Below are 230,686 nucleotides of genomic sequence, written 5' to 3' on the forward strand. Positions count from 1 at the left end.
CTGCGAGACCTGCGGCGGCCTGCTCAAGCCCGACATTGTCTTCTTCGGCGAGGGGCTCCCCGAGGCCCTGGGGCAGTCCCTTGAGGCTGCCCGGCACTGTGACGTCGTCCTCGTGGTGGGCACCAGCCTGGTGGTGTCCACCGGCATGTGGGTGGTGCGCCAGGCCGTAGGGTGCGGCGCGGCGCTGGCAGTCATCAACCGCGGTCCCACCATGGTCGACGACGTCGCCGACCTGCGCATAGAGGGCGGCGCCTCTCAGGTGCTGGGTGGCCTCGCCCGGGACCTGGCGCACTGACGCAGAGCCCCCGTGCCGTGCGGACGCCCGCGGCCTGCCACGCGGTGGCCCCAGGACGGGGGGCGAGGCAGGAGGGGGGGAAGAGCGGGTCGCGGGCACGGGGGAACGGGTTGCCGTGCCCGCGGACACCGCGGACTGGCGGCCACTGGGCCGCCGGCATCCACACGTCCCGCGTGCGTTCCACGCACGCCCCCGTGGCGGGGGTTCTCGTTGACCGTGTGGAGTGGTGGAGATGGGGGGAATCGAACCCCCGTCCGACGGTGGTGCAACAGGACTTCTCCGGGTGCAGTCCGCTAGTGATTTTCTCAGCCCCGGCGTCTCACGCGGACAAGGACGCCGACGGGCTCAGCCGACTAGGAGTCCCACGTCACCCGTCGACAGGGCGACGTGGCAGTGGCTCCCTGGATGACGCCAGGAACCGGGGCGGAAGCGCTCCCCGGGCTGACGGACTTCGAGGCTCGCTCAGGCGGCGAGGGCGAAGTCGGTGCGAGTGTTATCGGCACCTATTGGTTCGCACAGAGCGTTGACGAGATGACTGTGCATCCTCGACCCGCTTCTCCTGAACCCACGACCGTCGTCGAAACCGATCATCCCCTGTGGAGTTGTCAGCCAGCCGAAACCAGCCACTACAGATTATAAGAAAACGCCTACCGTCCGTCAAGTGAGATAGGTCTCATCCTCGACGCCGGTTGGCCCAGGCCATGGCGCGGGCGGCCTCCCGCCTGTCCTGGGCCTCGCGCAGGGACTGGCGCTTGTCCCAGTCCTGCTTGCCACGGGCCAGGGCGATCTCGATCTTGGCCCGGCCCCCCAGGAAGTACAGCTCCAGGGGCACCACCGTGTAGCCCTTGGCGCTCACCCGCTGCGCCAGCCGCTCCAGCTGGGCGCGGTGGAGCAGGAGCTTGCGCTTGCGCCGGGGGGAGTGGTTGTTCCACGTGCCCTGGAGGTACTCGGGGATGTGCGCGCCCTGGAGCCAGGCCTCACCGTGACGGTCGATCTCGATCCACGCCTCGGTCAGGGAGGCCCGGCCCATGCGCAGCGCCTTGACCTCGGTGCCGGTCAGGACCAGTCCCGCCTCGTAGCGGTCCTCGATAAAGTAGTCGTGGGTCGCCTTGCGGTTGCGCGCGACCGTCTTGTGGGCGTCGGAGGCGGCCTTCGCGCGCTCCCCCGCCGTCGGCTTCCTGGGCCTGCTGGGCCTGCTGGGCACGAGCGTCTCCTTCCACTGGCTGCGTCGGCGCGTGGCGGGCCTGGCGGCACCGCAATGACCTAGGGTACGCGAGACGTCAAGAGCGGACCGCATGCCCCCGGCGCACCCGCCCCCGTGCCCCGGGCGCCCGGCGCGCCGGCTCAGAAGCCCGGCAGGGTCATGGGGTCGATGTAGACCCCGTCCCGAGCCACCTGGAAGTGGACGTGGGGGCCGGTGGCGTAGCCGGTGGAGCCGGTCAGGCCGACGACGTCGCCCCGGTTGACGTACTGCCCGTCGGCAATGGTGCGCGAGGACAGGTGGCACAGGGTGATGACGTAGGAGTGCCCGTCAATGTAGCCGCCGTTAATGTCAATGCCGATGCCGCAGGAGGCGGAGTTCCAGTAGGTCGCCGTCCCGGAGACCGCGGCGTACTGGGGGGTGCCCTCGCTGGCCGCGAAGTCCACGCCCTGGTGCCCTGTGGCCACGCCGGTCACCGGGTGGATCCGGTACCCGAAGGGCGAGGTGACGCTCAGGGGCCCCGGGATGGGGTGGCCGATGTAGCCCTCGCCCAGGGAGTCGGACTGGATGGAGGAGGCTGGCACGGAGGACACGCTGCCCTCGCTCAGGGCGACCTGGTTGGCGGCGTCGATCTCGGCCACCCGCGACGCCGCCGCGGCCGCGTCCGCACTGGCCTGGGCCTGCTGCTCCTCCAGACCCGCCTTCTGGGTCTCCAGGACGGAGGCGGCGTTGGCCTTCTGGGTCGCCAGGGTGGCGACGGCGTCACGCCTCTGCTGTGCCGTGTCCTTGGCGGTCTGGGCGGCCGCGGCGGCGTCGTCCGCGTCCTTCTTGAGGTCGCTCACCCGCTGCGTGGCGGCCTTCTGCCTGGCCTGGCGGTTCTCGGCCTTGACCCGCTCGGTCTCGGCCGCGGCCAGGACGGACTCCTGGACCGCGGAGCCGATCTCGACGCCCGAGGCGCGCTGGGTGAGGTCCTCCACGGAGTCCGAGGAGAGCACGTAGGTCCAGGAGGTCAGGGAGTTCTCCCCCTGGTAGGTGGAGACCACGAGCTGGCCGATCGAGCTGGTGCTCTGCTGGGTGGCGGCCTGGGAGCCGGTGGCCTCCTGCTCCAGGGTGGTCAGTGTGGACTGTGCCACGGCCAGCTGGTTGGTAATGGTCTGCTGCTCGCGCTCCTTGGCGGCCAGGTCGGCCTCGGCCGTGGCCAGGTCGGTCTGGGCCGTGCTCAGGGCGGTCTTGGCGTTCTGGAGGTCGAGGTAGGCCTGCCCGAGCTCGGCGCTGACCCCCTCCAGGGAGGAGGTCAGCTCGGCCCTGCGCTGCTCGGCCTCCGCCTGCTCCGCGGCGGCGTCGGAGCGGTCGTCGGCCTGCGCCCCGCCCCCGACGCCGAGGACCATGACGGTGAGCGCCACCATGGCCGCCGCCACGCCCCGGCGTCGGAGGCGCCAGGGCCGTCGGGCAAGGGCGTCCGCAGTGAAACGGGTAGTCGGTAGCATGGAGAATCAGACCCTCGTGTACTTGGACAAGGAGAAGGCCGAGGACGCGGCAGCCAGGAGGATCGCGGCGAGCACCAGGAAGGGTGCCAGGCTCAGGACGTCACCGGTACCGATAAAGGCCGTCGTGAACTTGATGGACTTGGCCAGCCAGCCCTCCACAATGGTGTTCACCCCGGCCCACAGCGCGCCCACGGCCAGGAGCGCGCCCACGAGCGCCGCCAGGGCGCCCTCCAGCATAAAGGGAAGCTGGATAAAGAGGTTTGACGCCCCTACCAGCCTCATAATCCCGGTCTCCTTGGACCGGCTCATGGCGGACAGGCGGATCGTGGTGGAGATCAGCAGGACCGCGGCCACCGCCATGACCGCCGCCAGGCCGCCGGTGATCCAGGAGGCCCGGTTCATGACCAGGAACAGGGGCTCGAGGGTGTCGCCCTGGTCCACGACCCGCTCCACCCCGTCGCGCCCCGCGAACTGCTCGGCCACCACCTGGTACTTCTCAGGGTCGTGGAGCTTGATACGGAAGGAGACCGGCATCATCGCCTCAGTGGCGTTGCGGCCGATCGCCGACTTGCCGTAGGCCTTCATAAAGTTCGCGTAGGCCTGGGCCTTGGACTCGATCTCGTAGTTCTTCACGTAGGGCTTGAGGGTGTCCGAGTTGACCAGCCTCTCCACCGCGTCAATCTGCTCCTGGGTGGCCTCCCCGTTGACGCAGTTGGCGGACGAGGAGGACGGCGGGCACATGAAGACACTCACCTCCACCTTGTCGTACCAGGCCCCCTTCATGGTGGAGATCTGGTCCTGGAGCAGGGCGGAGGAGCCCACGAAGAGCAGGGACACGAACGAGACCAGGATGACCGAGATGGTCATCGCGATATTACGGCTCAGGCCCTTGAAGGTCTCCGACAGGATAAAGCGCAGTCGCATTGTGGTTCTCCTTCAGCGGTCCGAGCCGTAGAAGCCGTGGGACTGGTCACGGACCACCTGACCGGCCTTGAGCTCAATGACGCGCTTACGCATTTGGTTGACGATCTCGTCGTCGTGGGTCGCCATGACCACGGTGGTGCCCTGGCGGTTGATACGGTCCAGGAGGCCGATAATGCCTACCGACGTGGTGGGGTCGAGGTTCCCGGTGGGCTCGTCGGCGAGCAGGAGCTTGGGACGGTTGACCATGGCGCGGGCAATGGCCACGCGCTGCTGCTCGCCGCCGCTGAGCTCGTGGGGCAGGCGCTTCTCCTTGCCCGCCAGGCCCACCAGCTTGAGCACCTCGGGGACGGCGGAGAGGACGTAGTGACGGGGCTTGCCGATCACCTGGGAGGCAATGGCCACGTTCTCCAGCACCGTCTTGTTCTCCAGCAGGCGGAAGTCCTGGAACACGAAGCCTATCTGCCGCCGCAGCTGGGGGACCTTCCAGGTGGAGATCTGGGACAGGTCGCGCCCCAGGACGTGGACGGAGCCGGAGGTGGGGCGCTCCTCACGCAGGACCAGGCGCAGGAAGGTGGACTTCCCGCTGCCCGACGCCCCCACCAGGAAGACGAACTCCTCACGCTCGACCCTGATCTCGACGTCGTCGAGCGCCGGCCGGGCCCCCCGCTTGTAGACCTTGGACACGTGGTCGAATCGGATCATCGCATGCTTCCCTCGCTGCCGCGGACACACGCACACACGTGTCCCCCTACCGCCGTCACCGTACGCAGCCAACCTGAGTGTTTCCCGGCAGACACGCCCGAGGCCGGTGTGTACCACACCCCGATACCCTCAGAGCGTGACCGCCTCCCACGCCTCCGCCCCCCACGTCCCCGAACCCACCGGTCCGGCCCCGGCCACCCCGAGCGGGGTGACCGGCCCGCCGAGCAGGGTGACCGGCCCGGGCGGGGAAGCCAGCCCGGGCGGGGAAACCGCCCCGGGTGAGGGCGCCCAGGACCTCGACGCCCTGGTGGACCGCGGCTCCTGGGCACGCTTCACCCCCGGCCTGGAGCGCCTGGTGGGGCAGGTCCTGCGCGGCGGCCAGGACGACGCCGCCCGCCCGACGCTGCTGCTGACGGCGCCCGCGCCCGCGGTCAGCGCCTCGGAGCTGGCCGCCCCCGGCCTGGTGGGACGCCTCATGGGCAGGCGGGCGCTGCTGCCCTCCCCCGAGGCGCCCAGCGTGGTGCTCACCGGTCGACGGGAGGGCACCGAGGTGGGTGTCCCGGTCCTGGACTCCCAGGGCCGTGCGCTCCTGGGCGACGCCGCCCGCAGTGAGCTGTCCCTCCTGGGGTGGGCAGGGGGTGAGGTCATGAGCCGGCTCATTGCCGACGACGCGACGACCGCACAGGCCGTGACGCGCCTGCTCATTGAGACCCTGCGTGTCCCCCACCCCGCTGACCTGGGCTGGCTGCTGAGCCGGCCCGGCCCGCACGCCACGGCACCGTGAGCCGGGCCTCAGGCCCGGGTGCCCTCAGGCCCGGGGGTCTCGGGCAGCCCCAGCGCCGACTGGAGGAGGCGGTGACGCCCCAGGACCTCGGTGGCCGGGGCCTCCAGCCCCCGGCCCACCACGGTGTCCAGACGGCTGCGCACCTGCTCGCCGTAGTGCGTCGCCTCCCGGCGGGCCCGCACCCGCCGCTGGTAGGCGGACCAGCTCAGCATGAGCAGGCCGACCAGCCCCACGGCCGCGGCGGCGGGCTCCACGGTGCCCTGGGACAGGCCGATCCCGCCCCAGACCAGGCCGATGACGAACAGCAGGATCCCGCCCCACCAGCTGAGGTCAATGAGCGGGGCACGGTGGCCGGGCAGGGGCACGCTGCCCACCGCCTCGGTGCTCTGGGCGGCCAGCGCCTCGGGGGAGATGACGGACTCCTCCACGCTGCGCAGCCAGACCAGGGGCAGGCCGTGGGTGGTGCGGCGCAGCCAGGTGGTCTGGATGGAGGCCACCGTCGCCCGGGAGGGAGGTTCCGGACGGGCCAGGGAACGCGGCAGGGCGTGGGCGAGCGCCGCCCGCACGGAGTCCTCCACGGCGGCGGCGCCGGAGGCCTGGATGAGGGCGGTGGTGGTCTCCGCCACCAGGGCGGGCTCCACACGTACCAGGCGCTCCGCCACGGTGGGACGCAGGCGCCGGGCAATGGCGTCCATCTCGGCGCTGGCGGTCCGGGCGGCGTTGGACTCCCGGGCGACGCGCTCACGCAGCAGGGTGCGGAAGGTGCCCAGGTTGTCCCCACGCACCGCCGAGACCGGCAGGACCTGCACGTCACGCAGGCCGTCGGCGTCCAGGAGCTCACGTACGTCGGCCAGGAGCGTGTTCACGCCCGTGGCAGGCAGGGTGTCGATCTGGTTGACCAGGATGAGCATGTCCTCCTGGCGGGCGCCCAGACCCCGCAGGTAGCCCTCGTGCAGGGCGGCGTCGGCGTACTTCTGGGGATCCACCACCCACACCAGGATGTCCGCCAGCGGGACGAGGCGGTCCACCTGGAGGGCGTGGGCGGTGGTCACCGAGTCGTAGTCGGGCACGTCGAGGAGGACCAGCCCCTCCAGGTCGTCCTGGTCGGTCGCGTCCAGCAGGGAGTCACGGCGGATGCGTCGGTCCTCGTTGACGCCCAGGAAGTCCAGGAGGGCGACGGCGTCGTCGCCCCAGGTGCAGGCCGCCGCCCGGGAGGTGGTAGGACGACGCGCCCCCACGTCGGCAAAGTCCAGCTGGGTGATGGCGTTGAACAGGGAGGACTTGCCCGAGCCGGTGCCGCCGAAGAAGGCGACCACGGTGTGGTCCACCCCCAGGGCCAGGCGCTTGGCGACCTCGTCCATCCCGGTGCGGGCGGGGATGGCCAGGCTCGCGGGGACCTCGGTGGGGCAGGCGTCCAGCGCCTGTCTCATGCGGGCCAGGCGCTCCTGAAGGTGCTGGTCGTCCAGCACGGTGTCAGTCATAGCCGATTCCTCCAGTTCCTCCGGGCTGGGCGAAGGGAGCTAGCTCGCTGGCGCGTAGGCGCAGGGCCGCGGCCAGCGAGGGGTCAGGGGCCAGGCTGGCCGCCGCCCCCTCGGGCAGGAGGACGGCGAGGGCACCGCCGAGGGCCTGGGTCAGGGAGGTCTGGGCGCGCTCCAGCTCCTGGCCCAGTCCCAGGCGCTCCGCGGCGCCGCGAGCCCCCTCCACCCCGGCGGCGGCGGCGATCAGCAGGTCGGCGGTGGCGCCAGGGGTCAGCCCTTTCGGCGCCGTAACAGTGGCCTCAGTCACGCTATCGGACCACGTCCTGAGGACGTCGACGGCGTCGACGCTCCGGGGCAGCAGGCGCTCGGCCGCCGTCCCGGCCCCGGCCTCCTGCCACACCCGGGTGGCGTCGTCGGAGGCCGCCACGACGGTGGCCTCCAGGCGGGAGGCCACGCAGGCACGTACCTCCACGGCCAGCTCGGCCAGGGCGGCGGCACGGGACCGGGTGGCCCGTCCGAACCAGCCGCGTCCCAGGCGCCCGCCCTGGGCCAGGGAGGCCAGGGGGCCGCCGGCGGAGGCGGAGGTCAGCCAGCGGGTCGTCGGAGCGCCCTCGCCGCAGGAGCCCAGCTCCACGTCACGGGCGAGGTCCGAGGTCGGGGACTGACGCAGGATCCTGGTCTCGGCCTCCAGGGCGGCGGCGGCGTCGGCCTGGGTGTCCACGTCCTCGGCGAGCTGGGTGAGCTCGGCGCGCAGGGCCGTCCACTGGGCCCGTCCGGTGCGGCGCACCAGCCCGGCGGCGCGGTGGCGCCCGGCCAGGAGCTGGAGCCAGGTACGCAGCTCGGCCACGGAGGAGGCGGTCAGCAGGCCCTCGTGGGGGCCGGCGTCGGGGACGATGAACAGGGGGGACTCGCTCAGCCCCAGCCCGGCCAGGCGGGCCACCAGGTCGGTGCGCACCTCGGCCAGGATCGAGGCCGGGATCCGGTTGAGGACGACGGCGATGGAGGTGCGGCGCCTGGCCGCCTCCTCCAGCGTGGTCCACGGGGTCTGGTCCCCGTAGCGGGCGGCGGTGGTCACGAAGAGCCACAGGTCCGCCGCCTCCAGCAGGCGCGAGGCCAGGGTGCGGTTGGCCTCCTGGACGCTGTCCAGGTCGGAGGCGTCCACGAGGGCCAGGCCTGCGGGCACGGCCTCGGAGGTGACCAGGCGCGAGACCCCCGTGACCGGGTGGTCCGCCAGGGACTGGGCGTCCTCGGGGTTGACGACCAGGACGGGCACCCGGGTGGTGGGACGCAGGACGCCCGCCTCGGAGACCTCGGCGCCCAGGATGGAGTTGACGAGCGTGGACTTGCCCGCGCCCGTGGAGCCACCGACCACGACAATGGCGGGGATGTCCGCGTCCGCCAGGCGGGGCAGGACGTGGTCACGTATCTGGGCGACCAGGCTGGCCCGGGCACGACGTGCGGCCTCGACCCCGGGAGCGGTCAGACTGAGGTCGAGGTTATCCAGGTCACGGGCAGTGTCCGTGAGCACGTCCATGAGCTGGCTGCGGCTCAGTGAGCTGACGGACGCTTCCCCGCTGGAGGGGACTGGGGAGGCAGGAGGGGCCATACAACATACTTTAAGGTCGGAAGGACCTCGACGGGGAGGGCGCACGCGCAGAGAGGAAATGCCCGCACGCACGACCCGCCCGACCCGGGCCCGTCGCGCCCGGGCGTGCACGCGGCCTCCCGCGGTGGATCGGGCCCACAACGCGCCTACCGCGGCCCCGCTGGCCGGGAGGGACCCGGGCGTGGCCCTGGGCCCGGGAGGCCGTGGCACGGCAGACGGCCCCGTACACGCCTTCCGGCGGTACGGGGCCGTCCCCTTACTCGGGGTGGCTGACGGGGTTTGAACCCGCGACCTCCTGGACCACAACCAGGCGCTCTGCCAACTGAGCTACAGCCACCAGCGTGCGGGCAATCGCAACGAGCCGTACTTTATCGACTCGCCCCGTGAGGTACCAATCCGCCCACCGTGGACTGCATCACGTACCGGCGCCGCAGGGTGCAGGGCGCCGGGAACGCCAGCACGCACCGTCCGCCCGGCCGGGGCCCGGTCCACCGGGCGGAGGTTAACGGGCGGGGCCCACCACGAGAGGGCGAGGAACCCGCGCGGGCCCGGGGGGGGCGGTCCCGACAGGGCGGCCTCCTGGCAGGGTAGCCTCTCAGCGAGGGCCCGCCTGCCTCATGACCTCCGCCGTCGGGCTGGCGAGCACCTGCTCCGCCGCCGCCTGGCAGGCCTCGCTCGTGGGCCCCTCGTCGGCGGGGAAGAGCACCGCCCGGTAGTAGCGCAGCTCGTCAATGGACTCCGCGATGTCCGCCAGGGCCCGGTGGCCCCCGTGCTTCTCCGGGGAGCGGAAGTAGGTGCGCGGGTACCACCGCTTGGCCAGCTCCTTAATGCTGGAGACGTCCACCACCCGGTAGTGGAGGTGGTCCACCAGCTCGGGCATGTCCCGCACCAGGAACGCCTTGTCGGTACCCACGGAGTTGCCCGCGAGCTGGGCCGTACGGGGCTCGGGCACCAGGGAACGCACGTAGTCCAGGACCTGCCTGCGGGCCTGCTCCAGAGGCAGCCCGCCCTCCAGCTCCGCCAGCAGCCCCGAGGAGGTGTGCATCTTCCGCACGAAGTCGTTCATCTGCTCCAGGGCGGCGGCCGGGGGACGGATGAGGACGTCGATCCCCTCACCCTGGGGGCGCAGCTCGTAGTCGGTGACAATGACGGCCACCTCAATGAGAGCGTCAGCGTCGAGGTCCAGGCCGGTCATCTCACAGTCGATCCACACCAGGGGGTCGGAGGTACTCTGCTTGCTCACGAACAGAGTCTATCCTCCGGCCGCCCGCGCAGCCTCACCCACACAGTGACGGCGCCTCCCCACCACCGTCCGACGTCCCGCCCGGCACCCGGCAGGCGAGGCAGTAACCTGCCCCGCCCCACGGTCTCGTCGCAGACCACACTCCGTCTACGATAGTCCCGGCTCCGTCAGAGCCGTTCCCCGTACCGGCCCCACGGAAAGGCCCACTATGCAAAGGCTTGGTAGCATCTACACCCTTGATGAGCGTATTGGCAGCGGCGCTCAGGGGGAGGTGTGGCGCGGGCACGCGGACGGGTCACAGGAGGTCCTGGCGTTCAAGGTCCTCCGTCGTGACCTGGCCAAGGAGAGCTCGGTGGTCAGCGCCTTCCTCAAGGAGAGCGAGACGCTGCGCCGGGTCGCCAGCCCCGCGGTGGTCAGCATCCGCGACATCGTGGCCGAGGGGGAGACCCTGGCCCTGGTCATGGACTACGTGGGAGGAGGCGACCTGACGGCGAAGCTGCACCACGAGGGCCCCCAGAGCCCGGCGATGGTGGCCTGGATCGGCGCCTCGGTCGCCGTGGGCCTGGAGGCGATCCACGCCGCCGGGGTGGTCCACCGGGACGTCAAGCCCGCCAATATCCTCCTGGACCCCGCCACCGACCCGCCTACGCCCAAGGTGGCCGACTTCGGCGTGGCCAGGATCTGCGACTCCGCCTCCACCACCCGATCGACCATGTTCGTGGGCACACCCCTGTACATGGCCCCGGAGGTGGCTGACGGCATGCCCGCCTCCCCCGCCATGGACGTGTACTCCCTGGGGATCGTGCTCTACGAGCTCTCCTGCGGCGTCACCCCGTTCGTGGGCACCCCGGCCTACCTCATTAAGGCCCACGCCAGCCTCCTGCCCGGGCGTCCCCAGGGCGTGCCGGACGCCCTGTGGAACCTGATTGCCGCCATGACGGCCAAGGACCCGGCCGCGCGTCCCACCATGACCGCCGTGCGCGAGGCCCTGAGCACCCTGGTCACCACGCTCGCGCAGCTCCCGCCCGCCCCCGCCCTCACCGAGCCCCCGCAGGCCCTGCCGGCCGCGACGCCGGTCAGCGGGGACCAGACCATGGTCGCCGGCATCCCGGCCACCGGGGTCCTGCCCGCGGTCCCCTCAGCCTCCGCCGCCAGCGCCGCCTCCTACCCGGGGGTATCTGGCTCCGCGGCCAGCGCCGCCTCCTACCCGGGGGTGCCAGCAAGTCCGGGGGTGCCTGGCTCCGCGTCCAGTGCTGCCTCCTACCCCGGCATGCCAGCGGGCCCGGGAGTGCCGGCCCCCGGAGCCCCAGGTGCCCCCGGTGCGCCGGAGGCCGCTGACGCCGCTGCCGGCCCCGCAGCGCCCGCCAAGAAGCGGCGGCGGGGGCTGGTGGTGGCCCTGGTGGTGGCACTCGTGCTCCTGGGAGCCGGTGGCGCGGGCGCCTTCTACCTCCTGAGGGACACGGGCGAGGACAAGGCCGGGCCCGCACCGGTCACCACCACGGATCCCGGCCCGACGCCCTCACCCACCCCCTCGACCAGGCCCTCGGTCACGGCGTCGGCCACAGCGTCGGCTACGGCATCGGCCACGGCGTCGGCCACGCCCTCAAAGCTCACCTCCATGCCCGACCTGGTGGGCAAGACCGAGGCCGAGGCCAAGAAGGCCCTGCCTGGCAGTATCACGGTCAAGATCAAGCAGAAGTCGGTCTCCGACGCCTCCAAGGTCGGTAAGGTCCTGGAGACCGACCCGGCCGCCGGGGCGGCCGTGCCCACCGAGGTCACCCTGACCATTGGCGCCAAGGTGGCCACTATCTACCTCTCCGACCTCAAGGCAGTGACCTCCAACGCGTTTTCCTCAAACCCGGCGACCCTCAATGGGCAGAAGTACGCCCACTCCATTTACAACGCGGAATACGCCAGGGATAGCAGCACTGAGTGGAACCTGGGACGCCACTTCACCCACCTGTCCGGCAAGCTGGGCCTGAGCGACAACTCCAAGGACGCCGACGCCACCTTTACGGTGGACTTCTACGCCGACCAGACGCTGCTCAAGACCGAGACCGTCTCCTTCGGGACGTTCACCGACCTGGACCTGGACATGACCAACGTCCTGCGCCTCAAGATCGTGGTCACCCGCACCACGGGGAACAACGCCAGCGTGGTCCTGGGGGACGCCGCCCTGGAGGGCAGCCCCGACCAGGTGCCCAGCCTCGACGAGCTCAACAAGGGCAACTAGCAGCCCCCGACCCTACCCGCCAGGAGGCGTGCCTGGCGGGTAGGGTCGCGTACACGTAAGCGAGCCGTCTGCCCACGACCACGAACCCGGGAGCCCCCATGACCGACACCCCCGCCCGCCGTCTCGGAAGCTCCTACGTCCTTACGGAGCGGGTGGGCGCGGGCGCCCAGGGGGAGGTCTGGCGCGGTCACCACGTGGACTCCACCGAGCCCCTGGCCTTCAAGGTCCTACGGGCCGACCTGGTGGACGACCCCGCCGTGGTGGAGCGGTTTATTAAGGAGCGCTCCACCCTGCTGCGGGTGCGCAGCCCCTACGTGGTGGCCATCCGCGACGTCGTCATCGAGGGATCCACCTTCGCCATTGTCATGGACTACGTCGACGGCGGGGACCTGTCCGGGCTGCTGCGCACCGAGGGCCCGCTGCCGCCGGCACGCCTGGCCGCCCTGGGGTCACGTATCGCCCGGGGCCTGGCCGCCGTCCACCACGCCGGGGTGGTCCACCGGGACGTCAAGCCCGCCAATATCCTCCTGAGCGCGGCCAGCCCAGGCCACGACGGCGTCGCGCCAGCCCCCCGGGGCACGCCCGCAGGCGGTGGGCAGGGCGCCGTGGTACCCCGGGTGGGGGACTTCGGGGTGGCCCGCATCTGCGACACCCTCACCGCCGCGCAGGCCACGGGCGCCATCGGGACCCCCCTGTACATGGCCCCCGAGATCCTGTCCCCGCAGGCCCCCACCCCCGCGGCGGACGTCTACTCCCTGGGGGTCATGCTCTACGTCATGGCCTGCGCCGTGCCGCCCTTCCTCGGTGAGCCCGCCCAGCTGCTGCACCAGCACGCCCGCCGTGACCCCGGACGGCCCGACGGCGTCCCGGACCCCCTGTGGGAGCTCATGGCCGCCATGCTGGCCAAGCACCCGCAGGACCGTCCCGACGCCGACGTGGTGGCCCGGAGCCTGGAGGTCATGGAGACGGCCCTGGCAGGTCTGCCCGCCGCCCCCAGGCTCCCGGCCCCTCCCCCGTCCGCGCCCTCAGCCCTCCCCTACGACTGGGACTACCCCGGGGCCCTGGCCCCTGGCACCGCAGGCGCGGGACCGGCAGGCTCCGGCCCACCAGCGCGGCCGGGCCCGGCGGGAGGCTCCCCCGGGGGGACCGCACCGGCCCCGGGCGCCCCCGCGGCCCCCGGGGCACGGGTCGGGCCGACTCTCGTGACCCCGCAGGACCGCACGTCCCCCATGGCGGGTGCACAGGCCGGGTACGGTATCGCCCCGGCCCCGGCAGAGGGGCCCACCAGGGCCTACGGGACCGGTGACGGGCCCGTCACCGGGTGGCACGGGGCCCCGGCCCCTGGACCCGGGGGCTCCCCGGCCAACTCCCGGCCCCCAGGCGGCCCCCGGCGCGGTGGGCCCCGCCGCAGGCGCCGGTGGGTCGGCGTGACAGTGGTGCTGGTGGTACTCGCCCTGGCCGCGGCGGGAGCCGGGGCGTGGTGGTGGGGTAGCAGCACCCGGGACTACCCGGGCTGGCTCGCCGCCCTGCCGGTAGGCAACTCCGCCCGGGAGGACCAGCGTCTGGCCAACGTCTCCGAGGCCGCCCTGGCCCCGGGCGGGGGCATGCTGGCCGCCAGGTCCTCGGGCACGTGGTCCCTGTACGACCTCACCAGCAGTGACAAGGCCCCCGTCTGGAGCGGGGACTGCTACAAGGCCGTCTTCTGGAACGCGAGGACCCTGCTGTGCCAGCAGCCCTCCTCCAGCAGGAGCGTCCTGGTCAGCACAGGCGGGACCACAGCCGTCCCCGGTCCCGAGGACACGGTGTACGTAGGCGCCACCCAGGACTACGCCGTCGTCGTCGACAAGGCCAGGAACCGCTCTAACGGCGACCTCATTGCCCTGGACACCCAGGGCAAGGAGGTGTGGCGGGCCGCCGGGGCCTACTCCAAGGGGATGGTGCGCAACGGCTTCGTCCTGACCTACGAGGACAACTCCGACTCGGTGCAGGTCCTGTCAGCAGCCACCGGTGAGGTCCTGGTCTCCGCCCTGGACAAGGAGCCCGACTTCGACCCGGAGGACCGCGCCTGGCCGGGGGGCTTCAATATCGGCACCGGGACCGCGGCCTTCTCCCGCGTCACCTCCGAGGGCGCCACGGTCTACAACGCCAGCGGCAGCCAGGTGAGGAGCGTGCCGGGGACCTTCAGGAACCCGCCGACCTGGGCCTCCTCGGCCCCCCTGGACGCCGAGAGGCTGGCACAGGCCTACACCGCGGCCGCCAAGAACCCCTCGGCGCTCCAGGCCATCGGCCCTGACCGCGTCGTGGACGTCACCGTGGACACCAGCACCTGCACGGCCTCGGCAGGAGGCACGCAGCTGGCGCTCCCCCGGCGGGGCTCCCAGGAGGTCTGCCTCCTCAGGCCCCTGGGCACCCTGGGCGAGGACCTGCTCATGCAGGTGGGCCAGCCCGACTCCGCCTCGGACGCCGCCGGGGACAGGGTCGTCGCCTACTCCACGGCCACCGGTCGGCCGGTGTGGGAGGTACGGGGAACCTACACGGGCGTGGTCGCCGCGCCGGGTCAGCCCAGCCAGGTACGTCTCCTGGTGACCCAGGGCGGCAGCTACGGGGACCTGGTGGTCTACACCGTCCTCAGGAGGTAGGCCGTCACCGGCGGGCCTGGTGGACCAGGACCCTCAGGCAGGCCGCCGCGGCAATGGCCCCCAGCACCAGGAGCACGAGGGCGTCCCACCACCACTGGCCCGCGCTGTGGTTCCACAGGGCGTCAGGGCTGGGCGTCATGCCGTTCATGTCCACGGTGGAGGCGACCAGGGCGTAGCCCCAGCGCGCCGGCATGAGCCAGCTGATCTGGTCGAGCACGGCCCTGCCGGTCACCGTCACGAACCCCCCGGAGAACACCAGCTGGGTCATAATGGTCACCACCAGGACCGGCATGACCTGCTCGGAGGTGGACACCAGGGCCGAGACCGCCAGTCCCAGGATCCCCGCGACAAAGCCTGAGAGCCAGCAGTCCACGTACAGCTCCAGGCTGGCCCCGCCCAGGGCGGCGGCCCCGCTGGGGGCGTCGTTGAGCAGCAGCGCGATACCCACCATGAGGGAGGTCTGGACGGTGACGACCAGGGCGAGCATGACCGTCTTGGAGCCCATGTAGGCCCCCGGTCTCAGCCCGACGGCGGCCTCGCGCAGGAAGATGTCCCGTTCCTTGACCAGGTCGCGGATAGTGGCCGACATGCCCGCGAAGATGGCGCTAATGACCATGACGACGAGCAGCATACGGGCCTGCCCGGAGGGCTTGGGGGGATCGGGCAGGGCGAAACCGGTCTTGCCCTCGATGACCTTGGTGAGCAGGCCCATGATGACGGGCAGGATGAGCATAAAGCCCAGGTAGGAGGGGTCGGCCAGGACGATCCGCAGCTGGCGGCGGACCAGGGTGGAGATCTGGCGCGCCAGGGGACGGGGCGGCGGCTCCGTGGGGCCCTGCTGCCCGACCGGCCTGGACTGGCTGCTCTGGCCGCGCCGGGTGGAGGGGACCGTGGCCTCCAGGTGCGCCCGCAGGGAGGGGGTGTGGTTACGCATGAGCGCGTAGACGTCCGCGTAGCCGTTAATGGCGGTCGGGTCGGCCAGGGTCCCGCGCGGGGGGTTGGGCATGAGCTCGCCCCGGGCGGCGATCTCGGTCAGACGCTCCTGGAAGTAGGGCAGCACGTGGCTGGGCGGGCCGTAGTAGACGGGCTTGCCCCCGGCGGCCAGGATGAGGACCTTGTCGGCCCGGTCAATGTGGGTCTCGTTGTGGGTGACCACCACGACCGTGCGGCCGGAGTCCCCGGGGCGGGTGCCGTGGGCCAGGCTGGCCAGGAGCTGCATGACGTCACGGTCGAGCTGGGGGTCCAGGCCGCTGGTGGGCTCGTCCAGGAACAGCAGGGAGGGGCTGGTGAGCAGCTCGATGGCGGTGGACACGCGCTTCTTCTGTCCGCCCGAGAGCTTCTTGACGCGCTTGTCCACGTGGGGGGTCAGGTCCAGATCCTCCAGGACCTGGTCAATGCGCGCGGTGCGCTCGGCCTTGGTGACGTCCTTGGCGAAGCGCAGCTCAGCGGCGTAGTTCAGGGTCTGACGCACGGTCAGGGCGCTGTGGATGACGTCCGTCTGAGGCACCACACCGATCTTGTTGCGCATAATCGGGTAGTGCTCGTAGACGTTGAGGCCGTCGAAGAGGACCTCGCCGTGCTGGGCCTTCTGCTCACCGGTGAGGGCCTTGAGGAGCGTGGACTTGCCCGCGCCCGAGGGGCCGACGACGGCCAGGAGCTCGTGCCCGCTCAGGGAGAAGGAGATCTGGTCCAGCAGGGTCATACGGCCGTTGTCGACGGTGAAGACAATGTCCTTGGCCACCAGGTCACCGGTGGAGCCAGCCGCCGCCTGGACCTGGATCAGGCCATCGGGGTTAATGGCCACGAAGTTGGAGCCCATACCCAGGACCACGGGCTCGGTGACCACCAGGCTGGGGACGCGCACGCCCCGGAAGAAGATGCCGTTGGTAGAGCCCAGGTCGGTGACGACAATGCCCTGGGCCGTGGCGTCCACCCGGGCGTGGTGCTTGGAGACCAGCGGGTCGGGCAGGGGGATGGCGTTGTCACGTCCGCGCCCGATGGTGGCGGTGTCGGTGACCCGGAAGGAGCGGACCGCGGTGGGCGCGCTCTGGGCGTGGCGGACCGGCGGCATGCTCCCGGTCTGGGTCACCGGCGGCATGCTCCCGGTCTGGGCCACCGGCGGCATGCTCCCGGTCTGGGGCCGGATCTGCGAGGTCTGAGGTGAGGCCCCGTAGACAGCCGGGGGGAGGTGGGCGGAGTAGGAGGCCGGGGCGGGTCCCGGGCCGGACCGGGGCGGGTAGCCCACCGGGCCCGTCGCCGCGGAGGGGGCGCTGGCAGGCGGGACCGTGGCCGCGGAGGGGGCGCTGCCGGGCGGGACCGTGGGCACAGGCCTCGGCGCGGTCTGCGGGGGGATCCCGGTCGTGGTGGTGGTCGCGGAGACGGCGCTGGCGGCGCTTGGCAGGCGCGCGGGCGTCAGGGCGATCCCCGGGCCGGAGGTGTCCCCGATCTGGATACGTACCGGACGGGTCACCAAGGTCTCCCGGCAGAGCACCCCGTCCACGATCATGCCGTTGCGGCCCACTGCCCTGACTCTCCAGCCCCGCCCCTCGGGCACCACCTCCAGGTGCCTGCGGGAGACCACGGGATGGACCACGTGCACATCACATTCCTGGGAGCGCCCGACGGTGAAGGCGGTGGTGAACTGCTGGGCAGGCTGGGAGCCCTGGGCCGACAGTGAGGAGACGATAAGGCCGTTGGCAGCAGACGGCTGCGCGGGGTTCTGAGTCACGGAGGCCCTTTCGGTACGCTGGGAATCACGTTGGTCTCACTGTAGTGGCTCCGGGGCGCTCGGCGGGGCGGAGCGTGACACGGCGGGGCGCGGTGGGCCGCCGGCGGGCTCGTCCGCCAGGCCGCGACCACCTCTGTGACGGGCTGGGCTCCTGCCTACGGAAAACGGGTAGACTCCTGCCCACCGCGAGGCAGTAACTGGGGCCGTCGTACCAGCGACCGCACCTGACCACAGGGTGAGATGAGGGAGTAGGATACACCAGGTCACAGGAACTTCTCAGGTAAGCCCCCGTAGCTCAATGGACAGAGCATCGGCCTTCTAATCCGCGGGTTCCCGGTTCGAGTCCGGGCGGGGGCGCCACCAGTTCCGGGGGCAGTGCAGGTGAAGTGCCAGGTACTCCCTTATTACATTACGGTGACCAGCACCCGGGGCAGCCCGTGGACGCGCGAGACGGTAACCCGAGCGCGGTAACCGCGAGAACCGGTTCCCCGCGCGCCACGGGCGTCCTGGTCCTAGGCGAGGCGGTACATCCAGTGGTGGGGGTCCTCACGGCGCCCGTACTGGATACCCGTGAGGTGGTCGTGAATCTGGTGGGTGACCTCGTTGCCGTCAATACCCACGTCAAACCCCTCCCCCTTGAGGCGGCCCAGCGGCACCACCACCGCCGCGGTCCCGCAGGCGAACACCTCGGTGACCCTGCCGGATCCAATACCCTCCAGCAGGCCCTTAAGGCTAATGGTCTCCTCGACGACGGTGCGTCCGGCGTCGGTCAGGAGGCGGATAATGGCGCTGCGGGTGGAGCCCTCCAGGATCGTGCCGGTCAGGCGGGGGGTGCGCACGGTGCCGTCAGCGTCCACGACCATAATGTTCATGCCACCGAGCTCCTCGAGGTTCCTCTGGGTGACGTCGTCGAGGAAGCAGACCTGGTCGCAGCCCTGGTCGGCGGCCAGGCTCTGGGGCAGCAGGGAGGAGGCGTAGTTGCCGCCCGTCTTGGCGGCACCCGTACCGCCCCGGCCGGCCCGGTGGTACTCGGTGGTCACCCAGATGGAGATGGGCTCCAGGCCGTGGGTGAAGTAGGCACCCGCCGGGGAGGCGATGACGTAGTAGTCCACGACCCCCGCCGGGTGGACCCCCAGGAAGGCCTCGGAGGCGAAGGCGAAAGGCCGCAGGTAGAGCGACTCCCCCTCACCGGAGGGCACCCAGGCGGCGTCCGCCCGGACCAGGTCCACCAGGGAGGCCACGAAGTCCTCCTGGTCCAGCTCGGGCAGGGCCAGGCGGCGGGCGGAGGCCGCCAGGCGGGCGGCGTTGTAGCGGGGCCGGAAGGTCCACACCGAGCCGTCCTCGTGGCGGTAGGCCTTAATGCCCTCGAAGACCTCCTGGCCGTAGTGCAGGACGGCCGCACCCGGGGACAGGGACAGGTCGCCGAAGGGGACGACGCCGTAGTCGCCCCATCCGGCCCCGCGGGTCCACCGGGCGTGGGCCATGTGGTCGGTGAAGGCACTGCCGAAGTGCAGGTCCCGTAGCGCCCGGTCACGCTCGGCCGAGGTGGCCGCGTGAGGGTTCGGGGTCAGGGGGAAGCGCCCTGCGAGCGCGTCGGCAGCAGGCAGGGGGAGCGCCGCGGCGCGGGCAAGGGGCGTGTCCAGCGAGTCGTGGGTGGGTGTGGTGGCCTCAGACATACGTGCAGCCTACCGCTGAGCCCACCAGGTGAACCCGAGGTTCTCACATGGTGACCTCACGGGAGGTGGCGTCAGGAACCGGCCCCGGTGCCGCCGGGGAGCCTGCCGCCTGGCGCTCAGGCGCCCAGCGCCGCCACGACGTCGTCGCCGATCTCGCTGGTGGAGCGGACCAGGGGCCGGCCTGCTGCGGCGGCAGCGGCACGGGCGGCCATGTCGGCGCCCACGGCGGCCTCGACCCGGCGGGCGGCACCAGCCTGTCCGATGTGCTCCAGCAGCATGGCGACGGCGCTAATGGTGGCGGTGGGGTCAGCCAGCCCCTGGCCGGCGATGTCGGGGGCGGAGCCGTGGACGGGCTCGAACATGGAGGGGAACCGCCCGACCGGGTTGAGGTTGCCGGAGGCCGACAGCCCGATACCGCCGGTGACGGCCCCGGCCTCGTCGGTGAGGATGTCACCGAAGAGGTTGTCGGTGACAATGACGTCGAACCGGCCCGGGTCGGTGACCAGGTAGATGGTGGCGGCGTCAATGTGGCTGTAGTCCACGCGCACCCCGGGGTAGCTGGCCCCGACGGCCTCCACGGTGCGGCGCCACAGGTGCCCGGCGTGGACCAGGACGTTGTGCTTGTGGACCAGGGTCAGGTGGCGGGCGGGTCGGGAGGCGGCCAGCTCGAAGGCGTAGCGCACCACGCGCTCCACCCCGTAGGCGGTGTTGACGCTGACCTCGGTGGCGATCTCGTGGGGGGTGCCGGTGCGTACCGCTCCCCCGTTCCCGCAGTACAGGCCCTCGGTGCCCTCGCGCACCACCACGAGGTCGATGTCGCCGGGGTCGGCCAGGGGGGTGGGCACCCCCGGGTAGTACCGGGAGGGGCGCAGGTTGACGTAGTGGTCCAGGGCGAAGCGCAGGCGCAGGAGCAGGCCGCGCTCCAGCACCCCGGAGGGGACCGAGGGGTCGCCCACGGCGCCGAGCAGGATGACGTCCTGGGCCTTGATGGCCTCCAGGTCGGCGTCGGTCAGGGTCTCTCCGGTGCGGTGCCAGCGCCGTGCACCCAGGTCGAAGGTGGTGGGCTCCACGACGACGTCGGTACCGGCCAGGGCGGCCTGGAGGACCTTGAGGCCCTCGGGCACGACCTCCTGGCCGATCCCGTCCCCGGGGACCACTGCGAGCTTGACGGTCTGGTGCTGGGTCATGCCCCCAGGGTACGGACACCAGCCAGGATGTGAGACACGTAGTCCGCATTCTGGTCTACCGGCTGGCAGTGTCGCACATTCATTACCGCGCCGACCCCGGCCCTCGTCGCCACGGGACCACCCCGCCCTGGCCCGACCACTCACGCGGACCGTGAAGGAAGTCGGCGATCTCCCCACGCGAGACCGACCGGACGCCCCTCCCCTCACGCCAGCCTGAGGAGGTCGAGCATGTCCCCGGTCCTGCACGTGGGCGTCCCTGGCAGCAGGTGCCGAGGACGCCCACGGCGTAGAAACAGGGGCACAGGACCAAGGCAATGGGCGCCGCCCGGGGAGGCGCCGGATCCGTCCGGCCCCCAGCCAGCCCTGTGGGGCCGTGGCCCGACCGTGGGGCCGGGGCCGACCCGAGCCCGCCCGGACCCGGTCAATCGGGCCCGGGCTCAGCCAGCCCGGGTGCCGGCCTCAGCGGGCCACGGAGCCCTCCTGGTAGTCCTTGTCAATGTCGGAGCGCCAGGCGAACATGGAGCGGACCTCCCGCCCGGTCTTCTCAATCGGGTGGGCCTCGCCCTCGGCGCGCAGGCGCTTGAACTCCGGGGCGCCGGCGGCCTGGTCCTCCATAAAGCGCTTGGCGAAGGAACCGTCCTGGATGTCGGCCAGGACCTCCTTCATGTGCTCCTTGACGTCGGGGGTGATGACGCGCGGGCCGGAGACGTAGTCACCGTACTCGGCGGTGTCGGAGCAGGACCAGCGCTGCTTGGAGATACCGCCCTCGTTAATGAGGTCCACAATGAGCTTCATCTCGTGGCAGACCTCGAAGTAGGCCATCTCGGGCTGGTAGCCGGCCTCGACGAGCACCTCGTAGCCGTACTGGATGAGCTTGGAGACGCCGCCGCACAGGACGTTCTGCTCACCGAACAGGTCGGTCTCGGTCTCCTCGCGGAAGGTGGTCTTAATGGCCCCGGCGCGGGTGCCGCCAATGGCCTTGGCGTAGGACAGCACCAGCGGCCAGGCGGCCCCGGAGGCGTCCTGCTCGACGCAGACCAGCACCGGCACGCCGCGCCCGGCCTCGAACTCGCGGCGCACGGTGTGGCCGGGGCCCTTGGGGGCGACCATAATGACGTCGTGGTCGGCGGCGGGCTTAATGTAGCCGAAGTGGATATTGAAGCCGTGGGCGAAGAGCAGCGCGGCACCGGCCTTGAGGTTGGGCTCGATCTCGTTGCGGTACAGCTCGGCCTGGACCTGGTCGGGGGCCAGGATCGTCACGACGTCGGCCCAGGCCACGGCCTCGGCGATCGGCTTGACGGGCAGCCCGGCCTCCTCGGCCTTGGCGACGGAGCGGGAGCCCTCACGCAGGCCCACCACGACCTCCACGCCGGAGTCCCGCAGGTTGAGGGCATGGGCGTGGCCCTGGGAGCCGTAGCCGATGACCGCGACCTTCTTGGACTGGATGACGCTCAGGTCCGCGTCGTCGTCGTAGAACTTCTCAGCTGCCATAATGGTGTCTCACTTGTCCTTGAGTTGATCGGTGATGGATCGGGGGCCGCGCGTAATAGCCACGGCGCCGGACTGGACGATCTCCTTGACCCCGTAGGGGCGCAGGGCCTCCAGAAGAGCATTGACCTTCGACTGTGAGCCGACGGTCTCAATGACCACGCTCGTGGGGCACACGTCCACGACGTGGGCGCGGAAGAGGTCGACGATCTGGAGGACGGAGGTCCGGTTGGCGTCGTCCGCGCGGACCTTAATGAGGTAGAGCTCGCGCTCCACGGAGGTCTGGCTGTCCAGCTCGACGATCTTGAGGACGTTGACCAGCTTGTTGAGCTGCTTGATGACCTGCTCCATGGCCAGGCCCTCGGCGTCGGCGATCACCGTAATACGCGAGATGTCCTCGTGCTCGGTGGGGCCCACGGCCAGGGAGTGGATATTGAACCCCCGGCGGGTGAACAGGGCCGAGACGCGCGTCAGCACGCCGGGCTTGTTCTCGACCAGGACGGACAGGGTGTGCTTGCTCATGCCCTCACTCCTCTTCCCACACCGGGCTCATGCCCCGCGCGTGCTGGATGTCGTCGTTGGAGACGCCCGCCGCCACCATGGGCCAGACCTGGGCGTCCGCCGAGCAGATGAAGTCAATGACCACGGGCCTGTCATTGATCGCGTTGGCCCGGGCGATGACGTCGTCCACGTCCTCCAGGCGCTCACAGCGCAGCCCCACGGCCCCGTAGGCCTGGGCCATGGTCACGAAGTCCGGCACCCGCTGCGTGCCCGCACCCGTGTGCAGGTCCGTGTTGGAGTAGCGCTGCCCGTAGAACAGGGTCTGCCACTGGCGGACCATCCCCAGGGAGGAGTTGTTGATCACAGCCACCTTAATGGGGATCTCGTTCAGGGTGCAGGTGGCCAGCTCCTGGTTGGTCATCTGGAAGCAGCCGTCGCCGTCAATGAGCCACACCGGGCGCTGCGGCAGGGCCACCTTGGCCCCCATGGCAGCCGGGACGCCGTAGCCCATGGTCCCCGCGCCCGCGCTGGTCAGCCACGAGTGCGGGCGGTGGAAGTGCAGGAAGTGCGCCGCCCACATCTGGTGCTGGCCCACCCCGGTGACCCAGACCGTGTCCTTGGGGGCCGCGCGGTCCAGGTGGGTAATGACCTCCTGGGGCTGGAGGAGGCCGTCGTCGGTGTCCGTCCACTCGGTGGGGTAGGTGGCGCGCACCCGCTCCACCTCCTGGAGCCAGCCGCTAATGTCCTGGCGCCCCTCGGCGGCCACCTGCTCCCGGAAGGCCCGGGTCAGGGCGGGGACGACGTCGGCCAGGTCACCGACGATGGGGACGTCTGCGGCACGGACCTTGGAGATCTCAGCAGGGTCGATATCCACGTGGACAATGGCGGCCCTCCGCGCGAAGGTGTCCAGGTGCCCGGTGACGCGGTCGTCGAAGCGGGCGCCGAGGCTGACAATGACGTCGGCCCGCTGGAGGGCCCCGACGGCGGTGACGGTGCCGTGCATACCCGGCATGCCCATATTGAGGGGGTGGTCGGAGGGCAGCACGTCCAGGGCGGTCAGGGTGGTGGTACAGGGCGCGCCAATGAGCTCCACCAGCGCCAGGAGCTCGGCGGGATCCACCTGGGCGCGGTTGAGGCCGCCCCCCAGGTAGAGCACCGGGCGCTCGGCGGCCGCCAGGACCTCGGCGGCCTGGGCCAGGCGCCGCGCGTTGGGGCGGCCGGGCAGGTGGTAGCCGGGGAGGTCGACCTCCGGCAGGCCGCGGTAGGTGGTGGTACCGACCTGCGCGTCCTTGGTGACGTCCACCAGCACCGGCCCGGGCCGCCCGGTGGAGGCGATGTAGAAGGCCTCGGTCACCGCCTGGGCGACGTCGTCGGGGGAGGTGACCAGGAAGGAGTGCTTGACAAAGGGCATGGTCGCCCCGACGATGTCCGCCTCCTGGAAGGCGTCGGTCCCGATGGCGCGGGCCCCGACCTGCCCGGTGACGGCCAGCATGGGCACGGAGTCCATGTGGGCGTCCCCGATGGCGGTGATCAGGTTGGTGGCGCCGGGGCCGGAGGTGGCCACGCACACGCCCGGGCGTCCGGTCACCATGGCGTAGCCCTCGGCCGCGTGCCCGGCCCCCTGCTCGTGGCGGACCAGGACGTGGCGGATGCGCGTAGAGGCCAGGAGGGGGTCGTAGAAGGGGAGGATGGCGCCGCCGGGCATACCGAAGATGTCCGTGACCCCCAGGTCCTCCAGCACGCGCACGAGCGCCTGGGCCCCTGTCATCTCCTGGCTGGGTGCTGCGGGAGCGTGGTGGTCGGTGCGATGACCCATGGTCGCCCTCCTGTGCGGACTCGGTGGCGTCGGCCGGGCGCCGACCGCCCCACCGTAGGACAGGGACCGTCAGGAGTCACCCCGGAACCGAGGTTGTCTCACATCGTGGGACCACGAGGGTGCCGGGAGGGACGAACGGCCCCGCTCGCGCCCCTCGGGGGCGCCGCGCGAGGCGCCCGCGCTGGCCGCGGCACCCCGCCCCAGGGGTGCACGCAGTACCCCGTCTGGAGGTGCACCGGGCCCCTGTGACACAATGCCAGGCTCCAGCACACTGGTACGTGTGCTGCCCAGCGTCGTGCAGTCACCCGGAAGGCAGTCCTCGTCTTGTTGGTCACCAACCTCCTCGCCCACCTGGCCAAGAACCCCGTCCTCGTCCTCTTCCTCCTGGTCGGCACGGGTATGCTCGTGGGTCACGTCAAGGCCAGGGGGGTCAGCCTGGGCGCGGCCGCCGTCCTCTTCCTGGGCATTGCGCTGGCCGCCTGGGGCGCGGCCTGGGACGTCCCCGACACGGGCAGGCCCACCTTCATCACCATCCCCCCGGAGATCGGCACCTTCGGCCTGGCCCTGTTCACCTTCGCCATCGGGGTCCAGTCCGGCCCCAACTTCTTCCACGTCATCCGCAACGCCGCAGGTCCCCTGGTCATCATGCTGACCATCCTCGTGGCCGCCGCCGGGGCCGCCCTGGGGGTCGGGCACGCCCTGGGCATGGACCCCACGCTCATTGCCGGGACCTTCGCGGGCGCCGTCACCAACACCCCGGCCCTGGCCGCCGCGGGCAACGCCGCCACGGCCGCGGGCAACCCCGAGGGGGCCGGCATCGCCACCGTGGGCTACGCCGTCGCCTACCTCTACGGGGTGGTCGGCATGCTGTTCTTCTGCCTGCTGGCGCTGCGCTACCGGCGTACCGACCACGACACCCCCTCGCCCGTGATCAACCGCACCATCCGCGTGGAGCGGCGCGACAGCCCCCGTATTGAGGACATCCTGGAGGTCATCCCCGGGGAGCTGAAGTTCTCCCGCCTACGTCGCGGTGAGACCGGACCCATTACCCGGCCCACCCCCAAGGACCACGTCTACGCGGGCGACCTGGTCACCGTCGTCGGCACCAAGGACGCCGTCAACCAGGTCATCAGGGACCTGGGGCACGGCTCCTCCCACTCCCTGATCGAGGACCGCAAGTACCTCGACTTCCGCCGCATTACGGTCTCCGACCCCAAGGTCGCCGGGCGCACCGTGGGGGAGCTCGCCATGGACGCCAGCTACGGGGCCACCATCTCCCGGGTACGCCGCGGTGACGTGGACATGGTGGGCACCCCGGACCTGGTCCTCCAGCTCGGCGACCGGGTGCGCGTCGTCGCCCCCACCGGGCGGATGGCGGAGATCACCAGGTTCTTCGGCGACTCCGCCCGGGGCCTGTCCTCCATCAACCCGGTGGCCATGGGGCTGGGGATGGCACTGGGCATTATTATCGGCGAGTGGGAGTTCCTCACCCCCACCGGGGCGACCTTCTCCATCGGCTCGGCCGCGGGCACGCTGATCGTGGGCCTCGTCTTCGGCAAGATCGGACGCATTGGGAGCTTCGTGACGGCCCTGCCGTTCACCGCCACCGCCGTGCTCAGCGAGTTCGGGCTCCTGGTGTTCCTGGCCCAGGCCGGCACCAAGGCCGGCAGCCAGATCGAGAGCGCCTTCGCCGGCGACGACTGGTGGAAGATCCTCCTGACCGGGTTCGTCGTCACCACCGTGGTGGGCCTGAGCCTGTACGTCACCATGCGCTGGGTGGTGGGGATGGGCGGCACACGCCTGTCCGGGCTCCTGGGCGGCGTCCAGACCCAGCCGGCCATCCTGGCCTTCGCCAACGAGCGCACCGGCTCCGACCCGCGCGTGGCCCTGGGCTACGCCATGGTCTACCCGGTGGCCATGGTCGCCAAGATCTTTATCGCCCAGATCCTGGGCGGCCTGGCGTAGGCGGTGCCGGCGGCGCCCACCACCCCGTGGTCCCGCTCCCGGGCACGCCCGCGGCCGGGCACTTGCTTATTCCCAGGGCGCGGGGCGGCTTGCCCGCTCCCGGGCACGCCTGCCGCCAGCCCCGCCCGGTCCCGACCGGCGTCCCCGGTTCCGCCCCTGCCGCGGCGGGGTAGCGCCGACGCTCACGCGGTCTCGACGTCGTCCTCGGCCCACTCCACGTCCACCAGCTCCTTGGGGGTGACGTCGTGGCGCCAGTTGCGGTCGGTGATAATGCGGGCCAGGGCCAGTCCCATACCAATAGCCGTAATGACGAAGAACACCTCCACAATGCTGGCCGCGGCCTCCCGCAGGGCGCTGCCGGCGTCGTCGCCGTACACGCCGTAGTCATTGAGCGCGGAGAGGGCCCGGTAGAAGGGCACGCCCGGGATCATAATGACGACGGCCGGCACGGACAGGGCCACCCGCGACAGGCTCGCCCGGGAGACGAAGAGCTGGGCCATGAGGCCGATGACGACGGCGGCCAGGCCCACCGCGAGCTGCCAGGGCACGTGGCACTCGGTCACCAGGAGGATGCGCCCGGTGTTGGCGGCCGCACCCACCACCGCCGCCAGCGCCGCCGCCCGGGCCCCGGCGTTGAACAGCATGGCGAACCCGTAGGCGGCGATAAAGGAGCACAGGGCGCGCAGCACGTAGAGGACCACGCCCTCGTCGGGGTAGGCCGAGGACACCGTCACCAGGTCCCAGGAGAAGATGAAGCTGACCGTCCACACCGCCACCCCGGCCGCGGCCATGACCAGCATCACGTAGGCGGAGCGGGATATGGCGCTGGAGAAGTCCTGGCGCATCAGGTCCAGCATGGCGGTGACCATGGGGAACCCGGGGATGAGGAACAGGATCGCCGAGACCAGACCGCCCTGGTGCGTGCTCGCGATCAACCCGCTGGCCGACAGGCCCGAGACGATCGACATGTACAGGCCCGAGGCGACCAGGCCGCACACCAGCCAGGTGAAGAAGTGCTGGAAGTGGCGCACCAGCATGCAGCGGCGCACCGCCTGCCCCAGGCAGGCGGCCACGAGCACGGCCAGGCACTCCACCCAGCCGCCGTGGTTGAGGAAGCAGAACCCCGCGCAGGCCACCCCGGAGGCCAGGGCGTTGGTCAGGGGCCCGTAGAGGCCGCGCATGGCCGCCACCCGGTCGAGCTCGGCGTCGAGCTCCTCCACCCGCTCGTGGTGGCGCAGGTCGTGCACAATGCGGCGCAGGGCCTCCAGGCGGTCCACGTTGACCCCCACCAGGCGCACCTCGGCGGCCTCCGTGCGGAAGCGGTCCCCCACGTAGGAGGAGGTGACAATCTCGGTCATGGTGACCGTGGCCGTGTGGCGGTCCAGGCCGACGGCGGCGGCGGCCCGGGCCATGGAGGACTTGACCCGGTAGGAGCCGGCCCCCGCGGCGAGCATGAGGCGTCCCAGGCGCAGCACGACGGCGGACTGGCGCATGAGCCGGTCGGCGTCGAGCTGGTGGTCGGCCGCGCTGCCCTCAGGGCCGGTGGCCCGCGGGCCGGGGGTGGCGGTGTCGGTCGTGCCCTCAGGGGGAGGTGTGATCGTTGGGTCGCTCGGGTTCGGGAGTGATGCGTTCACGGGCTTATGGTGCCCCCGGTCAGGGCCGGCCTGACGGGTCCGAGGGCCCGCACCCGGTGCGAATCGGGACACGGTGTCACAAGGACGCCGCCCACCCGGCTACGGACCCGGTGCCTGGCGGCCTTCCGGGTGGCCGCGGGCCGCGCACAGTCGGGCCCGGGCCGGGGGCCTCTTGGAGCAGGGCCTTTACGACAGGGCCGGACCGGGGCCCAGGCGGACCTGGGTACCTGCCCGACCGGCCACAAGATCCTCGGCCTGCCCCAGGCTGCCAATGACGGCACGCCCGCCGGTGGCCTCCACGAAGGACGCGGCCGCCTCCGCCTTGGGCCCCATGGAGCCCGCAGGCAGCCCCAGGTCACGCAGCCCGGCCGGGGTGACGGCGTCCAGCAGCCGGGCCTCGGGCGTGCCGTACCCCGCCACCACGCCCGGGACGTCGGTGAGGATGACGAGCAGGTCCGCCCCGATCTGGCGGGCCAGGACGGCTGAGGCCAGGTCCTTGTCCACCACGGCCTCCACCCCCTCGTGGGTGCCGTCGGGCCAGGCCCGCACCGGGACCCCGCCACCGCCGGTGCACACGACCACCGCCCCGGCGTCGAGCAGGGTACGCACGCTCCCCGCCTCCAGGACCTGGCGGGGCGTCGGGGAGGGCACCACCCGACGCCAGTGCCGCCCGTCACGGGCCATGGACCAGGCGCGCTCCGAGGCCAGGTGCTGGGCGTCGTACTCGGTAAGCACGGCGCCCACGAACTTGGTGGGGCGGCTCATGGCCGGGTCGTCGGCGTCCACGAGGACCCGTGTCAGCAGGCCCGCCACCTGACGCCCGGGCAGGGCGTCCGCCAGGGCCTGGAGGATCCAGAAGCCGATCATGCCCTGCGTCTGGGCCACCAGGGTGTCCAGCGGGTAGGCGTCAGCAGGCACCTGCGCCGAGGCGGTGGCCGCCGCGAGCAGCCCCACCTGGGGGCCGTTGCCGTGGGTGAGCACCAGCTCGTGCTCCTGGGCCAGGGGGATCAGGGAGGCGACGGCAAGACGCACCTTGGCCACCTGGATGGCGGTGTCAGGGGTGGCGCCGCGGGGCAGGAGGGCGTTTCCACCCAGGGCGATGACGATGCGCACGGGATTCCTTCGGTCGGGCCCTGAGGGGCTAGGGCACAAGACACGAGAATAGCCCGCACCTGGACGCCTGCGGACCACGGCCGGACCACGGCCCGACCCTCCCACGGGGCGCAGGCCGGGCGCGCACCAGGTGTGGCCCCGCCCCTCTCCCGCCCGCCACTGAGCGGTCTCAGAGGTCGTAGTCCACGACAAGGGGGGCGTGGTCGGACCAGCGCCCGGAGCGCCGGGCGGCCTTGTCAATAGCGAAGGAACGGGCCAGAGCGGCCAGGGACGGGGTGGTCAGGTGGTAGTCAATGCGCCAGCCGGTGTCGTTCTCAAAGGCGGAGCCGCGCTGGGACCACCAGGTATAGGGCCCCTGGACCGGCCCCGCCAGACGGCGCACCGTGTCCACCCAGCCCGAGGAGAACCAGGTGTCCAGGTAGGCGATCTCCTCGTCCAGGACCCCGGAGGTCCTGTTGTGGTTGGGGCGCCAGTTCCTCATGTCGGAGGCGGTGTGGACGATATTGAGATCCCCCGCCACGAGGACCGGCGGGCCGTCGGCGGCGGACGCCAGGAGACCGGACATCCGGGCGTCCACCAGGGACAGGTGGGCGTACTTCTGGCCCATCCTCTCAGTGCCGACCTGGCCAGCGTGGAAGTAGGCGGAGACAACGGTGAGCAGGGGCCGGGCCGGTCCGGAGGGCGTCCCGGGACCACCGGGGCCGCCGGGACCACCGGGGGCCTGGCCGGGAGCACCCGGGCCGGGTCGTGTCGCCCCCTCCGCGACCGGGCGCTGAGCCGGGTCGGGTACGTCCACGTGGTCGGGGCCGGGGGACGCGGGCAGCAGGTCCGCCTCCAGCCAGCGGCCGGAGTCGACGTCGGGCTCCTGGGTGCCGGGAGGCGCCACGCCGTAGCGCACCTGGCCCAGGCGCACGGGACCACCCTGGCGCACCGCGACGGACACCCCCGCACGCCCCTTGACGCGGCAGGGCCAGGTGACCGCCTCGTAACCAGGAAGGAGCGAGGCGGCGACGGGCTCCTCGGCACGGACCTCCTGGAGCAGGACGACGTCCGCGCCGCTGGAGCGGAGCCACTGGTCCATGCCCTTGCGTGCGGCAGCACGGATACCGTTGACGTTGACGGTGGCAATACGCATGAGGCGCAGACTACGCCGGGGCGACAAGGTCCTTGCGCCACGGCATATTCTCCTACCATGACCGAGTCGCAAGCCCAGCAAGCTCCCCAGCCTGCCTGGGCCAGTCTCGTAGCACGCGCGGGCCTCTCCCCCGCCAGGCGCCGGGTGCTGAGGGCGGTCCAGGAGTCGGCGTCGCCCGTCAGCGCCGCGGAGCTGGCGCAGGATCTGGGCCTGCACCACAACACGGTACGCGAGCACCTGGAGTCCCTGGTCAAGCAGGGCATGGTCAGTATGACCCCGGTCTCTACCGGGCGCCGGGGACGTCCCACCCTGCGCTACCAGGTCACGGCGCCGGACCCCATTGAGGTACTGGTGTCCTACACCACGCTCCTGGACGCGGTCGCCCAGACCCTGGGCGAGGGCGAGGAGGCCCGGCAGGTGGCCCTGACCATCGGACGGCGCTGGGCGGCCGAGAGCGCCACGCAGCCCGGAGTGACAGCGGCTCCCGGTGACTCGGCGCAGTCCGGCGCTGCAACGGGGCCCGCCGACACCGCGGCGGCTCCCGAGGGTACGGAGGACCTCCCCGAGCCCCTGGCCTCCCTCATGCCCGGGCTCATGTCCATGGGCTTTACCCCGCACGTGGACGACGGGACCGGTGACGTCGTCCTGACCACCTGCCCGCTGGTGGCACGGGACCGACGCCCCCACCCCCTGGTGTGCGCCATGCACGAGGGCTACCTGCACGCAGCGGCCGAGGAGGGCCGCCGGGAGGCGGGAGACGACCAGGACGGCGTCGGGGACCGGCTCACACTCACCGTCATGGAGGCCGACGGCTGCCACGTGCGCCTGGAGCCAGGAACTGATTCCCGTAAGGAGGCAGCATGAGCCACTGGTGGCGACGAGGGCACCAGGCCCGGACACCCCAGGAGGAACCCGACGCCCAGGTACCGATGCCGGAGGGCCCTGGGGCCACCACGGCGCAGGGGCCCGGGCAGGAGGATCCGACGGCGGGGCGGGCAGGTCGGGCGCCGGGGACCCGCAGCGTCCACGTCCTGGTCTCCGGGACGGTGCAGGGGGTGGGGTTCCGCTACTACTGCCAGGAGGAGGCCCAGCGCCTGGGCCTGGCCGGGACGGTGCGCAACCTCGACGACGGCGACGTCGAGGTCCTCGCCCGCGGGCCCCGGCACCGGGTAGACGCCCTGATCGCCTGGCTCCACCGGGGCCCCCGGTGGTCCAGGGTGACCGGGGTGCGGGTCACCGAGGTGAGCCCGGACGCGGTGCGGGGCACCAGCTTCCAGGTGGGGAACTAGGGCGGGGAGCTAGGGCGCGCAGGGACTCACACCCCTCGTAGACGGCCGCTCAGCCCTGCGGGCGTGGGGAGCTAGGGCGCGCAGGGACTCACTCGCTGACGCGCAGGATTCCCGTGGCCCCCTTCTCCGCGTCCGCGAAGGAGTGGTTGACGAACGTGTAGCTGCCCGGCGGCCCGGCGACCGTCTCCACGAACCCGCCCTGTGCCGGGTGCAGCCCCAGGGCCTGGGAGCCCCCGTTCCACGCCGTCCCGATCCCCTCGGGGCCCCCGAGCTGGTAGGCGCCCTCAAAGAACACCGTGTCGAACTGGAGGCCCACCACGTGGAAGGAGCACAGCAGGGAGGGGCCGGCGTCGAGCACCCAGAAGCGCACCCGCTGACCGGTCCGTGCCGTCAGCGGCTGCTGGACGTACTGGAAGGCGACCCCGTTGAAGACGGTCAGGTCCGGGGTCTTGGCGACCACCTTGGCGGCGTCGGTGGGACCGCCCTCCGGGCCCAGGTAGATCTCGGAGTGGACGAGCAGGTACTCGTGGTCCACCTCCGCCAGGGCGGGTGGGTCGATAATGACGGCCCCGTGCATACCGCTGGCCAGGTGGAGGCTCATGGGCATGGTCGAGCAGTGGTACAGCCAGATGCCGCTGCGCTGGGCGGTGAAGGTGTAGACCAGGCTCTCACCGGGGCTGATGGAGCGCATGGCCGCGTCCGGGGAGACCACGCCCGCGTGGAAGTCCAGGGAGTGGCTCATGGTCCCGTTGTTGACCAGGGTGATCTCGAAGGTGTCCCCCACCTTTCCACGCAGGACCGGCGCAGGGACCTGCCCGTTGTAGGTCATGCGGGTCTGGGTGACCCCGCAGCCCACGGGCATGGGGACCTCGGTGACGGTAAAGGTGTGGCGGTGGGTGGTCTGGGAGGGCGCGGGCGCCAGGGCGGCGTCGAAGGCGGTGAAGCCCTGCGGCAGGGGCGCCTCGTAGTCGGGTACGGCGCTGGTGGGCGTGCTCGCGCTCGCACCGGGCGCCGCCACGGGGGCGGCTCCCGTGGTGACGTGGAAGACCATGCCGTGGGCACGGTGCCCGGCGATCGAGCACCAGCCCTCCACCGGCCCCCTAATGACGCCCGCGTCGAGCTCGGCACGCTGTCCCGCGGCCACCCGGCCGGTGGTGGCGCCGTTCTCCAGGACCAGGTCGTGGACCATGTCGGCGGTGTTGTCCAGGGTGATGACCAGGCGGTCCCCGGGGGCGACGTCCACGGTGTCGGGCACGAACCGCATGCCCGAGACGGTGACCGTGGTCTCCACCACCCGGCCGGTGGCCGGTATGGACTCATCGACCGCGGGACCCCCGGCCTGGGAGCACAGGGCGATGACGCTCCCGACGGCGACGGCCGCCCCGGCGGTCATGAGGCCCAGGACCACCCCACGCCGGTCCACCTCCCGAAGGCGCTCCTGCTCCAGGGAGGTGGCCTGACGGCGGGACGCGCCCTGACGACGGGACGCGCCCTGACGACGGGACGCGCCCTGGTTCCCGGCCTCGCGTGCCGCATCCGGCCTGCTCGTGGCCGGCCTGCCGGTGGCCGGTGCGGTCCCGGCGGTCACCGCGCGGCGGGGTGGCGACGGCGTCCGGCCGGGACGGGGACCGGCACTGCTGGCCGCACCGCGGGCCGGGGCGGGGCTGGTGCTACCGGTGCTATTGGCTGGGGCGGGACCGGTGCTGCTGGCCGGGACAGAGCTGGCGCTACCAGCCACGTCGCCAGCCGGGGCGGGACCGGGCCCGCTGGCCGGGCCGGGCCCGGTGCCCGCAGACGGTGCCGACCCTGGTCCACGGGGGTCGGGCTCGTGCTTGTCACTCATGGTGGTCCTTAGGGCTGACGACGGGAGCGCGAGGCCGCACCGTCCCGGGAGCGACGACGCACCTCAAGTCCGGAGAGCACCATACCCACCAGGGCGTACAGGGTGACGCACCCCGCCGTGGCCCCGCAGGTCAGACGCGCCTCCCAGGGCAGTGCCGGGGTGAGGGCCAGCAGGAGGCAGGAGTTGGCCGCGGTGACCCGGTAGGCGGCGGCCCGGTCCATGACGAGGTTCGTGGCGCGCGACGCCTTGGGGCCGCCACCGAGCATGACCGGGGTGAGGTAGCTCAGGGCGCCGACGAGAATCTGCAGGGCGAAGCCCGCCCCCAGGGCCACCCGCAGGGCGTGGATGAGGTCACGGACCCCCGACGCCGAGCCCCCCGCCCCGCCGGCCCCGGCGTCGGGACCGGCAACGGTGATCCCCGCCCCGAGCACCACCACGCAGCCCAGGAACCAGGTCACGGCCGCGGTTGCCGAGGCGGTGGCGAAGGACGTCGGCGGCACGCGCCGGGCGGTGCGCCAGGCGGGGAGGACCACCCCGCCTGCTCCTGTGAGGTAGACCAGGGCGCCGATACCGCCCAGGGGCGACCACAGCCCGGAGCAGGCCACCAGCGCCGTCCCCGCCACCAGGAGGGGCAGCCCCCGGAGAGCCCACCGGGGCGCCTCGGGCTCCATCTTGGTGCGCAGCATGGTGGGCCACAGGACCGTGAGCGTGCCCAGGACCGTGGTCCCCACGAACCCCAGGAGCATGGTCATGGTGTGGGCCACGTAGAGGCGGTCGGCGGTCCCGGAGGCGCCGCGGTCCTCGGCCCAGCTCGTCAGGTATCCCAGGGTGGCACCCACCGCCAGGAGCGTCAGGGCCACCACGTAGGCCAGGGCCAGGGTGCCCAGGCGCGGGGCCACGGCCCGCCGGTACTGGACGCTTATGGCCGCCACACCGGTGAGCGCGGCGAGAACCACCAGCCCCACCCCGCCCAGGGCGATCCCCGGACGGGCCGCCGTGATCCCTACCAGGACGGTGGCGGTCCCCAGGCCGTGGACGCCCAGCCGGACGTTGACCAGGGCGGCGCCGCCCAGGGCGGGGCGGTGCAGGAGGGTGTCGGCGAAGTGCGCGGACCACACGGTGATGGCGCTGCCGATACCGCCCAGGAGGAGGGCGTGCAGGGGCAGCCAGGTCCCCCACGAGGCCAGGGGCCCGCCCAGGACCAGCACGGCCAGGACGGCGGCACTCACCAACCAGCCCACCACGACGGCGTTGCGGCGCACCTGGGTGGTGCGGCGGTGGGGACGACGTGGCGGTGAGGACGGAGCAGGGCTCACCCCGGTCCCCCCAGGGCCGTCAGGGCCCGCACCAGGTCGGCCTTGTTATCCACAACGGCAACCGTAATAAACTGCGACCGCACCTTTCAACGTCCTACCCGGACGCAGGTGCCCCGGCCCGTCGGCCAGCACCGAGCACTATGTGCCTGACCTCCCGTAAGGAGCACCCATGAGCGAGGACCCGAACCTCATCCCCGTGACCGAGATCCGTCGTACCGGCCACAGCTGTGGCTGCGGCGAGCACGACCCCGAGCGCCTGACCCTGGACGCCCGCGCGATCCCCCACCGCCTGCGCCACGCCGCCGTCATCGGCGCCGTCTCCAGCCTGCAGGTGGGTGAGGGCCTCGACCTGGTGGCGCCCCACGTGCCCACCCCGCTCCTGGTCCAGATCGACCAGCAGCTGCCCATGACCTTCCAGCACACCCTGCTGGAGGCCGAGGACGGCTACGCCCGCGTGGAGATCCTGCGCACCGCCTGAGATCCGCCCCGCCGCGATCCGCCCCGCCGCCCCCGGGCAGGTGGCGCGCGGTCCGCTGGCCCCCGGGCAGGTGGCGCGCGGTCCGCCGCCCGCGGGTCGTCGCCTGCCACCCTCTGGCAGGTGGCGCGCCTATGGGACCATTGCCATGGACACTGCCAGCACGACACCGCTCTCCGGCAGGTGGGCCACGGTCCGCCGCCCGTGGGTCGTCGCCTACCACCCTCCGGCAGGTGGCGCGCCCGGCGGGCTGGCGTCGGGCGGCCCAGGAGCGCCCAACGCCAGCCCCCGACGGGCGGCGGCCCCGCGCGGCTCTCGGTCCCGGGCCCCGACGTCATGCTGCCAGCTCCCGGCGGGCGGCGGCCCCGCTATCCTCTGCGCTATGACAGCCCTGGACACGGTGCCCTCGACCCGGCCGCTTCCCACGACCCGGGCGACGACGTTCCTGGGCCTGCCCTCCCTGCGCCCCGTCCCAGCCGTCTGCCAGCCCGTGGCCCCACCCACCCAGGGACCGGCGGCCCCCGTCCGCGCGCTCCCAGCCCCGCCCCAGCGGGCCCCCTCCGTCCAGGGGCCGGTGGCCCCCCTGCTGGACCGCCACGGGCGCACGGTGCGTGACCTGCGCCTGTCGGTCACCGACCGCTGCAACCTGCGCTGCACCTACTGCATGCCGGCCCAGGGCCTGGACTGGCTGCCCACGCCCGATCTGCTCACCACCGCGGAGATCGCCCGCCTGGCGCGCCTGGCCGTCACCCGCATGGGGGTGGAGCGGATCCGGCTGACCGGCGGCGAGCCCCTCATGCGCCGCGACCTGGAGGAGATAGTCCGCGCCCTCGCTCCCCTGCGCACCACTGCCGGGCACCCCGTGGACCTGGGGCTGACCACCAACGGCCTGGGCCTGGACAGGCGGGCACCCGCCCTGCGCGCCGCAGGGCTCAGACGTGTCAACGTCTCCATCGACACCCTCGACCCGGACGCCTACGCCGCCCTGACCCGCCGGGACCGCCTGCCCGACGTGCTGGCCGGTGCGGCCGGGGCGCAGGCGGCGGGCCTGTGCCCGGTCAAGGTCAACGCCGTCGCCCAGCCCGGGCTGACCCACCACGCCCCCGACCTGCTGCGTGAGTGCCTGCGCCGGGGGTGGCAGCTGCGTTTTATCGAGCACATGCCCCTGGGGCCGCGCCGGACCTGGAGCCCGGGGTCCGTGGTCACCGCCGAGCAGATCCTGGACGTCCTGCGCGGGGCCGGGTTCACCCTGACCCCGGCGGGCCGCCCCGACCGCCGTCCCGCCGCCCTGTGGCACGTGGCCGCCGGGACGGACCACCCCGCCGGGAGCGTGGGCGTCATCGCCTCGGTCTCCCAGCCCTTCTGCGCCGACTGCGACCGCACCCGTGTCACCGCCGACGGCCGCCTCATGACCTGCCTGTTCTCCCCCACGGAGACCGACCTGCGGTCCCTGCTGCGCGGCGGGGCCAGCGACGAGGACCTTATCGGGGCCTGGCGCCAGGCCACCTGGACCAAGCCCCTGGCGCACGGCTCGGATACGCCCGCCCGGACGCCCGACGGCTTTGAGCGCCCCGGACGGACCATGAGTGCCATTGGCGGCTGAGGCGGGCAGGTCTGGGCGGGCAGGTCTGGGCAGGCCGGACCCGGAGTTGCACATTCTTTTTACAATCGGCGATCAATGAAGCGCGAGATCACGCGGATTATGTCAGCGGTCCGGGGTCTAAAACAAGGATGAATGTGCAACGCGGGCGCCGTTGCACATTCATCTTGTCCTGGGACCCGCATCCGGGAGACAAAACGTTGGAATGACGCCAACGCCTCGTCGCCGCCCCCAAGATGAATGTGCAACGCCGCCTGTGCGTGGCCAGTGCGACGGCGTGGACGGTCCGGGCGCATGGCTGGCGCGCCGCCCCCTGCGTGGCCGGCCATGGGAGGCAGGCGGGGTCGAGGCCCAGCCCGCTCCCCTGGCCTGCCATGGGAGGCCGCCGCGGACGCTGCGGGTAGCCTCGTCCTCGTCTACTGCACCCACCGACCCGGGAGAGACGTGAACGCCATTGAGATCCGCTACTTCGCCGCCGCCGCCGAGGCCGCTGGCACCACCCACGAGCGCCTGGAGGTGGCACCGGGTACCACCCTGGCGGCCCTGCGCGAGGCGCTGGCCGGGCGCGGGACCCAGATGGCGCGCGTCATCGGGCTGTCGAGCTACCTGGTGAACTCCCTGAGCGCGCCCGCCGACGGCCTGCAGGAGCTCGCTGACGGCGACCGGGTCGACGTGCTGCCGCCCTTCGCCGGAGGCTGAGGCGCCGGTCACCCGGTGCGTCCAGAGGGCGCTGGTGGGGTGCGTGAGCCCCCGGGTCCTGGCCTCCAATCACCCGGCGCGCCCAGGGGGCGTGCTGCTGGCTCTCCACCGGAGGCCGCACTGCCGCCCCTCGCCGGAGGCTGGCGGAGCGCCCTGTCCCACTTTCAAGAACCAGAACGGGACGTCCTGGTCCCACCTACCGCCCCGCCCGTCTGCCCCGCCGGAGGCAGGCTCAGGCCATATTGGACCACTCGGCCGTGCCGTCGGCGAAGAGCTGGTGTTTCCACACGGGCAGGCGCGCCTTGACCTGCTCCACCAGGGCGCTGGCCGCCGCGAAGGCCTCCGCCCGGTGGTCAGCGCTCACGGCCACCGCCAGGGCGGTGTCTCCCACGACCAGGTCACCGACCCGGTGGACCACGCCCAGGGCCCGCAGGCCCGGGTGCGCGGCGACGTCGGCAGCGATCTGGGTCATGACGTCGGCGGCCATCGGGTGGGCACTGTAGGTGATACCCCTCACCCCCCGGCCGCCGTCGTGGTCACGTACCACGCCCTCGAAGGTGACCACGGCCCCGGCGGCCGCGCAGGAGACCTGACGGGCCAGTTCCGTGGCGCTGACCGGCCGCGTCGTCACCCCCGAGCACACAATGACCGCGCCGGATTTGCCCACGCTGGCCGCGCCGGAGCCGTCGGCCGGGGCCGCGACCCCGGCCTCCCGGTCAGCCGTACCACCGCCGTCAGCCCTGGGCGTAAGGACACCGGCTGCCGTGCTCCCGGACGGGCTCACGGGCGGCGTGTCAGCCCCCGGCGTGAGGACACCAGGCCCGGGGACACTGCCGCTCCCGTGAGTGGCAACCGCGTCAGCGCCAGGGGCATCAGGGGCGTCAGGGACGGCAGGGACGGCAGCGTCAGCGCCGCCAGTGTCAGGAGCGACCGCGTCAGGGGCGTCAGTGGAAGCACCGGCCGCGTCAGCGCCGCCAGTGTCAGGGACGCCAGCGGCAGCACCGTCGGCCGGGGCCGCGGCAGCACCAGTGGAAGCACCGCCAGCCTCCCCGGCCGTGTGCGGCCGGGACCAGGGTGCGGGGTCGGTGACAGACATGCTGGGGCCTCTCTGGGGTACCGGCCGAGGACGCTCCGTAGCCTGCCACCAGGCACGTCCCAGCGCCACCGGGCGGCATAAAGAGCTCGATCGCCCGGCGGTCGGCCCGCTTAGGCGCGTCCCGGCGCCACCGGGCGGCATGATAGGCCCTGTACCGCCGTCGACCCGACCCACCCAGGGAGGCCCCATGTCACCGCTGACACCTGTCGAGGACCACCTGCGCACGATCCTGTCCGCCCTGGAGCCCCTGGCCCCGGTGACCCTGCCCCTGGCCCGGGCCCACGGCACCGTGCTGGCCCAGGACGTCCGGGCGCTGCTGGCCGTGCCGCCGTGGACCAACTCCGCCATGGACGGCTACGCGCTGCGCCAGCAGGACCTGGGCAGCGCGGCCCCCGTGGTCCTGCCCGTGTCCCAGGACGTCCCCGCCGGCAGCGTCCCCACCCCCCTGGAGCCGGGCACGGCCGCCCGCATTATGACCGGTGCGACCCTGCCAGCTGGCGCCGACACCGTGGTCAGGGTCGAGGACACCGACCAGGAGCCCGGCCCCCGGCCCCTGCCCGACCAGGTGACGGTGCGCGTCCTGCCCCAGGCGGGCGCCAACGTCCGGCACGCCGGGGAGAACACGGCCTGCGGGGACCCCGTCCTGGGGCGTGGCACGCTCCTGGGGGCCCGTGAGCTGGCCGCCCTGGCCTCCACCGGTCACGGGACGGTCCTGGTGCGCCCCCGGCCGCGCGTCGCCGTGGTGTCCACCGGCGCCGAGCTGAGTGAGCCGGGCCAGCCCCTGGCGCCGGGCCACGTCCCCGACTCCAACAGCCTCCTGCTGGCGGGCCTGCTGACGGAGGTGGGGGCGCACTGCGCCGGGACGTGGCGCGCCGCTGACACCTCCGCCTCCCTGGCCGAGGTCCTGCTCCAGGCAGCCGCCGACGCGGACCTGGTGGTGACCTCCGGCGGCGTCTCCGCCGGGGCCTTCGACCCCCTGACCATGCTGGCCGCCCAGCACCAGGAGCCTGCCGGGGCCGCCACGGACGGGCAGTCCGCCCGGGTCCACCTCACCTTCGCCAGCCTCGCCATGCAGCCGGGCAAGCCCCAGGCCCACGGGTACATTGACGTCAGGGGACGCCGGGTCCCGCTCCTGGCCCTGCCGGGCAACCCGGTCAGCGTCCTGGTGTCCTTCACCAGCCTCGTGCGTCCGGCCCTGGCGCGCCTGGCGGGGCTCCAGCCGCCCGCGCCCGCCGTCCTGCCCGGGTACGCGCGTGCCGCGAGCGCCTGGTCGTCCCCCGTAGGACGGCGCCAGCACGTGCCCGTGCGCCTGGTCCCCGCGCCTGCGGGGCACCCCGGGCAGGAGGACACCTGGGTGGCCCCCACCCACCGGCTGGGCTCGGGCTCCCACCTGGTGGCCTCCCTGCCCCAGGCCCAGGCCCTGGCCGTGGTGGACGAGGAGGTGCCCGCCGTCGAGCTGGGGCAGCTCCTGCGCCTCCTGCCCCTGCCCGCCCCGTGGCAGAGAGCCTGACGGACATGAGCACCCCGATCCGCCTGACCCACCTTGACAGCGAGGGCGCCGCCTACATGGTCGACGTCACCGCCAAGACCCCGACCGTCCGCTCCGCCTCCGCCCGCGCTGAGGTCGCCTGCTCCCCGCAGGTGGTGGCGGCCCTGCGCCAGGGCACCGTCCCCAAGGGCGACGTCCTGGCCGTGGCCCGGGTCGCGGGGATCGCGGCGGCCAAGAAGGTGCCTGACCTGCTGCCGCTGGCCCACGTCATCGGCGTCCACGGGGCCCGGGTGGACCTGGGCGTGGAGGACTGGGGCGTACTCATTGAGGCGACGGTGCGTACCGCGGACCGCACCGGGGTGGAGATGGAGGCCCTGACGGCGGTGACGGTGGCGGCCCTGGCCGTGGTGGACATGGTCAAGGGCGTGGACCGGGAGGTGACCCTCCGCCGTGCCATGGTGACGGCCAAGTCGGGGGGCCGTTCAGGGACGTGGGTGCGTCCGGCCCAGGGGGCGCAGGTATGAGCGGGGGCGCGGACACGGCCGGGGGTGTCCTGGACGTCATTGTCCTGGCGGGGGGCACCGGGCGGCGTCTGGGCGGGGCCTGCAAGCCCGACGTCCTGGTCGCGGGGCGGCGCATGCTGGACCACGTGCTCGACGGCGTGGCCGGGCTCCGCGGCCGGGGCCTGCCTGCTGGGCGCGTCGTCGTCGTGGCGCCGCAGCAGGTGGCGCTGCCCGACGGCGTCCTGCGCGCCCTGGAGGATCCGCCGCTGGGAGGTCCGGTAGCCGGGGTGGCTGCGGGTCTCGGGGCCCTGGGGCTCTTGGGCCCCCGCACCGGGTCCGGGAGCAGGACCAGGTACGTGGCCGGTGCCGACAGCACAGCGGTATCCGGGGCGAGCGCTCCCGGGGCGGAGGGCGCCAGAGCGGGCACGTCCGGGACGGGTGCCGAGACGGGTGCGGGGACAGGTCCTGCCACACCCGGCCCCGCCGTCGCCCTGCTGACCTGCGACGCGCCCGGCTCCTGGAGGGCGCTGCCCGGGCTGCTGGACGCCCTGGCCCGGGCCGGGGCGGGCACCGACGGGGTCTGCGTGAGGACCGCGGGGGCTGGCGGCTACGTCCAGTACCTCCTGGGGGTCTACCGCCCGGCGCCCCTAGCGGCCGGGGTGGCCCCGGGCGGCGTGCCGTTGCGGGACGTGTCGGTCAGGCGGGCCCTGGCGGTCCTGTCACTGAGGACGCTCACCCCCGCCGACACCTGGATCCTGCGCGACCTGGACACCTGGGAGGACGTGGCCCGGTGGGACCAGGAGCAGGCGGCGGGCGGGGCCAGCCTGCTGGCTCTCCCCGTGGCCCCGGAGACGCGGCCCGTGGCCCCGGAGGCGCGGATGGGGGAACCACGCTGATCCGCCGTACCATCCGGGCGTGGGAGCGGGATCGGCAGGTGCGTTGAGCGGGTCTCGAATCCGCCGTACCGGGCAGGAGCCCGGCGCCCCGGCCCGCTGGCCTGGCTGACCAGTCGGCCGTGCTCGTGCCAGGTAGGAGCGGCGGCCCCGGACCCGTTCTCGCGACCAATAAGTACCGTTCTCGCGAGCAATAAGTACCGTTCTCACGACGAATAAGTACCGTTCTCGCGAGCAATAAGTACCGTTCTCACGGTCTGTGGCGGTGGGGCGGGGTCGGGACGGGGCGGCCAGCTCGGGCGGGTCAGTGGTCGGCGCCGCCGAGCTGCTCCAGGACGTGGGGCACGAGCGGGCCGATGACGGCCACGGTGTCCTTGACCCCGCCGCGCGATCCCGGCGCGTTGACCACCAGGACGCCGTCGGCCTCACGGCTGGTGACGCCCACCAGGCCCCGTGACAGGCCGGACAGCGGCGTCTTGGTCAGGCCGTGGGCGCGGATCTGCGCCTCCAGCCCCTCCAGGCGGACCTCGAGCAGGGGGGCGGTCCCCTCGGGCGTGAGGTCGCGCGGGGTGACGCCGGTGCCCCCGGTGGTCAGGACCACCCGGGCACCCTGGGCGATGGCCGCCTCAATGGCCTGGCGGACGCTGTCAGTACCGTCGGGCACCAGGACCACCTCGTCGACGATGACGTCGTGCTCGGCCAGGAGCCGGACGGCCAGGGGGCCGGAGACGTCCTCGCGGGTCCCGGCGCAGCACCGGTCCGAGACGGTGATGACAGCGCCGCGCACGGGCTCGGGCAGGGGGTGGAGGCCCTTCTGGGCAATCGGGGCGTAGGCGGCGCCCTCGGATGATGTGGTGTGGCTCATGGTGCATACGGTAGCCGATGTCCCAGCGTGTACCGCCGCACCCGGCCGGCCCCGGTGGCGCCCTGGACCGCTGCGGGGAGCGGCCTGGCCTCAGGAGGAACCCGCCGAATCGGGTCTGGGCGCCTGGGCCCTGCGGGGAGCGGCCTGACCGTGGTCGTGCGCGCACAGCGCCCCGGTGGCGCCCCGGGCCTCTGGCCAGCACCCGGGTCGGGGCCAGGCCGGGGCCGGACCTCCCGCCGTGACGAGGGGACGCCCTGGACCTCCGGCCGACATCGGGGTAAATTACGCCACACCACCCTATCCTTTATATGGCCCGCCCCATAACAAACTCTGTCCCCCGGGGCCCCGTCGTTCCAGGCAGAACGCAACCTGCCCCCGCCGGGCTCCCGGGACCTGCATCATGGTGAGGACGCCAGTTACACCGCCGTCGAGACGTCATCCGTCACCTCAAGCCCGCAGGAGCCCCATGAGCGCCCGACCCGCCCCCGCCGCCAGCGGAAGAGTCCTCCAGGACTGGGACCCCGAGGACCCGCAGCGCTGGTCCTCCGCCATCGCCTGGCGGACCCTCATCATCACCACCTACTCGATGATCCTGGCCTTCTGCGTGTGGTTCCTGCCCAGCGCCATCGCCCCCAAGCTCACCGAGATCGGCTTCCGCCTCAGCGAGGCCCAGCTGTACTGGCTGGCCGCCATGCCGGGCCTGGCCTGCGGCCTCATCCGCTTCGTCTACATGTTCCTGCCGCCCATCGTGGGCACCCGCCGGCTCGTGGCCTACTCCTCCCTGCTCTACGCCCTGCCCATGCTGGGCTGGTTCTTCGCCGTCCGGGACAGCACCACCGGCTACGGGGTGCTGCTGGCCCTGGCCTTCGCCTGCGGCATCGGCGGCGGGTCCTTCTCCGGCTACATGCCCTCCACCGGCTACTTCTTCCCCAAGCGCCTGTCGGGCACCGCCCTGGGCATCCAGGCCGGCGTGGGCAATATGGGCATGAGCATTATCCAGCTCATGGGCCCCTGGCTCATGGGGTTCGGCCTGTTCGGAATCACCTGGATCGCCCCCCAGACGTCCGGAGGGGGCCCGGTGTGGGTCCACAACGTCGCCGTCTTCTTCGTCCCCTGGACGATCCTGGCCGCCATCCTGGCCCTCACCCTGCTCAAGGACGTCCCGGTCAAGGCCAACGTCCGCCAGCAGATCGACATCTTCTCCAACCCCGACACCTGGTACATGACCCTCATGTACGTGGCCACCTTCGGGCTGTTCTCCGGGTTCGCGGCCCAGTTCGGCCTGCTGATCAAGAACACCTACGGGCCGAGCTCGGCCCTGGCCGCCACCTTTGACGCCTCCCTGCTGCCGCTGGGCGCCACCTACGCCTTCCTGGGACCGCTCATCGGCTCGGCGGTACGCATGTGCTGGGGGCCGCTGTGCGACAGGTTCGGCGGCGCCATCTGGACCTTCGTCTCCCTGCTCGGCATGGGCGCCACCCTGGCGGTGACCACCTTCTTCCTCCACCCCACCGACCCCTCCCAGTTCCCGGGCTTCCTGTGGGCGATGCTGGCCATGTTCTTCTTCTCCGGACTGGGCAACGCCGGCACCTTCAAACAAATGCCCATGATCATGCCCAAGCGCCAGGCCGGGGGCGCCATCGGCTTCACCGCCGCCATCGCCTCCCTGGGCCCCTTTATCGTGGGCGTGGCCATTGCCTCGCTGGGAGCGACCACCTGGTACTGGATCTCCGTGGCCTACTGCGTCCTGTGCGCGGTCATCTGCTGGATCCGCTACGCCCGCCCCGGCGCGCCCTTCCCGGGCTGACCCCGACGCCGGGCCGCCACCCGGCCGGCCCGCTGGCCCGCCACCCGGCTAGCCAGCCCGGCCCCCGGCCGGCCCCAGATCCCACCGGCCCGCCACCTGGCCGGGAACCGGCCCACCGGCCCGCCGCGGGCCCCACCGCAGACCACCGGAAGAGACCCTAAGGAGAGCAATGAGCACCGGCTCCCAGCCCACCGGCCCGGGGATCGTCCCCGGGCCCGACCAGAAGGTCGAGACCGCGCCCGCCCTGCTCACCCTGGGCTCCTACCTGCGCCGGGGGCAGGCCAGCTCCGACGCCCGCCGCCTGTTCCTGACCGGCGGGCGCCAGGCCGACGCCTTCTACCGCCACCGGTGGAGCCACGACAAGATGGTCCACTCCACCCACGGGGTCAACTGCACCGGCTCGTGCGCCTGGGAGGTCTACGTCACCGACGGGATCATCACCTGGGAGAAGCAGATCACCGACTACCCCACCACCGGGCCGGACATGCCCGAGTACGAGCCGCGCGGCTGCCCCCGCGGCGCGGCCTTCTCCTGGTACACCTACTCCCCCACCCGCATCCGCTACCCCTACGTACGCAGCGTGCTGCTGGACGCCTTCCGCGCCGCCAAGGCCGACGCCGACGGCGACCCCGTGGCCGCCTGGGCCCAGGTCACCGGCGACCCCGCCACCGCCCGGGCCTACAAGTCGGCCCGGGGCAAGGGCGGCATGGTGCGCGTGGGCTGGGACGAGGCCCTGGAGATCATTGCCGCGGCCTACGTGCACACCATCCGCACCTGGGGCCCGGACCGCTGCGCCGGCTTCTCCGTCATCCCGGCCATGTCCCAGGTCTCCTACGGCGCCGGCGGGCGCTTCCACGAGCTCATCGGCGGCACCATGCTCTCCTTCTACGACTGGTACGCCGACCTGCCCCCGGCCTCCCCCCAGGTCTTCGGCGACCAGACCGACGTGCCCGAGGCCGGCGACTGGTACAACTCCCAGTTCCTCATCATGTGGGGCTCCAACCTGCCCCTGACCCGCACCCCCGACGCCCACTTCATGACCGAGGCCCGCTACCACGGCCAGAAGGTGGTGGCCGTCTCCCCCGACTACGCGGACAACACGAAGTTCGCCGACCAGTGGCTGCGGGTGGCCCCGGGCACCGACGGCGCCCTGGCGACGGCCATGGGCCACGTCATCCTCTCCGAGTTCCACGTGGAGCGGCGTGAGCCCTTCTTCCTGGACTACATGCGCCGCCACACCGACTCCCCCTTCCTGGTCGGCCTGGAGCTCCACCCCGACGGGACCGCCTACGTGCCCGGCCGCTTCCTGACCGCCTCCGACGTCGAGGGCGTGGCCGAGGGAGCCCCCAAGAACGAGTTCCGGCCCCTGGTGTGGGACCGCGAGCGCGGCCCGGCCGACCCCGGCGGGACACTGGCCGACCGCTTCACCCCCGAGGGCGAGGGCAGGTGGAACCTGCTCATGGAGGGCGTGGACCCGGTCATGAGCATCCTGGACCTGCGCGGCCGGCCCGGCGCCCCCAGGGTGCAGGCCGCCGAGGTCCTCCTGCCCCGCTTCGACCTGCCGGGCTCCACCACCCCCACCGGCAGCGTGGGCGGCGGGACGGTGCGCCGCGGGGTGCCGGTCACCCGGGTCGGGGACCGCCTGGTGACCACCGTCTACGACCTGCTCCTGGCCCAGTACGCGGTTGGGCGCCCGGGCCTGCCCGGCCAGTGGCCCGAGGACTACCAGGACGCCACGGTGCCGGCCACGCCCGCCTGGGCCAGTGAGGTCACCGGCGTGCCCGGGCCCGCCATTATCCGGGTGGCGCGCGACTTCGCGCTCAACTCCCTGGAGTCCGGCGGCCGCTCCCAGATCGTCATGGGCGCGGGCATTAACCACTACTACCACGCCGACCAGATCTACCGCACCATCCTGGCGCTGACCTCCATGTGCGCCACCCAGGGCGTCAACGGCGGCGGCTGGGCCCACTACGTGGGCCAGGAGAAGGTCCGCCCCCTGTCGGGCTTCCAGCAGTACGCCTTCGCCCTGGACTGGCACCGCCCGCCCCGGCACATGATCTCCACCGGCTTCTGGTACCTGACCACCGACCAGTGGCGCTACGACGCCACCAGCGCCGAGCGCCTGGCCTCCCCCCTGGGGGCGGGGACGCTGGCCGGGATGACGACCACGGACGTCATGGTGGAGGCCATGAAGCGCGGCTGGACGCCGTCCTACCCGACCTTCAACCGCAGCCCCCTGCTGCTGGGCCAGCAGGCCGCGGAGGCGGGCATGAGCCCGGCCGACTACGTGGTCAAGGAGCTTAAGGCCGGCACGCTGCGCTTCGCGGCCGAGGACCCCGACGCCCCGGAGAACTTCCCGCGCATCCTGGCCTCCTGGCGCACGAACCTGCTGGGCAGCTCGGCCAAGGGAACGGAGTTCTTCCTGCGCCACATGGTGGGGGCGGACAACGACGTCAACGCCGTCCAGACCCCGCCGGGGCAGCGGCCGGTCTCGGTGACCTGGCGCGACGAGGCCCCCGTGGGCAAGCTGGACCTCATGTGGACGGCGGACTTCCGCAACACCTCCACCACGCTGCACTCCGACGTCGTGCTGCCGGCGGCCACCTGGTACGAGAAGCACGACATCTCCTCCACGGACATGCACCCCTTTGTGCACTCCTTCAACGCGGCCATCGACCCGCCCTGGGAGGCCCGCACCGACTTCCAGATCTACCAGGCCCTGGCCGGCCTCGTCTCCGACTGGGCGCCGCGCTACCTGGGCACCCAGACCGACGTCGTGGCCGCCCCCCTGACCCACGACACCCCTGATGCCCTGACCATGGCCCACGGGGACGTCTCCGGGCTGCCCCGGGAGTGGATCCCGGGGGTGACCATGCCCAAGCTGGTGCCCACCCAGCGCGACTACACCCAGATCCGGGCCAAGTTCGACGCCGTCGGTCCCCTGGCCGAGAAGCTGGGCCTGCCCTGCAAGGGCATTGCGCTCAAGCCGGGCCCGGAGATCAGGCGCCTGGGACGCAACCACGGGCTCTCCACCGACGGCGTGGCGGCCGGGCGGCCGCTGGTGGACACCGACATCCGGGCCGCCGACGCGATCCTGGCCCTGTCGGGCACCACCAACGGGCGCATTGCCACCGAGGGCTGGGACACCCTGTCCCGGCGCACCGGCACCCCTCTGGTGGAGCTCAGCGAGGAGGAGGCGGGCAAGCTCATTACCTTCGCCGACACCCGCGTCAAGCCCCAGGGCGTCATTACCTCCCCGGAGTGGTCCGGGAGCGAGCACGGGGGGAGGCGCTACAGCGCCTTCGTGGTCAACGTGGAGCACGCCAAGCCCTGGCACACCCTGACCGGGCGCATGCACTACTACCTGGACCACGACTGGATGCGGGACATGGGCGAGGCCCTGCCGGTCTTCCGCCCCCCGCTGGACTTCCACGCCCTGTACGGGGAGGCCGCCCCGGGGCAGGTGGGCACCAGCCCCGAGGGCACCGCCGAGGTGGCGGTGCGCTACATTACCGCGCACAACAAGTGGGCCATCCACTCCCAGTACTACGACAACCTCTACATGCTGACCCTGGGGCGGGGCGGGCAGACCATCTGGATGAGTCCCCAGGACGCGGACAAGGTGGGCGTGAGGGACAACGAGTGGGTGGAGGCCTACAACCGCAACGGGATTGTGGCGGCCCGGGCGATCGTCTCCCACCGCATCCCCGAGGGCATGGTCTTTATGCACCACGCCCAGGAGCGCACCATGAACACCCCCCTGACCGAGCGCAGCGGGCGGCGCGGGGGGACGCACAACTCCCTGACCCGGATCGTGCTCAAGCCCAGCCACTTCGCCGGCGGCTACGCCCAGCTGTCCTACGCCTTCAACTACATCGGCCCCACCGGCAACAACCGCGACGAGGTCACCCTCATCCGCCGTCGCAGCAACCAGGAGGTGACGTTCTAATGAAGGTCATGGCCCAGGTCGCCATGGTAATGAACCTGGACAAGTGCATTGGCTGCCACACCTGCTCGGTCACCTGCAAGCAGGCGTGGACCAACCGCGAGGGCACCGAGTACATGTGGTTCAACAATGTCGAGACCCGCCCCGGGGTGGGCTACCCGCGCGGCTGGGAAGACCAGGACACCTGGAAGGGCGGTTGGGAGCGCACGGCCACGGGCCGCCTGCGGCCGCGCTCCGGGGGGCGCCTGCGGCGTCTGGCGAGTATCTTCGCCAACCCGGACATGCCGGGCGTCCAGGACTACTACGAGCCGTGGACGTATGAGTACGACCGCCTGCTCTCGGCCCCCAAGGACTCCCCGGCCCTGCCGGTGGCCCGGGCCAGGAGCCAGATCACGGGCGAGCACATGCCCACCATCACCTGGGGGCCCAACTGGGACGACGACCTGGGCGGCTCCACGGAGACCCTCCAGCAGGACCCGGTCCTGGAGGCCATGAGCACCAGGGTGCGCACGGACATTGAGTCGGCCTTCATGTTCTACCTGCCGCGCATCTGCGAGCACTGCCTGAACCCCACCTGCGTGTCGGCCTGCCCCTCGGGGGCCATGTACAAGCGCACCGAGGACGGCATCGTGCTGGTGGACCAGGACGCCTGCCGCGGATGGCGCATGTGCGTGTCGGCCTGCCCCTACAAGAAGGTCTACTTCAACCACCACACCGGCAAGGCCGAGAAGTGCACCCTGTGCTACCCGCGCCTGGAGGTCGGCGAGCCCACGGTGTGCTCGGAGACCTGCGTGGGGCGCCTGCGCTACCTGGGGGTCCTGCTCTACGACGCCGACCGGGTCTCCCAGGCCGCGGCCGTGAGGGACCCTCAGGACCTGTATACGGCCCAGCGCGAGATCCTGCTGGACCCCCACGACCCGCAGGTGGTGGCCGCCGCCCGCGCCGAGGGCGTGCCGGACACCTGGGTCGAGGCGGCCCAGGCCTCCCCCGTGTGGGACCTCATTGACACCTACGAGGTGGCCCTGCCCCTGCACCCGGAGTACCGCACCATGCCCATGGTGTGGTACATCCCGCCGCTGAGCCCGGTGGTGGACGAGGTGGCCGCCGCGGGCCTGGACGGGGAGGACCACCGGGTGCTGCTGACGGCCGTGTCCGAGATGCGCATCCCCCTGGAGTACCTGGCGGGGCTGTTCACCGCCGGTGAGACCAACACCGTGGAGCTCGTGCTGCGCCGCCTGGCCGCCATGCGCTCCCACATGCGCGACGTCCGCCTGGGCCGCGAGCCCGACCCCGCGATCGCCGCCGCGGTGGGCTTGAGCGGGGAGCGCCTGGAGGCCATGTACCGCCTGCTGGCCATTGCCAAGTACGACGACCGCTACGTCATCCCCACCACCAAGCCCGAGGTCCCCCGGGGCATGCAGGCCATGGGCGGGGACGTGCGCACGCTGCTGGGCCAGGGGGCGCCAGCAGGCTGCCACGACGTCGCCGCCTTCCACGGCCAGGACGCCTCCGCCCCGGTGACGCTGCCCATGCCGACGGTGCGTCGCACCCCGGTCCCGGCCGCCGGCCCGGGGCTGGCCACCAGTCCGGAGCTGGCTGGCGCGGGTGCCCCGGGCGGGGGCCGCTGACGTGGCCCGCACACCCTCCTTCGTGCGTGCCCCGCGCCAGCTGCCGGCCCCGGAGCCGGTGGTGCTCACCGCGCCCCAGCGGGCGGTGGTGCACATGGCGGCGTCCCTGCTGCTGGACTACCCGGACGAGGACCGCCTGGGGACGTACCTGACGGCGACCAGCGCGGCCCTGACCGGCCCGCAGGCCCCGCCCGCGGCCCTGGCCGCCCTTATCGGGGAGTTCGTGGCCACGGCCCGGGCCTGGGGGGCGCGGCGCCTGGCCGAGCACTACGTGGAGACCTTTGACCGGCGTCGGCGCTGCTGCCTGTACCTGACCTACTACACGGTGGGCGACACCCGCCACCGGGGGGCGGCGCTGCTGGCCTTCAAGCAGGCGCTGGCGGCCGCGGGCTACGAGATGGCGGCCGACGAGCTGCCCGACTACCTGCCGGTGGTCCTGGAGCTGAGCGCCCGCAGCGGCGACGAGGTGGCCGACGTGCTCCTGTCCTCCCACCGCGAGGGCATTGAGGTGCTGCGCGCCGCCCTGGTCGACGCCGGCTCCCCCTACGCGGGGCTGGTGGAGGCCGTCTCAGCGACCCTCCCCCGGATCGACGAGGCCACCGCCGAGCGCGTGCGCGCCCTGGTGGCCGCCGGGCCACCCACCGAGACGGTGGGCGTGACCGACACCCTGCCCTTCCCCAGCCTGCCGGTACACAACCCCCTGCCGACCCTGCCCCGCCCCGTCACCCTCCAGGAGGCCCGCTAATGAGCGTTCTCGAGCAGTCCGTCCTGTGGACCGCCCTGCCCTACGTCTCCCTCGCCCTGCTGGTGGTGGGGCTGGCCTGGCGCTGGCGCAACGACCAGTACGGGTGGACGAGCCGCTCCTCGCAGTGGCAGGAGTCGACCATCCTGCGCTGGGCCTCCCCCCTGTTCCACTTCGGGATCCTGTTCGTGGCCGCCGGGCACGTCATGGGCCTGGCGGTGCCCAAGTCCCTCACCGAGGCCGCCGGCGTCCCCGAGCACGTCTACCACCTCATGGCCGTCATCCCCGGCTCCCTGGCCGGGCTCATGACCCTGGTGGGCCTGGCCGGCCTGCTCTACCGCCGCCTCGTGGTCAAGTCGGTGCGCCTGGCCACCACGCGCAACGACAAGGTCATGTACGTGCTGCTGACCGTCCCCATCTGCCTGGGGGCGTGGGCCACTATCTCCACCCAGCTGCTGGGCGGCCTGCACGGCGGCTACGACTACCGCGAGACCATTAGCCCCTGGTTCCGCTCGATCTTCCTGCTCAGCCCCCGCCCCGAGCTCATGGCGGACGTGCCCCTGGCCTTCAAGCTGCACATTGTGGCCGGGTTCCTGCTGTTCGCCATCTGGCCCTTCACCCGCCTGGTCCACGCGGTCTCCGCACCCGTGGGCTACGTGACCCGCCCCTACGTGGTCTACCGCTCCCGCAGCGGGGCCACCTCCACGGCGCGCACCCGGCGGGGGTGGGCGCCGGTGCGCACCCAGGGCACCGGCAACCAGGGGGCCGACGACGTCGCCCCCTCACAGGGGGCCTAAGGGCCGGCCAGCGAGGCCCGAGGTCCCGACCGGAGGGGCAGGACCGAAGGGGCCCGGCCAGCGAGGCCCGGGCCAGAGGAGCCCCACCGGAGGTCCCACGCCGCCGCGGCGTACAGACGGCTCACGTCCCGCACCAGGACGCGGATTTTATCCGGATCCGTCAGTTACGATGGAGACGGCGTCGTCCGGCCTCGTGCACGCCAGCACGGTGGGGGGCGGAGCCCGGGGGGCCCGGCACCGGGGCGGGAGCCCACGGACCCGGCCTCGCAACCCTACTGAACCCGAAAGGACCCCCATGCGCCTCTCGCGACGCCTGGCCATGACCGCACTCTCCCTCCTCTCCGCCGCCTCGCTCGTCGCGTGCGGGGGAACCTCCTCGACCACGACCTCCTCCTCCGCCCCCTCCGAGGCCCCGTCCACCACCGCGGCAGCGGGCAAGCTCAGCGGTGAGATCACCGTGCTGGCCGCCGCCTCCCTCAAGGGCGTCTTCCAGGAGATCGGCGACAAGCTCAAGGCGGACAACCCCGACCTGACCATCAAGTTCGACTTCCAGGGCTCCCAGGACCTGGTGACCTCCCTGGACCAGGGCAACAGCGCCGACGTGCTGGCCACCGCCAACAACTCCACCATGACCAAGGCCGTCGAGAAGCACCTGGTGGGCGAGCAGACCGAGTTCGCCACCAACGTCCTGACCCTCATCGTCCCCAAGGGCAACCCCAAGGGGATCACCGGCCTGGACTCCTCGCTGGACGACGTCGACCTGGTCATCTGCGCCCCCGAGGTCCCCTGCGGCAAGGCCTCCCGCGAGCTGGCCGACGCCAAGGGGGTCACCCTCAACCCGGTCTCCGAGGAGCAGAAGGTGACCGACGTGGTGGGCAAGGTCGAGTCCGGTGAGGCCGACGCCGGCCTGGTCTACGTCACCGACGCCACCGCCGCCAAGGACAAGGTGGACAAGATCGACATCCCCGACAACACCGTGGTCAACCACTACCCGATCGCCCCCACGGCCAAGCCGGCCAACCCCGAGGGCGCCAAGGCCTTCATTGACGCCGTCACCGGCGAGACCGGCCAGAAGGTCCTGGCCAAGTACGGCTTCGGCGCCCCCGCCGGCACCCCGGCCTCGGGCACCCCGGCCGCAGCGCCCACCTCCAAGGACCCCGAGGCCGGGTCCGCCCCCACCGGGACCAGCACGCCGTGAGGTCGGCGTACGCACCAGGAGGGTGCCGGCAGCGGCTGACGTCGCTGGCACCCTGCCCGTGGTGAACGGACGTACGGTCGTGGACCAGACGCCGTCCCCGGCCCGGCCCGCCCGTACCGGGTGGCGGGCCGGGCGCGGGCGGGCCGCTCGCGCGCCCCTGCCCGTGCTCGTCGCCGTCCTGGCCGCCTGCGGGGGCTGCGCGATCGTGCTGCCCCTGGTGGGGCTGGGCACCCGCGTGGCCTGGGGCCAGCTGCCCCAGCTGCTCTCGACGCCGTCGGCGCAGGCGGCCCTGTGGCTGTCGGTACGCACCTGCCTGGCCTCCACGGCCGTCAGCGTGCTCCTGGGCGTGCCCCTGGCCCTGGCGCTGGCCAGGAGCTGGCCGGGGGTGAGGGTCGCCCGCGTCCTGGCGGTCCTGCCCATGACGCTGCCCCCGGTGGTGGCCGGTATCGCGCTGCTGTCCACCCTGGGGCGCAAGGGGGTCCTGGGGGCGCGGCTGGACGCCTGGGGCATGGGTATCGCCTTCACCACCACCGCCGTGGTGGTGGCGCAGGTCTTCGTGTCCATGCCCTACCTGGTGGTGACCCTGGAGGCGGCCCTGCGCAGCCGTGACACCCGTGCCGAGACCACCGCCCGCACCCTGGGGGCGGGCCCGTGGCGGGTCCTGGTGCGCATTACCCTGCCGCTGGCGGCCCCGGCCCTGGCCCGCGGCACCGCCCTGGCCCTGGGGCGCAGCCTGGGGGAGTTCGGCGCCACCATCGCCTTCGCCGGCTCCAAGGAGGGCGTGACCCGCACCATGCCGCTGACCATCTACCTGGAGCGGGAGAGCGACACCTCCACCGCCCTGGCCCTGGCTGTGGTGCTCATTGTGCTTTCCTTCATTATCGTTGGTGCCACTAATGTGCGTTGGAGTACTTTGGGTACACTGTGGCGCTCGGGGCGTCAGGACGCTGCCGGGTACGGGGACGCCGAGGACGAGGTACCGGCACCAGGGGCCCCTGACACGCGCACCACCGGCGTGCACGTCACCTCCCCCGCCGTGCCTGACGGCCAGGGGCGGGGCAGGGACCTGGAGGTCTCCTTCTGCCTGGACTCGCGCGACGTCATGGTCTCCCTGTCCGTGCCGGCCGGGCGGACCGTGGCCCTCATCGGGCCCAACGGGTCGGGCAAGTCCACGGTCTGCTCGGTGGTGGCGGGCCTGCTGGACGCCGCGGGCGGGCGGGTGGCCCTGGGCGGGCGGGTGCTGGACGGCCCGGAGGGGTTCGTGCCCGCCGGACGCCGTGAAGTGGCCCTGCTCAGCCAGGACCCGGGGGTGTTCACCCACATGTCGGTCCTGGGCAATGTGGTCTTCGCCCTGCGCTGCCAGGGGGTGGGGCGCTCGGCCGCCCGGGTGCGGGCCCGCGCCGAGCTGGCCGCCGTGGGGGCGCTCCACCTGGCCTCCCGCTCCGGCGGGGCGCTCTCCGGGGGGCAGGCGGCCCGCGTGGCCCTGGCCCGGGCCCTGGCCACCGCCCCGCGCCTGCTGGTCCTGGACGAGCCCATGAGCGCCCTGGACGTCACCGCGCGCCAGGAGATGCGCCGCCTGGTGGCGCGCCGCACCGCGCAGGAGGACCTGACTCTGCTGCTGGTGACCCACGACGTGCTGGACATGACCGCCCTGGCCGAGGACGTCGTCGTCCTGGAGGCGGGGCGCGTGGTGGAACAGGGCGGTACGGCGCAGGTCCTGGCCTCACCGAGCTCCGACTTCGCCGCGCGCCTGACCGGGACCGCGGTCCTGACCGGGGACCTGGCCGGGGACGGCGACGCCCCCGCCCTGGTCCTGCCCCGGGGGGTGACCCTCTACGGGCGCCCCTGGGAGGACGATATCGCCCCGGCCGGCCACGTCCCTGGGCAGCCGGCGCCACCGGCCCCCACCGGCCCCGGTATCGCCCTGGTGCCGCCCGACGCCGTGGCCCTGTACCGCCAGGCGCCCCAGGGCTCCCCCCGTAACGTCCTGCCCGGCACGGTCACCGGGGTGGAGCGCTCTGGTGCCCTGGTGAGCGTGGACGTGGCCCTGGCCCCTGGCCAGACCGTCCACGCCACCGTGACCGCGGGCGCGCTCGCCGAGATGGGGATAGCGCCGGACCAGGAGCTGTGGTGCGTCATTAAGGCCGTCGCGGTGCGCGTCGTGCCCCGGCGCGCGGGGAGACGGCACGGCGAGCGGCACGGCACGGGCGCTGCCGGCACCGGCACTGTCGCCCAGGACGGCCGGGTAGGGTCGGGTCATGGCGCACAGAACGACACCACGCCGTCGGCCGGGCCGCCCGAACCGCATTGACCGGGAGACCATTGCCGACGCCGCCATCGAGCTCATTGCCGAGGCCGGTGTCGACGCCCTCACCTTCCAGGCCCTCGCGGCCCGCCTCGGGGTCAGGCACCCCGCGCTGTACCGTCACGTCAACGGCCGCCCCGACCTCCTGCGCGCCGTCGCGGACCGTTTTATGGAGACCACGAGGTGGCCCGATCCGGTGGGCAGCTGGCAGGACTACCTGCGTGCCGTCGCCTGCGCGATCGACACCGAGTGCGGGCGCTACCCGGGGATGATGGACCTGATCTACAACCAGGTGTGGCCCATGCCCGAGCGCCTCATACTGGCCGCGATCGAGATGGCCGAGAACCTCGTCGCCCTCGGGTTCCCCCGGCAGCTCGCGCTCGTCGCCGCCGACATGGTGGCCGACTTCGCCGCGGACAGCCGTATCCGGCGCGACCGTATCGCCCGGCACGCCGGGCAGGACGGGTTCACCCCTGTCACGGACCCCGACGGCGCCCACGACCCCGGGCTGCGCGCGGCGTTCCACGACCGCTTCTCGGCCGGCCCTAACGTGTGGTCGGACGACAAGCTCGAGATTATCCTCGCAGGAATTGAGGCCAGGCTCACGGCGTCCTCGGGGTGACCGCCGGGCGCGCCTGGGTGAGCGCCCCCGCCCGGTGCCCACCCGGCCGCGGCCTGCCCGGCGAGACTTCCCCACCTGGGCGGCCCGCCTGAGCGCACCCGGGCGGGTGGCCCTATGGCGTGTCCCCCACGATCCGCCAGCCCGCCGAGCCCGTCTTGGCCCGCCAGAAGGCCTCGTAGCGTCCGCCCGCCCTCACCAGGGACTCGTGGTCGCCGTCCTCGACAATGGCCCCGTCGTCGAGGACGAGGATACGGTCGGCGCCCGTGACGGTCTCGAGCCGGTGAGCGATCGCGATCACCGTGCGGCCCGTGGCCAGGGCGGCGAAGGCGTCCGCGAGGGCCGCCTCGGTCTCGGTGTCCACCGCGGCGGTGGCCTCGTCGAGCAGCACAATGGGCGCGTCCTTGAGCAGGGCGCGGGCAATGGAGACCCGCTGCCTCTCACCGCCGGAGAGCCGGGCGCCGCCCTCGCCGACCGGCGTGTCCAGCCCGTCCGGAAGACGGTCCACGACCTCCTGGAGGCGGGCGGCACGGATCGCCTGCGCGACCTCCTCGTCACTCGCCCCCGGGCGGCCGATACGGACGTTGTCCAGGATGGAGCCCTCGAACAGGTAGACGTCCTGGAAGACCACCGCCACGCGCTCGATCACCTGCTCGGAGCCGAGCTGGCGGACGTCCACCCCGCCCAGGCGCACGCTGCCGCTGGTGGCGTCCCAGAACCTGGCGACCAGACGCAGGACGGTCGTCTTGCCCGACCCGCTCGGCCCCACCAGGGCGGTGAACGTCCCCGGCTCCAGCCGGAACGACACCCGGTGGAGGACGTCCCCCGCCCCGTAGCTGAAGCTGACCTCGTCGAGCTCCACCGACAGGCCGGTCCTGGCCACGGTGGCGGGGCTGGCCGGCTCGGGCAGCGTCGGCGTGTCCAGGAGGGCGCGGATGCGCTCGAGGCTGTCCCCGACGGTGCGCATGGCGGTGGTGTACTCCGAGAGGTCCGCGAGCGGGCCGACGAACCTGACGCAGACGACGAGCAGCCCGACGGTCGCTGGGACCTGGAGGCGGCCGCTCAGGGAGAGGCCGACCGCGGTGACCAGCAGGAGCACGAGCCAGAGCTGCACGGCGACCGTGCTAATGAGCACGCCGGGGATGGTGCGCCAGAAGATGCGCTCCGACGTCCGGTGGTGCCGGTTGAGGGACTCGTCCAGGGGCGGGTAGCTCCCGACGGTGCGCCCGGCCGACCGCAGGACGGGCTGGGCCAGCGCGAAGTCGACGACCTGCTCGTTGACCTCGGCGGTGCACCGGTCCAGGACGGCGTCCAGCCGCGCGGTCCGCTTGGGGGCGAGCCACCCGATGAGCGCGGCGACCGGGAGGAAGGCGGCGCCGGCCGCGGCGACGCGCCAGTCCCACCAGAGCAGGCCGACGACCACGGTCAGGGGGGTGAGGACCGCCGAGACGATCGGCTGCAGGAGGTGGGCCGTCACCGAGCCAGCGTCCTCGGCGCTCTTGCTGCTGAGCTGGGCCAGCTCCCCGGCGCGGGCGCGGTCGAACCAGCCCAGCGGCAGGACGGAGGCGTGGTCGCCAATGCGGTGCTGCAGGCTGTGCATGAGCCCCAGGCTGATGCCGTACCCGGTGCGCGCCTGGAGGAAGTACAGCAGCGCGCCCCCGGCCGCGGCCGCGGCCAGGGCTCCCGCCGCGGGCCACGCCGCGTGCACGTCGCCGCGTACGACGGCGTCCACGACCGGGATGAGCGCCAGGAAGGCGAGCCCCTGGGCGAGGGCGAAGGCGGTAACCAGCACGAGGAACGGCAGGAGGCGGACGCTCCCGCGGGCGACGTGCACGAGGTTGACGAGTGTGCGGGTCATGCTGCGTTCTCCTTGACGTGACCGGCCTGCCACAGCCTGCGGTAGGCCCCGGCCCGGGCGAGCAGCTCCGCGTGGGTGCCGACCTCGACGACCCTGCCCGCCTCCATGACCGCGATCTGGTCCGCGGCGGTGACCGACGTCAGCCGGTGGGCGATGACCAGTACGGTCCTGCCCTCGGCCGCGCGCGCGACCGCCGCCTGGAGACGGACCTCGTTCTCGGGGTCGGCGAAGGAGGTGGGTTCGTCGAGCACGAGGACGGGGGCGTCCTCGAGCAGGGCGCGGGCGATGGTGACGCGCTGCGCCTCCCCGCCGGAGAGCAGCGCATCGACCCCGACGACGGAGTCGTAGCCCCGGGGCAGGGCGGCAACACGGTCGTGGATGCCTGCGGCCCTGGCCGCGGCCACGACCTCCTCGTCACCGGCACCGGGCCGGGCGAGGCGGATATTGTCGCGCACGCTCATGGGCACCAGGCGGGTGCCCTGGAAGACGAACGCGACGCTCCGGTACAGGGCCGCAGGCTCCAGGTCGCGCACGTCCTGCCCGCCCACCCGGACCGCGCCGTCGCGCACGTCCCAGAACCTGGGCACGAGGGCCGCCAGGGTCGACTTGCCCGCCCCCGAGCGGCCCACGAGCGCCGTCACCGTGCCCTGGGGAAGCCTCATGGCCACCTGGGACAGGGTGTCCGGCCCGTGCGGGTCGTAGGCGAAGCCGACGTCGTCGAGGACGACCTCGCCGCCCTCGGCCGCCGCCGGGGCGTCCGGGACGGGCAGCACGGGGGTGGCCAGGAACTCCCCGATCCGCGCGGCGGCCTCACGCGCGGCCCGCAGCCGCACGTCGTAGGAGTCCATCTGCGTGAGCGGGCCGGCCAGCCCGACCCCGAGCACCAGGCCCGCCACGAACCCGGTGAGGTCCACCCACCCCAGCTGGAGCAGGAGCAGGCCCAGCAGCCCCATGGTCGCGAGCACGCTCGGGGCCGACACGATCGCCAGCCCCAGCGAGGACGCCCCGACCATGGGCACCATCAGCCTGCCGAAGAAGTCCGCGTAGTCGTCCACCGCCCGGCGGTAGTCCGCCGACGCGCGCCCGGCCTGCCCGAACGTCTTGACCACCGCGATCCCGTGCGCGAACTCCACCGTCGCGCTGCTGACCCGCGCCTTGGCCTCGTCCCAGTCGCGGAACTGCGTGGCGGCCTCGCCCATCATGGAGCCGAACACGGTCAGGAAGCCCGCCAGCGGCAGCAGGGCCACCAGGGCGAGCGGCCAGCTGTACAGGAGGAGCACGGCGAGTGCGGCGACCGCGGTGACGACCCCGACCACCATGTCGCCGCCCGCGTGCGCCACCAGGGTGTGCAGCGCGTGCACGTCGTCGGTGACCAGCTTCTTGACCCGCCCCGAGGAGCGCCGGGAGGCCTCCCCGATGGGGATGCGCCCCAGGTGGGCGGTCAGCCGGACCCGCAGGTCACGGTTCAGGCGGGCGTCGGCCAGGTGCGTCAGCATGAGCCCGGTGCCGATGAGCACCGTCCTGACCGCGATCCCGACCAGGGCCACCCACAGCCAGCGCCAGGTCTCGCCCGCTGGCGCCCGGTCCACCAGGGCGGTCGAGAGCTGCACGCTCGCGACCATCGGGACCAGGCCGGCGACGGCGCCCAGTCCCTGCAGCGTCACGCCGCTGACGACCAGCCCGCGCACGGGGCCGATCAGATCCCAGAACCTCACGGTACCTCCTTCGTCTGCGTCAGCAGCCGGCTGCTGCCACGCGCGGTGTCCACGGCCTCGGCGCCCTTGGCCGAGCCCGGTCCGTCTGTCGCCTCTCCCCCGCTCCTGCCGAAGAACTCCCTGAGCCGGGCGGGCGGGTCCTGCCCCGTGGGCGGTTGGAGCTGCCCACCGCGCAGCTCCTCGACCCGCGTGCAGACGAGGGCGAGGAACTCGACGTCGTGGCTGACGACCAGGACGGCCGTGCCCGCCTCGGCGGCGGTAAGGACCAGGTCGCTCATGGCGACCATGGACTCGCGGTCGAGCCCGCTGGTGGGCTCGTCGAGCACGAGGACGTCCCGGGCGCTGCACAGGCCGCTGGCGAGTGCCGCCCGCTGCTTCTGCCCGCCGGAGAGCGAGAGCGGGTGGCGGTCGCGCAGCTCCAGCAGGTCGAGGCGCTCCAGGACCCTGTCAATGTCCGGCTGGGAGGGGTGCCGTAGTCCTATGGCGCACTCCTCGGCGAGGGTCTCCCCGAAGAGCTGGGCGTTCACGTCCTGCATGACGAGGAAGACCCTGCCCCTGAGGTCCCGTTGCCGGACGGGTCTGCCCTGGAGGGCGAACGCCCCGGCACCCGCCTTCTGCAGCCCGCACAGGGCGCGCAGGAGCGTGGTCTTGCCCGCGCCGTTGTCCCCGATGAGCCCGACGACCTCGCCGGGGGCGAGCCGCAGGGAGACGTTACTGAGCACGGTGCGGTCGCGGAAGGACACCGTCAGGCCTGTCACCTCGACAGCGGGCGGCTGGCCGTCGGCGGCGGCGGGACGCGCCTCGCACCGGGTCGCCTCCGCCAGGTCGAGGGCCCTCAGCCCCATTGCGTGCCGCCGCTGCGGGGACAGCGCCCTGAACTCGTCCGCGGAGTAGCTGCCGGCCACCGCCCCGGCGTCGAGCACGACGTAGCGGTCCGCCAGGTCGGAGAGGTAGCTGAGGCGGTGCTCGGAGACCAGCAGGGCCTTGCCCTGCGACTTCAGCTTGCGGAGCAGTCCCGCCAGATGGACGGTCGCCTGGTGGTCGAGGTTCGCCGAGGGCTCGTCCAGCACGAATGCCTCCGGTCCCAGGGCGTAGGCCCCGGCGATCGCCACCTGCTGCTTCTGCCCGCCGGACATCTTAAAGATGCTCCTGCCCGCGAGCGCCCGGATACCCACCTCGTCAATGGTCTCCTCCACCCGGTCCCGCAGCGCGGGGTTGGGGACCCCGGCGTTCTCGAGCCCGAACGCGATCTCGCTGTCGGTGTCGAGGTTGAAGAACTGCGACTTGGGGTTCTGGAAGACCGATCCCACGAGGCGGGCGATCTCGTACCCCTCCATGGAGGAGGCGTCGCGGCCGCAGATCGTGACGCTGCCGCCGGTCTCGTCCGCCTCGTGCCTGGGCAGGAGGCCGTTGACGAGGCTGGTCAGCGTGCTCTTGCCGCAGCCGCTGCGGCCGGTGAGGACCACGAGCTCCCCGGCCCCGACCCTAAAGGAGACGTCCTCAAGAGCCCGGGCGGGTGCGGCGGCGTAGCGGAACGAGACGTGCGAGAACTCGATCATCTGACCATCCCTCCTGCGCACAGGCCGACGAAGACGAGGATGACGACGACGTCGGCCGCGCCGAGCGCGAGGTCCACCAGGCAGGTCCTGGGGGCGGGGTTGTCAATGCCCCGCACCAGCGCGGCGTCGGCGATCTCGTCGGCGATCACCGTGGCACTGACCAGCATGGGGACGTAGAGCCTCGTGGTGACCTCGACGGGGTGGCGCAGGAGGGAGAGCGGCGTGGGGCTCAGGCCGCGGATCGCCATGGCATCGCGCAGGTTACGCGCCTGCTCGCGCATGGCCGGGAAGTAGCGGAAGACGACGGCGAAGGGCGTGACCAGGACGCGTGGCACGCGCCAGCGCGTCAGGGCGGCGACGAACTCGTTGACACGGGTGGTCTGGATAATGACCGCCCCGGTGACGCCGGCGGGGAACACCTTGCCGATGATCTGGAAGAACGTGACCACGAACAGCTGGGCCGCGGGCGGAAGGTACCTCTCCCCGAGCACCTGCGCGCCCGCGACGAGGGCGTAGGCGGCCGCGGCCACCAGCGCCGTCCTCAGCCTCCCGCAGGCCGCCGCGAGGAGGACGGCCGCGGCGACCAGGACGTGGGCGTAGCCGGGACGCACCGCGACCGTCAGCGCGAGGTTGACGAGCACGAGGACGACCAGCTTGGTGCGCGGGTCGAGGCGCAGCCCCCACCGCCCCTGACGGTCCCTACCCACTGAAGCCGGTCTCAGGCGACGATACCGGCGCGGGTGAGGTGGCGGGCGAGCATCCGCCGCCCCAGCAGCGTGCCGAGCCAGGCGGCGAGGAGGGTGCCCACGGTGATCGCCACCAGGAGCCAGTAGCTCGCCGCGGCGAACATTGAGTCCATGTAGGCGGCGTCGGTGCCCTTCCCGACGAGGTAGGCGCGGTAGGACTCCTGGTTGACCCAGACCATGACGTAGCTCGCGAGCGGGGCGAGGGCGAACACCATGTAGCTGACCGTGTTCAGCCCCGGGCTCCTAAAGCGCCCGAGCGCGGCGACCTCCCCGGCGACGACGCCCAGCGCCAGTGCCGCCACCGCCCACAGCCAGAACATGCCCGTGACGAACAGCACCAGGCCGACTACCGCGCCGAGGACCGCGACCGCCCCGCGCCTGGGGACCTTGGCCACCAGCAGGAGGTACACGGGGGCGCAGAAGAACGCCGCCGAGACCGGCAGCGCGTAGGTCAGCACCGGGCTGAACGCGAAGGGCGTGCCCGCGACGAGCATGACCACGACGTACAGCACGCTGTAGACGCCGAGGGTGATCAGGTCCCTGCTGCCCAGCCTCATCGACGCAGGCCTGCGCTGCGGCGAACCGTCGCGCGCCCCCTGGTGGGCACCCTCGTCTTGCGTCCGTGCACTCACGTCACAGCTCCTTCCGGGATCTACGGCAGAAACACCCGCACCACATAGTTACAATGTGTAACAAATGGTAGTCCGCACGTTCCCGTACCGACAAGACCCCGCATTTGTTAGACAGGTCATAGCATGGGCGCCCAGGCCCGCGCGCGCCGTGACGGCCGAGCGAGCCGCCCGCGACACAGGGCCCGCGCCCAGGCCCGGCGCCGGCCGGGGCTGCGCGCCGCGGGGCGTCTGCGGCACAATCGGCCGTGACAGCAGCCCGTACCGACCCTGCGGAGGCGTTCGTGGAACACGCCGCGCCCTTGGCGCCCTCGGTCATTGCCGACGACCGCCTGCGCCCTCTCAGCCGGGCCGAGCTGGAGCGCTACCGTCGCAACGCCCTGGTACCCCAGGTGGGGGTGACCGGCCAGCAGCGCGTCCGCGCCGCCCGCGTCCTGCTCGTAGGCGCCGGGGGCCTGGGCTCCCCGGCGGCCCTGTACCTGGCGGCCGCGGGCACGGGCACCCTGGGGGTCGTGGACGACGACGTCGTGGACGTGTCCAACCTGCAGCGCCAGGTCGTCCACACCACCGCCGCGGTGGGCGCCCCCAAGGCGGACTCCGCGGCCGCGGCGGTCCGGGCCCTCAACCCGGACGTGGAGGTCGTTATCCACCGCGAGCGCCTCACGGCCGCCAACGCCCTGGGGCTGCTGGAGGGCTGGGACGTGGTCGTCGACGGCTCGGACAACTTCCCCACCCGCTACCTGGTCAACGACGCCTGCGTCATGCTGGGGCTGCCGCTGGTCCACGGGGCGGTGCTGGGCGTCAACGGGCAGGTCGGGGTGTTCGACGCCGCCCGCGGCCCCTGCTACCGCTGCCTGCACCCGGCTCCCCCGCCGCCCGGCTCGGTGCCCTCCTGCGCCCAGGCCGGGGTGCTGGGGGTGCTGCCGGGGGTCGTCGGCTCCATGCAGGCGGCCGAGGCCCTCAAGCTCGTTATCGGCGGCGCACGGCCGCTCATCGGCCGCCTGGTGATGCTCGACGTCTGGGGCGGGAGCGTGCGTGAGCTCACCGTCTCGCGCAACCCGGCCTGCCCGGTGTGCGGGGAGCACCCGAGCATCACGACCCTGGCCGACGCCCCGGGGGCCGGCTCCTGCGCCACCGCCCCGGGCCGGCGGGCGGGCTCTACGGGCGCCACGTCGGCACCGGGTACCGGGGTGGCGTTAGTGACGCCCGCGCGCTTAAAGGAGCTGCTAGAGGCCCCTGAGCCCCCGGCGCTGCTGGACGTGCGCGAGGAGGTGGAGGTGGCCCTGGACCCGTTCCCCGGCGCGCGGAACATCCCTCTGGGGCAGGTGGTGGATCGCGCGGGCGAGCTGGACGCGGGCCGGAGCACGGTGGTCGTGTGCGCCTCCGGAATCCGCTCGGCCCAGGCCGTCCAGGCCCTGCGGGAGGCGGGCTACCCCGGGGAGCTCGCCAGCCTGGTGGGCGGGGCTCGCGCCTGGCCGCCGGCCCGCCCGGGCGCGCCTGGCCCGGGGCAGGACGGCGTCGAGGGCGGCGGGTACCTGAGCCCGCCCGGGACAGCCTGCCCGCCCGGGACCGCCCGGGCGCGCCTGCCCCTGAGCCCGCCTGGGACCGCGGGAGCCGCGAAACCTGCCTCTACCTGGTCCTATACCTGACCGCACGGTGTGAGCTACTACCTATAACGGGCTCCCGCGTTCATAGTACGTACCTATGGCGTCCTGTACGAGTAGCTGCTAGCCTGCCCGTGTCCAGGTCGTTATTCACGGCTCCTACCGGATTATCCCCTGGCTCCCCAGTACACCTGTTGAACACCGAGGAATGCCCATGTCACTCCCCGCCCACGGCGCCCGCTGGCGCGCACAGGCCCTGACGTCCCTGGTCCTGGGACTGCTCCTGGCCCTGGCCAGCGCCACCACCGCCCAGGCCCTCACCCTCCCGGCCTCCCCGCCGCCCGGCGGCCACGCCGAGATCACCTCCTCCGGCCCCCTGACCAGTATCGCGATCGGCAGGACCCTCAACGCGAGCGTCTACCACACCGGTGACTCCCGCAGCCAGTGGTACGGCGACTACGCCAGCGGCACCTACGTGTTCGCGGACGGCAAGCTCTACAGGCCCACCGAGACGCCGGCGTCGGGCTACCACGACAACGACTCGACCACGATCCCCTACACCCCGGTGTCACAGGAGGGGCCGACCGGCAGCGGGACCGCCGCCGACCCCTTCAAGGTCACCACCACCGTGGCCCTGGGGAGCACCGGCCTGACCCTGACCCAGGTGGACACCTACGTCACCGGCCGGGAGTCCTACAACACGTCGGTCACCCTGAGCTCCACCGGCGCCACCCCCACCGACGTGCGCGTCTACCGGGCCGGGGACTGCTACCTCCAGGACAGCGACTACGGCACCGGCACCGTGCTGGACGGCGTCGCCCCCACCTGCATGGCCAAGCCGAACTCGCCCAACCCCAACCGGTACATCAGCCTCTACCCGGGCAGCGCCAGCTCGACCTACCTCGAGGCCTACTACGGCGACGTCTGGCGGGCCGTGGCCTCCGGGCAGCCCCTGAACAACACCACCGTCAGCCACGACCACGACAACGGCATCGCCATCGCCTGGCCGGTCACGGTGCCCGCCGGCGGCTCCGTCAACGTGAGCAACGTCAATGTCTTCTCCCCTGAGGGGGTCCGCCCCCTGTCCACCGCCGCCACCGCCGACGCCGACCAGAGCGAGGCGGGCGCCCAGAACGGCTACACCGTGACCGTCACCAACCCCAACACCTCACCGGTGGCCCTGTCACAGGTGAGTGTGGAGCTGCCGGACGGCTTCTCCTACGTGCCCGGCACCACCACCGGGGCCACCACCACCGACCCCGTGGTCAGCGGCCAGAAGCTGACCTGGTCCGACCTGACCGCCCCCGCCTCGGGCTCGGTGAGCCTGGCCCTGAAGGTGAAGGTCTCCGACACGCCAGGCACCTACACCATTGACGTCACCGGGGAGTCGGCCACCGCCACCGTGCTGGAGGGGGTCGACCAGGCGCCCATTACCGTCACGGCCACTGGCCCCGTGGTCCCTCCGGCCCCCGGCCCGGCGCCGGCACCCGAGCCTGAGCCCGCCCCGGCCCCGGCGCCCGCGCCAGCACCCGAGCCTGAGCCCGCCCCGGCCCCGGCGCCCGAGCCCTCCGCCTCGCCGAGCCCCTCGGCCTCCCAGCCCCTGGCCAAGACGGGTACCTCCCTGACGGCGCTCGTCCCGGCCGCCTGCGGCCTCGTGCTCGGCGCCGGTCTCCTGGTCGCCCGCCGCCGTCGGCACGGCTGAGGACCTCTGACACGTTGGCGGGCGCCCCCCCACGGGGGCGCCCGCCAACGCATTCGGCCCCTACGCCCGGGGCCGGGGGAACCCACTGAATCGCGTTCGCGCCACTTCTCCCTCCGGCCCGGGGCGGGCAGACCTGCTCGCCCGGGCCCAGACGCGACCCGGCGTGCGAGGAGCCAGGTTAACGGCAATGAGGTCCCGACGGACGCGCCGCGGGCTCAGGGGCGCCCGGAGGAGACCACCAGCAGCCAGACGAGGTAGAGGCCGCCCAGTGCGGCGGACAGCAGCCCCACCGGGATCTGGAAGGGGGCGAGCAGGCGCTGGGCCAGCAGGTCGGCCCCCACCAGGACCAGGGACCCCATGGCCGCCGAGGCCACCAGGGTGGTCCCGGCAGCCCGGACCACCCGCCGCGCCAGCTGCGGGGACGCCAGGGCCAGGAAGCCGATCGGCCCGGACACCGCCACGCACACGGCGGCCAGCACGACCCCGTAGCCGAGCATGGCCCCACGCACACGGGCCGTCCCCAGCCCCAGGCTGGTGGCGGCGTCGTCGCCCAGCTCCAGGACACCCGCGGGCCGGGTGAACCAGACAACCAGGGGCAGCAGGAGGGCGGCGGCCAGGACCAGGGGACGTACCTGGGCCCAGCCGATGGCGTTCAGGGAGCCGTACTGCCAGGCCTTGGCCGCCTCCGCGTCCTGGATGGTGGCCCGGGAGAGCAGGTAGTTGTTGGTGGCCGAGAGCATCTGGGACAGGGCGATACCCGCCAGTACCAGGCTCTCCCCGCCCACGCCCCGTCGCAGCGCCACCAGGGCGACCACGGCGGCCGTGGCCGAGCCCCCCAGGACCGTGCCCGTGGCTACCTGGAGGGTGGTCGAGGTGGCGCTCAGCAGGATCACCACCAGCCCCCCGGTGGAGGCGCCGGTGGTGAAGCCGACAATGTCGGGGCTGCCCAGGGGGTTGCGCGACAGGCTCTGGAAGACCGCGCCCGACAGGGCCAGCATCGCCCCCACCAGCGCGGCCGCGAGCGTGCGCGGAAGACGCTGACCGAGCACGATAAAGCGGTCCAGGTCGCTCCCCTGCCCGCCCAGGGTGCGCAGGGCGCCGCCCGCGGAGATCTCGTAGGCCCCGGTCAGTACCGTGACCACCATGAGCACCACGGTGGCCGCGACCAGCAGGCAGGTGACCACCAGGGCGCGACGGTGGAGCAGGAGGGAGCGTCCGCCCCCCAGGGACAGGGGCCGCTGTGAGGCCGGCGGGCCCAGGCGGCCAGCGACCGGGCGCGCATCCCCGCGCCTTAGGCTCATAGCACGCCCCTTCCCGAGCGCCAGATGACCGCGGCCAGCAGGACCGGGCCGCCGATAAAGGCGGTGACCACCCCGGCCTCCATCTCGCCGGGGCGGATGATCACCCGCCCGACGACGTCGGCCACCAGCAGCAGGACCGGCCCGGCGATGAGGGAGACGGCCAGCAGGCGTCTGTGGTCGGCGCCGAGGGTCAGGCGCAGCACCTGGGGCACCACCAGTCCGACGAAGGAGATGGGGCCGACGGCGGCCGTGGAGGCGCCGCACAGCAGCGTGATGGAGACCAGGGCGAGGAGGCGCGCACGTGCCGGGCTGACCCCCAGGGCCCTGGCCTGCTCCTCCCCCAGGGCCAGGGCGTTGAGGGTGAGTCCGCAGGCCAGGGACAGCAGCAGGCCGACGGCGATAAAGGGCCCGATCCAGGCCAGCAGGCCCGCGTCGCGGTCCTCCAGGGAGCCCACCACCCAGAAGCGGTAGGAGTTGAAGGCGTCGGTGTCGTACATGGTGATGGTGCCGGTGACGGCGTGGAGGCTGGCCCCCAGGGCCACCCCGGCCAGGACCAGGCGGGCGGGCCCGGCGTCGGCGCTGCGGCGGGCCATGAGGTGGACCAGGACCGCGGTCAGGGTGGCCCCGGCGAAGGCGAACCAGAGGTAGCCGTGGACGTCGGTGACCCCCAGCAGGGAGACGGACAGGACCACGGCCAGCGAGGCCCCGGCGTTGACCCCCAGGATCCCGGGCTCGGCCAGGGGGTTGCGGGTCAGGGCCTGCATGACGACCCCGGCCACGGCCAGGGCGGCGCCCACGGTGACCGTCAGGGCGGTACGCGGCATGCGCATGCGCCACACGACGATGGAGTTCACGGAGCTGTCGTGGTCCACCAGCCCGCTCCAGGCCTCGCCCAGGGTCAGGCTGCGTGAGCCGATGGCGAGGCTGGTCAGGCCCAGCAGCCCCAGCAGGGCCAGGCAGACCAGGACCGTGGCCGCGGTGCGCGCCTGGGTACCCGGCCTGCCCAGGCGGCGGGCGCCGGCTGCCGATGCGGGCCCCGGTGAGGGCCCCGAGGACCCCGGCGCGGACTCCACGAGCCCCGGCTCAGCTCCTGGTGAGGACCCCGGCGGCCCCGGAGCGAGCCCTGGTGAGGACCCCGCAGCTCCGGGCGTGGCTCCCGGCGCGGGCACCCGGATCCCCTGAGAAGTCCTCGCAGGCTCTTCGGCGGTCCCCTGGTGGTCCGCTGACGCGGTCTTGGCCACTCGCCCTCCATTTGCTCCGGCTGCTACTTGATCAAAAGGATATGGGCCAGGTTAGCCTAAGCGCATGAGTTCTCTCTACAGCCGCCGCTCGGCCCTGTCCCTGGCGGGCCTGGCCGCCGCCGCGGGCCTGGCCGCCTGCTCCTCCGGCCCGGACAAGGACGCCCCGCAGGCCTCCTCCGCCCCCGGCCCCGTCTCCTCGGTACCCACCGGCATGCCCGAGGGCAAGGGCTCCGGCCAGGGCGACGACGTCTTCCCGCGCACGGTCGTGCACTTCCAGGGCAGCACGGAGGTCAAGGCCGCCCCCACCAAGGTGGTCATTATCTCCACCGGCCAGCTGGACGTGGCCCTGACCCTGGGGACCGTCCCGGTGGGGTCCACCGCGGGCGACGGCGCGGGGCTGGTCCCGGACTACCTCGCCAAGGCCTTCCCCCAGCACGCCGACGCCCTGGGGGCCATGAAGAACGTCGGCAAGCGCACCGCCCCCAGCGTGGAGGAGGTCGCCAACCTCGCCCCCGACCTCATCCTCATGAACAACGCGGGCAAGGACGCCGCCACCCTGTACGCCTCCCTGTCCGCGATCGCCCCGACGGTGGCCACGCAGGGCACCGGCACCTACTGGAAGCAGGACCTCCTGCTGGTGGCCGACGCCCTGGGCAAGCCGGACACCGCCCAGAAGTGGCTGGACGCCTTCCACGCCGACGCCGCCAGCGCGGGCGCGGCCATCGGCGGCAGTACCACCGTCTCCCTGCTGCGCAGGAATGGGGACCGCACCCGTATCTTCGGGCCCGTCTCCTTCTCGGGCTCGGTGCTGGCGGACATGGGCGTGGCCCGCCCCTCCAGCCAGCAGTTCACCGAGGGCGTCTCCCAGGACATCTCCGCCGAGCAGCTCGACCAGGCCGACGCCGACTGGCTCCTGTACGCCGTCCAGGGCGGCAAGGAGGAGGAGCTGACCTCCATGGACCTGTGGCCCGCCCTCAAGGCCGTCTCCAACCAGCACGCGGTGGCGGTTGACGACGACCCCTTCTTCCTCAACGCGGGCCCGACGGCGGCGCGCACCGTGCTCACCAAGGTCTCCGAGACGGTGAGGTAGGTGGCCGCGCCCCCCACCCCGTCCCCGCACGCCAGCGGCACCCCGGGCCTGGGCGTGCGGGGCGTCCGCCTGTCCTACCACCCGGCCCACCCCGTCATCGAGGACCTGACCACGGCGGTCACGCCGGGGGCGGTGACCATGATCGTGGGCCCCAACGCCTGCGGGAAGTCCACGCTGCTGCGCGCCCTGAGCCGGGTCATCTCCCCGGACGCAGGGCAGGTGGTCCTCGACGGCCGGGACATTGCCACCCTGGCCCCCAAGCAGCTGGCCCGGCGCGTGGGGCTGCTGGCCCAGTCCTCGATCGCCCCCGCCGGCATTACGGTGCACGAGCTGGTGGCGCGCGGGCGCTACCCCCACCAGTCGATCCTGCACCAGTGGTCCGCCGCCGACGACGAGGCGGTCAGCGAGGCCATGGAGCGCACCCACGTGGACGTCCTGGCCGCCCGTCGCGTCTCCTCCCTGTCCGGCGGGCAGCGTCAGCGGGTGTGGGTGGCCATGGCCCTGGCCCAGCGCACCGACGTCCTCCTGCTGGACGAGCCCACCACCTACCTGGACCTGGCCCACCAGGTCGACGTCCTGGAGCTGTGCCGCGAGCTGAACGCCGAGCTGGGCACGACGATCGTGGCCGTGCTCCACGACCTGAACCAGGCCTGCCGGTACGGTGACGAGGTCATTGCCATGCGTGCGGGCGCCATCGTGGCCCACGGCGCCCCGAGCGAGGTGGTCACCGCCCAGGTGGTGGAGGAGGTGTTCGGCCTGCCGGTCCAGGTCATCTCCGACCCCCTGACCGGCACGCCCCTGGTGCTCCCGCTGCCGCGCCCGCACCCAAGCAGCCGTGGACGTACCTAAGCCGGTACGCCCACACCTAAGCTGCCGGCGACGTACCTTAGTCATGGGCGACGTACCTTAGTCATACGTCCCCGCCGACTAAGGTACGTCCGCGATTCGTAGGGCTAAGGTACGTCCGCGGCGGGCGGCACGAGCTGGCTCCCCACGACGTCGGCCAGGGAGGGGAAGCGCCCGGTGGTGGCGAAGTCCTGGGCGCGGGCCCAGTCGGCCAGTGCGGCCAGGCGCTCCTGGGCGTCCGTCCCCGCCTGGGGGCCGTAGACGGTCACGCCCGTGCCCGGCACGCCCGGGAGGGTGAGCACGTCGTAGGTCAGGGGCAGGTCCCCGACGGCCGGGTGGTGGTAGGTCTTGGTCCCGCTGCGGTGCTCGTGGACGTCGTGGCGCTCCCAGGCGGTACGGAAGTCCTCGGAGTCCTCGGTGAGCTCGGCGACGACGGCGGCCAGGGCCGGGTCGGCGGGGTGACGGGCGGACTCCATGCGCAGCATGGCGGCGATAATCATCTGGGCCCGGTCACGGCGCCCCCCGTAGAACTCCGGGGCGGCCGCCCCGGTGAAGGCGAAGCGGGCCAGGTTCGGGGTCTGGCCGGGGTACTCCCGGTACACGGCGTCGTACAGGGCACGTCCCAGCAGGTTCGCGCCGATAATGTCCTGCGCGGCGGTGGTCGCCAGCGCCGGGGCCGCGACGTGGGCCAGGACCGCCCGCAGGGAGGGCGCCGGATCCCGGGGCTCCGGGGTGTCCTGGCCCCCGTGGGCCAGGGCGAACAGGTAGGCGCGCTCGACGTCGTCCAGGCGCAGGGCCCGGGCCAGGGCGTTGAGGACGGAGTCGGAGGCGCCCCGGATGCGGCCGCGCTCCAGGCGCGTGTAGTAGTCCGGGCTCACCCCCGCCAGCGCGGCCACCTCCTGACGGCGCAGGCCCGGGACGCGCCGGTCCTCCCCGAGGTCGGGCAGCCCGACGTCCCGGGGCGTCAGCCGGGCCCGCCGGGAGGTCAGGAAGCCGGAGACGACGGCGCGCTGCGGGTCGGTGGGCATGGTGTGAGGCTATCGCCCTACCCGGCCGAGATCCGCGAGCTGACACGGATTCGGCTGGCAGCGAGGGGGTGGCCGCTACCGGCGTGTCCGGCAGGCCCCCGAGGGCACGGACGGCGCCACGCCCCATCTGCGGCAGGCCCCACCAGTACCTGCCTGCCTGCCAGGCCCCGGCCCGGATCCTGCCGGCCGGGGCGCTAGGCTCCCGGACGCCCCACCGAGTGCCCCGCCAGGCGCGTCGTCAGGCGCCCCACTGGGCACCCCACCGGACACCCTGCCAGGCGCGTCGTCGGGCACCCCACCAGGGACAGGGACGCCACCGGGCGGCGCAGGAGCCTCAGGGGCCAGCCCCACCACACCCCACCTAGGAGGAGACATGCAGACCCTCGTCACCGTCGTCCACCCCCGCTTCAGGTCCTCGCGCGTCAACGCCGCCCTGGCCGCGGCCGCCGAGCGCACCCGGGACGTGACCGTGCGCTACCTCTACGACCTCTACCCCGAGGGACGTATCGACGTCGCCGCCGAGCAGGCGGCCCTGACGGCCGTCGACCGGATCGTGCTGCAGTTCCCCATGTACTGGTACTCCTCGCCCGCGCTGCTCAAGCAGTGGCAGGACGACGTCCTGACCCACGGCTGGGCCTACGGCTCCACTGGCAGGGCGCTGGCGGGCAAGGAGCTGCTCGTCGCCGTGTCCACCGGCGCGGACAGCTACGGCAGTAAGGGCTCCTACTCCGTCAACGAGCTCCTGCTCCCCTTCCAGGCCACCGCGGACCTGTGCCACCTGACCTACCTGGAGCCCTTCGCCACCACCGGCGCCCTGTCGATCTCGGACGAGGCCCTGGCGGCGCGCGCCCGGGAGTACGCCACCGTCCTGACGGCCCCGCGCCCTGCGGCCCGGTGAGCGGACCCCGCGCCGGGAACGTACCCTGGCCACCGGGGACGTGCCTTAGCCATCGGGGACGTACCCTGGCCGGCGGGGACGTACCTTAGAAGTGCTCTAAGGTACGTCGCCGGCGGCTAAGGTACGTCACCGACGTCGCACATACGTCACCGCACCGGGCACCCCGGTGGCCCCTCAGGCGATCACCTGCCGGGGCCGCACCGGGAAGGGCCTCCCGGGCGGGACCTTGCGGAGGATCCGCCCCACCAGGGCCTGGACGTCCTGGAGGTCCTCAAAGGACACGCGGGTCAACCGCCACCCCGCCTCCTCGATCTCGTCGCCACGCCGCTTCTCGCGGTAGTAGGCACCGGGGTCGGCGTACTTCCCCCTCCCGTCGAACTCCACCCCGAGCCGCAGGTCAGGCCAGGCGAGGTCGGGGAAGTACAGGCTCCCGCCGACACGTACCCCGACCTGGGCGGCGGGCTCCGGCAGTCCCGCCCGCAGGAGGAGGTAACGCAGCTCGCTCTCACCAGGGGACTCCGCCCAGGGGCTCAGCAGGGGCAGCAGGGCCCGGGCCCGCCTGACGTGTTGGCGCGGCCCGGCGCGGCGCAGCTGCTCACCGACCTGTGCGAGCACCTCGGCGGTGCGCGCGCGTTCCGGACCGGGGGCGAAGCGGTCGGGCAGGACCGCCCCGCGGAGGAGGGAGTCCGCGCTCACGACGGCGTCCCGGGGCGGCAGGTCCAGCAGGCAGTCAGCGATCGTGCGGGGCACGGTGGTCACCGGGAGGCCTGCGACAGCGGTCACCTCGTCGTCCGGGAGCCTACGGCGGTGCCTGCGCAGGCGACAGGAGGCGCCCCGCTGGAGCCGGTGCCCCCGCAGAGGCGAAGGAGGAGCCCCCTGACGGCCCCAGACCAGGGGCGCCCCGTAGACGACGCGCGGGAGGGGAAGGGTCGAGCGGCGTGCCGCACAGGGCTGGGTGACGTGCACGTCGGGCTCGTGGTCACGGACGAGGGCCCCGTGGAGAAGGGCCGCGGAGCTGTGGGTGAAGGCGCTCAGGGACGGGTGGGTGCGGTGGACGGCGAGGATCCGGGCCAAGCTGACCTCGTACTGCTGGTGCCACACAGGCGGGGGGACCGTCGGCAGGAGGTACTGGCCCCTGGCGAGGCGGACCGCGGTCCTGGGCAGGGTACCCGGGCCCCGGGCCGCCGTGACGACGGGGAGCGGTCCAGGAGGTGACGGGAGGGCTGTCATGGGCCCAGGGTGCGGCCGGAGGGGGGCAGGGCGCCAGGGGTGACGACCCGCCTGTGGACAACCTGCGCCTGTCGGGCGCCTGTGGGCTGAGTGAACCCCTGGGACACCTGGAGGACCTCACCGTAGACGTACCTTAGTCGGCGGGGACGTATCTTGGAAGTACGTCCCCGACGACTAAGGTACGTCCCCGCCGACTAAAGAATCAGCCCCAGGGGCGGAGCATGACCTTAATGTCCCTGCGCTCGTCCATGGCCCGGTAGCCGGCGGCGGCGTCGGCCAGGGACAGGCGGGAGGTGAAGACCCTCCCGGGGTTGATCTCGCGCCTGAGGACGCGGTCAATGAGGTCGGGCAGGAAGCGGCGCACGGGGGCGGGGCCGCCCAGGAGGCTGACCTCGGAGAAGAAGAGCCGCTGCCCGTCCAGGCTCACCCCGTGGGAGACGCCCACGTAGCCCACGTGCCCACCCGGACGGCAGCTGGCAATGGCCTGGTCCATGGAGACCTGGTTGCCCACGGCCTCCACCACGCCGTGGGCGCCGTAGCCGCCGGTGAGCTCCCTGACCCTGGCGGCGCCCTGCTCCCCCCGCTCGGGGACGACGACGTCGGCGCCGAACTCGCGGGCGAGCGCCGCCCGGTCGGCGTGGCGGGAGAAGGAGATGACCTGCCTGGCCCCCAGGGCCTTAGCGGCCAGGACCGCACACAGCCCGACGGCGCCGTCGCCGACCACGGCCACGGTCCGCCCCGGGCCGGCCTCGGCGGCCACGGCCCCGAACCACCCGGTGCCCAGTACGTCGGAGGCGGCCAGGAGGGAGGCCAGGACGTCCTCGTCGTCCGGCATACCGCCGGGGACCGGCACGAGGGTGCCGTCGGCCAGGGGCACGCGCGTGTACTGGGCCTGGGTGTCGCCCATGAAGCCGCCGTTAACGCAGCGGGACTGGAAGCCAGAGGCGCAGATCTCACAGGTGTTGTCGCTGGTGCAGAAGGAGCCCACCACCAGGTCCCCCACCGCGACGCCGTGCACCTGGGCCCCGACCTCGACCACGGTGCCCACGTACTCGTGGCCCATGGGACGGCCCCCTGGAGGGAACTCGGCGTCGATACCGCGGTAGGGCCACAGGTCCGAGCCGCAGATACAGGCGGCCTCCACGCGCAGGACGGCGTCGGTGGGCTCAATGACGTGGGGTACGGGACGCTCCTCGACGCGGACGTCGCCGGGACCGTACATGACGACGCCGCGCATGGTGGTAGGGGTGCTCACGGCTCTCTCCTCGGTGGGTAGGCTTGCGGTAGCCCCAGGGTAGGAGGCGCTACCGGGGACCACCAGGGACTGTCAGGGCCACCCGGGCCCCGTGCGGTACGGGCCCCGTGCACCGGCCGGAACCGTACGCCGGGCCCGTGGGCCGAGGCACCTGGCCCGTGGGCCACCGGCCCGTCGACCGTGCCTGCTCCGACCTCTTGACCCGCGCCACCCGGACCACAGGCCCACACGCCACAGGCCCGTGCGCTCCCGCCGCGCGCCCCAGGCTCCGCACCCCGCGCCCCGCTCCCGCCGCGTACCCGGAGTCAGCCCCGGTAGCGTGACCGGCGGCCTGCCGCAACACTCCGCCCGCCCAGGGGCCGCCCGGAGGGGCCGGACGGTAGGTTAGGGTCATGAGCCTCCCCCCTCCCTCTGAGCGCCGCTGGCGCGACGACCTCTTCCTGGCCCACACCATCGCCGACCAGGTGGACCGCCTCACCGCCACCCACTTCGACGCCCAGGACTTCGAGGTCGAGTCCAAGCCCGATCTGTCCCCGGTCACCACCGCCGACCGTGAGGCCGAGCGCATGATCCGTGAGCACCTGAGCCGTGCCCGGACCCGTGACGCTATCTACGGGGAGGAGTACGGCGGGCACGCCGCCCGCAGCGCCGCAGAGCACTCCGGGCGCCTGTGGGTGATCGACCCCATTGACGGTACGAAGAACTTCGTGCGGGGCGTGCCGGTGTGGGCCACCCTCATCGCCCTGGTGGAGGACGGCGAGGTGGTTATCGGCACCGTCTCCGCCCCGGCCCTGGGGAGGCGGTGGTGGGGCATGAGCGGCAACGGGGCGTGGACCGGCCGCTCCCTGCCCACCGCGCGCCGCCTGCACGTCAGCGGCGTGAGCGACCTGGACGACGCCTCCCTGTCCTACTCCTCCCTGCCGGGCTGGGTGCGGCGCAAGCGCCTGCGCGGGATGCTGGGGCTCATGCAGTCGTGCTGGCGCACACGCGCCTACGGCGACTTCTGGTCCTACATGCTCCTGGCCGAGGGGGCGGTGGACGCCGCCGTCGAGCCCGAGCTGGACCTGTACGACATGGCGGCGCTGGTGCCCGTGGTCACCGAGGCGGGCGGGAGCCTGACCTCCCTGGCCGGGGTGCCCGGCCCCTGGGGAGGGGACGCGCTGGCCACCAACGGCCTGCTGCACGAGGCGGTCCTGGAGCACCTGGGGCAGGAGACCGACTGAGTTCGGCGTCACACCGGCCAACGCGGTAGCGACCCTCGCGCACCGGCTACTGTTCCTGACGCACGTTCCACACCACAGGGAGTCCCATTGAACTGGCTGCACGCCGTCGTCCTCGGCATCGTGGAGGGCATTACCGAGTTCCTGCCCGTCTCCTCCACGGGACACCTCAATATCGTGGAGAAGCTGATGGGCTACAAGATCGACGACAAGGGTATGACCGCCTTCACGGCCGTCATCCAGATCGGCGCGATCCTGGCGGCCATCGTCTACTTCTGGCGTGACATCGTCCGCATCGTCACCGCCTGGTTCAAGGGCCTGGTCAGACACGAGGCACGTGAGGACCCCGACTACACGCTGGGCTGGGGCATTATCCTGGGCTCGGTGCCGGTCGCGGTCGTGGGCCTGCTGCTCAAGGACTTTATCGAGGTCACGGCCCGCTCCCTGTGGGTCATTGCCGCGGCCCTGGTGCTGTGGAGCGCCGTCATGTGGTGGGCGGACCAGCACTCCGGGGGCCCGCCCGGGGCCGCGCACGCCTCCCTGGGCAAGGGCATGAGCCAGGTAGGGATCAGGGACGCCCTGGTCATCGGCTCCTTCCAGGCCCTCTCCCCGGTCCTGCCGGGTATCTCCCGCTCGGGGGCCACCATCTCCGCGGGCCTGCTGCGCGGCTTCGACCGGGTGACGGCCACCCGCCTGTCCTTCTTTATGGGCATCCCCGCCCTGGTGGCGGCGGGTCTGCTGGAGGCCGTCACCGCGGCCGGGGACATTGCCTCCGGGCCGGGCTGGGTCTCCACGGGCGTCGCCACCGTGGTCTCCGGCGTGGTGGCCTACGCGACCATCGCCTGGCTGCTGCGCTTCGTGTCCTCCAACAAGTTCACCGGGTTCCTGGTCTACCGCGTCGCCCTGGGCATGGTCATTGTGGGCCTGGTCCTGGGGGGCCTGGACCCGGCCTGAGCCGGTGGGCGCCCCGGCACCGGCAAGCGCCCCGACGCCGGCTCGGGCCTGTGTCGGGGCACCGCCGGGGCGCCGTGAAAGGGTTGGGACCATGAGGATCCTGCACACCTCCGACTGGCACCTGGGACGTACCTTCCACGGGCGCCTCCTGGGCGAGGACCACGCGGCCTTCGCCGACCACCTGGTGGACCTGGTGCGCACGGAGTCGGTGGACGCGGTCCTGGTGTGCGGGGACGTCTACGACCGGGCGATCCCGCCCAACGACGCCGTGGCCCTGCTGGACGAGACGCTACGGCGCCTGAGCGAGCGCACCCGGGTGGTCCTGACCCCCGGCAACCACGACTCCGCCCGCCGTCTGGGGTTCGCGGCGGACCTCATGCGCGAGGGCCTGGTCATCCGCGCCCGCACCGCTGGGCTGGACCGGGGCATTATCCTGCCCGACTCCCAGGGGCGTGAGGCCGCCGTCGTGCACGCCCTGCCCTACCTGGACCCCGACGCCGCCCGGGAGATCCTGCCGCCGCTGCTCCAAGAGCGCCTGGGCGAGGTGGTGCCCGCCGGCCGGGGCGCCGACCAGGACGCGCCCGGGGAGCAGGGCCACCCGGCCGCCACCGGTGGGAGTCGGGCGGGCGGAGGGGCCGAGGCCGCACCGCGCGCACCCCTGCTGCCCCGCTCCCACGAGGCGGTCGTCTCGGCCGCCCTGCGCCTGGTGGCAGCCGACCTGCGGCGGGTGCGCCGCGGGCGCAGCCGGCGCCTGCCCAGCCTGCTCATGGCGCACGCCTTCGTGGTGGGCGGCAGGGCGAGCGAGTCCGAGCGCGACATCCGCGTGGGCGGCGTGGACTGCGTCCCCTCAGAGATCTTCACCACCATGGGCGGCTCACCGCTGGCGTCCCAGTGCGGCGGCCTGGACTACGTGGCCCTGGGCCACCTCCACCGCCCCCAGGAGGTGGGCCCCCACCGCGGAGGGAAGCGCGGAGAGCAGGACCAGTGCACCGGTACCGGCGCACCGGGTGCCCCGGGTGGCGGCACCCCGGGTGCCCCAGGGGGCGGGCCGCGTCTGGTCTACTGCGGCTCCCCGCTGCCCTTCTCCTTTGACGAGGCCGAGGACGCCCGCCCCAAGTCCTCGGTCCTGCTGGACCTGTCCGCGGACGGGGTCACGTCGTTGGAGCGCATAGCGGTGCCAGCCCGCCACCGGGTGCGTACCGTGGAGGGCACCATGACCGAGCTGCTCTCCGGCGCCTTCGACGACGCCCGGGACGCCTGGGTGCGCGTCGTCCTGCACGGTCGGCGTCCGCCGGGGGTGCTGGCCGTCCTCAAGGACCGCTTCCCGGGGCTGCTGGCCTTCCACCACCAGGCACCCTGCCGGCCCGGACGCCAGGTGGCGGTCACCGCGGCGGCGGACCCGCTGCGGATCGCCGAGGACTTCCTGGACGACGTCGGGGCCCACCCGCCCGGTGACGCCGAGCGCGCCGTCCTGCGTCAGGCCTACGAGTCCGCCCTGGCGGCACAGCGGAGCGAGAGATGAGGATCCACCACCTGACCATGACCGGCGTCGGCCCCTATGCCGGCAAGGAGCGCATTGACTTCGACGCCGTGGGCGCCTCGGGCCGGTTCCTGCTCACCGGGCCCACCGGGTCGGGCAAGACCACGATTATCGACGCCATCGTCTTCGCCCTGTACGGGGAGGTGGCGGACCCGGCGGACTCCTCCCGGGAGCGCATCCGCTCCACCCTGGCCGGGCCGCAGGATCCCACTGCCGTCGAGCTGGTGTTCTCCACCAGCGCGGGGGTGTACCGGGTGCGCCGCACCCCCGCCTACGAGCGGGCCAAGCGGCGCGGCCAGGGCACCACCACCCAGAACGCCACGGTCAGGCTGTGGCACCTGGCCCGGGTGGGCGGGGAGCCGCTGGACGAGCCGGTGACCCGGGTGGGGGAGGCCGACGCGCAGATCGCCCGCGTGGTGGGCCTGAGCCGGGAGCAGTTCACCCAGACGGTGGTCCTGCCGCAGGGGAAGTTCGCCCGCTTCCTGCGGGCCGAGTCCTCCCAGCGCCAGGGCCTGCTCAGGGACGTGTTCGGCACCGGGATATACGACGCCATCCAGGACTGCCTCATCCAGGCCTCCCGTGCCAGGAACAGGCAGGTGGACCAGGCCGCGACGGATCTGCGCGCCCAGGTGGGCGTCCTGGTCAGGCACCCTCGCCTGGCCGACCGGGAGGCGGAGGGCCAGGGCGGCCAGGGGCCCCGGCGCCTGGACACCGAGCTCATGGCCGCCCTGGAGCACCCCGTCCCCGACCTGGAGGCGCTCGGCCGCGCCACCGCCCGGGCCCGCGAGGAGTCCGGGCAGGCCCTGAGGTGCTGCCAGGCCCTGGCGCTCCAGGCCGCCGACGCCCTGGAGCGGGCCCGGGAGGACCACGAGCGGGCGCGCGAGGTCCACGACCGTCTGGAGCGGCGTCGGGCCCTGGTGGAGGAGTGGCGGTGCCTGGAGGAGCAGGCCGACCAGGACGCCCGGGACGCCGAGCGACTGCGGGCCGCGGAGCGGGCCGAGCGCGTCAGGCCCCTGGTGCGGGCCGAGCGCGCCGCCCGGGCCCGGGCCGAGCAGGCCGTGGCGGCGCTGGCCGGTATAGCCGCCGGACGGCCCGAGGGAGCCGGGCCAGACGGACCCGAGGGGACCGAGCCCGTCAGGCCCGAGAGGACCGAACCAGACGGATCTAAGGGAGCCGGGCCCAGGCGGCCCGAGGAGGCACCCGACGGGCCGGAGGACAGTATCCGTCAGGCCGTGAGCGCCCTGGTCGCCCCCGTGCACGACCGGGCCCGGCGGGTGCTGGAGGACCTGGCGGGCGCGGGCGACCACGCCGCGGCCCTCCTGCCCGACCGTCCCCCGGGCCCGGGGCCCCAGCAGGCCGCGCCAGCTGGCACGCCCAGCACACTCGGTACCGCACCGGCTGGCACGCCCGGTACCGCACCGCCCAGCACGCCCGGTACCGCACCGGCTGGCACGCCCAGCACGCCCGGTACCGCACCAGCCAGCACGCCCAGCACACCCGGTACCGCGCAGCTCGACGCCCTGGCGCACCGCTGCCGCCGTGAGCACGGCCAGCTGGAGGGCCTCATGGAGCTGGAGGCGGCCCTGCCGGAGCGCTCCCGGGCGCTGGACCGGCGCGGCCAGGAGCTGTCGGACGCCGAGAGGCTGATATCGCGACGTCTGACGGACCTCGACCAGCGCACCGCCCAGCGGGCCGACCTGTCCCGGCGTCTGGAGGAGGCCCGCCTGGGCGGTCAGCGTGAGGGCCTGGAGGACCGCCGCACCCGGGCCCACGAGCGGCATCGGGCGGCGCTCAGCGTCCAGGAGCTGACGCACCAGCAGGAGCGCTGCCGCCAGGAGTGCGCCCGGGCCGCGCAGGCGGCCCAGGAGGCGGCCCAGGACGTCCTGGACACCCGCCTGAGGTGGATCTCCTCCACCGCCGGGGCCCTGGCCGGTGAGCTGAGGAGCGGCGAGCCCTGCCCGGTGTGCGGCTCGCGGGAGCACCCCCTCCCCGCCTCCGGGGACGCCCCGGGCGCCAGCCGGGCGCAGGTGGAGCAGGCCGAGGTCCTCCAGGGCCAGGCCGACAGGGCGCTCACCGCGGCCCGCGGGCAGCTTGAGTCCGTCACCGAGCGCCTGGCCCGGGCGCGCCACGACGCCGACGGCATGGACGTCGCGCAGGCCGCCAGGGCCCGGCAGGAGGCCGACGCCGCCGTGGACGCCGCCCGTCAGGCGGCCCAGGAGGCGGAGGACCTGGCGGCCCGGCTCAAGGCCCTCGACGCCGCCACCGCCCAGGAGCACCAGGCCGTGGACGCCGCCCGCCTGGACCGCCAGGCGGCCCTCTCCCGCCTGGAGGCGGACCGGGAGGCCCTGGAGCGGGACGTCGTACGCTGTGAGCAGGGGCGCGGGAGCTGGCCGAGCGTGGCCGCCAGGGGCGCCGCGCTGCTGGCCGGGGCGCTGGAGGCGGAGGCGGCCAGCAGGGAGGTGGCCGAGGCTGGCTCGGCCCTGGAGCAGGCTGGCAGCGCCCGTGCCGAGCTGGCCGAGGCCCTGGGGCGGGAGGGCTTCACCGACGTCGGGCAGGCTGAGGCGGCACGGTTGGACCATGACGCCCGACAGGCCCTGGAGGAGGCCGTCAGGCAGGCCGACGCCGCCCGGAGGCGCGTCCGGGCGGGGCTGGAGGCCCCGGAGCTGGAGGACCTGGACGGACAGGACCACCTGGGGCCCGCGGCCCTGGCCCTGGACAAGGCGCGGGCCGCCGCGGAGCGGGCCGGTGAGGCCCGGGCGCGCACCGAGGCCTCGCACGCCCAGCTGGACCGGGCCTGCACCGAGGTGGAGCAGGCCGCCAGCGCCTACCAGGACGCCGTCGGCTCCAGCGCGGCCCTGCTGGAGGTGACCGCCCTGGCCCGGGGCGACAACCCGGCGGGCACCCCCCTGGCCACCTGGGTGCTCCAGGCCCGGTTCGACGAGGTCCTGGTGTTCGCCAACGAGCGCCTGGCGCAGATGTCCTCGGGACGCTACGAGCTGGTCCGGGTCGACCAGGAGGCGGGGCAGCGCGGGCGCCGCCAGGGCCTGGGCCTGGCCGTCACCGACAACCTCGGGGTCGGGCGCAGCCGGGATCCCCGGACGCTCTCGGGCGGGGAGACCTTCTACGTCTCGCTCGCCCTGGCCCTGGCCCTGGCCGACGTCGTCTCGGCGGAGTCCGGGGGCGTGAGCCTGGACACCCTGTTTATTGACGAGGGGTTCGGCACCCTGGACCCGCAGACCCTCCAGGACGTGCTCGCCGAGCTCGGACGCCTCCAGGAGGGGGGCCGCACCGTGGGCATCGTCTCCCACGTGGCCGAGCTGCGCCGCCAGATCCCCGACCGGATCGAGGTGCGTCGGGGGAAGATCGGCTCCACCGTCCGGACCACTGCCACCTACGACGTCCCCTGACCGGGCCGGCACGCAGGCGGCGGCGTCCCACCCACCTCCCTGCGCGCCGTGACCTCGGTGAGACGGAGGAGACACCACCAGGAGTTCACTTTTCCTGTCTTGCTCGCTATCCTCGAACGCGCAAGAAACCACTCCCTTACTGAACGGATGGTGGTGCCAGTGCCTGAGGCACTCTCCCAGCCCCAGTTCGACGTCCTCTACTGTCTGCTACGAGCCAGCTCCCCCCTGACCCAGCGCCAGATCCACGCCGCCACCGGCATGTCCCTGGGCAGCGTCAACACCGTGGTCCGCGAGTGCGAGGCCCTGGGCCTGGTCGCCGACCGCGTCCTCACCCAGGCCGGCCGGGCCGCGCTGGAGCCCTACCGGGTGGACAACGCGGTGATCATGGCCGCCGGGCTCTCCAGCCGCTTCGCCCCCATCTCCTACGAGCGCCCCAAGGGCACCCTGCGCGTACGCGGGGAGATACTGGTCGAGCGGCAGATCAAGCAGCTGCGCGAGGCCGGGATCAACGACATTATCCTCGTGGTGGGCTACAAGAAGGAGTACTTCTTCTCCCTGGCCGAGCGGCTCGGGGTGCGGATCGTCGTCAACGACGACTACGTCACCCGGAACAACAACGGCTCCCTGTGGGTGGTACGCAAGGAGCTGGGCAACACCTACGTGTGCTCCTCGGATGACTACTTCACCACCAACCCCTTTGAGTCCCACGTGTACCAGGCCTACTACTCGGCCCAGTACGTGGCGGGCCCCACCTCCGAGTGGTGCCTGGTCACCGGCGCGAACGGCCGGATCACCGGGGCCACCGTGGGCGGGGCGGACGCCTGGACCATGCTGGGCCACGTCTACTTCGACCGCGCCTTCTCCACCACCTTCCGCCGCATCCTGGAGGAGGTCTACACGCTCCCCGAGACCGCGCCCAAGCTGTGGGAGTCGATCTACATCGAGCACGTCAAGGAGCTCGACATGGTGATCCGCCGCTACCCCGAGGGCGTCATCAACGAGTTCGACTCGGTCAACGAGATCCGTGACTTCGACCCCATGTTCCTGGAGAACGTGGACTCGGAGGTGTTCGACAACATCTCCTCCGTCCTGGGGTGCCCCAAGACGGAGATCCACGACTTCTACCCGCTCAAGCAGGGCATTACCAACCTGTCGTGCCACTTCTCCGTGGGCGACCAGGAGTACGTCTACCGCCACCCGGGTATCGGGACGGACAAGATCGTCAACCGGGGCGCCGAGCTGGAGGCCCTGCGCCTGGCCGCCAAGCTGGGCCTGGACCACACCTTCCTGGCGGGCGACCCCACCAAGGGCTGGAAGATCTCCCGCTTCATCACCGACGCACGCAACCTCGACATGACCAGTGACGACGAGCTCCGTCGGGCCATGACCATGGACCGCGAGCTGCACGACAGCGACGCACGGCTGTCGAGGACCTTCGACTTCATTACCGAGGGCCTGAAGTACGAGCGGCTCCTGGAGGGGCACGGACCCATTGACGTCCCCGGCTACAGCACGCTGCGCTCCAAGGTCCTGCGCCTGAAGGACCACGCCACCGCCGACGGGTTCCCCGTGGCACCCAGCCACAACGACTTCTTCCCCCTCAACTTCCTGGTGGGCACCGACGGGCACATCGACCTCATTGACTGGGAGTACTCGGGCATGTCCGACGTCGCCAGCGACTTCGGGACCATGGTCGTGTGCACCCAGATCTCCGGGGAGCGCGCCGAGGACGCCCTGAGCTACTACTTCGGCCGTACCCCCACCCCCCAGGAGCGGCGCCACTTCTGGTCCTACGTGGTGTTCGCCGGCTGGTGCTGGTACGTGTGGGCGCTGCTGAAGGAGGCCGAGGGCGACGACATCGGGGAGTGGCTGTTCATCTACTACCGCCACGCCGCCTACTACGTGGACGCCCTCCTGGAGTCCTACGAGTCCGACACGCCCCTGGAGCACGCGCCGGCCGCGCGCACCGGGCGCACCAATGTGAGGAGCAACTCATGAGGTACGGGATCCTCAGCGGTGCCCTGTGGGGCCTGGACACCGTCGTGCTCGCCGTCGCCACGGCCCTGGTGCCCTTCCTGGGCGCCGACGAGGCCTCCCTGGCCAGCGCGGTCCTGCACGACGTGTCCTGCGCCCTCATCCTGCTGGTCTACATGGGCGTGCGCGGCCGCCTGGGCGACACCTGGAGGGCGGCGCGCACCCGCTCCGGGCTGGCCGTGGTCCTGGGCGCGCTGCTGGGCGGGCCCATTGGCATGAGCGGCTACCTGGTCGCGATCAACAACATCGGCCCGGGCTACACGGCCATTATCTCCACCTTCTACCCGGCGGTGGGCACCTTCCTGGCCTTTGTCTTCCTCAAGGAGCGGATGCACCTGCACCAGGTCGTCGCGCTCGTCATCGCCCTGGCGGCCATTGTCTACATCGGCTACTCCTCCACCACCGACGACGCCACGAGCGGCTCGTCCCTCGTCGGCGTCCTGGGGGCCCTGGCGTGCGTCCTGGGGTGGGGCTCGGAGGCGGTCATCCTGGCGTGGGGCATGAAGAACGACGTCGACAACGAGACCGCCCTGCAGATCCGCGAGACGACCTCCGGACTGGTCTACCTCCTGGTCGTCGCGCCCCTCGCCGGGGTCCTGGACTTCACCTTCCACGCCTCGACGTCGCTGGGCACCGGGGTGCTCGCCCTGGCCGCCGTCGCGGGTACGGCCTCGTACCTGTTCTACTACAAGGCCATTGACACCATCGGCGCCTCCCGGGGCATGGCCCTGAACATCTCCTACTCGGCGTGGACGGTGGTCTTCACCCTGGTCCTGACGGCCCTCGCCCCCACCCTGCTGGACCCCACGGCGACAGAGCCGGCCTCGCTCCTCACCTCCGACACCCTCCGGCAGGTCGGCTGCTGCGTGGTGATCCTCGTGTCCACCGTCCTGGCGGCCACCCCGGACTGGAGGGAGCTGCGCTTCCGCCGGCAGACGGCCCCGGTCGGGTAGACCCCGCCCCGTCCCTACCGGCCGGGCCCCGGCACCCTGCCGGGCCCGGCCGGCCCCGTCCCCGGCTCCCTGTCCCCGTCCTTCCCGGCCTCCGGGGGCACCGGCCCGCGACCGTACCCCTACGCAGTACCGGGAACCGTCCTTCCCGGCCCTGGGGGCACCGGCCCCAGGACGCCGACGGGTGAACGCGCACGCCGGGTACCCCAGCCCCCCGGGGCACCGGCCCCAGACCACCGTCGTTAAGGAGTGCGGGCAGATGCACCAAGCACGCTCCCAGACCAGCCGCGACTACCTGTGGAACACCGCCTCGTCGTTCATGACCGCCCTGGCGACCGTGGTCATGCTCCTGGTGGTCACCCGCACGGCGGGGATCCGGGCGGCCGGCGTCTACTCCCTGGCCATTGCCGTGGGCCAGCAGTTCCAGACCCTGGGCATGTACGAGGTCAGGGCCTACCACGTCACCGACGTCACCCACCGGTTCACCTTCGGCACCTACCTGGCCACCCGCATTGTCACCGTGGCCCTCATGCTGGTGGGTATCACCACCTACGCCGTCCTCTCCAGCAGCGACGTCCACCACTGCATCCTGGTGACGCTCGTGGCCTCCCTGCGTGTGTTCGACGCCTTTGAGGACGTCTACGTGTGCGAGCTCCAGCGGGTCGGGCGCCTGGACCTGGGGGGCCGGGCCTGCTTCTGGCGCGCGCTGTCCACCACGGTGGTCTTCTCCCTCACCCTGGCCCTGACCGGCAGCCTGCTCACCTCCACCGTGACGACCCTGGTCCTGTCCGTGCTCACCACTGTCCTGGTCTACCTACCGCCGTCCCGCGGGCTGTTCCCGCTCCGGCCCGCCTGGGAGCCCGGGCCCGTGGTCCAGGTGCTCCTGGCCTGCCTGCCGCTGTTCGGGGCGTCCTTTATATCCATGTACCTGTCCAACGCCCCCAGGTTCGCCATCGACCGCTACCTGGACCCCACCCAGCAGGGCTACTTCGCGATCCTGTTCATGCCCGCCGTCACCATTAACCTCATGTCCCTGGTCATCTTCCGCCCCCTGCTCACGCCCATGGCGGCGCTGTGGGCCAGGGGCGCGCGCCCGGCGTTCACCCGGCTCGTCAGGCGCGGCCTGGCCAGCGCCCTGGCGGCCTTCGGGGTCGTGGCGCTCATTACCTACGTGGCCGGGCCCCCGCTGCTCGCCCTCGTGTTCGGCAAGGACGTGTCCGCCTTCTCCGTCGAGCTCATGGTGCTCGTGGGCGGCGGGGCCATGAACGCCGCCAGCGTGGTCCTCTACTACGCCCTGGCCACCATGCGCCTGCAGAGGACCATATTCCTGGGGTACGCCCTGGCCGCCCTGGTCATGACCGCGCTGTGCCTGACCCTGGTGCCCGCCCACGCCCTGCTCGGGGCGGCCCTGGCCTACAGCGGCGCCATGGGCGTCCTGACCCTGAGCTTCGCTGCGGTCCTGTACTACTGCCAGGCCAGGGCGGCCGGGGCGGACGGTGCGGCTGAGGCGGCGGGGTCGGGTGGTGCGGGTGGTGCGGCTGAGGCGGGCGTCCAGGCTGGCGCGGGTAGCGCGGGCGGTGCAGGCAGTGCGGGCGGCACGGGCAGCATGACCAGGACGGGCGGCGCGGCCGGAGTGGGAGAGGCGTGAGGGCCCGGGGCGTGCCCTGAGGACGCCGCGGCTACGGGCGCCGGGTGAGGCCAGCCGCCAGGTGCTCCCGCTCGCAGACGTCGTACCAGAGCAGGTCCGCCTCGGCGGCACGCTCGAAGGCGGCCTCGTCCCCTCCCCGGGCCGCCCGTACGTCCGCCTCGGCGGCGGCCTCGTCCACCAGGAGGGAGGCGACGTCGTCCCAGGGCACCGGCGCGGTCACCTGGACGGTGCCGGGGAGCACGTCCTCGTCAGGGGCCAGTTCCCTGACGTGCTCAGGGACGACGTCGGCGGCGATGACCACGCGCCGGTCCGCCAGGCCGTCGGCCTCCGGGCGGGACAGGCGCACGAGGGAGGAGTCGGCCGCGCACAGGCTGGCGGAGACCTCCAGGCCCTCCTGGTCCTCCTCGGGCAGGGCGGCGGCCAGGGCGGCGGTGGCGGCGTGGGCCGTCCGCGGTGAGAGAGCCGGTGCCGTCAGGTCGGCGGCGGTAGCAGGCAGGTAGACACGCATGATCCCAGTCTGCCAGGCGCCCCTCGTGGCCTCCTGCCACGACGCCCGGGGCGGGGCCCGCCAGCGCCTGTAGACGGCAGGCAGCCGGTTCCTAGTGACGGCGACGGCGGTCCCTCTTACCGGCCCGGGAGGCGCGGTGACGGGCTGACCGTCGGGAGGAGCCGGGGTCCTCGGGGGCCGGGGCCGCCTCGGTCGGCGGGGGCGGTGGGGGCGGCTCCTGGGCGGTCCACCCGGGCGGGGCCGGGACCCAGCCCGGCACCTGGGGCGCCGGCCCACCTGGCGGCGCAGGTGCTGGCGGGAGCGGGCTGCGGACGGGGCCGGGCACCTGGGTAGGGCCGGGCACCTGGGCGGGGAGCTGGGCCTGCTGGGCCGCGGCCGGCTGGGCCGGGGCCCCGGGCGTCCTGCGGGCTGGCCTGCGTACCACCGTGTCCTGGAGCTCCGGCGGGAGGGCGGAGGCTCCCGGGCCCTGCGCACCCTGGGCCGGAGCCTGCTGAGGCCCACGGGCCAGAACCTGCTGCACCCCCTGGGGCAGTCCCTGCTGCGCGCTCTGAGCCGGAGTCTGCGCCCCTTGGGCCGGAGTCTGCTGCGGTCCACGAGGCGGGAGCGGCACCGCCCTCTGGTCCCGGCCGTCCCGGCCGCCTTGGGCGTCCTGACCGACCTGGGGGTTCCGACCGGCCTGGGCGTCCCGGGGGTCCCGGCCGCCTTGGGCACCCCGGCCACCCCGACCGTCCCGGGTGCGGGCAGGCTCCGTCTTCCTCCCGCCGCCCCGGCGTCGCCACAGACCCCGACGTGAGCGTGACAGGGGGTCAACGCACCGCGCCCCGGGATCCACCCGGTCCACGAGCGCCGCCAGCGCCGCGCCGAGCGCGCTGCCGGGGGCGCCCTCCAGGACGCTGGAGCCCTCCAGCAGGCAGCGGTCGGCGCTGGCCTGGTCGTCAGGCAGGAGGACGGGGCTGACCACGCCCCCAAAACGGCCCAGGGCCTCGCGGACGGCCCGCTCGGGCGAGGGGCCCGCCACGGAGGCGCGCACCCGGTTGACGACGACCTCGACCCGTCCCCTCCACGTCCCGGTCTCGGCGTCCGCCAGGTGCGCAATGAGGCGGCGGACCCCCACCGGGTCACCGGCCCCCACCACCACCACGACGTCGGCCTCCTTGAGCAGCGCGGCGACCATGGCCGTGCGCCCGGGCTCCAGGGTGAAGTCGTCGACATCGTCCACGGCCTGGCCCCCGGCCACGTCCACGACCGTCCAGGGGGCGGTCTGCCGGCACCGGCGCCAGACCTCGGCCATGGAGGCGGGAGGGAGCTCACGCCAGCGTCCGCCGCGTCCCAGGCCCGACAGGAGACGTGTCCCTGGCCCGGCAGGGGCCAGGATCCGCTCGAAGGCCTCCGCGTCCAGGCGCGCGTGGGTGGCCAGCCGGGCGGCGGTGGCCAGCGCCGAGGAGTCCTCCGGCATGCCCAGGACCTGTACCAGGCTCGGGGCCTCCAGGTCGGCGTCCACCAGCAGCGCCTGGCCGCCGCGGGCCAGGCCGTGCGCCAGCGAGGCCGCCACCGTGGTCCGGCCCGGCGCGCCGTGCGGCCCCCACACCACCACCAGGCGACCGCCCTGACCGGGCCGGCCGTCGGCGCTACCGGCAGGGAGCCGACCGGGTGCGGGACCTCCCGGGAGGCTGCCGCCCCAGGGGAGGCCGCCGATGTCGTCGTCGTCACCAACGGAGGTGCGCCAGGTCTCCTCCCACTGCTCCACCCAGGGGTCGGTGGGGGCCGGAGGCGAGGCCGTCCCCGTCGGAGTGGTCACCACGTCCTCGGGGCGTGCGGACGCCGGGGGCGCGAGGGCGCCGTCCTGACGCACCAGGCCCTGGAGCCGGGAGCGGATCTGCTGGGGATCCGCACCCCGCCACATGGCGACCCAGCCGTCGTCGAGCACGGGCGCGCTGTCGGGATCGGACACCAGGAGGACGCCGCGCATCCCGGCACGCCCCAGGCGGTCCAGGACGGTGCGGTCCACGTCGGCGAAGGCGGCGTCCACGACGGCCAGGCAGGCCAGGCCAGCCAGGCCAGCGCTGAGGAGCTCGGGCAGGTCCGCGCACCGGCGCACGACCCGCAGGCCGCTGCCCGTGGCGTCCAGGGAGCGCACCAGCGGGGCGTCCTCGCCGCTGAGCGCGAGCAGGACCCCCTGGTCCACCGCGGCGCTCACGTGCCCTGCCCCGTGGGGACCAGGACGAGCGGGGCGCCGCTGCCGACCGCGGTGAGGACCTGCTCCAGGGACTCGGGGGGCACCAGGACCTCCACGGTGGTGGTGGCCGCGCCAATGAGGCTGGAGCCGGACTCCTTGACGGTGACGACGACGAGCCCGGAGGCGACGGACTGCGCCTTGACCGGGGTGGACCCCTGGGCCTGGTCGGCCGAGGCCCCCTGGGCGGAGGGGACCCGGCTGTTCTCCTGCACGGTGGGCAGGCGCCACAGCTCCACCGTGTCACCGGTACCGGTCGTGGCGGGCAGGCCGCCCGCCACGGTCAGCACCACCGACCGCAGGGAGACGTCGGAGGCCCTGCCCACCCCCGCGGTGGGCAGGAGCTCCCCGGCTACCATGGAGCGGGTGGCGACGGCCTCCTGGGGCAGGTCGCCCTCCTTGACGTAGGAGCCGCTGCCCGGGTGGGAGGCGACCAGGGTCAGGACGCCCTCGGCGGTCAGGTCGGTTCCCGGGGCGACGTCGCGGGCCAGGACGTAGATCTGCTGGGTGTCGGAGGCGGCGTCCACCGCCCAGGCCCCCGGCGCGACGGCGCAGCCCACGAGGGCCAGGCCGCCGGCCAGGCGGGGGTCGCGCCACGTCGCACGGCGCCAGCGGACGGTCGGGGTGGATGGGACGGGGGTGCGGGATCCCGCAAGGCTGGTGGTCACGTTCTCTCCTGAGCCACTGCACGGACCTCAACGTCCGTTGCCGGGGTTTGGGTATCCACAGATTACGTCAGAGGTGGCGCGTAGGGCTAGAACTATGGGAATATTGGTTCATGGCACGGAACTTTCTGACAATCGCCGACGTCGCCGAGAGCCTCCAGCTCTCGACGCAGGCCGTACGCGCGCTCATCCACTCCGGGGACCTCCCCGCGATCCAGGTCGGAGCCCGCCACCTGTGGCGCATCGAGGACACCGCCCTGGATGAGTACATTGAGCGGCAGCTGGCCAGTACTCGTACCAAGGTCACCGCAGGTGGCCTGCCGGACGAGGCCTGACCCGTCCTGGTCGCGGGCCCGCCGGGCCCGTGACGTGTCCTGATCCACAGCCTCCTGTCTGGCACACCACTGTGCCAGACAGGAGGCCGACTCTGTCTGTCCGGACCAGGATTTTCATCTATGAGCGAACGCTTTTGCACCTGTGATTAATAAGACAGAGTTATCGGTGCTACCGGCTGCGCATGACCTCGATGCTCTCCAGGAGCACACTCACACGCCGCCGCACCCCCGGGGCCGAGGAGCCGGGGGCCCACGCCCCGCGCCCGCCCACGCCGTCGACGATGACGTCGAGGTGGTCCGCCCCGACCCAGGCCAGGCGGCCCACGACCTCCCCGCCCAGGAGGACCACCCGCACCCGGGTGCCGCGCCTGACCATCTCCCGCAGGGCCATGGGCAGGCTCACGGCCCGACGCCCCTGCACCCCCGGGGCCGGCCTGCCTAGCGGGGAGACGACCGCCAGGGCCGCCACGGGGACGAGGGCCTGGAGGCCCACCTCCTCCTCCAGGAGCAGGTAGGCGCTCTCGCACCGGCGCAGCACCCCCTCCAGCTGCGCCCCCGAGCGGGTCCGCAGGCTGAGGCACTGCCCGGTAGCGGCCCGCAGCCGGTCCACCAGGCGCACGGCAGAGGCCTCCGCCTCCGCCAGGTCCAGGCTCTGGGCCACGACCTGCGTGCGCTGCTCGGCCTCAAAACGGTTCTCCAGGTCCGCGAGCATGACATCCCAGTCCACAGGCCTAACCTCAGCACAGTTCGCCCACAGGGACAAGATACCTAAACATGACGTAAACGCTTGACAGAACCTCTAGACTCAGGCATGCTCTTCTCACACCACCACCGTCGTTGGAGCCCCTCATGAGCGCCCGTCCTCGTCTTCTGGTCCTCGCCACCGCCGCCTCGCTGCTGGCCCTCGCCCTGGTCCTCACCTGCCTGCAGGCGGTCTCCGCGCTGGTCGCCGTCCCCACGTCCTGGTGGGGCCCCAGCCAGCTCTCCGCCGCCCTGGTGGCCCTGGCCAGCGCCGCCGGGGCGGCGGGAGCCGCCTGGCACGCCCTGTCCGCCCTCCTGGCCCTGCTGGTCCTGCCCGCCCGCGGGCGACGCCGCGCGGCAGCACCCGCCCAGCGTCTCCTGGCGCGGTGGGGCGCCCCGTGGGTACGGCGGATCCTGGTGGGCACGCTCAGCCTGAGCGCGGTCACCGCACCCGCCCTCGCGGCGGTGCCCACCCCTGACGACCTCGGCTGGCGGCCTACGCAGTCCGCGCCGGCGCCCGCCCCGCAGGCCGCGGACGACGTGGCTACCGGGGATCCTGCCGCCGGGGATCCTGCTACCGGGCCGGCCCCTGAGGACACCGCGGGCCCCTCCCCCGCCGACCCGGCGGCCCCGGGGACGGCCCCGGGCGGGGCCGCGCCGCCTGGGGGCGTCCCGTCTGGGACCGTCACCTCAGCGCCCACCGCCCCGGGGCCGCAGGGCGCCCCACCCGGGGCACCGGGGGCACCGGGGTATCCGGGGGCATCGGGTGCACCGGGGGCACAGGGGTCGCCCGCCCCCGGGGCCGAGGAGGAGGCCACCGCGTCGGCGCCCGCGGGAACCGGGGCGTCCCACGGCACCCGGGCCACCGGCTCGCACACGGTCCGTCCCGGGGAGTCCCTGTGGTCCATTACCGCCGACCTGCTGCACACCACCGACCGGGGTGCCATTGCCTCGGCCTGGCCCACGCTGTGGGCCGCCAACCGGGTGGTGGTCGGGCGCGACCCCGGGCTCATCCGCCCCGGCACGGTCCTCCAGGTCCCCGAGGCCCTCCTCCCGGCCTGAGGACCGCGACCGGGACCTTACGTCCGCCGCCCCGGCCTCTGGCCTGGGCCTGGGGCCACCCGGTCCCCCCCCACCGGCCCGGGAACAACGACCCCCTCGCGGGCGCAGCCGCCCGCCGCCCGCCCCACCGGCCCGGGAACGACCCGGCCACCCACCGACCGACCACGCACCACCAGCGGCCTATGAGCTGGCCGCCGTCCTGTTCGCGACCGACCACGCACCACCAGGAGCTGTCATGAGCGCCGTCACCACCGCCACCCCCCGTCTGTCACGTCGCCCCGGCGAGGCCAGGGGCCGCCGTCGCGCCCCGGCACCACGACCAGCCGCCCCGTCCCGGGGCACCGCCCGCCCCGGGGACGGGCGGCCCCTGAGGCGCGAGCCCCTCAGCGGGGCCCAGGCCCCCGGCTGGAACGTCGTACGCCTCCACCCGCCCCGGACCTGTCTCTCCCCGGCGCCCGCCAGGCGGTGGCCCGGCCCGTCCCCGGAGGCCGCCCTGGGCCCGGGGGCGGCCCTGGAGCAGCCCACGCGCCCCCTGCCGGACGTGGCCCGGCACGCCCGGGTGGTGGTGTGCGCCGCCTGCGAGGTGCTGGCCGGACGCCGCCCGGTCGAGCACCTGGCACGCTGGACGACGCCGGCGCTCATGGAGGCCCTGACCCGGCGCGCCGGACTGGCCCGCAGGATCCTGGGCCGGGAGGCGGCGCCCCGTATGCGGGCACGCTCCACCCATGTCCAGGCCCTGGCCGGGGGCGCCAGGGAGGTCGTGGTGGTCCTCGACGACGGCACCCGGGTCCACGCGGCCGCGGCGCGCCTGGAGCCCTGCAACGGGCACTGGCTGCTGACCAACCTGGAGATGGCCTGAGGGCCCTCGTCCCCGCCTCCGCCGGTCCTTCCCAGGTCACCCAGGGCATCACCGCCCTCGTCCTCACCTTCACCGGCCTCTAAGGAGGAGCTGGCGCAGTCGGCGAGGAGGGCGCCCGGTGCAGGAGGCCGGGCCCTCACGCCCCACTACGTCCACGCGCCCCAGGGGCCCGGCCACTGCCCGCGGGCTTCGGCACCACGCGTACGCGCCGACCACCACAGGCCACGGCCCGGCCACTGCCCGCGGGCTTCGGGCCGTTCACCTGGACTGCGTCCACGCGCTCAGGGTCCCGGACCTGAGCGCCTCCGCCCTGGCGGCGAACAAGTACCGTTCTCACGACGAACAAGTACCGTTCTCGCGAGCAATAAGTACCGTTCTCGCGGTGGGGGGCGGCGGGGGCCCTCAGTGCCTGCGCTTGGAGCGGCGACGACGCTGGGCGCGGTTGCCCTGGGCCGCCTGTGCCAGCTTCCCGGAGCGCCGGGGGCCCAGGGGGGAGGCGGAGGTGCCGGCCGAGGAGGTGCTGGCAGAGGCAGGGGTAGAGGCGGAGGCGTCGGGCCCCGACTCGCTGGTCCCGCCGTCCTCGGCAGGACCTGAGTAGGTCACCCGCCGGCTCATGGACTCCTGACCGGTGTCGCCCAGGACGGAGCCGGCGGCACGCCGCCCGGTGCGCCCCAGCGAGACGCCTGCGGCGGCGCGTCCGTCGGAGTCCGCCACCGTGCGGGCCGCCTCCAGGGTGCCCTCGGCCTCGGCGCGCCTGGCGGCCGCCTCGAAGCGGCCCGCGTTGGCGAAGACCTGCTCGACGGTCTCCTCGCGGATGCCCTCCATCATGGCGCGGAACATGTGCGCCCCCTCGTTGGCGTACTCCACCAGCGGGTCCCTCTGGGCCATGGCGCGCAGGCCGATGCCCTCCTTGAGGTAGTCCATCTCGTAGAGGTGCTCGCGCCAGCGCTTGTCCACCACGCTCAGCAGGACCCGCCGCTCCAGGGTCCGCATCGGCTCCTCGCCGAGCTGGGCCCGGGCCAGCGGGTTGGCGTCCAGGTGCTCCTGGGCCTGCTCGTAGGCCAGGGCGGCGTCGCCGGTCAGGGCCTCGGTCAGGGCCTGCGGGGTGAGCAGGTCGATGCCGCCGGCGGCGTCCACGACGTCGTCCTTGGTCAGGGAGACGGGGTAGATGTGGGCCAGGTCGTCCCACAGGGCGTCCAGGTCCCACTCGTCAGGGCGGCCCTCGGAGGTCCGGGAGGCCACCACGGTGCGCACCACCTGGGCGCGGAAGTGCTCCAGCTGGGGCTCGAGGTCCTCGCCCTCCAGGACGCGGCGGCGCTCGGAGTAGACCTTCTCACGCTGCTCGGTCATGACGTCGTCGTACTTCAGGACGTTCTTGCGGATCTCGTAGTTGCGCGCCTCGACCTGCCTCTGGGCGGAGGCGATGGCGCGGGTGACCACCTTGGACTCCAGGGGGACGTCGTCGGGGTAGGCGCCCGAGGCCATGAGGCGCTGGGCCACCGCCGAGGCGAACATGCGCATGAGGTCGTCCTCCATGGACAGGTAGAACCGGGAGCGCCCGGGGTCCCCCTGGCGCCCGGAGCGGCCGCGCAGCTGGTTGTCGATACGCCGCGACTCGTGGCGCTCGGTGCCCAGCACGTACAGGCCCCCCAGCTCAACGACCTCCTCGTGCTCGGCGGCGCAGGACTCCTTGGCGGCGGCCAGGGCCTCGGGCCAGGCGGCGTCGTACTCCTCGGGAGTCTCCTCCGGATCCAGCCCGGCCTCCTTGAGGGCGGCCACGGCAATGTACTCGGCGTTGCCGCCCAGCATAATGTCGGTACCGCGCCCGGCCATATTGGTGGCCACCGTCACGGCCCCCTTGCGGCCGGCCATGGCCACCACCCCGGCCTCGCGGGCGTGCTGCTTGGCGTTGAGGACGGTGTGCTCAATGCCCCGCCTGGTCAGCAGGGCCGAGAGCTCCTCGGACTTCTCCACGCTGGTGGTACCCACCAGGACCGGCTGGCCGGTCTCGTGGCACTCGGCGATGTCGTCCACGACGGCGGCCAGCTTGGCGGCCCTGGTGGAGTAGACCAGGTCCGGGCAGTCCTCACGCTGCATGTCCCTGTTGGTGGGGATGGGCACCACGCCGATCTTGTAGGTGCCCGCGAACTCGGCGGCCTCGGTCTCGGCCGTGCCCGTCATGCCGCAGCGCGAGCCCTCGGGGTAGAGGCGGAAGTAGTTCTGCAGGGTGATGGTGGCCAGGGTCTGGTTCTCGGCCTTGATCTCCACCTTCTCCTTGGCCTCGATGGCCTGGTGCATGCCCTCGTTGTAGCGGCGCCCGGGCAGCACGCGCCCGGTGTGCTCGTCCACGATGAGCACCTCGCCGTCGCGCACGATGTAGTCCTTGTCCAGGTGGAAGAGCTCCTTGGCGCGCAGGGCGTTGTTGAGGAAGCCAATGAGCGGGGTGTTCTCGGACTCGTAGAGGTTGTCGATACCCAGGTAGTCCTCGACCCGCTCGATGCCGGGGGCCAGTACCCCCACGGTGCGCTTCTTCTCGTCGACCTCGTAGTCCCGCTCCCGGCGCAGGCGCTCGGCGATGACGGCGAACTCCTTGTACCACTTGTTGACGTCCCCGCCAGCCGGCCCGGAGATAATGAGGGGGGTGCGGGCCTCGTCAATGAGGATGGAGTCCACCTCGTCGACGATGACGAAGGCGTGGCCCCTCTGGACCAGGTCCTCAGGGCGCTGGGCCATGTTGTCGCGCAGGAAGTCGAAGCCGAACTCGTTGTTGGTGCCGTAGGTGATGTCCATCGCGTACTGCTCGCGACGCTCGGCGGGGGTCTGCCCCACCAGGATGCAGCCGGTGGTCAGGCCCAGGAAGCGGTGGACGCGCCCCATGAGGTCGGACTGGTACTCGGCCAGGTAGTCGTTGACGGTCACCACGTGCACGCCCTTGCCGGTCAGGGCCCGCAGGTAGGAGGGCATGGTGGCCACCAGGGTCTTGCCCTCACCGGTCTTCATCTCCGCGATATTGCCCAGGTGGAGGGCGGCACCGCCCATGATCTGGACGTGGAAGGGGCGCATCCCCAGGACCCGGTCGGCGGCCTCCACCACCGTGGCGAAGGCCTCGGGCAGGAGGGCGTCCAGGGTCTCGCCCTTCTCGTAGCGCTCCCTGAGCTCGTCGGTCATCTCCCTGAGATCCTCGTCGCTGAGGTCACGGTAGGTCTCGGCGAGCTCCTCGACCTGGTCGGCCAGGGAGTCGAGCTTGTTGACGGTACGGCTCTCACCGATACGAAGGATCCAGTCGAAGATCGACACGCTGGCTTCTCCCTGGCTGTTGACTGTGGTGCGGCGGTGGGCCGGGCGCCGGGGCGCCGTGGGCGCGCACCGGCCTCATGCTAGTAGACGTTGCCGCCCTCGTGGTGCGCCCCCGCCCCGCCCCGCGCCTCCCCCGCCTTCGAAGCGGCGTCGTTCCGGGGCCCGCTCAGCCCACAGGAGAGCCCGCTGAGGCTGGCCTCACAACGTTCTGTGGACAGTCGCGGCGCGCGGGGTGCCGGCGGGCCCACCCTGGAGGCGTGCGCCGCTACCTGTCCTGGCTTCGCGCCTGGTGGAACCGTCTGGCGGGACCGTGCCTGAGGCTGGTCCTACCGTCCTCCTGCGCGGGCTGCGGGACCTGGGAGACATCCCTGTGCCCCTCCTGCCGCGCCGTGCTGGCCGGCCCCCTGAGGCCGGTGCCGCACGCCCAGGCCCTGGAGGACCTACCCGTGTGGGCCCTGGCCAGCTACCGGGGCGTGGCCCGCCGCCTGGTCCTGGCCTGGAAGAACGGGGCCCGCGAGGATCTGGAGGAGACCATGGTCGGTGCCAGCCGGCGCGCGGGGCTCACCTGGGCGACGGGACTGGACCCGGGGACCGTGGACCTCCTGGCCGGGTGCGGCGGGCTGCTGGTGGTGCCCGCCCCCTCGGGAGTCAGACGGCGCCTGGCCGGACGCCTGGTCGCCTCCCGCCTGGCTGACGGCGTCGCCCGCGGTGTGGCCCGCGGGCTGGTCGGCACGAGGCTGAGGGTGTGCAGCGTCGACCTCCTGCGCCGCCCCCTGCTGGGCGCGGGGCGGGCCCACCAGGCGGGCAGCTCCAGCCGGGGGCGGCGGCGCAACCGCTCCGGGGCCCTGCGCCTGCTCGCCGACGTGGAGGGCCGGGCCGTCCTGCTGGTGGACGACGTCGTCACCACCGGGGCGACCCTGGCCGCCTGCCAGCGCGCCCTGACCCGCGGCGGCGCCCGGGTCCTGGCGGCCCTGACCCTGGCCGCCACGCCCGCGCCCCGGCGACGCCGCAGCCTGCTGGCACCAGTGGGGACGGTACCGGGTGGCACCGCGTCCGCCGACGGCGATAACGGCCCTGACCAGCGGTGTAATGCGTGCACAGCCCCGGGAGATAGTGTAGTTTATGTGTCACAGGACACACGGAAGTCGTGTGGGGACGGGCCTTCCGTCCCTGTCGCCGAGGAGGTGGTCAGGCACTCCCAGGGCCCGCCGCACCGAGGCGACGGGCACCCGTCCCAACGATCCGCTGAGCCCGGATCATGACTTACAGAAATGAGGGTCCGTCATGGACGTCACCGTCGTCGGTCGCAACGCCGAGATCAGCTCTCGCCTGCGCGACTACGTCGAGGAGAAGACCGCCAAGGTCGAGCAGTTCGACCCCCGCGTCCAGCGCGTGGAGGTCGAGGTCACCCACGAGCGCAACCCGCGCCAGGCCGACACCGCCGAGCGCGTCGAGATCACCGTCATCTCCAAGGGCCCGGTCATCCGGGCCGAGGCCAGCTCCTCGGACCGCTACGCCGCCGTGGACATCGCCATGGGCAAGCTGACCGAGCGCCTGCGCCGCGCGCGCGACCGCGTCAAGGACCACCACCGCTACGCCGTGGTCCTGCGCCCGGAGGAGGCCGCCGTGGCACCGGTGCCCGAGCCCGAGATCCCCGACACCGACGACGCCCCCATCGAGGACTCCCCCCACGCCCCCACCGAGCGCGGGGTGGCGGTGGAGGCCCAGCTGGGCGACTCCCCGGTGATCGTGCGCCAGAAGCTCTACCCGGCCAGCCCCATGACCATCGGTGAGGCCCTGGACCAGATGGAGCTGGTGGGCCACCCCTTCTACCTGTTCATTGACAAGGAGACCGGGCAGCCCTGCGCGGTCTACCGCCGCCACGGCTGGACCTACGGCGTCATCCGCCTGGACGTCACCGTGAGCTAGGCGCTCCCCGGGGCCGCGCCCTGTCCCCGAACGCGGCGCGGCCCCGGGGCACGGGCCGTCCTGCCCGGGGGGCGGCGCGCTCAGGGAAGCGGGTAGGACAGGTCCGTCAGGTCGGTGTCCACCACGCGCCAGGTGGCTCCCGAGCGCTGCCAGACCTGCTGGGAGGCGTCCGTCAGGCTCAGCGTGCCGTCCACCCGGTTGGCCGCGACCTGGGTGGCGCCCAGGGCGCCGGTCTGGTCACTGCTCAAGCCCCCCACCTGGAGGTGGTAGATACGGGGGGCGCCGCCCTCGTCCTGGGCGGGCAGGAGCAGGGCCACATTGACCGGGTCGTACCAGCACGGGGCCCCCAGGACGGTCGGGGCCCCCTCGGGGAGCAGCGCCAGGGCCCGGCCCAGGGCGGTAGGGCGCCCGCTGGCGTCGCGCACAATGACGGCCACGTCCACCTGGTCCTGGCCCTCCCCCCGGTGGTGCACCACCAGGCGCTCGCCCTCGGCGGAGACGTCCACGGCCAGGACCGTGCGCTCCTGGAGCCAGGTGGCCGTCAGGGGCGCCCGCAGCCCGGCGGCGTCCACGGCCACCAGCACCCCGTCCTCGGCGGTCCACACCCAGCCGGTCCGGTCCGCCACGGGGGCGGTCAGCCCGCCGCCGGTGCCGGTACCGGCCGACAGGATCACCGAGGCGCTCCCGGCCCCGGAGGGGACCTGGACCAGGCTGGGCCCGGAGACGACCGTGAGCCGCCCGTCCTGTCCCAGGAAGGGCCAGCGTCCGCTGGCGCTGCCCAGGACCTGGGCCCGGGCCAGGACGGTGCGGGCGGTCCCGGTACCGCGTACGACGTCGCCCCCGCTCATACCCAGCACGTCGCCCGGGGCCCTCAGGACGGCCTGCAGGCTGGCGCCCGAGCCCAGGTCCCGGTCCTCGGCCAGGACCCGCACGGAGCTGACGGAGCTGACCTGGAGCAGGGTCTCACGCAGCTGGGCCACGGCCAGGTCGCCCCGGGCGCCCTCCAGGGCCGACCCCGTGCCGGTCAGCCGCACCGTGACCACCGGCCCGGACTGGCTGACCTCGGCCGTGGTCCCGGCGGGGAGGGCGCTGTCCACACCCTGGGCCAGCCAGTCCGAGGGGCCGGCCACCGCCAGCTCCACGAGCCGTTCCAGCTCGCAGCTGGAGGGGACCCAGCGCAGCTCGGGGACCAGGCGCCGCCCGTCCCAGGACGGGAAGCACAGCCACCGGGCGGCGTAGCTCAGGCGGACCGTGGAGTCGGCGAGCAGGGTCCCCTCGGGGGGCTCGGCCACGCGCCACTGGCCGGCCACGTCCCGGGCCAGGGAGAACCTGGTCTCGGTGTGGGTCAGCGGGGCCCGGGTCATGGCCCCCGAGGGCGCGATCGTGCCAATGACGGTGGTGCTGACGCTCACCGAGCCGTCCGGGGCCCGGGCCACCACCGGCGCGTCGGCCTCCTGGTAGACGCGCACCAGGTCGCGCGGGCTCCAGCGGGCGGCGACGTCAGGCAGCAGGAAGGACCTGGCGGTGGCGAAGTCGTCGGAGAAGCCCGCGGTGCACGCCCGCAGGAAGCCGGTGACAATGAGCTCGGGGCCCGCCCCCTCGGTGGGTCCGGGGGCGGTCTGGACCAGGGAGTCGGGGTCGGCCCCCGGCACGGTGGCGGTGTGGACGGCCCCGGAGGTGGGCAGGCGGGCGCAGCCGCAGGTCAGGGCACCCAGAGCCGCCAGCAGGGCGCGACGGCTCAGGTGCCGGACGGCCCCGCGGGCCCGGCCGGGCGCGTACCGGTCCACCGGGCTCACTGCCCCTCCCCCTGCCCGGGCCGGCCCTCCTGGGGCCGGGCCCCGTCCTGGCCCGCGCCGCCGTCCAGGGGCTGGAGGGGGCCCCGTCGGCGCACGGCCGGGTCCGGCAGGGTGGAGTTCAGGCGGCGGGCGCTCTTGCCGGGCTGCCCGGTCCGCCGGGAGACGGGCCCGGGCCACTGGCCCGCGCTGGTGTGCCCCGCGCTGGTGCGCGCCACGGCGGGGGCGTCGGGCGGCACCACCTCCAGGGGCGGGGCCCCCGTCAGGGTCCCCGGGGTCCCGTCCTCCCCCAGGACCCGGGGCAGGACCAGCAGGAAGGAGGAGCCGTCGGCAGGCCACCCCCAGGCCGTCAGCGTGCCGCCGTGGAGATGGGCGTCCTCCAGGGCGATGGACAGCCCCAGCCCGGTGCCCCCCAGGGTGCGTCGGCGCGAGGGCTCGGCCCGGTAGAAGCGGTCGAAGACCTTGGCCACGACGTCGGGGCTCATACCCACCCCGTGGTCACGTACCCGCAGGGCGACGGCGTTGGAGGAGGTGGCCACGGTGACGTCGATGACGCTGCCCTCAGCGTGCTCAATGGCGTTGGTGACCAGGTTGCGCACGATCCGCTCCACGCGGGTGACGTCCATCTGGGCGGTGGCGGGCTGGTCGCCCAGGTCGAGGTGGACCTGGGCCCCTGAGGCGGTGACGTGGACCTCGACGGCGGACAGGACCCGCCGGACCACCTCACGCAGATCCTCCTGGCTGACCCGCAGCTCCACCCGGCCCGAGTCGATCCGGGAGATCTCCAGCAGGTCGGTCAGCATGGTCTGGAAGCGGTCCACCTGGTCGTTGAGCAGCTCGGCCGAGCGCCGCGCCAGGGGGTCCTCGATCTCGGTGCGCGCGGCGTAGAGCTGGTCGGAGGCCATACGGATGGTGGTCAGGGGGGTGCGCAGCTCGTGGGAGACGTCGGAGACGAACAGGCGCTGCACGGTGGACAGGGCGGCGTAGCGCTCGATCTGGGCCTGGAGGGAGGCGGCCATGGTGTTGAAGGAGGTGGCCAGCCCCGCCAGCTCGTCCTCGCCGCGGACCTCAATGCGCTCCGAGAGCGTGCCCGAGGCCAGGCGCTGGGCGGCCAGGGAGGTCTGGCGCACCGGCCGCAGGACCCTGGCGGTGACGGTCCAGACCCCCAGCACGGTCATCAGGGCGAAGCCGACGCCCGCGGTGATGACGGCGCGGGAGGCCACGGTGACCAGGCGCTGCTCGGGGGCCAGGGTGTACAGGACGTAGACGTCGTACTGGCCGGCCACGGGCAGGCTCAGGCGGGTGCCCACCAGGACCCCCGGCTCCTGGCCCGACCCGCCCTGCGTGCCGATGCTGGCGGGGACCTGCGTGGGCCGCCAGGCCAGCGTCCCGGCGGGGGCGTCCTCCACGGCCTGGGTGATGTCGTGGGTGACCAGGGCGTCCATGGCCGAGTCCGTGGACAGGTCGTTAATGGCCACCGAGGAGGACTCGCTGCCGCTGCGGCGCAGGGCGACGCCGACCCCGCCGGCCCCGGCCGAGGAGCCCCGGATGGAGGTCACCTGCGTCTGGGCCAGGAAGGCCACCTCGTCGGGGCTGGTGACGGTGGCGGCGTCCAGGACCGCCTGGGCCGTCCTGACCCGCTCCATGGCGTCAGCCAGCACGGCGTCACGCTTGTCGCTGAAGACCGACTCGCGGATAGTGACCGTGACCACCCCGAGCAGGACGGTGATGAGCACGGCCCCCGCCACCAGGGCCGCCACGGTGACCCGCAGGATGAGGGAGCGCCGCATGAGCGCCCGCAGGCCCGCCAGGCCGGCCACGGGGGACCGGCGCCCGGGCTCAGACCGCGTCGCCAATGCGGTAGCCCACGCCCCGGACCGTCACCACGATGCGGGGGCGCTCCGGGTCCGGCTCCACCTTGGAGCGCAGGCGCTGGACGTGGACGTTGACCAGGCGGGTGTCCGCGCCGTGCTGGTAGCCCCACACCGCGTCCAGGAGCTCCTCGCGGGTGAAGGCCTTCCAGGGCGAGCGGGCCAGGGTGGTCAGCAGGTCGAACTCCAGCGGGGTCACCGCAATGGTCTGGGCCCCGCGCAGGACGCGGTGGGCGGCGACGTCAATGTCCAGGTCCCCGGCGCGCAGCACCTCCGGGGTGACGGCGGTGGACAGGTGGCGCAGGCGCGCCCGCACCCGGGCCAGGAGCTCGGTGGTCTGGAAGGGCTTGGTGACGTAGTCGTCGGCCCCGGCCTCCAGCCCCGCCACGACGTCCTCGGTGTCGGTACGGGCCGTGAGCATAATGACCGGGACGTCGGACAGGCGGCGGATCTGACGGCAGACCTCCACCCCGTCGATCCCCGGGAGCATGAGGTCAAGCAGGACCAGGGAGGGGTGGTGGGCGCGGAAGAGGGCCAGAGCACCGTCACCGGTGTCACAGGTGACTGGCGTGTACCCCTCGCTCTCCAACAAGATGCTCAGCATCTCGGAGATCGCGGGGTCGTCGTCAACAACGAGGATACGCACGGTCATGTGTCCTATCTTGGCACGCCGGGCACGCTACGTCAGTCACAACGGGTCCCGGGCCCCTCACCTGGTCGGCTCTCCCCCGATCGGCCCCTGGCCGGCGCGGCGGTGGGGGCGGGAGCGCAGGCGGGCCCTCTCGGTACGCCCGGCCCCCGCCCGCGGCAGGGAGGGCGGGGGCGCCCGCCTCCCGGGAAGGACCCCGCCGGCCGGCGGGGTACCCCCCAGGGCCGATCTCCTCCTGGAGGGGGAGGACCCCGACCCCCTGACGTGTCAGCATGGGGCCATGAGCGCACCGCCCCCCGACGGCTGGCAGCCCCCCTCCCAGCCGCTCGACGACCAGCCCCCCCAGGAGCCGGAGGCCCCGGCGGAGGACGTCCAGGGGACGGGGCCGGAGCGGGCACCCGCCTTCGGGGTCCCGGGCTACGGCCTCCCCACCGACTTCCTCCTGGCCCCCAAGCCCGGGATCATCCCCCTGCGCCCCCTGACCGTCTCGGAGATCATCGGCGGGGCCTTCGCCGCCCTGCGGGCCAACCCCCGGGCGATGTTCCTGCCCGCCCTGCTGGTCATGGGCGTCCTGGGAGGGGTCAGCGCCGTCCTGACCTACGCCCTGCAGAGCGCCACCCTGATCAACCTGGACGGCCGCACGACGCAGGGGGCGGCCGAGACGCTCCTCATCCTGCCGGCCCTCGTCACGCTGAGCCCCTCGACCCTGATCGCGACCGTCGTGTCCATTGTCGCCAACGGGCTGCTGACCGGCCTGCTCATCGTCACGGTCTCACGGGCGGTCCTGGGGCGGGTGGCCAGCCCGGGCCAGGCCTGGGCGCAGACCAGGGGACGCATATGGGCGCTGCTGGGGCAGGCGCTCCTGATCACCCTCATCGAGACGGTCCCACCCGCTGGCGCCACCCTGGTCGCCACGGCGCTGCTGCGCCAGGTCCTGGGGGACAGGACGGTCGACACCGGCTCGTCGGGGGACGTCCTCCTGGTGCTCCTCGTCATCCTGCTCGTGCTGCTGCTCTGGGTCCTCATCACGGTCTTCCTCGTGGTCCGCCTCTTCCTGGCCCCCGCCGCGCTCATCCTGGAGAACACCTCAGTGGCCAGCTCGATCCGGCGCTCCTGGACCCTGACCCGGGGCTCCTTCTGGCGGGTCCTGGGAGCCCTCGTGCTCATGGGGCTCATCGCCTGGCTGGTGGCCGGGGCCATCGGCACCGTGGCCGGGGTCGGAGCCGGCGTGGTGACGGTCCTCCAGCCCGGGTCCGCCACCGTGGCCGCCTCGGTCGTCATGCTCGCCTCCACCCTCGCCACCGCCCTGGTCATGCCCTTTACCGCCTCCGTGGCCGCCCTGATCTACATCGACCTGCGGATGCGCAAGGAGGGCCTGGACATTGAGCTGCGTCGTGCCGCCGCACAGTAGCGCCAGCGGCAGCCGTCAGGGGGCGCCGGGCCTCCTGGCGGCCTGCCTGGCCCTGACGCCCCTGGCGGCGCCCGGGCCCGTGGACGTGCCCGCCACCCCCAGCGCGGAGGAGGCCCGGCGCGCCGCCCAGGAGGAGCTCTCCAAGGCCGTCTACCAGGAGCGCCCCAGCCTCGCCCAGCTCATCTGGGACTGGCTCCAGGAGCACCTGTCCCCCACCCACCTGGTGCCCGGGGTGCCGGCCTGGGTCTCGGTGGTCGTCACCCTGGTCGCGGCCCTGGCCCTGCTGGCTGGCCTGGTCTACGTCCTCAGGTACCTGACCTGGGCCAGACGGGCCCGGCTCGGCTCCAGGCGCCTCTTCGAGGACCCTCGTGACGCCGCCTCCCTGACCCGGGCCGCCGACGCCGCGGCCGGGACGGGCGACTGGGCCACCGCCGTCGTCGAGCGCTTCCGGGCCATTATCCGCTCCCTGGACGAGCGCGGGCTCATTGAGGACTACCCCGGTATGACCGCCCGGGAGGCCGCCACCCTGGCCGCCCGGGCCCTGCGGTCGCTGAGGCAGGAGCTGCTCCAGGCCGCCGCCCTGTTCGACTCGGTGCGCTACGGGCACGTCCAGGCCACGAGGCAGCAGGACGAGTGGGTGCGCCAGCTGGCAGGCCAGGTGGCCTCCCTGCGCCCGACGGAGACCCAGAAGGGACAGGTATGAGCCCGGCCACCGACACCACCACCGGCACCGCCACCGGGGCCGGGACGAACCGGCCGGCAGGTGCCAGCCAGGCGGTGGGCGACCCCCTGGGCACCCGCCTGCGCCGCGCCCGGCCCGTGGTCCTGGCCCTGCTCCTGCTGACCGCCGTCGTCCTGAGCACCCTGTGCCTGCGCCCCCAGGTCTCCAAGGTCCCCCTGGCGATCGACAACCCCACCTCCACGGGCACCATGGCCCTGGCCGAGCTCCTGCGCGCCCAGGGCGTCTCGGTACGCTCCACCAGCTCCTGGTCCGACGCCCTGACCGCCTCCCAGGACGGGGCCACGCTCGCACTGGTCTCACCTCAGTCCCTGAGCCCCGACGAGCGGGAGGACCTGGCCCGCGCCGGCGGGGACGTCGTGGTCCTGTCCGACCTGTACCAGAGCCTGGCCGGGCTCACCCAGGCCACCGTCACAGGGGCCTCGACATCCAAGGACACCGTCCTGGAGGCCGGCTGCCAGGACCCCGACGCCCTGGCCGCCGCCCGCCTGCCGGGGGCCCGCGGCTCGGTGACCGCCACCGACACGTCCGGCCACCAGATCCCCGGCGCCACCGGCTGCTTCCCCCTGGGCCCCTCCGCCGGCCCCTCCCAGCACTCCTACGCCTACCTCACCGCCCCCCTGCCCTCGGGCGCGACGCTGCGGGTCATCGCCGACAACCAGCTGGTCACCAACGCCACCCTGGCCCAGCAGGGCGCGGCCGCCCTGGCCGTACGGGCCCTGGGCCACCACCGCGAGGTCGTCTGGTTCGACGCCGACTACCGCGACGTGACCAGCCTGTGGGACTCCCCCGACCTGCCCCGCCAGCTGCCTGTCCTGGTCCTGCTGGCCCTGGCGGTCCTGGCGGCCCTGGCCGGGGTGCGGGGGCGGCGCATGGGGCGCCTGGTGCCCGACCCCCTGCCGGTGGTCGTGCGCTCCACCGAGACCACGCTGGGGCGCGGGCACCTCTACCGGCGCGCCCACGACCACGCCCACGCCGCCGGGGTCCTGCGGGCCGGTACCCTGGCCCGGCTCCGCCCCCGCCTGGGCCTGCCCCGCCACTGCGAGACGGCCCTCGTGGCCCAGGCCGCCGCCCGGGTCACCGGCCTGCCCGAGCCCTACCTGGACCAGCTCCTGGCCGGTCCCCCACCGCACGACAACCAGGCCCTGACCGACCTGGCCTCCCAGCTCGACCACCTTGAGAGCGAGGTTCACTCATGAGCTCCACCCCCTACGGGCAGGACCCCGACGCCCACCCCGCCGCACCGCCCGACGCCCCGGGCCGGGCCGACCCGCGCGGGCGGCTGGTGGCGGTACGCGGTGAGGTCTCCAAGGCGGTCGTGGGCCAGGACGCCGCCGTCACCGGCCTGGTCATCGCCCTGCTCTCCGGCGGCCACGTGCTCCTGGAGGGGGTGCCGGGGGTGGCCAAGACCCTCCTGGTGCGCGCCCTGGCCCGGGCCCTGGAGGTGGGGACCACCCGCATCCAGTTCACCCCCGACCTCATGCCCGGTGACGTGACCGGCTCCCTGGTCTACGACGCCCGCAGCGCCGAGTTCTCCTTCCGCCCCGGGCCGGTGTTCACCAACCTCCTCCTGGCCGACGAGGTCAACCGCACCCCTCCCAAGACCCAGGCCGCCCTCCTGGAGGCCATGGAGGAACGGCAGGTGTCCGTCGACGGCCGCCCCCGCCCGCTGCCCGACCCCTTCATGGTCATCGCCACCCAGAACCCCGTGGAGTACGAGGGCACCTACCCCCTGCCCGAGGCCCAGCTGGACCGGTTCCTGCTCAAGCTCGTCCTGCCCGTGCCCGAGCGGGCCCAGGAGGTCGAGGTGCTCTCCCGCCACGCCTCCGGCTTCGACCCGCGCGACCTGGCCGGGGCCGGGCTGGGGCCCGTGGCCTCGGGGGCGGACCTGGCCGCGGCCCGCGCCCAGGTGCGCACCGTGGGGGCCTCCCCGGAGGTCCTGGGCTACATCGTGGACCTGGTGCGCGCCACCCGCAGCTCGCCGTCGGTGGCCCTGGGGGTCTCCCCCCGCGGGGCGACGGCGCTGCTGGCCTCCGCCCGCGCCTGGGCCTGGCTGGGGGGACGGGCCTTCGTGACCCCCGACGACGTCAAGGCCCTCGCCCTGCCCACCCTGCGCCACCGCATCACCCTGCGCGCCGAGGCGGAGATGGAGGGGGTCACCACCGAGTCCGTCGTCAACGGGGTCCTGCGCACCGTCACCGTCCCCCGCTGACCTCCTGGCCCCGCGGGGCCGGCCGTCGCCACGGCGACGGCGTCGAACCACCTGTGAGGAGGAGCCGTGTTCCTCAGGATGCGCACCGTCTGGCTGCTCGCCGCCGGCGCGGTCCCCGTCCTGGCCTGGCCGCGCCCGCTGACCGTGGGGATCTGGGTGCTGGTGGTGCTCACCGCCGTGGCGGTGGACGTCATCCTGGCACCCTCCCCGCGTGAGCTGCGCGCCGAGCGGCGGGTCTCGCGCTCCGTGCGCCTGGGGCAGTCCACCACGGACACCCTGACCCTGCACAACCCCACGGCCCGGGCGTTCCACGTGGAACTGCGTGACGCCTGGGTCCCCTCGGCAGGGGCCGTCGGGGAGCGCGCCACCGTCAGCCTGCCGCCCGGCCAGCGGCGTCGGCACCGCACCACGCTGACCCCCACGCGCCGCGGGGACCGCCAGGCGGACCTGGTGACCGTCCGCAGCCGGGGGCCGCTGGGGCTCGCGGGCCGCCAGGTCTCCCTGAGCTGCCCCGCCCGCCTGCGGGTCCTGCCCGCCTTCTCCTCGCGCCGCCACCTGCCCAGCCGCCTGGCGCGCCTGCGCGAGCTCGACGGGCGCAGCGCCGTCATGGTGCGCGGCGCCGGCACCGAGTTCGACTCCCTGCGCGAGTACGTGGTGGGCGACGACGTGCGCTCCATCGACTGGCGCTCGACGGCGCGGCGCGGGGACGTGGTGGTGCGCACCTGGCGCCCGGAGCGGGACCGCCGGGTCCTCATCGTGGTGGACACCGGCCGCCTGGCCGCCGCCCGCCTGGGGGACGCCCCCCGGCTCGAGGCGCAGATCGAGGCCGCCCTGCTCCTGGCCGCCCTGGCCACCCACGCCGGGGACCGGGTCAGCATCCTGGCCATGGACACCCGGGTGCGTGCCCGCCTCAGCGGCCAGGCGGGACCGGCCCTCATGAGCGCCCTGGCCCAGGCCCTGGCCCCCCTGGACAGCGAGCTGACCGAGACGGACTGGCGCACCGTCAGCGCCACGGTGCGCCAGGCCCTGCCCCAGCGCGCGCTCGTGGTCGTCCTGGCGGGCCTGGACGGCGCGGGGGTGGGCATGACGCGGGCCCTGGCGCCCCTGGCCCGCGAGCACACCCTGCTGGTGGCCTCCGCCACCGACCCCGACCTGGAGGTCCTGCGCTCGCGGCACTCCACCGCCGAGGAGGTCTACGTGGCGGCAGCCGCCCAGGCCGAGCAGCACGAGCGCGACCGGGTGGCCGAGCTCCTCCAGCGCGCAGGTGCCAAGGTGGTCCAGTCCGACCCCGACGCCCTGGCCCCGTCCCTGGCGGACGCCTACCTGGCGCTCAAGGCCGCGGGGCGCCTGTGAGGGCGGTAGCGCGGCCCTCAGGCCGCCACGGGGAGCTGGTAGCCGGCGTCGTGCTCGTCCAGGTCACCGGTCACCCCGGTGGCCACGGCACGCCGGCCCAGGGCGATGGTGTAGGCCCACAGCAGCGCCAGGGCCAGGACTCCCACCGCGACCTTGACCGCCCACGGGATGGGCGCCGGGGTCACGAAGGCCTCAATGAGCCCGGAGACGGCCAGGGCCACGGTCAGGGCCACGGACACCGTCATGAGGGAACGGGCCTCGCTGGCCAGGGCCCGGCCCCGGGGGCGCGGGCCCGGGACCAGGAGGGTCCAGAACAGCTTCAGGCCGGCGCCCCCGGCCACGAAGACGCTGGTGAGCTCCAGCAGCCCGTGGGGGGCGATGAGGGAGAGGAACTGGGGCAGGGCGTGGTGGTCGGCCATAATGGCCGCCACCTGGCCGAGGTGCACGACATTGAACCAGAGCACGGCCGCCGGCAGCACCCCGGTGATCCCCCCGGCCACGCACAGGGCCGCGATACGGGCGTTGTTGGTCCACACCTGGGCGGCGAAGTCCTGGGGGTCGTAGGTGGAGTAGTAGGAGGAGAAGGCGTGGTCCGCGTAATGGTCGAGCTTGGCGGGACTGCCCAGGGAGGCCATGGCCTCAGGCGAGTGCAGGGTCCACAGGGCCGTGACCACCGCCAGGGCGAGGCCCACCGCGCTCACCCCCAGCGTCCACCAGCGCACCCGGTACAGGGCCGCGGGCATGCTCACCGCCACCAGGTGGGTCAGACCCGTGACCCACGAGGAGGAGGAGGAGGCGGTCACGCGCCCGCGCGCCCGCACCACCCGGGTGGAGAGCTCGGCGAGCACGACGGGGTCGGGGGCCTGCGCCGTCACCTGCGCCAGGTGCCGGGCGGCGGCCCGGTACAGGCCCACCAGCTCGTCAGCCTGCGCCCCGCTCAGACGGCGTCTGTCTACCAGGGTGTCAAGGCGCTCCCACTGGTCCTGGTGCGCCGCGACGAAGGCATCGATATCCACCTCAGGAGTGTGACACCGTGAGTACCGAACCGTCCTCATCCGAGCGGAGGATTGAACAGGATCTCATGGTCATCGGGGAGGCCGTGGCCCTGGAGGTCGTCCCGGCCTCTCTCGGGTCGCGCCTGCTGTCAGGGATCATTGACTACGGCACGATGCTGGTGGGGCTGGTCCTGTCCCTGGCGACGTTCTCGCTGGCCGTCGAGAACGACTACTCCATGACCACGGCGCGCCTGGCCGCCGTGCTCTCCCTGGTGGTCTTCACCTGGCTGGTCGGGCTGCCCCTGCTCATTGAGTCGGCCAGCAACGGGCGCAGCCTGGGGCGCCTGGTCATGGGCACCCGGGTGGTGCGCGACGACGGCGGGAGCGTGCGGCTGCGCCACAGCCTGGTGCGGGTCCTGCTCAGCGTCATCGAGGTGTGGTTCACCCAGGGGGTCCTGTGCCTGATCATGTGCGTGGCCACGAGGCGGAACAAGCGCCTGGGTGACGTGCTGGCCGGCACCTACGTCATCCAGGAGCGCGCCGCCGCCCGCCGTACCGCGCCCGTACTCATGCCCCCCGAGCTGGCGGCGTGGGCCCGTCAGGCCGACATCCGCGGGCTCCCGGGCCACCTCGCCCTGGTGGTGCGCACGTTCCTGTCGCGGACCACCTCCTTCCAGCCGGCGGTGCGGGCGCACCTGGCCACCGAGCTGGCGGCGCAGGTCGCCACCTGCGTGAGCCCTCCCCCGCCGCCGCGCACCCACCCCGAGCGCTTCCTGGCCGCGGTCCTGGCCGAGCGCCGGGACCGCGAGCTCCTCATGGAGCTCCAGGAGCGGCAGGCCGAGGAGGAGGCCGTCCCGTCCCTGCTGTGAGCCCGGTGTACCACGGCGGGCTCACCGGCGTCCGGGCCGGCCTGGCTGCCCGCGACGCTACCGGGGGCGCCAGCTGGCCGCTACCGGGGGCGGCCGCGCCGGGGCGCCGCGGCGGACCCTACCGGGGGCGGCCGCGCCAGGTCGGCCGGCGGCTCCTGCTCAGGCGACCCGCTTGGCCGGCCCCGCTCAGGCGCGCTCAGGCGCCCCGGGCGCCCCATGCTCGGCTGGCTCCCGCTCGGCTGGCCGTGCTCAGGCGGCCTCCACGGGCGCGGGCAGGGCCTGGTCGACCAGGAGCACCGGCACGCCGTCGCGCACCGGGTAGGCCAGGCGGGCACCGGGTGACAGCAGGCAGGGCCCCGCACCGGGCAGGACGACGTCGAGCAGCTCCTGGCCGGTGACCGGGCAGCGCAGGAGGGCGCGCAGCCAGGGGGCCACGGCCTGCCCCGGCTGGGGCACCGAACCGGCCCGGGACGTGACGTCTCCCACCTCAGCCCTCCTTGTGTCCGCGCAGTACGCGCAGGTGCCCGCGGCGGATGATCTCGTCCTCGCTGCCGGGGGAGGTGATCCCCGGCATGTCCCGGACCTGGCAGGGGAGGGTGTCAGCCACCTCGGTCAGCGGCACGGGGGAGATCCCGCCGCGTGAGCTGCGCTCGGCGCGCCTGGGCACGGGGCGGGGGGTCCGGGAGGCCTCCCGGACGGCGTCGGCCAGGGCCAGGAGGTCGTCCTCACTGGGCGGGGCCGGGGCGAGGTCCGTGGCCAGGCGGATGACCTGCCAGCCGCGGGGGGCGGTAAAGGAGTCCACGTGCTTCTGGCACAGGTCGTAGGCCTCCGGCTCACGTTCGGTGGACAAAGGCCCCAGGACGATTGTCGAGTCGGCGTAGACGCTGGTGAGGGTCGCCACAGCGGGGTTCTCACAGCCGGATCGTCGGCACGGTCTGACACTTCGCACTCTAGCAGGCTACCGTGTACGCAGGGTGGAGGCCCTACCGACGCCCCAGTATGAAGGCCAGGAGCGAACCGCGGAGCGAATAGGGTGTGCACCGTGCCGTCCTCCCCCGCTCCGGTCCCCACCTCGCCCGCCGTCCACCGTCGTGACCGGCACGGCCGGGGCCTGCGGGGACCCCTGCTGCCGCCCGCGCTGCCCGCCTGGCGCACCCGCGCCGAGCGCTTTGACGAGATGGTGGTAGCCAGTGCCAGCGAGCTGGCCAGGCGCTGGCCGCAGGTGGAGGCCGTCCAGTTCGCCGTCGAGGACGTCCCGCCCTCGGACCCGGCGCCCTGGGAACGGGGCGTGGTCCTGGGGCGGGGCTTCCAGGCCGAGCCGCGGGCGGGCCTGCCCGCGCGGGTGGTGCTCTACCGGCGTCCCATCACCTCCCGGGCGCGGGGGACCCAGGACCTCCCCGCCCTGGTGCACCAGGTGGTCGTGGAGCAGGTGGCGCTCATGCTGGGACGCCGTCCTGAGGAGATCGACCCTGACGCCTAGGGCACGCCGGCCCTGGCGCGTGGGGCTGCCGAGGCTGGCGCACCCTGGTCCCGGCGCTGGTCACGGCGGCCCTAGCGCATGAGGAGGGTGCGCTGGGCCAGGACGGCGGAGTCCGGTACGGCCGGCAGGGCGGCAATGAGCGTCCCCGGCACGTCCCCGCCGACCTCCTGGGTGGTGACCACGGCGGCGCTCAGGGAGGGGCCCTGCGCCGGGGAGGACAGCGTCAGCGCCGCCACGGTGGTGGGGACGTCGGGCACGAGGGTGGTGGAGGCGGGGACGGTCACGTCCTGGCTCCAGGTCCCGTCGGCCGAGGTCAGGGTCACCGTGGCCTCCGTGGTGGCGCTGTTGGTCACCACCAGCTGGCTCGTCAGCCCCTCACCCTGGGGGACGACCAGGGTCCCGGAGGTGACGGTGCCGTCGTGCCCGGCCTGGATCCAGGCCACGTCACCGGCCAGGGCACCGGACTTGGCCGGGTACTCCCCCGCGCTGCGCACCAGGCGCACGGCGGCCCCCACCGGCTGGTCGGAGGTGACACGCACGCCGTAGGGCCCGGGGGCCGAGCCGGCCAGGGAGGTGTCGAAGACGGCCCCGGGGTCGATACGCACCTCCTGGGCCCCGGGCAGGGGGGTCTGCCCGTCAGCACCCACCAGGGACACCGACACGGTGGCGGTACCCGTACCGGGGTTGACCACCCGCAGCACGGGGGCCTGGGAGGAGACGGCCCCGGTGGTGGTGTCGGCGACCTCCCCCTGGCTCTCAGGGGCGGTCAGGACGACGCCGGGGACGGTCTGGTCGGTGGAGGGGGCCGGCCCCGGGGTGAGGACCTCGACCCCGGCGGGGGTCTCCCCGTTCAGGGACTCGGTGACCATGACCACACCCAGGGAGCCGCCGGTGGCCTCCACGGACACGGCCAGGCGCTCGTCCGCCCCGGCCGTCTCCAGGAGCACCGAGCCGCTCTTGCCGGCGGCCAGGCTGATCTGGCCGCGGGCGGGCAGCGGGCGCTCACCGGTGGAGCCGTAGAGCCTGATCCGGGCGGTGACGGTGGTGGTGCCGGGGTTGGTCAGGCGCAGCTCGGCGGAGGATCCCACGGCCCCCGAGCCGCCCACGATCCAGGAGACGGTGGAGGGCGGCACGCAGGCTGCGGCGGTGAGCCCGCGCAGGTCACCGTCGGGCGTGGAGGTGGTCACCAGGCCCAGGGCGCCGGCACCCGTGCGGTGGGCCGCCGGGACGGTCAGGACGCCGCCCCTGGCGGTGTCGGTGGAGGTGGGGGCGCCCACGGCCAGGGCGCTGCCGTCCAGGTTCACCTGGGAGTCCCCCAGGGGCGTGACGGTGGTGCGGGCGGTGGTGGCCCCCAGGTTGACCGCCTCCAGGGTGTTGGCGGGGGCGGCCGGGCAGGTCAGGAGGACGTCGGTGCTCGGCGCGTCCAGGGTCAGGCCGCCGACGTCCGGGGTGGGGGCGGCCGGGGCGGCGCCCCACCGGGTCAGGACGACGGTGGCAGACAGGAGCACGAGCGCCGACACCACGCGGAAGGCCTGGTAGAGCCGGTGCCGCCAGGCGGGGGCGGGTGGTCGCGTACTGCTCATGGGATCCTCCGGGAGCGACGACGGGGCCTGGCCAGGACCGCCACCACGGCTGTCAGCGCCCAGGTGGCCCGCACGAGCCAGGATGCCAGGGAGGTGGTCGGGCGGTCCGGGGTGACGACGAGCTGGCCGCCGGAGGCCGGCACGGTGAAGGCCTGCCGCCAGGCCCCCTCCCGCAGGGTGGTGGGCTCCAGGGCGACGCCGTCGAGCGTGGCCCGCCAGCGCCAGCTGGTGCGCTCAGCCAGTACCAGGGTGCGCCCGGCCGCCCCCGCCTCAATACCGGTACGCACGGCGGTGCCGTTAAAGGGCAGGGTCAGGCTCGTCCCGTCGGGGCCGACCAGGGCCGCGCGGGCCACCTCGGCGCCGTCGGGCGAGACCCGCCAGGCGGTGCCGGTGGCGGTACGGGCGAGGTCCTCCATGCCGGGGGTCGAGCTCAGGGCGGCCCTGGTCGTGGAGGTGAGCTCGTCACCGTCGCGGTCGGCCAGGACCACCACGGAGATACCGTGCCTGGCCAGCGCCCCCGCCGCGTCCTTGGCGGAGGTCGTGGTCATGCGGGTGACCAGGTGGGCGAGCTCGGCGTCGGCGGCGTCGCTGAGCTCCTGACGCACCAGGCCCGGGGAGCCGGAGACGTCGGCGGCGTCCGGGGAGCCCGCGTCCTTGATCCTGTCGGTGAGCTGGGAGGCCAGGACCCCGGGGACGACGTCGGTGACCTGGGTGCCCGCGCCCCGCCACAGGGAGACGCTCAGGACGGTCCCCTCGGAGGTGTCGGTGCTCGCCAGCGCCAGGACGCGGCCCGCGGCCGGGGCGGTCTCCATCTCCAGGGCGATCAGGGGCACCTGGGACGTGGCCGGGCGCAGGAGCATCAGGGGGGAGGAGGCCCGTGTGGCCACCGCCGCCGCCCAGGCACCTCCCAGCGCCAGGGGGGCCACCAGCACCAGGGTGCCGACGCCACGTACCAGGGCGGTGCGCCACCACGCCCGGGCCTCCAGGAGCCTGACCCCGCCGGCGTCCAGGCCCACCGCGCCAGCCCCCAGGAGCCCGGCCAGTGCCAGAGAGGCACCCGGTCCGGGCCAGGCGGCCACGAACTGGCTGCCGGTCCCCTCCAGGCCGGTGCCCAGGGCCACCACGACGCGGGGGGCCACCAGGGCCAGGGCCAGCCCTCCCAGGAACAGCAGGACGCCGCCGCGGGCCCGCGCCCCCAGGCGGCCGGGGGCAGCCAGTCCCACCAGCGCCAGGACGTGGGGGACGGCCAGGAGCACCATGACGACCCCGGCCAGCCAGGAGGCCGGGAGGAGGGTGTCCAGGCCCTGGGGCAGCCCCAGCAGGGCCTCGGTGGCGCTGGGGGCGGGGGCGCCCAGCGGGGCGCCGGTGTCCGCCAGGAGCAGGCGGGCGGTGCCGGTCAGGGAGTGGGCAATGTGCCAGGCGCCCCACCACACCGGCAGGGCGGTCACCAGGACGGGCAGGACGGTCAGGGCCAGGCGCCCGGCCCGTCGAGGCAGGCGCACCATGAGCAGGACCAGGGCCGGCAGCAGCACGACGGCGGTGGCCGGCACGGCGGCCACGATCCCGGCCCCCAGGAGCCCGGCCAGGGCGGCGGCGCGCGGGGAGCCGGGCCCGTACTGCTCGGTGGCGGCGGCCCGTACGGCGGCGGCACGGGCCAGGGAGCGCTCGCTGGGGGACTCGTCCTCCTGCGCGGCGGGATCCTGGTCGTCCTCCCGGTCCCCCCGGGCGTCCGGCCCGGCGCCGGACTCGGTGGACCCGGCGCCGGCGGTGTCAGCGGGCTCGGCGCCGGCTGACACCTGGCGCTCCTCGTCCTCGTCCCAGGAGATGGTCGCGGACGCCTCCTGGTCCAGGTGGTCCACGCCCTCGTGGTGGTCCGCACTCTCGTCGTGGCCCGCGGCCGCCGCCCCGGCCAGGGCCCGGGCGGCGCGCGCCTCGGCCCGGGAGGCGTCCCGGGGCTCCCCGGGGCTCCTCGGGGCGCTTCCTGCCTCCGGGGCCTCGGCGGTCCCGGTGCCCATCACGCCCCCGCCGTCCTCGGCAGCCTCCTCGGCGCCGTCGCCATCCTCGACGTCGTCGGCCTCGGCGGGCTCAGCGCCCCTGAGGCCGTCGGCGTCAGCCCCCTGGGCACCGGTCCCCTGGGCGCCAGCCGCCCCCTGTCGGGGGAGGTCGGCCGGGGGGGAGAGGCGGTCAAGCTCGGCGCGCTCGCTGTCGGTCAGGTGGTGGGCGCCGACCATCCCGGAGAGGACCACGTCGCGCCGGTCCGCCCCCAGGCCCCGCATGAGGGCCGTCAGGGCCCAGGGCAGGAGGACGTGGACCAGGAGAGGACCCAGGCGCCCCTGCCCCACGGCCAGCAGCCCGGCCGGGGCCAGGGCCCAGGTCAGGGCCACCCAGGCCCTCAGGTGGGTCCGCCGGGTCACGGTCCCGGCCGCGGCCCAGGCGCCCAGAGCCCCCAGCGGCACCGCCACCAGGACCAGGGCGTGGAGCATGAGGGGCCCGTCCAGGCCCACGACCCGTCCCAGGGCCACCGGCAGGGCCAGGACCGCCAGGAAGGGGCTCAGGGGGGAGTCGTAGCCGTCCCCGGAGGCAGCCCAGGTGCTCCAGGCCGCCTCCCACAGACGGCCGGGAGCGGTGTCCAGGCTGGGCAGGGCGCCCCCGGTCAGGCCCCGGCTGGCCAGGGTCCCCCCCAGGGCGAGCAGCCCGGCCCCCGCCGTGAGAAGCAGGACCGCCGTCAGCACGTAGCGGCGTCGGCGGGCCAGGGCCCGCAGCTCGTGGAGCTCGAGCTCGCTGGGGGCCTCCTCGCGGGCGGCCCGCTCCCGCTCCTGACGCACCAGGTCACGGCGCAGGGCCCGGATCTCGGCGCTGTCCACGTACAGGCGGGTCAGCACGGAGCGGGGGACGGTGGCGTGGGCGGCCAGACGGCGTCGTCCTCGGCGGATCAGGCCGGGGCGGGAGGCCACGGCCAGGGCCGCGCCCATCTCGTCGCTGGCGCGGACCACGGAGTTGGTCAGCAGGCGCCAGGGGGCCCGCAGGCAGGCCAGGAGGAGGAACCAGGACAGCAGCAGCCACACCGGGCGGGAGGAGAAGGTGGCCCAGGCGCGCAGCTGGGCGGTGCGGCGGGCGCGGTAGCTGCGCGCCGTCGCCTCCTGCCAGGAGAGCCCCTCGGTGTCCTGCGGGTCCCTGCGCAGGCCGTGGCGCACGCCCCGCCGCCCCAGGAAGGCGGCCCGGCGGTGGGCGACCACGGCGTCGGGGACCACGACCACCCGGTGCCCGGCCAGACGGACGGCACGAGACAGCTCCAGGCCGTCACCGAAGGCACCAAAGGCCGGTGATATGCCACCTATCTCGTCGAACACCGCGCGGTCGACGAGCGCCCCGGCAGTGCCTACCGCCAGGACGTCGGAGCGGCCGTCGTGCTGGCCCTGATCGATCTCCCCCGGGACGATGTCGTTGGCCCGCCGCGCCGAGGCGGTGGTGCGCAGACCCACCTCGAGCAGCTGCTCGGGGTTGTCCCAGTCCACCTGCTTGGGCCCGGCCAGGGCCACCGAGCGGGCCGAGGTCACGGCGTTGAGCAGACTGGCCAGGCACCCGGGGGCGGGGGCGGAGTCGTCGTGGAGCAGCCAGAGGTAGGGGTGGGAGGGCGCTGGCAGGCGCCCGTCCTCCTGGAGGGCGAGCAGGCCGCGACGCACGGCGTCACCGAAGGAGAAGGCCTCGCTGACGTGGAGGATGCGCGCCCGGCTGACCGCGTCGATCCCGGAGAGCTCGACCACGTCCTCCACCGGGGTACCGTCCCCCAGGCCGTTGCGCCGGGAGGCGACGTCCACCACCAGGACCGCGCTGGCCGGCACCTCCTGGCGGGCCAGCGCGACCAGGGTACGCCGTAGGTAGGGGGTGTTGCCCGCCGTGACCAGGACGGCGAGGACGCCCGTGCGCCCTGAGCTCATGCCCGCCTCACCACTCCGGGGCGCTCAGACCGCACGGCGCTTGAGCTTGCGGCGCTCCCGCTCGGACAGGCCCCCCCAGATGCCGAAGCGCTCGTCGTTGGCCAGGGCGTAGGCCAGGCACTCCTCACGGACCTCGCAGGCGGCGCACACGCGCTTGGCCTCACGGGTGGAACCGCCCTTCTCCGGGAAGAAGGCCTCCGGGTCGGTCTGGGCGCACAGGGCCCGCTCCTGCCAGGCCAGCGGGCCGCTCTCCCTGACCTCACCAAAGATCGCCAGGATCTCGGCGTCGGCGGCGGGCTCAGGCCGGGTGAGCGGACCGTCGCCGAGAATGTTCCACACGATGGCGTCCCTTCGCAGTATTGAGGACAACGAACTACTGAGAATTACACGGGCGCCGACCGGTTTCGTCAAGCCAAGGAGGGGCGTCTCACGCAGCGGCTCCGGGTGGTCCCCGGGCCGCTCAACAGCCCCCACCATACCCTGGCGCAGGTCACAGTATGGTCACAAAACCGCAGGCCGACGCGGTTCCGTCTCCGGGTTCAGGGGCGCGGTCGTGCTTGAATCAGGCCATGGGACCCGACCTGCTCGCCTCACAGATTCCGTCCAAAGCGGACAAGGACCGACCCTGGCTGGTGTGGTACGGGCCCGGCGGGGAGCGCGTGGAGCTGACCGGTCACGTGGCCGCCATGTGGGTGTGCAAGGCGGCCGGGCTCCTGGAGGAGCAGACCTGGCCCGGCAGCGCGGTCCACGTGGGCGGCGCGACCCACTGGAGGACCGTCCTGTGGTGCGCCGGGGCCTGGTGGGCGGGCCGCGAGGTGGTCCTGGGCCGGGCCGGGACGGTCACCCGGGCGGTGGACGCCGGCGTGGTGGAGGTGGGCCTGTCGGTCGCCCTCGTCCCCGACGACCTGGCTCAGGCCGAGCTCCAGGTGCTCCTGCCCGGCTCGCCGCTGGCCCTGCGCTGGGACGGCGGCGGGGGCGAGGTGCGCGAGCTGCCGCCGCTGGTGCTCGACGGCGTCGCCGACGTCATGGCCTACCCCGACTACTGCCCGCCGGCAGCGGCGCAGGGCCGGGCGCCCGCCCTGACCGTGCTGGCCGACGCCGGCGCCGGCCCCGGGGCTGGTCCCGGCCCCCTCGCCGGCTCCGGGGCTGGTCCCGGGGACGCCCCGCCCCGGGCCGTCACCCGGCTGGACCGCGCGACCCTGGCGCAGGGGCCGTCAGGGGACCGGGAGCGGGTCCCCCTCACCCGCACCGGCCCCCTGGACCAGGCGCTGCCCCTGGTCCTGGGCGCCTGGCGGCAGCGGCGCGCCGCCGTCCTGGTGTCGCCCCAGGCCGGTGAGGACGTCCTGGCAGCGGCGCGTCGCCAGGAGCTGGTGGGCTGAGCCGGGGCGGGGGCAGCCTGAGCGATCACCAAGGGGCAGGCGCTGATCGGTGACGGCTGACCCCCGGGCAGGGGGCAGGCTGACCCCCGGGCGGGAGGCAGACTGGCCCGGGCAGGGCCCCAGGAGGCCGGGGACGGCGCTCACGGCACGTCGGCCTGGACCACCGTCCCCTGCCCCTCGACGGCCAGGGTGCGCTCGTCGGCGCCCACGAACACCGCCTGGCCGCGGGCCAGGACCTCCTGACCCGACGGCGTCGTCACCGTCACGCTCCCGGCCAGGCCCAGGACGATGCGGGGCCCGCGACCGGGGACCTGCACCCGCCCGTCGGCCCGGACCACGTCGGTGACCAGCAGCTCGAAGTCGTCCACGGGAGCGTAGTAGGCCCGGGTGGCGTGGGAGAGGTACTCGGGGGCGGGGCGCACCGGCGGGGCCGCCACGTAGTCCACGCAGGCCAGCATGGCCGGGACGTCGACGTGCTTGGTGGTCAGGCCCGCGCGCAGCACATTGTCCGAGGAGGCCATAATCTCCACGCCCAGGCCGGAGACGTAGGCGTGCACGCTGCCGGCGGGCACGAACAGCGCCTCACCGGGCCGCAGGGTGACCGGGTTGAGCAGGAGCGCCGCCGCGATCCCGGGGTCGCCGGGGAAGGTGCGGGCCATGGCGACGGCGTTGGCGTCCACCCGCCGGGAGGGGGACTCCCCCCGCCCCAGGCGCCCCGCGAGCTCGGCGGCCAGGTCGTCGACCTCCTGGCTGGTGGGCCGCGACCCGACGGAGACCAGGTCGGAGAAGACCTGGCGGATGCCGAAGCGGGTGGGGTTGAGGACGAGGGAGCGGCGCATCCGCCGTGCCAGGCGCGACTCCAGGCCCGCCAGGACCTCCGCGGCACGCCGTGGCGCCCGGAACCCGGCCACGGCCTCGAAGTGCTCCAGGGCCAGGACCATCTCGGGCTTGTGGTTGGGGTCCTTGTAGTTGCGCAGAGGGTGGGAGGGAGCTATCCCGGCCTCGTTCTCCAGGGCGTAGCCCTCGGCGGCCTGCTCCAGGGAGGGGTGCACCTGGAGGGAGAGCACCTGGCCGGGGGCGATCACCTTGAGCAGGTAGGGCAGCTGGGGGCCGAAGCGACGCACCACGTCGGCGCCCAGGAGCCGCTGGGGCTCGGCGGCGACGAGCTGCTCCAAGGTGGTGGGCGAAGCGTCCCCCGAGGCGTCCACCAGGTGGGTGGGCCCGTTGGGGTGGGCGCCCAGCCACAGCTCGGCCCACGGCTGGCCGTCCGGCTCCTGGCCCAGGAAGTCGAAGACGGCCGTCGTCGAGCCCCAGTCGTAGCGCTGACGGGCTCCGGCAAGTCGTTCCATGGGCGCCACCGTAGCCTACTGCCGGCACGTCCCAGGATCCGGGGCGGGGGCCTCAGCCACCACCGGCCCCGCCAGCGGCCCCGGGAAGCCGGGGTGACCTGAGCGTGCGCCAGCCACACGGTGTAGGCCCCGCCACCGGCCCCGGGCGGTCAGGATGCGGCCTGGAGGCCGGCAGGGGCCCGCCAACGGGCCCGGGGCCTCAGTCGCTGCCGGGTCCGGGGGTGTAGACCTCCACGCTGCCGTCCGGCCTGCCACGGAGCATAATCCAGGTGCCGAACCTGTCGGAGTGGTCGGCCGAACGGTCCAGCCCGCACATAATGTCGCCGGACCGGTAGGGGCCCTCCTGGACGATCTGGGAGGCGTCACCGGGACGGATCGAGGCCTTGCGGCCGTTGCCGAAGTACACGGTGCTCATGCCGAGCATGTTGGGCGACCCGACGGCGGGCAGGAGGATGCACTCCCCGACCGTGGACCCCTTCGGGAAGTAGGACTCCCGGACGGTGAAGCCGCTGTAGGGGGCGTTGCGGTCCAGGGCGCTCATGAGACTCGGTACGGCCCACTGCGCGGCCCTGGCGTCGTCATGGGCGACCACCGCGTCCACGAAGTCCTGTACCGCCTCCAGGCGGGGCAGGCGCACGTCGCCCTGCCCGGTGTGGAAGACGAGGTCGGTGGCCACGAACCTCTGTCCGTCCCAGACGAAGTCGCCGTCGGCGCTGCCGGACTTGCGGCTGGCGTGGTAGTCCTCGTCCCCGTACAGGGCGATATTGTTCCAGGACAGGTGGAGGGACCCCCCGAACACGCTCAGGGAGGTAATGGTGAAGTCGGAGATGCTGCCGCCGAGCTCCTGCTTGTGGGGGACGGGGTCCAGGGCGGCCACGAGCTTGTGGTCGGGGTCGTAGACCATAATGAAGTCGTCCTCGTAGGCGCCGCCGTAGGAGCAGTTGGCCCGGACCACCGCCGCGGGCCGCCCCTCGAAGACCGTGGTGACGACCTCCTTAATGGTCGTCCTCGCGTTCTGCTGGGAGCCGCCGGAGGCCTGGCCGTCCACGAAGGTCACCCGCTCCCGGCCCTGCTCGGAGGCCTCGCTGGGTGAGACCCGCAGGCCGCAGCGCTCGGGGACCTCCAGGGTGGCGTTCCTCAGCTCCTCGGCGCTCGGGGCCCGGTCCGGCTCCCCCTGGTGCTGGGCGACGGCAGTGACCTGGGTGACCGAGGCGTCGACGGGCCGGGTCAGGTCGGCAACGCTCAGGGAGCTGTGGGACCACAGGTAGAGGTACTGGTCGTCCGAGGTCCACGACCTCAAGGGGACGTCAACCCTCCAGGACTCACTGCCGTCGGCCAGGTCCCGGGCCACCACGCCCGAGGGTGTGCCCACCACCAGGGTGTCACCCACCAGCCAGTGCGGGGAGCCGCCCTCGGTGAACCCGCTGACCTGCGCCGTGCCCTCGGGCAGGGTGACCGTCCACAGCACGTCGGCGCCCTCGAGCGCGGCCAGGGTGGTGCCGTCGCACACGACCCAGACGTCACGCTTCCCCGGCAGGGGCACGGCTCCCAGGCTCCGCGGCGCCTGGGCCGGCAGCACCCAGGTGGGGGATCCCAGCCTCAGGCCGCTCACGACGGCGCCTGACCGGTCCGTCACCGAGCCGTCGGCCCCCAGGGCGTAGGGGACCTGGTCGCTGGCCGCCCCCGCCAGGGTGGCGCTTCCCGGGACTACCGGGGCCGGAGTAGCGCTTCCCGGGGCTGAAGTAGCGTTGCCGGAGGCTGCCGAGGCGGGGGTGGAGCTGCTGGCAGCCGTCGGGACGGAGGGCGCATGGCGCGGAGCGGGGGTGGAGCTTCCGGGGGACGTTGGGGCGGAGGCGTTACCACCAGAGGCCTGGGGGCGGCCCCTGTCCACGTCCAGAGCGAAGCCCTCGCCGCAGCGCACGACCGTCCCGTCCAGCGCGCACGGGCCCGCGTTCGCGGGAAGGGGCGCGGTCCACCGGGGGTAGCTGGTTAAGCCCGCCACGTCCACGGCGCTGAGCAGATCCCGCTCGCCGTCGCGCAGACGCATGACCGCGGTGCTCCCTGAGCGCAGCACCGGGTCACCGGTGGCCTCGATCTGCTCGCCGTCTCCCACCATGGAGAAGTCAACGATGGAGACCACGGTGGGCGGGTCCTGGAGGCTGCCCCGGGGCACGAACCTGCCCACCAGCCAGCCCGTGCCCGCTCCCAGGCCGGCGAGCAGCGCCAAGACCAGGACCACCACCAGCGGCCTGGGACGACGTCGACGCCGTCTGCGGGTATCGGACGCCGACTCGGCCTCCGCGATGAGGTGGTCAAGGGACTGCTCAGCCGTCTGCCCGGGACCGGTTGAGCCGGGGATGTGGGTCATGGGCATATCCAAGCACCCGCCCAGAGCGGAATCGAGCCCCTGGGGAGACCAGTTCCTGCCCCCCGCGCGACGTGGGCCGCGCATCCTGAGCCTGCCCAAGCTGCGCCAGCACTATCCTGCCCTGCGCGACGTGGGCCGCGGGTGGACCGGCCCCGTCTCAGCCCTGGTCGCGGCCGGCCAGGCGACGCTCGGCGGCCTCCACCACATTGGCCAGCAGCAGGGCCCGGGTCATGGGCCCCACCCCGCCCGGGTTGGGGGAGAGCCAGGCCGCGACCTCGTCCACGCCGTCGGCCACGTCCCCGGCGATCCGGCCCCTGCCGGTGGCCGGGTCCACGACGCGCGAGACGCCCACGTCCAGGACCACGGCACCGGGCGCCACCATGTCCGCCGTCACAATACCGGGCCTGCCGGCGGCCGCGATAACGACGTCGGCCCGGCGCACGTGGGCGGCCAGGTCCCGGGTCCCGGTGTGGCACACGTCCACGGTGGCGTTGACGTCCTTGCGCCCCAGCAGCAGGCCGATGGAGCGGCCCACGGTGATCCCGCGTCCCACGACGCACACGTCCGCCCCCGCCAGGTCGATGCCGTGGCGGGTCATGAGCTCGATGCAGGCCCGGGGCGTGCACGGCAGGGGCGAGGTGACGGGGCCGGAGGACCGCAGCACCAGGCGTCCCAGGTTGGTGGGGTGCAGCCCGTCGGCGTCCTTGGCCGGGTCGACGCGCTCCAGGACGGCGTTGGTGTCGATCCCCGCGGGCAGGGGCAGCTGGACAATGTAGCCGGTGCAGGCGTCATCGGCGTTGAGACGATCGACGGCGGCCTCCACCTGGGCCTGGGTGGCGGTGGCGGGCAGGTCGGTACGGATGGAGGCGATGCCCACCTCGGCGCAGTCGGCGTGCTTGCCGGCCACGTACTTAAGGCTGCCGGGGTCCTGGCCCACCAGGACCGTGCCCAGGCCCGGGGTGAGACCACGCTCGCGCAGCGCCTCCACGCGGGTGCGCAGCTCGGCCTTGAGGGCGGCGGCGGTGGCCGCCCCGTCCAGGACCCGGGCCGGCCCGGCCCAGGGGGCCCTCACTGGACCAGTCCCGGGTAGAGGGGGAAGGCGTCGGTGAGCGTCCTGACCCGCCCGCGCAGGCCGGCCAGGACATCCTCGTCGGCCCTCCCGGCGGCACCGGCCACCAGGGTGGTGGCGATAATGTCGGCGACCTCGGTGAACTCGGCCTCCCCGAAGCCGCGGGTGGCCAGCGCCGGCGTGCCGATGCGCAGCCCGGAGGTCACGCGCGGGGGTCGGGGGTCGAAGGGGACAGCGTTGCGGTTGACGGTGATGCCGGCGGCGTGGAGCAGGTCCTCGGCCTGCTGGCCGTCCAGGGGGGCCTCGCGCAGGTCCACGAGCACCAGGTGGACGTCGGTGCCGCCGGTGACCAGCCGGATCCCGGCGGTGCGCACGTCGTCGGCCCCCAGGCGCTCGGCAAGGAGGCGGGCGCCGCGCACGGTGCGCTCCTGGCGCTCGCGGAACTCCTGGGTGCCAGCGATCCTCATGGCCACGGCCTTGGCGGCGATGACGTGCATGAGGGGGCCGCCCTGCTGGCCGGGGAAGACGGCGGAGTTGAGCTTCTTGCCCCACTGCTCGGCCCGGTTGGACAGGATCATGCCGGAGCGGGGGCCGCCCAGGGTCTTGTGGACGGTGGTGGACACCACGTCGGCGTAGGGCAGCGGGGAGGGGTGCAGTCCAGCGGCCACGAGCCCGGCGAAGTGGGCCATGTCCACCCACAGGGCGGCGCCGACCTCGTCGGCGATGGAGCGGAAGGCGGCGAAGTCCAGGTGGCGGGGGTAGGCGGACCACCCGGCGATGAGCACGGTGGGGCGCTCGCGCAGGGCGGCCTGGCGCACCTGGTCCATCTCAATGCGCATGCTGGTCTCGTCCACGCCGTAGGCGGTGGCGTGGTAGTTCTTGCCGGAGAAGTTGATCCTCATGCCGTGGGTGAGGTGGCCGCCGTGGGCCAGGGACAGGCCCAGGAGGGTGTCGCCGGGGGTGGCCAGGGCGTGGAGGACGGCGGCGTTGGCCTGGGCCCCGGAGTGGGGCTGGACGTTGACGTACTCGGCGTCGAAGACGGCCTTGGCGCGCTCGATCGCCAGGTTCTCGGCCACGTCCACCACCTCGCAGCCGCCGTAGTAGCGCCGCCCGGGGTAGCCCTCGGCGTACTTGTTGGTCAGGACCGAGCCCTGGCACTCCAGGACCGCGCGGGGCACGAAGTTCTCCGAGGCGATCATCTCCAGGGTCTCGCGCTGGCGGGTGAGCTCGCCGGTGAGGACCTCGGCGATCTCGGGGTCGAGCTCGGCCAGGGGCTGGTTGTTGACAGGACTGTTGCCGGAAGCGGTCATGGTTCTCCTTGGTGACTCGCGGCGGGCCTCGGCCCAGGCGGGCGGCCAGGTACCCCGGTGCACGGGCACGGCCAGGCGCCCCCGCTGCCGCCGCTCCCCGGTGGTGGACCACCCTCGCCAGTCGCGCCGGCAGGGCCATCCTAGCCTCAGGGGCGGGGGCACAGGGTATCGCGTGTCACGGGGCGCCCGACGGCGGCCGGCTCATCCTGCCAGCGGCCCGTCCGGCCGAGCTGGGCGCCCGACGGCGGCCGGCTCACGCTCCGCGACCAGGAGGACGGCAGCGTCGGGCCTGCGCCCCGGGGCCCGAGGGCGACTGCGAGGGCTCCACCCAGCTGCGTGCCCCCTCCCTGGCCAGCCCCCGGGGCCCTGGGGCGACTGCGCACGGCCCGCGTCGAGGAGCCCACGCTCGGTGCCCAGCCCGCGGGGCCGGAGGGCGACTGACCACGCAGCGGGACGGATAGGCTTAGGGCCATGTCTGACCCCGCCTGCCACCTGGTCCTGTCACTGTCCTGCCCTGACCGGCCCGGTATCGTCCACGCCGTCTCTGGGGCCCTGGCCCGCCGTGGCGGGAACATTACCGAGTCCAAGCAGTTCGGCGACGAGGACTCCGGCCTGTTCTTTATGCGCGTCCAGGTCCTGACCACCGTGCCTCGCGCAGAGCTGGAGAAGGACCTCGCCGAGCTCGCCGGGGCCTACCAGATGACCTGGAGCCTGGACGAGGTCGGCCGCCCCCTGCGCACCCTGGTCATGGTGAGCAGGGAGGGGCACTGCCTGACCGACCTGCTGTTCCGGGCCCGCAGCCAGGGGCTGCCGATTGACGTGGTGGGCGTGGTGGGCAACCACGAGGACCTGCGGGACGTCGCGGAGTTCTACGGGGCGCCCTTCACCTGCGTGCCCGTCACGCGGGACACGAGGGAGGCGGCTGAGGCCGAGCTGCTGGGGCTGGTGGACGGCCTCGGCGTCGAGCTGGTGGTCCTGGCCCGCTACATGCAGATCCTCTCCCCCGCCCTGTGCGAGCGGCTGCACGGGGGCGTGATCAATATCCACCACTCCTTCCTGCCCAGCTTCAAGGGCGCCAACCCCTACCGTCAGGCCCACCAGCGGGGGGTGAAGCTCATTGGGGCCACCGCCCACTACGTGACGGCGGACCTGGACGAGGGCCCCATTATCGAGCAGGACGTCACCCGGGCCACCCACGAGGACTCAGTGGCGTCCCTGCGCGCCAAGGGGCAGGACGTGGAGCGCCGGGTGCTGGCCCAGGCGGTGCGCTGGCACGCCGAGCACCGCGTGCTGCTCAACGGCCAGCGCACCGTCGTCTTCGCCTGAGGGCGACCGCCCGCCCCGCCCCCTCCTCCCGCCCCCTCCTCCGCGAGAACGGTACTTATTCGCCGCGAGAACGGTACTTATTGCTCGCGAGAACGGAAGGGGCGTCGGGTGCCCGCCGTGTCTCCCGGCATAAGCCTGGTTTATGCGGCACCTCGGGTATTTTCCCACGCGCTTGCCGCCCCGGATCCGCATGCGTGTCGCAATCTGAGGATCAGGGAGGTAGGCACCCTCAGGCGTGTCGAGGCTCAGGCTTCTGACCTGCGTGGACATTGGGCGCACAAAGCCTGGGACGGGGTGGGGTCGGCTCTGATCCTCAGATTGCGACAAAACATCCGCCCGGCACCGCCAGGGCAGGACCGTCGTAGGGAAGCCGACCATAGCCAGAACCCGCTCCACGACGTGCTGACGCAGCAGCTCCTGCCCGCCGACGTGGTGGTACAGCGTCGAGGTGGCCACACCGAGGCGCCCGGCCAGATCGCGCACCGACCACGAATCGAGCCCGGTACCGCGCGTGGCCTCGACGGCGACGTCGATAATCGCCGTAGGCGTGAGGCCGACGTGGTAGGGCCTTCTGGCTCCGGTCCTGGTCATCAGCTCCTGACTCCGCCCTGAGCGCCCGCACCGGATACCGCCCCGGTCACGGGTCGGAGATCCACGGTACCAGGATCCGCAGAGGTGCGACCATCGGGCTGACCTCGGGCAAACTGGACGACGGCGCGCAAGCACCCCCGCAGCCCGGGCGAGCGCGCCAGCGGCGTGAGCGTGCGGTGGCGACCGAGCAGCCCTCCCGCAGCCCGGGCGGGGACAACGGTACCGCGCGCCCAGCGGGGGTGAACGCGCTGCCACCCAGGTGAACGCGCCTCAGAGCAGGTGAACGCGCTGCCACCCAGGTGAACGCGCTGTCGCTGGGGTGAACGTGCCTCCTGGCAGCGTTCATATACGCAAGAGCACGTTCACCCGGCCTTAAGCGCGTCCAGCTCGAGCGAGCCCGGCGCGAGCGGCCCCGGCGCACGCCCAGACGTCCACAGACTGAGGAGGACCATACCCAGGGCGACGCCGGACCCCTGGCGGACGCGGCGCGAGACCCATGACGAGGAGCGCACTCAGCAGGACAGCCCCGAAGCCGACCCCGCGCCAGCATCCGAGCCGAGTTCGCGGGCGAGGGCGGACGGCTGTCGCGCTGGCGGCCACCACCCCGCGGGCGAGGGCGGACCGACGGCCGCCCGGGCCTGGCCGACCTGCGCGAGCCGACCGCCCCGCGAACGAATACAGGCCTCCAGGGCGGCGGCCAGCGGCGGCCAGCCGGGGGCGGCGGCCCGCCAGCGGCAGTCAGCCAGCCAGGCGGCCCCTGCCACCCCACGGGCAAGGGAGGACGCACCGTATACAGGCAGACCACCTCGACACGCCCGACCCACCACCTCAATATGTCACATCTCACACTTTGCTCGATAATGATTATCAACTATACTGATGGTATCCACACCGTCACCCACTCGACACCACGTCGCACAGGAGGAACCGTGAACACTCAGCAGCTGGACCGGATGCGTACCGGCGCCGGCTTTATCGCAGCCCTGGACCAGTCGGGAGGATCCACGCCCCGCGCCCTGAAGGGGTACGGGATCGGCCCGGAGCGCTACTCCACGGACGAGGAGATGTTCGCCCTGGTCCACGCCATGCGCGCCCGCGTCATCACCAGCCCGGCCTTCACCTCTAAGCGCATCCTGGGGGCGATCCTGTTCGAGCGCACCATGGACTCCCAGGTCGAGGGCCGCCCGACGGCCGACTACCTGTGGGACGTCAAGGGCATCGTGCCCTTCCTCAAGGTGGACAAGGGCCTGGCCGACCCCGAGCACAACGTCCGCCTCATGCGTCCTATCGAGGGCCTGGACGCCCTGCTGGAGCGGGCCGTGGCAGCCCACATCTTCGGCACCAAGATGCGTTCGGTCATCCTGGGGGCCGACCCCGCGGGCGTGGACCAGGTGGTGGACCAGCAGTTCGAGGTGGCCTCCCAGATCCTCGACGCGGGTCTGGCACCCATTATCGAGCCGGAGGTGGACATCCACGCCCCGGACAAGGCGGAGGCCGAGGAGCTGCTGCGCGCGGCCATTACCAGGCACCTGGACGCCCTGCCCGAGGGCCGCGACGTCCTGCTCAAGGTCTCCATCCCCACCGTGGACGGCCTCTACACCCCGCTCATGGAGCACCCGCGGGTGGTGCGCGTGGTGGCGCTCTCCGGCGGCTACCCCCGTCAGGAGGCCAACGAGCGCCTGGCCCGTAACCCCGGCCTCATTGCCAGCTTCTCGCGGGCGCTGCTGGAGGACCTGGCCGACTCCCAGGACCAGGAGACCTTCGACGCCGCCCTGGCCTCCACCATTGAGAGCATCTACGCCGCCAGCACGACCTGAGGCCCTAGGGCGCGGGGCTGGCGAGCACAGTCGTGGCGTGCGGACACATCCGGGGTTGTCCGCGCACCACCCCGGCGTCGGTCAGATTCTGTAGGGGAGGCTGACCGACGCCGGGCCTCGCCCGGTGGTACAGCGCGAACAGGCCTGGCCGCCCCGGCGAGCAGGCGCCAGACCGGTTCCGGCTGGTCCGGCCTCAACCTCCGGTCTCAACCCATGGTGACGACCCCGGTAGGCGCAGGCGCCCCCCACACCGACGCGATCATCCGCCCGGCTTCCATGACGACCCCGGTAGGCGCAGGCGCCCCCGGGCTGGTCCTAGCTGGCCAGGGGCTCCTGGTCTGGCGCAGACAACAGCAGAGCGTCCTGAGCCGTTCCCGGCCCCGGCAGCGTCGCGACCCCGCCCAGTGGCACGGATCTCCTATGGTTGGTCCCATGAGCCTTAAGAACGTCCTCATTGACTCCCTGTCCCGCTCCCGGGAGCGCCTGGGCCGGGCGCTCGACGGGGTGACCGCCGAGCAGGCGAACACCCAGCCCGAGCCCCTGAAGGCACCCCGGATCGACTCCCTGGCCTGGCTGGCGTGGCACACCGCCCGCGAGATCGACCTCCAGGTCAGCGACCTGCGAGGCACCGAGCCGCTGTGGACCGCCGCGGGGTTCAGTCAGCACTTTGCCCTCCCCCTGCCCGACGACACCGAGGACTGGCACCACACCCCCGACCTGGCGGCCCAGGTCCGGGTCACCAGCACCTCCCTCCTCACGGAGTACCTGGATGCTGCCTACGCCCTGGCTGAGGACTACCTGCGCACCCTGGATCCGGCCTGCCTGGAGGAGGTCATCGACACCTCCTGGAACCCGCCCGTCACCCGGATCACGCGCCTGGTCTCCATTGTCGACGACGCCGCCCAGCACTCGGGCCAGGCCGTCTACTCCCGGCGCCTGCTGGGCCTGGAGGGCTGACACCGCGCGCTCACAACGGTGTCCGGAGCCGGTGGGCCTGCGCCGTGAGGCTGGCCCCTAGTCACCCACGTCCCGCACGAGGCCAGCGGTGGGCCTACGCCGTGGGAACCGGTACCAGCAGACACCGCTACCGGGCCCACCAGCAGGTTGCCCCCTGGCCGCCCACATCCTGCACGGGGCCAGCGACAGGTCCGCGCCGCGCTCCACGGCACCGAGCCCCACAGCGCCGGGAGCCGGGCTACCCGCCCCCCGGCCGGGCTACCGGTCCCCGAACCAGTCCCCCAGGCCGTCGTCGGCCCCGATCCAGCTCATGGCCAGGGCGAGCTCGTCCTGGCGCAGGAGGATCCTCTCAAAGGCCCACCGGACCCGGTCGCGGACCCCGGGGTTGCCCAGACCGGTGACCACCAGGTGACAGCGGGGCTCACCAGGCTCCTGGCCCTCACGCAGCGGTACGTCATTCCAGGTCCCGGCGTCGCCCACGGTCAGGGCGCCCCCGGCGAGCTCCCAGACGCACACCCGCCCGGGGCGGCTGGGCAGCCAGAAGCATCCGCGGGCGCACACGCCCTGGCCAGCCAGGTCGGCGACGAGCTCGCGCAGGCGCCCGGGGTGGAAGGGCAGGCTGGAGGACAGGTCCAGGGTCCAGGCCCCGTGCACCTGCGGCCCGCCCCAGGCCTGGGTGGTGGCCGGGTGGACGCGGGCCAGGGCCGCCGTCGCATCGTGTCGCAGGGACAGCAGGACCTGGGCGAGGGGGTGCTCCAGGCCGGGCAGGAGGAGGGTGTCGTGGGGGCGCAGGTGCTCCACGAGCTCGGCCCCCGCCGAGCTCCCCGCCCCGGGATCTTCGGCCCGTACAGCCTGCGCGGACCCGGCTCCGGACCCTCCGTCCTTCCGTCCCCCACCCCTTACCTGGCCGGGGCCTGACCTCGAGCCAGTCCCAGACCCGCACCCGGCGACAGACTCGCGCCCGGCCTCGGCCCCGGATCCAGACCCGGCCTTGGCCCCAGACTCGCGCCCAGACCCGCACCCAGCCTCGGCTACGGACTCGCACCCGGCCCCGGCCCCAGCCCCAGCCCCGGATCCAGACCCGGCCCCGGACCTGTCGGGCTCCCCGGTCCCCCTGCTCCCGCCTCGCGCCCCCGCGGCGCGGCCGGGCTCCTGGGCTCCCAGGGCCAGGATGACGTCGGCGTAGCCGAGGTTGACCAGGTGCACCTCGCCGGTGCAGCGCTGGTCCCCCTCCGCCAGGGCCAGGCCGAGCTCGGACAGGCTCTGGTGCCCCAGGACGTCGGCCACGGCCCGCTGGGTGTCAATGACGTGGGCGACCCCGGCCAGGACCGCCCCCGGCTCCTCCTCCAGCGCGTGGGCGAGCCCGGGCACCAGGTGGGGCAGCTCGACGGCGGGCGGCAGCAGGACGATGGTGGCGCCACCGGGGTCGTCCTGGGCGCGGGAGCAGGCGAGCTCCGCCAGGGCGTCACGCAGGGAGCAGGTGAGGCAGGCGTGGCGCATGGGCAGGTCCAGGTGGACAGGCTCATGCCAGGCGCCCCCGGTCAGCCGCACCACGCCGTAGCCAGGCCCCTCCTCCCAACCGGGGACGTCCCAGCCACCGCCGTCACGGGGTCCAGCCTCCTCCCAGCCGGCCTCCTCCCAGCCGGACCCTTCCTGGTCCGCCCCCGGCCAGTCGGCCTCCTGCCCGGAGGCGTCCCACGCACCGGGGCCCGTCACCTGGGGCGGGTCCGCACGCTGGCCGCGTGCAGACGTATCCCACGCACCGGGGCCCGTCAGGCCGTCCTGGTCAGGGCGCTGGCCGCTGTGGAGGGTGGCGGTCAGGACCAGGGCTTCCTGGCCGGACAGGCTCAGGGCGGTCAGGTCGAGCAGCACCGGGTCGACGGCGCTGACCAGGGCCAGACGGTGGGCGGTGGGACGACTCACGGGACCTCCAAGTTGACCATGAATGATAACCATTCTTATCATGCACTGCATGACCACGTACTGCCAAGTCACGGGCAAGCGCCCGGTGTTCGGGAAGAGCGTCTCCCACTCCCACCGCCGGGTGAGTCGACGCTGGAACCCCAACCTCCAGTCCAAGCGCTACTGGGTCCCCTCGCTGGGCCGGACGGTCCGCCTGACGGTGAGCACCCAGGGCATCAGGATCATTGACGCCAAGGGCATCGACGTCGTCGTGGCCCAGATGCTGGCACGTGGGGAGAGGATCTAGTGGCCACCAAGTCCAAGGACCTGCGTCCCGTGATCAGGCTGGTCTCCACCGCCGGCACCGGCCACACCTACGTGACCCGCAAGAACCGCCGCAACACCCCCGAGCGCCTGGTCCTGCGCAAGTTCGACCCGGTCGTACGCCGCCACGTGGAGTACAAGGAGACCCGCTAATGGCCAAGAAGTCCAAGATCGCCGCCGAGCTGCGGCGCCAGAAGGTGGTCGCCCGCTACGCCGAGCGACGGGCCGAGCTGAGGAGGGCCTCGGTCAACCCCCACCTGACCCAGGCCGAGCGGGACGCGGCCATGGCCGCCCTGCACGCCCTGCCCCGCGACGCCTCCCCCACACGTCTGCGCAACCGCGACGCCGTGGACGGCCGACCCCGCGGCTACCTGCGGGTTACCGGCACCTCACGGGTGCGCTTCCGCCAGATGGCGCTGCACGGCCAGCTCCCCGGCATCGTCAAGTCCTCCTGGTAGGGCGCCAGCCCCACGGGCGACGGGCCGGACCGCGTCATACCCATACCTGTGGGCCGCCACCCGGCCCGACCCACGGGCAACGGGCTGGACCGGGCCGGGAACCCGACCGGTCCGACCGCCCGCTCCGGCCCACGGAGGCAACGGGCCGGTTCCGCCGTGCGGCAGCAGGCCGGCCCCGCCAGCAGTCACCACCTCGACCGCCTCCGGCTCCTGCCCGCCACCCGCTCCGGCCCCTCCGGCCCGTCCGTACCCACGCCAGCCCACCACTTCCGTCCGTACCCACGAAGGAACCTTATGAAACCCGGGATCCACCCCGACTACCATCCTGTCGTCTTTCGCGACAAGAGCGCGGACTTCGCCTTCCTGACCCGCTCCACCATGACCTCCTCCCAGACCATCCAGTGGGAGGACGGCAGGACCTACCCGGTGGTGGACGTGGACGTCTCCAGCGCCTCCCACCCCTTCTGGACCGGGCAGGGCCGCATCCTGGACACCGCCGGGCGGGTGGAGAAGTTCGAGCGCCGCTACGGAAAGCGCAGGCGCTGAGCCGCGACGTCCCCTCGACAGCACCGTACCGGTCGCACAGATAAGGAGAACCTATGAAAGTCCGCGCCTCAATCCGGTCCCTGGCCAGGCAGCCCGGCTCCACAGTGGTGCGCCGCCGCGGCCACACCTACGTCATTAACAGGAGGAACCCCCGGTTCAAGGCCCGCCAGGGCTGAGCGCGCCCGGACCCTCACCCAGCGTTCGGGTGCTCGTCGCCCTGTCCCGCACGGGGCCGCGGCCGGCGGTGTTGCACATTCATCCTGGAGGTGCCGACGGAGCGCTGGCGTCATTTCAACGTTTTACCTCCCCGAGCAGGACCCTGGGACAGGATGAATGTGCAACTCGGCCGCCGTTGCACATTCATCCTGGTTCTCGGACCCGACACCACTACAAGGATCCGCATGATCCCGCCATTTTATGATCGCTGATCGTAAAATGAATGTGCAGGTCCGGATCCGAGGTACCTCGCAGGCCCCCGGCCCCACCGGGTAGGGGAGCCAGCTGGCGGACCCGGTGTCCCTGGTGCCCCCAGCGCTCCCGGCCCCACCGGGTAAGGGACCGGGCGGCATCCTGGGTCACCCGACCCCGGGCCAGCACCCGCTGGCGGACACGCCGGGCCGCGCACCTACCGCCATGCCAGCAGGACGTGCGTACGGCCAGGTCCGGGCGCAACGGGTCTATCGCCGTCTCTCGGGCCACGCGGGCTATTGGACAGGAGCAGGTCCTGGGCAGGCCCCACGCGCGAGCTGGCCTGAAGTTCACCCACCCGTACCCGGAGGTGGGCAAACCCCACGCGCAGGGTCTGGTCGGACCTCACCGCCTTCAACTACCGCCAGGCCAGGGGCAGGCCCCCACGCGCAGGGTTTGGTCTCGGCGGTGCGGGCGCTCGCGGACCGTGACGACGGGCAGGCCCCCACGCGCGGGGTTTGGTCTGGAGCCAGGCAGGTTACGTCCTCCCGGGCACGGGCGCCCCGGCGGACGGAGCCGGGACCCGACAGACCACGGCCCTCAGGCCGCCGGGCTGGTCAGGTCCACGTCCTGCCCGCGTCGCAGGACCCGCACCGGGGCCAGGTCGGCGTCGGTGACCACCACGTCGCCCCACAGGCCCGGCAGGAGGGCGCCAATGCTGGGGTCGCCCAGGATCCTCGCGCCCTGGACGCTGGCCGCGTAGACGGCGTCGACCAGGCCCACCCCGTTCCTCCAGGTGGTACGGACCACGTCCAGGAGGTGGGCGGTGCCCCCGGCGATCGAGCCGCCCTGGGTCAGCCGCGCCACCCCGTGCGTGACGGTGACCGGCTGGGAGCCCAGGACGTAGTCGCCGTCGGGCATGCCGGCCGCGGCCATGGCGTCGGTAATGAGGACGACGTCGTCCCGCCCCAGGGTCTCGAACATGTCCAGGACGATGGCGGGGTCCAGGTGGACGCCGTCGCCGATCATCTCCACCACGCACTCCCCGCGCCGGGCCGCCGCCAGGAACTCCGGCACCGGGCCGGGGGTGCGGTGGTGCATGGGGCGCATGCCGTTGAACAGGTGGGTGGCCGTGGAGCGGGACGAGCGCACCGGCAGACCCGTCTCCTGGCGGGCGGCAATACGCGCGGCGGCGTCGGCCAGGGCGGCGCGCACGGGGGCGGCGTCGGAGTCGGTGTGCCCGAAGGAGGGCAGGGCCCCGCCGTCGATCAGCGCGGCCACGACGCCGTCGTGGCCGGTGACGCCCGGCTTCTCCGGGGCGATGGTCATGGTGGCCACGTACCCGCGCCCCAGCTCAATGAGCTCGCGGGTCAGGGCCGCGTCGGGGTCGACAATGTAGGTGGGGTCCTGGGCGCCGCAGCGCTCCACCGAGACAAAGGGGCCCTCGAAGTGGATGCCCGCCAGCTCCCCGGCCTCGCACAGGTCCGCCAGCACCCGCGTGCGCTCGCGCAGCACCTCGCCGCTGGCGGTGACGCAGGAGGCCACCAGGCTGGTGGTGCCGTGGCGGCGGTGCTCCAGGACGGCGGTCATGGCCTGCTCGGCGGTCTCGGCGTTGGGGAAGGACTCCCCGCCGCCGCCGTGGCAGTGGACGTCCACCAGGCCCGGCAGGAGGTAGCCGCCCTCGGGGGCGGGGGAGGCGGCCTCCAGGGCCCGGCCGAACCCGGCGCCCCGGGCGTCCTGGGCCCGGCCGACCCAGGCGATATGACGGTCGGTGACGACGACCAGTCCGTCGTCAAGGATCTCGTGGGGGGTGACGACTCGTCCGCGCAAGGCGGTCGTGGCAACGCTGCTCATGGGGTCATGCTAGCGCGACGCCCTGGCATTGTCAGACGTCCTACGTCCCTGCTGGCGGTCCCGCGGGTCGGGACTGCGGAGCCGCGGCACGGGCCCACCCCACCCGTAGCCGCCGCGAGCGCCCGACCAGCGGGCGGAGTCAGGGGCGACCATGCCATGGCAGCCGCAGCCGCCTGCCCACCTCAGGCGGCCAGGCGCCTGCGCACACGCTCCAGGGCCCGGGCTACGTCACGTTCCACCCGGGCCGACGGCGGGGACCCGCCCAGCCAGGTCAGCCCCTGGGCCACCGGGGCCACGGCCACGAGCCTGCCCCGGTCCACCAGCAGGGGCCGGAACATGCCGTTGGACGCGGGGCAGATCAGGCGCTCACCGGCGGCGTCGGTCAGGCAGGTACGGTCCTGGTAGCCCACGTGGAGCTCGTCGAAGGAGGGCAGGAACAGGGTGGCCTGGGCACTGCGGCGGTGCGCGACCAGGAGGTCAGGCAGGTCGGCGCGCGCGTAGCAGGTACCGGGTGCGGGCCTCCTGCCGGTCACCGCGGGCAGGGGCCGCAGGGCCGTGTCCACTCGCGCCACCGGCACCTGTCCGCTGGCCGTGTCGTAGGCGGCTGAGCTCGTGAGCTCGACGGCGTCCTCCAGGGCCTGGGCGGCCTGCGAGCGGGGTAGGCCGGTCCACCGGGCCAGGTCGGCGACGCTGACCGGCCCGTGGCCGAGGGCGTAGCGGCGGGCGATCTCGGCACAGGCGGCACGGTGCCCGGCGCCCCCGTGGCGCACGTCCGCACCCGCGGGACCGCGGTCGGCGTCGGGCAGGGAGCGGGCGTCCACCACCAGGTGCTCGTTACCGCGCCTGGGGCCCTGGACCAGGACGCCCTCACGCTGAAGACGTACCAGCAGGTGGCGGCGTCGGTAGGAGATGACGTCCCGCCCCTCGGCGGACCCCATGAGCCCGGCCTGGTCCCAGGCCTGGAGCAGCACCGCGCGTGGCAGCGGCCCGTGCTCGGCCAGGAGCTCCAGGGCGACCTGCGCGGCCTGGGCGCACAGGGCCTCGTCCATGCCGAGCTCGGCCTCGGTGCGCCTGGTCCAGGCGTCGCTGCGGTGCATGAGGGTGGCACGCAGCCAGTGGTGGTCAGCGGCGGTGGTGACGTGGACGGTGCCGCGCATGGGCCAGGACCGCACCAGCTCACCGGCATCAAAGGCCGCCTCGACGTCGCTGCCGCCCGCGCCCGCGCAGCGCGCCACCAGGGCGTGGGGCACGGCGGAGACCTGCTGGCCCTGGACGGCGAGCTGGCGGCGCACCGCCTCGACGGGGGTGGGGGCGGTGGTGGCGGCCACCAGCCCCTGGGCCAGTATGCGGGCCAGGCTCATGTCGCGCAGGGAGACCGGCACGGGTGCGTCCTCTCACGGAGTGTCCTCTGGTGCGGGGCAGGATTCTAGCTGGGCCTTCCCGGCAGGCCGCGGACGGCGGGGCTGGCGTACCGACGACGACGTACCCTCATCGGCGACGACGTACCTTCGTTGGCGGGGACGTGCCTTAAGGGTACGTCCTCGGTGACTAACGTACGTCCTCGGCGACTAAGGTACGTTGCCGCCGACTAACGTACGTCCCCGGCAACCAACGTAACCGTCCCCGGCAACCCGGCGAACAGCAAACCGTCAGAAGAGGCGGGAGCTGGGGTCGTCCATGCCCCGCATGGCGTCGTAGTCCAGCACCACGCAGCGGATGCCGCGGTCCTGGGCCAGGACGCGCGCCTGCGGTCTCAGGGTCTGGGCCGCGAAGACCCCCTGGACGGGCGCCAGCAGGGGGTCGCGGCCCAGCAGCTCCAGGTAGCGGGTCAGCTGCTCGACGCCGTCGATCCCGCCCACGCGCTTGATCTCCACCGCCACGCTCCCGCCCGAGGGGTCCTTGGCCATAATGTCCACCGGCCCGATGGCGGTGGGGAACTCCCGACGCACCAGGCGGTACCCGGGCCCCAGGAGCTCGATCTGCTCGGCCAGGAGCTCCTGGAGGTGGGCCTCCACCCCGTCCTTGGTCAGCCCCGGGTCCACGCCCAGGTCGTAGCTGACGTCGGAGAGGATCTCGTAGAGGCGGATGACCAGGCGGTCGTCGGTCCTGGCGGCGCTCACCTCCCAGCACGCCCTCACCCCCGCCCTGACGTCGTCGGCGTCGGGCTGCGTCTCGGTCATGTGCGCGGGCGGGCTCATCCAGTTCAGGGGCTTGTAGGAGCCGCCGTCGGAGTGGACCAGGACGGAGCCGTCCGCCTTGATCATAATGAGGCGGGTGGCCCGGGGCAGGTGGGCGTCCAGGCGCCCGGAGTAGTCCACGGAGCAGGAGGCAATGACGACACGCACCAGGCCACTCTAGCGGGAGGGACCCGGCCCCACGCACCCAGGGCAGACCGGAGCAGGGCAGAGGCAGGGTAGCTGGCCCTGACCCGCCCTCGAACCCATGCGCAGGACAGAGCCGACGCCTGCCTGGGACCGGGGAGTACGCGCCCTGACGATGGGACCGGGCTCACTGGCCCCACCTAACCTGGGCGCCGTGGGCTCGACGGGCTGAGGAGGGCGCGGTCCCTGGCGGCTAGCCCCACCTACCTGGGCGCCGTGGACTCCAGCCAGGCCACCAGGGCGGAGTGGGAGTCCTCGTGCATGGCCAGCTCGAAGACGACGTCCCCCGAGGTACAGGGCACCTCCACGACCTTGGAACCGGCCCCCCGGCGCCTGGCCGGGCCCATCTCCAGGTAGCCGCGCGCCCATATGCGCGCCGGGGACGGCGCCAGCGACATGAGCCGGTACCAGCGCAGGGCGTCATTGGTGAACATGGCGACCCCGCTGCTCCAGCGGGTGGTGTGGGACGGTCTCCAGGCGCACTCAAAGGAGCCCAGCCGCCCGGCCACCGAGCGCAGGCGGACGACGAAGAGCAGGGCGAGCAGCACCAGCAGGGCGAGGGCGAGGACCGTACCCAACCACGCCTGACTGCTCATGACCGCTCTCCTCTCAGTAGGCCTCGCCTGAGGCCGGTTCCGTTCCCGATGCCGGGGACGGCTCGGGGGCCATCGCCTCGTCACCGGCCTCGTCCGCCGCCACCGTGACCGTGTCGTGGTCCACCGAGCAGAAGCCTCCCCGGACAGGGACGGCGACCGCCTCACCCTCCAGCGGGGTCAGGCGGACCCGCCCGGTGCCCAGGATAGCCACAATGGGGGCGCGCCCGGGCAGCACCCCGAGCTCGCCGTCGACCAGGGGCACGGAGACCTGCGAGACCTCCCCGCTCCAGGCCACGCCCTTGGACCGGGAGACGATCTGGACGCTCAGGGCCACGGCGCTCACCCCTTCTCCAGCTCGGCGGCGCGGCGTTCCAGGTCCTCGACGCCACCGATATTGAAGAAGGCCTGCTCGGGCAGGTGGTCGTAGTCGCCGTCGGCAATGCGCTTAAAGGCCTCGACGGTCTCCGACAGGGGCACCGTGGAGCCGGCCACCCCGGTGAACTTCTCTCCCATGTAGAGGTTCTGGGACAGGAACTGCTCCAGGCGTCGGGCCCGGGCCACCGTGACCTTGTCCTCCTCGCCCAGCTCGTCCACGCCCAGGATGGCGATAATGTCCTGGAGCTCCTTGTTCTTCTGGAGGATGGACTTCACCCGGGTGGCCACGTCGTAGTGCTCCTGGCCCACGTACTGGGGCGCCAGCAGGCGGGAGGTGGAGGCCAGCGGGTCCACGGCCGGGTAGATGCCCTTGGAGGCGATCTCACGGCTCAGCTCGGTGGTGGCGTCCAGGTGGGCGAAGGTGGTGGCCGGGGCCGGGTCGGTGTAGTCGTCGGCGGGCACGTAGATGGCCTGCAGGGAGGTGATGGAGTGCCCGCCGGCGCTGGTGATGCGCTCCTGGAGCAGACCCATCTCGTCGGCCAGGTTGGGCTGGTAGCCCACCGCGGAGGGCATGCGCCCCAGCAGGGTGGAGACCTCCGAGCCGGCCTGGGTGAAGCGGAAGATATTGTCAATGAACAGCAGCACGTCCTGGTGCTGGACGTCACGGAAGTACTCGGCCATGGTCAGGGCGCTCAGGGCCACCCGCAGGCGCGTGCCCGGCGGCTCGTCCATCTGGCCGAACACCATGGCGGTCTTGTCGAAGACCCCCGCCTCCCCCATCTCCACAATGAGGTCGTTGCCCTCACGGGTGCGCTCGCCCACGCCGGCGAACACCGACACGCCGCCGTGGTTGAGGGCCACACGCTGGATCATCTCCTGGATGAGGACCGTCTTGCCCACGCCGGCGCCACCGAACAGGCCGATCTTGCCGCCCTGGACGTAGGGGGTGAGCAGGTCGATGACCTTAATGCCGGTCTCCAGCATCTGCTCCTTGGACTCCAGCTGGTCGAAGGCCGGGGGCTGGCGGTGGATGGGCCAGCGCTCACTGACCTCCAGGACCTCGCCGGGCGCCAGGTTGAGCACGTCGCCGGTGACGTTGAAGACGTGCCCCTTGGTGACGTCGCCCACCGGCACGGAGATGGGGGCGCCGGTGTCACGCACCTGGGTGCCGCGGACCAGCCCGTCGGTGGGGTTCAGGGAGATGGTGCGCACAATGTTGTCGCCCAGGTGCTGGGCCACCTCCAGGGTGATCTCGTGCGCGTGGGTGCCCTCACCGGTGGCCTGGACGGTCACCTTGAGGGCGTTGTACATCGCGGGGATCGCCTCGGGGGGGAACTCGGCGTCGACGACGGCGCCGATGATCCGGGTGATGTGCCCCGTTCCCGGGGTCGGTGAGGTGGTGTCAGCCATGGTGCGTTCTTCCGTGTCCGTTGTGGCAGGTAGGTCTGAGGGGCCCGACGCCGGGCGCCCGGCTGAGCGGCGCGCCCCGCTCGGCTACTCCGGGCCCAGGGAGTCCGCCCCCGAGACGATCTCGGTGATCTCCTGGGTGATGTCGCTCTGGCGGGCGGCGTTGGCCAGGCGCGTGTAGGTGGTGATGAGCTCCTCGGCGTTGTCGGTGGCCGTGTGCATGGCCTGCTGGCGGCTGGCGAGCTCACTGGCGGCGGCCTGGAGGAGGGCGTTGCGGATGCGTGAGCACACGTAGCGGGTCAGCAGGGCGTCCAGGACGGCGTCCTGACTGGGCTCGAACTCGTACAGCGGGGAGGAGTCGAAGGTCTGGGCGTCGGCGTCCTCGGAGCGGTCGAGCTCGCCGGGGCCGGTGACGTCCACGATCTTCAGCGGCAGCATACGACGCACCTCGGGCACCTGGGTGACCATGGAGACGTAGCGGGTGAAGACGATGTGCAGCTCGGCCACCCCGCCGGCGGAGACGGGGGCCAGGAAGTACTCCAGGAGCACCCTGGCCAGCTCGTCGATGGAGTGGTCGCTGGGGCGGTCGGACTCCCCCACCCAGGAGTACTCCACCGCCCGCCCGAGGAAGGAGAAGTAGCTCTGGGCGCGGCGCCCGAAGGTGAAGACCATCGGCTCCCTGCCCGACGCGCTCAGCTGCTCCAGGAGCTTCTCGGACTCCCTCAGGATGGTGGCCGAGTAGGCCCCGGCCATGCCGCGGTCGGAGGTGACCACCAGGACCGCCACCCGCTGGGTGTCGGTGCGCCTGCGGGTGATGGGGTGGTCGTCGAGGTGGGAGTAGGTGCCCAGGGCGGCCACCGCCTGGCTCAGGGCGTCGTCGTAGGGCCCCGCCTCCTGCGCGTTGCGGCGTGCCGCCCCGATCCGGGAGGAGGCAATGAGCTCCATGGCCCGGAAGACCTTCTGGAGGGTCTGGGTGGAGCGGATACGCTGCTTGTAGACGCGCTGGTTGCCGGCCACGTCAGCTCCTGCTCACGACGATCTGCTCGACCGTGTGCTCGGCCCCCGCGGGCTCCTCGGGGGCGGCGGCCTGGGCGCCGAGCATCTGGCCTCCGGACAGGTAGCTGGTGCGGAAGGACTCCACGGCCTGGCGCAGCGCGTCCTCGGTGTCCTTGTCCAGCACGCCGGTGCTCCGGATGGTCTCCAGCACCGTGGAGTTGCGGCGCAGGTGGTCCAGCAGGGAGGCCTCGAAGGTCAGCACCTCGGAGACCTCCAGGTCGTCGAGGTAGCCGTTGGTGCCGGTCCACACGCTGGCGACCTGTTCCTCGACCGGGTAGGGCGTGTACTGGGGCTGCTTGAGCAGCTCCATGAGGCGCTCGCCGCGGGTGAGCTGGGCGCGGGTGGCGGCGTCCAGGTCGGAGGCGAATATGGCGAAGGCCTGCATGGAGCGGTACTGGGCCAGGGTGAGCTTGAGCGTGCCGGCCACCTGCTTCATGGCCTTGACCTGGGCGGCACCGCCCACGCGGGACACCGAGATGCCCACGTCCACGGCCGGACGCTGGTCGGAGTTGAACAGGTCGGACTGGAGGAAGATCTGCCCGTCGGTGATGGAGATGACGTTGGTGGGGATGTAGGCCGAGACGTCGTTGGCCTTGGTCTCGATGACCGGCAGGCCGGTCATGGACCCGGCCCCCAGGTCGTCGGAGAGCTTGGCGCAGCGCTCCAGCAGGCGGGAGTGCAGGTAGAAGACGTCGCCGGGGTAGGCCTCACGGCCCGGCGGGCGGCGCAGCAGCAGGGAGACAGCCCGGTAGGCCTCGGCCTGCTTGGACAGGTCGTCGAAGACGATCAGGACGTGCTTGCCGGCGTACATCCAGTGCTGCCCGATGGCGGAGCCGGTGTAGGGCGAGAGGTACTTGAAGCCGGCCGGGTCGGAGGCCGGGGAGGCCACGATGGTGGTGTACTCCAGGGCGCCGCGCTCCTCCAGGGCGCCGCGCACGGCGGCGATGGTGGAGCCCTTCTGCCCGGTGGCCACGTAGATGCAGCGCACCTGCTTGTCCGGGTCCCCGCTGTCCCAGGCCGCCTTCTGGTTGAGGATGGTGTCCAGGGCGACGGCCGTCTTGCCGGTCTGGCGGTCGCCGATAATGAGCTGGCGCTGCCCGCGGCCGATGGGGATCATGGAGTCAATGGCCTTGAGCCCGGTCTGGAGGGGCTCGTGGACGGACTTGCGGGACATGACCCCGGGCGCCTGGAGCTCCAGGGCGCGACGCCCCTCGGCCTGAATCTCCCCCAGGCCGTCAATGGGCCTGCCCAGGGGGTCCACCACGCGCCCCAGGTAGGCGTCGCCCACGGGCACGGACAGGACCTCACCGGTGCGGCGCACCACCTGGCCCTCGTCGATGCCGCCGAAGTTGCCCAGGACCACGACGCCGATCTGGCGCTCGTCGAGGTTCATGGCCAGCCCGGCGGTGCCGTCCTCGAAGGTGAGCAGCTCGTTGGCCATGACGCCGGGAAGGCCCTCGACGTGGGCGATGCCGTCGGCGGCGAAGACAACGTGCCCGACCTCCTCGGCAGCAACCTGCGCGGGCCTGTAGGACGCGGCGAACTCGTTCAGGGCCGAGCGGATCTCCTCGGGCCTGATGGTCAGCTCTGCCATCTGTCGTCTCCTTGAGTGTACTGGTGTGTGGTCTGGGTACCGGCGGCGCGACCGGGCGGGCTCATCCCGCCAGGCGGGCGCGCACGTCGGCGATGGTGGCGCGTACGGTGTGGTCGATGACGTGGCTCTTGACGGTAATGCGCGCCCCCCCGATGACCGCGGGGTCCACCACCGTGTTGAGATCCACGGCGGTGCCCAGCCTGCGGGTCAGGATAAGGCGCAGGCGCCTCTCCTGGGCCGTGGTCATGGGCTGGGCGGTGACCACGTCGGCGATGGTGCGGTGCTCGATGGCGGCCGCGCGCTCGGCCACCCGGCGCAGGTTGTAGGGCACCCCGCCGACCGCGATCTCCGGCTGGTGGCGCACGCACCAGCGCACCAGGCTCATGGCGGGCGCGGAGACGTGGGTGGCGAAGACCCGCTCGGCCAGGCGTACGCGCGCCTCGGTGCTGGTGCGCTTGGAGGGCTGGAGGGCCTGGCGCAGGGCGGGGTCGGCCGCCAGCAGGTCGGCGACGGCGAAGACCTCCTGCTCGATGTCGCCCACCGTGCCGTCGGCGTGGGCGCCAATGAGGATGGCCTCGATCCCCAGGTCGTGCAGGGCGGAGATGAGGTCCACCGGGCGGGACCAGCGCCCGCGCACCATGGCCTGGAGCAGGTCCACCACCCGGTCGTCGACCTTGCCGGTGAAGAGCCGTCGGGCCAGGTCGGCCTTGTCGTCGGGCTTGCGTCCGGGGTCGGTCAGGGGGCCGCGCAGCGGGGCGACGGCCACCTGGTGGGCGACGTCGAGGATCTGCTGGCCCAGCTCCTGGCCCTGCGCCCCGGCGGAGCGCAGTACCGGGGCCCAGGCCTGGCGCACGGTCGCACGGGTGGCGGCGGTCCCGGTGTTCACCGCAGCTCCTCCACCGCGGCCCCGTTGTCAATGCCGTGGGAGGTCGGGGCCGCCTCGAGCTCGTCGAGGAAGCGGTCAATGACCCGGGCGCTCAGGTCCGTGTCACGCAGCTGCTCGCCCACGATCCGCTCGGCCAGGGCGGTGGCGAGCAGACCGACGTCGGTGCGCAGGGAGATCTGGGCGGCCTGCTTCTCAGCCAGGATCTGGCGGCTGGCGCCCTCCTGGATGGCGGCGGCGTCGACCTGGGCGGCCTGGCGCGCCTGGGCGATAATCTCCTTGGCCTGGTTCTGGGCGTCCTGTCGGATGTGGGCCGCCTCCAGGCGGGCCTCCTGGACCAGGCGCTCGGCGCGCTTCTCGGCGTCGGCCTGCCCCTCCTCGGCCTTTGCCGCCAGCTCCAGGCCCTTCTCAATGCGCTCGGCGCGCTCGTCGAGGAGCCGGTAGATGCGCGGCAGGCCGTACCTGCCCACCACCAGGACAATGAGCAGCAGGACGACGGCGGCCCAGAAGATCTCGTAGGCGGGAGGCAGGATGAACGCCGTCCCCCCGCCCTCCTCCGCGGCGGCGGCAATGACCGGGAGCATCACTTGACAATGAGCGGCAGCACGAAGCCGATCAGGCCCAGGGCCTCGACCATGCCGGCGCCAATGATCATGTTGGTGAACAGGCGGCCTCCGACCTCGGGCTGGCGGGCGGTGGCCTCCTGGGTCTTGCCCACGAGGACGCCGATGCCCAGGGCGGGCCCCAGGGTGGCCAGGCCGTAGCCAATGTACGCGTAAGCAGCCACGGTCATGTGGTTCCTCCTTGTGTTGCCCCACCCGCGGGTGGGTGTTGGGTTGGACAGTAGGGACGGCTGGTGAGGTCGGTGGGCCGCCAGCCGCCGGCGTCAGTGGGCCTCGATGGAGAGCTTGATGTAGACGCCGGACAGGATGGTGAAAATATACGCCTGCAAGACGGCCACAAAGGCCTCAAAGAGGGTCATGATGACCATGGCCGCACCGGTCAGGGCGCCCAGGGGCGAGGTGGCCTGGAGGTGGAGCAGCAGGCTGGTGGTGCCGAAGTAGGTGATGCCCAGCAGCAGGTGGCCCGAGACCATGTTGCACAGCAGACGCAGGGTGAGGGTGACCGGCCGCACCACCAGGTTGGAGAGGAACTCGATGGGGGTGATGAGCAGGTACATGCCCTTGGGCAGGCCCGGGGGGAAGAGCTGGGAGGCCAGGAAGCGGCCCAGCCCCCGCTCACGGATGCCCGCGCCGATGAAGACCACGTAGGTCAGGGCCGCGAAGGTCATGGGCACGGCCACCACCGAGGAGGCGGCAATGTCAATGCCCGGGATAATGCCCGCGATGTTCATGGCGAGCACCGCCCAGAACAGGGTGGCCAGGACGGGGGCGAAGCGCTTGCCGTTCCTGGGGCCCAGGAGCTGGACGGCGATACCGCCGCGCACGAAGTCGGCCGCGAGCTCCAGCACCGCCTGCCCCCGGCCGGGGACCATGGTCAGGCGACGCACCCCCAGGACCACCACCAGGCACAGGGCCAGGCCCATGACGATCCGCGCCAGGATCAGGCGGTTGAGCTCGTAGAAGGTCCCCTCGCCCACGATGGCGTGGGGGAAGAAGTCCTCCACGCTGGGGCTGTGCGGCTGGGTGCTGAAGGCCGGTACGGCCGTGACGACGATGACCGCGCACAGGAGGACCACGAGGACCCAGTACCAGCGTGGCTTGGCATACGCCTTGGGTACCACCCGAGGTGTCACGGTATCGTCGGTGACTGTCTGCATGGGCAGGACGTCCTCCTGAGTCTACGAGTCAGAGCCTGGGTCCAGGTCGTGTGTCGGTCCCCATGGTACCAGCCTTGGCGTCCGCGCATTCACTGAAACGGATAATTGGCACCGGGAAGGATAAATTGGGCAGGTCCGGGGCCTGGCCCGCGGGCAAGGCGGACCCCGGCTGGCCCCGGGCACTCGGTGGGCTCGCCTGGCCCCGCCCGGGGGCGCTCAGGGGCCGAGCGGGCCTGGCGTGGGGGCCAGCCCTGCCTCGCCTGCCAGGGCGTCGCTCAGGGGCGGGGGCCCGCGTCAGGCTCCACCACGAGGATCCGCGTGCGTGCCAGCACGACGGTCTCGGCGAGCAGCCCCGTAAGGACCGCGACAATGAGTGAGGTACCGATCATCCGGGTGCCCAGGCCTGCGACCTTCCCGACCACCACGGCCGCCGCCAGGATCCCCAGGCGCAGGACGTAGCCGGCCGCCACCCAGGCCGGCACGAGCCCGGTACCGGAGCGCACCATCCGCCCCAGGACCAGCCAGATGGAGGACAGCAGCGCCGTGGTGGCCGCGGCGGACACCAGGAGGGTGGGCAGCGGGCGGCGCGGCTCTCCCAGCAGGGTCCAGGCCACCTGCGCGGCGACCAGGACGCAGGAGGCCCCCAGCAGCAGGCGCCGCAGGCGGGCCACGGCCCCGGTCAGGGCCGGGCGGGCGGCACCCGTCCCGGCACCGGGCCCCGCACCGAGCCCGGTGCCGGTCCCGGTAGCGGTCCGGGCACCAGTCCTGGCACTGGGCTCGGCAGCGGTCCCGTCCTCGGTTCCGGCGCCGGTCCCGGTAGCGGTCCGGGCGGTCTGGGTGGCCCGGGCGTCCTGGGACCGGGTGGTGGGCTTTGTCATTGTCTCTCCTTGGCCGGGTGGGTGCGGCGCCCCGTGCGGGGCGGGGCGTGCCGGCCGGGCATGTTGCGCGGCAGCGGCAGGAACAGGCCGGGTACGAGGTTGCTGGTCAGGGGGACGGCCACCAGCACCGCCCCCACCGTCGCCGCCCCGACCGCCGGGGCCGGGAAGAAGGACAGGGAGGCCACTGAGAAGGCGGTGATCGCCGTCCACATGTACATGACCAGGACGGCACGGCGGTGGGAGTGGCCCCGGGCCAGGAGCCGGTGGTGCATGTGCATACGGTCGGGGTGGAAGGGGCTGAGCCCGGCCCGGGTACGGCGCACCACCGCCATGACCATGTCCGTCAGAGGCAGCAGGAGCACCGCCACCGGGATGATAATGGGCAGGAACACGCCCACCGCGCTGGTGGTCGGCAGGCTGGCGGGATCCACCTGGCCGGTGACGATAATGGTCACGGCCGCCGAGATCAGGCCCAGCTGCATGGAGCCGGAGTCGCCCATGAAGATGGTGGCGGGGTTGAAGTTGTGAGGCAGGAAGCCCACGCAGATCCCTATGAGGGCGCACACCAGGGTGGCGGCCTGGGAGCTGAAGGATCCCGGGGAGGTAAAGCGTGTGAGCACGTAGACGTACAGGAAGAAGGCAGTGGCGCCGATCCCGATGACGCCCGCCGCCAGGCCGTCCAGGCCGTCAATGAAGTTCACGGCGTTAATGGCCACCAGGACCACCACGATCGTGGTCCCCAGGCTCAGGTTGGCCGAGCCGATGGTCAGCCCGCCGATAGGGAAGGTAATGAGCTGGACGCCCTTCCAGGCCATGACCCCGGCGGCCAGCACCTGCCCGGCCAGCTTGGTCATCCAGTCCAGCTCCCACAGGTCGTCGATGACGCCCAGGAGGCACACCAGCCCCGCCCCCAGGACCACCGCCCAGGCGCTGGAGTTCATGACCCCGGCCAGGTAGGGGATGTGGCTGGCGACGGTAATGGCGACGGTGAAGCCCGCGTACATGGCCAGCCCGCCCAGGCGCGGGACGGGGGTGACGTGCACGTCCCGCGAGCGCACCGGGGACAGCGCGTTGGCCACCAGCGCAATGTGGCGTACCACGGGGACCGACAGGTAGGTGACGGCGGCGGCAATGAGGGCGACCAGGACGTAGACCTTCACGCCGTCTCCCCCGCCCGACGCGGCCGGGCCGACCCGCGAAGGGTCCCGCCAGCGTCCCCCCCGGCCCCGGGATCTGCGGCCGTCCCGGCCCTCGCGGCCGCGGTCGTGGGCTCCGCGGCTGTGGTCCTGGGCTCCCCGGCCTGGGGGGGCAGGGGCCGGGTGGTGGCGCCCCGCGGCAGGGTCGGGGCAGCACCCTCGGCCCGGGGGGGCAGGGGGGTGACGCCCTCGCACCCGGCCAGCACCGCATTGAGCGCGTAGCGGGTCAGAGCGCCGTCGCGCAGGACGGCGGGGGCGGTGGCGTGCGCCCCGGCCAGGGTCAGGATGGTGGAGGGGACCGGCCCGGGGGTGGGGCCGCCGTCGAGCAGGGCGATGGGGGCGTGCGCGGCGGCGGCCTCGGCGGCCTCGGGCAGGTCCGGGATCGGGCGCACCCTGCCGGGGAAGGCGGCGACGGCGTCGGCCGCGCTGGTGGCGGGGGGCCGTCCGGTGCGGTTGGCGCTGGTGACGGCCATGGGGCCGGTGGCGGCCAGGAGGGCCAGGGCCAGGGGGTGGTCGGGCATGCGCAGGGCCAGGGTGCCGCCGGTCTCCCCCAGGTCCCAGCCCAGGTGCGGCACGGCGTCCAGGACCAGGGTCAGAGCCCCGGGCCAGAAGGCGTCCACCAGGGCGCGTCCGGCCGCGGGGAGGGCGGCCACGAGGCCGTCCAGGGCCTGGGGGCCGGGTACCAGGACCGGCGGGGGCGCCTGACGGCCCCGTCCCTTGGCGGCCAGGAGCCGGGCGACGGCGTCCCCGTCCCGGGCGGTGGTGCCTATGCCGTAGACGGTGTCCGTGGGGAGGATGAGGAGACCGCCAGCGCGCACGTACCTCGCGGCGCGGGCCACGTCGGTGGTGGGTACGGGGTCCGTCTCAGGGGCAGTCACGCGCCTATCCTCCCACGCCCCGGGGCCCACGGGCGGTACCCGACCGCGAGGCGGTCGGCCGACGAGCCGGTCACGCCGGCCGGGTCGGCGCCGTCATGAGGACGGTCAGCGTGGTGGGGCCGTCTGGCTGCGGGTGCTCGGCGACCACGAGCACCTGGGCCGTGCCCCCGGCAGGGGGCAGGACCGCGAGGTCGGAGTAGCCGAAGGGGGTCTCAGGGCCCGTCAGGGCCGCGCACGCCTGCCAGGTGCGCCCGCCGTCCTCGCTCACCGAGAGCCTCCCGGCACGTCGGGCGCGGGGAGAGGAGGCGTGGGAGAGCAGCAGCCGCCCGTCGTCCAGGGCCACCAGGCCCGCGTTGCAGCCGGGGTCGGGCAGGTCGTCGGCGTGCAGGAGCTCGCCCCAGGTCTGGCCGCCGTCGGTGGACCAGGACGTCCAGCGGGTCCCGCCGTAGGCGCCGTCACGGGCGCTGGTGACCAGGCGCCCGTCGGGCAGCTCGGCCAGGGCGTGCTCGTCGGTCCCACTGGTGGCGGCGCCGCCCGCCAGGCTGGTGGCCTCGGTGCCGGGGACGGCGGGCAGGGGCGAGCCCAGGCGCCAGGTGTCCCCGGAGTCGTCGGACAGGAGCGCGGCCGAGCGCACCGGGCGCGAGCCGTCGGGCCGGGGCGTCAGGGCGGCGACGACGGGCTGGACGAGGCGGCCCGCCCAGGGGCCGTGACGCAGCCGGGTCCCGTGCCCGGAGGCCGGGAAGACGACGGCTCCCCGGGGCCAGGTGGAGCTGGGCAGGCAGACGTCGGTGATGTCCGACCACCGCCAGGTGGTCCCGCCGTCGTGGGAGACGGCGTGGAGCAGGCGCAGGGTCCCGGGCTCGGGGGGCTGCCCGGGGACAGCGGGGTGGGTGGGGGTACGGGCGCCGAAGAGGCCGGTGCCGGTGGAGGCCGACGCCAGCAGGTGGACGACGCCCCCGGAGCCCACTGTGAGGCAGGGGTCCGAGAGGCCGGTGACGCCGGGCAGGCCGGGGTCGAGCCGACGCGGTGGCCCCCAGAAGCCCCCGCTGCCGGTGCGCAGCCACAGGCTGTTGGGGTTGGGCAGGTCGTCGGGAAGGGCCCCGCCCCTGCCGGCCCAGTCGGTGGGGCGTGGGACGGGGCGGTGGTCGTGGGCCAGCAGGAGGCGCCCGCCGGGCAGGCGGACCAGGGCGGGTACGCGCAGGCTGTCCCCCTGGTGGGCGCCGGGGACGTCGGCGACGCTCATTCGGGTCATGGTCCGCGCAGGGTCCACTGCGCACCTCCTTAGGTCTCAGGTACGGGGCAACGGTGTGTCTCAGGTACGGGGCGGCGTGGGGCCGCCTCACACCAGGCGGCGGGCGGCGGCCCAGCGGGTGAGCTCGTTGCGGTTGGACAGCTGGAGCTTGCGCAGCACGGCCGAGACGTGGGTCTCAATGGTCTTCACGGAGATGAACAGTTCGCTGGCGGCCTCCTTGTAGGTGTAGCCGCGGGCGATCAGGCGCATGACCTCACGCTCCCGGGCCGAGAGGCGGTCCAGCTCGGAGTCGGCCACGGCCACCTCCCCGGGTGCGCCGAAGGCGTCCAGCACAAAACCCGCCAGGCGCGGGGAGAAGGCGGCGTCACCGGCGGCCACCCGGCGTACGGCCTGGGCCAGGTCGGTGGCGGAGATGGCCTTGGTGACGTAGCCGCGCGCCCCGGCCCGGATGACGCCGACCACGTCGTCGGCGGCGTCGGAGACGCTCAGGGCCAGGAAGCGGGTGGTGGGGACGTCGTGGCAGGAGGTGACCACCTCGGCCCCTCCCCCGCCGTTGCCCCCGGGCAGGTGGACGTCCAGGAGGACGACGTCGGGGGTCAGGGCGTGGACGGCGGCGACGGCGCCCTCGACGTCGTCGGCCTCGGCGATAACCTCCAGGTCCGGGGCGTGGGCCTCGAGCTCGGCACGCACCCCGGCACGGACCAGGGGGTGGTCGTCCACCACCAGGAGGCGTAGGGAGGTGCCTGTCATGTCTTCCTCGTTACGTGCTGGTCTGCGTGCCGGCGCCCTCACCTGAGGGCCTGACTTGACCGGGGACCGCCGGGGCCGGGCACGGACCGTTCCGGCAGACGCGGGGCGCGGACGACGGGACGGGTCAGGGCCCGGGTGCGGGGGCCGCCATGAGGTTACACCGTCGGGTCCGCTGCCGCGGGCAGGCACAGCCTGACCTCGGTACCGCTCCTGAGGCGCCGGACCTGCGCGCTGCCGCCGTGGCGCTCCATGCGCCCTATGATCGACTCGCGTACCCCGTGGCGGTCGGCGGCCACCTCCTCCAGGCTGAACCCCGGCCCGTGGTCGCGTACGAAGACCTCGACCCCCTCACCGGTGGCCTCCACGTACAGGGAGACGGGCGGGGCGCCGTGGCGCACCGCATTGGACAGGGCCTCTCGGGCGGCGGCCACGACCACCTCGGTGTCCCGGTCCGGGACGCGGTCCCCCACGCAGACGGTCTCCACGGCCACCCCGTGGCGGTCCTCGACCTCCCCGGCCAGGTCCCGGAAGGCGTCGGCCACGGAGGTGCCCGGCTCGGGGCGGTCGGTGTAGAGCCAGGCACGCAGCTCACGCTCCTGGGAGCGGGCCAGGCGGGCCACCGTCTCGGGCTCGTCGGCACGCTTGCGGATGAGGGTGAGGGTCTGCAGGACGGAGTCGTGCAGGTGGGCCGCGATATCGGCGCGCTCGGCCTCACGGGCCTGCTCGGCGCGGGAGTCGGCCAGGGCCCGGTTGGTGCGCAGCCAGACGGGGGTCAGGACCAGGGCGGTGACCAGTACCAGCGCGACCCCGATGACCGCGCCGGTCAGCAGGGCACGCGGGGGTGTGTCCGCCCCGATCCACAGCAGGATGCCCACACCGGCCAGGGCCACCCCACCGACCAGGCGTGTCAGGGCCCCCCAGTCACGGCGGTCGGAGGTAATGGCCTCCGCCTGGGACCAGGCCAGGGCGGTCCCCGCAGCCACCAGGACCATGGGGCCGACCACGCCGATGTCCTGGCTGCTGCCCAGCGCCCCCTGACGCCACGCCAGCAGGAGCAGGGCCGCCAGGAGCAGGGCGCCCCCGCCCAGGAGCTGCTTGAGGCGCGGGGTGAGCCAGGTGTCCACGGGTTGCTCCAGACGGCTGGCCAGGCGGCTGCGGGCGGGCGGGCGGGCGCCGACGGCCTCCTCCCAGGGGTCGCCCCTGGGCACGAGCGCCGTCAGCAGGACGTAGAGAAGGAGCCCGGAGCCCTTCACGAGGCACAGGGCGACCAGGACCAGGCGGACGCGGACGACGGGGATCCCGAAGTGGGCGGCGAGTCCGGCACCCACTCCGGCCACCAGGGCGCCGGGGCGCGCCAGCCACGGGCGGGCCCCGGTACGGGGGGCGTAGCGCGAGGGGGAACGTGGAAGGCGCCTGAGAGGCAGCCGACCTGGGGCAGCGGACGACGCCGTGGTGGTCATGGGCCCATGGTGGCACGGCGCGGTGCCGCCAGGGCGACTCCCAGGAGGAACTCGGGGCAGAACCAGGGACCGGTCAGGGTGATCCCTGATGGCCCCGGGGCGCGGGTGCGGGCACCCTGGTCCCATGAGTAGCTCCCAGGTCCCTCCCCCCAGCGGGCCGTCCACCGACCCAGCTGGTCAGAACAGCACCCCCGACCCAGCCAGCCCGGCAGGCCAGCCCACCGGTCAGCCCGGCGCCGCTCCGAACGGCACCGCGCCCGGCACTGGCCCAACTGGCACGGTGCCCCCGCAGGCGCCCCCTTACGGCCCCGGCGGCCCGGTGCCGCCCTACGGCCCCGGCGGCCCCAGCGGCCCGCGCCCGGCGAGTGCGAGCTTCTTCGCCTCGATGCGGCGTCTTGGCATCGTACGCAGTGACGAGCGGTGGGTCGGGGGCGTGGCGGGCGGCGTGGCCCGTCGCCTGGGTGTGGATCCGGTCCTGGTCCGCTGTGTCTGGCTGGTGCTGAACGTCTTCACCGGCGTCAGCCTGATCCTCTACGGCCTGGGGTGGCTCCTCCTGCCCGAGGAGTCCGACGGCAGGATCCACGCCGAGCAGGTTCTTCACGGTCGTGTGGAGGCAGGCCTGGTGGGTGCCGTGGCCTGCATGGTCATTGGCACACCGGCCTTCACCTACGACGTGTTCCCGTTCTGGTCCACCGGGTCCTGGGCCGGTTCCGTCCTCGTCTCGATCCTGTGGACCGGCCTGGCCGTGGGCGGCGCCTACTGGCTCCTCCAGCAGAGGCGGGCCGCCCGGTACGGGGACTCCTGGGGCGCGCACGGCGCCTACCAGGCCGGGTCGGTCCCCGGCCCCCAGCCCGATCCGGCCCGGGGGCAGGCCCCTCGGCCCGCCTCCTACCCGGCACCCACCGCCACGTACCCGGGCCCCCATGCGTCGTCCCCGGGCCTCCGGGCGCCGTACCCGGGCTTCCCTCCCCGAGCGGTGCGTCGTGCCCTCGGGCCGGGCCGGAGCCTGAGCCTCCTGGTCCTGGGGCTGATCCTCCTGGCCTCGGGGTGCACGTGGGTACTGAACCGGACGGGTCACCTCACCCTGGTCCAGTGCGTGATTCTGACCACAGGTATTCCGCTGGTGCTGCTGGGGGCGGGACTCATTATCTCCTCCCTGCGCGGCCGTCGCGGGGGCTGGATGACGGGCCTGGGCTGGTTGGTCGTCCCCGTCGCCCTGCCTATGCTGGCCGTCACCTCCACCATGCCCCCGGGGTCGGTTGACGCTGGCTTCAAGCCCTACCCGGTCACCATCGTGGTCACTGACGCCATGCTCCAGGGCACGAGCCCCGACCACCCGCTGGACCTGGGCAGCTACGTGGCCGGGAGCGTGACCGTCGACCTGCAGCAGGTCAGCGACCTCTCAGTAAAGGCCCATGCCCGGATCACCATGGGCGTGGGGGACGTACAGGTCCTGACCAGGCAGGGGCAGCCGCTCCAGATCCGCTCCTCGGTGTCCCTGGGGGGCACCACGGGCAGGTTCGTCAGCCGCTGGAGCACCTCCGGGGACGCCGTCGCCCAGTCCGGCGGGAGCTCAGGGGACGACCCGGGCACGTACCTTCCCAACGGGGAGGAACCCCTGGAGTACTCGATGAGGCAGACCACCGCGGGGCACACGGTCAGGTTCACCTCCCCCACCGCCACGGACGACAGGGGCCTGGACCTGGACGTGTCGGTGGGGACCGGCGACGTGCGTGTACGCGAGGACCGTACTGACAGCGTGACCTGGTACGGCAGCACCTCCGAGCACGTCTGGGTGGTGGACAGCTGGACCGGGGCCGACGGCGTCGTCCACGACGGGGACGACCTGCCCGTCCCCGGGATGACCCACCCGGCAGTCTCCTCCAGGACCGCCACGGAGTGCGTCCGCAGCGCGCTCGACGACGTCGACGACAGGCCGGGCTACGACTGGAGCTCCGTCAACGACCTGAGCTCCAGGGAGCGCCACCGCTACGACTCCTGCGTGTCACAGGCCCTGAGCACGCCGTCTCCGACAGGCACCGGGACCGCCTCCCCGGACGGGGCCCAGCCGGAAGCCACCCAGCCGGGAGCGACGCCGAGCCCTGCCGGCATGACGACACCCACACCCACCGCCGTACCCACGCACTGAGGAAAGACACCATGCACAGCAGCGCGAGCACCCCGTCCGCCTCCCCCTCGGCCCGGACCCCGGGACCCGCCCCGGACCCCGCAGACGCCGGTGCGGGGAGCCCGACCACCTGGAGCCTGCCAGAACCCGGCTCCCAGGCGGAGCCGCGGGCCGGGACCACCGGCACCACGTCCCCGAGCACCCCGGGCGACCTGCCGCAGGACACGGTCTGGAGCGCCCGGACCCACGTCCCCGCCGCGGCCCCGGAGCCGGCCCCGGGCGGCCTGCGTACGAGCACCCTCGTGTGGGGCGTCCTCCTGGTGGTCCTGGGCGGTCTCCTGATCGCCACCGCCATGGGTACCCGGCTCAACCTGGGGATCGTCAGTATCGCCATAGTAGGAACAATCGGAGCGTTCATGGTACTGCTCGCCCTGATTCCGTTCCCGCGAGGCCCGCGTCACTGAACGCCGCTCTCACGAAGGAGCCAGCCCCAGACGAACCCGTACCGACTTCTGGAGCCGCTATCGCGGAAGGAGCCAACTGGGGGCGTTCCCGGTCCCGACACGACCGGGAACGCCCCCGTCTCCGCCTCCTCCGCGAGGGCGGGGCGGGTGCGGGTAGCGGTCTCAGCGCTGGTAGACGACGGCCTTCTTCAGGTTCTCCACGGCGTCGTCCCCGAGGTAGTACCGCACGATCTCCAGGCCCAGGTCGACGGCGGTGGCCATGCCCCGGCTGGTGAACAGGGTCCCGTCCACCACCACGCTGTCCTGGCTCACCAGCGCCCCGTGCTCGGCCAGGACGTCGGTGAACGCGGGGTTAGAGGTCGCCCGGCGGCCCTCCAGCAGGCCCCGGCGCGCCAGGATCGACGGCGCCGCGCAGATCGCCGCCACCGGCCGCCCGGCACGCACCCGGGCCTCCACCTCCGCCATCAGGGGCTCACAGGCGTCGAGGTTGGGGGTGCCGGGAATGCCCCCGGGCAGGAAGAGGAGGTCGTAGTCGGCCAGGTCCACCTGGTCCAGGACGTGGTCGCAGGTCAGGGTGATGCTGTGAGAAGAGACCACCTGGACCTGCGGCCCCACGGCGATCATGTCCGTGCGAATCCCCGCCCGGTAGAGGAGGTCCACGACGGCCAGGGCCTCCACCTCCTCCAGGCCGGGGGCAATAAGGGCCGCGACGCGGTGGCTGGTTGCTGGGACGAACTGGGCCATGACTCCTCCTGGTGCTCGGGACCCCCTCAGGCTACGCCGTCGGATCCGCTCCTGGGGCCCGGCACACGGGAGGCCCGGGCGCATTCAGGGCAGGTACCCACGCCCCTGAGCGCACGGGGAGTGGGGAATCCTACACATTTCGGGCTGGCACTGTCAGCACACCCTGGGCGCACGGGGAGCCTAGGGGCGTACCAGTACCGGCGACCACGCACCCGTAGGCGGCACTGGCGTACGCGATCGCGACCTCAAGCCCGTACCAGTACCGGCAACCACGCACCCTGCCAGGAGACGCGCCACGACACGGGGTAACGCGGGGTACCGACGCCGTCGTGGCCCCGAGCGAGACCCCGGGGCCGCGACGCGCCCGTACGCGGCCACGTGAGGGGGACTGGTCCAGGACCAGAGCAGACCGTGTGTGGGGAGGTCGGCGTGGGGAAGGAACGCCGCAGCCCGCTCGGGCCGTCCTCACTTCTTGGCCACGAGCTTCCACGGTACCATAGCCTTAGAGGCTAGGTGGTCAACGTGCTGCTGATCGGTCCTGTTCACCTCGCCCTTGTAGCGGAAGACCGAGGGGTAGTAGCCCTCGGACCGGGAGTAGCCCTGCCCGTACCCCTGCCCATACCCGTGGTACTGGTAGACGGAGTAGGCCGGTGACTCGTAGTCCTGGGCCTGCTGCACCTGCTGGGGGGTCAGGGCGACAGCCACCAGCGGCCTGTCCGTGGTCTGCCCGCACAGGGCGGTGTCCTTGAGGATCGTGACGCTCACCGTGAGGGCGTGGGCGTACCCGTCTGCGGAGATGCTGGCGTCCGTCACGGCACAGGCCGGCACGTCCAGCCGTACCAGCAGGTAGGAGTCCTCCCCCAGGAGCTCCTCCCCGGTGTCCCCGGTCAGTGCCACGTCCCGGTTTCGGGTGGACAGGGCCACGGAGGAGTCGACCACGGGCGCCGAGGCCACCGCCTGGGGGTGGTCCTCCGCCAGCCACTGGTAGTAGGTTCCCTGCACGGAGGCCGTGGAGACGTTGGCCTGGGTGTAGCCCTGGTTCCTAGCAGCGTCGGGCAGGACGGTCATGAGCGTCGGGGTGTCAGCGGACAGGACCGAGTCGTCCTGGGTCGGGAAGGCCTGGGTGGCCGAAGGAGTGACGCGGGTAATGGAGGGCGTCGACCACTTGAGGATGTCGTCGGCCCACGTAGGCCTGGGGGCGGCGGGCTTCGGAGGGTCCCGGTTGACCACTACCAGGACGAGAATGGCAATGAGGACCAGTCCCAGGACCGCGCCCACGCGCTGCACGGCATAGGCGGCGTCGGAGGGCTCATTGGCCTCGGGGTCGCGGTACTGCCAGGCGGAGGTGGTGCTCCACATCGACTCCGGGGAGATGGCCGCCCACAGCAGGATCAGCGCCATGGCTACGACTAGGACCGCAAACACGTGGGACTCCTCTCGGTACCGGCCGACAGCCTTTGAGACACCCCCCACAGTACACCGGCCCCGGCACTCGTACCGTGGTAAGACCGTTACCCGGTCCTGGCCCTCGCCCCCGCCGTCCACGGCCTCCCGTCTCTTTTGACGGGCGGCAGACCACCTGCAACCTCGCCCCCGCCGTCCACGGCCTCGGGGGTGCGCCTAGGCCTTCATTACCCCGACGCGCTGGAGGTAGCCGACCGTCGCGGCCAGGGCCTGCTGCTCCTCGGGGCCCTCGTCGAAACCGTGCCCAGCGCCGTCGATCCTGACCAGCTCGGCGTCGGGGTAGGTGGTCCGGGCGCGCTCGGAGTAGCGGTAGGGCACCACCAGGTCGTCGCTGCCGTGGACAATGAGGACCGGGGCCGTGTAGCCCGCGATCTCGGTGTAGACGTCGTAGTCCCACATGTCCTGGGCGTAGACGCGCCCCAGGGCGCACCCCAGGAAGCTGTAGTCCTGAGGCACCGCGTCCAGGGATGTGTAGAGGCTGTGGAGCGTGTCGGTGATGGAGAAGGCGGGGTACCACAGGACCAGGCCCGCGACCTGCTCGGGGTGGCGGGCGGCGGTCACGGCGCTGACCTCACCGCCCTGGCTCTGACCGAGCAGGACGATCCGCCCGGGGTCAACCACCTCCCAGCCCCCGGTAGCGGTACGGGCGGCCGTCAGCACCGCCTCCAGGTCGGCGACCTCCGTCATGACCGACATACGGGTCATGTCCCCGACGCTGCCCGGTCCCCCACCGCGGAAGGAGGGGCAGTAGGCGGCCAGCCCCAGGCGCGCCAGGGCCTGGGCCACCGGGGCGACGTCGTCCGGGGCGCTGCACAGCCCGTGGGAGCAGACGACCAGGGGGACGGCGGCGTCAGCAGCAGGCACGTAGAGACGCCCGGGCAGGGTCTGCCCCTGGCTGGTCACGTCAAGGTCACGGGTCTCGTAGGCGTAGGTGGGCAGGGTGCCCTGGGGGGCGGGGGCCGAGGAGCCCGGGGAGGCGGCGTCCGGGGTGGTACCCGGGGAGGCGGCGCCCGACGGCGGGGCGGTCTCGGCCTCAGAGCCCGGGCCGGAGGCGCAGGCTGCGACCGCTCCCAGCAGGGTGGCGGCGCCGGTGGCGCCCAGGGCCTTGAGCACGGCCCTGCGTCCGGTCGGTGAGGTCATGGCCTCTCCCCCGTCTGCCCGGTGACGGGCCCCTGGTCCCGGCCCCCAGTGTGGGGACGGAGACCGGTAGCAGCAGAATAAAGCCCCGTCAGATCAGCCCAGCACCCAGTACAGGGGCGGGAGACAGCGGCCATGTGACGGGACGGGCTCCCCCAGCACCCCCGGCCCCCAATACAGGGACGGGAAGGCACCCCGGTACCGCTCCCCCGGTGCTGTCTCACCCAGCCCCCAGTGCGGGAGCAGGGAGCACGACGGGCCCGCAGGACCGATAGGCGCTGGGTGAGTGCGCGGGCCACGGTCCCCTCGACCGTGGGACGGCCGGTGCGGGCTGCGGCGACGTCGTGGTCCAGGCGTGAGACAAGCGTAGCGGCGTCGTGGTCCTGGAACCGGGGGCGCGGTGAGAGGGTGTGCTGGGCCCTGGCGCACAGTGGCAGCATGGTCTCCGGCACCCCGCTCAGGTCCACGGGCTCGGTGCCCGCCCTGGTGGTGCTGGTGGCGTCCATGGGGTGACCCTACTGCGTGGGACCGGCTCAGGGTCGTATCCCCTCATGTGAGGGGCGTCCGGGTCTGACCCTACCTGCGTGAGACCGGCTCCACGGGCGTGGCCGATATGACCCGCACCCTTCTACTGCCTCCCACCACGTGGGACCGGCCGCACCATCCCCACCCGCCGGGCCGCCGCCAGGCTACTGCCCCCGCTGCACTGCCCCCACTGCACGGGACCGGCCCCCCTCATGACCTCCACCAGGGTGCTGGCGGCCTCACACGAGCGTCGCCCCGCCGTCGACGAGGATGAACTGTCCCTGGACGTAGCTGGAGGCGTCGCAGGACAGGTAGAGGATCGTCCCGTTGAGCTCCCCGCGCCCGCCGGGGCGGCCCGTGGGGTTGTGGGCGTTGTAGGCGGACAGGAACTCCTCGCTCCTGAACAGGGTGTCCGCGGTCATCTCGGACTCGAACAGGCCCGGGCCAATGGCGTTGACGGTAATGCCGTAGCGGGCGTAGGAGCAGGCCATTCCCCGGGTCAGCCCCAGGACCGCGGCCTTGGAGGCGTTGTAGGCGTGGCGGATGAACACGTCGTGCTTGTCGGCGACCACGGCGTTGACCGAGGCGATATTGACGATCTTGCCGTAGCCGCGCTCCCGCATACGGGGCACGACGTACTTGCTGACGTGGAAGATGCCCTTGACATTGGTGTCGAAGGAGCGGTCCCAGTCGGCGTCCGTGAGGGTGTCGACGCCGCCGCGCACGGCCACCCCCGCGTTGTTCAGGAGGATGTCAATGCGCCCGTAGGCGTCGATGACCGCGTCGACGGCGGCCCGGCAGCTGTCCTCGTTGGTGACGTCGCAGCGTACGGCGACGGCGCGGTGCCCGGCGGCCTCGATCTCCGCCTTGAGGGCCTCCAGGCGATCCAGACGCCGGGCGAGCAGCGCGACGTCGGCGCCGTGCTCGGCGTAGGCGCGAGCGGCGTCGGCGCCGAGCCCCGAGCTCGCCCCGACGACGACGGCGACCTTCCCGCTGAGGTCAAAAGTACTGCTCATGGTGGTGTCCTCTCCTACGGCTCCTTACCTGGCCTGTCGCATTGTCCCTGCCACGAGACGACGGGGCAGGGGCGCGCTGGTCACCATGGTGCCGGGACGACCGGGACCTGGCAAGGGACTAAGAACCCGCCTCGTGCCCTGGTCCGGGACCTGACCTGGGCCACCACCACGACCCTCACGCCCCGCGCCACCTCGCCACCCGCCCTGGGGCCCGTCTCACCACGACACACAACAAACCGCCACGCACCCGCGCCTCGCCGCTCGCCCTGGGGCCCGTCCCGCCCTGTACCTAGGGTGAGGACAGGAGGTTATGCGCGGCCCCGGCGGTGGTGGGCGGACGGTTCTGTCGCAATCTGAGGATCAGGGCCGGGTCCACTCTGTTTTCATCTTTGTGCACCCAATGTCCACGCAGGTCAGGAGCTTGGACCTCGACGCGGCCGAGGGTGACCCTCGTTCTGATCCTCAGATTGCGACACACGCACGGAACCGGGCCAGCAGACAAGCGGCAGGTTATCCAAAGCATTGTATAAGACCACCCGGGTCCATGCCACGAGAACACGATAGACGCCCCACCGGCCGGGCCAACGTCACGAAAGGCAGGGGATTTCCGTCCCGCAGTCAGTCTCGCCCCATTCACGCGCTAATTACCATAGCGCGAACGGGACAGAACCGCATACGAGGTGTGGGACACTCCCAGACATGCCGCCCCTCCACCCCGGCGGCTCCTGCCGAGGCCATCAATGCACCTAGCGGTGCGGGGTGCTCCCTGACGGGTCGAGGCCAAGGCCACCACCATCCTGGGGTGGCTGTCTTAATGCACCTAGCGGTGCGGGGTGCTCCCTGACCCGCCTTTGTGCCGGCTCCCGGTGTTACCGAGGGGTCTTAATGCACCTAGCGGTGCGGGGTGCTCCCTGACCCTGCTCCTGGGAGGCGCGTGGTTGCAACGTTTCCAGGGGCTGGATCGCCACCGGCCTGTGGAGGCCCTTCCGGAGGTGGTCGGAACGGGTCCATTTCTACCACCTTTCGTTGGTATGACGCCACTCGCCACCGACGGCCCTGGGAGCGGATCCGGCGCCGGCTTTGGACGAGACCATGCGGAAAAGTGGCAGTCAGACAGGGTGTCCCGTACCACAGTGATGGTGACCAACGTCACAAGTTCGGCTGGCCTCGACCCCGCGAGCACCCGCACCGCGCCCCCTTCCCTCACCAGATCCCCTCCGGCACAGGCCCCCGTCGTCGAGCACGGGCACCGCACCACCCACCCACGCCCGTCCCGCACAGGACACGCATCTTCCCGTACCCGACCCGCCAGGGGGCGGATCCCCACCCCTCCCACACAGGATGCGCACAACAAAACGGACCACGTCATTGGACTCCTCAGCACAACACCAGAACAAACCCTCATCGTGAACCCACTTATACGGGGCAGATCAGACGGCAGGAGAGACCCCTCCGCATATAACTCAAAGGCGACCTCCTGACACTACCCTATCCGTCCTTACCCCTGCCCCCACGAACAAAATAGTAGCACGCGACCCCCACCCACACCAGCGCAGAACGCCCTGTTCCCCACAACTAGATCGCGTTCCGTTCACGCCGTACGTGATCGCGTCCCTTCTGCGGGAGCCAGCCACGGACACCCGTTCTCGCGACGAACAAGTACCGTTCTCAGCACAAACAAGTACCGTTCTCGCGAGCAATAAGTACCGTTCTCGCGAGCGGGGGCAGGGAGCGGGGCGGGAGGGCGGTGCGCCGGGTGGTCCCTGGTCACACGCGCAGCCCCAGGCCCCTCATGCGCGAGGTCGCCCCCGCGGAGAGCACCGCGTGGAACTGCTCCACGCCCATCCCACCCTCCAGCAGCTCCGGGGAACGGGCCAGGATCCGCAGCAGGCTGCCGATCTCCTCCCCCACGACCCGGCGCCCCCACAAGCCCATACGGGCCGCGAGCTGGCGCTGCGCCGCAATGTCCTCCAGCAGCTCATTGGCCGCGAAGCCGCCAAAGCGGTCCTGGCTGACCACCTCCAGCAGGCGCAGGCCCACGTCCTCCGGCAGGCTGTTGGTCAGCGCCATGGAGAAGTCCGTGAGCAGGCCGAACGTCAGGTAGGTCTTGACCAGCCGCTCCTCCCAGTCCACCGGCCGCAGCCGCTCGTCAAAGTCCCCCAGGGCCCCGGTAAAGGGCTCGGCGGCCGTGTACACGTCCACGCCGACCTCCTGGGCCAGGTCGGCCACCTGCTCAAAGGCCTGCACCTTGGCGGCGCTCATCCGCTGGAGCTCGACCCGGGAGACCATGGTGGGGGCCTTGTCCGCGTCCTTGGCGTACCGGGTGCAGGCCAGGGTGCAGGCGAACCCGATAAGCCCGAAGGCGGTGCGGGTGAAGGAGGAGGGCGCGGAGGAGGCGGAGGGAGGCGTCATAGCACCCAGCCTACGGTCTACGGCCTCGTGTCGCGTGAGTTCCCCCACGGCGACGGCCCCGTACCACCGCTTCCGTGGCACCACGCCGCTCAGGGCCGTTACCCTGACAAGGTACTACCGACCAAAGGATGCTCGTGACCAACGAGAACACCGCGACTACCGACGTCGCCACCGCCGCCTACGATGCCGCGCCCGCGACCGCTGACCAGGCTGCCCAGGCCGCCGGGCCCCAGCCCACGACCGGGACCGCCCCGGAGCCCCAGCCCGCTGAGCCCCAGGCTACCGGGGCCCAGGCCGCTGAGCCCCAGGCCACCGGGGCCCACGACGCCGAGCCCCAGGGATCCGAGCCCCAGGCCTCCGGCATCCTGCGCACCGCCGGCGCCCACGCCCCCGTCCTGGACGAGGCCACCCCCGACATCACCGACGAGGGCACCACGACGGACCTGGGGGCGCGGACCTTCGCCAGCTACGGCGTCGAGCCCGAGATCTGCCAGGCGCTGGCCGCCAAGGGCATTACGCACCCCTTCCCTATCCAGGCCCTGACCCTGCCAGTGGCCCTGGACGGCAAGGACATTATCGGCCAGGCCAAGACCGGCACCGGCAAGACCCTGGGCTTCGGCATCCCGCTGCTCATGGACACCCTGGGCCCCGGGGAGGAGGGCTGGGACGCCGACCCCGCCGCCGGCTCCCCCCAGGCGCTCATTATCCTGCCCACGCGCGAGCTCGCCAAGCAGGTGGCCGAGGAGCTGTCCATGGCGGCGGCCCGGCGCACGGTGCGCATTGTCCAGGTCTACGGGGGGCGCGCCTACGAGCCCCAGATCGAGGCCCTCAAGGAGGGCGCCGAGGTGGTCGTGGGCACCCCGGGGCGGGTCATCGACCTCATGAACCGGGGCCTGCTGGACCTGGCTCACGTGACCACGGTGGTCCTGGACGAGGCCGACGAGATGCTGGACCTGGGCTTCCTGCCCGACGTGGAGAGGATCCTGGCCCGTACCCGCACCGACCGCCAGACTATGCTCTTCAGCGCCACCATGCCCGGGGCGGTCGTGGCCCTGGCGCGGCGCTACATGACCAAGCCCACCCACATCCGCGCCCAGGACCCCGGCGACGAGGGCATGACGGTCACGACCACCCAGCAGGTGGTCTACCGCACGCACTCCATGAACAAGGTGGAGGTCCTCTCCCGGATCCTCCAGGCCACCGGCCGGGGACGCACCATTATCTTCGCGCGCACCAAGCGCACCGCCGACCGGGTGGCCCAGGACCTGGGTGCGCGGGGCTTCGCCACCGCCCCCCTGCACGGGGACCTGGGTCAGGGCTCGCGCGAGCAGGCCCTGCGGGCCTTCCGCAAGGGCAAGGTGGACGTGCTCGTGGCCACCGACGTGGCCGCGCGCGGGATCGACGTCGACGACGTCACCCACGTCATTAACTACCAGTGCCCCGAGGACGAGAAGATCTACGTCCACCGCATCGGGCGCACAGGGCGCGCCGGGCACTCGGGCACCGCCGTGACCTTTGTGGACTGGGACGACATCCCCCGCTGGCGCCTCATCGCCAAGGCCCTGGGCCTGCCGATGGAGGAGCCGGTGGAGACCTACCACACCAGCCCCCACCTCTACACCGACCTGGCGATCCCCCAGGACGTCACCGGCACCCTGCCCCGCTCCCAGCGGACCCTGGAGGGCCTGGCGGCCGAGGAGATCGAGGACCTGGGGGAGACCGGACGGCGGCACGGCCACGGCCGGCAGGGACGCGGGGGCCGACGCGGCCGGGGGCACCAGCGCGGTGATCGTGCCGGGGCTGTCCCGGTACGCGCGACCTCCCGCACCGCCCGGGTCACCGGGGACCGTCCGCGCCGTAAGCGCAAGCGCACGCGCGGCGGCAAGGAGATCCGCGGCGGGGAGTGAACGCATAGGTAGGGCCTGAGCGAGGTGCGGCCCCTTTGCGGGCGACGGGTACGTCGGCGAGCCCGCCGCGCTCGGCTCAGAAGGTCTCCTGGATGTAGGCGGTAATACCGTCGCCGATCATCTGCACGGCGATGGCGGCCAGCAGGAGGCCGAAGATGCGGGTGAGCACCAGGATGCGGGACTCCCCCAGCACCCGGTGCAGGGTCAGGGAGGCCCGCAGCGTGGCCCAGATGACCACGTGGGTCAGGACGATCGCCACCGTGACGCTGACCCAGCCGACCGTGGCCGTCGGGGCCGACTCCACGGCCACCATGGAGGCCACGATCGCGCCCGGTCCGGCCAGCAACGGGGTGCCCAGGGGGACCAGGGCCACGTTGGCAGTCGCGTTGGGGTCGGGGCCCTCGTCCGCCTTGTCCGTCAGCAGCTCCAGGGCCACCAGCAGGAGCAGCAGGCCGCCGGAGATCTGCAGGGCGGGCACGGAGATCCCCAGGAACTTCAGGATGTAGCGCCCGAAGAAGGTGAAGACCAGGATGACGGAGAAGGACAGGAAGGTGGCCTGGGCTGCGGACCTGGCCCGCTCCCGGGCGCTCTGCCAGCCTGTCAGCGACAGGAAGATCGGGACCGCCCCCAGCGGGTCCTGGATGACCAGGATCGTCGTGAAGGACGTGGCGAGGAGAGGGAGGCTGATGACGGCGTCGAGCATGGGCGAGGCGGACCGGTTTCTGTGCGGGGTGTTCCTGGACGGGGCGGCCAGGGACGGTACGGTCCGCCCTGGCCCGGCTCACCAGGCTACCGCAGGATCCTGGCCGCCCTGACCTGGGCCGGGGCCGTCCACCGGCGCCCAGTACCTCCCTCAGTCCGCCGGGGTGACCAGCGCCAGGCGCCCCTCGGCCACGATCTGCTCCAGGAGGGCGGGGGGCATGAGGTTCTCCCCCAGGCGGTTGGGCTTGCCGGTGCCGTGGTAGTCCGAGCTGCCCGACTCCCCCAGGCCCAGGCGCCGGGCCAGGCGGTGGGCGGCCTCGCGCTGGGCGGGCCCGTGGTCGCGGTGGTCAACCTCCAGGGCGGCCAGGCCCGCCTCGGCCATGGCGGCAAAGGTCTCGTCGGGCACGAGCCGGCGCTGCCGAGTGGCGGCCCGGGGGTGGGCAGCCACCGGCACCCCTCCGGCGGCGCGCACGAGCACGCACGCCTCGACGGGGTCCAGGGCCCAGTGGCGGACGTAGTAGGGCGAGCTGGTGGCCAGGGGCCCGGCGAAGGCGGCGGAGCGGTCGGGGAAGGATCCGGCTGCCACCAGGGCGTCGGCAATGTGCGGGCGTCCGATCGTCACCGCCCCACCGGCCTGGTCCAGCACGTCCTGCCAGGCGACGGGGTAGTCCTCGGCCAGGCGCTCAACCATGTCCCGGGCCCGGGTGGCGCGTGAGGAGCGGGACCGGGCGAGGGACCGGACCAGGTCGGGGTCGGCGGGGTCGAACAGGTAGGCCAGGAGGTGGAGGGTGACGCCGTCGGCCGCGCAGGAGATCTCGGTGCCGCGCAGGAGGGTGACGCCGGTGGGCCCGACGGCGGCCGCGGCCTCGGCCCAGCCGTCGGTGGTGTCATGGTCCGTCAGACCGACCACGTCCAGGCCCGCCCGGGCGGCCGCGGCCATGAGCTCGGCCGGGGTGTCGGTGCCGTCCGAGCAGGAGGAGTGGGTGTGGGGGTCAATGCGCACGACCACGAGTCTACGACCGGCCCCACCGGCCCGGCGCCCCGGGGTACCCTCGAGGTATGACGTCCCCTGCTCCCGCACCCGTCCGGGTAGCGGTCATTGGCGCGGGCTTTATCGCCCGCTGGTTCATGGAGGCCGCCGCGCTCACCCCGGGCGTGCAGGTGGTGGCGGTGGTCTCCGCCCGCCCCGCGCACGCCGCCGCCTTCGCCGCTGAGCACGGGATCGGGGCCTCCTACGCCACCGTCCCCCAGCTGCTGGAGGCCTGCGGGCCCACCGGCCCCACCCCCGCGGACCTGGTCTACGTGGGCAGCCCCAACGTCCTCCACGCCGACCAGGCCGTGGCCGCCCTGGAGGCGGGCTTCCACGTGCTGGTGGAGAAGCCCTTCGCGCTGCGCCCCGACCAGGCCCGGGCCATGGTCGCCGCGGCCAGGGCGGCCGACCGCTTCCTCATGGAGGGCTGGGTGCCCGCCTTCGAGCCGGGGGTGGCGGCGCTGCGTGAGGTCCTGGCCAGCGGGGAGCTGGGCAGGGTGCACCGGGCCCTGCTGGTCAAGGAGCAGTTCTCCAGCCGGATGGAGGCCTACCGCGGCGGGGCCCTGCCCGCGGCCCTCGACCCGGCCGCGGGCGGGGGCTCCCTCATGGACCTGGGGGTCTACCCCGTGGGCCTGGCGGTCCACCTGTTCGGGTCGCCCACGCGCGTCACCGCCAGCGCCCAGCTGCTGGGCAGCGGGGCGGACTCCCACGGCACCGTGGTCCTGGACTACGACGACGGCGCCTGGGCCGGGCTGCAGGTGACCTGCCTGCACTCCAAGACCTCCCCCGCCGTCGTACCCTCGGTCCTGACCGGGGACGCCACCGCGCTGATAGTGGACGACTGCCAGTGGCCCCGGCGGCTGACCACCCTGAGCCCGGCCAGGGCCGTGCCCGCGCCGCCGGCGGACCCCGGGACGGGCGTCGCGTCTACCGGGGCAGGTGACGTCATCGGGGCGGGCACCCGGGTGCGGCAGGTGGAGCGACGCGGGCCGGTCCTGGCCTACGAGCTGGCTGAGGTGGTGCGGGCGCTGGGTGCCGGGGAGCGGGAGTCCGCCCTGCGTCCCCTGGCGGACTCGGTGCGCACCGTCGAGATCCTTACCGAGGCCCGGCGCCAGTGCGGCATCGTCCTGACTGGGGACCGGGGCACGCCGAGCCCGTCCCGGGCGTAATCCACGGCAGGGGCGCGGCCGGGCGCACCAGGGCCGGGCGCATCCCCGGACCACCCCGGACCACCAAGCGCCGCACCGCAGCTCAGACCTCCTGGACCTCGGAGCGTCGCCCAGGCTAACCTCCACGTCATGACAACGACCCGTCGCTCCGCCCTGTCCCTGGTCGGCACGGTCGCCGTGACCACGGTCCTGACCGCCTGCTCCGGGTCCGGCAGCAGCTCGCCCACCCCCACGTCCCCGGCCACCGGTTCGTCCCCCACCTCCGGCGGCCCCCTCTCCTCCGTGCCCACAGGCTTCGCCCCGGGCACCGGGTCGGGGGCGGAGGACGACGTCTTCCCCCGGGTCGTCAACCACCTGCGGGGGTCGACCACGATCACTGCCGCGCCCACCAGGGTCGTGGTCATCGCCCCCGGCCTGCTGGACGCGGTCCTGACCCTGGGCACCGTGCCGGTGGGCGCGGCCGCCGACGGGGCCGAGACCGTCCCCGAGTACCTGGCCAGTGCCTTTGACGCCCAGGCGGACCAGCTGGGCGCCGTCACCAACCTGGCCGGCACTATCCGGCCCAGCCTCCAGGCCGTCACCGACCTGCGCCCCGACCTGATCCTCATGAGCGCGGACGCCCAGGACGCCAACTCCCTCTACCGGGAGATGTCCGAGGTCGCCGCCACCGTCGCCGTCCAGGGCACCGACCGGTCCTGGAAACAGGACCTCCTGCTGGTGGCCGACGCGCTGGGCAGGACCCAGTCCGCCCAGACCTGGCTGGAGACCTACCACACCGACACCAGGGCGGCCAGCCAGCCCCCGGGCTCCCCCACCGTCTCCCTGCTGAGCCTGGTCAACGGGCACCTGCACGTCTTCGGCCCCGCCTCGCTGGCCGGGTCGGTCCTGGCGGACATGGGCGTGGCCCGCCCCGGCTCCCAGGCCTTCACCGACACCGCCTCCCAGGAGCTCACCCCGACGGACCTGGGCCAGACCGACGCCGACTGGATCTTCTACGCCGTCCGCGGCGGGCGCGCCAATGAGCTCACCGGCATGCAGGGGTGGTCGTCCCTGGGCGCGGTCACCGCGGACCGGGCCGTCCAGGTCCAGGAGGACCCCTTCTTCCTCAACCCGGGCCCGACGGCGGCACGGGTGGTCCTGGACCAGGTCTCCTCCAGTCTCCGGTAAGGCCCGCCCCGCCCCGGCGTCTGCACCCCACCGGCGGCGGGAAGGGGACGTGGGAGAATGGGCACATGACCGACAAGCCCGCTCCCAGCACCGCCTCCGGCACCGACACCAGCCAGTCCCTGGCCCAGCGGGGCAGCAACCGCTCCGCCCAGCCCGCCAACCAGGCCTTCCGGGACTTCATCGGCTCCGGCTGGGGGCCGCGGCCCGAGGGCCTGCCGCCCCTGTCCCAGGCCGCCCCCTGGGCCGCCCGGCGTCGAGCGGCCCTGGGGGCCCTCTTCCCCGGTGAGCGCCTGGTCCTGCCCGCCGGGACGCTCAAGGTGCGCAACAACGACTGCGACTACCGCTTCCGCCCCCACAGCGCCTTCGCGCACCTGGCCGGCACGGGGACGGACTTCGAGCCCGACGCGGTCCTGGTCCTGGAGCCGCTGACCGCACCGGGCACCCCGGTGCCGCCGGACACGCCCTCCCACGAGGCAGTCCTCTACTTCCGCCCCCGGGCGTCACGCTCCAGTGAGGAGTTCTACGCCGACCCCCGCTACGGGGAGCTGTGGGTGGGGGTACGCCCCTCCGTGGAGGAGGTGGAGGCCTCCACCGGCATCCGCTGCGCCCACGTCGACACCCTGCCCGACGCCCTGGCCAAGGACGCCGGGGCCGACGGCGTCCAGCTGCGTGTCATCGCCGAGGCCGACGAGAACGTCACCGCCCTGGTGAACACCACCCGGCAGGCGGCGGGCCTGGCCACCGACCAGGCCGCCACCGAGGCCGACGCCCGCCTGGCGGAGGCCGCCAGCGAGCTGCGCCTGGTCAAGGACGCCTGGGAGGTGGAGCAGCTGCGCCACGCCGTGGAGGTCACCAGGGCCGGTTTTGACGACCTCATCCGCTCCATCCCGCGCGCCGTGGCCCACTGGCGCGGCGAGCGCGTCCTGGAGGGCGCCTTCGGGGCGGTGGCCCGCCAGGAGGGCAACGGGCTGGGCTACGACACCATTGCGGCCGCCGGGGACCACGCCAACACCCTGCACTGGATCGTCAACGACGGCCAGGTCCGCCCCGGCGAGATGGTGCTCGTGGACGCTGGCGCCGAGGTCGACTCCCTCTACACCGCCGACGTCACCCGCACCATCCCGGTGGACGGGCGCTTCACCGCCCCCCAGCGGCGGGTCTACGAGGCGGTCCTGGATGCCGCCGACGCGGCCTTTGAGCAGGCCGGGCACAGCGGGACCCGCTTCCGCGACCTGCACGCCGCCGCCATGGAGGTCCTGGCCCGGCACCTGTATGACTGGGGCCTGCTGCCCGAGGGGGTGACCGCGCAGGACACCCTGGCCCCCGAGGGCCAGTACCACCGCCGCTGGATGGTCCACGGCACCAGCCACCACCTGGGCCTGGACGTGCACGACTGCGCCCAGGCGCGCCGGGAGATGTACGTGGACGCGCTGCTGGAGCCGGGGATGTGCTTCACCATCGAGCCGGGCCTGTACTTCCGCGCCGACGACCTGCGCGTGCCCGCCGAGCTGCGTGGTATGGCGGTACGTATCGAGGACGACGTCGTGGTCAACGAGGACGGCTCGGTGGAGCGCCTGACCGCGGGCATCCCCCGCACGGCCGACGACGTCGAGGCCTGGGTGAGCGGGCTGCTGTCCTAGGCCCCCGCCGCGGGGGCCGCCCCCCTGACCGGGTGCTGTCTCATGCTGGTCCCCGGCCTCGGCCCTGCCGCGGGGCCGCCCCCACCACAGGGGCGGCTCCCGTCCCCGTCCACGGCCGTCCGCGCCGGGCCCGAGAGAGCCACAGCTGGCGGCCGTGGGCATTGGCGCCCACGGCCGCCAGCGCTTACAGAGGCCAGCGCCCTCAGCGGCCCGCGTGGCCAGCGGGGCGGCCTCCCGCACCGGGCCCGGGCCCCCTGAGCTCGGTGCCGTCGTCAAAGACCACCCTCATGGTCCCGTCCGCGGGCACGCACCGCAGGACGCCGTCGTCGCAGAGCCTGTTCACGAAGGTCCTCCTGGGCCCCTCCAGGGGCAGGTCCACCTGGGCGATGGAGCGGATCCCGTTGGGGTGCGTGAGGTCGGCGGGACGCGGATCCACTGAGAAGTGCGTCATAAAGAAGGGCAGGTCCAGGTCCGCGGGGAAGAACGCCCGGTAGCGCAGGTGCCTGCCGTGGGGGTCGACCCGGGTGGGGGACACCAGCAGCCCGCGCCCGTGCAGCCGGGCGACGACGGCGTCGAGCTCCTTGTCCTTCCCCTCCAGGCACAGGCCGCACAGGCCCTGGGGGCCACGCTCCCAGGCGTTGAAGCGTCGGGCCGGGTTGGCGGGGAGGGCCGCCAGCGCCCGCAGGACGGGGCGCGGCATGCCCGTACGCACCAGGAGCTCCAGGTAGGGGCCCTGGGAGAAGTAGATCAGGGCGTTCTTCGGCCTGCGCACGGCCCCGTACTCCACGACGAAGCCCCGGGAGCGGAAGTCCGCCACGGCGGCGTCGAGATCCCTGACCTTGTACACGACGTGTCCTGTCTGCATGGGCCCACTGTAGGCCGACCGGGGCAGAGCACGCAGGATCTGACGGCGGTCAGCCGCCAGGGCCGGGCGCGCCCCTCGTGGCTGAGCAGTCCGGCTGGCGTGACTACATCAGGGCCGGGCAGGCCGGGCGCGCCCGCGTTAAGGGTCCTGTTTCGTGTCGGACCCGGTCGGTAGCCTCGAGCCATGAACACCCCGACGGATGCCCCCTGGAGCGCTGAGCAGGTCACGGCGCTCGCGCCGGACGCCCAGGTCTCCAAGGCGGGGCTCAAGCTGGCCGCCCCGGGGACCTGGTCGAGGCCGGGGACCGACGGCACCCTGCTGTGGGGCGCCGCCAGGGGCTCGGGGAAGAACCCCTACAAGGTCTGCGTGGACCTGACGGGCCCGGCCTTCACCTGCTCCTGCCCCAGCCGCAAGATCCCCTGCAAGCACACCATCGGCCTGCTGCACCTGTGGTCGCAGGGGCAGGTCCCCTCCGGCGAGCCGTCCGACTACGCCGCCGACTGGGCGCAGGCCCGTCGTAAGCGCGCCGAGCGCAAAGCTGCACGCGCCGCCGGCACCGCCCCCGACGCCGACCCGGCCACCGCCGCCAAGCGCGCCAAGGCCGCCCGGGCCCGCGCCGCCCGCCGCGAGCAGCGCATCACCGACGGCCTGGCCAACCTCGACCGCTGGATCCTCGACCAGATCGACCAGGGCCTGGTCACGACCAGCGAGAGCCGGAGCACGGCCCTGCGCCGCCTGGCCGCCCGCATGGTCGACGCCCAGGCGCCCGGGATCGCCACCCGCCTGGGCGAGCTCGCCGACCTGGACGACGAGAGCCCCGACTGGCTGCGCGCACTGGCCTCCGAGCTGGGCACCATCCACCTGCTCGTGCGCGCCTGGGCCGGGCGCGAGCACCTGCCCGCCGACCTGGTGGCCTGCGCGCGCCGTGAGATCGGCCTGAGCGTCCCCTCCGAGGAGGTCCTGGCCGCCCCCGGCGTCGAGGACCGGTGGGCGGTGATGGGCACCCGCGACCGCGAGGAGGGCCGCGTCACGGCCCGCGACTTCTGGCTGTGCGGCACGAGCACGGGACGCTGGGGGCGCATCATCGCCTACGCCCGCGAGGCGGAGGAGCTGCCCACCACCTTCAGCCCGGGCACGCTGGTCCGGGCCCGCCTGCACTTCCACCCCGGGCCCGGGCTGCGGGCGCTGTCCCGGCCCGAGCAGCCCGCCGCCGAGCCGGTCGTCGGCTGGGACCCCGGGGCGCTGAGCGTCGCCGGCGCCCGCGAGGCCTGGCGCGACGCCCTGGCCGCCGACCCGTGGGCGGACGTCCGGCCCCTCCTCGTCGCCGGCCGCCTGGCCGCCGATGCCGAGGGGCACCTGGCCCTGAGCCCGCGGAAGGAGAACGGCGACGGGCAGGGGCCGGACCGGGGGGATGCCGCCCTGCCGCTGCTGCGGATCGGCGCCCACCGGCGCCTGACCCTGAGCGCCGTCTGCGACGACGTCGTGGTCGCGGGCCTGATCTGCCCGCAGGGCCTGTGGCCCCTGAGCCTGCTGACCGAGGGGACGGTGGTGCCGCTGTGAGCGGATTCGACGACGTCGTGCGCGCCGCCGCCCTCGGCGCGCGCAACCGGCCACTGGCGGCGGCCTCGCTCAGCGCCCCCGTCGCCGCGACGCTCAGCGGGGCCGACGGCGCCGAGCGCGTGCTCGAGGCGGCCGCCGCCCACGCCGCGGCCGCTCGCACCTCCATCCCCGTCGCGTCCGCGACCGCCCTGAACCTGCCCGCGCATCCGACCCCGGTCATCGACCCCGGCCTGGCCGACGTCCTGACCCGCATCATGGCCCTGGACCACCCGCAGGACGAGCTCATCGTGCGGGTCCTGCGCCTCGTGCGGCGCCGGGGCCTGCGCCTGCCGCCGATGCTCCTGAACCGGGCGGCGAGCGCGCTGAGCGGCGACGACCGGGAGGAGGTCGTGGCGGTCATGGACGAGCGGGACCGCGCCGTCTTCGCCCTGGACGAGCGCTGGGCCGCCCGCATCCGGCGATTCGCGCAGCGGGACGCCCCGCCCGACCCCGCCCGGTGGGAGGACGGCGACGCCCAGGAGCGCGCCGATCACCTCGCCCGCCTGCGCCGCACCGACCCCGACGCCGCCCGCGCCCTCCTGGCCGACGGCGCCTGGCTCAAGGCGAGGGCGCCCGAGCGCGAGCAGATCCTCGACGCCCTGGCCATCGGGCTGGGCCCGGCCGACGAGCAGATCCTGGAGGAGCGCCTGGACGACCGCGCCGAGGCCGTGCGAGGCCGGGCCGCCGAGCTCCTGAGCCGCCTGCCCTCCTCCGCCCTCATCGCCCGCGCCGAGGCCCTGGCCGAGCGGCACGTCGTCGTCACCCGGCGCGCCCTGCGGGCCCCGGCGGTCGAGCTGCACGACATCGAGATGACCGACGCCCTGGCCCGCGACCGCTACCCCGCCAAGGCCCACCGGACCTCCGCCTCGCTGGCGCGCCTGGAGGAGGTGATCGCCCGCATCCCCACCTGGCGGTGGCCGGACCTCGTGGGGATCTCCGCCGCCGAGCTGGCGAGGGCGCGGACCCGCTGCGACGGGCAGAAGGTGGAACTGCTCGTCCCACTGGTCCGGGCCGCCACCACCTGGCGCGACGGCGAGCTCGCCGCCGCCCTCGCGGACCTCAACTCTTCCCCCGCCCCCGCCGGCCTGTTCGGCCTGCTCGACGAGCCGCGCCGCGAGGCCCTCCTGCACCGGCTCATCGCCGCCAAGCGCTACAGCGCCGTCGTCACCTGCACCCTCAGCTGGCCGTCCGAGCTCACCGCGGAGCAGTCCCGGATCTTCGCCCGCTCCCTGATCGCCGTGACCAGGCCGGGCTCGTACATCTCCGACTCCCGGTGGTGGGGCGTGCTGCCGGCGCGCTGCGCGCCCGAAGCCCTCGACGAGGTCCTCGACATTCTTCGGGGCGCCCCGCCCGACACCCTGAGCGACCTGCGCGCGCAGACCGTCATCACCGCCCTCGAGTTGCGCCGCGAGCTGCTCGAGCTGACCGACCGGACCGACCAGGAGGCATCGTGACCACCGCAGACACCGCCGACGACACCACGGGGCTCCTGCGCCCCCACGCCGAGCAGCGCTACGCCGACGAGCTCGCCGCCCTAGAGCGCTGTGACGAGCGCACCCGACCCGCAAACTGGAGGCTCTCACCCTGGGCGGTGGTGACCTACCTCATGGGCGGCACCCTGGAGGACGGCACCGTCATCACCCCTAAGTACGTGGGGAGCCGCCGCCTCATGGAGATCGCGGTGGCCACCTTGGCCACCGACCGGGCGCTGCTGCTGCTCGGGGTGCCCGGCACGGCCAAGTCCTGGGTCAGCGAGCACCTGGCCGCCGCGGTCTGCGGCACCTCCACCCTGCTGGTGCAGGGCACGGCCGGCACCGCCGAGGAGGCCGTGCGCTACGGCTGGAACTACGCCCGGCTCCTGGCGCAGGGCCCCTCCCAGGAGGCCCTGGTCCCCTCCCCGGTCATGGAGGCCATGCGCTCGGGGCGCATCGCCCGCGTCGAGGAGCTCACCCGCATGCCCTCCGACGTCCAGGACGCTCTCATCACCGTGCTCAGCGAGAAGACGCTGCCCGTGCCCGAGCTGGGCGCGGAGGTCCAGGCCCGCGGCGGCTTCAACCTCATTGCCACCGCCAACGACCGCGACCGCGGCGTCAACGACCTGTCCTCCGCGCTGCGCCGCCGCTTCAACACGGTGGTCCTGCCCCTGCCGGCCACCGCCGAGGAGGAGGTGCGGATCGTGGCCCGCCGGGTGGAGGACCTGGGCACGTCCCTCCGGCTGCCGCCCGCCCAGGGCGCCCTGGAGGAGATCCGCCGGGTGGTCACGGTCTTCCGCGAGCTGCGCCAGGGGGTGACGGAGGACGGCCTGACCAGCCTGAAGTCGCCGTCGGGCACCCTGTCCACGGCGGAGGCGATCTCCGTGGTCACCAACGGGCTGGCCATGAGCGCGCACTTCGGCGACGGCGTCCTGCGCCCCGCGGACGTGGCCGCCGGGATCCTGGGCGCCGTGGTGAGCGACCCGGTGGCCGACCGGGTGGTGTGGTCGGAGTATCTGGAGACCGTGGTGCGCGAGCGCCGCGACTGGGATGACTTCTACCGGGCCTGCCGCGAGGTGACGGCGTGACCGGCGACACCCTGGCGCCCGGTGGCGTGACAGCGCCAGCTGCCAGCGCGACGGCCTCGGCTGCTGGCGTGACAGCGCCGGCCGCCAGCGCGACGGCGTCGGGTGCCAGCATGACGGCCTCGGGCGCGCCCTCGCTGGTGGCGTCTGAGCGGCCGCAGGCTCCCTCCCCGGACGCTCCGAGGGTGCGGGTCCTGGGGATCCGCCACCACGGCCCGGGTTCCAGCCGGGCCCTGGTGGGGGCGCTGGAGGACTACCAGCCCGACTGCGTGCTCGTGGAGGGGCCCGCGGACGCCGACGACCTCATTGAGTGGGTGGGGCCGCAGATGACGCCGCCGGTGGCGCTGCTGGCCTGGCAGACCGACGCCCCGTCCCACTCGGCCTTCTGGCCCATGGCGGTGTTCTCCCCGGAGTGGCAGGCCCTGTCCTGGGCGGTCGCCCACGGGGTGAGGGCCCAGTTCATGGACCTGCCGGCCGCCGTGCAGCTGGCCGAGCGACAGGACCAGGACGAGCGACAGGACCAGGAGGAGGACCGCGCCCCTGGCCCCGGTGCCGCCCCGGCAGCCGGGGAGCGGGCTCCGAGCGGTCCCCGGGATCCGGGCGGTCCCCGGGAGCCCGCGGCCACCGGGGGGACCGGCACGGGTGCCGGGGCGCAGGGCGCCGAGGAGCCGGGTGGGTCCGCCAGCCAGCAGGCCCGCGGCACGGACACGACCCCCGAGCCCCCGGCCGACGGGCTGCCAGCCCACGAGCCGCCAGCTGAGCCACCAGCCGACGAGCACCCCGCCGACGGGCACCCCGGCCCTGAGCCCCCCGACACCCCCCAGGTGAGGACCGACCCCATTGCCGAGCTGGCGCGCCTGGCCGGGTACGAGGACCCGGAGGCCTGGTGGGAGGACACCATCGAGCTGCGCCTGGCCGGGGACCCCTTTGACGCCCTGACCGAGGCCATTGGCCTGCTGCGCCAGGCGGCCCCGGAGTCCGACCCGTACACCCTGCGCCGTGAGGCCCACATGCGCCGGGTCCTGCGGGCGGCCAGGCGGGCCGGCTACCGGCGTATCGCCGTGGTCTGCGGTGCCTGGCACGCCCCGGCCCTGGCCGGCAGGCCTCCCAAGGTGAGTGAGGACAACGCCCTGCTCAAGGGGATGCGCAAGGTCAGAACGCGTACCACCTGGGTGCCCTGGACCCACCGCCGCCTGGCCACCAGCTCCGGCTACGGCGCCGGGGTGGCCTCCCCCGGCTGGTACCACCACCTGTTCACCGCCCCCGACCAGCCCGTCATCCGCTGGTTGACCCTGGTGGCCGCCTCCCTGCGCCGCCAGGACCTGCCGGTCTCCTCGGCCCACATTATCGAGGCCGCCCGCCTGGCCCAGGCCCTGGCGGCCATGCGCGGCCGTCCCCTGCCCGGCTCCGACGAACTGGGGGAGGCGGTCCTGTCGGTCATGTGCGAGGGCAGTGCCACCCGGGCCGCCCTGGCTACCCGTGAGGTCCTCGTCGGCGAGGCCCTGGGGGTGGTGCCCGAGGGCGTGCCCATGGTGCCCCTGGACGCGGACCTGCGCTCCAGGGCCAGGAGCCTGCGCCTGCCCCTGAGCGCCTCGCCCAGGAAGCTCACGCTGGACCTGCGCAGGCCCCTGGACCTGGAGCGGTCCCGGTTCCTGTACCGGATAGGCATCCTGGGCGTGGACTGGGCGAGCCAGCAGCAGGCCTCCTCCAAGGGCACCTTCAAGGAGGTGTGGTCCCTGGAGTGGGTGCCCGAGCTGTCGGTGGAGGTCATTGAGGCGGCCGCGTTCGGCAACACGGTCGCCGAGGCCGCTGGCAACGCCCTCCTGGCGGACTCGACCTCGCTGCCGCAGGTCACCCAGGCCGTGGAGGAGGCGCTGGCCGCCGACCTGAGAAGCGTCATGCCCGAGCTGCTGCGGATCCTGGACGACCAGGCCGCCAGGGAGTCCGACATCACCCACCTGCTGACCTCCCTGCCGGCGCTGGCCCGCGCCCAGCGCTACGGGGACGTGCGTGGTACCGACGCCTCCAGCCTGGCGGCGGTGACCTGGGCCGTCCTGGTGCGCGCCTGTGCCGGGCTCCCCGCCGCCGCGGCCAACGTGGACCAGCAGGTGGCCCGCTCCCTGAGGACGGCGATCGACGAGGTCCAGGCGGTCATCGGCCTGCTGGACGAGCAGTGTGCGGACCTGTGGCGCGAGACCCTCCTGCGCGCCCTGGGCGGGCACTGCCTGCCGGGGATCCTGGCGGGACGTCTGACCCGCCTGCTCCTGGACGCCGGTCACCTGGAGCGCGCCGACGCCGCCGCCCGCCTGGCACGGGCCCTGTCACCGGGCACCGAGCCCACGGAGCAGGCCGAGTGGATCGAGGGCTTCCTCTCCGGGGAGATCCTGCTGCTGAGCTACGACCCCCAGCTGCTGCGGATCCTGGACCAGTGGGTACGGCGCATCGGGGACCGGGCCTTCGTGGACGTCCTGCCGGCCCTGCGGAGGGCCTTCAGCCAGTGGCCTGGCCCCCAGCTCCAGGACCTGGCCAGGCAGGTCGCCACCCTGGGTGAGGACGAGGAGCCCCAGGACACCGTGGACGACCTGGCTGACGCCGGACCGATCCTCAAGACCGTGAGCACCATCCTGGGAGGAGCCTCATGACCAGCAGCGACGACGTCCGGCAGGCGCCCGGGGGCACCGCAGGGGCGAGCCCGGAGGAGATCGAGCCCATCGGGGCCGAGCAGCGGTGGCGGCTGGTGCTGGGGCTGGACGCCCAGGGCCGCCGCACGCCGCTGAGCCGCCAGCAGGCGGGCATGGACCAGGCCCTGAGGACCCTGTACGACGAGGAGGCGCGGAGCGCGCTCCAGGGCCGTAGGGCCCGCGGCGGCCTGGGCGAGTCCTCCCCGCGGGTGGCCCGCTGGCTGGGTGACATCCGCACCTACTTCCCCACCCGGGTGGTCCAGGTCATGCAGGTGGACGCCCTGGAGCGCTTCGGCCTGACCTCCATGCTGCTGGAGCCGGAGGTCCTGGAGATGGTGGAGCCGGACATCCACCTGGCGGCCACCCTGGCCAGCCTGTCGCAGGCGGTCCCGGAGCAGTCCAAAGCCACCGCCCGGGCCGTGGTGGCCAAGGTCGCCAGGCAGGTGGAGGAGCGGCTCGCCGACAACCTGCAGCAGGCGGTCCGCGGCGCCCTGGACCGCGCCACGCGCACCTCCCGCCCCGCCCTGGCGGATATCAACTGGGGCCGGACGATCACCGCGAACCTGAAGAACTACGTCCCGGAGCTGGGCACGGTCATCCCTGAGCGGATCATCGGGTACGGCCGACGCCACCGGGGCATCCAGCGGGAGTTCACCATCTGCCTGGACCAGTCCGGCTCCATGGCGACCTCGGTGGTGTACGCCTCCATCCTGGCCGCCGTCATGTCCACGATCCGCTCGCTGCGCACCACGCTGGTGGCCTACGACACGGCGGTCATCGACCTGACGCCCCTGCTCACGGACCCGGTGGACGTCATCTTCGGCACCCAGCTCGGCGGGGGCACGGACACCACGCCCGCCCTGGAGTACTGCCAGCAGACCATTACCAGGCCCGCGGACTCGGTCCTCATCCTCATTAGCGACCTCTATGACGCCCACCCGGAGCGCATGCTGGAGCGCCTGGCCCAGGTGGAGGCCAGCGGCACCCAGGTGGTGGTGCTCCTGGCACTGAGCGACGACGGCGCCCCCTTCTACAACCACGACGTCGCCAAGCGCCTGGCCCAGATGGGGATCCCGGCCTTCGGCTGCACGCCGGACGCCTTCCCCGAGCTCCTGGCGGCGGCCGTCCAGGGGGACGACCTGGCCCACTGGGCCGACAAGCAGGCCGCCCACGCCAACTAGAGGCCCACCCTCCCCGCCCGCCCCTCTCCTCCCCTCCTCTCGCGAGAACGGTACTTATTCGTCGCGAGAACGGTACTTGTTTGCCGTGAGAACGGTACTTATTGCTCGTGAGAACGGGGGGTTGTCCGGAGCGCTGGCACGTGGCAGTCCCAGACCGCACTAGTTCTTGCAGCCAACGCCCCCGGGGCGGGCCCGCACTGCCGTCATTATCACCATGTCATGCTCTGCCACCAGGCACCCCCGGGCAGGCCCGCGCCCTGCCCACACCCTGCCCGCACCCCCGGGGCGGGCCCGCACCTCTGCCAGCATCCTGCCCGCGCCCTTGGCGGCACCCCGGGGCAACCCCTGGCGGCACCCCGGGGCACCCCGGGGCACCCCCGCATCCTTACCAGCGTCCTACCAAGCGCCCCGGGCAGGTTCTAGGCGCACAGGTGCTCGTGCTCGCGGTGCCTGGTGGACTCGATCTGGAAGGTCGAGTGCTCAATACGCACCGGGAAGTGCTCGGCGACGCACTCCTGGAGGGCGTGCAGGATCTCGGAGGCGTGCCCGTCACGCAGGCACTCGTCACGCACGGCGACGTGGGCGGTGAGCACGGGCAGCCCGGAGGCGACCTGGGTGACATGCAGGTCGTGGACGGCCTCGACGTGGTCCAGGGCCAGCATGTGGCGGCGCACCTCGGCCACGTCCAGCCCGTCGGGGGACTCCTCCATGAGGACCCGCCCCGCCGAGCGCAGCAGCACCAGCGCGCGCGGCACAATGAGAGCGGCAATGACCAGGGAGGCGACGGCGTCGGCCCGCTCCCAGCCAGTGGTCCACACCACCACCGCGGCCACAATCACACCCACGCTGCCCAGGGCGTCGCTGGTCACCTCCAGGAAGGCGGCACGCATATTGAGGCTGGTGCCCCGCCCCCCGGCCAGGACCAGCAGGGAGACCACGTTGGCCACCAGGCCGACCACGCCCATGACGAGCATGCCGCCCCCGGCGACGTCGGGCGGGTCGAACAGGTCCAGGACGGCCCGCACCCCCACGCTCAGGCCGACGACGCCGAGCATCCCGGCCTGGAGGGCGGCGCCGATCACCTCGGCCCGGAGCAGCCCCCAGGTGCGCTGGTCGGTGGCCGGGCGGGTGGCCAGGTGGGCGGCGGTGAGCGCCATGACCAGGCCGGCGACGTCGGTGAGCATGTGCCCGGCGTCAGCCAGCAGGGCCAGGGAGTTGGTGATCAGGGCGGTGACGACCTCGGCCACGAGGACCAGGACCGTCAGCCCCAGCGCGACGGCCAGGCGGGAGCGGGAGGCGGTCAGGTCCTGCGACCCGTGGGAGTGGTCGTGGGCGCTCATTGTGCGGCCTCGTTCCCTGTCACGGACAGCACGGCTCCCGCCCCGGAGGGCGTTACCGCCCTGGGCGCCGCCGTCGCGGGCACCGGCGCGTCCGGGCCCTCTGCCGAGGACGCCGGAGACGCCGGGGACACTGAGGACGCCGGGGGCAGGCAGGTGGCAGCGTGCAGGCCCACCGTGGGAACGGCCGACCCGGCCTGGGCCCCGGGGCTCAGGGTCTCCAGCAGCACCCGGGCGGCGTCCAGCAGGGCCCTGGTCTGGTGGGGGCGGGCCAGGTGGCTGACCGAGGTCCGCCCGTGGCTGTGGGTGGCGACCAGGCCGGCGTCCCGCAGTACGCCCAGGTGCTGGGAGACCGTGGACTGGGCCAGGCCGAGGTGCTCGCGCAGCTGGGTCACCGTGTGCTCCCCGCCCTCCAGGTGCGCCAGGATGGCCAGGCGGGTCGGGTCGGCCAGGGCCCGCAGGACGGCGGCCAGGGCCCCGGCGCGGACGACGGCGTCCAGGTCGTCGCTGCGGTCCTCCGGGAGGAGGCCATGAATCATCGTCATAGAACGATGGTATCGTCACTTACCGATACATTCAAGAGGTAGTCCGGACCAATTGGCCGACGCCGCCAGCACCCTTCTCCCAGCCGGGCGCCTGACCGGCGTCCTAACTCCCGGCTGGCGGCCACGTCCTGGCCAGCCGAATCCTGCCCGGCCGCCTCAGCCCAGCTGGTCGCCCCCGTCCTGCCTGGCCGCCTCACCTTGGCCAGATACCGAGCCCAGTGCGCGGTCCCTGCCCGGCCCGGCCGCGTCCTGGTCAACCGCCTCGCCCGGCCGCCTCAGCTGCCTCGCCCGGCCGCCTCAGCCCGGCTGGTCACCCCCGTCCTGCCCAGCCGCCCCACCGTCAGCCGCCTCGCCCTGCCTCTCAGGCTTGTCCCGCCCCTCGGACTCACCGTGGGGGTCCGCCGTGGGGCTGACGACCTCGCCGGCCCTGGCCCCCCAGGGCCCCCGGTCAGCGACCTGGTCCCGGCTGGACCTCCGGCTGGCCACCCCGCCAGGCCCGGCCACAGCGCCCGCACCATCCGGCCCAGCCACCCCACCGTCAGCCGCCTCAGCCCGGCCGGCCACCCCGCCAGGCCCGGCCGCCTGCCCCACCTGCCCCTCGGGCCCGTGCGAGGCCGCGTACCGGTTCACGTCCGCCCCCTCGGGCAGGCGCACCCCGAAGCGGGGCTGCTCATCGGGCCGGGAGCCGAAGGCCGTAGGCCCGGCACCCGCCGCCTCGCGGGCGGCACGCCGCTGGGCAGCACGCTGCGCCGCCGCCCCGCCAGGAGTGAGGTTGCCCGGGGCCTGGGCCAGCGCCCGGGCCGCCTCGGCGGCGTACTGCCCGGCGATAATGGAGTAGCGGGAGGCCACGACCTGGCTGACGCTGGTGAAGTCGCGCCGCCCCCGGCTCATGGCGTAGCCGACCACCTGGAAGCCGATCCCCCAGATGACCCCCAGGAGCATCGCCCCGGTGAAGGTCACCCCCCGGTTCTGCGAGCCCGGGCCCAGCAGCACCATGACGGCCGCGAAGAACATGCCGATCCACAGCCCGCTCAACGACCCGGCCAGCACGGCCCTGCCCCAGCTCATGCGGCCGGTAATACGCTCCACCTGACGCAGGTCGGTGCCGATAATGGCCAGGACCTGGACGGGGAACCCGTCGTCGCTCAGGGAGTCCACGGCGGCCTGGGCCTCGGGGTATGTGGCGAAGGAGGCGATCTCCTCACCACGCGGCAGGACGGCGGCCCCCGGACGCAAGGAGATCCCGGGCTGCGGAGGGACAGGGCTGGACTGGCTCATGCCCCTCATGCTCGCACGCACGGTGCCACCGGCGGCCCCCGGGGCGCGGGATCACGCCCAGGGCGCATAAGGTTGCCCCGTGGAGAGCAATCGGACACGCAGCACGAACAGGGTCTTTGTGGCCAGACTCGTCGGCACCGCCGTCTTCGACCCCCTGGGGGACCGGGTCGGTAAGGTGCACGACGTCATTGTGCTCCTGCAGATGCGCGGCGAGGCGCGCGCGGTGGGCCTCATTATCGAGGTCGCCGGGCGGCGTCGCGTCTTCCTGCCCCTGTCCCGGGTGACCGCGATGCAGCCGGGGGCCGTCATCACCACCGGCCTGCTCAATATGCGCCGTTTCGAGCAGCGTCACGTGGAGACCCTGGTGGTGGGCGAGCTCTTTGACCGGGTGGTCACCCTCAAGGACGGCTCGGGCAAGGTCACCGTGCGTGACGTGGGTATCGAGCGGGACCGCGGCATGGACTGGAAGGTGACCCGCCTGTTCGTCCAGCGCGCCTCCTCCGGCGCCTTCGGGCTGCGCCGCGGCGAGACCTTCACGGTACGCCCCGAGGAGGTCAGCGGCCTGGCCGGCAGCGCGGACCAGCAGGGGGCCACGGCCCTGCTGGCCACCCTGGAGGACCTCAAGCCCGCCGACCTGGCCGACGTCCTGCGCGACCTGCCCCCGGCCCGCCGCCAGGACGTGGCCGCCGAGCTGTCCGACGAGCGCCTGGCCGACGCCCTGGAGGAGCTCGGTGACGAGGACGCGGTGGCCATGCTCTCGGCCCTGGAGTCGGCCCGTGCCGCCGACGTCCTGGACGCCATGCAGCCCGACGACGCCGCCGACCTGGTCTCCGAGCTGCCCAGCCCCAAGGCCGCCGAGCTCCTGGCCCTCATGGAGCCCGAGGAGGCCGAGGACGTGCGTCGGCTCATGGCCTACGACGAGTACACCGCCGGCGGCCTCATGACCACCGAGCCCGTCATCCTGCCGCCCGAGGCCACCGTGGCCACCTTCCTGGCCCAGGCGCGCAAGGCGGAGGTCACCCCGGCCCTGGCGGCGGTGGCCTTCGTGGTGCGCCCGCCCCTGGAGAGCCCCACCGGCAGGTACCTGGGCATCGTGCACCTCCAGCGCGCGCTGCGCGAGCGGCCCCAGCGTATGCTCGGCTCCGTCCTGGACAGGGACGTGGGGACGGTCCATGCCGAGGACTCCATTGGCACGGTCACCCGTCTCCTGGCCACCTACAACCTCACGGCCCTGGCGGTGCTGGACGACGCCGGGCGCCTGCTGGGGGCGGTAAGCGTCGACGACGTGCTGGACCACCTCATGCCCGACGACTGGCGCGAGGCTGACGAGGCCGTCACCGACGAGATGATTGAGAGGAGCGCAAATGGCTGAGTCCCTTGACACCCCCCTGGAGACCACGCGACGACCCCGCTGGCTCTGGCAGCGCTCCAACGAGCAGTCCGACGGCTTCGGCCGGTTCGCCGAGGCCACCGCCCGTTTTATGGGCTCCCCGAAGTTCATCCTCTACATGACGATCTTCGTGGTGACCTGGATCGTCCTGAACGTGGTGCTGGTGCAGTACGCCAGGAAGTACGCCTGGGACGCCTACCCCTTCATCCTGCTCAACCTGGCCTTCTCCACGCAGGCCTCCTACTCGGCCCCGCTCATCCTGCTGGCGCAGAACCGCCAGGACGACCGCGACCGCGTCACGGCCGAGCAGGACCGGCAGCGGGCCCACCGCAACCTGGAGGACACCGAGTTCCTCACCCGGGAGATCGCCTCCCTGCGCCTGGCCATGAACGACGTCGCCACCCGTGACTTCGTGCGCTCCGAGCTGCGCGACGTGCTCAGCGAGATCCTGGCCGAGGAGCGGCGCACCCGTGAGGAGATCGCGGAGCTGGAGCGGGCCGAGGAGGACGCCCCCCAGGCCCGCTGAGCCCGGCTGGCGGGGCGGGAGCCAGCCCGCCCCGCAGGCCCGCGCCGCCACGCAGGGTCACCGCCACCAGCTGGCGGGAGCCAGCCCGTCCCGCCGCCGCCACGCAGGCCTGCCGCGGGCGGTTCAGACATTGAGGGCGTTGAGGGCGTCGACCACCACCTGGGCGTAGACGTCGCACCCCTCCGCGGTGGGGTGGACCTGGTCCTGGGCCAGGAGCTCCATGCGCTCGGCAATGGCCCGGTCCCAGCCCGCCACGTCCACCTGGTCGGGGTGGGCGGCGGCGAAGTCGCGGATGGTCTGGTTGGCCCCGGGGATCCAGGTGGTGCGGGCGGGCCCGAACCCCGTGACCAGGACGAGCTTGCGCCCCGGCCCCAGGTAGTCCAGGAGCGCCTGGATCTGGTCGCCCAGGACCTCCCCGTTGGTGGCCAGGGCGACCACCACGTAGGGGCGGGGCCCGTACTCGGCGTCCATGGCCTGGAGCGTCTCCAGGCCCGCGTAGAAGGAGCGGGAGACCTGGGCGTCGATCGCGATCCCGGGCAGGGAGGCCTCCAGCGCCGGGGCCGAGGCCAGGCTGACGGAGTCCCCCACGAGGGAGACCTGGTCCCCGGTCAGGGGCTCGGGCGCGGCCGTGGTGGAGGTCGGCTCGGGCGTGGGCGTCTCGGTGGGCCGCGAGGCCGTCGGGGTGGCGGAGGCCAGCGCCTGGGCCCCGCGCTGGATGGCGGCCTCGGCGGTGGACTGGGCGGGCTGGAGGGCCAGGGCCGCCCCCAGCAGCAGGACGCTGGCCACACCCAGGCCACCGGACAGGCTCAGACGCAGGCGCGTCCGGGTGACCGAACGCACCCAGGCCCGTACCCCCATACGTCGGATCGGGGTCTCGAAGTACCGGAAGGACAGCTCGGCGAAGAACACGCTCACCACCGTCACGCCCAGGGCCACCAGGGCCTGGGGGGCGGTGGGCGGCACCACGTAGAAGGCCAGCACCCACAGGGGCCAGTGCCACAGGTACAGGCCGTAGGAGCGGGTCCCCAGCCAGCGCAGCGGGGCGGTCTCCAGCAGGGCGGGCAGCCAGGAGCCGGGGCTGAGGGCCAGCGCCGGGCCGGCGACCTCCGGGGTCAGGCCCTGGAGGAGAGCCACGGTGCAGGCCGAGGCCCCCACCAGGACCCAGGTGGTGGTCCGGGTCCCGCCGGGCATCTGGTCGGAGGTGAGCGCGGCAATGAGGACCAGGCCCACCAGCCCCGCCCAGGACACCACCGCGCGCGTCCGCTCCAGCAGGGGCGTGGTCACCCGGGTGGGGTCCAGGACGTGCCCGTGGAGCAGGGCCAGGGCCGAGCCCGCCATGAGCCCGTAGGCGTGGGTGTCGGTACCCAGGTAGAGCCGTGAGGGGTCGGCGCCGCGGGCCGCCAGGGTCAGGGAGAGCCACACCGAGGCCGCGGTGAGCACGACGGCCGCCCCGCAGGCCAGGTACCGACGCCACCGGGAGTCCGCCCTGCCCAGGAGCAGCAGCAGGAGGAGCGGCCACACCAGGTAGAACTGCTCCTCAACCGCCAGGGACCACACGTTGGTCAGCAGGCTGGGCTGGGCCTGGTCGAAGTAGGAGGATCCGGCGAATATCTCGACCCAGTTGTAGACCAGGCCGATGGCGCCCAGGACCTGTCGGCGTATGCCCAGCAGGACGTCGCCCCCCGGCCAGGCCGCCAGCGACACCGTCACCACGATGGTGCTCAGCAGGGCCGGGACGATCCGACGCAGGCGCCTGACCCAGAAGCGCCGCAGGTTGGTGGACCCGGTACGACGCCGCTCGTCCACCAGCAGGCTGGTGATGAGGAAGCCGGAGATGACGAAGAAGGCGTCCACGCCGACCTTCCCGCCGGGCAGCGCCCCGGGCAGGAGGTGGTAGGCCAGGACCATAAAGACAGCGAGCGCGCGCACGCCGTCGAGCCCCCGAACCCGGGCCCGGGGAGGAAGAGAACGGGGGGTGGAGGAGGTAGAGACAGACGGGTTCACGGACTGTGCTGAGATGCTCATGGTGTCACAGGTGTTACGTGGACGGGAACGGGGCCCAGCCTAGCGTTAGTTTGTCCTGAGACCAGGGTGTGACAACGTCTGACGGCCCTCACAGGCGTGCTCCCCGCCACGGTGAGGCCCGGTGGCCGGGCTCCTAGGATGGACGCATGCCACAGCCCACGCCAGCGGCCGTCCGCGAGGCCCTGTCCCGCGTCATCGATCCCGAGCTCCGCCGTCCGATCACCGACCTGGGCATGGTGGGGTCCGTCGAGATCGGTGACGACGGCCTCGTCACCGTCTTGATCCTGCTGACCGTCGCCGGGTGCCCCCTGAAGGACACCCTCAGCCAGGACGCGCGCCGTGAGGTGGGCTCCGTGGAGGGGGTCACCGGCGTCGAGGTGCGTATGGGGGTCATGAACGACGAGCAGCGCGCCGAGCTGCGCGCCCGTCTGCGCGGGGGCGCCGCCGAGCCGGTGATCCCCTTCACCAAACCCGGCAGCCTGACCCGCGTCTACGCGGTGACCTCCGGGAAGGGCGGGGTGGGCAAGTCCTCGGTCACGGCCGCCCTGGCCGCCGCCCTGGCCGCCCAGGGCCTGAGCGTGGGGGTGGTGGACGCCGACATCTACGGCTTCTCCATCCCCCGCATGATGGGTGCGGACTACCCGCCCACCCAGCTCGACGGCATGATCGTCCCCCCGGTGTCCCACGGGGTCAAGGTCATGAGCATCGGCATGTTCGTGGACGACAAGCAGCCGGTGATCTGGCGCGGGCCCATGCTCCACCGGGCCGTCCAGCAGTTCCTCTCCGACGTCTTCTGGGGGGACCTGGACGTGCTCCTACTGGACCTGCCCCCCGGTACCGGTGACGTGACCATCTCCGTGGCCCAGCTCCTGCCCAACGCGGAGATCCTGGTGGTCACCACCCCCCAGGCCGCCGCCGCGGAGGTGGCCGAGCGCACCGGCCTCATTGCCGCCCAGACCCACCAGAAGGTCCTGGGGGTCATTGAGAACATGTCCTACCTGCTCCAGGACGACGGCTCCAGGCTGGAGATATTCGGGTCCGGCGGCGGCCAGGCGGTCTCCGACTCCCTGACCCAGGTCCTGGGCTACCAGGTGCCGCTGTTGGCCCAGCTGCCCCTGGACATCCGCCTGCGGGAGGGCTCAGACCTCGGCGTGCCGGTGACCGTCAGCGACCACGGCAGGCCCCCGGCGGACTCCCCCGCCGCGCTGGAGCTGGCGCGGGTGGCCTCCAGCATCGGGCACCGTGCCCGCGGGCTGGCCCGCCGCCCCCTGGGCGTGAGCCCCGTCAATACCTGAGCGCCCGGCTGGCCGGTGCTAAGTGCCCGGCTGGTCCGGACCAGTTCGTGCTGAACTCGCCTGAACGCAGGTGAACGCGCTTGAGAGCGCCTGAACGCGCTTTCATGCATATGAACTCCGTTTGGAGTAGCGTTCACCTGGGCAAGAGGGCGTTCACCCACATAAGAGGGCGTTCACCTGGGCGAGACGACGTTCACCCGCGTGACAGCACGTTCAGGCGTCCACGGTCAGGGTCGCCGCCTCCGGGCGCGTCCTCGCGGCGGCCTTGGCGGCCCGGACAATGTCACGTGGGGAGAGCGGCCTGGGGGGCAGGTCGCCCGACGCCTCAGTGAGGCTGGTGGGAATGGCGGCCGCCTCCGAGGTCGCGGTCTGCCCGTCCCGGGACCCAGTCACGACGGCGTCCTGCTCCTGGTCATCGGGGGCGGCAGCCCGCTGCTCCCCGGGCGTGGCGTCCTGCTGCTCCTGGAGCACGTCAGGACGCTGTTCCCCAGGCGCAGTATCCCGCCCCTGGACTACCGGCTGGGCGGCAGTCTGCTCCTGGTCGTCGGGCGTGGTGTCCTGCTCCTGGGACACCTCAGCCTGCGGCGCTGAGGCCGTCTCCGCAGACCCCGCCTGCGAGGTGGTGTCGCTCATAGGCTCCTCCCCGGCGCCCGGCTCAGGCCCCCGGACGGTGTCAGCCGCCTCGGCCCGCGTCTCCTCGCTCTTGGCCTCGGCCACCTGGGCGGCCTCAACCCCGGCCCCGGCCTGAGCGCTCTCAGCCCCGGTCCCTTGGGCCTCCTTAACCTGGCTACTAGTCGCTCCGGCCGCCTCGGCCTCGCTCCCGCTCCCCTGGGCGGCCTCAGCCTCAGCCCCGGCCCGCGCCGCCTCGGCCTGCGCCTCAATCCGCTTGCCCAGGGAGTCCGAACGCTCCTGGGCGGCCAGGGCCCGCACGTCAGCGGCCACGGCGTCCGAGGCCTCCTTGGCGGTAGAGGCCACCGCGGCCAGGGGGTTGGCCAGGTCGCGCTTAATGGCGTCGAGGTCCTCACCCAGGGCGTCGCGCACGATCTTGCGCGGGTCGTAGTTGCGGGGGTTGAGGTCGGCGAGGTTGAGGTCGCCGAGCTCAGGGCCCACCTCCTCAGCGATCTGCGCCTTGGCCTGCTCCAGGAAGACACGCAGCTGACGGATGAGCTGGGTGAGCTTACGGGTGTACTCAGGCAGACGCCGGGGACCCACCACGATCACCGCCACCAGGAGGATGACGATGAACTCGTTGCCGTTGATGCCGAACACGCGCCCAGTATAGGGAGCCGCCCGGGGCACGTGCCGCCGCGGGCACCGGTAGGCTCTGCCTGTGGCGATACCCGGCATCGTCCGCAAGACCAGGAACAAGCCTGTTCACCGGTACCTGAAACAATAGGAGCTGGCGCGTCCGTACCCGGGCGCAGGACGTGATCATGTGAGGAAGGCAGCGCGGTGAGTGCCGACAAGACCTTGACCTGGACCTACACCGAGGAGTTCCCTCTGGAGGAAGAGGCCGCCACCCAGGCCCGCCTGCGTGGGATGGGCCTCGGGGTGGAGCCGGTCAGCGTGGCCACCGGGGCCGCGCTGCGGGTCCTGGCCGCCTCCGTCGGCGCCAAGAGCATTGCCGAGATCGGTACCGGCACCGGCGTGTCCGGCCTGTGGCTGCTGGGCGGCATGGGCCGCGACGGGGTCCTGACCACCATCGACGTCGAGAGCGAGCTCCAGCGTGAGGCCCGCCGCGCCTTCGACGCCGCCGGGTACCCCTCCTCCCGGATCCGTCTCATCCAGGGCCGGGCCAGTGCCGTCATGCCGCGCATGGCGGCCCGCTCCTACGACATGGTGGTCCTGGACGTCGACCCCGTGGAGGCGGCCAACCTCGCCGAGGGCGCCCTGCGCATGCTGCGCGTGGGCGGGGTGCTCGCCGTCACCCACGCCCTGTGGGCGGACCACGTGGCCGACCCCGCCCGCCGCGACCCGGCCACCGTGGCGGCCCGCGAGCTGGCCAAGGCCGTACGCGCCTCCGACCTGCTGGTCTGCACGCTCCTGCCGGTGGGTGACGGCCTGCTGGTGGCAGTGCGCCGGGGCTGAGCCCGCCGCGCCCCCGCCCACGCGCCCGGGCGACCACGTACTGCGGTGCGCCCCGGGGAACAGACACGGACACCTGGCACATGTACCCGGGGTCCGCGCCCCCGCCCATGCGACCCACCGCGCCCGAGCCCACGTGCTGGGGCACGGCCCAGGGGACGAGCCCGCGCCCGCCGCGCCCCGACACACCCAGGCCCGCCCCGGCGCACCCAGGACGTGACGGAGAACGTGACAGAAGACGTGACGGGTGCTACTGTACCCCTATAACCAAAGCAGGTTTTGAAACCCTCTTTCACACTGGTGAGGACGCCAGTCGACCCTGATCCCACACCCCCACAGGAGCGGACAATGCCAGGACACCCCGGGACCTCCACCCGCGCCGCCAACGCCGCCGCGCTGTGGGACCGGCTGCGCCGGGCCCGGGTCAGCAGCGTCACCGACCTGGCGCGGGCCGCGGGGACCTCGCGCCCCACGGCGAGCGCCGTCCTGGCCGACCTGGAGGACCAGGGCCTGGTGGTCTCCCAGGACCTGGTGGACCCCACCCCGGGCCGTCCGGCGACCGGCTGGTCCCTCTCCCCGCGCGCGGGCTACGTCCTGGGAGCCGACGTCCTGGTCTCCTCCGTCCTGGTCAGCGCCGCCACCCTGGACGGCACCGTCGTGGCGGCCCGGACCTCGCCGCTGAGCGAGGAGCGGCGTTACCCGGACCTCCTGGCCGCCCTCACCCAGGAGGCGGACAGGCTGTCCGGCTACGGCCCCCTGCGGCACCTGTCCGTCTCCACCACCGGGATCCCCGACGACGCCGGCGTCGTCCTCCACGCGGACCTGGTCCCCCAGTGGGACGGCTTCGACCTGGCGGGCAACCTCCGCCACGACCTGGGTGTGGCGGTGGACGTGGACAACGACATCAACATGGCCGCGCTGGGGGAGTTCCGCCTGAGGGTCCAGGACGGGCAGATCGCCGCCCAGGGGGACCTGCTCTACATCCTGGTGGCCCGGGGGATCCACTCCGGCCTCGTCCTGTCGGGCAGGGTGCACCGGGGCAGCCGCTTCACCGCCGGCGAGATCTCCGCCGCCCTGGACCTGCGCCTGGAGGACGCCCAGGCCCCGGACGAGGACTGGGTGGAGCGCGTGGCCCTGACGATCTCCTCGGTGGGGCTCGTCGTGGACCCCGACCTCATTGTCATCTCGACGCCGACGGCGCGCGCCCGCTCCATAGTCCTGCCCCTCATGTCCCTCATGCGCGCCAAGGGGACGCAGTGGTCCCCCCGGCTCCGGGTGGAGAGCGCGCACCTGGGGTGGGCGGCGGCGGCCGTCGGCGCCCTGTCCCTCGCCCTGGACCACGCCAACCAGGCCGTCACGGGGGCCGACGAGGTCCCCGTCACCCCCCTGCAGGGCGTGGAGACCGTCAGCAACGCCGCAACCACAGGAGAGCACAGCACCATGACCGCCACCGCCGCCACGTCCCGGCCCTCTGACACCCTGCGCGTCGGGGTGGTCGGGGTCGGCGCCCGGGCCAAGTTCACCCTGGCCGCCGAGAGGCCCGAGAACAACGGCCGGATCACCGCCGTCTGCGAGACCCACCCCCGGGCCCGCGAGCGCGTGGCCTCCCGCCTCCAGCGGGACCCCGACTCGGTGTCCATCACCACCAGCGTGACCGACCTGGTGGGGACCGGGATCGACGTCGCCTTCGTGACCTCCCCCGACGACACCCACGCGGACGTGACCTGCGAGCTCCTGCGGGCGGGGGTCCCCGTCTACCTGGAGAAGCCCCTGGCCATCACCATGGAGGGGGCCACGCGCGTCCTGCGCACCGCCTACGAGACAGGCACCCGCCTGTACGTGGGGCACAATATGCGCCACATGCACGTGGTGCGCTCCATGCGCGAGCTCATCCGCTCGGGGCGGATCGGCGAGGTCAAGGCCATCTGGTGCCGGCACTTCGTGGGCTCCGGCGGGGACTTCTACTTCAAGGACTGGCACGCCACCAGGGAGCACGGCACGGGCCTGCTGCTGCAGAAGGCGGCGCACGACATCGACGTCATGCACTGGCTGGCGGATTCCCACACCACCAGCGTGGTGGCCATGGGCGGGCAGACCCTCTACCACCAGGTCACGGACCGGGCGGACCGCTCCGACGAGCTCATGCACAGCTGGTACTCCCTGGACAACTGGCCGCCCTTGAGCCAGAAGGGCCTGAGCCCGGTCATTGACGTCGAGGACCTGTCCATGGTGCTCATGCGCATGGACTCGGGGGTCTACGCCTCCTACGAGCAGTGCCACTACACCCCCGACTACTGGCGCAACTACACGGTCATCGGCACCGAGGGGCGCATTGAGAACTTCGGTGACGGCGAGGGCGGGCTCATCCGCCTGTGGAACCGGCGCACCCACTACAACGCCGAGGGCGACGAGGTCTTCCCCATTGTCGGGGACGCGGGCGGCCACGGGGACGCCGACGTGCTGACCATCACCGAGTTCATGCGCTTCGTCCGTGAGGGCACGCCCACGGACACCTCACCGCTGGGGGCGTGGTACGCCGTCGCCGCCGGCATCCAGGCCACCGAGTCCCTGCGCGACGGCTCGACCCCGCGCACCATCCCCGACCTCCCCCCCGAGGTCGTCGACTACTTCACGCGAAACCAGGTGCGCTGAGCACCCTCAGCCCCACCCGACCACGAGACAAAGGAGCCTCCCATGCACACCCTCACCCGGCGCAGCGTCCTGACGGGCACGCTCGCCACCTCGATCGCCCTGGCCCTGGCCGCCTGCTCCGACGACGGGGGTGGCGCGGACACCTCGGCGTCCATCGCCCCGGACACGAAGGCGGAGCTGACCCTGGCCTACTGGGACAAGAGCCAGACGCCCACGATCGACGCCAATATCAAGAGCTTCAACGAGACCTACCCCAATATCACGGTCACCACGAACCTGACGGCGTACGCGGACTACTGGAAGAAGCTGCGCACCCAGGCCGAGGGCAGGACGCTGCCGGACGTCATGTGGATGAACGGCCCCAATATCCAGCTGTACGCGGGCAACGACATGCTTGAGCCCCTGGACGACGTCACCGCCGCGGGCATCGCCTGGAGCGACTACCCCACCTCCCTGGTGGACCTGTACACCTACCAGGGCGTCCACTACGCCATCCCCAAGGACTACGACACGATCGGCGTCTTCTACAACAAGACGCTCTTCGCCTCCGCGGGGGCCGCCCTGCCCACCGAGGACTGGACCTGGGAGGACTTCCACACCGCGGCCAGGACCATCTCCGCCTGGGGCAAGGACCAGGGGATCTGGGGCTGCGCCACCACGGTCAACGGCGACGGCCAGGGCACCTACTACAACACGATCGCCCAGGCGGGCGGCTACGTCATTAAGGACGGCAGGAGCGGCTTCGATAACCCCGCCAGCGTCAAGGGCCTGCAGTGCTGGGCGGACTGGATCGCCGACGGCTCGGTGGCCCCGCCCGCCGTCGTGGCGGACACCAAGCCCGAGTCCATGTTCACCTCCGGCAAGTCCGCCATGCTCTGGGCCGGTGACTGGCAGTGCGCCCCCATTGCGGAGGCCTTCGCCGGCAGGCTCGAGGAGGTCGACGTCGCCCCGCTGCCCCAGGGCGAGAAGAGGGGGAGCATTATCCACGGCCTGGGCTGGGCGGTGGCCAGGACCTCCGGGAACAAGGCTGCCGCCAAGGCCCTGGCCGCCCACATGGCCTCCCGGGCCTCCCAGGAGACCGAGGCCCGCAACGGCACGGCCATCCCGGCCTTCAACGGCACCCAGGCCCCCTGGCTCGAGACCTACTCGTCCTGGAGCTGCCGTATCTTCACCGAGGCCGCCTCCACCTACGCGGTGACCTACCCCGTCTCGAAGAACACCAGCGCCTGGGCCGACCACGAGGGGGACTACCTCACCCCGGCCTTCGCCGGGCAGACCACCGTCACCGACGCCGCCTCCCAGCTCGCCACGTTCATGAACGGCGAGCTGGCCAAGGAGGGCTGACATGACCCCCTCCCCCTCCCCCCGGGGCGCGTCCGCCACCACCCCGGGGGCCGGTGGACGACGGCGCCGCCGCCCCACCAGCGTCGGCGCGTGGCCGGTGCTGTTCATCGGGCCGCTCATGGCCGGGGTGGCCGTCTTCTACTACTGGCCCATCGTCAAGAACCTCGTCGTCTCCCTCCAGCAGCGCAACGCCTTCGGCGGCAGCCCCAGGTGGGTGGGGCTCCAGAACTACCAGGACGTCCTGTCCAGCCCCGACCTGGGCTCGGCAATGGCGAACACGCTCCTCTACACCGGCGTCGTCCTCCTGGGCATCCCGCTGTCAGTGGCCGTGGCCGCCATGATCGAGCTACCCGGCCTGCGAGGCAGGGGCCTGTACCGCACGCTGTACTTCATGCCCTACCTGGCCATGCCCATGGCGGTGGCCCAGGTCTGGAAACTCGTCTACAACGGCAACTTCGGCCTGCTCAACCAGCTCCTCAGGGCCCTGGGGGTCGCCGACCCGCCCTACTGGCTGGTCACCCCCGGCTGGGCGCTCCTGGCCGTCGCCCTGTTCGGCGTCTGGGGGTCGGTCGGCTTCAACGTCATTATCCTGTCCGCCGGGCTGAGGTCCATCCCCCGGGAGCTCTACGAGGCCGCGAGCATCGACGGCGCCTCCGCCTGGCGCCAGTTCCGCTCCATCACCGTGCCCCTGCTCAGCCCCTCGATCTTCTTCCTGACGATTATGACGACCATCGGGGGCTTCCAGCTCTTTGACGCCCTCTTCGCCATGATCGGCACGAACAACCCCGCGGAGCCCAGGACGCGCTCCCTGGTGTACCTCTTCTACCGCGAGGCCTTCGTCAACTCCGACCAGGGGATGGGCGCGGCCGTGGCCGTCGTCATCTTCGCCTGCGTCGCCGTGGTCACCTTCGTCCAGTTCCTGGGGCAGAGGAGGTGGGTGAACTATGTCTGAGACGCGCACCCGCGGCTGGCGCGCCGCCCTCGCCTCCCAGCGCCGCTACCTGCCCGTCCACGTCCTGCTGCTGGCCGGTGGGGTGGTCATGGTCTTCCCCTTCGTGTACCAGGTCCTCATGAGCCTGTCGACCAACACCGAGATCCAGGCGGCTCCCCCGCGCCTGGTCCCCGAGCACTGGATGTGGTCCAACTACGCGGAGGTCTTCCGCAGGATCCCCTTCATGAGCCAGTTCTGGGTCTCGGTGTCCATCACGGTGCTACGCACCGGCGTCCAGCTCGTCCTGTGCTCCCTGGGCGGCTACGCCTTCGCCCGCATGCCCTTCCGGGGGCGGGGGCTCCTCTTCGGGCTGCTCCTGGCCATCCTCATGGTGCCCGGCCAGTCCTACCTCATCGGCCAGTACCAGCTCGTCCGGGACCTGGGGCTCCTGGAGACCGTGTGGGGCATCGTCCTGCCGGGCTTCTTCTCCGCCTTCGGGGTCTTCCTCATGCGCCAGTCCTTCATGAGCCTGCCCGTGGAGCTGGAGGAGGCCGCGCGCCTGGACGGCTGCAACCCGTGGCAGGCCTTCTGGAGGGTCATGTTCCCGCTGGTGCGCCCGGGGCTGTCGGCGGTCACGATCGTCACGGTCCTGTGGTCCTGGAACGACCTGCTGTGGCCGCTGATCGTCACCACCCGGGAGGAGACCATGCCCCTGAGCGTGGGCATCGCCACCATGGCGGGCCAGCACTCCAGCGAGTACGCCCTCATGATGGCCGCCTCCGTCATGTCCATGGCCCCGATCTTCCTCATCTTCTTCACCATGCAGAAGCGTGTCATCGAGGGCCTGGCCACCTCCGGCCTCAAGGGCTGAGCGGGACGGGCCGGGCGGCAGGGGCGGGTAGCGGGGCTGAGTGGCAGGGACGGCCGCGGCAGCGCACCGCCCCTGCTCCCCTGCCGGCTCAGCCCAGCTCGGGGAACCAGATGGCGATCTCCCTCTCGGCGGAGGCCTGGCCGTCCGAGCCGTGGACCAGGTTCTCCATGGCCTCACCGCCCTGGTCACGGGCCAGGTCGCCCCGGATGCTGCCGGGGGCGGCCATGGTGGGGTCGGTGGCGCCCATGAGGGAGCGCACCCCCTGGACCACCCGGTGGCCCTCGACGAGGGCCGCGACCACCGGACCGCGCGTCATGTACTCCACCAGACCGGGGTAGAAGGGCCTGTCCACGTGCTCGGCGTAGTGCTCAGCGAGCAGCTCGGGCGTGGGGACCACCGTCTTCAGGGCGGTGACGTCGTAGCCCTTGGCCTCGATACGGCGCAGGATCTCGCCGACCAGGCGGCGCTCGACGCCGTCGGGCTTGATCAGGACGAGGATACGGTCAGTCATGACGGGGTCCTTTCATCGGGGTGGCCCCGAGCCTATAGGGGCCCTGCCCGGGCCGCCAGGGGCGCCTGCCAGCTCGCTGGCCCCGGCAACGCCGAGGGCCCGGGGGCCGGGGAACCGTCGGCCCGGGCTCCCAGGCGGCGCAGGCCCCGCCGAGGGCCCGGGGGCCGGGGAAGTGGGTCTCAGGGGCGTCCCAGGAGCTCACGGGCCTGGGCGGCCAGCACCACGGAGCCCACAATGAGCACCCCGGAGGCGGTCAGGGGGGCGTCGTGGCCCTCCGAGAGGGTCACCGCCTGCTCCACGCCCTGGGCCAGGGTCTCGGCGGTACGCACCCGCTCGGGCCCGAAGACCTCCCGGGCCACGGCCGCCAGGTCCTCCACGTCCAGGGCGCGCGGGGAGTCCATGGGCACGCAGACCACGGCGTCGCAGGCGGGCTCCAGCTCGGCCAGGACGCCCTCGACGTCCTTGTCCGCCATGACGGCCGTCACGGCCACCAGGTGGCGCAGGCCGAAGACCTCCTCCACCGCCTCCACCAGGGCGGCCACGCCGTGGGGGTTGTGCGCGGCGTCCACCAGGACGGTGGGCGAGGAGCGCAGCACCTCCAGGCGCCCGGGGCTGGTGGCCGAGGCGAGGCCGTCCTGGACGACCGTGGCCGGCAGGGCCCTACCCCCCATGACGGCCTCGACGGCCGCCAGCGCCAGGAGCGCGTTGTGGGCCTGGTAGCTCCCGTGCAGGGGGATGAAGACGTCCTCGTAGACGGCCGCGGCCGTGGCCAGGGTCACCAGCTGGCCGCCCACCGCCAGCTGGCGGCTGACCACGGACAGCTCCCCGGCACCGGGCTGTCCGGCGTACTCCGACTCCGGGTCGAGCTCGCGGCGCCAGACGACGTCGTGGGCGGCGGCGGCGCGGACAATGGCCTCCTGGGCGGCCCGGGGCTGGAGGGAGGTGACCAGGGTGGCCCCGTCCTTGACGATACCGGCCTTGGTGGTGGCGATCTCCTCAATGGTGTCGCCCAGCCAGGCCTTGTGGTCCAGGCCGATGGGGGTGATGACCTCCACCTGGGAGCGCACCACGTTGGTGGCGTCCCACTGCCCGCCCATGCCGACCTCGACCACGGCCACGTCCACCGGGTAGTCGGCGAAGGCGGCCAGGGCCATGACGGTCAGGACCTCGAAGAAGCTCATCCGCACCCCCCCGGTGGCGGCGGAGCGCTCATCGACCATCTCCACGTAGGGGCGCACGTCCTCCCAGGCGGCGATAAAGCCCTCCTCGCTCACCGGCTCCCCGTCCAGGGCGATGCGCTCGCGGACGGTGGCCAGGTGCGGGGAGGTGAAGCGTCCGGTGCGCAGGCCGGTGGCGGCCAGGAGCCGCTCGGTCATGCGGGCGGTCGAGGTCTTGCCGTTCGTTCCTGTGATATGCACCACTTTATAGGAGCGTTCGGGGTGGCCAATGAGGTCCAGGACCGCCTCGACGCGCTCCAGGCTCGGCTGGACCCTGTGCTCGGGGGCGCGGGAGAGGATCTCGGCCTCGACGGCGCGCATACGGGCGGAGACCTCCACCTGGGCGGCGGCCGCGCGCAGGGCGGCGGCGTGGGCCCCGGGGGAGGCGTCGAGGGTGTCTCGCGGCTCCGCGCCGGGGGCGCCGGGGGGCGTGTCGGGTAGGACGGGCTCCCAGTCGTCCTCGTCCCCGGCCTCCTCGTCAACCTCCGCCAGGAGGGCGTCAAGGTGTTCCGGGTCGCCGCCGGACAGCAGGCTCGCGGCGACGAGCGTGCGCAGGGCGGCCAGGTTCTCGGCCTGCGCGTCGGCGGCGGCCTGCTCCCGGGCCCGGTCGGCCTCACGGACGTCGGCGAGGGACACGCCCTCGGGTGCGTCGGCGGCCTGGAGGTAGGGCAGGAGGTCGGGGTCGATGCCCGCATCGGACTCCTCGCCCCGGTCCTGCGCATGCAGCCTCTCCAGGCCCCCGCGGTCCACGCCGTCACCGAAGACGGCGTCCACGACCTCCTCCCCGCTCGCCCCGGAGGGGATCCCGAAGGCCGCGCCGGGGTGCGGACGCTCTGACTGGTCGTTAGACACCATGCCACCCTTCTCTCAGCGCCCCGGCCCACCTGCCCCCAGTGGGCGGCGGGCAGGGCCCAGGCGCTAATCTAGCCGCCCTGTCGGGCACGCCCCGTCGGTCACGCCCCGGCCCAGGCACAAGGCCGCCATGAGCGCCGCCCGCCCGGACGCCGACGGAGGCGCCTGCGTGAACCGTCCCAGCCTGCCCGTCTTCCGCCGCCCGCGCCGACGCCGATGGAGGTGGTACCCAGGCAGTCGTGCCACCATGGGTCCATGAGCACCGACCAGCGCATTGTCCCGACCCCCCAGAACTCCGTGTGGGCCGAGCGCACCGGGACCCGCCAGTACCTGGGGCACAACGCCCGCGGCGCCGAGGTACGCATTGGCACCGGCCCCGGCGAGTTCACCCCCGGCGAGCTGATCAAGATGGCCCTGGCCACCTGCAACTCCCTGTCCGCGGACCACCGTCTGGCCAAGGCGCTCGGGGAGGACTTCGAGGCCAATGTCATCGCGGCCACCACCAAGAACGAGGCGGAGGAGCGCTACGACGCCTTTGACGTCCAGCTGGTGGCCGACCTCTCACACCTGACCCCCGAGCAGCTGGACACCCTGCGTCAGCGGGTCGACGCCGCCGTTGACCGCTCCTGCACCGTGGGGCACACGATCGACAGGGGCGCGCGCACCAGCCTCCACCTCCTGGACGACTCGGCCTCCGAGTAGGGCCGCACGGGCCACGGCGGCAGGCCGGGCGGGACTGTCCCGCTGACAGGCCGGGCGGTGGCGGGCCGCTAACCAACGCCGGGGCCGCCCCGCACGGGCCACGGCGGCAGTGCCGGGTCCGGCGGCAGGCCGAGCGGTGGCGGGCCGTCCCCTGGCCCGTACTCTTAATTCTGACCGCGCCCCGCGGGCAGCCCGCACGAAACGGAGGCCCTATGGATTCCAGGCACCTGGAGCAGGCGCTCGACGCCGCTATTACGCTACCCGCCTCACGGGTCGAGGAGCGGGTGGCCCGCATGCGCAGGGACCGTCCCGACGCCGATGTCAGTGAGCTCGTCGTCCTGGCCGGTAACCGCTTCCGCCACGAGTCGGGCCTGACCTCCGGCGCGGTGGGGGCCTCGGCGGCCCTGCCCGTGGTGGGCACGGGCACATCCGTGGCCCTGACGGTGGGGCAGACCGCGGTCTTTATGGCCTCCGCCGTCACCTACGTCCTGACCGTCGCCGAGCTCCAGGGCCTGCACGTGGCCGACGCCGAGCGACGTCGGGCCCTGGTCCTGTCCGCCCTCCTGGGTGAGGAGGGCAGCCGCGCGGTCCAGGGGGAGCTGGGCCTGTCCACCCTGTTCTGGGCGGCGCAGCTGCTCACCCAGATGCCCATCCCCACGGTCCGCTCCGTCAACGTCGAGCTGACCAGGCGCCTGACCCGCCGCGTTGCGGCCCGGGGCGGGGCGCTGGCCCTGGGACGGCTCATCCCCTTCGGGATCGGCGCGTTCATCGGCTACACCGGCGGCCGGGCCCTGGCCAGCCAGGTCATTGAGGGGGCCCAGGCGGCGCTGGGGCCCACGGACGCCCTCCCGGCCACCGCGGACCCGCAGGCCCTGGTGCCCACCGCCCCGATGCCCACGGCCCTGTAGGCCACCGCGGTGCCCGCTACCAGCGGCGGCTAGGCACCGCCTTCGCACACCACCCGTCCCACCCCGTAAGGAGGCCACCGCCCATGACCGAGGCGACGCCGTCGAGCACCTACCCGGCCCTGGCCGAGGCGGGCCTGACCCCTCCGGCGGGGGTGGACGTGGCCTACGAGAACCTCCTGGCGGAGGTCCTGGCCCACGGCGCCCCCAAGGGCGACCGCACCGGCACCGGCACCCGCTCGGTGTTCGCCCGCCAGCTGCGCTACGACCTGACCCGCGGCTTCCCCCGCGTCACCACCAAGTTCGTGGCCATGAAGGCCGTCAAGGGCGAGCTGCTGTGGTTCCTCCAGGGGACCGGGAGCACGCGCTGGCTGGCCGAGCAGGGGATCACCATCTGGGACGAGTGGGCGGACGACGGCGAGCTCGGGCCGGTCTACGGCGTCCAGTGGCGGTCCTGGCCCAGCCGTGAGGGGGGCGCCATCGACCAGATAGCCGGGCTCATCAACACCCTGCGCACCGACCCCGACTCCCGGCGCATGCTGGTCAGCGCCTGGAACGTCTCCGACCTGGACCGTATGGCGCTGGCCCCCTGCCACGTCCTCTTCCAGTGCTACGTGGTCCGCGGGCGCCTGAGCCTGCAGGTCTACCAGCGCAGCGCGGACCTCTTCCTGGGTGTGCCCTTCAATATCGCCTCCTACGCGCTGCTGACCCACATGCTGGCCCAGCAGTCGGGGCTGGATGTGGGGGAGCTCATCTGGACCGGCGGGGACTGCCACGTCTATGACAACCACGTCGAGCAGGTCCGCACCCAGCTCTCGCGCGTGCCCCGGGCCTACCCCTTCCCCCGCCTGCGCCTGGGGGCGGCGCCGTCCATCGACGCCTACACCATGGACGACATTGACGCCTCGGAGGGCTACCGCCACCACCCCGCCATCCCCGCCCCCGTGGCGGTGTGAGCCGTGGAGCAATCCGACGCCGGGCCCGTCCCGCAGCCTCCGCCCCCCGGCCCATCCCGCCCCCCGGCTCCCGGGGGCACGGGGCGGGTGCCGGTGCTCCCGCCCGCTGCCCCGGATTCCGGGGGCCTGCCCCCGGTGGGTATGGTCTGGGCCCAGGACCACGGTGGGGTTCTGGGGTCGGCGGAGGGCATGCTGTGGCGGGTTCCCGCGGACTTCCGCCACTTCAAGGCCGTGACCCTGGGCGGCGGCCTGGTCATGGGCCGCACCACCTGGGACTCACTCAAGGGGGCGCTGGTGGGACGCCGGAACGTGGTCATGACGCGCTCTGAGGACTGGACCGCCCCGGGGGCCCACCGCGCCAGCAGCCTGGAGCAGGCCCTGGCGCTGGCCGCGGACGGCCTAGAGGAGGAGCTGGGGGCGGACCCGCGAACGGGCCGGGCCGCCTCCTGGCCGCGCACCTGGGTAATGGGCGGGGGCAGTGTCTACCGCCAGGCCATGGAGGCCGGGGTCGCGGACCTGCTGGTGGTGAGCACCATTGACCTGGATGTGGCCGCCAGCCTGGGTGCCGGGCGCGTTAGAGCCGGAGCGGACGGGGTGACGTGCGCCGCAGCCGGTGGGAACACCGGTTCCGGTACGGCCGGGCCGGACGTGCCAGGCGTGCCGGGTGGGTTGGCCGGGCCGGAGGGGGCGGTGGCACCTGTGCTCGTGCGCGCCCCGAGCATTGACCTCGCCCAGTGGGAGCGTGACGAGGAGGACAGCGATGTCCTCGGTACCTGGCGCCCCCGCTCAGGCGACGCGGGCTGGCGGGTGGACGTCTGGCGCCGTCGGGCTTAAGGACCTGCCCGGGCCAGCCGGGTCACCAGCCGGGCCGCTCGGCAGCCGCAGGGCGACTGGACCACCACGGAGACCTGCGCCCGGCCCCGGTTTTCAGGCCTCCCGCCGGACCACCACAGGGACCTGTGTCACGCCCTCCTGTGGCACGCTCGCTGCGCCGCCCCGGGCCTGCGTCCCGGCCACCACGGACGCCGTTCAGGAGGCCGGCGCGTAGTCCCCGGCCACGACCTCGACCCGGTTGCCCTCGGGGTCGAGCAGCGCGACCTCGTAGTAGCCGTCCCCGGTGCGTCGGGGGCCGTCCACCACCTGGACCCCCACCTCACGCGCCCGCCGGGCCAGGGCGTCCACGGCGGGCGGGTCCGCCAGGGCGAAGGAGATGTGCGCCCACCCCAGGCGGTCCCCCGCCCCCGGGACCGTCACGTCCGGGCGGGTCATGAGCTCCAGGCGGGCGCCGGTCCCGAAGGTGAGGATGTAGGTGGACAGGCCCGTGCGGGGGTTGTGGTAGAGCTCACCTGCAACTCCCCCGAACCAGGTGGTGTAGAAGTCGCGGGCGGCCTCCAGGTCGGCCACCCAGACGGCGGCGTGGTCAATGCGGGTCATGGTGCCTCCGTACAGCAGCATAGGTGATGAGAAGCACATACTACCTGCGTGGGCGGGGTCGTGGGGCGACGCCGCGCCCGCCCCGGCCCGACAGGCCCGCCCGTCGCGGCCCCGCCGAGCCGCCTGCTCAGGCAAGGGGCTGGTACCTGGTCCACCTCCCAGAAGGTCCAGGTCCTGGCCGCGTTCTCCCTGCCCGCCCTGGTCGCGCCTGGTCCACCTCCCAGAAGGTCCAGGGGGCCGCCCGCCTGCTCAGGCAAGGGGCTGGTAGTCGTCCTGGTCACCGCCCAGGAGGACGTCGTGGAGGTAGTGGCTCTTGGGGGCGGTGCCGTAGACCTCGGCGGTGGTGCGGCTGAACCAGGCGTTGAAGATCCTGGTGACCGAGGCGGCCAGGCGGGTGACGGTGGTGTTCATGGTGGAGACCTTTCGTATCGGTTCCGGGGTGGGGCTCGTGCCCCGTCCGGCTGACACCATGAACGGTAAAAGTCCATACGATCGCTGCCAATGATCATATCTAACTAAAATGATCATTTATCTACCTCCCTGCCCGGGGCCCGCCGCCACCTGCCACTGACCGAGGCGGGCCCGGACCCTACCGGCGTCCCGGTGGGCAGGCCCGGGGCTGAGGAGCCCGGGCCGCTCCCCGCCGCCCGCGGCCGACCACGTCTGCCCGCTAGGCCCGCCTGCGGCCGTGGGGTGCCCGGGTCAGACGATCCCCTGGCTGGCCAGCCACTGGGAGGCGATGTCCGCGGTGGGCAGGTGGTCCACGGCGCTGGCCCGGTTGAGCCGGGGCAGCTCCTGCGCGCTCAGCCGGGCGTTGACGGCACCGATCGCCTCACGCGCCTCAGGGGCCAGGGTGGCCGACACCAGCGGCGTGACCCGCTGGGGGACGATCAGGCCCTGCGGGTCGGTCAGGACCACCAGGTCGGAGCCGGTAGCCGCGGGGCTGGCCGTGTAGATGTCGGCCACGTCCACGTCGCCGTCGGTCAGGGCCTTGAGGGTGAGCGGCCCGCCGGAGTCCTCCACGGGTTCCACCACGGCCCTGACCCCGTAGACGCTCTCCAGGCCCGTGGGCCCGTAGGGGCGGGTGGCGAGCTCGCTGTTGGCGGCGATGGTGACGGCGCGTCCCAGCGCCCTCAGGTCGGCGATGGAGGTCAGCTGGTACCTCTCGGCGGTGGCCCGGGTGACCACGTAGGAGTCCTGGTCGGTGGCCTGGGCCGGTTCCAGGACGGTCAGGTTCGCCGGGAGGGCCTCCAGCAGCGCGGCCTGGATCCCCTCGGCGTCGCGGGCGGTGGCCTCCTTGTCCAGGAAGCTCAGGAGGTTGCCCCCGTACTCGGGGATGACGTCGATGTTCCCGGCGCGCAGCTCGGGGACGTAGACCTCGCGCTGGCCGATCTGGTACTGGCGGCTGACCGTCAGGCCGACGGCCTCCATGGCCTGGGCGTAGAGCTCGGCAATGACCTCGTTGGAGTAGTACTGCTGGCTGCCCACGATGACCCCCTCGCCCTGGCGCTCCCGCCTGGTCCCCAGGGGGTCGTCCGAGGCGCAGGCACCCAGGACCCAGGCCGCGCCCAGGACCCCGGAGGCGGCCAGGAGCCGACGCCGTCCCAGGCGCGCGGCCCCGTCCCCGCCCGGTGCACCCGCACTCGGCGCACTCCCGCCCGGTGCACCCGCACTCGGCGCACTCCCGCCCGGCGCACCGTCACGCCGGGGCCGGCCCGCCCCCGGCCTCCCGGGTCCCCCCACCTTGGAGGGGACGTGAGCACCGGCGCCTCCTGGGGCGGGCGCCGATCGGGGGCAGGATCGGCCCACCCCCCTGCCGGCGGGGGCCGAGGTGGTCCGACGGCGGGGGCCGCGGGGCACGTGGCTCATACCTTCTCCTTGGAGTCACGGCGCCCGGGCGGCCTGACCGCCCGCTGCACCAGGGCGAAGAACGTCTCCGAGGCCAGCGCCAGGACCACCACCAGGAGCGCCGAGGCCAGCATCATGGGGTAGTCCTGGGTCTTGAGCCCCAGGAACATGAGGCGCCCCAGGCCCCCGGCACCGGTGTAGGCGGCCAGGGTGGCGGTGGCGATCACCTGGAGGCTGGCCGAGCGCAGCCCCCCGAGGAGCTGGGGGGCGCCCAGGGGCACCTGGACCCGGGCCAGGACCTGCAACGGGGTCATGCCGCAGGCGCGCGCCCCGTCCACGGCCTCGTGGGGCGCGGCCTCGACCCCGGTGCAGGCCCCCGCCAGGACGCTGGGGAAGGCCAGTACCACCAGGGCCACCAGGGGGCCGGCCAGCCCGATCCCCAGCCACAGCGCCGTCAGGGTCACCACGCCCAGGGTCGGCAGGGCCCGTGCCGCCCCGCCCAGGGCGACTACCAGGGCCCGCCCGCGACCCGTGGCCCCCATCCACCAGCCCAGGGGGACGGCGGCCAGGGAGGCGAGGGCCAGTGCCAGGAGGGAGTAGCCCAGGTGCTGGGCCACCAGCAGCCCGATCCCCGTGCTGCCGCGCCAGTGGGCGCCCTGCCCCAGCCAGGCCAGGGTCTCCAGGAGGTACCTCACGCCCCCCTCCTCTCGGCGCGCCGCCCCAGCCGGAGCCGCCGCCCCAGCCGGAGCGGCCGCCTCATCCGGATCCGGCGGCGCGTACCGCCGGAGCGCGCACCGGGGTGCCAGCCCCTGGTCCAGGGCATGAGGATCCTGCCCAGGACCAGCAGCACCTGGTCCAGGACCAGGGCCACCAGCATGGTGACCACCACCCCGGTGGCCACCTCGGCCCCGGCCCCCTCCTTCTGGAAGCCGTCGGTCAGGAGCAGCCCCAGGCTGCGCACCCCCAGCACCCCGCCCACGGTGACCAGGGAGACGGTGGAGACGGTGACCACGCGCAGGGCGGCCAGGAGGGCGGGGCCAGCCAGGGGCAGCTCCACGCCGAGGAAGCGCTGGGGGCCGGTCATGCCCTGGGCCCGTGCGGCGTCGAGCACCTGGCGGTCCACGGCGGCAAAGGCCTCCGTGGCGGCGGGCACCAGGAGGGCCAGGCCGTACAGGCTCAGGGCCACCACCACGTTCAGGTCGCTGCGGATCGTGGTGCCGATGAGTGAGGGCAGGATGACGAACAGCGCCAGGGAGGGGACGGCGTACAGCAGGGAGGCGGCCCCCACCAGCAGCGCCCGCAGGGGCCTGACCCCCACGGCCAGGCGCGCCAGGGGCAGGGACAGGAGCGCCGTGGCCGCGAGCGCGGGCAGGGCCAGGGCCAGGTGGGCGTACAGCAGGGAGACGACGAGGTCGAGGTTGCGCAGCACCCAGGTCACGGGCGGCTCCCCGGGGTCGCGGTACCGCGGGCTCCTGGCCCGGCGGGCGCGGCATCCCCCGCACCGGCCACCGCCCGCCCTGCGGGGGCGCTCGCGGCCCCGTCCCTGACTACCTCGCCCCTGGCGGCCCCGTCCCTGGCGGCGCGGACCCCCGTGGTGGGGGCCACCGTGCCCGGGGCCCCGTTGTCCAGGATCCCGACGGCCCGTCCGTACTTGTCGGTGACCACCGTCCCGTCCCCGCCCAGGGACAGGCGCCGCCCGTCCCCGCCCAGGCCGAGGAACCGGGTGACGAAGGGGTCGGTGCTGCCAGCCAGGAGCTCCGGGCCGCTGCCCCGGGCGGCAATGTGGGCGCCCGCGCTCAGCAGGATAATGTCGTCGCCCAGGGTGAGGGCCTCCTCGACGTCGTGGGTGACGAAGACGATGGTCTTGGCCATGTCGGCCTGGAGGCGCAGGAGCTCGTCCTGGAGCTCGCGGCGCACCAGGGGGTCCACGGCCCCGAAGGGCTCGTCCATGAGCAGCACGGAGGGCTCGGCGGCCAGCGCCCGGGCCACGCCCACGCGCTGGGCCTGCCCGCCGGAGAGCTGGTGGGGGTAGCGGGAGGCGAGGGAGTCGTCCAGGCCGACCTGTGCCAGCAGGTCGTGGGCCCGACGGCGGGCGGTGGCGCGGGGGACGCCGTTCAGGCGCGGCACGGTGGCGATGTTGTCCACCACGGTGCGGTGGGGCAGGAGGCCGCCGTTCTGCATGACGTAGCCGATGGAGCGGCGCAGGGCCACGGGGTCGGCGTCGGCCACGTCCGCGCCATCCAGCAGGATCCGGCCGCTGGTGGGCTCGACCATGCGGTTGACCATGCGCAGGAGCGTGGTCTTGCCGCTGCCCGAGGAGCCCAGGAGCACCGTGACCGCCCTGTCGCGGAACGTGGCCGTGAAGGCGTCCACGGCGGGTGCGTCACGCCCGTACTGCTTGGTGACGCCGTCGAACTCGATCATGGCCCCGCCTCCTCCCTGTTCGTGCCGGTCGCGGGCGGTGCGCCCACCCTAGGCCAGGCGCCGCCGTGGTACCGGGAGGTGCACGTCACCCGGACGGCTACCGGTGCCGCTGGCCCGCGCGCCTGCCCGCCTGGTGGTCCCCCGACAAGTTGGCCGCCTCCTTGATACGCCGGCCCGCGCACGTGCCTGACCGGTGTCACGCGCGTCTGGCGGCCAATGCGCCTACCATAGGCGTTAACTATGACACCTACCACCACCCCCGCCGAGCGCCAGCGCACCATTCTGAGGTCCCTCAACCGGGTCGATCCCGTGAGCGTTGACGCCCTGGCGCGCCTGACCGGCGTCTCCGTCGTGACCATCCGCCGTGACCTGTCCGACCTGGCCTCCCGTGACCTGGTGCGGCGCGTCCACGGCGGCGCCCTGCTGCCCACCAGGCGTGGGGCCCGCCCCACCTACGCCGTGCGCGCCAGCGAGGACATGGAGGCCAAGCGGGTCCTGGCCCGCGCCACCGCCGCGCGCATTGAGGACGGCGAGAGCCTCATCCTGGACAACGGCACCACCTGCGAGCTGATCGCCCACCACCTGGCCGGACGGGACCTGACCGTCATGGCCCTGTCGCTGCGTACGGCGGCCACGCTGGCCGAGGTCCCCGGGGCGCGCGTCACTATCCCCGGCGGCCCGGTGGAGACCGAGACCCTGTCCCTGCTCACCGTCATGACCGTGGACGCGCTGCGGGACTTCCGGGCCGACACGGCGGTCCTGGGCGCCTGCGCCGCCTCCCCCGCCTCCGGGCTGTGCACGTACCAGCCCGAGGACGCCGTGGTCAAGCGTGCGATTATCGCCTCGGCCAGCCGGGTCCTGCTGCCCACCACCACGCGCAAGCTGACCCGCGCCTCGACCTACCGGTTCGGGTCCCTGGAGGACGTGGACGACATCCTGGTCACCTCCGACGCCCCGGAGGAGTCCCTGGCCGAGCTGCGTGCCGCCGGGGTGGCGGTCAGCGTGTGCGAGTAAGAGCACCGCGAGAACGGTACTTGTTCGTCGTGAGAACGGTACTTATTGCTCGTGAGAACGGTACTTGTTCGTCGTGAGAACGGTACTTATTGCTCGCGAGAACGGTACTTATTTCCCGTGAGAACGGTACTTATTGCTCGCGAGAACGGTACTTATTTCCCGTGAGAACGGGCCGTCCAGGGTTTCTGTCGTGTCTCCCGGCGCGGGGCCGAGCGCGCCGTCACCGACCTCGGCTCACCATGAGGACAGTGGCCACATCGGGGCACTGGCGGGCCCCGTCCCCACCAGGACCGCGCATAGACCTCGTATCGTGGCCAGACCGCCCGCGGGCCGGACGTCGGGCCCGGGAGAGGGCTAGAAGATGAGGCCCAGGGACACCAGGACCACGGCCGCCAGGGGGAAGGTCCCCTGCTTGACGGCGGCGGTGCGGTACTCGGGGGCGGCCAGGTAGAGCACGGCCGCCGCGGCCAGCATGGAGCCCGTCCCCGCCAGGGTGAGCGCGCCCCCCGTGGCGGTGAATCCCGTGCTCAGGGCGATGACCCCGCAGAAGGTCTGCACGGCCAGGAAGAGGTTGTAGAAGCCCAGGTTGTAGGCGTAGAAGGTGTGGGGCCTGGCCTGGGTGGGGCTCCCGCCGAAGGTCCTTCGGGCCAGCGGCCCCTCCCAGTCAATGGACTCCATGTAGAAGATGACCACGTGGACGATGGCGGCCAGGACCGCGAGGACCATTCCCAGGGCAAGCACGTACCTCTCCTTTCCGGCACCATCCGGCTGCTGCTCCACGACGGTGGATCGCAAGGACCATACACGCCGCCGCCCCCGGAGGCGGTCAATGGCGCGCTCCGCCGCGTCGGACCCGACAGGACGCACCCGGTCGCGCGGGGCCCGCCACCCCGGGCCCGCGCCCAGGAGCGGGGCAGGAGCGGGGCGCGTCCTCAGCCCGCCGCCTGCCGGGTGACCCAGGCAATGAAGTTGGTCTCACCGGACTCGGCGGACTCCGCCATGGTGTGCCCCTGGCCCCAGACGGTGGCGAAGTCCACCGAGCCCACGCCCGCCGCCCTCAGGGCGAGGGCGAGGTTGAGCTCCACGGTGGAGGCGGTGTCGCCCTGCGTCAGGCCGGTGCGGATGCGCCAGGCGGGCGCCACGGTGGAGGTGCCCGCGTACTGCGAGGAGGCCGTGAGGTAGGACAGGGGGTCGTACATGTCCACCCGCGTGACCGTGGTGGTGCCTGCCGGGTCGGTAGCGGCCAGGTCGGTGTCGTAGGCGGACGACCCGTAGTCCGGGCTCCAGCCGCCCAGGGCGGCGTAGGCGTGCTCCCCGGCGGCGACGACGTCGCGGCACACGGCGGAGAAGTGCAGCCCGCTCGCGCCCCGGCCCATGACCACGTTCTCGGTCTGGCCGCGTCCGACGCCGTCAAAGGCGCCCACGTCCTTGCTGGGAGGCTTCTGGCTGACCACGAAGTCGGCCAGGCCCGTAATGGTGGCGGTGTTCGTGGCCGCGTCGTAGGTGACCCAGGTGGTGGTGGCGTTGAGGGAGGCGATGTAGTCCTCGACGGTGGCGTAGGTGGTTGAGCTGGTGTCGGCTCCCCCGTCGGTGGTCCTGGCAGCGGGCTCGGCGGTCTCGGGGATCCTCCCACCGCCCGGGGGCGTGTCGGAGTTCGCGCCGGGGCCCGTAGGCAGGCCGGGGCCCACGCTCCCGCCGTCGGGCCCGCCGCTGGGTGCCTCCCCGCCGTCGGGCCCGCCGCCCTGGCCGTCCATGCCCGCCATGTGGGTGCTCGACGGCGTGTAGGGGAAGGTGGTCACGGCCAGGAACTCGTTGAGGGAGTCCTGGATGACGCCGACGAGGTGGTCGTAGTAGGTGCCCGCCAGGTAGGTGCCGCTGGCCGAGGCCTGGAGGGTCAGGGCGGTGCCGTCGGCGTCCTTCAGGCCCAGGGCGTTGAGGTAGGCGGGGTAGGCGGCGGCCAGGTCCGCGCAGTAGGCCCTGGTCCAGGTGCCCTCGGCACGGGTGGAGGTGGTGGCGAACTGCCCCATATTCCACTCGTAGGCGGCGTCGGCGCTTCCCAGGGAGGTGATGGGGCACCAGCACATGGCCCCGGCCACGGCGTCGGACAGGGTGGCGCCCGCGGCGTTGGTCATGGCCGCGCCCAGGGCGGTCAGGTAGGGGGTAAAGAGCGCGGAGTCGCCGGAGGCCCCGGCCACGGCGCTCTGGGCTCCCCCGCCGGAGTGGCCGAACACGTAGACCTTGGTGCTGTCGCCGGGCAGCACGTCGGCGTTGTATCGCAGGTAGCGCACGGCCGCCTTGAGGTCGGTCACCCCCCAGGGGGCGTTGCCGGAGTAGGAGTCCCCCACCGAGTCCTTCCCCCGCAGCCCGGCGTGCACGTAGACGAAACCGGCCTCCATGTAGGCCTGGACGGAGGCGTAGGAGTACCCGGTGGGCGGTCTCTGGGCGGAGTAGCCGGGGGTGTTGACGGGGTAGACGACGGGTGCGGTGGCCGCGGTGAAGGAGCCCACCGTCCCGGAGGCCCGGACGGTGGCGGTGTAGGTGCCGTCCCCGTTGTCGGTGCCGTCCATGTAGGCGCCGGGCACGAACACGCCGAGGGTCTCGTAGTCGGGGGCCTGCGGGGAGGACACGTAGGTCAGGCCGGTCTGGTAGTAGACGTCGCCGGTGGCGTCATAGCGCCAGGCGGTGGTGTCCAGGGCCAGGGAGGCGGTGGCACCGGACGTGGCGGAGCCCGTGGGGCGGGAGCCCGTGGAGCAGGCGGCCAGTCCACCCAGCAGGGCGGTGACCGGGACGGCCTGGAGGACGGTGCGACGTGAGACGGTCATAATCCCTCAGCTTCAGACGGGGCTCGCTTGTGACGACAACCATAAGGAGGTAGCTCTTAGGAGGCCCCGTGCCTGTGCTGTGACTTCCCTGTGCATACTGCCGGGCGCCGTGCCCCGCCCCGCGGGCCCGCCACCGGCCTGTCAGCGGAACACCCCCCGGCGGCCCAGGGCCCGCACGATCCCGTCCACGGCCATGAGCACCAGGAGGACGATGGCCACCCAGGAGAGCACAGCCGGCCAGAAGTAGTCGGGAGGCGCTTCAAGGAAACCTCGCGACAAGGAGAGGGCGACCATAATGCCGGTCGCCGTCCCCATGAGCACGGTCGTGGTCCAGTAGACGAACCGGAAGGAGGCGGTGGTCAGCCCCGAGCGCCCCGGACCGTAGCGGCGGTGCGCAATGTAGGAGGGCAGCAGGACCAGGGCGAGGGCGGGCACCTGGATGCGCCCGACGCGGTGCACCCAGACGTAGACGAACAGCGGGTGGAGGGCGCCGGCGATCAGGAGCGTGGTCAGGCAGCTGACCACGGCGCCGCCCAGGAGCATTGACCAGTACCTCCTGACACCGGAGACGGGCTGGGGCGACGCCGGGCCAGCCGGGGCGCCGGGACGACGCGAGGCCACCGGGATGCCCGGGTCGGGCCTGGCTCCGCCCCCCTGCGGGCTCGGGGTGACCTGTGGGCCCGGGGTCGGGGAGACCGCCTCCTGGACGGGTGGCCGGGACTCAAGAGGCTCAGAGCTGGTGGGCGTGGTCATGGAGCTCCTCAAGAAGGTGACGCAGCATAAGTGTCAGTCATCACACTACCAGGTGATCCGAGACGAGGAAAGCCCCAGGGGCCTACCAGGCACCGGAAGGTCAGCCGCGGCGCCACAGCTCCGTGCCGCGGCACAGCACCACGACGCCGCGCTGCCAGGACGGGAGCGCGACCGCCGCCCCAGGACGCGGGAGCCCTGTCCGCCCCCACACCAGAGGCGCCCCGGCCGGGCCGGCTGCGGGGACCATGCGTCCCGCCCTGGCGCGGCCAGACCCCGGCGCGGCGCTCAGTCCGTGGCGGCGCTGGGGTGGGTCATGTCCGCGGGCACCACCCAGGCGTCGAACTCCGCCTCGGTGACGAAGCCGAGCTCCAGGGCGGACTGGCGCAGGGACAGCCCCTTGTGGTGCGCGTTCTTGGCAATCTTGGAGGCCTTGTCGTAGCCGATGTGACGGTTCAGGACGGTGACCTGCATGAGGTTGGTCTCCAGGTTGGCCGCGATGCGCTCGCGGTTGGGCTCGATGCCGTAGGCGCAGTGGGTATCGAAGGACACGCAGACGTCACCCAGCAGGCGGATGGACTCCAGGACGTTCCAGGCCATGACCGGCTTGAACACGTTGAGCTGGAAGTTACCCTGACTGCCGGCAAAACCCACCGTGGCGTCGTTACCGAAGACCTGGGTGGCCACCATGGTCATGGCCTCGCACTGGGTGGGGTTGACCTTGCCGGGCATAATCGAGCTGCCGGGCTCGTTCTCCGGGATAATGAGCTCGCCAATGCCGTTGCGCGGGCCGGAGGCGTACCAGCGCACGTCGTTGGCGATCTTCATGAGGGCGTCGGCCAGCACCCGCAGCGCCCCGGAGACCAGGACCAGGGCGTCGTGGGCGCCCAGGGCGGCAAAGAGGTTAGAGGCCTGGGTGAACTCAATACCGGTCTCCTGGCTGATCTTCGTCGCGGTCAGCTTACCGAACCTCGGGTGGGCGTTCAGGCCGGTGCCCACGGCGGTGCCGCCGATGGCCAGCTCGCGGGCGCGGGAGTCGGCGTAGCGAATGCCGTCCAGGGCGAGGTCGATCTGGGCGACCCACCCGCTGATGACCTGGCCCAGGCGGATGGGGGTGGCGTCCTGCAGGTGGGTGCGGCCCACCATAATGACGTCGTCGTACTCCCTGGCCTTGGCGTCCAGGGTGTCGCGCAGCTGCTGGACGCGCGGGTACATGGCGGCGAGCTCGCACACGACGGCAATGTGCATGGCCGTGGGGAAGGTGTCGTTGGAGGACTGGCCGCGGTTGACGTGGTCGTTGGGGTGGACGGGGGTCTTGGTGCCCATGGTGCCGCCCGCGAGCTCGATGGCGCGGTTGGAGATGACCTCGTTGGCGTTCATATTGGACTGGGTGCCGCTGCCGGTCTGGAAGACCACCAGGGGGAACTCGGCGTCGAGCTTGCCGGAGATGACCTCGTCAGCGGCGGCGGCAATGAGGTCGGCGACGTCGCGGGGCAGCTCGCCGAGCTCGGCGTTGGCCAGGGCGGCGGACTTCTTGAGCACGCCCAGGGCCTTGATCATGGGACGGCCCCACACGAACGTGTTGCGGCCAATGTCGAAGTTGTGCAGGGATCGCTCGGTCTGGGCGCCCCAGTAGTGGTTCGCGGGGACCTCGATCGTCCCCATGGAGTCGGACTCGGTGCGCGTGGTTGCGCTGGTACTGGTCTCGGGTGCCATGCGGCCAAGGCTACCGTTCGTCCCCCGGGCGCGCCCCGCCCCAGGGCCGCGGCTACAGCGGCCACAGCAGCGGCATAAGACGCACCCGCCGCCGTTGGACCGGCCCCTGGCGATCCCGCCCTACCGCCCTACTGCGGCGACCCCGGCCCTACCGGCTCCACGGAGCCGGCCCGACCGCTACTGGGCCAGGCCGGCGGCATGCGCGTAGAGCAGGGGGTCCACGGGTCTGCGAGCCCTGGGCAGGGCGGCAACAACCAACAGATAGGAACCAATAATGAGCTCACGGAGGAGAATCGGGTCGGTCTCCTCCGCTGGCGTCATGGTGATCCAGTGGCGCTTATTCATGTGATAGCCCGGCGCAATCCAGTCGTGCGCGGCCCGCAGCGCCCGCGCCTCCTCCGGGTCGCACTTGACGTTAACCATCTCGGGGCTGGCGGCCTCGTTGATCGCCAGGAACATCTTGCCGCGCACCTTGTAGACCTCCCAACTCGGCCCGAAGGGCCGCTCCAGTGTGCTGCCGGGCAGCTCCTGGGCCACCTGATGGCTGCGCGCCATAATCTCCTCGCCGTTCACGGGGACACACTATGGCGACACGGCCCCCTCCACACCCCTCCCCACCTGTTTCCCACCCGTGTGCGCCACGAGGTGGGGCTGCGAGACGCCACGGCCCGGACGCCCTTCACCCATCTCTGTCTGCGTTCTCCTGGCGCCAGGAGAACGCAGACAAATAGAGGCATCGACCTCACAGCGCGCCCAGGACCGCCTCGACGCCGGTGGCCAGCGTCCGGTGAGCCGCGCCGGCCAGGCGCACGACCTCCTGCGGATCAGTGGGCTGCTCAGCAAAGGACAGATCAGAGACGACACTCATTCCGGCCACCCGCACCCCCAGTTGATGCAGGGCAATGGCCTCCAGGACCGTGGACATGCCCACGCAGTCCGCCCCCAGAAGCGCCAGCATCCGGGTCTCGGCCCCGGTCTGGTACTCCGGGCCGCGCAGCGCCGCATAAGTACCCTCGCGCTGGGTCACGTCCCGCAGCACTGCCACGAGCCCCTCGTCCCACACGCCGCGCACATCGACAAACACCGTACCCTCAAAGGGTGAGGCCCCGGTGAGGTTGAGATGATCGGTAATGGTCACAACCTCCCCCAGACCCCACTCGCGCAGGCAGCCATTGGCGTTGACCAGCACTGCGCCACGCACGCCCGACGCCGCGGCCGCCCGGGCCAAGGCCACCACCGCAGCCGGACCATGCCCCTCATAGAGGTGGGTGCGGCCCTGGGCGACGAGCACCCTCCTACCGGCCCGCTCATAGGAGTCGAGCCGGTCCTCATGCCCGGGGGCCAACGGCGCCCGCACCCCCGGCAGGTCGGACAGCGGCAGGCTCGCAGCCGGCTCGCCCCACCCGCGCAAGGCATTGGCGGCGCCCGAGCCCAGGACCACGAGCAGATCGTGGGACGCAGCCCCGGTGCGCCGGGCAATCTGGTGAGCCCCCTCCATGGCGGCCCCTGGCCCCGCCACTCCCCCGGACTCGGCTAAGGCGGCCAGCAGCCCCGGGCCGGGGACGTCCACGCTCACGCCCCAGCCTCCTCAACCGTAGGAACCGTAGAAGCAGCCGCCTCCTGGGCAGTTACACGGGCCCGCCCCAAGAGCAGGTGGCCCAGGAAGCCAATAAGAAGGGCCGCCAAGACCCCGAGGTTGGCGAAGGCCCAAGCACCCGTCTTACCCCCCAGGGGCCCCAGCAGATACCCCTGCCAGGTGAGCCAAGAGGCGGCGGAGTTGACCACCAGGCCCCAACCGACAATGGAGCCGACCAGGACCAGGGCCACGGCCTCCCAGTTGACCGAACCGTAAACGCCGTCGGGGGTGAACAGCGCTTTCTCGTCGTAGTCGCGCCGACGCATCACAACCTCGGCGAGCATGACACCGGCCCAGGCAGCAATCACAACACCAAGAGTGGTTAGGAAACCCTGGAATGGACCGAGGAAACCGTCGGCGCCGGCAATGACCGCAATGGTACCCAGGGTCATAATCGTGGCATCAATGCTCGTAGCCACGTGACGGCGCACCGGCACCCCGGTGGCCAGAAGCGAAAGGCCCGAGGAGTACAGGTCCATAATGATGCCGCCCACCAGGCCCAGGATCGCCACAATGGCGAAGGGGATGAGGAACCAGGTGGGCAAGACGGTGGTGAGGGCTCCAATGGGGTCGGTGTTAATGGCCTCGCCGAGTTCGGCATCGCTGCCCACCAGCAGTGTTCCGGCAATGATGAGAATGACACAGGGCAGAGCCGCACCAGTGGTGGTCCAGCCCACCACGCCGACAGTGGAGGCGGTACGCGGCAGGTAACGAGAGTAGTCGGCCGCCGCGTTGACCCAGCCCAGGCCGAAGCCAGTGGTGACCATGACCAGGGCGCCAATGAAAGCGGCAGCGTTGCCTGCGGGCAGGGAGCCCAGGGCCGTCCAGTCAATCCTCCCCGCCACCAGGATGAGGTAGATGACGGTCAGGACGCCGGTGGCCCAGGTGATCCAGGTCTGGACCTTCATAATGGTGTCGAAGCCCAGAATGCCGGCGCTCGCCGCCAGTCCCACGGTCATGAGGAAGCCGACGATCTGCGCCCCGACGGTGTTGTGCCAGCCCAGGGCCTCCAGGACCGTGGCTGAGGCCAGTGTCGCCAAGATGCACAGGACAGTCTCCCACCCCACGGTGAGCATCCAGGAGATCACTGCCGAGAGCCGGTTGCCGTTGTAGCCAAAAGCGGCCCGCGACAGGGCGAGCGTGGGAGCGCTGCCCCGTTTGCCCAGGACGGCCATGACCCCGCACAGGAAGAAGGAGAAGGTGATGCCAATGGTCCCGGCGATAATCGCCTGGACGGCATTGAGGCCGAAACTCAGCACCCACGCACCCCAGGACAGGCCCAGTACGGAGATGTTGGCGGCAAACCAGGGCATGAAGAGGTCGCGAGGGCGGCCCTTGCGCTCGGACTCAGCGATGACGTCGAGCCCGGCGTTCTCCAACAGGGTGTTGGGCGCCGCGGCCTCGGTTCCAGTGGTGGGATTGCTCATGGAACTCCTGTTCGTAAGAGAAGAGGGCGCCCACACCACCAGGGGCGCCCTCGGATGGGAGGCGCCGGCGGTGAAGAACCATCATTGGCTCGCCATCATACCACCCTAGCGCAGTGTCATGACACTCATTCGCTTGCTCAAAGCGCCGGCCGCCTGCTCAATACTATGCCGCTCGGGGCAGGTGGCCGGACCGGCGGTGAGCGTCGACAACGCGCCAGCGCAATTGGCTAAAACCAGTGCCCGGCGCAGGGGCGCGCCCTGGACTAGCGCGGCGGCGAGCACACCGGCATGCGCGTCCCCTGCCCCATTGGTGTCCACGGGCGTCACCGGCACCGTGGGCACATGGACTGGGTCCGCGGGGGGCGTGCCGTCCAACATGTCAACGAACCAGGCGCCCTGGGCTCCCGCCCGCACCAGCACTGGGGAACCCAGGTACTTCGCGAGCGCACCGGCCGCCTCCCGCGGGCCATCCGGACCGGAGGCTCCGGCGTCTCCCTGGTCGCCCAGTCGTCCAGTGAGAATGTGGGCCTCACGCTCGCTGAGGGACCACAGGGGTCGCAGGGCCCCCAACGCCTGGAGGTCGGACAGGTCTAATTCCCCCACCATGGGCGAGGCATCAACCAGGACGCGCGGGACGCCGTCGGGCCGTGGGGGCAGGCCGGCGTGGCTGGAGGCGAAGCGCAGCAGGCCTTCGCGGGTGGCGGGCGCGCACAGGGAGTAGCCCGACAGGTAGACCAGGTCCTGCTCCCCCACCGCCAGGTGCTGGTAGCACTCCGGTGGGGTGAGCGTCTCGGCACCCGCAGTGGAGATAAAGCTGCGCTCGCCGTCAGCCTCAGTCAGGGCCACGCTTACGCCGGTGTCGTGCGTGGACAGTGTCGGTCCGGCGTGGAGCACGCCTATGGAGTCCAGGGCGGCGCGGGCCATTCGCGCCATGGGGCCGGTACCCAGGGCTCCGCAGTACACGGCGTCGCATCCCCACTGGCGCACCGCGGCCAGGACATTGAACCCGCCGCCGGGGCTCATGTCGTGGCTGGTGGCGAAGACATCCCCGCCCCGCGGCGGCAGATTGGGTACCCGCATGGATAGGTCGATGAGAACTTCACCCAGGTGCAGGACACGTCCAACCGGCTGGGCGGGGCCGACTGACGGGCCGGCGGAACCGACCTGCCCGCCCGGGTGGGCCGCGGGATCGGCTGCCCCGCTCAGGTGGGCCGCGGGGTCGGCTGCCCCGCTCAGGTGGGCCGCGGGGTCGGCTGCCCCGCTCGGGTGGGCCGGCCGACCGGCGCCGGCCTTCTGTGAAACCTCGACCGGGTCATTGCGGCGGCGCAGGCGGAGGAGTCGCGCTGCAAGAGCACCGGGGTCCAGGTCGGAGACGGCCTGCACGCGCGTCAGGGCCTGAGCGGGGAAGGCGCGCACGCCGTGGGTCGCCCCCAGGATGGCTCCGGTAATGGCCCCAATGGTGTCGGTGTCCCCGCCGAGGTTGGCGGCGGCCAGTAGCCCCTCCCAGGGGCGGTGGCGGTAGCGGACGGCCAGGGCCAGGGCGGTTGGAATAGATTCGGTGGACTCTACGCAAGTACCCACATGATCACGTACCCACATGAGGAAGGAGGCATCATCACCCGCATGATCGGCGGCGTACTCGACGGCGCTGCTGGCAACCGCCAGGACTGAGGCATTGGGCGCCCAAGTGCCCTGAGCAGGCAGGGAGGCAACAGTTGCCTGGGCCAGGTGCACGGCGGTGAGGGTGTCGGCGCCGTCAATGCCGTGGCTGACGGCGGCCGCCACCAAACCGGCCGCCTGGAACCCTTGGATGGTGTTGTGGGTGACCAAGCAGGATTCACGCACGGCTTGGCCGAAGGCCGTCAGGCAGGCGTGCCCGCCGGTGCCGAAGAGCGGTTCCCAGGCGGCTGGGGCCCCGGTGGTGTAGGCGATCCCGACCGGGGTCACCCGCATGGCGGCGCCATTGGTGGTCCCGGTGCGGCCGGTGGTTCCAGGTTCGGCGCCCGCGCGCAGTTCCTCCAGGGCGGCCTTCGTGGAAGGACCCAGGAGATCCAGGGAGCCGCGGTCGATCATGTCCTCCTCCCAGTTCATGAGGGCTTGAGCTAGTGCCCTGGGCTCAATATGACCGGCCCCGCCGCTGTCGGGGGACGGGTCGAGGAGTTGCTCGGCCAGAAGCCAGGCCTGCTCGGTGTCGTCGGTGACGGAGCCGGCCGGCGCCAGGGGCGCGTAGGGCTGCTCGGGGGAGGCGTCCACGAGTCCGGTGACCGCCCCGTAGAGGCGAGTAATGCTGGCTGGGCTCAGGGCCTGGGTGGGCATGCCCAGGGCGTCACCCAGGGCGAGACCCGCCAGGGCCCCGGTGGCACGGTCATGGCGGTCGTCGGTTGATGTTGCGTCTGCAAGGGTCATCGCAGCTCCTGGAGCGTGGACACTAATAGGCAATAGGACCGACATTAGCCGGAGCGCGGACCACCTGGACCGTGCGGGCGGCTCCGAGATGCTGCTCTCGGGACTGGGAGTTGCCAACTGGCGCGCCGGCGGCCGGCGTCCTGCCCACAGACCGACCCATGCGCAAGCCTCCTAGCGTTGGGCGACGGGCCCGACGCACTCTGGCACCACATCATCCTGCAATCACTGGATGACTACTCATCGGCCGTGCGCCGGGACGGCCCCCTGTTCGGGGCGCGGGACCTCCCGCCCGCACCCCCAAGGTTGCGATACGCAAACCAGTTGCTACGGTGCTGCTGTACGCAATGCGAGTGAGAAAAGGCCTTGCCGTGCCCACCATTGACTATAACGCCACTGTTTACTTCATTCCCGACCCCGATCCGGCCGACACCGACCTTGACGACGTCATTGAGCGCCTCATGAATGCCCTGGCCCCCTACCATCCCAGCGTCGGCCAGGAGGCATGGCACGACGACATCTGGTACGCCATCATCACCTTCCCCGCCGAGGACCTGCGCCAGGCGATCGCCACCGCCCTGGCCATCGTCAGCGCCCTGGGCCGCGTCCACGGCATCGACGCCCTGCCCACCGCCTTGTTCGACGCCCGCTACCACATCAACGTCGAAGCTGACCTCGGCCGCCTCACCTGAGCGTCGCCCAGGCCGCCCAGCGCCTGGGCATCACTCCCGGGGCGTGCGCCAGCGCATCGCCGCTAGCACCCTGGCCGCCCGCCGCGCCGGCCGCGCCTGGAACATCCCCTCCACCGCCCTCGCCTGAGCGCTGCCCGCCATGCCATATCCATCCGACTCGGAGTGAGTGGCGTTTTCGGACACTGGGGGATTTTGTTGTCCTTTGATCCGATGGGATGGAGTCATGTCTAGGGTGAAGTATTCTGGTGAGCTGCTAGGAGCAGGTTGTGCTCGAGGTCATGGAGAAGGGTTGGTGGGTGGCAGAGGTGGCGTCGCCTTATGATTTGGTGCCGTAAACAGTGCGCAACTGGATCGGCAGGTATAGGTGGGAACATGCCACTGAGGAAGACAGCAGGGCTGTTTTAGAATCAGCTGAGATCGCGAGACTGGGGAACGAGGTGCGCGGGCTGCGTCAGGGATGCGAGTTCCTAAAAAGCAGCGGCCTTTTTCGCGAAGGAACGGCGGTGAGTCAGCGGTACGAGCTTATCAATCGCGAAGAAGGCAGATATCCGATTGCTTCGATGTGCCGGTGGGTAGGCGTATCGAAGTCCGGCTACTACTCATGGCGTGACCGAGGGGACTCACAGTCGGAATCAAGGAGAAAAGAGCTTGGCGTGCTCATTAAGGCCGAGTTCGATGAACCAAGACGGCTGGTGCGGTTATCGGAGAATCGCCGCCATTTTGAGTCGGAAAGGGCACGATCGTCTGCCCCGGGCACGGTCCGATCAATCATGCGGTACCTGGGCCTCGTTGCCGCCCAGCCACGCCAAAAGTCCGCGCCACTGTGCCCGCCGGCGACGCCGGCACCCGACCGGACCTGGTGGGGCGCGACTTCAGCACCCGCTGCCCCTGGCGTGAAGCGGGTGGGCGACATCACCTATATCCGCACCTGGGCCGGGGTTCGTCTACCCGACAACCGTCCTGGACTATTGCACGAAGAAAGTGGTGGGCTATTGCATCGCCCGCCATATGAGCACCAGTCCGGTGTGCGACGCGATCAACATGGCCGTGCGCAACCGCCCCCACACTCCAGGTGGCGGCGATCTTTCATTCAGACCGCGGACCACAGTATACGTCGGATCAATTCTCCGAACATCTACGCAAGTATGGTATCCGCGCTTCGGTGGGCCGGACCGGTGTGTGTTGGGACAATGCCTGGGCCGAGTCATTCAACCCCACACCGGGGAACGAACGAGTACACCCCCCATGGTGTATCCCACGCGAGAACATGCCATCAAGGATGTCACGTCCTGGATAGAGCTGACATAACAATCACAAGCGGCTTCACTCAGGGCTCAGTTATCGCACTCCGAACGAAGTAGGAGCGCGAGCTACTGAGCTGCGAAATCGCAGCATGACCCACAAAACAAGCACAGTCCGAATAACATTCAGCACTCCACTGCCAGTATGCCGAAAGGCTGTCGTGCAGTCCCAGCCAGCGACAGCGAGCAGTTTAATACATACCAAAATTGGAGGCGCTATAACTCTCGTTAAATCGATATTGTCTCACCAGTTGTGTCCATTTCGCTTCGCCAAACTTAAAGTCTCTCTCGATTTTATACTAACGTTCTTAATGTGCTCAAATCAAGTTGAGCTTTTACAATGAGTGGATTTTCGTACACCGGAATGCCCCTAATTTGGAAAATGGTAGCAGAAGTCTACGCATCATTCATCTGACAGTCGTCGCTACTGGCTTTAGCTGGAAGTTACCTGATACTGGGTCATATTCTCCAACCTTAGCGATAATGTGCAGGTTCGTTCCGACGGGTACATTGCTCGGAGCGTTCTCGGGCGGAAAGTGAAAGTCATGGTAATTGATGTCGGATAGCTGGAATGCCGGACCTAGTGCGCTGTCCGGATCGTAGTCGCCCGCCGAAAGTAGGTAGTCGAAGCGGGTCTTGTAGGATCCGTGCGGTGCAACGCCGACCACGCAGCCGTCAAACTCGATGATCTGGCCCTGGTAAGTGGCGGCGAAGGCAGCGACCGAGGGGTCGAACGGATCTTTCAAGGTAAGCAGTGCTGCCAGATCAGCGTTGTTCTCCACCGTCAGGGTGGCTGGTGCGGTTGGTGTTGAAGGACTCGTCTCGGCGGCTTTGGATGGAGTCGCCGCTGCCTGCGTTGTGGTTTCACCGGAGGGCGCCCTCGTGGCAGACTGTTCAGGTGCGGGTGACGGCGACTCGTCTTCGGGGAAAGTGTGGTAGCGCACGATCACAGCCACAGCGGGATCGAAATGCTCGCCACTTTCGAATTCGGTATCGCCGGCAATTGAGATCTCTTCAACTTCGCCATCGGCGGTCAGCCAACCGATGATCAGGTCCGGTATCGGCTCGGTGGTCACGTTGGTGAACCCAGCCTCCTGGAACTGGGCGACGACATCTTGATAGTTCGCATCATCAAGCTGCGACGAAGAGAACGGCGGCTGCACCTGAACAGTATGGTCGCCATCACTACAGCCACTGACGGGAAATGCGACGAGTACAGCAGCGAACGCAGCACATGCACGCGCACGCAATAATGAACGGTGGGACATGAGGGTCTTTCCTTAGGGATAGAACTGTTGAAGCACTGGAGAGAACGCTACAAGATAGGCTACACCCGCATGCTCGTTGGGTTGATTGTCTCGTTGGTTCCGGTGGTAGGCATGTTGCGTGTCAGAGTTGGTGGCGGGACGGTTGTGTAGGTCCTGAAGGAGGATCGGGCGTGGGCTGACCACCATCGATCTCGGTGGGGGAAGAAGATCCTGATCGTGCTGGGCGTGCTGGCTGGGGAGGTCTCGATGGCTGAAGCGGCGTGCAAGGAGAAGATCAGCGAGCAGTCCATCGGACGGTGGAGGGCGGACTTCTTGAGTACGCCCAGGGCCCGCACCATGGGGCGCCCCCACACGAAGGTGTTGCGACCGATGTCGAAGTTGTGCAGGCTCCGTTCGGTCTGGGCCCCCCAGTAGTGGTCGGCGGGGACCTCGATCGTCCCCATGGAGTCGGACTCGGTGCGCGTCGTGGCGGCCCGGTCGGGCGTCGTTGCATCAGTTGTCATGGAGGCAAGGCTATGCGCTCCTCCGCGCCCGGAGTGCGCTGGCGGGCCCGTCAGGGCGGGGCGTCGGTCGGCTCGGGGACGACACATAGCTCACCGGGAGGGCCCGGCCGCAGGCGAACGCGCGGGCGGACGCGCAGTCAGGCGCGCGGCCAGTACGCGCAGGCGGTCGCGTACTCGCTCGTCCTCGGCCACGCCGTCGCCCGTGCGGCTGATCCTCTCATCGGCGTCGAGCAGGCGGGCCAGGACCTCCGCGACGGCCTCACCGGCCCGTGGCGCAACGGCCGCCGCGGCCAGCGATTCCGCCAGATCCAGGCCCGCATCCAGATTCCCCGGTCGCCCGCTCGTCACGCACGCCGCGACGAGCTCGGCCGCCTGCTCGGGCGTGCCCGGCCACCCGGTCATCGGCACGATGACGGTGGCGACCTGTGCGAGCGGACGGGCGCCCGTCCACGAGGCCGAGTCGGCCGGGTCACGAAGGGTCACCTCGGTGAGCAGGCTCCGCAGACGGGCTGCGTCACCGGGGTCCAGCAGACCGGAGCGGTCCCACTGCACCGCCAGGGCGGCCGCGTCACCGGCGACCTCGTCGACGTCGCGGCCAGCGCCCTCGATCATGGCGAGGACCAGCGGCAGCTGCTCCGCCACCGGCTGTCCGGAGTCGACCCGGCGGCGGGCGGCTGCCAGCTGCCGGCCCTGCTTCGACCACGCCTGAGCCGTGGCACCGGGTCGTCTCGCCGGGGTCGGGGCGTCGCCCCAGGACGCCAGGATCTTCAGCGCCTTCTTCGACTGGGGCCGATCCGCACGCACCCGTTCCAGGGCGGGGACCACGGAGGAGAGAAGGCTGGCCGGCCAGCGCTCGGCCCAGCCGCCCACGAGGTCGAGTACTGCCTCAATGGCATCGTCGGTGGCAGCGGGGTCGGTCAGGAGACCGGCGACGGCGTCCAGCAGCTTGGGTGTTGGCGCGGCGCCCGTCGCCGCGAAGTCCCTCACGAACCCGGTCATGCCGTTCAGGCGCAGGTCGGAGGGGTTCGGGCGCGCCCGGAGCGCGGAGGCGAGCAGGCCGGCCCAGCGCCCGTCGCCCTGGGTGGCGAGGGCGTAGGCGGCGTCGGTGCGCGGTGTGCCCCGGTGGCGGCTCGGGCGCAGTGCCTCAGGGCGCGCTGCCAGGCGGGCCAGGGCATCGCGGACCTCCGGCCACGAGCGCATGAGCCGCAGGGCGCCCACCATGGTGTCAAGGTCCGCGTCGGGGCGCTCCGCGAGCTCGAGCAGGCGCTCACGGGCCGACGGCGTGGCGCCGCGCGACCTGAGAACCGCCTCGGTGAGGGCCTCGATAACCTCCGTGCTCGCTCCACCGGCGTCGGCGGGCAGGGCGGTGAGTACTTCCGCGGCCAGTCGCGGGTCGGTGAGGGCGAGCCACATTGGCAACGAGGGGTCGGGGATGTCGTCCGTGAGCTCGTTGAGGCAGACGTCGGCGACGCCCAGCGCCGTGGACCAGTCGGCGGCCAGGGTGCGGGCGTCCTCCTCGCTCGCACGGCTGCCCGCCACGCGCCCGAGCAGGGCGCAGGTCCTGGCCTCGGGCGTGTCGGGGACGCCCAGGCCGTGGCGGCCCAGCACGAAGGCGGCGGCGCGGGCGATTGCCGCGTCGGGACCGCCCTCGGGGCCTGAGCCGGCGGACGCGAGCTCGCCCAGCACGGCGGCGCGCTGGGGGCCGAGCCGGGAGCGCCGGCCCTGAAGGAGGGTGAGGGCCTGGGCCGCGAGCGGGTCGAAGGAGCCGAGGCTGGCCAGCAGCGGGGCGAGGACGTCGACGGCCTCGTCGAGCCGGGCCCGGTACTCCCCGAGCCGCTCCTCGGCGCGCCGGTATCCACGCGGGTACGCCCGAAGGAACGCCAGGGCGGCACGATGCTCCTGGACGCACTGGCTGTAGTAGGCCACGAGGCTAAGGGCGCCGGTCGGATCCGCGCAGCGCCCTGCGGCGAGCAGACGGGCGACCTCGAGGACGGCGGGCCCGGAGGCCGGGTAGAGGCTGCCCTGGTGGAGGACGGTGGAGTACAGGTCATCGAGAGCGTCGTCTGCGAGCTCTGGGTCGGTCAGGCCCTCCAGGGCCTCGGGCACCTCGGTGGCGGGCCCGTAGGCGCCGTCCAGCTCCGACCAGTCAACGCCCGCGGTGACCGCCCCAGAGCCTGTCCCAGGGCCTGCGCTTCCCCGGCTCCCAGCGTCTCCGGTGCTCTCAGTGCCCACCGTCGTCCTCCCCCGTGGTGCCGCCCGACTGCTGCTAAATAGTGCGCGGTCACACTAGCAGCAGGAGGCCTGCCGTCCGCGGCCGCCCCGCCAGCCCGACCAGGACCCCAGGGTGAATGAGGCCTGCCGCCCGCGGCGGCCGCCCCTTGGACGCGGCCGCTCCCTGGACGACGTCGGGCCCGGCGGGTGTCCAGGCTCATGCGCCCCCCGGTGCCGGCCTCCCTGAGGTGCGGGCCGGTCGCTCCTACACTCCGGGACCGTGACTACCCCCGCCCCAGTCCGTCCCCCAGGCCGTGTCCAACGTCTCCTGCGGCGCCCCGTCGCCGTGGCCGAGGCCGTCATCGCCCAGCGCACCGTGCACCTGGCCCCTGAGCCTCCCGGGGCCAGGTCCGGCGTCATCACCCCCGACGGCTGCACCCTGCCCTCTCCCGGCACCGAGGGCGCCCTGCGCCTGGAGGCGGTCGGGGACTCCCTGGTGGCCGGCTCCGGGGTGGACAGCCAGGGCCAGGCCCTGACCCCGCGTATCGCCCGCCTCCTGGCCGCTGGCACCGGTGAGGACGTGGCCTGGTCCACCCACGCCCGGCTCGGCTCGACCATGCGCCGCGTCCGGTACCGGTTCCTGCCCGAGGTGGACCAGGCCGACGTCCTGCTGGTGTGCGCAGGCTCCAACGACCTCCTGGCCCGCCGCTCCCTGGCGGAGTGGGAGGAGGACCTCGAGGCCGTCCTGGACGACGCCGCCGGCCGCGCCCGTCACGTGGTGGTCTGCTCCGCCGGGCAGCTCTACCGCAGTCCCGTCCTCATGCGGACCCTGCGCCGTGTGCTGCGCGAGTGGACGGACGCCCAGACGGAGGCCTCCGCGGCCATCTGCGCGCGCCGCCGCGTCCCCTACGTCGACGTGGCCCACTGCGACCTCGCCGAGGGCTTCTGGGCCCAGGACGGCTTCCACCCCTCCGCCGCTGGCTACGAGATGGCCGCGAGCATGGTCACCGAGCCCATGCTCAGCGCCCTGGGCGCCACGCGGACCGGCTCGCCCCTCCGCCAGGACCACTGACCACCCCTCCGCCAGGAGCACTAACCAGCCGCGCCCTCCTGCCCCGCCCCTCCCGGACCTGTCACACGAGCGTCACAGCGGGAACACACTCCTCCGGCGTAGCCTGCACCCAGTGTCAGCCTGATCAGGGAGGGAACCACCGTGAGCACGTCCGCGACCGCCTCGGCCGCGCCCTCCTACCCCGCTGGCCCCTCCCCCGCGCCCCGTCGGCGCCGCTGGCACCTGGAGGACTACGTCCTGGTGGCCTCCTGCCTGGGGTTCGTGGTCTGGACCGCCCTGGTGGGCGCGGGTGCCACAGGCTGGCTGGACCTGCGCCCATCCCGGCTGGCACCCCGGTCCGTCCCGGGCCAGATCTACGAGGCGGTCTCCCTGGTCACCCACCCGGTCATCGTCTTCACGGCCATCGGGGTGGCCGCCCTGGTGGCCTACAAGCGTCGGATGCGGCGTCTGGCGGTGGCGCTGGCAGCCACGTTCATTACGCCTGCCGTGGGGACGGCGGTGAGCATGTGGCTCAGCCGCACCCGACCGGCGTCGGCCTTTGCCGACTCCATCTCGCACCAGGGCTACGCCTACCCGGCCGCGCACGTGGTGGCCGTGACCATTGCCTCGTGGGTGCTGGTGACCCTGACGCGGGCGCAGCGGCGACCGACCTCCAATATCTGGGCCGGCTCCCTCCTGGGGGTGCTGGTGGTCCTGGCCACCTGCGCCAGCCAGTGGCTCATGGGCCTGAGCCGGATCTCCGACATCCTGGGCGGCCTCCTGCTGGGCTCGGCGGGTGCTGCGGCGGCCCTGCGTATTGGCGGCATCCAGGCGATCCTGGCCTCCTGGGGGCACCTGGGGCTGGCCAGTCGTGCCGTGGACCGACGCGCCGCCGTCATCCTCAACCCCACCAAGCTCGACGACCTGTCCCTGCTGCGGCGCCGCGTGGACTCCGAGGTCCTGTCGGCGGGCTGGCGGCCTACCGTGTGGCTGGAGACGACGGCGGAGGACCCCGGTCACGCGGCCGCTCGTGCGGCCCTGGACGCCGGGGTGGACCTGGTGCTGGTGGCGGGGGGCGATGGGACGGTGCGGGTGGTGGCCTCCGAGCTGGCTGGCACGGGGGTGTCCATGGCGCTGCTGCCCTCGGGCACCGGCAACCTCCTGGCCCGTAACCTCTCGGTCCCCCTGGACACCGACGCCGCCCTGCGCCTGGCGCTGACGGGCCGGCCGCGCCGCATTGACGTGGTCACGGTGAGCACCGACGCCGGTACCCCGGATTCTGGCCTGCCAGGGGACAGCCTGCCGGGAGCCGACTCCCCTGAGGCGGCGGACGCCTCCCCGCTCCAGGTCGTGGTCCCCCACCTGAGTCCCGCGGCCGACGGGGCCACCCGTTTCGCGGTCATGGCGGGGCTGGGCCTGGACGCCCAGATTATGGAGGACACCAATGACGGGCTGAAGAAGGTCATCCGCGCGGGCGCCTACGCGGTGGCCGCGGTGCAGAACGCGGTCCCGGACCCCTTCACCCTGACCCTGCGCATTGACGGCGGGGAGCCGACCACGCACCAGGCCGTCATGGCCCTGGTCGGTAATGTGGGGACAATCACGCGCGGCATGACGCTCTTCCCCCGGGCCGTGCCCGACGACGGGGTCATCGACCTGCTCCTGGCCAACCCGTCCCACGTGGTCTCCTGGGCCAAGCTGGGCACGGGCCTGCTGACGGGCATGGACGTGGAGGGGCTGGACTTCTTCCGGGCGCGCAGCATTGAGATGACCCTGGACCGCCCCGTGCCCTTTGAGCTCGACGGCGACACCGCCGGAGTCACCCGCCACCTGGCCGTCCGCGTGGAGCCCGGGGTCCTGTCAGTCATAGCCCCTTGAGGCAATACGGGAGCCGGGTCAGGGCGGGTCCCAGTCATAGCCTGGACTAAGGCACCATCCGCCCCTACTCGCAGCCCGCACCCGTGTCCTGCCAGTCATAGCCCGGACTATGGGAATCCAGGCAGGTTCTGGTCCGCACCAGCAGCTAGGACAGTTTTACCTTGGTGCTGTCAGATTACGGTAAAGCATGTTTGACTTGTCAGTACGGAGGTCTTTCCGTACAAGTTCCTGCCAAACGACAGAGCGGAGGCGCCTGCGGGGTGGGGGCACCTGCCTATACTCCACTCGCCTCTTGCGGGCCCGCTGCCCGCCGCTCCTAGACCGTGAGGATGCTGCTCATGACCACCCCCCCCCCAGCGATTCCCTGACCACTGACTACTACCAGGAGCTCGGCCTGGACCAGGACGCGCCCGTCTCGGAGATCCAGGACCGGCTCACGGTCCTGGAGGCGCAGAACCGCAGCCGCGCCGTCTTCAAGAACGCCCAGGGGGAGAGCGCGCGGCGCAGCCTGGCCTGGATCGCCGAGGCCAGGCAGGTCTTTGCCACCGAGGACTCCAAGGACGAGTACGACATCCGGCTCCGCCGCAGGCCCGTCCAGGTCGACTGGACCGGTCGGGCCTGGAGATACTACCACGCAGGTGACTACGGCCCGGCCCGGATTGCCGCCCGCAAGGCCCGGGAGGCCGCCCCTTCCGACCCCAGACCCTGGGTGGTCTCCGCCTGGATTGAGCTCGCCGAGAGCTCCAATGGTATGGAATTCTGGAACAATTTCGACGACAGAAGAAAGAATAAGCAGGCCAAGGTTTATGCCGATAAAGCCCTTATTCTCGACGAGAATGAGGATATCGCGGTAGAGGTCCAGGAGGTCCGCGGTGTCGCATTCGAGGCCGTGGATGAGCCAGACCTGGCAGTCAATTGTTACCGGCAGGCCATTAGGCGCGCCTCGGATACTTACAAGAGCCAGCTCTACCTGCGCCTGGTCAGAGTCTTCGTTTTCGACGATAAGGCGACCATTGATCTCTGCCTAGAGGCTTTGGTCGACAATCTTGCTCCAGACGCCAGGAGAAGTATTGACAGGCTTATAAAAAGCAGCATAAAGAGCTGGGCTGGATGCCGCCACGACTACGAGGACCATGGATACAAAGGATGGAATATTAAGGAGCTCACAGAACGCATTGAACAACTAAATAAGTTGGCGTCGCAGGTGGACTCGCTTAACCTTCCGGTTGACAACAAAAGAGATTTGGTCAGTTACATTAACTTTTGCGCTCAGATACTTGACCTTTTCCGTTTCGCCAAGACCCTCCGGGACCAACCCAGACCCGGCGAACCATTTGTTGGCGACATGCAATTCCTGTTTTTCATCCCTCTTCCGGGAGCACTGGTGCTAGCGGCAATCTGCTTTCTTCTTGGACTTCCCAATCTACAGCACTATCTTCAGGCGGCCGCGCTCATCATTATATACATTGCCTGTCGATACTTGTGGATTTATCTGCGCGAGCGCCCCTACAAACAAGACCAAGTCAAGGCCAGGGCCGCCGAGAAGGAAAGCGACGAGCTTCTGGAGAGGATTCGCAACCACTAGCCCCAACCGACCCCAAGAATAGGTGGCACGACCATGCCCGTAGCAGACCAGGTCAGCCTGGGCGGGGCCGGTATTGACCTCATTGGGCGGGGCAACGTCTGGGTGGAGGACTCCGTCCTGAACGGGGCCTCGCAGGCGGTGGCCCAGGCGCTCATCGCCCTGGCGCTGGGCGGGACCACGCCCGGCCAGCTGGAGGTCATCGTCCTGGACGACTCGCTCACCGGCGTCGCCTCCCCCTTCCAGGACGTCAACGGCGGCGGCCAGAAGATCCTGGACGTCCTGCCGGGGCGCGACGACCTCCTGGCCACCCTGGCCTACCTCAGGGCCCACATCCAGGGCGTCAACAACGTGGTCCAGGGGCGCGCCCCCTGCCTGCTGGAGTTCCGCAGGCAGGTGGACTACCCCGTCGAGAGCTTCAAGCTGGTGGTGCTCGCCGCCGACTTCTCCCTGCTGCCCGAGCGGATCCAGAACGAGGTCGCCGTCCTGCTCAAGGCCGGTCCCCGGGCGGGGGTCACGTTCCTCATCCACTCCATGTCCATGGGGGTCAACGAGTTCCTCACCGGCATGTGCACCCACCTCACCTGCCAGGGCACCACCGTCCTGGACGCCTCCGGCAGGCGCCTGGGGCGGGTCCCGGCCCCGGACGCGCAGGAGCTCATCGGCGTCGCCCAGCAGGTCGCCCGCCAGGTGGGCACCACCCCCATGGCGCCCATCGTCTTCAGCACCGTCCAGGACCTGACCCGCCCCTGGAGGGCCTCCAGCGCCGACGGCATCACCTTCTCCCTGGGACGCTACGGCCTGTCCCGGGTCGAGGTGACCCTGGGCGACGAGGTCAACCAGCGCCACAACGTCCTGGTCACCGGGGCCGTCGGGCAGGGCAAGTCCAACCTGGTCTCGGTCATTGTCCACAGCCTGTGCCAGCGCTACAGCCCCGACGAGCTCGAGCTCTACCTGCTGGACTTCAAGGAGGGCGTCACCCTCAAGCCCCTGGCCCCCAACGGGCGGGGCGAGTTCCTGCCCCACGCCCGGGTCCTGGGGCTGGACGCCGACCGGGAGTACGGGGTGCACGTCCTGCGTCACCTCCTGCGGACCTACAGGCGGCGCATGGCTCGCTTCAAGGAGACCGGCGTCCAGTCGATCCGCCAGTACCGCGCGCTCCGCCCGGCCCGCACCATGGCCCGCATACTGGTGGTCATTGACGAGTTCCAGATGCTGTTCGCCGACAACGACTCCCTGGCGCGCGAGGCGGCGGACCTGCTGGTGCGCTCGGTGCGCCTGTTCCGGGCCGCGGGCATTCACCTCCTGCTCGCCTCCCAGACCATCGGCGGGAACATGGCCCTGGCAGGCTCGGCCGGGGACGGCCTGTTCAGCCAGATCCCCGTACGCATTGCCCTGAAGAACTCCCTGACCGAGTCCCACGCCACCCTGGGGGTGCGCAATGACGCGGCCACCCACCTGCGCGCCCGGGAGGCCATTGTCAACTGCGACTACGGGGCCCTGGACGCCAACCGGAAGGTGACTATCGCCTACGCCGACGAGGAGGTCCTCACTCCCCTGCGCGCGCACTGGTGGACGCTGGCGGCTGGCCGCTACCAGGCCCCCGAGGTGTTCAACGGGGAGGCGCCCGTCACCATTGACGCCGACCTGCCGGGCCTGCACGGGACCCGGGTGCCCACGCTCCTGCTGGGGCACCGCGTCGAGGTGGGCACCCCCGTGGAGGCCGTGGCCCTGGAGCCCGGGCTGGGGCGGAACCTGGCCGTCGTCGGCCCCGGGGACCAGGTGGCGGTGCTGGTGGCCGCCGCACGGGCGGTCCTGGCCACCTCCCCCGCCGGCCTGCTGACCGTCCTGCTGCCCCGGGGCCTGCCCGAGCCGGACCGGGAGGCCGTCCGCGCCCTGGAGGAGGAGTCCTCCCGGGTCGGCTGGCAGACCCGCACCGTCCCGGCCGACGAGGTCAGCGCCTGGGTGGACGAGGCCTTGCTGCGCCCACCCGCCCGCGGCCTGCTCCTGGTGCCGCACTGCGAGCGTCTGCGCGAGGTCCCGGCGTCCCTGGGGGAGCTGCTGCGCGCCCTGCCCCTGGGCGGCACCCACGTCCTAGCGGGCTGGAGCAAGCTGGAGGCGTTCAACGACACGGTGGGCTACGGCGGGGAGAGCTCCTTCGACGTCCGTCTGGCCCTGGGACTGGACACCCAGTCCACCCGCCGCCTCATGAACGACCCGGTCCTGGAGTGGCGGCCGCGGGCCAACCGCGCCCTGGCCTGGGACGTGGCCGAGACGGCCGCCCCCGTCGTCGTCATCCCCTACACCCGAGCAGAGGAGTAGCCCGTGTCCCTCATGGACGTCATTAAGACCGTCACCGCCATCCAACGCCAGATCGAGGAGCAGCAGGCCCTGCTGGACGGCTTCAGCCGCAGCAACCGCGACAACATGGACACCGTCCGCTCCTGGCTGACCGGCAGCGCCCAGGGCCGCGACCAGAGCATGCTGGCGGCCCTGGAGCGGGCCGAGCGCTCCCTGGAGACGGCCCAGGGCGCACTGGGCCGGGCCAGGGACGCCTCCCAGCACGTGACCACCCTGTAAGGAGGGAAGGACAATGAGCGACTCACTCCAGGACGTCATTAACGCGGCCTACCGCATTGGCGACTCCACCCGGGACGTCTGCGACCGGTCCCGCAGCAGCGCCGACAGGCTGGCCCGGCTCGGCCAGGAGCTGGCCGTGGTCACGCGCCCCTCCCGCTCCGGCGGTGAGGCCGCCGCACAGACCATGGAGGCGGTCCGGGCCGTGCGCCAGGCGGTGGTGGCCCTAGGCGCCCTCCGGCGTGAGGTAGACACCTTTGTCAGGGCGGCCCGGCAGTAGCCATGCCCTGGGTCACCAACCCCGTCAGGGAGAGGCTCAGGCGCAGCGCTATAGCCGCGCTGTGCGAGGCCGAGTTCCGGGTCCGCTGCGCGGTCAGCGCAACCGAGGAGGTCGTCTCCAGGACCACCGCCGAGGTGCAGGGGACCGCCCGGGGGGAGCAGCCGCTCCGGGCCTGCCGCTCAGCCCTGGCCATCCAGTCCGAGGCACTAGGTCACCTGGCCAGGGCGCGCGCCCTGACCCACGAGATCAGTACCCAGGAGTGGGTCGACGAGGACGAGGAGGACACGTGACCAGCACCCTGAGTGAGTCCGTCTCCGAGCTGGGTGCCTGCCTGCAGCTGGTGCAGGGGGGCCGGGGCGCCCTGGCCCTGCTCGACGAGGCGCTGGTCCACATCGACCAGGCCCGGTCGGATCTGGCCGCGCTGGAGGCGGGTGCCGGAGGCGGGCCTGGCACCTGGGGAGCGGCCGGTGACACCGGGAGGGGCGGTTCTACCGGGCAGGAGGAGGGTGCCGCCCTGCAGGAGGCCGACGCCGCCCGCGACCAGGTGTGCAATGCCAGTGCGGGCACCCTGGGCGACTACTGCCGTGGCGTCGAGGCACTGGTCGAGCACCTACGGGCCTAGGGCCGGCGCCCGGGCCGGGCCTGGGTCGGGGCGCTCCTGCGGGAGCCGCCTGAGGGTGGTAATACTGGCGCCCGGGCCGGGTCTGGGTCGGGGACACCACGATGCGAGCACCTGCGGGGCTGGCGTCTGGCGTCTGGCGGAACATTTTGTGCAGAAGGTAACCGATTGCGCAAAAAGTAACCGATTGCGCAGAAAGTAACCTAGATTCGTTACTTTCTGCGCAAAATGTCACCCTGTGCACAAAATGTTCCTCTGTGCGCGGGGAGGCAATGGGCTACCCCAAGGCCCGGCCAGCCTACGAACGCCCCCAGCACCCCGGACGCCCCCAGCACCCCAGGCACCCCGGGCACCCCGGCGTCGCGTCCTCAGAGCAGCTCGGCCCGCCCCTGGTCACGCAGTCGGTCCACGACCCCCTTGACGGCCTGGGCCCGCTCGGGGGTGGTCACCAGCAGGGCGTCAGGGGTGTCCACGACCACGACCCCCGGCACCCCCAGGAGGACCACCTTACGGCCCGTGGTCGAGGCCACCAGGGCACCGGGGCTGTCCACGGCCTCCACGTCGGCCACCGGGCCGCCCTGGGCGGCGCCGTCGAGCACGGCCACCCCGGCGGCCGGTCCCTGTCCGCGCGGCGCCAGGAGGTCGTGGAGGGCGTCGAACCCGCCCACGTCGTCCCAGCCCATGGCGGCGGGCACGGTGGCCACTCCCCCGGCGGCGGCGACCGGCTCGGCAATGGCGTGGTCAATGGCGATCCGCTCCAGGCCCGGCCAGGTGGCGTCCAGGACCTCCTGGCGTGCCGGGGTGTCCCAGGCGGCGGCAATGGCCTCCACGCCCGCGGCCAGGGCGGGGCGCTGGGCGGCCAGGTGGTCCAGGAGGACCCCGGCGCGGGCCACGAACATCCCGGCGTTCCAGCGGTAGTCGCCGGTGGCCAGGTAGCGGGCGGCGGTGGCGGCGTCGGGCTTCTCGGTGAAGCCCAGCACCACCCGCCCGTCCGGGGCGCCCGGGACGTCGGTGGGGCCCCCGGCGTGGATGTAGCCGAAGGCGGTGGAGGGGCCGGTGGCCTCGATACCGATGGTCACCACCCAGCCCTGCCCGGCCAGGGCGGCGGCCTGGTGCACGGCCCGGGTGAAGGCGGCCTCGTCGGCAATGGTCTGGTCGGCGGCGAAGGAGCCGACCACGGCGTCGCGCCCGTGCCGGGAGGCGATGACGGCGGCGGCCAGGCCGATGGCGGCCATGGAGTCGCGCGGGGACGGCTCGGCCAGGAGGTTGTCCCGGGGGACGTCGGGAAGCTGGTCGGCCACGGCGTCCACGTGAGCGACGCCGGTGACCACCGTCACCGAGGCGGCTACCGGTGCCAGGCGTGCCACCGTGCCC

At 72.7% G+C, this 230,686-nt stretch carries 185 protein-coding genes, 2 tRNA genes, 1 other RNA gene and 2 pseudogenes (2 of these 190 cut by a window edge); 88 read left to right on the top strand and 102 right to left on the bottom strand.

Going from position 1 to position 230,686, the window contains the following annotated elements; translation table 11 throughout:
- Positions 1-295 carry the end of a Sir2 family NAD-dependent protein deacetylase gene (locus tag JJJ15_RS02570; protein WP_106110678.1) on the top strand. Its footprint begins 545 nt before the window's first position, so the window shows 295 of its 840 coding nt (coding positions 546-840); its start codon lies beyond the left edge, outside the window; it ends in the stop codon at positions 293-295.
- A 224-nt stretch (positions 296-519) separates the two neighbouring features.
- Here the strand turns inward: JJJ15_RS02570 and ssrA are convergent.
- The 5 genes from ssrA to ftsE form a co-directional block, all read right to left on the bottom strand.
- Positions 520-890, bottom strand: a transfer-messenger RNA (tmRNA) gene (gene ssrA, locus JJJ15_RS02575).
- Between the two features lie 78 nt (positions 891-968).
- Entirely contained in the window at positions 969-1,499 is a 531-nt protein-coding gene (gene smpB, locus JJJ15_RS02580) for an SsrA-binding protein SmpB (RefSeq protein ID WP_106109348.1), read from the bottom strand.
- Positions 1,500-1,639: 140 nt separating this feature from the next.
- Positions 1,640-2,902: a M23 family metallopeptidase gene (locus tag JJJ15_RS02585; RefSeq protein WP_200511893.1), complete on the bottom strand. Its 1,263-nt coding sequence runs from the start codon at positions 2,900-2,902 to the stop codon at positions 1,640-1,642.
- An 87-nt stretch (positions 2,903-2,989) separates the two neighbouring features.
- A complete protein-coding gene (gene ftsX, locus JJJ15_RS02590; protein ID WP_200511353.1) occupies positions 2,990-3,907 on the bottom strand; it encodes a permease-like cell division protein FtsX in 918 nt (305 codons plus the stop codon).
- Between the two features lie 12 nt (positions 3,908-3,919).
- Positions 3,920-4,609, bottom strand: a complete 690-nt coding sequence (ftsE, locus tag JJJ15_RS02595; protein ID WP_106109351.1) for a cell division ATP-binding protein FtsE — start codon at positions 4,607-4,609, stop codon at positions 3,920-3,922.
- A 136-nt stretch (positions 4,610-4,745) separates the two neighbouring features.
- On the opposite strand from ftsE, the gene JJJ15_RS02600 reads away from it, so the two are divergent.
- Positions 4,746-5,393, top strand: coding sequence for a hypothetical protein (locus tag JJJ15_RS02600; RefSeq protein ID WP_246742119.1), 648 nt, complete (start codon positions 4,746-4,748; stop codon positions 5,391-5,393).
- Between the two features lie 8 nt (positions 5,394-5,401).
- On the opposite strand, the gene JJJ15_RS02605 is transcribed toward JJJ15_RS02600, so the two are convergent.
- The 4 genes from JJJ15_RS02605 to orn all read right to left on the bottom strand — a co-directional run bounded on the left by JJJ15_RS02605 (position 5,402) and on the right by orn (position 9,720).
- Positions 5,402-6,874 carry a GTPase gene (locus tag JJJ15_RS02605; protein ID WP_106109352.1) on the bottom strand — a complete coding sequence of 491 codons (1,473 nt, stop codon included), beginning with the start codon at positions 6,872-6,874 and terminating at the stop codon, positions 5,402-5,404.
- Positions 6,867-8,477: a GTPase gene (locus tag JJJ15_RS02610; RefSeq protein ID WP_200511354.1), complete on the bottom strand. Its 1,611-nt coding sequence runs from the start codon at positions 8,475-8,477 to the stop codon at positions 6,867-6,869. Before JJJ15_RS02610 ends, JJJ15_RS02605 begins: the two co-directional genes overlap by 8 nt.
- A 264-nt stretch (positions 8,478-8,741) precedes the next feature.
- A tRNA-His gene (locus JJJ15_RS02615) sits at positions 8,742-8,814 on the bottom strand.
- A 258-nt stretch (positions 8,815-9,072) separates the two neighbouring features.
- Entirely contained in the window at positions 9,073-9,720 is a 648-nt protein-coding gene (gene orn, locus JJJ15_RS02620; protein WP_281433032.1) for an oligoribonuclease, read from the bottom strand.
- 208 nt (positions 9,721-9,928) lie between these two features.
- On the opposite strand from orn, the gene JJJ15_RS02625 reads away from it, so the two are divergent.
- Both JJJ15_RS02625 and JJJ15_RS02630 read left to right on the top strand, forming a co-directional pair.
- Positions 9,929-11,953, top strand: a complete 2,025-nt coding sequence (locus JJJ15_RS02625) for a protein kinase (RefSeq protein ID WP_200511355.1) — start codon at positions 9,929-9,931, stop codon at positions 11,951-11,953.
- A gap of 98 nt (positions 11,954-12,051) precedes the next feature.
- Positions 12,052-14,592, top strand: a complete 2,541-nt coding sequence (locus JJJ15_RS02630; RefSeq protein ID WP_200511356.1) for a serine/threonine-protein kinase — start codon at positions 12,052-12,054, stop codon at positions 14,590-14,592.
- 4 nt (positions 14,593-14,596) lie between these two features.
- On the opposite strand, the gene JJJ15_RS02635 is transcribed toward JJJ15_RS02630, so the two are convergent.
- Entirely contained in the window at positions 14,597-17,320 is a 2,724-nt protein-coding gene (locus tag JJJ15_RS02635) for an ATP-binding cassette domain-containing protein (protein ID WP_200511357.1), read from the bottom strand.
- Between the two features lie 284 nt (positions 17,321-17,604).
- On the opposite strand from JJJ15_RS02635, the gene JJJ15_RS02640 reads away from it, so the two are divergent.
- Positions 17,605-17,680 (top strand) — tRNA-Arg (locus JJJ15_RS02640).
- A gap of 152 nt (positions 17,681-17,832) precedes the next feature.
- Here the strand turns inward: JJJ15_RS02640 and JJJ15_RS02645 are convergent.
- The 5 genes from JJJ15_RS02645 to JJJ15_RS02665 form a co-directional block, all read right to left on the bottom strand.
- The gene (locus tag JJJ15_RS02645) at positions 17,833-18,996 is read right to left on the bottom strand and encodes a branched-chain amino acid aminotransferase (protein ID WP_200511358.1); all 1,164 of its coding nucleotides are present in this window, start codon (positions 18,994-18,996) and stop codon (positions 17,833-17,835) included.
- A 116-nt stretch (positions 18,997-19,112) separates the two neighbouring features.
- Positions 19,113-20,183: a 3-isopropylmalate dehydrogenase gene (locus tag JJJ15_RS02650; RefSeq protein ID WP_200511359.1), complete on the bottom strand. Its 1,071-nt coding sequence runs from the start codon at positions 20,181-20,183 to the stop codon at positions 19,113-19,115.
- A 459-nt stretch (positions 20,184-20,642) separates the two neighbouring features.
- Positions 20,643-21,674 (bottom strand): ketol-acid reductoisomerase, encoded by a 1,032-nt coding sequence (gene ilvC / locus JJJ15_RS02655; RefSeq protein WP_106109359.1) that lies wholly within the window; start codon positions 21,672-21,674, stop codon positions 20,643-20,645.
- A 9-nt stretch (positions 21,675-21,683) separates the two neighbouring features.
- Entirely contained in the window at positions 21,684-22,193 is a 510-nt protein-coding gene (gene ilvN, locus JJJ15_RS02660) for an acetolactate synthase small subunit (protein WP_106109360.1), read from the bottom strand.
- A gap of 4 nt (positions 22,194-22,197) precedes the next feature.
- Positions 22,198-23,988 (bottom strand): acetolactate synthase large subunit, encoded by a 1,791-nt coding sequence (locus tag JJJ15_RS02665; RefSeq protein WP_200511360.1) that lies wholly within the window; start codon positions 23,986-23,988, stop codon positions 22,198-22,200.
- Positions 23,989-24,315: 327 nt separating this feature from the next.
- Here JJJ15_RS02665 and JJJ15_RS02670 point away from each other — a divergent pair, with 327 nt between their 5' ends.
- Positions 24,316-25,953: a TrkA C-terminal domain-containing protein gene (locus JJJ15_RS02670; RefSeq protein ID WP_200511896.1), complete on the top strand. Its 1,638-nt coding sequence runs from the start codon at positions 24,316-24,318 to the stop codon at positions 25,951-25,953.
- A 182-nt stretch (positions 25,954-26,135) separates the two neighbouring features.
- On the opposite strand, the gene JJJ15_RS02675 is transcribed toward JJJ15_RS02670, so the two are convergent.
- From JJJ15_RS02675 to JJJ15_RS02685, 3 genes are all read right to left on the bottom strand, one after another.
- Positions 26,136-27,446 (bottom strand): threonine/serine exporter family protein, encoded by a 1,311-nt coding sequence (locus JJJ15_RS02675; protein ID WP_200511897.1) that lies wholly within the window; start codon positions 27,444-27,446, stop codon positions 26,136-26,138.
- Positions 27,447-27,773: 327 nt separating this feature from the next.
- Positions 27,774-28,700 (bottom strand): carbamate kinase, encoded by a 927-nt coding sequence (locus tag JJJ15_RS02680; RefSeq protein WP_200511361.1) that lies wholly within the window; start codon positions 28,698-28,700, stop codon positions 27,774-27,776.
- Positions 28,701-28,869: 169 nt separating this feature from the next.
- Positions 28,870-29,835, bottom strand: coding sequence for an exodeoxyribonuclease III (locus JJJ15_RS02685; protein ID WP_200511362.1), 966 nt, complete (start codon positions 29,833-29,835; stop codon positions 28,870-28,872).
- A 57-nt stretch (positions 29,836-29,892) separates the two neighbouring features.
- On the opposite strand from JJJ15_RS02685, the gene JJJ15_RS02690 reads away from it, so the two are divergent.
- Both JJJ15_RS02690 and JJJ15_RS02695 read left to right on the top strand, forming a co-directional pair.
- Positions 29,893-30,699 carry a helix-turn-helix domain-containing protein gene (locus JJJ15_RS02690; protein ID WP_200511363.1) on the top strand — a complete coding sequence of 269 codons (807 nt, stop codon included), beginning with the start codon at positions 29,893-29,895 and terminating at the stop codon, positions 30,697-30,699.
- On the top strand, positions 30,696-31,124 hold the full coding sequence (locus JJJ15_RS02695) for an acylphosphatase (RefSeq protein WP_246742120.1): 429 nt from the start codon (positions 30,696-30,698) through the stop codon (positions 31,122-31,124). The genes JJJ15_RS02690 and JJJ15_RS02695 overlap by 4 nt, the downstream gene beginning before the upstream one ends.
- Before the next feature lie 88 nt (positions 31,125-31,212).
- Here the strand turns inward: JJJ15_RS02695 and JJJ15_RS02700 are convergent, their stop codons facing one another.
- On the bottom strand, positions 31,213-32,967 hold the full coding sequence (locus tag JJJ15_RS02700) for a multicopper oxidase domain-containing protein (protein WP_200511364.1): 1,755 nt from the start codon (positions 32,965-32,967) through the stop codon (positions 31,213-31,215).
- Between the two features lie 8 nt (positions 32,968-32,975).
- A complete protein-coding gene (locus JJJ15_RS02705; protein ID WP_200511365.1) occupies positions 32,976-34,283 on the bottom strand; it encodes a hypothetical protein in 1,308 nt (435 codons plus the stop codon).
- A 169-nt stretch (positions 34,284-34,452) separates the two neighbouring features.
- On the opposite strand from JJJ15_RS02705, the gene JJJ15_RS02710 reads away from it, so the two are divergent.
- From JJJ15_RS02710 to JJJ15_RS02720, 3 genes are all read left to right on the top strand, one after another.
- Complete coding sequence (locus JJJ15_RS02710) at positions 34,453-34,761, top strand: DUF2249 domain-containing protein (protein ID WP_106109366.1); 309 nt, start codon at positions 34,453-34,455, stop codon at positions 34,759-34,761.
- A 379-nt stretch (positions 34,762-35,140) separates the two neighbouring features.
- Positions 35,141-36,361 (top strand): GTP 3',8-cyclase MoaA, encoded by a 1,221-nt coding sequence (gene moaA / locus JJJ15_RS02715; RefSeq protein ID WP_200511366.1) that lies wholly within the window; start codon positions 35,141-35,143, stop codon positions 36,359-36,361.
- Positions 36,362-36,802: 441 nt separating this feature from the next.
- Positions 36,803-37,057, top strand: coding sequence for a MoaD/ThiS family protein (locus JJJ15_RS02720; RefSeq protein WP_246742121.1), 255 nt, complete (start codon positions 36,803-36,805; stop codon positions 37,055-37,057).
- Positions 37,058-37,289: 232 nt separating this feature from the next.
- On the opposite strand, the gene JJJ15_RS12830 is transcribed toward JJJ15_RS02720, so the two are convergent.
- A complete protein-coding gene (locus JJJ15_RS12830) occupies positions 37,290-37,841 on the bottom strand; it encodes a molybdenum cofactor biosynthesis protein MoaE (protein WP_348641487.1) in 552 nt (183 codons plus the stop codon).
- A 499-nt stretch (positions 37,842-38,340) separates the two neighbouring features.
- Between JJJ15_RS12830 and glp the strand changes: the two genes are divergently transcribed.
- The 3 genes from glp to JJJ15_RS02740 are packed head-to-tail and all read left to right on the top strand — an operon-like array spanning position 38,341 to position 41,041.
- Positions 38,341-39,663 carry a gephyrin-like molybdotransferase Glp gene (glp, locus tag JJJ15_RS02730; protein WP_200511369.1) on the top strand — a complete coding sequence of 441 codons (1,323 nt, stop codon included), beginning with the start codon at positions 38,341-38,343 and terminating at the stop codon, positions 39,661-39,663.
- A gap of 5 nt (positions 39,664-39,668) precedes the next feature.
- Positions 39,669-40,166, top strand: a complete 498-nt coding sequence (moaC, locus tag JJJ15_RS02735; protein ID WP_200511370.1) for a cyclic pyranopterin monophosphate synthase MoaC — start codon at positions 39,669-39,671, stop codon at positions 40,164-40,166.
- Complete coding sequence (locus JJJ15_RS02740; protein ID WP_200511371.1) at positions 40,163-41,041, top strand: NTP transferase domain-containing protein; 879 nt, start codon at positions 40,163-40,165, stop codon at positions 41,039-41,041. The genes moaC and JJJ15_RS02740 overlap by 4 nt, the downstream gene beginning before the upstream one ends.
- A gap of 301 nt (positions 41,042-41,342) precedes the next feature.
- Here the strand turns inward: JJJ15_RS02740 and JJJ15_RS02745 are convergent, their stop codons facing one another.
- Complete coding sequence (locus tag JJJ15_RS02745) at positions 41,343-41,903, bottom strand: MogA/MoaB family molybdenum cofactor biosynthesis protein (RefSeq protein WP_200511372.1); 561 nt, start codon at positions 41,901-41,903, stop codon at positions 41,343-41,345.
- Positions 41,904-42,369: 466 nt separating this feature from the next.
- Between JJJ15_RS02745 and JJJ15_RS02750 the strand changes: the two genes are divergently transcribed.
- The 8 genes from JJJ15_RS02750 (at position 42,370) to JJJ15_RS02785 (ending at position 54,948) form a co-directional block, all read left to right on the top strand.
- Positions 42,370-43,710: a NarK/NasA family nitrate transporter gene (locus JJJ15_RS02750; protein WP_200511373.1), complete on the top strand. Its 1,341-nt coding sequence runs from the start codon at positions 42,370-42,372 to the stop codon at positions 43,708-43,710.
- A gap of 169 nt (positions 43,711-43,879) precedes the next feature.
- Positions 43,880-47,659 carry a nitrate reductase subunit alpha gene (locus JJJ15_RS02755; RefSeq protein WP_200511374.1) on the top strand — a complete coding sequence of 1,260 codons (3,780 nt, stop codon included), beginning with the start codon at positions 43,880-43,882 and terminating at the stop codon, positions 47,657-47,659.
- Positions 47,659-49,284, top strand: a complete 1,626-nt coding sequence (gene narH, locus JJJ15_RS02760) for a nitrate reductase subunit beta (protein WP_200511375.1) — start codon at positions 47,659-47,661, stop codon at positions 49,282-49,284. Before JJJ15_RS02755 ends, narH begins: the two co-directional genes overlap by 1 nt.
- 94 nt (positions 49,285-49,378) lie before the next feature.
- On the top strand, positions 49,379-50,029 hold the full coding sequence (gene narJ, locus JJJ15_RS02765) for a nitrate reductase molybdenum cofactor assembly chaperone (protein WP_246742221.1): 651 nt from the start codon (positions 49,379-49,381) through the stop codon (positions 50,027-50,029).
- Positions 50,029-50,823 (top strand): respiratory nitrate reductase subunit gamma, encoded by a 795-nt coding sequence (gene narI / locus JJJ15_RS02770; protein ID WP_200511376.1) that lies wholly within the window; start codon positions 50,029-50,031, stop codon positions 50,821-50,823. Before narJ ends, narI begins: the two co-directional genes overlap by 1 nt.
- A 295-nt stretch (positions 50,824-51,118) precedes the next feature.
- A complete protein-coding gene (gene modA, locus JJJ15_RS02775; protein ID WP_200511377.1) occupies positions 51,119-52,021 on the top strand; it encodes a molybdate ABC transporter substrate-binding protein in 903 nt (300 codons plus the stop codon).
- A gap of 79 nt (positions 52,022-52,100) precedes the next feature.
- Positions 52,101-54,332: an ABC transporter permease gene (locus JJJ15_RS02780; protein WP_246742222.1), complete on the top strand. Its 2,232-nt coding sequence runs from the start codon at positions 52,101-52,103 to the stop codon at positions 54,330-54,332.
- Positions 54,280-54,948 carry a TetR/AcrR family transcriptional regulator gene (locus JJJ15_RS02785; protein WP_200511379.1) on the top strand — a complete coding sequence of 223 codons (669 nt, stop codon included), beginning with the start codon at positions 54,280-54,282 and terminating at the stop codon, positions 54,946-54,948. The genes JJJ15_RS02780 and JJJ15_RS02785 overlap by 53 nt, the downstream gene beginning before the upstream one ends.
- 112 nt (positions 54,949-55,060) lie before the next feature.
- Here the strand turns inward: JJJ15_RS02785 and JJJ15_RS02790 are convergent, their stop codons facing one another.
- Genes JJJ15_RS02790 through JJJ15_RS02810 form a run of 5 tightly spaced genes read right to left on the bottom strand, consistent with a single transcriptional unit; the run spans position 55,061 to position 61,455 of the window.
- A complete protein-coding gene (locus tag JJJ15_RS02790; protein ID WP_200511380.1) occupies positions 55,061-56,803 on the bottom strand; it encodes an ABC transporter ATP-binding protein in 1,743 nt (580 codons plus the stop codon).
- A complete protein-coding gene (locus JJJ15_RS02795; RefSeq protein ID WP_200511381.1) occupies positions 56,800-58,518 on the bottom strand; it encodes an ABC transporter ATP-binding protein in 1,719 nt (572 codons plus the stop codon). Before JJJ15_RS02795 ends, JJJ15_RS02790 begins: the two co-directional genes overlap by 4 nt.
- A complete protein-coding gene (locus tag JJJ15_RS02800; RefSeq protein WP_200511382.1) occupies positions 58,515-60,077 on the bottom strand; it encodes an ATP-binding cassette domain-containing protein in 1,563 nt (520 codons plus the stop codon). The genes JJJ15_RS02795 and JJJ15_RS02800 overlap by 4 nt, the downstream gene beginning before the upstream one ends.
- Entirely contained in the window at positions 60,074-60,784 is a 711-nt protein-coding gene (locus JJJ15_RS02805; protein ID WP_200511383.1) for an energy-coupling factor transporter transmembrane component T, read from the bottom strand. Before JJJ15_RS02805 ends, JJJ15_RS02800 begins: the two co-directional genes overlap by 4 nt.
- An 11-nt stretch (positions 60,785-60,795) precedes the next feature.
- Entirely contained in the window at positions 60,796-61,455 is a 660-nt protein-coding gene (locus JJJ15_RS02810; protein WP_200511384.1) for an MptD family putative ECF transporter S component, read from the bottom strand.
- 281 nt (positions 61,456-61,736) lie between these two features.
- Between JJJ15_RS02810 and moeB the strand changes: the two genes are divergently transcribed.
- The gene (moeB, locus tag JJJ15_RS02815; protein ID WP_200511900.1) at positions 61,737-63,101 is read left to right on the top strand and encodes a molybdopterin-synthase adenylyltransferase MoeB; all 1,365 of its coding nucleotides are present in this window, start codon (positions 61,737-61,739) and stop codon (positions 63,099-63,101) included.
- A gap of 169 nt (positions 63,102-63,270) precedes the next feature.
- Positions 63,271-64,758, top strand: coding sequence for a DUF11 domain-containing protein (locus tag JJJ15_RS02820; RefSeq protein WP_200511385.1), 1,488 nt, complete (start codon positions 63,271-63,273; stop codon positions 64,756-64,758).
- A gap of 215 nt (positions 64,759-64,973) precedes the next feature.
- Here the strand turns inward: JJJ15_RS02820 and JJJ15_RS02825 are convergent, their stop codons facing one another.
- Positions 64,974-66,059: an iron chelate uptake ABC transporter family permease subunit gene (locus JJJ15_RS02825; RefSeq protein WP_200511386.1), complete on the bottom strand. Its 1,086-nt coding sequence runs from the start codon at positions 66,057-66,059 to the stop codon at positions 64,974-64,976.
- Positions 66,056-67,024 carry an iron chelate uptake ABC transporter family permease subunit gene (locus tag JJJ15_RS02830; RefSeq protein ID WP_246742223.1) on the bottom strand — a complete coding sequence of 323 codons (969 nt, stop codon included), beginning with the start codon at positions 67,022-67,024 and terminating at the stop codon, positions 66,056-66,058. The genes JJJ15_RS02825 and JJJ15_RS02830 overlap by 4 nt, the downstream gene beginning before the upstream one ends.
- A 340-nt stretch (positions 67,025-67,364) precedes the next feature.
- Between JJJ15_RS02830 and JJJ15_RS02835 the strand changes: the two genes are divergently transcribed.
- Together JJJ15_RS02835 and JJJ15_RS02840 are read left to right on the top strand one after the other, a co-directional pair.
- Positions 67,365-68,390 (top strand): iron-siderophore ABC transporter substrate-binding protein, encoded by a 1,026-nt coding sequence (locus JJJ15_RS02835; protein ID WP_200511387.1) that lies wholly within the window; start codon positions 67,365-67,367, stop codon positions 68,388-68,390.
- Positions 68,391-69,239 carry an ABC transporter ATP-binding protein gene (locus JJJ15_RS02840; RefSeq protein ID WP_200511388.1) on the top strand — a complete coding sequence of 283 codons (849 nt, stop codon included), beginning with the start codon at positions 68,391-68,393 and terminating at the stop codon, positions 69,237-69,239.
- A 104-nt stretch (positions 69,240-69,343) separates the two neighbouring features.
- On the opposite strand, the gene JJJ15_RS02845 is transcribed toward JJJ15_RS02840, so the two are convergent.
- Entirely contained in the window at positions 69,344-70,264 is a 921-nt protein-coding gene (locus JJJ15_RS02845; RefSeq protein WP_200511389.1) for a helix-turn-helix transcriptional regulator, read from the bottom strand.
- A 373-nt stretch (positions 70,265-70,637) separates the two neighbouring features.
- On the opposite strand from JJJ15_RS02845, the gene JJJ15_RS02850 reads away from it, so the two are divergent.
- Positions 70,638-71,162 (top strand): NAD(P)H-dependent oxidoreductase, encoded by a 525-nt coding sequence (locus tag JJJ15_RS02850; RefSeq protein WP_200511390.1) that lies wholly within the window; start codon positions 70,638-70,640, stop codon positions 71,160-71,162.
- Positions 71,163-71,336: 174 nt separating this feature from the next.
- Here the strand turns inward: JJJ15_RS02850 and JJJ15_RS02855 are convergent, their stop codons facing one another.
- Both JJJ15_RS02855 and JJJ15_RS02860 read right to left on the bottom strand, forming a co-directional pair.
- Complete coding sequence (locus JJJ15_RS02855) at positions 71,337-72,392, bottom strand: hypothetical protein (RefSeq protein ID WP_200511391.1); 1,056 nt, start codon at positions 72,390-72,392, stop codon at positions 71,337-71,339.
- Between the two features lie 202 nt (positions 72,393-72,594).
- Entirely contained in the window at positions 72,595-73,629 is a 1,035-nt protein-coding gene (locus JJJ15_RS02860; RefSeq protein WP_200511902.1) for a zinc-binding dehydrogenase, read from the bottom strand.
- Between the two features lie 410 nt (positions 73,630-74,039).
- Here JJJ15_RS02860 and JJJ15_RS02865 point away from each other — a divergent pair, with 410 nt between their 5' ends.
- From JJJ15_RS02865 to JJJ15_RS02895, 7 genes are all read left to right on the top strand, one after another.
- The gene (locus JJJ15_RS02865; RefSeq protein WP_106109390.1) at positions 74,040-74,870 is read left to right on the top strand and encodes an inositol monophosphatase family protein; all 831 of its coding nucleotides are present in this window, start codon (positions 74,040-74,042) and stop codon (positions 74,868-74,870) included.
- Positions 74,871-74,957: 87 nt separating this feature from the next.
- Entirely contained in the window at positions 74,958-75,821 is an 864-nt protein-coding gene (locus JJJ15_RS02870) for an undecaprenyl-diphosphate phosphatase (protein ID WP_106109391.1), read from the top strand.
- A 91-nt stretch (positions 75,822-75,912) separates the two neighbouring features.
- A complete protein-coding gene (gene sbcD, locus JJJ15_RS02875; RefSeq protein ID WP_200511392.1) occupies positions 75,913-77,343 on the top strand; it encodes an exonuclease subunit SbcD in 1,431 nt (476 codons plus the stop codon).
- On the top strand, positions 77,340-80,768 hold the full coding sequence (locus JJJ15_RS13365) for an AAA family ATPase (RefSeq protein ID WP_200511393.1): 3,429 nt from the start codon (positions 77,340-77,342) through the stop codon (positions 80,766-80,768). Before sbcD ends, JJJ15_RS13365 begins: the two co-directional genes overlap by 4 nt.
- A 147-nt stretch (positions 80,769-80,915) precedes the next feature.
- Positions 80,916-82,766, top strand: coding sequence for a phosphotransferase (locus JJJ15_RS02885; protein ID WP_200511394.1), 1,851 nt, complete (start codon positions 80,916-80,918; stop codon positions 82,764-82,766).
- Positions 82,763-83,755, top strand: a complete 993-nt coding sequence (locus tag JJJ15_RS02890; protein WP_200511395.1) for a DMT family transporter — start codon at positions 82,763-82,765, stop codon at positions 83,753-83,755. Before JJJ15_RS02885 ends, JJJ15_RS02890 begins: the two co-directional genes overlap by 4 nt.
- 256 nt (positions 83,756-84,011) lie before the next feature.
- On the top strand, positions 84,012-85,400 hold the full coding sequence (locus JJJ15_RS02895) for a lipopolysaccharide biosynthesis protein (protein ID WP_246742122.1): 1,389 nt from the start codon (positions 84,012-84,014) through the stop codon (positions 85,398-85,400).
- Positions 85,401-85,431: 31 nt separating this feature from the next.
- On the opposite strand, the gene JJJ15_RS02900 is transcribed toward JJJ15_RS02895, so the two are convergent.
- From JJJ15_RS02900 to JJJ15_RS02910, 3 genes are all read right to left on the bottom strand, one after another.
- Positions 85,432-85,908, bottom strand: coding sequence for a hypothetical protein (locus JJJ15_RS02900; protein WP_200511396.1), 477 nt, complete (start codon positions 85,906-85,908; stop codon positions 85,432-85,434).
- Positions 85,909-85,999: 91 nt separating this feature from the next.
- Positions 86,000-88,105, bottom strand: coding sequence for a hypothetical protein (locus tag JJJ15_RS13370; RefSeq protein WP_200511397.1), 2,106 nt, complete (start codon positions 88,103-88,105; stop codon positions 86,000-86,002).
- Positions 88,102-88,809, bottom strand: coding sequence for a hypothetical protein (locus JJJ15_RS02910; RefSeq protein ID WP_246742123.1), 708 nt, complete (start codon positions 88,807-88,809; stop codon positions 88,102-88,104). The genes JJJ15_RS13370 and JJJ15_RS02910 overlap by 4 nt, the downstream gene beginning before the upstream one ends.
- Positions 88,810-88,919: 110 nt before the next feature.
- Between JJJ15_RS02910 and JJJ15_RS02915 the strand changes: the two genes are divergently transcribed.
- On the top strand, positions 88,920-89,141 hold the full coding sequence (locus JJJ15_RS02915) for a helix-turn-helix domain-containing protein (protein WP_106109398.1): 222 nt from the start codon (positions 88,920-88,922) through the stop codon (positions 89,139-89,141).
- Positions 89,142-89,310: 169 nt separating this feature from the next.
- Here the strand turns inward: JJJ15_RS02915 and JJJ15_RS02920 are convergent, their stop codons facing one another.
- The gene (locus tag JJJ15_RS02920; RefSeq protein ID WP_106109399.1) at positions 89,311-89,868 is read right to left on the bottom strand and encodes a Fis family transcriptional regulator; all 558 of its coding nucleotides are present in this window, start codon (positions 89,866-89,868) and stop codon (positions 89,311-89,313) included.
- Between the two features lie 122 nt (positions 89,869-89,990).
- Between JJJ15_RS02920 and JJJ15_RS13375 the strand changes: the two genes are divergently transcribed.
- Positions 89,991-90,944 (top strand): LysM domain-containing protein, encoded by a 954-nt coding sequence (locus JJJ15_RS13375; RefSeq protein ID WP_106109400.1) that lies wholly within the window; start codon positions 89,991-89,993, stop codon positions 90,942-90,944.
- 235 nt (positions 90,945-91,179) lie between these two features.
- Entirely contained in the window at positions 91,180-91,803 is a 624-nt protein-coding gene (locus tag JJJ15_RS13380; RefSeq protein WP_129591485.1) for an Rv3235 family protein, read from the top strand.
- 402 nt (positions 91,804-92,205) lie between these two features.
- On the opposite strand, the gene secA is transcribed toward JJJ15_RS13380, so the two are convergent.
- The gene (secA, locus tag JJJ15_RS02935) at positions 92,206-95,100 is read right to left on the bottom strand and encodes a preprotein translocase subunit SecA (RefSeq protein ID WP_200511398.1); all 2,895 of its coding nucleotides are present in this window, start codon (positions 95,098-95,100) and stop codon (positions 92,206-92,208) included.
- Positions 95,101-95,357: 257 nt separating this feature from the next.
- Here secA and JJJ15_RS02940 point away from each other — a divergent pair, with 257 nt between their 5' ends.
- Entirely contained in the window at positions 95,358-96,362 is a 1,005-nt protein-coding gene (locus JJJ15_RS02940) for a phosphoribosyltransferase family protein (RefSeq protein WP_200511399.1), read from the top strand.
- A gap of 22 nt (positions 96,363-96,384) precedes the next feature.
- Positions 96,385-97,029 carry a ribosome-associated translation inhibitor RaiA gene (gene raiA, locus JJJ15_RS02945; RefSeq protein ID WP_106109403.1) on the top strand — a complete coding sequence of 215 codons (645 nt, stop codon included), beginning with the start codon at positions 96,385-96,387 and terminating at the stop codon, positions 97,027-97,029.
- 80 nt (positions 97,030-97,109) lie between these two features.
- On the opposite strand, the gene JJJ15_RS02950 is transcribed toward raiA, so the two are convergent.
- From JJJ15_RS02950 to mtrA, 3 genes are read right to left on the bottom strand one after another with little or no spacing between them, the layout of a single operon-like run.
- Positions 97,110-98,825: a GerMN domain-containing protein gene (locus tag JJJ15_RS02950; protein ID WP_200511400.1), complete on the bottom strand. Its 1,716-nt coding sequence runs from the start codon at positions 98,823-98,825 to the stop codon at positions 97,110-97,112.
- Entirely contained in the window at positions 98,822-100,678 is a 1,857-nt protein-coding gene (mtrB, locus tag JJJ15_RS02955; protein WP_246742124.1) for an MtrAB system histidine kinase MtrB, read from the bottom strand. Before mtrB ends, JJJ15_RS02950 begins: the two co-directional genes overlap by 4 nt.
- Complete coding sequence (gene mtrA, locus JJJ15_RS02960; protein ID WP_106109405.1) at positions 100,662-101,345, bottom strand: MtrAB system response regulator MtrA; 684 nt, start codon at positions 101,343-101,345, stop codon at positions 100,662-100,664. The genes mtrB and mtrA overlap by 17 nt, the downstream gene beginning before the upstream one ends.
- Positions 101,346-101,622: 277 nt before the next feature.
- Here mtrA and JJJ15_RS02965 point away from each other — a divergent pair, with 277 nt between their 5' ends.
- From JJJ15_RS02965 to JJJ15_RS02985, 5 genes are all read left to right on the top strand, one after another.
- On the top strand, positions 101,623-102,753 hold the full coding sequence (locus tag JJJ15_RS02965; RefSeq protein WP_200511401.1) for a glycerophosphoryl diester phosphodiesterase membrane domain-containing protein: 1,131 nt from the start codon (positions 101,623-101,625) through the stop codon (positions 102,751-102,753).
- Entirely contained in the window at positions 102,737-103,456 is a 720-nt protein-coding gene (locus JJJ15_RS02970) for a DUF4129 domain-containing protein (RefSeq protein WP_246742125.1), read from the top strand. The genes JJJ15_RS02965 and JJJ15_RS02970 overlap by 17 nt, the downstream gene beginning before the upstream one ends.
- On the top strand, positions 103,453-104,691 hold the full coding sequence (locus JJJ15_RS02975) for a DUF4350 domain-containing protein (protein ID WP_200511402.1): 1,239 nt from the start codon (positions 103,453-103,455) through the stop codon (positions 104,689-104,691). Before JJJ15_RS02970 ends, JJJ15_RS02975 begins: the two co-directional genes overlap by 4 nt.
- A complete protein-coding gene (locus JJJ15_RS02980) occupies positions 104,688-105,704 on the top strand; it encodes a MoxR family ATPase (RefSeq protein ID WP_106109408.1) in 1,017 nt (338 codons plus the stop codon). The genes JJJ15_RS02975 and JJJ15_RS02980 overlap by 4 nt, the downstream gene beginning before the upstream one ends.
- Positions 105,705-105,770: 66 nt before the next feature.
- Positions 105,771-107,057, top strand: a complete 1,287-nt coding sequence (locus JJJ15_RS02985) for a DUF58 domain-containing protein (RefSeq protein ID WP_106109409.1) — start codon at positions 105,771-105,773, stop codon at positions 107,055-107,057.
- 17 nt (positions 107,058-107,074) lie between these two features.
- Here the strand turns inward: JJJ15_RS02985 and JJJ15_RS02990 are convergent, their stop codons facing one another.
- Positions 107,075-108,073 carry a stage II sporulation protein M gene (locus JJJ15_RS02990; protein ID WP_200511403.1) on the bottom strand — a complete coding sequence of 333 codons (999 nt, stop codon included), beginning with the start codon at positions 108,071-108,073 and terminating at the stop codon, positions 107,075-107,077.
- A gap of 17 nt (positions 108,074-108,090) precedes the next feature.
- Between JJJ15_RS02990 and JJJ15_RS02995 the strand changes: the two genes are divergently transcribed.
- Positions 108,091-108,921, top strand: coding sequence for an RDD family protein (locus JJJ15_RS02995; RefSeq protein ID WP_246742126.1), 831 nt, complete (start codon positions 108,091-108,093; stop codon positions 108,919-108,921).
- 249 nt (positions 108,922-109,170) lie between these two features.
- Here the strand turns inward: JJJ15_RS02995 and JJJ15_RS03000 are convergent, their stop codons facing one another.
- A complete protein-coding gene (locus tag JJJ15_RS03000; protein ID WP_246742127.1) occupies positions 109,171-109,407 on the bottom strand; it encodes a hypothetical protein in 237 nt (78 codons plus the stop codon).
- Between the two features lies 1 nt (position 109,408).
- The gene (locus JJJ15_RS03005; RefSeq protein WP_106109413.1) at positions 109,409-109,870 is read right to left on the bottom strand and encodes a DUF3499 domain-containing protein; all 462 of its coding nucleotides are present in this window, start codon (positions 109,868-109,870) and stop codon (positions 109,409-109,411) included.
- 93 nt (positions 109,871-109,963) lie between these two features.
- Here JJJ15_RS03005 and JJJ15_RS03010 point away from each other — a divergent pair, with 93 nt between their 5' ends.
- Positions 109,964-110,401, top strand: a complete 438-nt coding sequence (locus JJJ15_RS03010; RefSeq protein ID WP_246742129.1) for a metallopeptidase family protein — start codon at positions 109,964-109,966, stop codon at positions 110,399-110,401.
- Positions 110,402-110,472: 71 nt separating this feature from the next.
- On the opposite strand, the gene JJJ15_RS03015 is transcribed toward JJJ15_RS03010, so the two are convergent.
- From JJJ15_RS03015 to JJJ15_RS03025, 3 genes are read right to left on the bottom strand one after another with little or no spacing between them, the layout of a single operon-like run.
- The gene (locus JJJ15_RS03015; RefSeq protein ID WP_200511404.1) at positions 110,473-111,984 is read right to left on the bottom strand and encodes a DUF5719 family protein; all 1,512 of its coding nucleotides are present in this window, start codon (positions 111,982-111,984) and stop codon (positions 110,473-110,475) included.
- Positions 111,981-115,922: a glycosyltransferase gene (locus JJJ15_RS03020; RefSeq protein WP_200511405.1), complete on the bottom strand. Its 3,942-nt coding sequence runs from the start codon at positions 115,920-115,922 to the stop codon at positions 111,981-111,983. Before JJJ15_RS03020 ends, JJJ15_RS03015 begins: the two co-directional genes overlap by 4 nt.
- A gap of 24 nt (positions 115,923-115,946) precedes the next feature.
- Positions 115,947-116,261 carry a WhiB family transcriptional regulator gene (locus JJJ15_RS03025; RefSeq protein WP_106109416.1) on the bottom strand — a complete coding sequence of 105 codons (315 nt, stop codon included), beginning with the start codon at positions 116,259-116,261 and terminating at the stop codon, positions 115,947-115,949.
- Between the two features lie 230 nt (positions 116,262-116,491).
- On the opposite strand from JJJ15_RS03025, the gene JJJ15_RS03030 reads away from it, so the two are divergent.
- Positions 116,492-117,301, top strand: coding sequence for a TIGR03089 family protein (locus JJJ15_RS03030; protein WP_200511406.1), 810 nt, complete (start codon positions 116,492-116,494; stop codon positions 117,299-117,301).
- Positions 117,302-117,441: 140 nt separating this feature from the next.
- Here the strand turns inward: JJJ15_RS03030 and manA are convergent, their stop codons facing one another.
- The 4 genes from manA to glyA all read right to left on the bottom strand — a co-directional run bounded on the left by manA (position 117,442) and on the right by glyA (position 123,397).
- Positions 117,442-118,650: a mannose-6-phosphate isomerase, class I gene (manA, locus tag JJJ15_RS03035; protein ID WP_200511407.1), complete on the bottom strand. Its 1,209-nt coding sequence runs from the start codon at positions 118,648-118,650 to the stop codon at positions 117,442-117,444.
- Positions 118,651-118,849: 199 nt separating this feature from the next.
- Entirely contained in the window at positions 118,850-121,018 is a 2,169-nt protein-coding gene (locus JJJ15_RS03040) for a hypothetical protein (protein WP_200511408.1), read from the bottom strand.
- 157 nt (positions 121,019-121,175) lie between these two features.
- Positions 121,176-122,090, bottom strand: a complete 915-nt coding sequence (locus JJJ15_RS03045; protein WP_200511409.1) for a bifunctional methylenetetrahydrofolate dehydrogenase/methenyltetrahydrofolate cyclohydrolase — start codon at positions 122,088-122,090, stop codon at positions 121,176-121,178.
- The gene (glyA, locus tag JJJ15_RS03050; protein ID WP_200511410.1) at positions 122,087-123,397 is read right to left on the bottom strand and encodes a serine hydroxymethyltransferase; all 1,311 of its coding nucleotides are present in this window, start codon (positions 123,395-123,397) and stop codon (positions 122,087-122,089) included. The genes JJJ15_RS03045 and glyA overlap by 4 nt, the downstream gene beginning before the upstream one ends.
- A gap of 471 nt (positions 123,398-123,868) precedes the next feature.
- Here glyA and purU point away from each other — a divergent pair, with 471 nt between their 5' ends.
- The 3 genes from purU (at position 123,869) to JJJ15_RS03065 (ending at position 128,088) form a co-directional block, all read left to right on the top strand.
- Positions 123,869-124,723, top strand: a complete 855-nt coding sequence (gene purU, locus JJJ15_RS03055) for a formyltetrahydrofolate deformylase (protein WP_106109424.1) — start codon at positions 123,869-123,871, stop codon at positions 124,721-124,723.
- A gap of 1,520 nt (positions 124,724-126,243) precedes the next feature.
- The gene (locus JJJ15_RS03060) at positions 126,244-127,131 is read left to right on the top strand and encodes a fructose bisphosphate aldolase (RefSeq protein WP_106109425.1); all 888 of its coding nucleotides are present in this window, start codon (positions 126,244-126,246) and stop codon (positions 127,129-127,131) included.
- A 432-nt stretch (positions 127,132-127,563) separates the two neighbouring features.
- On the top strand, positions 127,564-128,088 hold the full coding sequence (locus JJJ15_RS03065) for a DUF664 domain-containing protein (protein ID WP_200511411.1): 525 nt from the start codon (positions 127,564-127,566) through the stop codon (positions 128,086-128,088).
- Between the two features lie 258 nt (positions 128,089-128,346).
- Here the strand turns inward: JJJ15_RS03065 and JJJ15_RS12870 are convergent, their stop codons facing one another.
- Positions 128,347-130,011 (bottom strand): GTP-binding protein, encoded by a 1,665-nt coding sequence (locus tag JJJ15_RS12870; protein WP_246742130.1) that lies wholly within the window; start codon positions 130,009-130,011, stop codon positions 128,347-128,349.
- Positions 130,012-130,060: 49 nt separating this feature from the next.
- On the opposite strand from JJJ15_RS12870, the gene rpmB reads away from it, so the two are divergent.
- From rpmB to JJJ15_RS03095, 5 genes are all read left to right on the top strand, one after another.
- The gene (rpmB, locus tag JJJ15_RS03075; RefSeq protein WP_165271584.1) at positions 130,061-130,297 is read left to right on the top strand and encodes a 50S ribosomal protein L28; all 237 of its coding nucleotides are present in this window, start codon (positions 130,061-130,063) and stop codon (positions 130,295-130,297) included.
- A complete protein-coding gene (gene rpmG, locus JJJ15_RS03080; protein WP_106109428.1) occupies positions 130,297-130,467 on the top strand; it encodes a 50S ribosomal protein L33 in 171 nt (56 codons plus the stop codon). Before rpmB ends, rpmG begins: the two co-directional genes overlap by 1 nt.
- The gene (gene rpsN, locus JJJ15_RS03085; RefSeq protein ID WP_200511412.1) at positions 130,467-130,772 is read left to right on the top strand and encodes a 30S ribosomal protein S14; all 306 of its coding nucleotides are present in this window, start codon (positions 130,467-130,469) and stop codon (positions 130,770-130,772) included. The genes rpmG and rpsN overlap by 1 nt, the downstream gene beginning before the upstream one ends.
- 294 nt (positions 130,773-131,066) lie before the next feature.
- Complete coding sequence (locus JJJ15_RS03090; RefSeq protein ID WP_200511413.1) at positions 131,067-131,318, top strand: type B 50S ribosomal protein L31; 252 nt, start codon at positions 131,067-131,069, stop codon at positions 131,316-131,318.
- A 53-nt stretch (positions 131,319-131,371) separates the two neighbouring features.
- Entirely contained in the window at positions 131,372-131,494 is a 123-nt protein-coding gene (locus JJJ15_RS03095) for a ribosomal protein bL36 (RefSeq protein ID WP_106109431.1), read from the top strand.
- Between the two features lie 832 nt (positions 131,495-132,326).
- Here JJJ15_RS03095 and JJJ15_RS03100 read toward each other — a convergent pair.
- The 18 genes and pseudogenes from JJJ15_RS03100 to JJJ15_RS03185 form a co-directional block, all read right to left on the bottom strand.
- Positions 132,327-133,580: an amidohydrolase family protein gene (locus JJJ15_RS03100; RefSeq protein WP_200511414.1), complete on the bottom strand. Its 1,254-nt coding sequence runs from the start codon at positions 133,578-133,580 to the stop codon at positions 132,327-132,329.
- A gap of 182 nt (positions 133,581-133,762) precedes the next feature.
- Entirely contained in the window at positions 133,763-134,941 is a 1,179-nt protein-coding gene (locus tag JJJ15_RS03105) for a crosslink repair DNA glycosylase YcaQ family protein (protein ID WP_200511910.1), read from the bottom strand.
- A 288-nt stretch (positions 134,942-135,229) separates the two neighbouring features.
- Complete coding sequence (gene nucS / locus JJJ15_RS03110) at positions 135,230-135,925, bottom strand: endonuclease NucS (RefSeq protein WP_106109433.1); 696 nt, start codon at positions 135,923-135,925, stop codon at positions 135,230-135,232.
- A gap of 239 nt (positions 135,926-136,164) precedes the next feature.
- Positions 136,165-136,557, bottom strand: coding sequence for a DUF2550 family protein (locus JJJ15_RS03115; RefSeq protein WP_106109434.1), 393 nt, complete (start codon positions 136,555-136,557; stop codon positions 136,165-136,167).
- 13 nt (positions 136,558-136,570) lie between these two features.
- Positions 136,571-136,900, bottom strand: coding sequence for a F0F1 ATP synthase subunit epsilon (locus JJJ15_RS03120; protein ID WP_348641488.1), 330 nt, complete (start codon positions 136,898-136,900; stop codon positions 136,571-136,573).
- Positions 136,897-138,342: a F0F1 ATP synthase subunit beta gene (gene atpD / locus JJJ15_RS03125; RefSeq protein WP_200511415.1), complete on the bottom strand. Its 1,446-nt coding sequence runs from the start codon at positions 138,340-138,342 to the stop codon at positions 136,897-136,899. Before atpD ends, JJJ15_RS03120 begins: the two co-directional genes overlap by 4 nt.
- Positions 138,343-138,426: 84 nt before the next feature.
- Positions 138,427-139,356 carry a F0F1 ATP synthase subunit gamma gene (locus JJJ15_RS03130; RefSeq protein WP_106109436.1) on the bottom strand — a complete coding sequence of 310 codons (930 nt, stop codon included), beginning with the start codon at positions 139,354-139,356 and terminating at the stop codon, positions 138,427-138,429.
- A 1-nt stretch (position 139,357) separates the two neighbouring features.
- The gene (gene atpA / locus JJJ15_RS03135; protein WP_200511416.1) at positions 139,358-140,989 is read right to left on the bottom strand and encodes a F0F1 ATP synthase subunit alpha; all 1,632 of its coding nucleotides are present in this window, start codon (positions 140,987-140,989) and stop codon (positions 139,358-139,360) included.
- A gap of 61 nt (positions 140,990-141,050) precedes the next feature.
- Complete coding sequence (locus tag JJJ15_RS03140; RefSeq protein WP_200511417.1) at positions 141,051-141,875, bottom strand: F0F1 ATP synthase subunit delta; 825 nt, start codon at positions 141,873-141,875, stop codon at positions 141,051-141,053.
- Entirely contained in the window at positions 141,872-142,456 is a 585-nt protein-coding gene (locus JJJ15_RS03145; protein ID WP_200511418.1) for a F0F1 ATP synthase subunit B, read from the bottom strand. The genes JJJ15_RS03140 and JJJ15_RS03145 overlap by 4 nt, the downstream gene beginning before the upstream one ends.
- On the bottom strand, positions 142,456-142,665 hold the full coding sequence (gene atpE / locus JJJ15_RS03150) for an ATP synthase F0 subunit C (protein ID WP_200511419.1): 210 nt from the start codon (positions 142,663-142,665) through the stop codon (positions 142,456-142,458). The genes JJJ15_RS03145 and atpE overlap by 1 nt, the downstream gene beginning before the upstream one ends.
- A 93-nt stretch (positions 142,666-142,758) precedes the next feature.
- Entirely contained in the window at positions 142,759-143,652 is an 894-nt protein-coding gene (gene atpB / locus JJJ15_RS03155) for a F0F1 ATP synthase subunit A (protein WP_200511420.1), read from the bottom strand.
- A 275-nt stretch (positions 143,653-143,927) separates the two neighbouring features.
- The gene (locus tag JJJ15_RS03160) at positions 143,928-144,530 is read right to left on the bottom strand and encodes a pseudouridine synthase (protein ID WP_246742131.1); all 603 of its coding nucleotides are present in this window, start codon (positions 144,528-144,530) and stop codon (positions 143,928-143,930) included.
- Positions 144,527-145,690, bottom strand: coding sequence for an MraY family glycosyltransferase (locus tag JJJ15_RS03165; protein WP_200511421.1), 1,164 nt, complete (start codon positions 145,688-145,690; stop codon positions 144,527-144,529). The genes JJJ15_RS03160 and JJJ15_RS03165 overlap by 4 nt, the downstream gene beginning before the upstream one ends.
- Before the next feature lie 260 nt (positions 145,691-145,950).
- Positions 145,951-146,565, bottom strand: a pseudogene (locus tag JJJ15_RS03170) (L-threonylcarbamoyladenylate synthase); the annotation flags it as partial.
- Positions 146,566-146,674: 109 nt separating this feature from the next.
- Positions 146,675-147,847, bottom strand: a complete 1,173-nt coding sequence (locus tag JJJ15_RS03175) for a sialidase family protein (protein WP_246742132.1) — start codon at positions 147,845-147,847, stop codon at positions 146,675-146,677.
- A gap of 96 nt (positions 147,848-147,943) precedes the next feature.
- Entirely contained in the window at positions 147,944-148,606 is a 663-nt protein-coding gene (locus JJJ15_RS03180) for a response regulator transcription factor (RefSeq protein WP_200511423.1), read from the bottom strand.
- A gap of 155 nt (positions 148,607-148,761) precedes the next feature.
- Positions 148,762-150,066: a PspC domain-containing protein gene (locus JJJ15_RS03185; RefSeq protein ID WP_200511424.1), complete on the bottom strand. Its 1,305-nt coding sequence runs from the start codon at positions 150,064-150,066 to the stop codon at positions 148,762-148,764.
- A 124-nt stretch (positions 150,067-150,190) separates the two neighbouring features.
- Here JJJ15_RS03185 and JJJ15_RS13385 point away from each other — a divergent pair, with 124 nt between their 5' ends.
- Both JJJ15_RS13385 and JJJ15_RS03195 read left to right on the top strand, forming a co-directional pair.
- Entirely contained in the window at positions 150,191-152,215 is a 2,025-nt protein-coding gene (locus JJJ15_RS13385) for a PspC domain-containing protein (protein WP_200511425.1), read from the top strand.
- A gap of 11 nt (positions 152,216-152,226) precedes the next feature.
- Positions 152,227-152,658 carry a hypothetical protein gene (locus JJJ15_RS03195; protein ID WP_200511426.1) on the top strand — a complete coding sequence of 144 codons (432 nt, stop codon included), beginning with the start codon at positions 152,227-152,229 and terminating at the stop codon, positions 152,656-152,658.
- A gap of 162 nt (positions 152,659-152,820) precedes the next feature.
- On the opposite strand, the gene JJJ15_RS03200 is transcribed toward JJJ15_RS03195, so the two are convergent.
- The 5 genes from JJJ15_RS03200 to JJJ15_RS03220 all read right to left on the bottom strand — a co-directional run bounded on the left by JJJ15_RS03200 (position 152,821) and on the right by JJJ15_RS03220 (position 159,956).
- Positions 152,821-153,402 (bottom strand): DJ-1 family glyoxalase III, encoded by a 582-nt coding sequence (locus tag JJJ15_RS03200; RefSeq protein ID WP_200511427.1) that lies wholly within the window; start codon positions 153,400-153,402, stop codon positions 152,821-152,823.
- 465 nt (positions 153,403-153,867) lie between these two features.
- The gene (locus JJJ15_RS03205; RefSeq protein WP_200511428.1) at positions 153,868-154,827 is read right to left on the bottom strand and encodes a DUF6199 family natural product biosynthesis protein; all 960 of its coding nucleotides are present in this window, start codon (positions 154,825-154,827) and stop codon (positions 153,868-153,870) included.
- Positions 154,828-155,022: 195 nt separating this feature from the next.
- Positions 155,023-156,006, bottom strand: coding sequence for an alpha/beta fold hydrolase (locus JJJ15_RS03210; protein WP_200511429.1), 984 nt, complete (start codon positions 156,004-156,006; stop codon positions 155,023-155,025).
- Positions 156,007-156,767: 761 nt separating this feature from the next.
- A complete protein-coding gene (locus JJJ15_RS03215) occupies positions 156,768-157,544 on the bottom strand; it encodes an SDR family NAD(P)-dependent oxidoreductase (RefSeq protein ID WP_200511430.1) in 777 nt (258 codons plus the stop codon).
- Between the two features lie 1,767 nt (positions 157,545-159,311).
- Entirely contained in the window at positions 159,312-159,956 is a 645-nt protein-coding gene (locus JJJ15_RS03220) for a ferritin-like fold-containing protein (protein WP_200511431.1), read from the bottom strand.
- A 362-nt stretch (positions 159,957-160,318) separates the two neighbouring features.
- Here JJJ15_RS03220 and JJJ15_RS03225 point away from each other — a divergent pair, with 362 nt between their 5' ends.
- Entirely contained in the window at positions 160,319-161,863 is a 1,545-nt protein-coding gene (locus JJJ15_RS03225) for a DEAD/DEAH box helicase (protein WP_200511913.1), read from the top strand.
- A 76-nt stretch (positions 161,864-161,939) separates the two neighbouring features.
- Here the strand turns inward: JJJ15_RS03225 and JJJ15_RS03230 are convergent, their stop codons facing one another.
- Together JJJ15_RS03230 and JJJ15_RS03235 are read right to left on the bottom strand one after the other, a co-directional pair.
- Positions 161,940-162,566 carry a MarC family protein gene (locus tag JJJ15_RS03230; protein WP_200511432.1) on the bottom strand — a complete coding sequence of 209 codons (627 nt, stop codon included), beginning with the start codon at positions 162,564-162,566 and terminating at the stop codon, positions 161,940-161,942.
- 150 nt (positions 162,567-162,716) lie between these two features.
- Positions 162,717-163,568, bottom strand: coding sequence for a PHP domain-containing protein (locus JJJ15_RS03235; protein ID WP_200511433.1), 852 nt, complete (start codon positions 163,566-163,568; stop codon positions 162,717-162,719).
- A 56-nt stretch (positions 163,569-163,624) separates the two neighbouring features.
- Between JJJ15_RS03235 and JJJ15_RS03240 the strand changes: the two genes are divergently transcribed.
- The 3 genes from JJJ15_RS03240 to JJJ15_RS03250 all read left to right on the top strand — a co-directional run bounded on the left by JJJ15_RS03240 (position 163,625) and on the right by JJJ15_RS03250 (position 167,571).
- On the top strand, positions 163,625-164,764 hold the full coding sequence (locus JJJ15_RS03240) for a Gfo/Idh/MocA family oxidoreductase (RefSeq protein ID WP_200511434.1): 1,140 nt from the start codon (positions 163,625-163,627) through the stop codon (positions 164,762-164,764).
- 129 nt (positions 164,765-164,893) lie between these two features.
- Positions 164,894-165,931 carry an ABC transporter substrate-binding protein gene (locus JJJ15_RS03245; RefSeq protein WP_200511435.1) on the top strand — a complete coding sequence of 346 codons (1,038 nt, stop codon included), beginning with the start codon at positions 164,894-164,896 and terminating at the stop codon, positions 165,929-165,931.
- 65 nt (positions 165,932-165,996) lie between these two features.
- On the top strand, positions 165,997-167,571 hold the full coding sequence (locus JJJ15_RS03250) for an aminopeptidase P family protein (RefSeq protein ID WP_200511436.1): 1,575 nt from the start codon (positions 165,997-165,999) through the stop codon (positions 167,569-167,571).
- A gap of 202 nt (positions 167,572-167,773) precedes the next feature.
- Here the strand turns inward: JJJ15_RS03250 and JJJ15_RS03255 are convergent, their stop codons facing one another.
- Positions 167,774-168,436: a VOC family protein gene (locus JJJ15_RS03255; RefSeq protein ID WP_200511437.1), complete on the bottom strand. Its 663-nt coding sequence runs from the start codon at positions 168,434-168,436 to the stop codon at positions 167,774-167,776.
- 183 nt (positions 168,437-168,619) lie between these two features.
- Between JJJ15_RS03255 and JJJ15_RS03260 the strand changes: the two genes are divergently transcribed.
- Genes JJJ15_RS03260 through JJJ15_RS03280 form a run of 5 tightly spaced genes read left to right on the top strand, consistent with a single transcriptional unit; the run spans position 168,620 to position 176,454 of the window.
- A complete protein-coding gene (locus tag JJJ15_RS03260; RefSeq protein WP_200511438.1) occupies positions 168,620-169,996 on the top strand; it encodes an SWIM zinc finger family protein in 1,377 nt (458 codons plus the stop codon).
- A complete protein-coding gene (locus JJJ15_RS03265) occupies positions 169,993-171,489 on the top strand; it encodes a DUF5691 domain-containing protein (RefSeq protein ID WP_200511439.1) in 1,497 nt (498 codons plus the stop codon). Before JJJ15_RS03260 ends, JJJ15_RS03265 begins: the two co-directional genes overlap by 4 nt.
- On the top strand, positions 171,486-172,595 hold the full coding sequence (locus JJJ15_RS03270; RefSeq protein WP_106109459.1) for an AAA family ATPase: 1,110 nt from the start codon (positions 171,486-171,488) through the stop codon (positions 172,593-172,595). Before JJJ15_RS03265 ends, JJJ15_RS03270 begins: the two co-directional genes overlap by 4 nt.
- Positions 172,592-175,234 (top strand): DUF5682 family protein, encoded by a 2,643-nt coding sequence (locus tag JJJ15_RS03275; RefSeq protein WP_246742133.1) that lies wholly within the window; start codon positions 172,592-172,594, stop codon positions 175,232-175,234. Before JJJ15_RS03270 ends, JJJ15_RS03275 begins: the two co-directional genes overlap by 4 nt.
- Complete coding sequence (locus JJJ15_RS03280; protein WP_200511440.1) at positions 175,231-176,454, top strand: VWA domain-containing protein; 1,224 nt, start codon at positions 175,231-175,233, stop codon at positions 176,452-176,454. The genes JJJ15_RS03275 and JJJ15_RS03280 overlap by 4 nt, the downstream gene beginning before the upstream one ends.
- A gap of 419 nt (positions 176,455-176,873) precedes the next feature.
- Here the strand turns inward: JJJ15_RS03280 and JJJ15_RS03285 are convergent, their stop codons facing one another.
- The 3 genes from JJJ15_RS03285 to JJJ15_RS03295 form a co-directional block, all read right to left on the bottom strand.
- Complete coding sequence (locus tag JJJ15_RS03285) at positions 176,874-177,794, bottom strand: cation diffusion facilitator family transporter (RefSeq protein WP_200511441.1); 921 nt, start codon at positions 177,792-177,794, stop codon at positions 176,874-176,876.
- Positions 177,791-178,336 (bottom strand): metalloregulator ArsR/SmtB family transcription factor, encoded by a 546-nt coding sequence (locus JJJ15_RS03290; RefSeq protein WP_200511442.1) that lies wholly within the window; start codon positions 178,334-178,336, stop codon positions 177,791-177,793. Before JJJ15_RS03290 ends, JJJ15_RS03285 begins: the two co-directional genes overlap by 4 nt.
- Positions 178,337-178,633: 297 nt before the next feature.
- Positions 178,634-179,614 (bottom strand): general stress protein, encoded by a 981-nt coding sequence (locus JJJ15_RS03295; RefSeq protein ID WP_200511443.1) that lies wholly within the window; start codon positions 179,612-179,614, stop codon positions 178,634-178,636.
- Between the two features lie 79 nt (positions 179,615-179,693).
- Between JJJ15_RS03295 and JJJ15_RS03300 the strand changes: the two genes are divergently transcribed.
- Together JJJ15_RS03300 and JJJ15_RS03305 are read left to right on the top strand one after the other, a co-directional pair.
- Positions 179,694-180,986: a CBS domain-containing protein gene (locus JJJ15_RS03300; RefSeq protein WP_200511444.1), complete on the top strand. Its 1,293-nt coding sequence runs from the start codon at positions 179,694-179,696 to the stop codon at positions 180,984-180,986.
- Entirely contained in the window at positions 180,979-181,530 is a 552-nt protein-coding gene (locus JJJ15_RS03305) for a DUF1003 domain-containing protein (RefSeq protein WP_200511445.1), read from the top strand. Before JJJ15_RS03300 ends, JJJ15_RS03305 begins: the two co-directional genes overlap by 8 nt.
- Positions 181,531-181,653: 123 nt before the next feature.
- Here the strand turns inward: JJJ15_RS03305 and JJJ15_RS03310 are convergent, their stop codons facing one another.
- Positions 181,654-183,555, bottom strand: a complete 1,902-nt coding sequence (locus JJJ15_RS03310) for an acyltransferase family protein (RefSeq protein ID WP_200511446.1) — start codon at positions 183,553-183,555, stop codon at positions 181,654-181,656.
- A gap of 146 nt (positions 183,556-183,701) precedes the next feature.
- On the opposite strand from JJJ15_RS03310, the gene JJJ15_RS03315 reads away from it, so the two are divergent.
- The gene (locus JJJ15_RS03315; protein WP_200511447.1) at positions 183,702-184,850 is read left to right on the top strand and encodes an Mrp/NBP35 family ATP-binding protein; all 1,149 of its coding nucleotides are present in this window, start codon (positions 183,702-183,704) and stop codon (positions 184,848-184,850) included.
- Positions 184,851-185,063: 213 nt separating this feature from the next.
- On the opposite strand, the gene JJJ15_RS03320 is transcribed toward JJJ15_RS03315, so the two are convergent.
- Positions 185,064-186,119, bottom strand: coding sequence for a twin-arginine translocase TatA/TatE family subunit (locus JJJ15_RS03320; protein ID WP_200511448.1), 1,056 nt, complete (start codon positions 186,117-186,119; stop codon positions 185,064-185,066).
- Positions 186,120-186,302: 183 nt separating this feature from the next.
- Here JJJ15_RS03320 and JJJ15_RS03325 point away from each other — a divergent pair, with 183 nt between their 5' ends.
- From JJJ15_RS03325 to JJJ15_RS03345, 5 genes are all read left to right on the top strand, one after another.
- A complete protein-coding gene (locus JJJ15_RS03325) occupies positions 186,303-186,938 on the top strand; it encodes a class I SAM-dependent methyltransferase (protein WP_106109468.1) in 636 nt (211 codons plus the stop codon).
- Between the two features lie 345 nt (positions 186,939-187,283).
- The gene (locus JJJ15_RS13580; RefSeq protein ID WP_200511449.1) at positions 187,284-189,587 is read left to right on the top strand and encodes an ROK family protein; all 2,304 of its coding nucleotides are present in this window, start codon (positions 187,284-187,286) and stop codon (positions 189,585-189,587) included.
- Between the two features lie 42 nt (positions 189,588-189,629).
- Positions 189,630-190,931 (top strand): sugar ABC transporter substrate-binding protein, encoded by a 1,302-nt coding sequence (locus tag JJJ15_RS03335; RefSeq protein WP_200511450.1) that lies wholly within the window; start codon positions 189,630-189,632, stop codon positions 190,929-190,931.
- A gap of 1 nt (position 190,932) precedes the next feature.
- Positions 190,933-191,883, top strand: a complete 951-nt coding sequence (locus JJJ15_RS03340) for a sugar ABC transporter permease (protein WP_200511451.1) — start codon at positions 190,933-190,935, stop codon at positions 191,881-191,883.
- Positions 191,876-192,733 (top strand): carbohydrate ABC transporter permease, encoded by an 858-nt coding sequence (locus tag JJJ15_RS03345; RefSeq protein WP_200511452.1) that lies wholly within the window; start codon positions 191,876-191,878, stop codon positions 192,731-192,733. Before JJJ15_RS03340 ends, JJJ15_RS03345 begins: the two co-directional genes overlap by 8 nt.
- An 88-nt stretch (positions 192,734-192,821) precedes the next feature.
- Here the strand turns inward: JJJ15_RS03345 and ndk are convergent, their stop codons facing one another.
- Positions 192,822-193,244, bottom strand: coding sequence for a nucleoside-diphosphate kinase (gene ndk, locus JJJ15_RS03350; protein ID WP_200511453.1), 423 nt, complete (start codon positions 193,242-193,244; stop codon positions 192,822-192,824).
- A 179-nt stretch (positions 193,245-193,423) separates the two neighbouring features.
- The gene (locus tag JJJ15_RS03355; RefSeq protein WP_200511454.1) at positions 193,424-195,316 is read right to left on the bottom strand and encodes a folylpolyglutamate synthase/dihydrofolate synthase family protein; all 1,893 of its coding nucleotides are present in this window, start codon (positions 195,314-195,316) and stop codon (positions 193,424-193,426) included.
- A gap of 252 nt (positions 195,317-195,568) precedes the next feature.
- Here JJJ15_RS03355 and JJJ15_RS03360 point away from each other — a divergent pair, with 252 nt between their 5' ends.
- The 4 genes from JJJ15_RS03360 to JJJ15_RS03375 all read left to right on the top strand — a co-directional run bounded on the left by JJJ15_RS03360 (position 195,569) and on the right by JJJ15_RS03375 (position 198,710).
- Positions 195,569-196,015, top strand: coding sequence for an OsmC family protein (locus tag JJJ15_RS03360; protein ID WP_106109475.1), 447 nt, complete (start codon positions 195,569-195,571; stop codon positions 196,013-196,015).
- Between the two features lie 212 nt (positions 196,016-196,227).
- Positions 196,228-196,923, top strand: coding sequence for a hypothetical protein (locus tag JJJ15_RS03365; RefSeq protein WP_200511455.1), 696 nt, complete (start codon positions 196,228-196,230; stop codon positions 196,921-196,923).
- 83 nt (positions 196,924-197,006) lie between these two features.
- A complete protein-coding gene (locus tag JJJ15_RS03370; protein WP_200511456.1) occupies positions 197,007-197,876 on the top strand; it encodes a thymidylate synthase in 870 nt (289 codons plus the stop codon).
- 93 nt (positions 197,877-197,969) lie between these two features.
- Positions 197,970-198,710 carry a dihydrofolate reductase gene (locus JJJ15_RS03375; protein ID WP_246742134.1) on the top strand — a complete coding sequence of 247 codons (741 nt, stop codon included), beginning with the start codon at positions 197,970-197,972 and terminating at the stop codon, positions 198,708-198,710.
- A gap of 195 nt (positions 198,711-198,905) precedes the next feature.
- Here JJJ15_RS03375 and JJJ15_RS03380 read toward each other — a convergent pair whose 3' ends face one another.
- The 6 genes from JJJ15_RS03380 to JJJ15_RS03405 all read right to left on the bottom strand — a co-directional run bounded on the left by JJJ15_RS03380 (position 198,906) and on the right by JJJ15_RS03405 (position 203,582).
- Complete coding sequence (locus tag JJJ15_RS03380; protein WP_106110701.1) at positions 198,906-199,310, bottom strand: VOC family protein; 405 nt, start codon at positions 199,308-199,310, stop codon at positions 198,906-198,908.
- Between the two features lie 249 nt (positions 199,311-199,559).
- Positions 199,560-199,721 (bottom strand): hypothetical protein, encoded by a 162-nt coding sequence (locus JJJ15_RS03385; protein WP_165271586.1) that lies wholly within the window; start codon positions 199,719-199,721, stop codon positions 199,560-199,562.
- Positions 199,722-200,012: 291 nt separating this feature from the next.
- Positions 200,013-201,179, bottom strand: coding sequence for an ABC transporter substrate-binding protein (locus tag JJJ15_RS03390; RefSeq protein WP_106109479.1), 1,167 nt, complete (start codon positions 201,177-201,179; stop codon positions 200,013-200,015).
- The gene (locus JJJ15_RS03395) at positions 201,176-201,853 is read right to left on the bottom strand and encodes an ABC transporter permease subunit (protein WP_106109480.1); all 678 of its coding nucleotides are present in this window, start codon (positions 201,851-201,853) and stop codon (positions 201,176-201,178) included. Before JJJ15_RS03395 ends, JJJ15_RS03390 begins: the two co-directional genes overlap by 4 nt.
- Entirely contained in the window at positions 201,850-202,596 is a 747-nt protein-coding gene (locus tag JJJ15_RS03400; RefSeq protein WP_106109481.1) for an ABC transporter permease subunit, read from the bottom strand. The genes JJJ15_RS03395 and JJJ15_RS03400 overlap by 4 nt, the downstream gene beginning before the upstream one ends.
- Complete coding sequence (locus JJJ15_RS03405) at positions 202,593-203,582, bottom strand: ATP-binding cassette domain-containing protein (RefSeq protein ID WP_200511457.1); 990 nt, start codon at positions 203,580-203,582, stop codon at positions 202,593-202,595. The genes JJJ15_RS03400 and JJJ15_RS03405 overlap by 4 nt, the downstream gene beginning before the upstream one ends.
- A 240-nt stretch (positions 203,583-203,822) precedes the next feature.
- Here JJJ15_RS03405 and JJJ15_RS03410 point away from each other — a divergent pair, with 240 nt between their 5' ends.
- Positions 203,823-204,596, top strand: a complete 774-nt coding sequence (locus JJJ15_RS03410; RefSeq protein WP_106109483.1) for a DeoR/GlpR family DNA-binding transcription regulator — start codon at positions 203,823-203,825, stop codon at positions 204,594-204,596.
- Between the two features lie 354 nt (positions 204,597-204,950).
- On the opposite strand, the gene JJJ15_RS03415 is transcribed toward JJJ15_RS03410, so the two are convergent.
- The 8 genes from JJJ15_RS03415 to JJJ15_RS03450 all read right to left on the bottom strand — a co-directional run bounded on the left by JJJ15_RS03415 (position 204,951) and on the right by JJJ15_RS03450 (position 215,353).
- The gene (locus tag JJJ15_RS03415; RefSeq protein WP_174714757.1) at positions 204,951-205,337 is read right to left on the bottom strand and encodes a DUF1304 domain-containing protein; all 387 of its coding nucleotides are present in this window, start codon (positions 205,335-205,337) and stop codon (positions 204,951-204,953) included.
- A gap of 191 nt (positions 205,338-205,528) precedes the next feature.
- Complete coding sequence (locus tag JJJ15_RS03420; RefSeq protein ID WP_200511458.1) at positions 205,529-207,418, bottom strand: subtype A tannase; 1,890 nt, start codon at positions 207,416-207,418, stop codon at positions 205,529-205,531.
- Positions 207,419-207,559: 141 nt separating this feature from the next.
- On the bottom strand, positions 207,560-208,171 hold the full coding sequence (locus JJJ15_RS03425) for a hypothetical protein (RefSeq protein WP_200511459.1): 612 nt from the start codon (positions 208,169-208,171) through the stop codon (positions 207,560-207,562).
- A 285-nt stretch (positions 208,172-208,456) separates the two neighbouring features.
- Positions 208,457-209,884, bottom strand: coding sequence for a class II fumarate hydratase (fumC, locus tag JJJ15_RS03430; protein WP_200511460.1), 1,428 nt, complete (start codon positions 209,882-209,884; stop codon positions 208,457-208,459).
- A gap of 177 nt (positions 209,885-210,061) precedes the next feature.
- A complete protein-coding gene (locus tag JJJ15_RS03435) occupies positions 210,062-210,457 on the bottom strand; it encodes an MmcQ/YjbR family DNA-binding protein (RefSeq protein WP_246742135.1) in 396 nt (131 codons plus the stop codon).
- Between the two features lie 169 nt (positions 210,458-210,626).
- Positions 210,627-211,382 (bottom strand): purine-nucleoside phosphorylase, encoded by a 756-nt coding sequence (locus JJJ15_RS03440; RefSeq protein WP_200511915.1) that lies wholly within the window; start codon positions 211,380-211,382, stop codon positions 210,627-210,629.
- A gap of 74 nt (positions 211,383-211,456) precedes the next feature.
- The gene (locus JJJ15_RS03445) at positions 211,457-212,947 is read right to left on the bottom strand and encodes a cytosine permease (protein WP_200511461.1); all 1,491 of its coding nucleotides are present in this window, start codon (positions 212,945-212,947) and stop codon (positions 211,457-211,459) included.
- Positions 212,948-213,052: 105 nt separating this feature from the next.
- Positions 213,053-215,353 (bottom strand): PfkB family carbohydrate kinase, encoded by a 2,301-nt coding sequence (locus tag JJJ15_RS03450; protein ID WP_200511462.1) that lies wholly within the window; start codon positions 215,351-215,353, stop codon positions 213,053-213,055.
- 368 nt (positions 215,354-215,721) lie between these two features.
- Here JJJ15_RS03450 and JJJ15_RS03455 point away from each other — a divergent pair, with 368 nt between their 5' ends.
- The gene (locus JJJ15_RS03455) at positions 215,722-216,042 is read left to right on the top strand and encodes a hypothetical protein (protein WP_043563083.1); all 321 of its coding nucleotides are present in this window, start codon (positions 215,722-215,724) and stop codon (positions 216,040-216,042) included.
- 1,708 nt (positions 216,043-217,750) lie between these two features.
- Here the strand turns inward: JJJ15_RS03455 and JJJ15_RS03465 are convergent.
- The 3 genes and pseudogenes from JJJ15_RS03465 to JJJ15_RS03475 form a co-directional block, all read right to left on the bottom strand.
- Positions 217,751-218,611 (bottom strand): DUF4839 domain-containing protein, encoded by an 861-nt coding sequence (locus JJJ15_RS03465; protein WP_084682563.1) that lies wholly within the window; start codon positions 218,609-218,611, stop codon positions 217,751-217,753.
- Between the two features lie 302 nt (positions 218,612-218,913).
- A pseudogene (gene fumC / locus JJJ15_RS03470) lies at positions 218,914-219,114 on the bottom strand (class II fumarate hydratase); the annotation flags it as partial.
- A 90-nt stretch (positions 219,115-219,204) separates the two neighbouring features.
- Positions 219,205-221,346: a hypothetical protein gene (locus JJJ15_RS03475; RefSeq protein WP_200511463.1), complete on the bottom strand. Its 2,142-nt coding sequence runs from the start codon at positions 221,344-221,346 to the stop codon at positions 219,205-219,207.
- 259 nt (positions 221,347-221,605) lie between these two features.
- Here JJJ15_RS03475 and JJJ15_RS03480 point away from each other — a divergent pair, with 259 nt between their 5' ends.
- The 8 genes from JJJ15_RS03480 to JJJ15_RS03515 all read left to right on the top strand — a co-directional run bounded on the left by JJJ15_RS03480 (position 221,606) and on the right by JJJ15_RS03515 (position 229,315).
- Entirely contained in the window at positions 221,606-222,397 is a 792-nt protein-coding gene (locus JJJ15_RS03480; protein WP_200511464.1) for an SGNH/GDSL hydrolase family protein, read from the top strand.
- Between the two features lie 141 nt (positions 222,398-222,538).
- Positions 222,539-224,254, top strand: coding sequence for a diacylglycerol kinase family protein (locus JJJ15_RS12890; RefSeq protein ID WP_246742136.1), 1,716 nt, complete (start codon positions 222,539-222,541; stop codon positions 224,252-224,254).
- 292 nt (positions 224,255-224,546) lie between these two features.
- Positions 224,547-225,839 carry a hypothetical protein gene (locus tag JJJ15_RS03490; protein ID WP_200511465.1) on the top strand — a complete coding sequence of 431 codons (1,293 nt, stop codon included), beginning with the start codon at positions 224,547-224,549 and terminating at the stop codon, positions 225,837-225,839.
- 33 nt (positions 225,840-225,872) lie between these two features.
- Positions 225,873-228,158 carry an FtsK/SpoIIIE domain-containing protein gene (locus tag JJJ15_RS03495; protein ID WP_200511466.1) on the top strand — a complete coding sequence of 762 codons (2,286 nt, stop codon included), beginning with the start codon at positions 225,873-225,875 and terminating at the stop codon, positions 228,156-228,158.
- Between the two features lie 3 nt (positions 228,159-228,161).
- On the top strand, positions 228,162-228,416 hold the full coding sequence (locus JJJ15_RS03500) for a hypothetical protein (protein ID WP_106109491.1): 255 nt from the start codon (positions 228,162-228,164) through the stop codon (positions 228,414-228,416).
- 13 nt (positions 228,417-228,429) lie between these two features.
- The gene (locus JJJ15_RS03505; RefSeq protein WP_106109492.1) at positions 228,430-228,693 is read left to right on the top strand and encodes a hypothetical protein; all 264 of its coding nucleotides are present in this window, start codon (positions 228,430-228,432) and stop codon (positions 228,691-228,693) included.
- Between the two features lie 2 nt (positions 228,694-228,695).
- On the top strand, positions 228,696-228,983 hold the full coding sequence (locus tag JJJ15_RS03510; RefSeq protein WP_200511467.1) for a hypothetical protein: 288 nt from the start codon (positions 228,696-228,698) through the stop codon (positions 228,981-228,983).
- Positions 228,980-229,315: a hypothetical protein gene (locus tag JJJ15_RS03515; RefSeq protein WP_200511468.1), complete on the top strand. Its 336-nt coding sequence runs from the start codon at positions 228,980-228,982 to the stop codon at positions 229,313-229,315. The genes JJJ15_RS03510 and JJJ15_RS03515 overlap by 4 nt, the downstream gene beginning before the upstream one ends.
- Before the next feature lie 365 nt (positions 229,316-229,680).
- Here JJJ15_RS03515 and JJJ15_RS03520 read toward each other — a convergent pair whose 3' ends face one another.
- Positions 229,681-230,686, bottom strand: partial view of a mannose-1-phosphate guanylyltransferase gene (locus JJJ15_RS03520; protein ID WP_200511916.1) — the 3' portion only. 104 nt of this gene lie beyond the right edge of the window; the window shows 1,006 of its 1,110 coding nt (coding positions 105-1,110); the start codon falls outside the window, past its right edge; its stop codon occupies positions 229,681-229,683.

Source organism: Actinomyces sp. HMT897, assembly GCF_016626125.1.
Taxonomy (GTDB): Bacteria; Actinomycetota; Actinomycetes; order Actinomycetales; family Actinomycetaceae; genus Actinomyces.

Bases quoted from the DNA above. Each gene is read 5' to 3' on its own strand.
- JJJ15_RS03230 (WP_200511432.1), bottom strand. From the start codon at position 162,566: ATGCTCGACGCCGTCATCAGCCTCCCTCTCCTCGCCACGTCCTTCACG.
- JJJ15_RS03210 (WP_200511429.1), bottom strand. From the start codon at position 156,006: ATGACCTCACCGACCGGACGCAGGGCCGTGCTCAAGGCCCTGGGCGCC.
- JJJ15_RS03385 (WP_165271586.1), bottom strand. From the start codon at position 199,721: ATGAACACCACCGTCACCCGCCTGGCCGCCTCGGTCACCAGGATCTTC.
- atpD (WP_200511415.1), bottom strand. From the start codon at position 138,342: ATGGCTGACACCACCTCACCGACCCCGGGAACGGGGCACATCACCCGG.
- JJJ15_RS03340 (WP_200511451.1), top strand. From the start codon at position 190,933: ATGACCCCCTCCCCCTCCCCCCGGGGCGCGTCCGCCACCACCCCGGGG.
- JJJ15_RS02865 (WP_106109390.1), top strand. From the start codon at position 74,040: ATGAGCCTCCCCCCTCCCTCTGAGCGCCGCTGGCGCGACGACCTCTTC.
- JJJ15_RS02855 (WP_200511391.1), bottom strand. From the start codon at position 72,392: ATGACAGCCCTCCCGTCACCTCCTGGACCGCTCCCCGTCGTCACGGCG.
- JJJ15_RS03160 (WP_246742131.1), bottom strand. From the start codon at position 144,530: ATGACAAAGCCCACCACCCGGTCCCAGGACGCCCGGGCCACCCAGACC.
- JJJ15_RS03250 (WP_200511436.1), top strand. From the start codon at position 165,997: ATGACCGACAAGCCCGCTCCCAGCACCGCCTCCGGCACCGACACCAGC.
- JJJ15_RS02890 (WP_200511395.1), top strand. From the start codon at position 82,763: ATGAGGTACGGGATCCTCAGCGGTGCCCTGTGGGGCCTGGACACCGTC.
- JJJ15_RS02850 (WP_200511390.1), top strand. From the start codon at position 70,638: ATGCAGACCCTCGTCACCGTCGTCCACCCCCGCTTCAGGTCCTCGCGC.
- JJJ15_RS03115 (WP_106109434.1), bottom strand. From the start codon at position 136,557: ATGAGCAGTCAGGCGTGGTTGGGTACGGTCCTCGCCCTCGCCCTGCTG.
- JJJ15_RS03295 (WP_200511443.1), bottom strand. From the start codon at position 179,614: ATGAGCCAGTCCAGCCCTGTCCCTCCGCAGCCCGGGATCTCCTTGCGT.
- JJJ15_RS03360 (WP_106109475.1), top strand. From the start codon at position 195,569: ATGAGCACCGACCAGCGCATTGTCCCGACCCCCCAGAACTCCGTGTGG.
- JJJ15_RS02625 (WP_200511355.1), top strand. From the start codon at position 9,929: ATGCAAAGGCTTGGTAGCATCTACACCCTTGATGAGCGTATTGGCAGC.
- JJJ15_RS03450 (WP_200511462.1), bottom strand. From the start codon at position 215,353: ATGACCCTTGCAGACGCAACATCAACCGACGACCGCCATGACCGTGCC.
- JJJ15_RS03280 (WP_200511440.1), top strand. From the start codon at position 175,231: ATGACCAGCAGCGACGACGTCCGGCAGGCGCCCGGGGGCACCGCAGGG.
- JJJ15_RS03410 (WP_106109483.1), top strand. From the start codon at position 203,823: ATGACACCTACCACCACCCCCGCCGAGCGCCAGCGCACCATTCTGAGG.
- JJJ15_RS02710 (WP_106109366.1), top strand. From the start codon at position 34,453: ATGAGCGAGGACCCGAACCTCATCCCCGTGACCGAGATCCGTCGTACC.
- raiA (WP_106109403.1), top strand. From the start codon at position 96,385: ATGGACGTCACCGTCGTCGGTCGCAACGCCGAGATCAGCTCTCGCCTG.
- JJJ15_RS02690 (WP_200511363.1), top strand. From the start codon at position 29,893: ATGACCGAGTCGCAAGCCCAGCAAGCTCCCCAGCCTGCCTGGGCCAGT.
- JJJ15_RS13375 (WP_106109400.1), top strand. From the start codon at position 89,991: ATGAGCGCCCGTCCTCGTCTTCTGGTCCTCGCCACCGCCGCCTCGCTG.
- JJJ15_RS02835 (WP_200511387.1), top strand. From the start codon at position 67,365: ATGAGTTCTCTCTACAGCCGCCGCTCGGCCCTGTCCCTGGCGGGCCTG.
- rpsN (WP_200511412.1), top strand. From the start codon at position 130,467: ATGGCCAAGAAGTCCAAGATCGCCGCCGAGCTGCGGCGCCAGAAGGTG.
- glyA (WP_200511410.1), bottom strand. From the start codon at position 123,397: ATGACCGCTTCCGGCAACAGTCCTGTCAACAACCAGCCCCTGGCCGAG.
- JJJ15_RS02820 (WP_200511385.1), top strand. From the start codon at position 63,271: ATGTCACTCCCCGCCCACGGCGCCCGCTGGCGCGCACAGGCCCTGACG.
- ftsX (WP_200511353.1), bottom strand. From the start codon at position 3,907: ATGCGACTGCGCTTTATCCTGTCGGAGACCTTCAAGGGCCTGAGCCGT.
- JJJ15_RS03505 (WP_106109492.1), top strand. From the start codon at position 228,430: ATGAGCGACTCACTCCAGGACGTCATTAACGCGGCCTACCGCATTGGC.
- JJJ15_RS02790 (WP_200511380.1), bottom strand. From the start codon at position 56,803: ATGACCCGCACACTCGTCAACCTCGTGCACGTCGCCCGCGGGAGCGTC.
- JJJ15_RS03195 (WP_200511426.1), top strand. From the start codon at position 152,227: ATGCACAGCAGCGCGAGCACCCCGTCCGCCTCCCCCTCGGCCCGGACC.
- JJJ15_RS03090 (WP_200511413.1), top strand. From the start codon at position 131,067: ATGAAACCCGGGATCCACCCCGACTACCATCCTGTCGTCTTTCGCGAC.
- JJJ15_RS13385 (WP_200511425.1), top strand. From the start codon at position 150,191: ATGAGTAGCTCCCAGGTCCCTCCCCCCAGCGGGCCGTCCACCGACCCA.
- rpmB (WP_165271584.1), top strand. From the start codon at position 130,061: ATGACCACGTACTGCCAAGTCACGGGCAAGCGCCCGGTGTTCGGGAAG.
- JJJ15_RS03175 (WP_246742132.1), bottom strand. From the start codon at position 147,847: ATGAGCGTCGCCGACGTCCCCGGCGCCCACCAGGGGGACAGCCTGCGC.
- JJJ15_RS03365 (WP_200511455.1), top strand. From the start codon at position 196,228: ATGGATTCCAGGCACCTGGAGCAGGCGCTCGACGCCGCTATTACGCTA.
- JJJ15_RS02675 (WP_200511897.1), bottom strand. From the start codon at position 27,446: ATGCGCCAGTCCGCCGTCGTGCTGCGCCTGGGACGCCTCATGCTCGCC.
- modA (WP_200511377.1), top strand. From the start codon at position 51,119: ATGCGCCTCTCGCGACGCCTGGCCATGACCGCACTCTCCCTCCTCTCC.
- JJJ15_RS02800 (WP_200511382.1), bottom strand. From the start codon at position 60,077: ATGATCGAGTTCTCGCACGTCTCGTTCCGCTACGCCGCCGCACCCGCC.
- atpA (WP_200511416.1), bottom strand. From the start codon at position 140,989: ATGGCAGAGCTGACCATCAGGCCCGAGGAGATCCGCTCGGCCCTGAAC.
- JJJ15_RS03380 (WP_106110701.1), bottom strand. From the start codon at position 199,310: ATGACCCGCATTGACCACGCCGCCGTCTGGGTGGCCGACCTGGAGGCC.
- JJJ15_RS02885 (WP_200511394.1), top strand. From the start codon at position 80,916: ATGGTGGTGCCAGTGCCTGAGGCACTCTCCCAGCCCCAGTTCGACGTC.
- glp (WP_200511369.1), top strand. From the start codon at position 38,341: ATGTCACCGCTGACACCTGTCGAGGACCACCTGCGCACGATCCTGTCC.
- JJJ15_RS03065 (WP_200511411.1), top strand. From the start codon at position 127,564: ATGAGCCTTAAGAACGTCCTCATTGACTCCCTGTCCCGCTCCCGGGAG.
- JJJ15_RS03040 (WP_200511408.1), bottom strand. From the start codon at position 121,018: ATGACCCACATCCCCGGCTCAACCGGTCCCGGGCAGACGGCTGAGCAG.
- ilvC (WP_106109359.1), bottom strand. From the start codon at position 21,674: ATGGCAGCTGAGAAGTTCTACGACGACGACGCGGACCTGAGCGTCATC.
- JJJ15_RS03425 (WP_200511459.1), bottom strand. From the start codon at position 208,171: ATGACCACGCCCACCAGCTCTGAGCCTCTTGAGTCCCGGCCACCCGTC.
- manA (WP_200511407.1), bottom strand. From the start codon at position 118,650: ATGGAACGACTTGCCGGAGCCCGTCAGCGCTACGACTGGGGCTCGACG.
- JJJ15_RS02900 (WP_200511396.1), bottom strand. From the start codon at position 85,908: ATGCGTGTCTACCTGCCTGCTACCGCCGCCGACCTGACGGCACCGGCT.
- JJJ15_RS03445 (WP_200511461.1), bottom strand. From the start codon at position 212,947: ATGAGCAATCCCACCACTGGAACCGAGGCCGCGGCGCCCAACACCCTG.
- JJJ15_RS02915 (WP_106109398.1), top strand. From the start codon at position 88,920: ATGGCACGGAACTTTCTGACAATCGCCGACGTCGCCGAGAGCCTCCAG.
- JJJ15_RS03495 (WP_200511466.1), top strand. From the start codon at position 225,873: ATGCCCGTAGCAGACCAGGTCAGCCTGGGCGGGGCCGGTATTGACCTC.
- JJJ15_RS03095 (WP_106109431.1), top strand. From the start codon at position 131,372: ATGAAAGTCCGCGCCTCAATCCGGTCCCTGGCCAGGCAGCCCGGCTCC.
- JJJ15_RS02825 (WP_200511386.1), bottom strand. From the start codon at position 66,059: ATGAGCCTAAGGCGCGGGGATGCGCGCCCGGTCGCTGGCCGCCTGGGC.
- JJJ15_RS03105 (WP_200511910.1), bottom strand. From the start codon at position 134,941: ATGAGCCTGGCCCGCATACTGGCCCAGGGGCTGGTGGCCGCCACCACC.
- JJJ15_RS03185 (WP_200511424.1), bottom strand. From the start codon at position 150,066: ATGACCACCACGGCGTCGTCCGCTGCCCCAGGTCGGCTGCCTCTCAGG.
- narH (WP_200511375.1), top strand. From the start codon at position 47,659: ATGAAGGTCATGGCCCAGGTCGCCATGGTAATGAACCTGGACAAGTGC.
- JJJ15_RS02755 (WP_200511374.1), top strand. From the start codon at position 43,880: ATGAGCACCGGCTCCCAGCCCACCGGCCCGGGGATCGTCCCCGGGCCC.
- mtrA (WP_106109405.1), bottom strand. From the start codon at position 101,345: ATGACCGTGCGTATCCTCGTTGTTGACGACGACCCCGCGATCTCCGAG.
- JJJ15_RS02975 (WP_200511402.1), top strand. From the start codon at position 103,453: ATGAGCCCGGCCACCGACACCACCACCGGCACCGCCACCGGGGCCGGG.
- JJJ15_RS02745 (WP_200511372.1), bottom strand. From the start codon at position 41,903: ATGAGCCACACCACATCATCCGAGGGCGCCGCCTACGCCCCGATTGCC.
- JJJ15_RS03255 (WP_200511437.1), bottom strand. From the start codon at position 168,436: ATGCAGACAGGACACGTCGTGTACAAGGTCAGGGATCTCGACGCCGCC.
- JJJ15_RS02750 (WP_200511373.1), top strand. From the start codon at position 42,370: ATGAGCGCCCGACCCGCCCCCGCCGCCAGCGGAAGAGTCCTCCAGGAC.
- JJJ15_RS02630 (WP_200511356.1), top strand. From the start codon at position 12,052: ATGACCGACACCCCCGCCCGCCGTCTCGGAAGCTCCTACGTCCTTACG.
- atpB (WP_200511420.1), bottom strand. From the start codon at position 143,652: ATGCAGACAGTCACCGACGATACCGTGACACCTCGGGTGGTACCCAAG.
- JJJ15_RS02965 (WP_200511401.1), top strand. From the start codon at position 101,623: ATGAGCGCACCGCCCCCCGACGGCTGGCAGCCCCCCTCCCAGCCGCTC.
- JJJ15_RS03465 (WP_084682563.1), bottom strand. From the start codon at position 218,611: ATGTCCCACCGTTCATTATTGCGTGCGCGTGCATGTGCTGCGTTCGCT.
- narJ (WP_246742221.1), top strand. From the start codon at position 49,379: ATGGCGGCGTCCCTGCTGCTGGACTACCCGGACGAGGACCGCCTGGGG.
- ftsE (WP_106109351.1), bottom strand. From the start codon at position 4,609: ATGATCCGATTCGACCACGTGTCCAAGGTCTACAAGCGGGGGGCCCGG.
- JJJ15_RS03200 (WP_200511427.1), bottom strand. From the start codon at position 153,402: ATGGCCCAGTTCGTCCCAGCAACCAGCCACCGCGTCGCGGCCCTTATT.
- JJJ15_RS02605 (WP_106109352.1), bottom strand. From the start codon at position 6,874: ATGACTGACACCGTGCTGGACGACCAGCACCTTCAGGAGCGCCTGGCC.
- JJJ15_RS03215 (WP_200511430.1), bottom strand. From the start codon at position 157,544: ATGAGCAGTACTTTTGACCTCAGCGGGAAGGTCGCCGTCGTCGTCGGG.
- JJJ15_RS03285 (WP_200511441.1), bottom strand. From the start codon at position 177,794: ATGAGCGCCCACGACCACTCCCACGGGTCGCAGGACCTGACCGCCTCC.
- JJJ15_RS02895 (WP_246742122.1), top strand. From the start codon at position 84,012: ATGCACCAAGCACGCTCCCAGACCAGCCGCGACTACCTGTGGAACACC.
- JJJ15_RS13580 (WP_200511449.1), top strand. From the start codon at position 187,284: ATGCCAGGACACCCCGGGACCTCCACCCGCGCCGCCAACGCCGCCGCG.
- JJJ15_RS03100 (WP_200511414.1), bottom strand. From the start codon at position 133,580: ATGAGCAGCGTTGCCACGACCGCCTTGCGCGGACGAGTCGTCACCCCC.
- JJJ15_RS02700 (WP_200511364.1), bottom strand. From the start codon at position 32,967: ATGAGTGACAAGCACGAGCCCGACCCCCGTGGACCAGGGTCGGCACCG.
- JJJ15_RS03390 (WP_106109479.1), bottom strand. From the start codon at position 201,179: ATGAGCCACGTGCCCCGCGGCCCCCGCCGTCGGACCACCTCGGCCCCC.
- JJJ15_RS03345 (WP_200511452.1), top strand. From the start codon at position 191,876: ATGTCTGAGACGCGCACCCGCGGCTGGCGCGCCGCCCTCGCCTCCCAG.
- JJJ15_RS02685 (WP_200511362.1), bottom strand. From the start codon at position 29,835: ATGCGTATTGCCACCGTCAACGTCAACGGTATCCGTGCTGCCGCACGC.
- JJJ15_RS03440 (WP_200511915.1), bottom strand. From the start codon at position 211,382: ATGGAGGGGGCTCACCAGATTGCCCGGCGCACCGGGGCTGCGTCCCAC.
- moaC (WP_200511370.1), top strand. From the start codon at position 39,669: ATGAGCACCCCGATCCGCCTGACCCACCTTGACAGCGAGGGCGCCGCC.
- JJJ15_RS03370 (WP_200511456.1), top strand. From the start codon at position 197,007: ATGACCGAGGCGACGCCGTCGAGCACCTACCCGGCCCTGGCCGAGGCG.
- JJJ15_RS03020 (WP_200511405.1), bottom strand. From the start codon at position 115,922: ATGAGCTCAGGGCGCACGGGCGTCCTCGCCGTCCTGGTCACGGCGGGC.
- JJJ15_RS03290 (WP_200511442.1), bottom strand. From the start codon at position 178,336: ATGACGATGATTCATGGCCTCCTCCCGGAGGACCGCAGCGACGACCTG.
- JJJ15_RS03335 (WP_200511450.1), top strand. From the start codon at position 189,630: ATGCACACCCTCACCCGGCGCAGCGTCCTGACGGGCACGCTCGCCACC.
- JJJ15_RS13365 (WP_200511393.1), top strand. From the start codon at position 77,340: ATGAGGATCCACCACCTGACCATGACCGGCGTCGGCCCCTATGCCGGC.
- JJJ15_RS03510 (WP_200511467.1), top strand. From the start codon at position 228,696: ATGCCCTGGGTCACCAACCCCGTCAGGGAGAGGCTCAGGCGCAGCGCT.
- ndk (WP_200511453.1), bottom strand. From the start codon at position 193,244: ATGACTGACCGTATCCTCGTCCTGATCAAGCCCGACGGCGTCGAGCGC.
- JJJ15_RS03030 (WP_200511406.1), top strand. From the start codon at position 116,492: ATGGGACCCGACCTGCTCGCCTCACAGATTCCGTCCAAAGCGGACAAG.
- JJJ15_RS03015 (WP_200511404.1), bottom strand. From the start codon at position 111,984: ATGAGCAGTACGCGACCACCCGCCCCCGCCTGGCGGCACCGGCTCTAC.
- JJJ15_RS03245 (WP_200511435.1), top strand. From the start codon at position 164,894: ATGACAACGACCCGTCGCTCCGCCCTGTCCCTGGTCGGCACGGTCGCC.
- JJJ15_RS02650 (WP_200511359.1), bottom strand. From the start codon at position 20,183: ATGACCCAGCACCAGACCGTCAAGCTCGCAGTGGTCCCCGGGGACGGG.
- ilvN (WP_106109360.1), bottom strand. From the start codon at position 22,193: ATGAGCAAGCACACCCTGTCCGTCCTGGTCGAGAACAAGCCCGGCGTG.
- JJJ15_RS02785 (WP_200511379.1), top strand. From the start codon at position 54,280: ATGGCGCACAGAACGACACCACGCCGTCGGCCGGGCCGCCCGAACCGC.
- JJJ15_RS03405 (WP_200511457.1), bottom strand. From the start codon at position 203,582: ATGATCGAGTTCGACGGCGTCACCAAGCAGTACGGGCGTGACGCACCC.
- JJJ15_RS03305 (WP_200511445.1), top strand. From the start codon at position 180,979: ATGGCTGAGTCCCTTGACACCCCCCTGGAGACCACGCGACGACCCCGC.
- JJJ15_RS02665 (WP_200511360.1), bottom strand. From the start codon at position 23,988: ATGGGTCATCGCACCGACCACCACGCTCCCGCAGCACCCAGCCAGGAG.
- JJJ15_RS02645 (WP_200511358.1), bottom strand. From the start codon at position 18,996: ATGTCTGAGGCCACCACACCCACCCACGACTCGCTGGACACGCCCCTT.
- JJJ15_RS02585 (WP_200511893.1), bottom strand. From the start codon at position 2,902: ATGGTGGCGCTCACCGTCATGGTCCTCGGCGTCGGGGGCGGGGCGCAG.
- JJJ15_RS03355 (WP_200511454.1), bottom strand. From the start codon at position 195,316: ATGGTGTCTAACGACCAGTCAGAGCGTCCGCACCCCGGCGCGGCCTTC.
- JJJ15_RS03310 (WP_200511446.1), bottom strand. From the start codon at position 183,555: ATGAGCATCTCAGCACAGTCCGTGAACCCGTCTGTCTCTACCTCCTCC.
- JJJ15_RS03420 (WP_200511458.1), bottom strand. From the start codon at position 207,418: ATGACCGTCTCACGTCGCACCGTCCTCCAGGCCGTCCCGGTCACCGCC.
- JJJ15_RS02845 (WP_200511389.1), bottom strand. From the start codon at position 70,264: ATGCCCACCGACCCGCAGCGCGCCGTCGTCTCCGGCTTCCTGACCTCC.
- JJJ15_RS02860 (WP_200511902.1), bottom strand. From the start codon at position 73,629: ATGCGCGGCGTCGTCATGTACGGTCCCGGCGACGTCCGCGTCGAGGAG.
- JJJ15_RS02695 (WP_246742120.1), top strand. From the start codon at position 30,696: ATGAGCCACTGGTGGCGACGAGGGCACCAGGCCCGGACACCCCAGGAG.
- atpE (WP_200511419.1), bottom strand. From the start codon at position 142,665: ATGACCGTGGCTGCTTACGCGTACATTGGCTACGGCCTGGCCACCCTG.
- fumC (WP_200511460.1), bottom strand. From the start codon at position 209,884: ATGGCACCCGAGACCAGTACCAGCGCAACCACGCGCACCGAGTCCGAC.
- moaA (WP_200511366.1), top strand. From the start codon at position 35,141: ATGACAGCCCTGGACACGGTGCCCTCGACCCGGCCGCTTCCCACGACC.
- JJJ15_RS02980 (WP_106109408.1), top strand. From the start codon at position 104,688: ATGAGCTCCACCCCCTACGGGCAGGACCCCGACGCCCACCCCGCCGCA.
- JJJ15_RS03260 (WP_200511438.1), top strand. From the start codon at position 168,620: ATGAACACCCCGACGGATGCCCCCTGGAGCGCTGAGCAGGTCACGGCG.
- purU (WP_106109424.1), top strand. From the start codon at position 123,869: ATGTCTGACCCCGCCTGCCACCTGGTCCTGTCACTGTCCTGCCCTGAC.
- JJJ15_RS02740 (WP_200511371.1), top strand. From the start codon at position 40,163: ATGAGCGGGGGCGCGGACACGGCCGGGGGTGTCCTGGACGTCATTGTC.
- JJJ15_RS03240 (WP_200511434.1), top strand. From the start codon at position 163,625: ATGACGTCCCCTGCTCCCGCACCCGTCCGGGTAGCGGTCATTGGCGCG.
- JJJ15_RS03180 (WP_200511423.1), bottom strand. From the start codon at position 148,606: ATGACAGGCACCTCCCTACGCCTCCTGGTGGTGGACGACCACCCCCTG.
- JJJ15_RS03315 (WP_200511447.1), top strand. From the start codon at position 183,702: ATGCCACAGCCCACGCCAGCGGCCGTCCGCGAGGCCCTGTCCCGCGTC.
- JJJ15_RS03145 (WP_200511418.1), bottom strand. From the start codon at position 142,456: ATGCTCCCGGTCATTGCCGCCGCCGCGGAGGAGGGCGGGGGGACGGCG.
- JJJ15_RS13380 (WP_129591485.1), top strand. From the start codon at position 91,180: ATGAGCGCCGTCACCACCGCCACCCCCCGTCTGTCACGTCGCCCCGGC.
- narI (WP_200511376.1), top strand. From the start codon at position 50,029: ATGAGCGTTCTCGAGCAGTCCGTCCTGTGGACCGCCCTGCCCTACGTC.
- sbcD (WP_200511392.1), top strand. From the start codon at position 75,913: ATGAGGATCCTGCACACCTCCGACTGGCACCTGGGACGTACCTTCCAC.
- JJJ15_RS03220 (WP_200511431.1), bottom strand. From the start codon at position 159,956: ATGACGCCTCCCTCCGCCTCCTCCGCGCCCTCCTCCTTCACCCGCACC.
- JJJ15_RS02610 (WP_200511354.1), bottom strand. From the start codon at position 8,477: ATGGCCCCTCCTGCCTCCCCAGTCCCCTCCAGCGGGGAAGCGTCCGTC.